Origin of the sequence: Aquabacterium sp. A3 (assembly GCF_038069945.1) — a bacterium.
Taxonomy (GTDB): Bacteria; Pseudomonadota; Gammaproteobacteria; order Burkholderiales; family Burkholderiaceae_C; genus Aquabacterium.
This window is the reverse complement of the sequence record NZ_JBBPEV010000002.1, coordinates 55,934-283,628: the sequence shown is the minus strand read 5'-3', so window position 1 is coordinate 283,628 and position 227,695 is coordinate 55,934. Positions and strand designations below refer to the sequence as shown.

General features: G+C 66.3%; 202 protein-coding genes and 1 other RNA gene (2 of these 203 cut by a window edge). 85 read left to right on the top strand and 118 right to left on the bottom strand.

The genetic code is table 11. From position 1 onward, the window contains the following. On the top strand, positions 1-1,261 hold the 3' portion of the coding sequence (locus WNB94_RS10475; protein ID WP_341390334.1) for a DUF1800 domain-containing protein. The gene continues 557 nt to the left of window position 1, outside the view; 1,261 of the gene's 1,818 nt are visible here — the last part of the coding sequence; its start codon lies beyond the left edge, outside the window; it ends in the stop codon at positions 1,259-1,261. Between the two features lie 8 nt (positions 1,262-1,269). Then, positions 1,270-2,880: a DUF1501 domain-containing protein gene (locus WNB94_RS10470; protein ID WP_341390333.1), complete on the top strand. Its 1,611-nt coding sequence runs from the start codon at positions 1,270-1,272 to the stop codon at positions 2,878-2,880. Here the strand turns inward: WNB94_RS10470 and uvrA are convergent, their stop codons facing one another. Then, positions 2,881-5,769: an excinuclease ABC subunit UvrA gene (gene uvrA, locus WNB94_RS10465; RefSeq protein ID WP_341390332.1), complete on the bottom strand. Its 2,889-nt coding sequence runs from the start codon at positions 5,767-5,769 to the stop codon at positions 2,881-2,883. A gap of 87 nt (positions 5,770-5,856) precedes the next feature. After that, complete coding sequence (locus tag WNB94_RS10460; RefSeq protein ID WP_341390331.1) at positions 5,857-6,846, bottom strand: alpha/beta hydrolase; 990 nt, start codon at positions 6,844-6,846, stop codon at positions 5,857-5,859. A gap of 155 nt (positions 6,847-7,001) precedes the next feature. On the opposite strand from WNB94_RS10460, the gene WNB94_RS10455 reads away from it, so the two are divergent. After that, the gene (locus WNB94_RS10455; protein ID WP_341390330.1) at positions 7,002-7,607 is read left to right on the top strand and encodes a TetR/AcrR family transcriptional regulator; all 606 of its coding nucleotides are present in this window, start codon (positions 7,002-7,004) and stop codon (positions 7,605-7,607) included. Between the two features lie 20 nt (positions 7,608-7,627). On the opposite strand, the gene WNB94_RS10450 is transcribed toward WNB94_RS10455, so the two are convergent. Genes WNB94_RS10450 through WNB94_RS10440 form a run of 3 tightly spaced genes read right to left on the bottom strand, consistent with a single transcriptional unit; the run spans position 7,628 to position 10,889 of the window. After that, positions 7,628-8,521, bottom strand: coding sequence for a fumarylacetoacetate hydrolase family protein (locus WNB94_RS10450; protein ID WP_341390329.1), 894 nt, complete (start codon positions 8,519-8,521; stop codon positions 7,628-7,630). A gap of 10 nt (positions 8,522-8,531) precedes the next feature. Further along, on the bottom strand, positions 8,532-9,707 hold the full coding sequence (locus WNB94_RS10445) for an ABC transporter permease (protein WP_341390328.1): 1,176 nt from the start codon (positions 9,705-9,707) through the stop codon (positions 8,532-8,534). A 21-nt stretch (positions 9,708-9,728) separates the two neighbouring features. Continuing rightward, positions 9,729-10,889 carry an ABC transporter permease gene (locus WNB94_RS10440; RefSeq protein WP_341390327.1) on the bottom strand — a complete coding sequence of 387 codons (1,161 nt, stop codon included), beginning with the start codon at positions 10,887-10,889 and terminating at the stop codon, positions 9,729-9,731. A gap of 90 nt (positions 10,890-10,979) precedes the next feature. Here WNB94_RS10440 and WNB94_RS10435 point away from each other — a divergent pair, with 90 nt between their 5' ends. Further along, positions 10,980-12,362: a PEP-CTERM sorting domain-containing protein gene (locus WNB94_RS10435; RefSeq protein WP_341390326.1), complete on the top strand. Its 1,383-nt coding sequence runs from the start codon at positions 10,980-10,982 to the stop codon at positions 12,360-12,362. A gap of 60 nt (positions 12,363-12,422) precedes the next feature. Here WNB94_RS10435 and WNB94_RS10430 read toward each other — a convergent pair whose 3' ends face one another. The 6 genes from WNB94_RS10430 to WNB94_RS10405 all read right to left on the bottom strand — a co-directional run bounded on the left by WNB94_RS10430 (position 12,423) and on the right by WNB94_RS10405 (position 19,033). Continuing rightward, positions 12,423-13,127, bottom strand: coding sequence for an ABC transporter ATP-binding protein (locus WNB94_RS10430; RefSeq protein ID WP_341390325.1), 705 nt, complete (start codon positions 13,125-13,127; stop codon positions 12,423-12,425). Between the two features lie 19 nt (positions 13,128-13,146). Then, positions 13,147-14,394, bottom strand: coding sequence for an efflux RND transporter periplasmic adaptor subunit (locus WNB94_RS10425; RefSeq protein ID WP_341390324.1), 1,248 nt, complete (start codon positions 14,392-14,394; stop codon positions 13,147-13,149). A gap of 51 nt (positions 14,395-14,445) precedes the next feature. Further along, on the bottom strand, positions 14,446-15,285 hold the full coding sequence (pyrF, locus tag WNB94_RS10420) for an orotidine-5'-phosphate decarboxylase (protein ID WP_341390323.1): 840 nt from the start codon (positions 15,283-15,285) through the stop codon (positions 14,446-14,448). Then, entirely contained in the window at positions 15,282-16,079 is a 798-nt protein-coding gene (locus tag WNB94_RS10415; RefSeq protein WP_341390322.1) for a PEP-CTERM sorting domain-containing protein, read from the bottom strand. Before WNB94_RS10415 ends, pyrF begins: the two co-directional genes overlap by 4 nt. 228 nt (positions 16,080-16,307) lie before the next feature. Continuing rightward, on the bottom strand, positions 16,308-17,675 hold the full coding sequence (gene purB, locus WNB94_RS10410; RefSeq protein ID WP_341390321.1) for an adenylosuccinate lyase: 1,368 nt from the start codon (positions 17,673-17,675) through the stop codon (positions 16,308-16,310). A gap of 62 nt (positions 17,676-17,737) precedes the next feature. Beyond that, positions 17,738-19,033, bottom strand: a complete 1,296-nt coding sequence (locus WNB94_RS10405; protein WP_341390320.1) for a DUF898 family protein — start codon at positions 19,031-19,033, stop codon at positions 17,738-17,740. A 119-nt stretch (positions 19,034-19,152) separates the two neighbouring features. Between WNB94_RS10405 and WNB94_RS10400 the strand changes: the two genes are divergently transcribed. Further along, a complete protein-coding gene (locus WNB94_RS10400) occupies positions 19,153-19,773 on the top strand; it encodes a glutathione S-transferase (RefSeq protein WP_341390319.1) in 621 nt (206 codons plus the stop codon). A 38-nt stretch (positions 19,774-19,811) separates the two neighbouring features. Here the strand turns inward: WNB94_RS10400 and WNB94_RS10395 are convergent, their stop codons facing one another. Further along, positions 19,812-21,470, bottom strand: coding sequence for an FMN-binding glutamate synthase family protein (locus tag WNB94_RS10395; RefSeq protein ID WP_341390318.1), 1,659 nt, complete (start codon positions 21,468-21,470; stop codon positions 19,812-19,814). Between the two features lie 255 nt (positions 21,471-21,725). On the opposite strand from WNB94_RS10395, the gene metX reads away from it, so the two are divergent. The 4 genes from metX to WNB94_RS10375 all read left to right on the top strand — a co-directional run bounded on the left by metX (position 21,726) and on the right by WNB94_RS10375 (position 25,103). After that, on the top strand, positions 21,726-22,886 hold the full coding sequence (gene metX, locus WNB94_RS10390; RefSeq protein ID WP_341390316.1) for a homoserine O-succinyltransferase MetX: 1,161 nt from the start codon (positions 21,726-21,728) through the stop codon (positions 22,884-22,886). Next, positions 22,883-23,467 carry a methionine biosynthesis protein MetW gene (gene metW / locus WNB94_RS10385; RefSeq protein WP_341390314.1) on the top strand — a complete coding sequence of 195 codons (585 nt, stop codon included), beginning with the start codon at positions 22,883-22,885 and terminating at the stop codon, positions 23,465-23,467. The genes metX and metW overlap by 4 nt, the downstream gene beginning before the upstream one ends. Before the next feature lie 82 nt (positions 23,468-23,549). Then, positions 23,550-24,347: a dienelactone hydrolase family protein gene (locus WNB94_RS10380; protein WP_341390312.1), complete on the top strand. Its 798-nt coding sequence runs from the start codon at positions 23,550-23,552 to the stop codon at positions 24,345-24,347. Between the two features lie 12 nt (positions 24,348-24,359). Then, on the top strand, positions 24,360-25,103 hold the full coding sequence (locus WNB94_RS10375; RefSeq protein ID WP_341390311.1) for a lipase secretion chaperone: 744 nt from the start codon (positions 24,360-24,362) through the stop codon (positions 25,101-25,103). A gap of 58 nt (positions 25,104-25,161) precedes the next feature. Here the strand turns inward: WNB94_RS10375 and WNB94_RS10370 are convergent, their stop codons facing one another. The 5 genes from WNB94_RS10370 to WNB94_RS10350 form a co-directional block, all read right to left on the bottom strand. After that, on the bottom strand, positions 25,162-26,232 hold the full coding sequence (locus WNB94_RS10370) for a porin (protein ID WP_341390310.1): 1,071 nt from the start codon (positions 26,230-26,232) through the stop codon (positions 25,162-25,164). Positions 26,233-26,487: 255 nt separating this feature from the next. After that, entirely contained in the window at positions 26,488-27,528 is a 1,041-nt protein-coding gene (locus WNB94_RS10365) for a porin (RefSeq protein WP_341390309.1), read from the bottom strand. Positions 27,529-27,938: 410 nt separating this feature from the next. Next, positions 27,939-29,819: a DNA helicase RecQ gene (recQ, locus tag WNB94_RS10360; protein ID WP_445819065.1), complete on the bottom strand. Its 1,881-nt coding sequence runs from the start codon at positions 29,817-29,819 to the stop codon at positions 27,939-27,941. Between the two features lie 151 nt (positions 29,820-29,970). Next, positions 29,971-31,542 carry a methyl-accepting chemotaxis protein gene (locus tag WNB94_RS10355; protein ID WP_341390308.1) on the bottom strand — a complete coding sequence of 524 codons (1,572 nt, stop codon included), beginning with the start codon at positions 31,540-31,542 and terminating at the stop codon, positions 29,971-29,973. Positions 31,543-31,641: 99 nt separating this feature from the next. Then, complete coding sequence (locus tag WNB94_RS10350) at positions 31,642-32,148, bottom strand: acyl-CoA thioesterase (protein WP_341390307.1); 507 nt, start codon at positions 32,146-32,148, stop codon at positions 31,642-31,644. Between the two features lie 22 nt (positions 32,149-32,170). Here WNB94_RS10350 and WNB94_RS10345 point away from each other — a divergent pair, with 22 nt between their 5' ends. From WNB94_RS10345 to WNB94_RS10310, 8 genes are all read left to right on the top strand, one after another. Next, positions 32,171-32,959, top strand: a complete 789-nt coding sequence (locus WNB94_RS10345; RefSeq protein ID WP_341390568.1) for an SDR family NAD(P)-dependent oxidoreductase — start codon at positions 32,171-32,173, stop codon at positions 32,957-32,959. A 106-nt stretch (positions 32,960-33,065) separates the two neighbouring features. Continuing rightward, positions 33,066-33,770 carry a TetR/AcrR family transcriptional regulator gene (locus WNB94_RS10340; protein ID WP_341390305.1) on the top strand — a complete coding sequence of 235 codons (705 nt, stop codon included), beginning with the start codon at positions 33,066-33,068 and terminating at the stop codon, positions 33,768-33,770. A 38-nt stretch (positions 33,771-33,808) separates the two neighbouring features. Continuing rightward, positions 33,809-35,416 carry a carboxyl transferase domain-containing protein gene (locus WNB94_RS10335; protein ID WP_341390303.1) on the top strand — a complete coding sequence of 536 codons (1,608 nt, stop codon included), beginning with the start codon at positions 33,809-33,811 and terminating at the stop codon, positions 35,414-35,416. 10 nt (positions 35,417-35,426) lie between these two features. Then, entirely contained in the window at positions 35,427-36,224 is a 798-nt protein-coding gene (locus WNB94_RS10330) for an enoyl-CoA hydratase/isomerase family protein (RefSeq protein ID WP_341390301.1), read from the top strand. 8 nt (positions 36,225-36,232) lie between these two features. After that, positions 36,233-38,188 (top strand): acetyl/propionyl/methylcrotonyl-CoA carboxylase subunit alpha, encoded by a 1,956-nt coding sequence (locus WNB94_RS10325; RefSeq protein WP_341390299.1) that lies wholly within the window; start codon positions 36,233-36,235, stop codon positions 38,186-38,188. A gap of 10 nt (positions 38,189-38,198) precedes the next feature. Beyond that, positions 38,199-39,116, top strand: coding sequence for a hydroxymethylglutaryl-CoA lyase (locus tag WNB94_RS10320; RefSeq protein ID WP_341390297.1), 918 nt, complete (start codon positions 38,199-38,201; stop codon positions 39,114-39,116). A gap of 48 nt (positions 39,117-39,164) precedes the next feature. After that, positions 39,165-40,343 (top strand): isovaleryl-CoA dehydrogenase, encoded by a 1,179-nt coding sequence (locus WNB94_RS10315; RefSeq protein WP_341390296.1) that lies wholly within the window; start codon positions 39,165-39,167, stop codon positions 40,341-40,343. A 131-nt stretch (positions 40,344-40,474) separates the two neighbouring features. Next, positions 40,475-41,356: a metal-dependent hydrolase gene (locus WNB94_RS10310; protein ID WP_341390294.1), complete on the top strand. Its 882-nt coding sequence runs from the start codon at positions 40,475-40,477 to the stop codon at positions 41,354-41,356. On the opposite strand, the gene WNB94_RS10305 is transcribed toward WNB94_RS10310, so the two are convergent. Further along, positions 41,350-42,756 (bottom strand): carotenoid oxygenase family protein, encoded by a 1,407-nt coding sequence (locus WNB94_RS10305; RefSeq protein ID WP_341390292.1) that lies wholly within the window; start codon positions 42,754-42,756, stop codon positions 41,350-41,352. The genes WNB94_RS10310 and WNB94_RS10305 overlap by 7 nt on opposite strands. Before the next feature lie 100 nt (positions 42,757-42,856). On the opposite strand from WNB94_RS10305, the gene WNB94_RS10300 reads away from it, so the two are divergent. Then, positions 42,857-43,516, top strand: coding sequence for a TetR/AcrR family transcriptional regulator (locus tag WNB94_RS10300; RefSeq protein WP_341390291.1), 660 nt, complete (start codon positions 42,857-42,859; stop codon positions 43,514-43,516). On the opposite strand, the gene WNB94_RS10295 is transcribed toward WNB94_RS10300, so the two are convergent. Next, entirely contained in the window at positions 43,432-44,232 is an 801-nt protein-coding gene (locus tag WNB94_RS10295; RefSeq protein ID WP_341390290.1) for a class II glutamine amidotransferase, read from the bottom strand. The genes WNB94_RS10300 and WNB94_RS10295 overlap by 85 nt on opposite strands. Positions 44,233-44,384: 152 nt before the next feature. Here WNB94_RS10295 and ssb point away from each other — a divergent pair, with 152 nt between their 5' ends. Beyond that, the gene (gene ssb / locus WNB94_RS10290) at positions 44,385-44,903 is read left to right on the top strand and encodes a single-stranded DNA-binding protein (RefSeq protein ID WP_341390289.1); all 519 of its coding nucleotides are present in this window, start codon (positions 44,385-44,387) and stop codon (positions 44,901-44,903) included. 95 nt (positions 44,904-44,998) lie between these two features. Here the strand turns inward: ssb and WNB94_RS10285 are convergent, their stop codons facing one another. Continuing rightward, entirely contained in the window at positions 44,999-45,793 is a 795-nt protein-coding gene (locus tag WNB94_RS10285; protein WP_341390288.1) for a TetR/AcrR family transcriptional regulator, read from the bottom strand. A gap of 132 nt (positions 45,794-45,925) precedes the next feature. On the opposite strand from WNB94_RS10285, the gene WNB94_RS10280 reads away from it, so the two are divergent. Further along, positions 45,926-46,933: a phytanoyl-CoA dioxygenase family protein gene (locus WNB94_RS10280; protein WP_341390286.1), complete on the top strand. Its 1,008-nt coding sequence runs from the start codon at positions 45,926-45,928 to the stop codon at positions 46,931-46,933. 33 nt (positions 46,934-46,966) lie between these two features. Here the strand turns inward: WNB94_RS10280 and truD are convergent, their stop codons facing one another. After that, the gene (gene truD, locus WNB94_RS10275) at positions 46,967-47,995 is read right to left on the bottom strand and encodes a tRNA pseudouridine(13) synthase TruD (protein WP_341390284.1); all 1,029 of its coding nucleotides are present in this window, start codon (positions 47,993-47,995) and stop codon (positions 46,967-46,969) included. Positions 47,996-48,210: 215 nt separating this feature from the next. Here truD and WNB94_RS10270 point away from each other — a divergent pair, with 215 nt between their 5' ends. Further along, the gene (locus WNB94_RS10270) at positions 48,211-49,848 is read left to right on the top strand and encodes a methyl-accepting chemotaxis protein (RefSeq protein ID WP_341390283.1); all 1,638 of its coding nucleotides are present in this window, start codon (positions 48,211-48,213) and stop codon (positions 49,846-49,848) included. Here the strand turns inward: WNB94_RS10270 and WNB94_RS10265 are convergent. The 5 genes from WNB94_RS10265 to WNB94_RS10245 all read right to left on the bottom strand — a co-directional run bounded on the left by WNB94_RS10265 (position 49,842) and on the right by WNB94_RS10245 (position 59,109). Then, complete coding sequence (locus WNB94_RS10265; RefSeq protein ID WP_341390281.1) at positions 49,842-50,885, bottom strand: response regulator; 1,044 nt, start codon at positions 50,883-50,885, stop codon at positions 49,842-49,844. The genes WNB94_RS10270 and WNB94_RS10265 overlap by 7 nt on opposite strands. Continuing rightward, positions 50,872-54,279 carry an MHYT domain-containing protein gene (locus WNB94_RS10260; RefSeq protein ID WP_341390280.1) on the bottom strand — a complete coding sequence of 1,136 codons (3,408 nt, stop codon included), beginning with the start codon at positions 54,277-54,279 and terminating at the stop codon, positions 50,872-50,874. Before WNB94_RS10260 ends, WNB94_RS10265 begins: the two co-directional genes overlap by 14 nt. A gap of 86 nt (positions 54,280-54,365) precedes the next feature. Beyond that, positions 54,366-55,871 carry a chemotaxis protein CheW gene (locus WNB94_RS10255; protein WP_341390278.1) on the bottom strand — a complete coding sequence of 502 codons (1,506 nt, stop codon included), beginning with the start codon at positions 55,869-55,871 and terminating at the stop codon, positions 54,366-54,368. Beyond that, positions 55,868-58,291, bottom strand: coding sequence for a PAS domain S-box protein (locus WNB94_RS10250; protein WP_341390277.1), 2,424 nt, complete (start codon positions 58,289-58,291; stop codon positions 55,868-55,870). Before WNB94_RS10250 ends, WNB94_RS10255 begins: the two co-directional genes overlap by 4 nt. A gap of 101 nt (positions 58,292-58,392) precedes the next feature. Continuing rightward, positions 58,393-59,109, bottom strand: coding sequence for a 5'-methylthioadenosine/adenosylhomocysteine nucleosidase (locus WNB94_RS10245; protein WP_341390276.1), 717 nt, complete (start codon positions 59,107-59,109; stop codon positions 58,393-58,395). 58 nt (positions 59,110-59,167) lie between these two features. On the opposite strand from WNB94_RS10245, the gene purT reads away from it, so the two are divergent. After that, complete coding sequence (gene purT / locus WNB94_RS10240; RefSeq protein WP_341390274.1) at positions 59,168-60,424, top strand: formate-dependent phosphoribosylglycinamide formyltransferase; 1,257 nt, start codon at positions 59,168-59,170, stop codon at positions 60,422-60,424. Here purT and WNB94_RS10235 read toward each other — a convergent pair. Beyond that, positions 60,411-61,196, bottom strand: coding sequence for a Crp/Fnr family transcriptional regulator (locus tag WNB94_RS10235; RefSeq protein ID WP_341390273.1), 786 nt, complete (start codon positions 61,194-61,196; stop codon positions 60,411-60,413). The genes purT and WNB94_RS10235 overlap by 14 nt on opposite strands. Before the next feature lie 142 nt (positions 61,197-61,338). Here WNB94_RS10235 and WNB94_RS10230 point away from each other — a divergent pair, with 142 nt between their 5' ends. Next, a complete protein-coding gene (locus tag WNB94_RS10230; RefSeq protein ID WP_341390272.1) occupies positions 61,339-61,659 on the top strand; it encodes a HigA family addiction module antitoxin in 321 nt (106 codons plus the stop codon). Positions 61,660-61,772: 113 nt separating this feature from the next. Here the strand turns inward: WNB94_RS10230 and WNB94_RS10225 are convergent, their stop codons facing one another. From WNB94_RS10225 to WNB94_RS10205, 5 genes are all read right to left on the bottom strand, one after another. Beyond that, positions 61,773-63,272, bottom strand: coding sequence for an AMP nucleosidase (locus WNB94_RS10225; RefSeq protein WP_341390271.1), 1,500 nt, complete (start codon positions 63,270-63,272; stop codon positions 61,773-61,775). A gap of 40 nt (positions 63,273-63,312) precedes the next feature. Then, positions 63,313-63,741: an ExbD/TolR family protein gene (locus WNB94_RS10220; protein WP_341390270.1), complete on the bottom strand. Its 429-nt coding sequence runs from the start codon at positions 63,739-63,741 to the stop codon at positions 63,313-63,315. A gap of 7 nt (positions 63,742-63,748) precedes the next feature. Continuing rightward, complete coding sequence (locus tag WNB94_RS10215; protein WP_341390269.1) at positions 63,749-64,405, bottom strand: MotA/TolQ/ExbB proton channel family protein; 657 nt, start codon at positions 64,403-64,405, stop codon at positions 63,749-63,751. A 23-nt stretch (positions 64,406-64,428) separates the two neighbouring features. Then, positions 64,429-65,256: a 4-hydroxy-tetrahydrodipicolinate reductase gene (gene dapB / locus WNB94_RS10210; RefSeq protein WP_341390268.1), complete on the bottom strand. Its 828-nt coding sequence runs from the start codon at positions 65,254-65,256 to the stop codon at positions 64,429-64,431. A gap of 85 nt (positions 65,257-65,341) precedes the next feature. Beyond that, entirely contained in the window at positions 65,342-65,899 is a 558-nt protein-coding gene (locus WNB94_RS10205; protein ID WP_341390267.1) for an outer membrane protein assembly factor BamE, read from the bottom strand. A gap of 124 nt (positions 65,900-66,023) precedes the next feature. On the opposite strand from WNB94_RS10205, the gene fur reads away from it, so the two are divergent. Beyond that, positions 66,024-66,476 carry a ferric iron uptake transcriptional regulator gene (fur, locus tag WNB94_RS10200; RefSeq protein WP_341390266.1) on the top strand — a complete coding sequence of 151 codons (453 nt, stop codon included), beginning with the start codon at positions 66,024-66,026 and terminating at the stop codon, positions 66,474-66,476. A 15-nt stretch (positions 66,477-66,491) separates the two neighbouring features. Here the strand turns inward: fur and hprK are convergent, their stop codons facing one another. The 4 genes from hprK to WNB94_RS10180 form a co-directional block, all read right to left on the bottom strand. Next, positions 66,492-67,439 carry an HPr(Ser) kinase/phosphatase gene (gene hprK / locus WNB94_RS10195; RefSeq protein WP_341390567.1) on the bottom strand — a complete coding sequence of 316 codons (948 nt, stop codon included), beginning with the start codon at positions 67,437-67,439 and terminating at the stop codon, positions 66,492-66,494. A gap of 24 nt (positions 67,440-67,463) precedes the next feature. Beyond that, positions 67,464-67,934, bottom strand: a complete 471-nt coding sequence (locus WNB94_RS10190; protein ID WP_341390265.1) for a PTS sugar transporter subunit IIA — start codon at positions 67,932-67,934, stop codon at positions 67,464-67,466. Between the two features lie 349 nt (positions 67,935-68,283). Further along, positions 68,284-68,631: a ribosome hibernation-promoting factor, HPF/YfiA family gene (gene hpf, locus WNB94_RS10185; RefSeq protein WP_341390264.1), complete on the bottom strand. Its 348-nt coding sequence runs from the start codon at positions 68,629-68,631 to the stop codon at positions 68,284-68,286. 176 nt (positions 68,632-68,807) lie between these two features. Next, positions 68,808-70,019 (bottom strand): MFS transporter, encoded by a 1,212-nt coding sequence (locus WNB94_RS10180; RefSeq protein ID WP_341390263.1) that lies wholly within the window; start codon positions 70,017-70,019, stop codon positions 68,808-68,810. Between the two features lie 18 nt (positions 70,020-70,037). On the opposite strand from WNB94_RS10180, the gene WNB94_RS10175 reads away from it, so the two are divergent. Continuing rightward, positions 70,038-71,906, top strand: a complete 1,869-nt coding sequence (locus tag WNB94_RS10175) for a PglL family O-oligosaccharyltransferase (protein ID WP_341390262.1) — start codon at positions 70,038-70,040, stop codon at positions 71,904-71,906. Here WNB94_RS10175 and moaC read toward each other — a convergent pair. Beyond that, positions 71,876-72,370, bottom strand: coding sequence for a cyclic pyranopterin monophosphate synthase MoaC (gene moaC, locus WNB94_RS10170; protein ID WP_341390260.1), 495 nt, complete (start codon positions 72,368-72,370; stop codon positions 71,876-71,878). The genes WNB94_RS10175 and moaC overlap by 31 nt on opposite strands. Before the next feature lie 120 nt (positions 72,371-72,490). On the opposite strand from moaC, the gene WNB94_RS10165 reads away from it, so the two are divergent. From WNB94_RS10165 to WNB94_RS10100, 14 genes are all read left to right on the top strand, one after another. Next, a complete protein-coding gene (locus tag WNB94_RS10165; protein ID WP_341390258.1) occupies positions 72,491-74,122 on the top strand; it encodes a M48 family metalloprotease in 1,632 nt (543 codons plus the stop codon). Positions 74,123-74,228: 106 nt separating this feature from the next. Continuing rightward, on the top strand, positions 74,229-74,450 hold the full coding sequence (locus WNB94_RS10160; RefSeq protein WP_341390257.1) for a hypothetical protein: 222 nt from the start codon (positions 74,229-74,231) through the stop codon (positions 74,448-74,450). 121 nt (positions 74,451-74,571) lie between these two features. Further along, a complete protein-coding gene (locus tag WNB94_RS10155; protein ID WP_341390256.1) occupies positions 74,572-75,273 on the top strand; it encodes a PEP-CTERM sorting domain-containing protein in 702 nt (233 codons plus the stop codon). A gap of 35 nt (positions 75,274-75,308) precedes the next feature. Further along, complete coding sequence (locus WNB94_RS10150; protein ID WP_341390255.1) at positions 75,309-77,546, top strand: TonB-dependent receptor; 2,238 nt, start codon at positions 75,309-75,311, stop codon at positions 77,544-77,546. A gap of 59 nt (positions 77,547-77,605) precedes the next feature. After that, positions 77,606-78,712 (top strand): hemin-degrading factor, encoded by a 1,107-nt coding sequence (locus WNB94_RS10145; RefSeq protein ID WP_341390253.1) that lies wholly within the window; start codon positions 77,606-77,608, stop codon positions 78,710-78,712. Continuing rightward, entirely contained in the window at positions 78,709-79,575 is an 867-nt protein-coding gene (locus WNB94_RS10140; protein ID WP_341390252.1) for a heme/hemin ABC transporter substrate-binding protein, read from the top strand. Before WNB94_RS10145 ends, WNB94_RS10140 begins: the two co-directional genes overlap by 4 nt. Beyond that, positions 79,572-80,645 (top strand): FecCD family ABC transporter permease, encoded by a 1,074-nt coding sequence (locus WNB94_RS10135; RefSeq protein ID WP_341390250.1) that lies wholly within the window; start codon positions 79,572-79,574, stop codon positions 80,643-80,645. The genes WNB94_RS10140 and WNB94_RS10135 overlap by 4 nt, the downstream gene beginning before the upstream one ends. A 37-nt stretch (positions 80,646-80,682) precedes the next feature. After that, positions 80,683-81,462, top strand: a complete 780-nt coding sequence (locus WNB94_RS10130; RefSeq protein WP_341390249.1) for a heme ABC transporter ATP-binding protein — start codon at positions 80,683-80,685, stop codon at positions 81,460-81,462. Between the two features lie 71 nt (positions 81,463-81,533). Next, on the top strand, positions 81,534-82,508 hold the full coding sequence (locus WNB94_RS10125; RefSeq protein ID WP_341390247.1) for a TerC family protein: 975 nt from the start codon (positions 81,534-81,536) through the stop codon (positions 82,506-82,508). Between the two features lie 66 nt (positions 82,509-82,574). Beyond that, the gene (locus WNB94_RS10120; RefSeq protein ID WP_341390246.1) at positions 82,575-82,853 is read left to right on the top strand and encodes a FeoA family protein; all 279 of its coding nucleotides are present in this window, start codon (positions 82,575-82,577) and stop codon (positions 82,851-82,853) included. Continuing rightward, the gene (feoB, locus tag WNB94_RS10115) at positions 82,850-84,751 is read left to right on the top strand and encodes a ferrous iron transport protein B (RefSeq protein ID WP_341390244.1); all 1,902 of its coding nucleotides are present in this window, start codon (positions 82,850-82,852) and stop codon (positions 84,749-84,751) included. Before WNB94_RS10120 ends, feoB begins: the two co-directional genes overlap by 4 nt. 367 nt (positions 84,752-85,118) lie before the next feature. Then, a complete protein-coding gene (locus WNB94_RS10110; protein ID WP_341390243.1) occupies positions 85,119-87,404 on the top strand; it encodes a TonB-dependent receptor in 2,286 nt (761 codons plus the stop codon). Positions 87,405-87,436: 32 nt separating this feature from the next. Further along, complete coding sequence (locus WNB94_RS10105) at positions 87,437-88,117, top strand: Fe2+-dependent dioxygenase (protein ID WP_341390242.1); 681 nt, start codon at positions 87,437-87,439, stop codon at positions 88,115-88,117. Further along, on the top strand, positions 88,114-89,229 hold the full coding sequence (locus WNB94_RS10100) for an alpha-hydroxy acid oxidase (protein WP_341390240.1): 1,116 nt from the start codon (positions 88,114-88,116) through the stop codon (positions 89,227-89,229). The genes WNB94_RS10105 and WNB94_RS10100 overlap by 4 nt, the downstream gene beginning before the upstream one ends. A gap of 4 nt (positions 89,230-89,233) precedes the next feature. Here WNB94_RS10100 and WNB94_RS10095 read toward each other — a convergent pair whose 3' ends face one another. Further along, the gene (locus tag WNB94_RS10095) at positions 89,234-90,496 is read right to left on the bottom strand and encodes an NADH:flavin oxidoreductase/NADH oxidase family protein (RefSeq protein WP_341390238.1); all 1,263 of its coding nucleotides are present in this window, start codon (positions 90,494-90,496) and stop codon (positions 89,234-89,236) included. Positions 90,497-90,710: 214 nt separating this feature from the next. On the opposite strand from WNB94_RS10095, the gene WNB94_RS10090 reads away from it, so the two are divergent. Both WNB94_RS10090 and WNB94_RS10085 read left to right on the top strand, forming a co-directional pair. After that, positions 90,711-90,992, top strand: coding sequence for an SWIB/MDM2 domain-containing protein (locus WNB94_RS10090; protein ID WP_341390237.1), 282 nt, complete (start codon positions 90,711-90,713; stop codon positions 90,990-90,992). 209 nt (positions 90,993-91,201) lie between these two features. Beyond that, positions 91,202-92,203 carry a TerC family protein gene (locus WNB94_RS10085; protein WP_341390235.1) on the top strand — a complete coding sequence of 334 codons (1,002 nt, stop codon included), beginning with the start codon at positions 91,202-91,204 and terminating at the stop codon, positions 92,201-92,203. Here the strand turns inward: WNB94_RS10085 and WNB94_RS10080 are convergent. The 3 genes from WNB94_RS10080 to WNB94_RS10070 are packed head-to-tail and all read right to left on the bottom strand — an operon-like array spanning position 92,185 to position 94,483. Beyond that, entirely contained in the window at positions 92,185-93,063 is an 879-nt protein-coding gene (locus WNB94_RS10080; protein WP_341390234.1) for a crotonase/enoyl-CoA hydratase family protein, read from the bottom strand. The genes WNB94_RS10085 and WNB94_RS10080 overlap by 19 nt on opposite strands. A gap of 36 nt (positions 93,064-93,099) precedes the next feature. Continuing rightward, positions 93,100-93,621, bottom strand: coding sequence for an NUDIX domain-containing protein (locus WNB94_RS10075; RefSeq protein WP_445819053.1), 522 nt, complete (start codon positions 93,619-93,621; stop codon positions 93,100-93,102). Further along, on the bottom strand, positions 93,614-94,483 hold the full coding sequence (locus tag WNB94_RS10070; protein WP_341390232.1) for an ATP-binding protein: 870 nt from the start codon (positions 94,481-94,483) through the stop codon (positions 93,614-93,616). Before WNB94_RS10070 ends, WNB94_RS10075 begins: the two co-directional genes overlap by 8 nt. A gap of 150 nt (positions 94,484-94,633) precedes the next feature. Between WNB94_RS10070 and WNB94_RS10065 the strand changes: the two genes are divergently transcribed. Further along, complete coding sequence (locus WNB94_RS10065) at positions 94,634-96,550, top strand: bifunctional metallophosphatase/5'-nucleotidase (RefSeq protein WP_341390231.1); 1,917 nt, start codon at positions 94,634-94,636, stop codon at positions 96,548-96,550. Positions 96,551-96,567: 17 nt separating this feature from the next. Beyond that, positions 96,568-97,395 (top strand): PEP-CTERM sorting domain-containing protein, encoded by an 828-nt coding sequence (locus WNB94_RS10060; protein WP_341390230.1) that lies wholly within the window; start codon positions 96,568-96,570, stop codon positions 97,393-97,395. Here the strand turns inward: WNB94_RS10060 and WNB94_RS10055 are convergent. From WNB94_RS10055 to argB, 5 genes are read right to left on the bottom strand one after another with little or no spacing between them, the layout of a single operon-like run. After that, on the bottom strand, positions 97,339-98,154 hold the full coding sequence (locus WNB94_RS10055) for a metallophosphoesterase (protein ID WP_341390228.1): 816 nt from the start codon (positions 98,152-98,154) through the stop codon (positions 97,339-97,341). The genes WNB94_RS10060 and WNB94_RS10055 overlap by 57 nt on opposite strands. Before the next feature lie 2 nt (positions 98,155-98,156). Further along, positions 98,157-98,768 carry a nucleoid occlusion factor SlmA gene (slmA, locus tag WNB94_RS10050; RefSeq protein ID WP_341390226.1) on the bottom strand — a complete coding sequence of 204 codons (612 nt, stop codon included), beginning with the start codon at positions 98,766-98,768 and terminating at the stop codon, positions 98,157-98,159. 13 nt (positions 98,769-98,781) lie between these two features. Next, complete coding sequence (locus tag WNB94_RS10045) at positions 98,782-99,495, bottom strand: pyrimidine 5'-nucleotidase (protein ID WP_341390225.1); 714 nt, start codon at positions 99,493-99,495, stop codon at positions 98,782-98,784. Between the two features lies 1 nt (position 99,496). Next, complete coding sequence (locus tag WNB94_RS10040) at positions 99,497-99,880, bottom strand: diacylglycerol kinase (protein ID WP_341390223.1); 384 nt, start codon at positions 99,878-99,880, stop codon at positions 99,497-99,499. A 12-nt stretch (positions 99,881-99,892) separates the two neighbouring features. After that, on the bottom strand, positions 99,893-100,801 hold the full coding sequence (gene argB, locus WNB94_RS10035) for an acetylglutamate kinase (RefSeq protein WP_341390222.1): 909 nt from the start codon (positions 100,799-100,801) through the stop codon (positions 99,893-99,895). Positions 100,802-100,872: 71 nt separating this feature from the next. On the opposite strand from argB, the gene WNB94_RS10030 reads away from it, so the two are divergent. After that, positions 100,873-101,166 carry a copper-binding protein gene (locus tag WNB94_RS10030; protein WP_341390221.1) on the top strand — a complete coding sequence of 98 codons (294 nt, stop codon included), beginning with the start codon at positions 100,873-100,875 and terminating at the stop codon, positions 101,164-101,166. 265 nt (positions 101,167-101,431) lie between these two features. Here the strand turns inward: WNB94_RS10030 and WNB94_RS10025 are convergent, their stop codons facing one another. Both WNB94_RS10025 and WNB94_RS10020 read right to left on the bottom strand, forming a co-directional pair. After that, positions 101,432-101,977, bottom strand: a complete 546-nt coding sequence (locus WNB94_RS10025) for a YqaA family protein (protein WP_341390219.1) — start codon at positions 101,975-101,977, stop codon at positions 101,432-101,434. A 36-nt stretch (positions 101,978-102,013) separates the two neighbouring features. Further along, the gene (locus WNB94_RS10020; RefSeq protein ID WP_341390218.1) at positions 102,014-102,745 is read right to left on the bottom strand and encodes an OmpW/AlkL family protein; all 732 of its coding nucleotides are present in this window, start codon (positions 102,743-102,745) and stop codon (positions 102,014-102,016) included. 258 nt (positions 102,746-103,003) lie between these two features. On the opposite strand from WNB94_RS10020, the gene dusB reads away from it, so the two are divergent. The 5 genes from dusB to WNB94_RS09995 all read left to right on the top strand — a co-directional run bounded on the left by dusB (position 103,004) and on the right by WNB94_RS09995 (position 107,344). Then, positions 103,004-104,068, top strand: coding sequence for a tRNA dihydrouridine synthase DusB (gene dusB, locus WNB94_RS10015; RefSeq protein ID WP_341390565.1), 1,065 nt, complete (start codon positions 103,004-103,006; stop codon positions 104,066-104,068). Positions 104,069-104,073: 5 nt separating this feature from the next. Further along, positions 104,074-104,310: a Fis family transcriptional regulator gene (locus WNB94_RS10010; protein ID WP_341390217.1), complete on the top strand. Its 237-nt coding sequence runs from the start codon at positions 104,074-104,076 to the stop codon at positions 104,308-104,310. Between the two features lie 23 nt (positions 104,311-104,333). Continuing rightward, entirely contained in the window at positions 104,334-105,923 is a 1,590-nt protein-coding gene (gene purH, locus WNB94_RS10005; protein ID WP_341390215.1) for a bifunctional phosphoribosylaminoimidazolecarboxamide formyltransferase/IMP cyclohydrolase, read from the top strand. Between the two features lie 115 nt (positions 105,924-106,038). Further along, entirely contained in the window at positions 106,039-106,476 is a 438-nt protein-coding gene (locus tag WNB94_RS10000) for a MarR family winged helix-turn-helix transcriptional regulator (RefSeq protein ID WP_341390214.1), read from the top strand. Between the two features lies 1 nt (position 106,477). Further along, a complete protein-coding gene (locus WNB94_RS09995; protein WP_341390213.1) occupies positions 106,478-107,344 on the top strand; it encodes an alpha/beta hydrolase family protein in 867 nt (288 codons plus the stop codon). Here the strand turns inward: WNB94_RS09995 and WNB94_RS09990 are convergent. Beyond that, positions 107,283-108,635 (bottom strand): ATP-binding protein, encoded by a 1,353-nt coding sequence (locus tag WNB94_RS09990; RefSeq protein ID WP_341390211.1) that lies wholly within the window; start codon positions 108,633-108,635, stop codon positions 107,283-107,285. The two genes, WNB94_RS09995 and WNB94_RS09990, sit on opposite strands and share 62 nt — an antisense overlap. Positions 108,636-108,664: 29 nt before the next feature. Then, positions 108,665-109,381, bottom strand: a complete 717-nt coding sequence (locus tag WNB94_RS09985) for a response regulator transcription factor (protein ID WP_341390210.1) — start codon at positions 109,379-109,381, stop codon at positions 108,665-108,667. Between the two features lie 153 nt (positions 109,382-109,534). Here WNB94_RS09985 and WNB94_RS09980 point away from each other — a divergent pair, with 153 nt between their 5' ends. Continuing rightward, positions 109,535-110,773, top strand: a complete 1,239-nt coding sequence (locus WNB94_RS09980) for a hypothetical protein (RefSeq protein WP_341390209.1) — start codon at positions 109,535-109,537, stop codon at positions 110,771-110,773. Between the two features lie 35 nt (positions 110,774-110,808). After that, entirely contained in the window at positions 110,809-111,363 is a 555-nt protein-coding gene (gene ruvC / locus WNB94_RS09975; RefSeq protein ID WP_341390208.1) for a crossover junction endodeoxyribonuclease RuvC, read from the top strand. A gap of 3 nt (positions 111,364-111,366) precedes the next feature. On the opposite strand, the gene WNB94_RS09970 is transcribed toward ruvC, so the two are convergent. The 3 genes from WNB94_RS09970 to dsbD form a co-directional block, all read right to left on the bottom strand. Further along, positions 111,367-112,443, bottom strand: coding sequence for a carbonic anhydrase (locus tag WNB94_RS09970; protein WP_341390206.1), 1,077 nt, complete (start codon positions 112,441-112,443; stop codon positions 111,367-111,369). Positions 112,444-112,519: 76 nt separating this feature from the next. Beyond that, an RNA gene (rnpB, locus tag WNB94_RS09965) (RNase P RNA component class A) lies at positions 112,520-112,877 on the bottom strand. 17 nt (positions 112,878-112,894) lie between these two features. Beyond that, positions 112,895-114,613, bottom strand: coding sequence for a protein-disulfide reductase DsbD (dsbD, locus tag WNB94_RS09960; RefSeq protein ID WP_341390204.1), 1,719 nt, complete (start codon positions 114,611-114,613; stop codon positions 112,895-112,897). 69 nt (positions 114,614-114,682) lie between these two features. Here dsbD and cysK point away from each other — a divergent pair, with 69 nt between their 5' ends. Then, positions 114,683-115,597, top strand: a complete 915-nt coding sequence (cysK, locus tag WNB94_RS09955; RefSeq protein WP_341390203.1) for a cysteine synthase A — start codon at positions 114,683-114,685, stop codon at positions 115,595-115,597. Between the two features lie 3 nt (positions 115,598-115,600). Here the strand turns inward: cysK and pyrC are convergent, their stop codons facing one another. Continuing rightward, entirely contained in the window at positions 115,601-116,638 is a 1,038-nt protein-coding gene (pyrC, locus tag WNB94_RS09950; protein ID WP_341390202.1) for a dihydroorotase, read from the bottom strand. 196 nt (positions 116,639-116,834) lie between these two features. On the opposite strand from pyrC, the gene WNB94_RS09945 reads away from it, so the two are divergent. From WNB94_RS09945 to WNB94_RS09935, 3 genes are read left to right on the top strand one after another with little or no spacing between them, the layout of a single operon-like run. Further along, complete coding sequence (locus WNB94_RS09945; protein ID WP_341390200.1) at positions 116,835-119,255, top strand: AAA family ATPase; 2,421 nt, start codon at positions 116,835-116,837, stop codon at positions 119,253-119,255. Between the two features lie 15 nt (positions 119,256-119,270). Next, positions 119,271-120,080, top strand: coding sequence for a mechanosensitive ion channel family protein (locus tag WNB94_RS09940; protein WP_341390198.1), 810 nt, complete (start codon positions 119,271-119,273; stop codon positions 120,078-120,080). Positions 120,081-120,099: 19 nt separating this feature from the next. Further along, entirely contained in the window at positions 120,100-120,936 is an 837-nt protein-coding gene (locus tag WNB94_RS09935; protein WP_341390196.1) for a prohibitin family protein, read from the top strand. Between the two features lie 12 nt (positions 120,937-120,948). On the opposite strand, the gene WNB94_RS09930 is transcribed toward WNB94_RS09935, so the two are convergent. After that, positions 120,949-121,554, bottom strand: coding sequence for a hypothetical protein (locus WNB94_RS09930; RefSeq protein WP_341390194.1), 606 nt, complete (start codon positions 121,552-121,554; stop codon positions 120,949-120,951). 54 nt (positions 121,555-121,608) lie between these two features. After that, positions 121,609-123,420, bottom strand: a complete 1,812-nt coding sequence (locus tag WNB94_RS09925) for an ABCB family ABC transporter ATP-binding protein/permease (protein WP_341390193.1) — start codon at positions 123,418-123,420, stop codon at positions 121,609-121,611. A 70-nt stretch (positions 123,421-123,490) separates the two neighbouring features. Here WNB94_RS09925 and WNB94_RS09920 point away from each other — a divergent pair, with 70 nt between their 5' ends. From WNB94_RS09920 to WNB94_RS09890, 7 genes are all read left to right on the top strand, one after another. Beyond that, on the top strand, positions 123,491-123,913 hold the full coding sequence (locus WNB94_RS09920; protein ID WP_341390192.1) for an acyl-CoA thioesterase: 423 nt from the start codon (positions 123,491-123,493) through the stop codon (positions 123,911-123,913). An 8-nt stretch (positions 123,914-123,921) separates the two neighbouring features. Continuing rightward, positions 123,922-124,656, top strand: a complete 735-nt coding sequence (locus WNB94_RS09915) for a 2OG-Fe dioxygenase family protein (protein ID WP_341390190.1) — start codon at positions 123,922-123,924, stop codon at positions 124,654-124,656. A 114-nt stretch (positions 124,657-124,770) separates the two neighbouring features. Then, entirely contained in the window at positions 124,771-125,202 is a 432-nt protein-coding gene (locus WNB94_RS09910; protein ID WP_341390189.1) for a DUF2946 family protein, read from the top strand. Positions 125,203-125,282: 80 nt separating this feature from the next. Beyond that, positions 125,283-126,035, top strand: a complete 753-nt coding sequence (locus WNB94_RS09905; RefSeq protein ID WP_341390188.1) for a PEP-CTERM sorting domain-containing protein — start codon at positions 125,283-125,285, stop codon at positions 126,033-126,035. Positions 126,036-126,065: 30 nt separating this feature from the next. Continuing rightward, entirely contained in the window at positions 126,066-127,436 is a 1,371-nt protein-coding gene (locus WNB94_RS09900) for a PEP-CTERM sorting domain-containing protein (RefSeq protein WP_341390187.1), read from the top strand. 20 nt (positions 127,437-127,456) lie between these two features. Further along, positions 127,457-129,703, top strand: coding sequence for a TonB-dependent receptor plug domain-containing protein (locus WNB94_RS09895; protein WP_341390185.1), 2,247 nt, complete (start codon positions 127,457-127,459; stop codon positions 129,701-129,703). A gap of 22 nt (positions 129,704-129,725) precedes the next feature. Then, positions 129,726-131,171, top strand: a complete 1,446-nt coding sequence (locus tag WNB94_RS09890; RefSeq protein ID WP_341390184.1) for a hypothetical protein — start codon at positions 129,726-129,728, stop codon at positions 131,169-131,171. A 15-nt stretch (positions 131,172-131,186) separates the two neighbouring features. Here the strand turns inward: WNB94_RS09890 and WNB94_RS09885 are convergent, their stop codons facing one another. Then, the gene (locus tag WNB94_RS09885) at positions 131,187-133,235 is read right to left on the bottom strand and encodes a TonB-dependent receptor (protein WP_341390182.1); all 2,049 of its coding nucleotides are present in this window, start codon (positions 133,233-133,235) and stop codon (positions 131,187-131,189) included. Between the two features lie 146 nt (positions 133,236-133,381). On the opposite strand from WNB94_RS09885, the gene nikR reads away from it, so the two are divergent. After that, positions 133,382-133,789, top strand: a complete 408-nt coding sequence (gene nikR / locus WNB94_RS09880) for a nickel-responsive transcriptional regulator NikR (protein ID WP_341390181.1) — start codon at positions 133,382-133,384, stop codon at positions 133,787-133,789. Between the two features lie 12 nt (positions 133,790-133,801). On the opposite strand, the gene WNB94_RS09875 is transcribed toward nikR, so the two are convergent. The 7 genes from WNB94_RS09875 to WNB94_RS09845 all read right to left on the bottom strand — a co-directional run bounded on the left by WNB94_RS09875 (position 133,802) and on the right by WNB94_RS09845 (position 142,772). After that, entirely contained in the window at positions 133,802-134,593 is a 792-nt protein-coding gene (locus tag WNB94_RS09875) for an enoyl-CoA hydratase (protein WP_341390180.1), read from the bottom strand. Between the two features lie 26 nt (positions 134,594-134,619). Next, positions 134,620-135,516, bottom strand: a complete 897-nt coding sequence (locus WNB94_RS09870) for an alpha/beta hydrolase family protein (protein ID WP_341390179.1) — start codon at positions 135,514-135,516, stop codon at positions 134,620-134,622. Then, positions 135,513-136,361, bottom strand: coding sequence for an alpha/beta hydrolase family protein (locus tag WNB94_RS09865; RefSeq protein WP_341390177.1), 849 nt, complete (start codon positions 136,359-136,361; stop codon positions 135,513-135,515). Before WNB94_RS09865 ends, WNB94_RS09870 begins: the two co-directional genes overlap by 4 nt. A gap of 83 nt (positions 136,362-136,444) precedes the next feature. Further along, positions 136,445-137,668 (bottom strand): acetyl-CoA C-acyltransferase, encoded by a 1,224-nt coding sequence (locus WNB94_RS09860; RefSeq protein WP_341390175.1) that lies wholly within the window; start codon positions 137,666-137,668, stop codon positions 136,445-136,447. Positions 137,669-137,686: 18 nt separating this feature from the next. After that, complete coding sequence (locus WNB94_RS09855; protein ID WP_341390174.1) at positions 137,687-140,086, bottom strand: 3-hydroxyacyl-CoA dehydrogenase/enoyl-CoA hydratase family protein; 2,400 nt, start codon at positions 140,084-140,086, stop codon at positions 137,687-137,689. 97 nt (positions 140,087-140,183) lie between these two features. Next, positions 140,184-141,974 (bottom strand): acyl-CoA dehydrogenase C-terminal domain-containing protein, encoded by a 1,791-nt coding sequence (locus WNB94_RS09850; RefSeq protein ID WP_341390172.1) that lies wholly within the window; start codon positions 141,972-141,974, stop codon positions 140,184-140,186. A gap of 48 nt (positions 141,975-142,022) precedes the next feature. Further along, entirely contained in the window at positions 142,023-142,772 is a 750-nt protein-coding gene (locus WNB94_RS09845) for a TetR/AcrR family transcriptional regulator (protein WP_445819064.1), read from the bottom strand. Between the two features lie 258 nt (positions 142,773-143,030). On the opposite strand from WNB94_RS09845, the gene WNB94_RS09840 reads away from it, so the two are divergent. Continuing rightward, positions 143,031-143,603 (top strand): HNH endonuclease, encoded by a 573-nt coding sequence (locus WNB94_RS09840; protein WP_341390171.1) that lies wholly within the window; start codon positions 143,031-143,033, stop codon positions 143,601-143,603. Positions 143,604-143,648: 45 nt separating this feature from the next. On the opposite strand, the gene WNB94_RS09835 is transcribed toward WNB94_RS09840, so the two are convergent. Beyond that, positions 143,649-144,254: a TetR/AcrR family transcriptional regulator gene (locus WNB94_RS09835; RefSeq protein WP_341390169.1), complete on the bottom strand. Its 606-nt coding sequence runs from the start codon at positions 144,252-144,254 to the stop codon at positions 143,649-143,651. 48 nt (positions 144,255-144,302) lie between these two features. Then, the gene (locus WNB94_RS09830; protein ID WP_341390167.1) at positions 144,303-145,889 is read right to left on the bottom strand and encodes an alkaline phosphatase D family protein; all 1,587 of its coding nucleotides are present in this window, start codon (positions 145,887-145,889) and stop codon (positions 144,303-144,305) included. 67 nt (positions 145,890-145,956) lie between these two features. On the opposite strand from WNB94_RS09830, the gene WNB94_RS09825 reads away from it, so the two are divergent. Together WNB94_RS09825 and WNB94_RS09820 are read left to right on the top strand one after the other, a co-directional pair. Continuing rightward, entirely contained in the window at positions 145,957-146,751 is a 795-nt protein-coding gene (locus WNB94_RS09825) for a PhaM family polyhydroxyalkanoate granule multifunctional regulatory protein (protein ID WP_341390166.1), read from the top strand. A 14-nt stretch (positions 146,752-146,765) separates the two neighbouring features. After that, positions 146,766-148,004 (top strand): FIST signal transduction protein, encoded by a 1,239-nt coding sequence (locus tag WNB94_RS09820; RefSeq protein WP_341390165.1) that lies wholly within the window; start codon positions 146,766-146,768, stop codon positions 148,002-148,004. 38 nt (positions 148,005-148,042) lie between these two features. On the opposite strand, the gene WNB94_RS09815 is transcribed toward WNB94_RS09820, so the two are convergent. The 16 genes from WNB94_RS09815 to WNB94_RS09740 all read right to left on the bottom strand — a co-directional run bounded on the left by WNB94_RS09815 (position 148,043) and on the right by WNB94_RS09740 (position 165,481). Beyond that, positions 148,043-148,756, bottom strand: coding sequence for a GntR family transcriptional regulator (locus tag WNB94_RS09815; RefSeq protein WP_341390164.1), 714 nt, complete (start codon positions 148,754-148,756; stop codon positions 148,043-148,045). Positions 148,757-148,762: 6 nt separating this feature from the next. Continuing rightward, entirely contained in the window at positions 148,763-149,173 is a 411-nt protein-coding gene (gene hpxZ, locus WNB94_RS09810) for an oxalurate catabolism protein HpxZ (protein ID WP_341390162.1), read from the bottom strand. Further along, the gene (gene atzF, locus WNB94_RS09805) at positions 149,170-151,083 is read right to left on the bottom strand and encodes an allophanate hydrolase (RefSeq protein WP_341390161.1); all 1,914 of its coding nucleotides are present in this window, start codon (positions 151,081-151,083) and stop codon (positions 149,170-149,172) included. Before atzF ends, hpxZ begins: the two co-directional genes overlap by 4 nt. Then, the gene (locus WNB94_RS09800; protein ID WP_341390160.1) at positions 151,080-151,757 is read right to left on the bottom strand and encodes a cysteine hydrolase family protein; all 678 of its coding nucleotides are present in this window, start codon (positions 151,755-151,757) and stop codon (positions 151,080-151,082) included. Before WNB94_RS09800 ends, atzF begins: the two co-directional genes overlap by 4 nt. Then, a complete protein-coding gene (locus WNB94_RS09795; RefSeq protein WP_341390158.1) occupies positions 151,754-153,349 on the bottom strand; it encodes an ABC transporter ATP-binding protein in 1,596 nt (531 codons plus the stop codon). Before WNB94_RS09795 ends, WNB94_RS09800 begins: the two co-directional genes overlap by 4 nt. A gap of 15 nt (positions 153,350-153,364) precedes the next feature. Continuing rightward, positions 153,365-154,171: an ABC transporter ATP-binding protein gene (locus WNB94_RS09790; RefSeq protein ID WP_341390157.1), complete on the bottom strand. Its 807-nt coding sequence runs from the start codon at positions 154,169-154,171 to the stop codon at positions 153,365-153,367. Positions 154,172-154,514: 343 nt separating this feature from the next. Next, positions 154,515-155,291 carry an ABC transporter permease gene (locus tag WNB94_RS09785; protein WP_341390155.1) on the bottom strand — a complete coding sequence of 259 codons (777 nt, stop codon included), beginning with the start codon at positions 155,289-155,291 and terminating at the stop codon, positions 154,515-154,517. A gap of 8 nt (positions 155,292-155,299) precedes the next feature. Then, a complete protein-coding gene (locus WNB94_RS09780; protein ID WP_341390153.1) occupies positions 155,300-156,289 on the bottom strand; it encodes an ABC transporter substrate-binding protein in 990 nt (329 codons plus the stop codon). A 151-nt stretch (positions 156,290-156,440) separates the two neighbouring features. Further along, on the bottom strand, positions 156,441-157,142 hold the full coding sequence (gene biuH, locus WNB94_RS09775; RefSeq protein ID WP_341390152.1) for a biuret amidohydrolase: 702 nt from the start codon (positions 157,140-157,142) through the stop codon (positions 156,441-156,443). Next, positions 157,139-158,182, bottom strand: a complete 1,044-nt coding sequence (locus WNB94_RS09770; protein WP_341390150.1) for a formamidase — start codon at positions 158,180-158,182, stop codon at positions 157,139-157,141. Before WNB94_RS09770 ends, biuH begins: the two co-directional genes overlap by 4 nt. Before the next feature lie 48 nt (positions 158,183-158,230). Then, the gene (locus WNB94_RS09765; protein ID WP_341390149.1) at positions 158,231-159,163 is read right to left on the bottom strand and encodes an ABC transporter permease; all 933 of its coding nucleotides are present in this window, start codon (positions 159,161-159,163) and stop codon (positions 158,231-158,233) included. Next, positions 159,160-160,260 (bottom strand): ABC transporter permease, encoded by a 1,101-nt coding sequence (locus tag WNB94_RS09760; RefSeq protein ID WP_341390148.1) that lies wholly within the window; start codon positions 160,258-160,260, stop codon positions 159,160-159,162. The genes WNB94_RS09765 and WNB94_RS09760 overlap by 4 nt, the downstream gene beginning before the upstream one ends. 16 nt (positions 160,261-160,276) lie before the next feature. Beyond that, complete coding sequence (locus tag WNB94_RS09755) at positions 160,277-161,395, bottom strand: BMP family ABC transporter substrate-binding protein (protein ID WP_341390147.1); 1,119 nt, start codon at positions 161,393-161,395, stop codon at positions 160,277-160,279. A 130-nt stretch (positions 161,396-161,525) separates the two neighbouring features. After that, positions 161,526-162,182 carry a hypothetical protein gene (locus tag WNB94_RS09750; RefSeq protein WP_341390146.1) on the bottom strand — a complete coding sequence of 219 codons (657 nt, stop codon included), beginning with the start codon at positions 162,180-162,182 and terminating at the stop codon, positions 161,526-161,528. 100 nt (positions 162,183-162,282) lie between these two features. Next, a complete protein-coding gene (locus tag WNB94_RS09745) occupies positions 162,283-164,097 on the bottom strand; it encodes a lipase family protein (RefSeq protein WP_341390144.1) in 1,815 nt (604 codons plus the stop codon). A 115-nt stretch (positions 164,098-164,212) separates the two neighbouring features. Then, entirely contained in the window at positions 164,213-165,481 is a 1,269-nt protein-coding gene (locus tag WNB94_RS09740) for a pectin acetylesterase-family hydrolase (RefSeq protein WP_341390142.1), read from the bottom strand. 352 nt (positions 165,482-165,833) lie between these two features. Between WNB94_RS09740 and WNB94_RS09735 the strand changes: the two genes are divergently transcribed. The 7 genes from WNB94_RS09735 to WNB94_RS09705 all read left to right on the top strand — a co-directional run bounded on the left by WNB94_RS09735 (position 165,834) and on the right by WNB94_RS09705 (position 175,459). After that, complete coding sequence (locus tag WNB94_RS09735) at positions 165,834-167,654, top strand: acyl-CoA dehydrogenase C-terminal domain-containing protein (RefSeq protein WP_341390140.1); 1,821 nt, start codon at positions 165,834-165,836, stop codon at positions 167,652-167,654. 54 nt (positions 167,655-167,708) lie between these two features. Next, complete coding sequence (locus tag WNB94_RS09730) at positions 167,709-168,371, top strand: TetR/AcrR family transcriptional regulator (protein ID WP_341390138.1); 663 nt, start codon at positions 167,709-167,711, stop codon at positions 168,369-168,371. A 124-nt stretch (positions 168,372-168,495) separates the two neighbouring features. Next, the gene (locus WNB94_RS09725; RefSeq protein ID WP_341390137.1) at positions 168,496-168,681 is read left to right on the top strand and encodes a hypothetical protein; all 186 of its coding nucleotides are present in this window, start codon (positions 168,496-168,498) and stop codon (positions 168,679-168,681) included. A gap of 84 nt (positions 168,682-168,765) precedes the next feature. Further along, positions 168,766-170,253: a TolC family protein gene (locus WNB94_RS09720; RefSeq protein WP_341390136.1), complete on the top strand. Its 1,488-nt coding sequence runs from the start codon at positions 168,766-168,768 to the stop codon at positions 170,251-170,253. Continuing rightward, entirely contained in the window at positions 170,250-171,497 is a 1,248-nt protein-coding gene (locus tag WNB94_RS09715; protein ID WP_341390135.1) for an HlyD family secretion protein, read from the top strand. The genes WNB94_RS09720 and WNB94_RS09715 overlap by 4 nt, the downstream gene beginning before the upstream one ends. 19 nt (positions 171,498-171,516) lie before the next feature. Next, the gene (locus WNB94_RS09710; RefSeq protein WP_341390134.1) at positions 171,517-173,664 is read left to right on the top strand and encodes a peptidase domain-containing ABC transporter; all 2,148 of its coding nucleotides are present in this window, start codon (positions 171,517-171,519) and stop codon (positions 173,662-173,664) included. Positions 173,665-173,743: 79 nt separating this feature from the next. Continuing rightward, positions 173,744-175,459 (top strand): AMP-binding protein, encoded by a 1,716-nt coding sequence (locus WNB94_RS09705; protein ID WP_445819063.1) that lies wholly within the window; start codon positions 173,744-173,746, stop codon positions 175,457-175,459. A gap of 6 nt (positions 175,460-175,465) precedes the next feature. On the opposite strand, the gene WNB94_RS09700 is transcribed toward WNB94_RS09705, so the two are convergent. Further along, positions 175,466-177,022, bottom strand: a complete 1,557-nt coding sequence (locus WNB94_RS09700; RefSeq protein WP_341390130.1) for a methyl-accepting chemotaxis protein — start codon at positions 177,020-177,022, stop codon at positions 175,466-175,468. A gap of 200 nt (positions 177,023-177,222) precedes the next feature. On the opposite strand from WNB94_RS09700, the gene WNB94_RS09695 reads away from it, so the two are divergent. Then, complete coding sequence (locus WNB94_RS09695) at positions 177,223-178,776, top strand: methyl-accepting chemotaxis protein (protein ID WP_341390129.1); 1,554 nt, start codon at positions 177,223-177,225, stop codon at positions 178,774-178,776. A 465-nt stretch (positions 178,777-179,241) separates the two neighbouring features. On the opposite strand, the gene WNB94_RS09690 is transcribed toward WNB94_RS09695, so the two are convergent. The 3 genes from WNB94_RS09690 to WNB94_RS09680 form a co-directional block, all read right to left on the bottom strand. After that, positions 179,242-179,457, bottom strand: coding sequence for a hypothetical protein (locus tag WNB94_RS09690; protein ID WP_341390127.1), 216 nt, complete (start codon positions 179,455-179,457; stop codon positions 179,242-179,244). Between the two features lie 258 nt (positions 179,458-179,715). Beyond that, positions 179,716-180,663 (bottom strand): alpha/beta hydrolase, encoded by a 948-nt coding sequence (locus tag WNB94_RS09685; protein WP_341390126.1) that lies wholly within the window; start codon positions 180,661-180,663, stop codon positions 179,716-179,718. 36 nt (positions 180,664-180,699) lie between these two features. Continuing rightward, positions 180,700-181,542 carry an SDR family NAD(P)-dependent oxidoreductase gene (locus WNB94_RS09680; protein ID WP_341390125.1) on the bottom strand — a complete coding sequence of 281 codons (843 nt, stop codon included), beginning with the start codon at positions 181,540-181,542 and terminating at the stop codon, positions 180,700-180,702. Positions 181,543-181,759: 217 nt separating this feature from the next. Here WNB94_RS09680 and WNB94_RS09675 point away from each other — a divergent pair, with 217 nt between their 5' ends. Next, complete coding sequence (locus tag WNB94_RS09675; protein WP_341390124.1) at positions 181,760-182,392, top strand: TetR/AcrR family transcriptional regulator; 633 nt, start codon at positions 181,760-181,762, stop codon at positions 182,390-182,392. Between the two features lie 11 nt (positions 182,393-182,403). Here the strand turns inward: WNB94_RS09675 and arsC are convergent, their stop codons facing one another. The 5 genes from arsC to WNB94_RS09650 are packed head-to-tail and all read right to left on the bottom strand — an operon-like array spanning position 182,404 to position 184,860. Further along, a complete protein-coding gene (gene arsC / locus WNB94_RS09670; protein ID WP_341390123.1) occupies positions 182,404-182,826 on the bottom strand; it encodes an arsenate reductase (glutaredoxin) in 423 nt (140 codons plus the stop codon). Beyond that, entirely contained in the window at positions 182,823-183,530 is a 708-nt protein-coding gene (locus tag WNB94_RS09665) for an aquaporin (protein ID WP_341390122.1), read from the bottom strand. Before WNB94_RS09665 ends, arsC begins: the two co-directional genes overlap by 4 nt. 3 nt (positions 183,531-183,533) lie before the next feature. Continuing rightward, positions 183,534-184,037, bottom strand: coding sequence for an arsenate reductase ArsC (locus WNB94_RS09660; RefSeq protein ID WP_341390121.1), 504 nt, complete (start codon positions 184,035-184,037; stop codon positions 183,534-183,536). 4 nt (positions 184,038-184,041) lie between these two features. Next, on the bottom strand, positions 184,042-184,524 hold the full coding sequence (locus WNB94_RS09655; protein ID WP_341390120.1) for an ArsI/CadI family heavy metal resistance metalloenzyme: 483 nt from the start codon (positions 184,522-184,524) through the stop codon (positions 184,042-184,044). Positions 184,525-184,533: 9 nt separating this feature from the next. Continuing rightward, a complete protein-coding gene (locus WNB94_RS09650; RefSeq protein ID WP_341390119.1) occupies positions 184,534-184,860 on the bottom strand; it encodes an ArsR/SmtB family transcription factor in 327 nt (108 codons plus the stop codon). Between the two features lie 88 nt (positions 184,861-184,948). On the opposite strand from WNB94_RS09650, the gene WNB94_RS09645 reads away from it, so the two are divergent. From WNB94_RS09645 to WNB94_RS09635, 3 genes are read left to right on the top strand one after another with little or no spacing between them, the layout of a single operon-like run. Beyond that, a complete protein-coding gene (locus WNB94_RS09645; protein ID WP_341390117.1) occupies positions 184,949-185,722 on the top strand; it encodes a DUF481 domain-containing protein in 774 nt (257 codons plus the stop codon). 54 nt (positions 185,723-185,776) lie between these two features. Then, a complete protein-coding gene (locus WNB94_RS09640) occupies positions 185,777-186,220 on the top strand; it encodes a DUF3597 domain-containing protein (RefSeq protein ID WP_341390116.1) in 444 nt (147 codons plus the stop codon). Then, positions 186,217-186,693, top strand: a complete 477-nt coding sequence (locus WNB94_RS09635) for a YidB family protein (RefSeq protein WP_341390563.1) — start codon at positions 186,217-186,219, stop codon at positions 186,691-186,693. Before WNB94_RS09640 ends, WNB94_RS09635 begins: the two co-directional genes overlap by 4 nt. 14 nt (positions 186,694-186,707) lie before the next feature. Here WNB94_RS09635 and WNB94_RS09630 read toward each other — a convergent pair whose 3' ends face one another. The 13 genes from WNB94_RS09630 to WNB94_RS09570 all read right to left on the bottom strand — a co-directional run bounded on the left by WNB94_RS09630 (position 186,708) and on the right by WNB94_RS09570 (position 200,051). Next, complete coding sequence (locus WNB94_RS09630; RefSeq protein WP_341390114.1) at positions 186,708-188,210, bottom strand: flavin-containing monooxygenase; 1,503 nt, start codon at positions 188,208-188,210, stop codon at positions 186,708-186,710. Between the two features lie 194 nt (positions 188,211-188,404). Further along, positions 188,405-188,860, bottom strand: a complete 456-nt coding sequence (locus WNB94_RS09625) for a hypothetical protein (RefSeq protein ID WP_341390112.1) — start codon at positions 188,858-188,860, stop codon at positions 188,405-188,407. A 99-nt stretch (positions 188,861-188,959) separates the two neighbouring features. Then, the gene (locus tag WNB94_RS09620; RefSeq protein WP_341390111.1) at positions 188,960-191,755 is read right to left on the bottom strand and encodes a YjbH domain-containing protein; all 2,796 of its coding nucleotides are present in this window, start codon (positions 191,753-191,755) and stop codon (positions 188,960-188,962) included. A 20-nt stretch (positions 191,756-191,775) separates the two neighbouring features. After that, complete coding sequence (locus WNB94_RS09615) at positions 191,776-192,528, bottom strand: hypothetical protein (protein WP_341390109.1); 753 nt, start codon at positions 192,526-192,528, stop codon at positions 191,776-191,778. Positions 192,529-192,545: 17 nt separating this feature from the next. After that, on the bottom strand, positions 192,546-192,836 hold the full coding sequence (locus WNB94_RS09610; RefSeq protein WP_341390107.1) for a hypothetical protein: 291 nt from the start codon (positions 192,834-192,836) through the stop codon (positions 192,546-192,548). Positions 192,837-192,961: 125 nt separating this feature from the next. After that, a complete protein-coding gene (locus WNB94_RS09605) occupies positions 192,962-194,260 on the bottom strand; it encodes an MSMEG_0569 family flavin-dependent oxidoreductase (RefSeq protein ID WP_341390106.1) in 1,299 nt (432 codons plus the stop codon). Between the two features lie 33 nt (positions 194,261-194,293). Beyond that, the gene (locus WNB94_RS09600) at positions 194,294-194,581 is read right to left on the bottom strand and encodes an MSMEG_0570 family nitrogen starvation response protein (RefSeq protein ID WP_341390104.1); all 288 of its coding nucleotides are present in this window, start codon (positions 194,579-194,581) and stop codon (positions 194,294-194,296) included. Then, positions 194,574-195,806: an MSMEG_0565 family glycosyltransferase gene (locus WNB94_RS09595; protein WP_341390103.1), complete on the bottom strand. Its 1,233-nt coding sequence runs from the start codon at positions 195,804-195,806 to the stop codon at positions 194,574-194,576. The genes WNB94_RS09600 and WNB94_RS09595 overlap by 8 nt, the downstream gene beginning before the upstream one ends. Continuing rightward, complete coding sequence (locus WNB94_RS09590) at positions 195,803-196,858, bottom strand: sll0787 family AIR synthase-like protein (RefSeq protein WP_445819062.1); 1,056 nt, start codon at positions 196,856-196,858, stop codon at positions 195,803-195,805. The genes WNB94_RS09595 and WNB94_RS09590 overlap by 4 nt, the downstream gene beginning before the upstream one ends. 20 nt (positions 196,859-196,878) lie before the next feature. Then, positions 196,879-197,442, bottom strand: a complete 564-nt coding sequence (locus WNB94_RS09585) for an MSMEG_0567/Sll0786 family nitrogen starvation N-acetyltransferase (protein ID WP_341390101.1) — start codon at positions 197,440-197,442, stop codon at positions 196,879-196,881. A 25-nt stretch (positions 197,443-197,467) separates the two neighbouring features. Beyond that, positions 197,468-198,553, bottom strand: coding sequence for an MSMEG_0568 family radical SAM protein (locus tag WNB94_RS09580; protein ID WP_341390562.1), 1,086 nt, complete (start codon positions 198,551-198,553; stop codon positions 197,468-197,470). A 41-nt stretch (positions 198,554-198,594) separates the two neighbouring features. Continuing rightward, positions 198,595-199,566: a Nit6803 family nitrilase gene (locus tag WNB94_RS09575; protein ID WP_341390100.1), complete on the bottom strand. Its 972-nt coding sequence runs from the start codon at positions 199,564-199,566 to the stop codon at positions 198,595-198,597. Between the two features lie 2 nt (positions 199,567-199,568). Next, positions 199,569-200,051, bottom strand: a complete 483-nt coding sequence (locus WNB94_RS09570) for an MSMEG_0572/Sll0783 family nitrogen starvation response protein (RefSeq protein WP_286746034.1) — start codon at positions 200,049-200,051, stop codon at positions 199,569-199,571. A gap of 282 nt (positions 200,052-200,333) precedes the next feature. On the opposite strand from WNB94_RS09570, the gene WNB94_RS09565 reads away from it, so the two are divergent. After that, positions 200,334-201,731 (top strand): aminotransferase-like domain-containing protein, encoded by a 1,398-nt coding sequence (locus tag WNB94_RS09565; protein ID WP_341390097.1) that lies wholly within the window; start codon positions 200,334-200,336, stop codon positions 201,729-201,731. Between the two features lie 198 nt (positions 201,732-201,929). Beyond that, positions 201,930-203,108 carry a nidogen-like domain-containing protein gene (locus tag WNB94_RS09560; RefSeq protein WP_341390096.1) on the top strand — a complete coding sequence of 393 codons (1,179 nt, stop codon included), beginning with the start codon at positions 201,930-201,932 and terminating at the stop codon, positions 203,106-203,108. A 155-nt stretch (positions 203,109-203,263) separates the two neighbouring features. On the opposite strand, the gene lipA is transcribed toward WNB94_RS09560, so the two are convergent. After that, the gene (gene lipA, locus WNB94_RS09555; RefSeq protein ID WP_445819052.1) at positions 203,264-204,247 is read right to left on the bottom strand and encodes a lipoyl synthase; all 984 of its coding nucleotides are present in this window, start codon (positions 204,245-204,247) and stop codon (positions 203,264-203,266) included. A 210-nt stretch (positions 204,248-204,457) separates the two neighbouring features. Between lipA and WNB94_RS09550 the strand changes: the two genes are divergently transcribed. Further along, positions 204,458-206,020, top strand: a complete 1,563-nt coding sequence (locus WNB94_RS09550) for a methyl-accepting chemotaxis protein (protein WP_341390093.1) — start codon at positions 204,458-204,460, stop codon at positions 206,018-206,020. 22 nt (positions 206,021-206,042) lie between these two features. On the opposite strand, the gene lipB is transcribed toward WNB94_RS09550, so the two are convergent. The 3 genes from lipB to WNB94_RS09535 form a co-directional block, all read right to left on the bottom strand. After that, positions 206,043-206,720, bottom strand: a complete 678-nt coding sequence (gene lipB, locus WNB94_RS09545) for a lipoyl(octanoyl) transferase LipB (protein ID WP_341390561.1) — start codon at positions 206,718-206,720, stop codon at positions 206,043-206,045. A gap of 74 nt (positions 206,721-206,794) precedes the next feature. Continuing rightward, complete coding sequence (gene dprA / locus WNB94_RS09540) at positions 206,795-207,958, bottom strand: DNA-processing protein DprA (RefSeq protein ID WP_341390560.1); 1,164 nt, start codon at positions 207,956-207,958, stop codon at positions 206,795-206,797. Between the two features lie 59 nt (positions 207,959-208,017). Then, positions 208,018-209,187 (bottom strand): LysM peptidoglycan-binding domain-containing protein, encoded by a 1,170-nt coding sequence (locus WNB94_RS09535; protein ID WP_341390092.1) that lies wholly within the window; start codon positions 209,185-209,187, stop codon positions 208,018-208,020. A 199-nt stretch (positions 209,188-209,386) separates the two neighbouring features. Here WNB94_RS09535 and def point away from each other — a divergent pair, with 199 nt between their 5' ends. The 4 genes from def (at position 209,387) to WNB94_RS09515 (ending at position 215,254) form a co-directional block, all read left to right on the top strand. Continuing rightward, positions 209,387-209,899, top strand: coding sequence for a peptide deformylase (gene def / locus WNB94_RS09530; protein ID WP_341390091.1), 513 nt, complete (start codon positions 209,387-209,389; stop codon positions 209,897-209,899). A 23-nt stretch (positions 209,900-209,922) separates the two neighbouring features. After that, complete coding sequence (gene fmt / locus WNB94_RS09525; RefSeq protein WP_341390090.1) at positions 209,923-210,876, top strand: methionyl-tRNA formyltransferase; 954 nt, start codon at positions 209,923-209,925, stop codon at positions 210,874-210,876. A gap of 87 nt (positions 210,877-210,963) precedes the next feature. Next, on the top strand, positions 210,964-211,812 hold the full coding sequence (gene htpX, locus WNB94_RS09520) for a zinc metalloprotease HtpX (protein ID WP_341390088.1): 849 nt from the start codon (positions 210,964-210,966) through the stop codon (positions 211,810-211,812). 106 nt (positions 211,813-211,918) lie between these two features. Further along, positions 211,919-215,254, top strand: a complete 3,336-nt coding sequence (locus tag WNB94_RS09515; protein WP_341390087.1) for a bifunctional diguanylate cyclase/phosphodiesterase — start codon at positions 211,919-211,921, stop codon at positions 215,252-215,254. Here the strand turns inward: WNB94_RS09515 and WNB94_RS09510 are convergent. The 10 genes from WNB94_RS09510 to mshL all read right to left on the bottom strand — a co-directional run. Next, positions 215,199-215,702: an MSHA biogenesis protein MshP gene (locus WNB94_RS09510; RefSeq protein WP_341390086.1), complete on the bottom strand. Its 504-nt coding sequence runs from the start codon at positions 215,700-215,702 to the stop codon at positions 215,199-215,201. The genes WNB94_RS09515 and WNB94_RS09510 overlap by 56 nt on opposite strands. After that, on the bottom strand, positions 215,699-216,619 hold the full coding sequence (locus WNB94_RS09505; protein WP_341390084.1) for a prepilin-type N-terminal cleavage/methylation domain-containing protein: 921 nt from the start codon (positions 216,617-216,619) through the stop codon (positions 215,699-215,701). Before WNB94_RS09505 ends, WNB94_RS09510 begins: the two co-directional genes overlap by 4 nt. Before the next feature lie 6 nt (positions 216,620-216,625). Beyond that, entirely contained in the window at positions 216,626-217,087 is a 462-nt protein-coding gene (locus WNB94_RS09500; protein WP_341390083.1) for a type IV pilus modification PilV family protein, read from the bottom strand. A gap of 7 nt (positions 217,088-217,094) precedes the next feature. Further along, positions 217,095-217,619 carry a prepilin-type N-terminal cleavage/methylation domain-containing protein gene (locus WNB94_RS09495; RefSeq protein WP_341390081.1) on the bottom strand — a complete coding sequence of 175 codons (525 nt, stop codon included), beginning with the start codon at positions 217,617-217,619 and terminating at the stop codon, positions 217,095-217,097. Continuing rightward, a complete protein-coding gene (locus WNB94_RS09490) occupies positions 217,600-220,722 on the bottom strand; it encodes a DUF6701 domain-containing protein (RefSeq protein ID WP_341390080.1) in 3,123 nt (1,040 codons plus the stop codon). The genes WNB94_RS09495 and WNB94_RS09490 overlap by 20 nt, the downstream gene beginning before the upstream one ends. A 144-nt stretch (positions 220,723-220,866) precedes the next feature. Next, the gene (locus WNB94_RS09485) at positions 220,867-223,905 is read right to left on the bottom strand and encodes a DUF6701 domain-containing protein (RefSeq protein WP_341390078.1); all 3,039 of its coding nucleotides are present in this window, start codon (positions 223,903-223,905) and stop codon (positions 220,867-220,869) included. 161 nt (positions 223,906-224,066) lie between these two features. Next, complete coding sequence (locus WNB94_RS09480) at positions 224,067-224,483, bottom strand: prepilin-type N-terminal cleavage/methylation domain-containing protein (protein WP_341390077.1); 417 nt, start codon at positions 224,481-224,483, stop codon at positions 224,067-224,069. Positions 224,484-224,628: 145 nt separating this feature from the next. After that, a complete protein-coding gene (locus tag WNB94_RS09475) occupies positions 224,629-225,861 on the bottom strand; it encodes a type II secretion system F family protein (protein ID WP_341390075.1) in 1,233 nt (410 codons plus the stop codon). Further along, entirely contained in the window at positions 225,858-227,567 is a 1,710-nt protein-coding gene (locus WNB94_RS09470) for a GspE/PulE family protein (protein ID WP_341390074.1), read from the bottom strand. The genes WNB94_RS09475 and WNB94_RS09470 overlap by 4 nt, the downstream gene beginning before the upstream one ends. Positions 227,568-227,596: 29 nt before the next feature. Next, positions 227,597-227,695: the 3' end of a pilus (MSHA type) biogenesis protein MshL gene (gene mshL, locus WNB94_RS09465; protein WP_341390073.1), read on the bottom strand. Its footprint extends 1,764 nt past the window's final position; 99 of the gene's 1,863 nt are visible here — the last part of the coding sequence; its start codon lies beyond the right edge, outside the window; the stop codon is at positions 227,597-227,599.

Below are 227,695 nucleotides of genomic sequence, written 5' to 3'. Positions count from 1 at the left end.
GGCCCTGCACCCCGCCATGGGCACCTACCTGTCGCACCTGTACAACCGCAAGGAAGACCCCACCAATGGTCGGGTGCCTGACGAGAACTTTGCCCGTGAGGTGATGCAACTGTTCTCGATCGGCCTGCACCTGATCAATGACAGTGGGCAGGCCATCGACCTGGACGGTCGCGTGCTGGCCGATGGCGAACGTCACATCGAAACCTACACGGCGGCCGACGTCTCGGGCCTGGCCAAGGTCTTCACCGGACTGGGTTGGTACCGCAGCAACAGCCAGATGGGCTTGCCATGGTGGCGGTGCTTCTGGCGCGCGGCCGACTGCTCGACGGAAGAACAGTACTGGCGCCCCATGAGCTTCTACGACAACGAGCACTCGGTGTCGGTGAAACGTTTTCTGGGGGTGGAGGTGCCCGCACAGGACACACCAGCGCCTGCCACCAGCCTGCGCATCGCGCTCGACCGTCTGGCCAGCCACCCCAACACCGCCCCATTCATCAGCAAGCAGTTGATCCAGCGGCTCGTGACCAGCAACCCCAGCCCGAATTACGTGCGCGACGTCACCCAGGTGTTTCGCGACACCGATGGCAACCTGGGGGCCGTGGTCAAGGCGATCTTGCTGCACCCCGAGGCACTGCAACCTGACACCAGCGTCGCGGACCTGAGCGCCTACGGCAAGGTGCGCGAGCCCATCCTGCGACTCACGCATGTGTTGCGCGCACTGCCGCACAACAGCGTGAATTTCAACGCCACCACAGGACCGACGCAAATCGGGTACTACCTGGCTGGAACCACCGATGACGCAGCCTCCAGCCTGGGGCAAGCCCCCCTGCAGTCGCCATCGGTGTTCAACTTTTTCCGCCCGGGCTACACGCCCCCCCAATCGGTCACGGCCAGCAAGGGGCTGGTGGCGCCAGAACTGCAGATCACCAGCGAAACCTCGGTGCTGGGCTATGCCAATTTCATGGCCTCGATCCTGAAAGACGGCTGGGGCCAATGGCACAACGCCCCCGTGAGCCGACTCGATGTGCAGTTTGATCACTCGGGCTTTGTGTCGCTGGCCAACCGGCCCGAGGCCCTGCTCAACGAACTGGGGCAGCGCCTGCTGGGCCAGTCTTTGCCAGATGAGCGACAGCAGCAGGCCATCACGGCGCTGGAGTCCATCGGAAACAGCGACTCGCTCACCAATGAGCAACGGCTCGCCAGGGTACGGGCAGCGGCGCTGCTGATCACCCTGTCGCCCGAGTTCATCATTCAGCGTTGAGGCCCCTCATGAGCACCACCTCACGTCGCCAATTCCTGCGCCATCTGGCCGCTGTCTCGTCGATGGGCGCGGCCGCACCGCTGGGCCTGAACTTGAGCCTCATGACGCGGGCGGCAGCCCAGTCATCGGGTGGCAGCGGTTACCAGGCCCTGGTGTGCATCTTCTTGTATGGCGGCAATGACGCCTTCAACACCGTGCTGGCCACCGACCCGGACTCCTGGGCGCATTACCTGAACCACCGCGACCCACGCGTTCACAACCTGAACGATGGCAGTGTGCCCATTGCCCTGCGCGAAGCCGGCGTGCCATCCGACTGGACGGCCGCGTCCAGCTCGCCAGACCGTCATGGTGGCGTGTTGCCCATCAGCCATGCAGGGCGCAGCGTGCATGCAGGGCGCACCTTTGCATTGCATCCCTGTCTGGCAGAAACCCAGGGCCTGTACCAATCTGGCCAAGTGGCCGTGGTGGCCAACGTGGGGCCCTTGCTGGCGCCCACCACCAAAGACGACTGGGCCAATCCGCTGGTGAGCAAGCCCAACAAGCTGTTCTCGCACAATGACCAGCAATCCATGTGGCAGTCGTTTGGGCCCGAAGGCACCTCGGCCGGCTGGGCTGGGCGCATGGGCGACCTGCTGATGGGGGGCAACGGCCAAGGCCAGGGTGACGACGCCTACCTGATCCGCCGATTCTTCACCTGCATGACGCCCTCCAGTGCGGCCGTCTGGCTTTCGGGCAACATGGTGCTGCCCTACCAGAGCAGCACCACCCGGGTGCTGACCTTGGGCAGCAATCAGCGCATTTACGGCAGCACCGCCCTGCAGGCGGCGGCGGCGCAGTTCTTGAGCGAGACGGGGCGCAGCGACATGCTGGCCGTTGACCACCAGCAAGTGGCACAACGCTCGTTGCGGGCCAGCGACTTGCTGGCCAGCAGCCTGCCCACCTTGGGCCAGGCACCGTGGAGCACCCCGGGCATGAGCACCCCGTCTGCCGACCCGAAACTGCAGTACCTGAGCCCGTCATCGCAAACATACCAGGCCAACCAGTTGGCCATCCAGTTGCAGATGGTGGCCAGGCTGATCGCCACCAACCAGACGGCCAACCTGGGCATGCAGCGCCAGTTCTTCATGGTCGGATTGGGCGGCTTTGACACCCACGACAACCAGATCCGCGATCACGCTGAGCGCATGGCGCAACTGGACCACGCCTTGAAGTACTTCCACGACGTGCTGGGCTCCATGCCGGGCGGCGACATGCGCAATGCCGTGACCACCTTCACCGCCTCAGACTTTGGCCGCACCTTCACCAGCAACGGCGATGGCACCGACCACGGCTGGGGATCGCATCACCTGGTCATGGGCGGCGCGGTGCGCGGGGGCGAGGTCTATGGCACCTTCCCTCAATACAGCACGGCCAATGCCCAGCGGGTGTTCGGCAGCCCCGACCAGATCGACAACGGTTCGCTGCTGCCTACCACCTCGGTGGATCAGCTGGCCTACACCCTGGGCCGGTGGATGGGGGTGTCGGCCTACGACCTCACCCAGGGTGGCAACTACGCCATCTTGCCCAACCTCACCCGCTTCAACAGCAGCGCGCACGACCTGGGGTTCATGCGCGCCTGATCAGCCGGCCAGCAAGGCCTTGAGATAGTGCCCGGTGTGGCTGCCCTCAAAAGCAGCCAGCGTCTCGGGCGTGCCCGCCATCAGCACCTGCCCACCACCTGAGCCCCCCTCAGGCCCCATGTCGATCAGCCAGTCGGCCGTTTTGATCACGTCCAGGTTGTGCTCGATGATGACGATGGTGTTGCCCGCGTCGCGCAGTTGGTGCAGCACCTTCAGCAGCAGGGCGATGTCGTGGAAGTGCAGGCCGGTGGTGGGTTCATCGAGGATGTAGAGCGTGCGCCCGGTGTCGCGCTTGGAGAGCTCCAGCGCCAGCTTCACGCGCTGGGCCTCACCGCCTGAGAGCGTGGTGGCGCTTTGCCCCAGGCGGATGTAGCCCAGGCCCACGTCCATCAGCGTTTGCAGCTTGCGCGCGATGCTGGGCACCGCGCTGAAGAAGGCCAAGGCGTCCTCCACCGTCAGGTTCAGCACCTCGTGGATGTTCTTGCCCTTGTAGAGGATGTCCAGCGTCTCGCGGTTGTAGCGCTTGCCCTGGCACACGTCGCACGGCACGTACACATCGGGCAGGAAGTGCATCTCCACCTTGATCATGCCGTCGCCCTGGCAGGCCTCGCACCGCCCACCGGCCACGTTGAAGCTGAAACGCCCAGCGCCATAGCCCCGCTCGCGCGCGGCCGGCACATCGGCGAACAGCTCGCGGATGGGTGTGAACAGGCCTGTGTAGGTGGCCGGGTTGCTGCGTGGCGTGCGCCCGATGGGTGACTGGTCGACGTTGATGACCTTGTCGAACAGCTCCAGGCCCTCGATCTCGTCGTGGGGCTCGGGCTCGGTGTGCGCCTGGTAAAGCTTCTTGGCCACGGCCGCGTACAAGGTGTCGTTGACCAGGGTGGACTTGCCCGAGCCCGACACACCGGTCACGCAGGTCAGTAAGCCCACGGGGAACTCGGCGGTCACGCCCTTAAGGTTGTGGCCAGTGGCGTTGACCACGCGCAGTCGCGGTGTCTCTGCCGTGAAGGCCCGGCGGTGCTCGGGAACCGCGATGCGCAAGACGCGAGACAGGTACTGCCCGGTCAGGCTCTCGGTTTGGGCCGCGACGTGCTCGGGCGTGCCCTGGGCCAGCACACGCCCCCCATGCACGCCCGCCCCCGGGCCCATGTCCACCACGTGGTCGGCGGCGCGGATCATGTCTTCATCGTGCTCGACCACGATCACGCTGTTGCCCAGGTCGCGCAGGTGCTGCAGCGTGCCGATCAGGCGGTCGTTGTCGCGCTGGTGCAGGCCGATGCTGGGCTCATCGAGCACGTACATCACGCCGGTCAGACCCGAGCCGATCTGCGAAGCCAGACGGATGCGCTGCGCCTCGCCGCCCGACAGGGTGTCGGCGCTGCGGTCCAGGCTGAGGTAGTTCAGGCCCACATCGTTCAGAAAGCGCAGCCGCGAGCGGATCTCGTTGACCACCTTGGTCGCGATTTCGGCCTTGGCGCCCTGCAACTGCAGGCCCTCGAAGTAGCGATGGGCCTCGGCCAGCGTGGCGTGGCCAATCTCGTAGATGGCGCGGGTGTCGCCCGTGATGGCGTCATGCAGCTTGACGTGACGGGCCTCACGGCGCAGACGGGTGCCATGGCAATCGGGGCAGGCCTTGGGCTGCTGGTAGCGGCCCAGCTCTTCACGCACGGCGGCCGAATCGGTCTCTTTGAAGCGCCGCTCGAAATTGGGAATGATGCCCTCGAAGGGATGCTGTCGTTTGACCTTGCGCTTCTTGCCCGAGGGCCCATCGGCCTCGTAAACAAACTCGATCTCTTCGGTGCCGGAGCCGTACAGGATGACCTGCTGAAGGTCCGACGGCAGCTCTTCGAAGGGCTGCTCGATGTCCACCCCGTAGTGCTTGCCCAGGCATTCGATCAGGCTGTAGGTGTAGGGGTTGCGGCGGTCCCACCCTTTGACGGCGCCACTGCCCAGGCTCAGCGACGGAAACGCCACCACCCGTTGGGGATCAAACGCGATCACGTGGCCCAGGCCGTCGCAGGTCGGGCAGGCGCCCACGGGCGAGTTGAACGAAAACAGCCGTGGCTCCAGCTCGGACAGCGAATAGCTGCACACCGGGCAGGCGAACTTGGCCGAGAACAGGTGCTCGGCGCCCGAGTCCATCTCGACGGCCAGCGCGCGGCCATCGGCCAGGCGCAGGGCGGTCTCGAAGCTCTCGGCCAGGCGTTGGGCCATGTCGGGGCGCACCTTGACGCGGTCCACCACCACGTCGATGTCGTGCTTCTCGTTCTTCACCAAGGGTTTCAAGTCGGCCACCTCGACCACCTGGCCATTGATGCGAAAGCGCACATAGCCCTGGGCCTGCATGTCGGCAAACAGCTCGGCGAACTCACCTTTGCGGTCGCGCACCACCGGCGCCAGGATCATCAGCTTGGTGTCCTCTGGCAGGGCCAGGGTGGCGTCCACCATCTGGCTGACGCTTTGCGCTTGCAGGGGCAAGGCGTGGTCCGGGCAGAACGGTGTGCCCGCACGGGCATACAGCAGGCGCAGGTAATCGTGGATCTCGGTCACCGTGCCCACGGTCGAGCGCGGGTTGTGGCTGGTGGCCTTTTGCTCGATGCTGATGGCGGGCGACAGGCCCTCGATCACATCGACCTCGGGCTTGTCCATCAACTGCAGAAACTGACGCGCGTAGGCGCTCAGGCTTTCCACATAGCGGCGCTGACCTTCGGCGTACAGGGTGTCGAACGCCAGGCTGGATTTGCCCGAGCCCGACAAGCCGGTGATGACCACCAGCTCGTTGCGGGGCAAATCGAGGTCGATGTTCTTGAGGTTGTGGGTGCGCGCCCCGCGGATGCGGATCTGGGGGCGCTCAAGAGCGGCATTCAAGGAATCAGGGCGGGACATCGGCAGCGATCAAAGGTCAACCGGACATGATACGTCCGACTGCAGGGATCGCGCCAGGGCCGACCTGCCCTCGTCGCGCCAGCCCACTCAGGGCATCAGATTTTTCTTGAAAAACACCGTTTGGCGTGCCACCACGTCTTCGAACACCGGACCACTGTAGGGCGAGAAGTGATCGGCCCCCTTGAGCTCCACGTACTCGCCGTTCTTCACGGTCTGCGCCACCTCACGCACCTTGCCGACGGGGATGAGGCCATCGTTCTCGGCCGCCACGATCAATGTGGGTGCCACGATGTCTTTGGCGCGATTGCCAGGAAACCAGAACGGCAGGCTCATGAACACCCGCGCGGCCACGCGATTGGTGGCCGGATCTTGCTGATCGGCCATCGGCACCAGCTTCTTGTAGCCTTCCTCGCATTCCGCGCAGATCAGGGCCGCAAACTCGCCATCCTTGGCGATCACCGGCACATACACCGGCTCTTCGTCGTCACTGCGCATCAGGTCACGCAGGGCATACCAGGTGGCCATGGGCTGGTACTTGATGGGGTACTTCAATCCGCTGGACAGGCCGCTGACAAACGGCACTTGCGAGCTCACCGCCTTGACCACCTGCGGGCGCTCAGCGCCGGCCACCAGCACCTGTCCGCCACTGTACGAGGTGCCCCAGATGCCCAGGCGTTGGCCGTCCACCTCGGGACGCTGGCTGATGGCATCGATGGCAGACAGCCAGTCTTTCACATGCTCTTTGCCATCCACCACGCGACGGGGTTGACCACCGCTTTGGCCAAAGCCACGGTAGTCAAAACGCACCACAGCGAAGCCGGCCTGCACGAATCGCTCGGCAAACGCCGGCAAGCCCCAGTGCTTCAGCCCCCCAAAACCGTGGGCCATGACGATGACCGGCGGCTTTTGCCCAGCAGGCGTCTGGGTGGGCAACCACATCTCGGCGCTGCAGGTGGTTTGCTGGCAAGCGAAACTGGCATCCACCACCTGGTAGGCGGGGGACTGCGCCCAGGCGCCCACCGACAGCGACAAGGCTGCGGCGGTGATGCTTGCTCGAAGGGCGTCGATGCGGTTCATGTGATTTTCTCCTCGTGGACAACGGTTGCGCACAGGCGTTGGCCCGGGCATGTTCGTGGAAATTAGGTACCATCTCGTACCACGCCGCGCACCATAAAACCGCCAAGTGGTACTGTCAAGTACCATTCACGCACTCCAGGGGTGAAGCCCTGCCCATGAACGACACCGCCGCCTCAGCCGATCACCGCAGCCGCCTGCTGGACGCCCTCACCCTGGTGCTGACCGACCGCGCCTATTCAGAGGTCACCATCGCCGACATCGTGGCGCGTGCACGGGTATCGCGGCGCACCTTCTACGAGCAGTTCGAAAACAAGGATGCGTGCCTGCTGGCCTTGTGCGAGCGCCTGAGCGAACAAATCCTGGGCCTCATCGCGGCGGGCTACGACCCCATGGCCGACTGGGTAGAGCAACTCAATCGCGTGACCGACACTTACCTGCAGGCCTTGCAAATGCAGCCGACGCTGGTGCGCACCTTGTACATCGAGTTGATGCAGTTGGGCGCCGCTGGCCTGGCGGTGCGCCGGCGGATCAGCCAGCGCTTTGCCATGTTCCTGATCATGCAGGTGGAGCTGGCGCGCCTGCGCGAGCCTGGCAAGCGCTCACTGAGCCCGGCCCTGGCCACGGCCATCGTGGGTGGGGTCAATGAGCTGATCCTTCAAGCCATCGAAGAAGACCGGGCAAGCCGGCTGAGTGACATGGCCCCGACCGTCAGCGAGTTCGTGCAGGCGGTGCTGAAATCGCTGGAGCCCAGCACCACCTGAGACCCGAGGCCTTTGAATCCTCAGGCCTCGTCCACGCACAGGGCCTCGATGGCCCCCAGGCGCTCAATCTCGATACGCACGGTGTCACCCGCGCGCAGGTATTTGGGCGGATCAAACGCCGCCCCCACGCCGCTGCAGGTGCCCGTGAAGATCAAGTCGCCCGGCTCCAGCGTCATCACCTGCGTGAGCTGCGCGATCTGCGCCCACACCTTGTGCATCATCAGGCGGGTGTTGCTGTGCTGGCGCAGCTCGCCATTCACCCAGGCGCGCATGTCCAGGGTGTGCGGGTCGCCCACCTGATCGGCCGTGGTGATCCACGGACCAAACGGCGCATGGGTGTCAAAGCTCTTGCCCAGGGTCCATTGCGAGGTGCGCTTCTGGATGTCGCGCACCGACACGTCGTTGCCCACGGCGTAACCAAACACCACCTCGTGAGCCTGCTCGGCCGGCACATGACGACAGCGCTGGCCGATCACCGCCACCATCTCGGCCTCGTAATCACTCATCTGCGAGATGCGCGGCAGCACGATGGGCGCAAACGGCGCATGGATGGCGTTGGCCAGCTTCGGAAACCAGATCTGGTGCTCGGGCACGCTGCGGCTTTCGCCCACGATGCGCTCTTGCACATGCTCCAGGTAGTTCAGGCCGATGGCCAGGGTCTTGCCCGGACGGGGAATGGGCGCGAGCAGCTCGACCGCCGCCAGCGGCAGCATGGCGGGGGCATCCGCCGAACCCACCGCAGCGGCAATGGCCTCAACACGAGGCTGGAGCACGGCCCATTGCGCGATCAGGTCGATCATGGGTTGGTGGGCCGACAGGGCATCGCCCAGCGCCGCACTCAGGTTGATCACATGATCGCCTTGCACCAGGCCCACCGCAGTGCGATCGTGGTGTCGATAAGTACACAGTTGCATATTGGCCTTTCTACGCTTCGCGCAGGCAATCCACGATCTTGAGGCGCGCTGCGCGCCACGCCGGAATGAAGCCGCCCAGCACGCCCATGATCAGGGCGAACAGCAACGATTGCAGGGCGATGGCGGGCGTGAGCTGGAACCGAAACGCCAGCTCTGAAAACGTCTGGAAGTTCACGGTGGAGATGTTGACCGTCTGCATCAGGGCCGCCCCGCCCAGGCCCACCACGCCCCCCACCAGGGACAGCAGCAGTGATTCACCCAGGAAGGCCGACAGCACGGCCGAGCGCCTGAACCCCAAGGCACGCAAGGTGCCGATCTCGCCAATGCGCGAAGCCACCGCCGCGAACATCGTGATCATGGCGCCCACCACCGCCCCGATGGAGAAGATGATGGACAGCGCCAGCCCCAGGATGCGGATGAAGGTGGCCAGGGCCTCGGACTGCTCTGCGTAGAACTGCACCTCGGGCTTGGCCTCCAGCGTCAGGCGCGGATCGCCCTCCAGGCGCGCCTTCACCTCGTCGTAGCGCTCGGCATCGGTCAGCCTGAACACCACGCTCGAATAGGCCTGACGCCGGAAGGCCTGCATCATCTGCTCGCTGTCGCCCCAGATCTCGGAATCAAAACCGCTGCGGCCTGCGTCGAACACGCCCACCACCGTCCAGTCGCGCCCGGCAAAGCGCAACGTCTCGCCCAGGCCCGCACCAGCAAAGCCCCGCGCCACCGCACGGCCCGTGATGATCTCGCTGGTGCCCGGGCGGAACATGCGCCCCTGCACCAGCTGCACCTGCGGCCGCATGGCCAGGCCCAGCTCGGAGGTGCCGCGCACGGTCACGTTGCTGGGCTGCCCGCTGTCGCGCTTGGGCAGGGTGTTGAGCACCACCGGCTCGCGGCTGATGAGCGCACTGCCCTGCCCGTCGGTGGCGATCTGCGGCAGGCTGGCGATCACGGCGGCCTGATCGCGCGCAATGCCCGAATTGATCTCGGCCCCCGCACCCTTGCGCAGCACGATCACGTTGTCAGGCTGGCCGGTGGCCACCAGCGTGGCACGAATGCCTTCGCTCATCATCAGCACGGTGGCAAACACATACACCACGAGCGCCATGCCACCAGCCGTCAGCAGCGTGGTCACGCGCCGCACCCAGAGGTTGCGGGCGATGTAGCTGAGGGGGACGGTGCGCAGGCTCATCGTTGTCTCACCAGTGTGCACTCACGCCACATGCCGCAGCCCCTGCACGATGTCGATGCGCGACATCTTCCAGGCCGGCCAGGCGGCGGCCACCACCCCCACCGTCAAGCAGGCCAGCACCTGCAGGGCCACGGTCAGCGTGGACACCTTGAAGATGGGAAACAGCGTGCCCACGGCCGACACGAAAGCCTGCGCCAAGGGGAAGGTGATGGCGATGCCGATGGCGCCGCCAATCAGCGCGATCATCAGGCTCTCGCCAAACAGCAGCTGCACCACAAAGCGCGGCGGAAAGCCCAGGGCCTTGAGCGTGGCGTACTCGGCCAGGCGCTCGCGGGCGGTCATCGTCATGGTGTTGGCCATCACGGCCATGATGATGAGGATGATGATCAGGCTGACGGCCTGCACCGCGATCAGGATGGCCTCGCTCATGGCCACAAAGCCCAGCTGAAAGGCTTTCTCGGTTTCGGTGCGGGTTTCGGCCAGCGAATTGGCAAACAGGCGATCGATGGCCTGCGACACCTGGGGCGCCTCGTCGGGGTTGCGAATGCCCACCACGAACACGCCCACATAGTCTGCCTGGCCACCCGCATTGCGCGCGCGGATGCTTTCGGCCAGGCGCTTCCAGTGGATGAACATCTGCTGCTCATCGGTGCGGGCGTCCTTGCCTTCGTAAATGCCCCGGATGGTGAAGCTCCAGGTGCCCGGGTAGATGGTGCCGCGCAAGGCCACCGTGTCGCCCACCTTCCAGCCAAACTGGCGCGCCAGCTTGCGCCCCACCACGGCGCCTTGCAGATCCCTGAAGAAGGCCTGCTTCTCGTCATCGTCCAGCACGAACTCGGGGTACAGGGCCAGGTAGCTGGGCGGATCGACCGCGAACTGCGCAAAGAAGTTGCGCTCGGTGATGTAGATGCCGCCAAACCAGTTGGCCCACGAGATGCCGCTGACCCCGTCCACGCCTTTGACGCGCTCGGCGTAATGCAGCGGCAGCGGGAAGGTCAGCGAGATGGCGTTGCGCGTGATCAGCCGCGTGCTGGAGGTGGCATCCACACCCGCGTACCAGGCGTCCACGATGGTGCGCAGCAGCCCAAACGCCGAGATGGCCACCACCAGGCCCACCATGGTCAACAGGGTGCGCAGTCGGTGGCGGAAGGCGTTTTTGAGCAGCAGGCGGAGAGTGAACATTTGATTACAACAACCCCCTCCTCCGGGTGGTGTTATTTCACACACCATGAGCCTACCATTCGAGTGCTTCAAAAACCTCGGAGAAACCCCATGTCCACTCGCTGGTCGGCTCGTCATCGTGTGCTTCGCTGGACCCTGGCCCTGATGGCCCCCCTGGCCCTGACGCCCGTGGCACAGGCCATCACCTTTGAACGACTCAACGCCGCTGGCGAAGGCAGTGGCAGCTTCTACACGCCCGAGCTCAGCGACTGGATCATGGCGCCCGCCTCCGACGACTCATCGGTGCTGCCCACCAGCGCCGGCTGGCTGCTCAGCATGGGTCAATCGTCGTTTGGCGCCAACGAAGGCGGCAGCCAACTGTCCGACATCTACGGCGCAGGCGTGATCCTGCCCGAATCCACCCATGGCTGGCGCGTGAACTTCTCTGCCAACCTGCGCACCTGGGATTCGTACAACGACGGCTCGGTGGTCAGCCCCAACCCCAACGGCTCGCTGGGCGACTGGGATCTGTTCGCCGTGAACATGAACCAGAGCAACTTCTATTGGGATCTGGTGTCCACCAATTTCAGCGGCGGTGATGGTGGCGGCGAGATCCCCGTGGAAGAAGTGCCTGCGCTGGCTGCGCTGGACACCGCTGGCGGCCTGATCGACCCCCTGGTGCCAGTGCGCCCAGCGGGCTCGGTGGTCACCTACAGCAACAACGGCGACAGCCAGTACCTGCCCGGCAGCACCTGGGCCTGGGGCGGGCGGGATTACGCCGAAGGCTATTTCGAGTCGGTGCAAACCAATGGCTCCATCCAGAACACGGGCACCGGGCCGACCTTCGTGAGCTTCGTGCTGGACACCCGCACGCCCAGCTTCAACGACGACAACTACCCCTCGTGGGGCCAGTTCGGCACGCCGGGCGTGTTCGCCAACGTGCCTGACGGCGTGGCCGATGGCGGTGGCGACGGCTCGCCCGGCTTGTCGCCCGACAACCCGCTGCTGCCCATCTCGGCCACCGAGGACGGCTCGTTCGTGTTCAACGACATCGAAATTGGCGACGACGGGGTGGGCATCGATGAGTTCCTGTTCATCGACCCCGAAGTGGCCGTGGGCTACCAGTTCGAGATCGTGGCTGGCAGCGCTGCGTTTGCCGAAGTGCTGCTGCCCACCCTGGGCGACGCCGACGGCTACACCATCGAAGTGCTGGTTGATGGCGTGTGGACCAAGCTGGCCGACGTGGCCGATGGTGGCAGCTTTGCCTTTGACGGCAGCGACACCTTCCTCTTCCGCGTGATGGGCATCGACCCCGAGCTGGGGTTGAATCCTGAAAACTTCGCGGCCTTCGTGACGGGCATCAAGGTGACCCAGGGCGGCCCGATCGACCTGACCATGACACCCATCACCACGGCCGTGCCTGAACCCGGCACCTACGCCTTGATGCTGGCCGGCTTGGCCGCCGTGATGGTGGCACGCCGTCGCAAGGTCTGATGCTGAGGGCCTGAATACCAACCCCGCTTCGGCGGGGTTTTTTGTGCTCAAGGGCGATGCTCAGGCCGGATCCTCGCCATCCGGCACCAACACCCCTTTTTCAAGGTGCACCAGCCGCCCGGCCCGGCTGGCGGCCTTGGGGTCATGGGTGACCATCACGATGGTCTTGCCCAGCTCACGCTGCAGGGTCTGCATCAGGTTGAGCACCTCTTCGCCGGTGGCGCGGTCCAGGTCGCCCGTGGGCTCGTCGGCCACGATCAACTGAGGATCGGTCACCAGGGCGCGGGCAATGGCCACGCGCTGCTGCTGGCCGCCTGACAGCTCGTTGGGGTGGTGGTCAGCCCGGTCGCTGAGTTGCACCATGGCCAGGGCGGCGTTGACGTGTTCGTGGCGCTGGCGGCGGCTCAGGCCCGTCAGCAGCAGGGGCAGCTCGACGTTCTCAAAGGCCGTCAGCACCGGCATCAGGTTGTAGAACTGAAAGATGAAGCCCACGTGCGCGGCCCGCCAGTCGGCCAGCTGGGCATCGCTCAGGGTGGCGATGTCCACGCCACCAATCTCGATGCGGCCCGAGGTGGGCTGATCGATGCCGGCGATCAGGTTGAGCAGTGTGCTCTTGCCCGAGCCGCTGGGGCCCATCAGGGCGATGAACTCGCCAGGCTGCACGTCCAGGTCGATGTTGACCAGCACGGGCAGGGTCTGGCCACCGCGCTGGTAGGCCTTGCTCAGGCCACGGATGCGGATCAGGGGCTCGGTGGTGTCGGGCATGGCCGTGTCTCAGGATCGATCAGGGCTGCGCCAGCCGCACGCGCCCGCCTGCCTGCAGCCGTGCGTCGGGCTGTGCGACCAGCTTGTCGCCGGCCTTCAGGGCACCGGCTTCAGCGGGCGTGACCTCACGCACCTCGCCCAAGGTGCGTCCGGCCGTCACCGGCACGGGCTGAACCGTCAGCAAGCCCTCGTCGGCGGCGTCCGCCACCACCCGCCACACGACGGTCTGACCGCCGTGCGGTGCCAGCGCGCCCGGTGGCACCGCCAGCAGGGGCTGCAGATCGGCCTGGGTGATGGGTTGCGACAAAAACGCCACCTTGGCACTCATCTCGGGCAACACGCGCGGGTCGAGCTGCTGGAAGCGCACCTTGGTGGTCACGGTGGCCTTGGCACGGTCTACCGTGGGCACGATGCGGCCCACCTCGCCAATGAAGCGCACGCCGGGCAAGGCGTCCAGCGCGATCTCGACCGGCTGGCCGATCTGCGCCTTCGACAGGCTGCCCTCTGACACATCGGCCTCCACCTCCAGCGTCGTCATGTCGGCCATGGTGACCACGGCGCCTTGGGTGCCCGCCGCACTGGACAGCGGGGTGATGATGTCACCCACATTGGCGTTCTTGACCAGTACCACGCCGTCAAAAGGCGCACGGATCTCGGTGAAGCTGCGGGCCACCTGCTGCACCTTGACCTGGGCCTGCGCGGCAGCCAATGAGGCGCGCGCAGCCGCCACAGCGGCCTGGGCGCCCTGGGCGCGCGTTTGCACCACATCGACCGCCTGCGGCGAAATGAAACCCTGGGCCTGAAGCCCCCGGCTGCGGCCCAGCTCGGCACGCGCGTTGGCCAACTCCACCTCGGCCTGGCGCACCCCGGCTTCGGCCTGGCGCACGGCGGCTTCGGCCGCCACGATGGCCGCCAGCACATCGCTGTCGTCGATGCGGGCAATCAACTCGCCCTCGCGCACCACCGAGCCCTCGCGCACGTTCAGCGCCACCAGGCGTCCGGTGGCCTTGGACGCCACGGCGGCGCGGCGCTGGGCCACCACATAGCCTGAAGCCGTGAGCACCACGTGCTGTTGCGAGGCGGTGGCCGTGACCACGGCCGTGGTTTGCACGGGCACCGGGCGGGGCATGAGCCACCACGCAGCCGCACCCGCCAGCAACACCCCACCGGCGATGATCCACCCCCAGGGGCGTCGCGCACGCGCGGTCGGGGCCGAGCGGTCAATGCGCAGGGCGTTCAGAGACGAGGGGCTGGAGGAATCGGTCATGGCTCACCAGGCAAAACATCGGCCAGGTGATTGTGGGCCATGTTGGAAGGCTCAGCGCGCAGCGTTCAAGGCGTCGCGGGTCTGCATCGCCGCACGGCGGGCCGCACTGGCAAAGTCGTCACCGCCGCTGGCGTACAGCACGGCGCGCGAGCTGTTGACGATGATGGTGCCGGTGATGGCGCCTTGGGCGTCGGTCCTCAGCCCGGCTTTCACGGTGGCAGCAGCGTCACCGCCCTGGGCACCCACCCCGGGAATCAGCAAGGGCAAGGTGGGCGCCAGTTCGCGCACGCGGGCAATTTCTTCAGGGAAGGTGGCCCCCACCACCAGGCCCATCTGGCCGTTGGTGTTCCACGGGCCCTGGGCCTGCTTGGCGATGTGCTCATAGACACGCGGCTGGCCCTCGACGTCGGCCAGGCGCAGGTTCTGCAGGTCGGAGCCCCCCGGATTGGACGTGCGACACAGCAGGATCACGCCCTTGCCTGGGTACTTCAGGAAGGGCTCCATCGTGTCAAAGCCCATGAAGGGCGACAGCGTGACGGCGTCGGCTTGGTAGCGGCCAAAAGCCTCGTGCGCGTATTGCTCGGCGGTCGAGCCAATGTCGCCTCGCTTGGCATCAAGGATGACCGGCACACCAGGCGCCACGCGGCGCATGTGCGCCATCAGGCGCTCAAGCTGGTCTTCAGCACGGTGGGCAGCGAAATAGGCGATCTGCGGCTTGAAGGCGCACACCAAATCCTTGGTGGCGTCGACGATGGCGGCGCAGAAATCGTAGATGCGATCAGGTTGGCCTTTCCAGGCCCCCGGCAATCTGGCGGGCTCTGGATCCAGGCCCACACACAACAAAGACTCGTGTTGCCGCTGAGCGGCCGCCAGTTGTTCGCAGAAAATCATGCCGCCATTTTACGGCGGCGAGCGCTCACGGCCACGATGCCGACGCCGGCCAACACCAGAGCGATGGCGCTGGGCTCAGGGACGGCACTGATGAACTCGATGCCGCGGATGTCGACGAACGTGCTCATCTGGGTGCTCAAGGTGCGTTGGCCCGTGACGGGATCGATGGTGTAGATGTGATAGCCCGCGCCATACAACACACCATCAGCGTCGAAGGCCAGGGTCTGGATGTCCACACCGCCCGGGGCTGCACCCACGTCGGTGGCGGCGCCGGTGGCCTTGTTGACCCGCAACAGTCCCCGCTGGGCGTCCCAGGCGAACATGTTGCCGCCGGCATCGGTGGTCAAGCCTTGTACACCGGTGAAACCAGTGCTGCCCACCAGGGTGGCGGCGCCCGTGCTGGTGTTGATGGTGTAGAGGTCGTCCGCACCGATCTTGAACATGCCGCCCTGATTGTGAACGGCGTACAGCAGGCCGCCGGTGTAGGCCAGCCCACGGATGCTGACATCGCCCTGGATGCCGGAGATGGCCGGCCCCAGTGTGACGGCGCCTGTGGTGGCGTCGATTTGCGCCAGGCGGTTGGTGTCCATCGTGACCGACCACAACTGGCCGGGCTGGGCGCCTTGCGACAAGGAATTCAGGAACGTGCCGGTGCTGAGGTAGCCGACCGTGCCGGCATCGGTGTCCACCGACAGGATGTTGCCGGGAAAAGAAACCGCCAAGACGCTGGCGTGGGCGAGCACGGGCACCGACAAACTGACGGCCACGGCCATGCGAGCAAACGACTTGATCACGACGACTCCTTGAAGGGCTTCACCCAGGAAGGGCAAACCTGATTACAACTGGAAACCAGTTTAGGCGCGATACAACCCCTCGACCATCCCCGGTGTGGGGGAGGTCAGGCCTGCCGGCCAGACCATGTGACAAATCACACGGCGGCCGATGGCGGTGGGGGTTCGCGCCCATACAGCATCCGGTGCACGGGCGAGGCGGGCTCGGGCCCCCAGAGGTGTCTTGACGCCTCAGATGCGCTGCGCCAGCTCCACCGCCTTGCCGATGTAGTTGCCCGGCGTCATGGCGCGCAGGCGGGCCTTGTCGTCCTCAGGCAACTCCAGGGTTTCAATGAAGGCCTGGATGGATTCTTTGGTGATGGCCTTGCCACGCGTCAGCTCTTTCAGGCGCTCGTAGGGGTTGGGCAGGGCGTGGCGGCGCATCACGGTCTGGATGGGCTCGGCCAGCACTTCCCACGAGCTGTCCAGGTCGGCGGCCAGGGCCTCGGGGTTGACTTCCAGCTTGCCCAGGCCGCGGGCCAGGCTGTCGTAGGCCAGCAAGGCGTAGCCCAGGGCCACGCCCATGTTGCGCAGCACGGTGCTGTCCGTCAGGTCGCGCTGCCAGCGGCTGATGGGCAGCTTCTGGCTCAGGTGCGTCAGCACGGCGTTGGCCAGGCCCAGGTTGCCTTCGGCGTTTTCGAAGTCGATCGGGTTGACCTTGTGCGGCATCGTGGACGAGCCGATCTCGCCCGCCTTGGTGCGCTGCTTGAAGTAGCCCAGGCTGATGTAGCCCCACACGTCGCGCGACCAGTCGATCAGGATGGTGTTGGTGCGCGTGACGGCATCGAACAGCTCGGCCATGTAGTCGTGCGGCTCGATCTGGATGGTGTAGGGGTTGAAGCTCAGGCCCAACTGGTTTTCGATGACGCTCTTGCTGAACGACTCCCAGTCGGTGTCGGGGTAGGCCGACAGGTGGGCGTTGTAGTTGCCGACCGCGCCGTTCATCTTGGCCAGCAGCTTGACCTCGGCGATGCGCTCGCGGGCCGTGGCCAGGCGGGCCACCACGTTGGCCACCTCTTTGCCCACGGTGGTGGGCGAGGCGGTCTGGCCGTGCGTGCGGCTCAGCATCGGGATCTCGGCCATGGCATGCGCCATGCCGCTCAGGGTGCCGATCAGGCCGTCGATGGCCGGCAGGATGACGCCATCGCGCGCGGCCTTGAGCATCAGGCCATGGCTGGTGTTGTTAATGTCTTCGGAGGTGCAGGCGAAGTGCACGAACTCGCCGGCTTTCTCCAGCTCGGGGTGGCCGGTGAAGCGCTGCTTGATCCAGTACTCAACCGCCTTCACGTCGTGGTTGGTGGTCTTTTCGATGTCCTTGATGGCCTGGGCATCCACATCGGAGAAGCGCGACACCAGGCCACGCAGGTAGCTGCGGGCGGCTTCAGACAGCGGGGAGAGCTCGGGCAGCCCGGCGTCCGACAGGGCAATGAACCACTCGATTTCGACCTGCACCCGGCGGTGCATCAAACCAAACTCGGACAGCAGCGGACGCAAGGCGGCAACCTTGCCGGCATAACGGCCATCCAGGGGCGACAAGGCGGTGAGGGTGGACAGGTTCATGACAGGGACTCTCAGGGTAATCCGCCATTTTACCGGGCTCAGCCGCCCCGTGAGGTTCGCCCTCAGTGCATGGCCTGCCTGGGCAGCGCCGGATCCCGCCAAGCGGCCCGCAAATCGGCGGGGTCCACCCGGGCCACCACGGTCACGGCCTCCAGGCGCATGCGCCGTGCCGCCACGGCCACCCAGGGCCAGGCCAGCCCCAGGGTGCCCAGCAGCCACAGGCTGTGGCGCGCGCGCAGGGCCACGTAGGCCATCACATTCAGGCGGCTGCGAAAACGCAGGTAGCGGCAGCCGGTGTTTTGCCAAACCAGGTTCTGGGCATGGCCCTGGGCGTAGGGCCACACCAGGGCCCCCCAGGCGCACGAAAGGGCCATGGCCAAGGCCCACTGCACGCCCTCGGGCATGCCTCGCTGAACCAGCAAGGCCCAGGCGCCTTGCGCCAGTGCATGGATTGATGCGCCCACCAGGGCCAGGGCCAGGCCCCACAGGCCCACACGGGCCACGAGCAAGTACACATCGGCCACCGAGCCGCGCCAGGTGAGCTTCAGGGGGCCAATGCCCAGGTGCCATTGCCGGCAGGCCCACCAGCGCCACAAGGCCAGGGGTGCCAGCGCGACCGCCATCACGCCGGCCAGCGCCAGGGCGGGCGTGGCCCACGCATGCTGCGCTGCCGGGCCGTGCAACCACCACGCCAGCCAGGTGAGGCCCAGGCCCAGCACCACCCACGGCGACATCTGGCGATACACCCGCCACCACGGTGCATGGAAGACCAACGGCCGGCGCCCCCACCGCAGCGCGCCGACCGTCTGGGCGTGCACCACCCCCAACCAGAGTGGCCACACCAACCACACCAGGGACAAGGCCAGCGCACCCGCCAGCGGGGCCCCGCCCTCGGCAGCCAGCACACCCAAAGCCGCCGACAACCACAGACCATAACGAACGACCTCGGTGGCGACAGGCTGCTCGTGGTCAAACCGGCGGCCCGCCACGAAGGTGTGCTGCAAGAAAAAGCGGCGGTTGTGCCGATGGGCCCAAGGCGCGTACAAGCCCAAGGTCAACACGGTGCGCCCCGCCTGCCGCCACCAATGGGGTGCGTAATCAGCCGCCTCGGCCCGGAAGGTGACCGGCCACTCGGTGACCTCGGCCCGTTTCAGGTGCTCGCGGGGGGCGCGTGGCCATTCGGGCGCGCACGGCTGCGTGTCCAGCTCGCCTGCGGCGGAGTCACGGGCCGACCCCACCGGTTCGGGCCAGGCTATGGAGCTGCTGGCGTCACCCATGGCCTGCATGGGCCGCCCTGGCGCCTCAGGCTCCAGCAACCTGATCACCCGCACTGCAGAACGGCCACCGGTCTTGTTCATCTGAGACCAACTGTACTCTTGAGGCCCGTGAACTGACACCGGCATCCCCTGAAAGGTGGGGGCCTCACCGACGTCATCCGGGTGGCTAGAATCCCGTCATTCACACATCACGACACAGAATGAAACTGATCGGATCATTGACCAGCCCCTTCGTGCGCAAGGTGCGTATTGTGCTGGCCGAGAAAAAGCTCGACTACAAATTCGAGGTCGACGACGTGTGGGCCACAGATTCCCGCATTGCGCAATCCAACCCGCTGGGCAAGGTGCCTTGCCTGGTGATGGAGGCGGGCGAGGCCATCTTCGATTCGCGGGTGATCGTGGAGTATGTGGACACCCTGTCACCGGTGGGCAAGCTGATCCCCCTGAGCGGGCGAGAACGCGTGGAAGTGCGCACCTGGGAGGCGCTGGCCGATGGCCTGCTGGACGCCGCTGTGCTGGCGCGCATGGAGGCCACCTGGAGCGGCCGCACCGAAGCCCAACGATCGCAGGCCTGGATAGACCGCCAGATTGACAAGGTGCACCACAGCCTGAAGGCCATGAGCCTGGGCTTGGGTGATCGGCCCTGGTGCGCCGGCAACCACTACAGCCTGGCCGACATCGCCGTGGGCTGCGCGCTGGGCTACCTGGACTTCAGGTTCGCCCACATCGACTGGCGAGACCCCTACCCCAACCTGGCCAAGCTGGCCGACAAGCTGGCGCAACGGCCCAGCTTCACGGACACCGCGCCGCCCTCGGCCTGAACGGGGCCGCCTCCAGGCTGCTCCCCGGCCGCACAGCCTCAGGGGTGCAGCAAAAACGAGTCTGCCCGCGCACGGCGCCAGTACTGCTCGAAGCCAGGCTGACGCCAGGGCAACTCGCCCCGCTCGGCGGCCAGCAATTCGCCAGGCTGCAGGTAGACCAGCAAGTTGGACAGCCGGCGCACCTCGAAGTCAGACACGCGACGCAGGATGTGATCGGCCGTGATCTGGTTGGGGTGCGTCAAGCCAGCGGCCTGCACCAATTCCTGCAGGGCGTGCAGGGTGTTGCGATGGAAGCGGTACACCCGCTCGGCCTTGTCGGGCACCACCAGCGCGCGTTGGCGCATCGGGTCTTGCGTGGTGACGCCGGTCGGGCAATGCCCGGTGTGGCACGCTTGGGCCTGAATGCAGCCCAGCGCGAACATGAAGCCGCGCGCCGCATTGCACCAGTCGGCGCCCAGCGCCATCATGCGCGCGATGTCAAACGCGCTGACCACCTTGCCCGCGCAACCGATCCTCACACGGTGGCGCTCACCGAGGCCCACCAGGGTGTTGTGCACCAGCAAGAGCCCCTCTTGCAGCGGCGCACCCACGTGGTCGGCAAACTCCATGGGCGCCGCCCCGGTGCCGCCCTCGGTACCGTCCACCACGATGAAATCGGGCCAGATGCCGGTTTCGCGCATGGCCTTGGCCATGGCGAACCATTCCCAAACGTGGCCGATGCACAGCTTGAAGCCGACGGGCTTGCCGCCCGACAATTGACGCAGTTGCTCAATGAACGCCACCATCTCCAGCGGGGTCTCGAAGGCGCTGTGCCGGGCGGGTGACACGCAATCCTGACCCACCGGCACCTCCCGGGCCTCGGCAATCTCGGGGGTGACCTTGGGGCCCGGCAACATGCCCCCATGACCAGGCTTGGCGCCCTGGCTGAGCTTGAGCTCGATCATCTTGACCTGCGGCAAGCCGGCGTTGGCCTTGAACCGCTCGGGATCGAAGCGGCCCTCGGGCGTGCGACAGCCGAAGTAGCCCGAGCCGATCTCCCAGATCAGGTCGCCGCCGGGCTCACGGTGGTAACGGCTGATCGAGCCCTCGCCCGTGTCGTGCGCGAAGTTGCCCTTCTTGGCGCCCCGGTTGAGCGCCAGCACGGCGTTGGCGCTCAAGGCCCCGAAGCTCATCGCCGAGATGTTGAAGAGGCTGGCCTCGTAGGGCTGTGTGCACGAGGTGCCGCCGGCGCCGATCACCACCCGAAAGTCGTGCGTGGGCAACTCGGTGGGGGCCACCGAATGGCTGATCCATTCGTACCCTGGGGCCAGCACTTCCTTGTGGGTGCCGAAGGCCCGCTTGTCGGATTCGCCTTTGGCGCGCTGGTACACCAAGGAGCGCTGCTGCCGCGAAAACGGTGCGGCTTCTGCATCGCTTTCAATGAAGTACTGGCGGATCTCGGGCCGGATGAACTCCAGCAGATAACGCAAGTGGCCAATGACCGGGTAATTGCGCAACACGGCGCGCGAGGTCTGGCGAACGTCCCGCAGGCCCAGCAGCACCAGGCCACCGCACAACACCACCGCCAGCAGGCAGCCCCAGCCACCACGCCCGATCAACAGCAGCCAGGCGCCCACCGCCAGGCCCAGCCAGGCCAGGCTCCACACGGCATAACGGATGGGCACATGCTCGTCGAGACGCAGCAACCAGCGGGGCATGACCTGCTCCTTCCATGGACAGTTTGCCCCGATGCTACCGTCTGGCCTGCCCGGCCGGTCAAGACGGCAGAGCGGGAAAGAACCGCTACATCGTGACATCCGATACGCGCTTGCGGCCAGGCCGTTTGGCGTTACACTTGCCGCAAAGCGCCGATTTGTCCGGCTTGCGGGCGCTCAAGAAATGCTGCTAAAAGGGCGCTGCACGCCGGCCCCTGTCACAGTGGCCGGTGTTTTTTTTGGGTTTTTGCACGCGTCATGTCTTCTCTCGGGGTCGTCACCCCCGCTTCCATGCACTTCGGCACCCCGCTGTCTCTGCAAAGCGGGGCGGTGTTGCGCGACTACACCCTGGTGTACGAAACCTACGGACGGCTCAACGCCGACCGCAGCAACGCCGTGCTGGTGTGCCACGCCCTGAATGCCTCGCATCACGCCGCCGGCCTGCACGCCGGTGAAGATGGCCAGCCCCTGCCCCGCAGCCAGGGCTGGTGGGACAACATGATCGGGCCCGGCAAACCGCTGGACACCGATCGATTCTTCGTCATCTGCATCAACAACCCCGGGTCGTGCTTTGGCTCGACCGGGCCCATGCACACCAATCCCGACACGGGCCGCGTCTATGGCGCCGACTTCCCCGTGGTGACGGTGGAAGACTGGGTGCACGCCCAGGCCCGGGTGCTGGACCGGCTGGGCATCCAGACGCTGGCGGCCGTCATGGGCGGCAGCCTGGGCGGCATGCAGGCCCAGGCCTGGGCGCTGCTCTACCCCGAGCGCGTGCGCCACTGCCTGGTGATCGCCTCGGCACCCAACCTGTCGGCCCAGAACATCGCCTTCAATGAGGTGGCACGCCGCGCCATCGTCACCGACCCCGACTTCCACCACGGCCACTTCTACGAGCACGGCGTGGTGCCCCGGCGCGGCTTGCGCGTGGCGCGCATGATTGGCCACATCACCTACCTGTCCGATGATGTGATGGACGAGAAGTTTGGCCGCGAGCGCGTGGGCGCCGAACACGGCCAGGGCCTGCGCTACAGCACACAAGACATTGAATTTCAGGTGGAAAGCTACCTGCGCTACCAGGGCGACAAGTTCAGCGATTACTTCGACGCTAATACCTATTTATTGATCACCCGCGCGCTGGATTATTTCGACCCCGCGATGGCACACGGCGGCAGCCTGGCCGCGGCCATGGCGCACACCAAAGCGCGTTACCTGGTCATCAGCTTCACCACCGACTGGCGTTTTTCGCCAGCCCGCTCGCGCGAGATCGTGCAGGCCTTGCTGGACAACCAGCGGGACGTGGCCTATGCCGAGATCGATGCGCCACACGGGCACGACGCCTTCTTGCTGGATGACGAACGCTACATGGCGCTGGTTCGGGCTTACTACCGTCGCATCGCCACGGAGGTGAAGGCATGAGCGACCGCAGCGTGCATCAGGTGATTGCCGAGCTGGTGCCGGTGGGCTCACGCGTGCTGGACCTGGGCTGCGGCGATGGACGGCTGCTGGCCTACCTGCGCGACCACCGCCAGTGCACCGGCTACGGCATCGAGATCGACGATGGCAAGGTGCTGGCCTGCGTCGAGCGCGGCGTCAACGTCATCCAGCGCAACCTGGAAGAAGGCTTGAGCCTGTTTGAGGACAACAGCTTCGATGTGGTGCTGCAGCTGGACACGCTGCAACACCTGCACAACACCGAAGCCATGCTGCGCGAGACGGCGCGCGTGGGCCGCATGGGCATTGTCAGCTTCCCCAACTTTGCGCACTGGCCGCACCGCCTGAGCGTGCTGCAAGGCCGCATGCCCGTGAGCAAGGCCCTGCCCTACCAGTGGTTTGACACCCCCAACATCCGGGTGGCCACCTTGGCCGACTTTGGCGTGCTGGCACGTCGCAATGGCTTGCACATCCTGCAGTCCTTCGGCATACACCAGGGGCAGGTGGTGCGGCGATGGCCCAATCTGATGGCCAGCACCGCCGTATTCCAGTTCGAGCACCGCTGAGGATAGTACTTATTCATGTTTAACGACTGTCGATGTACTGTGGCGATCGATTTCGCCCACACATCATCAAAGGACAGACAGCATGAACCAAACCGCACTCTGCGTGGCCATCAGCGCCTTGGCCCTGGCCACCTCAGCCTCAGCGGTGACGCTCGATGAGCTCAAAACCGACGGTCCTTACACCATTGTGTCGGAGAATCTGCCTGGCAGCGGCTATGGCAAGGCCACCATCCACGCCCCCAAGACGGGCGGCTCTTATGCCCTGGTGGCCGTGTGCCCTGGCTTTGTTTCGCCCGAAAGCTCCATCACCCAAATCAGCAAGCGACTGGCCACCCACGGGTTTTCGGTGGTGACCATTGGCACCCGCACCCTGCTGGACTTCCCGTCCAGCCGCGCGTCTCAGATCCTGGCGGCGCTGGACGCTGGCAGCAAGGTCTCCAGCGGCAACGCAGCGGGCAAGGTGGATGCATCGCGCATGGTGGCCTCCGGCTGGTCCATGGGTGGCGGTGGCACGCTGCTGGCGGCGGCCAAAACCCCGAAGCTGAAAGCTGCAGTGGCCTATGCCCCCTGGAACCTGAGCAGCTCGGCGTTCCGTTCCATCACCGTGCCCACCATCATCTTTGGCGCCACGGGTGACACCATTGCCGGGGTCGACACCTTCTCCAAGCCCTTCTACGACGCCATCCCTGACACCACCCACAAGGCCCTGGCCGTGCTGGAGGGAGACAACCACTTCTTCCCCAACACCGCAGCAGACCCGGTGAGCTACACCAACATCGCCTGGAACAAGCGCTTTGCGGATGGCAACACCCAGTACAAGCAGTTCATCCAGAACCTGGACGCCAAGTGGGCGAGCTACGAAACCAATGGATCGTTCTGATCCTGCCAAGCCATGCCGTCGGTCAAATCGATTGCCGTGATCGCAGGGGTGGCCGCCGTGCTGGTGGCCACCTGGGCGTGGCGCACATCAGCCAGCACACCTGAGCAGGTTTCTGAGAGTGCTGACCGTCCGGGCATCATCACGTCCAGCGTGCCGGTGCCGCCACCTGCGGCCTTGCCGTCATCAGCGCCGGCAGCCGCAGGCCTGCCCAATGCCGCCCCGAGCGCTGCTGAGCCATCGGCGCTGGTGGACTCCATCCCGCCACCCGACTGTCGGTCGGACGACCAGGGCCGGTTGGTGCTGGACCAACGCACCCGCGAAGACATCGATTTACTGGTCTCGACCCTGTCTGGCGATCAGGCCCTGGCCAAACTGAACGAAGCCTGCATGGCGCAACCTGCATCGGCTCAACAAGCCATGCGCGGCCTGTACCAGCAGTATGTTCAATATGTCAAAGCCATTGAACAGCAATGGCCCGTGGACGAACAGACCAACATCCCGCTGGACCAACTTGAACACACCCTGCACAAAGGCCTCAAAGAGCTGCGCGTGCAGTACTTTGGCGCCGAACGCGCCTGTGCGCTGTTTTGCGAAGAAGAGCGCTTGACCACGCAGATGCTGACCATGGCGGTGGACTACGCACGACGCCACCCTCAGGCCAGCACCGAGCAGGCCATTCAGGCGGCCCAGGCGGCCGTCATGAAGGACGCGATGGCCAAGGGCCTTCTCTCCGAGCAGACACCATCCAAGCCATAAAAAAGGCGCACCCGAAGGTGCGCCAAAGCTCTGGTTGCGTGGAGAAACCGGGTTCAGATCAGAAGGCGTGACGCACGCCCACCAGGTAGGTGTGGCCCGTCTTGAACTTGGTGCCTTCAGGGTCTTCCTTGTCCATCATGTAGGCCGTGTACAGCGTGGTGCGCTTCGACAGGCTGTGGCTGTAGGCCAGGGTGAAGATGCTGTGGTCGGTGTCGGGGGTGGTGCCACCTTCGACGGCTTCTTCCATGCTTTCGCCATAGGCCACCATGACGGTGCCCGCCTTGGTGACGGGCACCGAAGCGCCCAGGGTGTACAACTTGGTATCGATGCGTGCTGTGCCCGTGAAGCCTGAGTTGGAGAACTCGCCATACTGGGCAAAGAACTTGGCAAAGCCGGCGTTGTAGCTGGTGCCCAGCATGCCGAAGGTTTGTTTTTCACCCGCGTTGAAATTGGGCTTGGGGGCCTCGGCAGAGCGCACGGTCTGCCAGGCACCACCGATGGAGAACGGGCCCGAAGTGTAAGAGGCCGACAAGGCGTAGGTGCCCTTCTCCGCCGAGGTGGCGTCTTCACCGAACTGGTACTGCACCGCGGCCTTGAAGCCGCCCATGGTCGGCAGGCTGTAGGTGACGGCGTTGCTGAAACCGGAGTCGCTCTTGTCATTGCCGAACGCGCCGAAGGTCAGGCGGATGGCGGGTGACAAGCCAAAGCCGCCGCCCAGAGGGTTGTAGCTGAGGGTGTTGCCGAACAGCAGGCTGCCCTGGCGACCCAGGGTCAACTTGCCGTAGCCAGTTTCCAGCCACACGTTGGCGGCGCGGGCCCAGAACACGTCAGCGCTGCTTCGAGCCGAAGCGCCGGTATCAGGTCGCAAGAAGGACTCCAGCATGAAGCCAGCTTTGACGCCACCGCCAAGGTCTTCCATGCCCTTCATGCCAAAAAAGCTGGTGATGGTCGGATTGCTGTCGAGCTTGGTGACGCGTGGATTGTCAGCAGTCGACGCATAGCTGCTCTGGAACGAACCAAAAGCCAGGTCGATCACCCCGTACAGGTTGAGCGACTGGGCCTGAACACCCGGGGCCAGACCCATGAGGGCCAGCAGCGCAGCGGGGGCGAAGATTTTTTGGGGGGACATGTGAACTCCTGGAAGGCGGTTGGACGTTCCCGATGCAGGAACGGTATACAAAAATGCAGAAACCGTGCCGCCCCAGGACGGGGAATTCGCCGCATTCACTGGCCACCAAAAGGCTTTTTCATCGCCATGTCACACACCGCAACGGTGCAAATGTCGATGCACAAGCTGTTCATGCACCAACATTGAATACCCAATGAAAAAGCGCCCCGAAGGGCGCTTCAGACTGCTCAGCAGCGGGACGAAGCCCGCCAGTGATCAGAAGTTGTGGCGGATGCCGACGGCGAAGGTTTGGCCAGACTCCAGGCTGGTGGTCTGGTTGTTCGTGAACACGCCGTACACGTCGGTGCGCTTGGACAGCATGTAGTTGTAACCCAGCGAGAACACCTTGTCGGAGTAGCTCAAACCGTCCGACTTTTCCTTGAACTTGCCGTACGAAGCCATGACCGAAGCCTTGTCGCTCAGGGGCACGGACACACCCAGTTGCCAGATCTTGATGTCGCTGTCGACATCGCCCAGGCCGATCACAGCGTCGGTCTGCACGTCGGTGTACTGAGCGAAAGCCTTGACCACGCCGAAGTCGTAGCTGGAGCCCAGGGCCCAAATCTTCTGGTCAGCCAGGTACGAGGTGTTGGCGTCAGTGATGCCGCCCTTGGTGTAGGTCAGGGCAGCGCTGAAGGGGCCAGCGTTGTACGAACCCGCCACGGCGTAGCTGTTCTCGGCGCCGTCAGTGTTCGACTCCTTGGGAGCGAACTGAACGGTACCCATGAAGCCGCCCATGTTGGGGGTCTCGTAGGTCACCGAGTTGATGAAGCCAGTGTCCACACCCAGGGCCAGCACGTTGCCTGCCACGCCGTAGTAGTGACGCATCGTGGGCGAGAACGCCATCGAGCTGCCAAACGGGTTGTAGGTGTAGCCATAGGTGAACAGGGGGTTGTCGTATTGGCCGATGGCCACCTTACCGAAACCGCCGCTCAGGGCCAGGAACGAACCACGGCCCCAGAAACCGTTGCTCAGGTTGGGCACGTTGGCACCGGTGTCACCTGCCAGGAAGGACTCCAGAGCGAACTCGGCCTTCAGGCCACCGCCCAGGTCTTCGGAACCAGAGATACCGAAGTAGCTGGTCATCATCTTGCCGCTTTCGACAGCGGTGACGCGAGCGTCATCGCCCTTGACGTGCGAGTCTTCGAACGAGCCAACCGACATGTCGATCATGCCGTACAGCTTCACTTGGGCCTGGGCAGCACCGGCCAGAGCCAACAGGGCGGCGGCAGCCACCAGGTTCTTCTTTGCAAACATTGAGTTCTCTCCTAGCAAACGGTTGAACAAACTCTTGGGTATCGAGGCCCGACCTGGGCCCTCACCTCGGGTCTGATTGTGTGACGCTTCGTCCACCGGGAGGCAAATAAGCAAGAAGCAGACCATCAATATGTCGCCTAATCAACCTTTTATGTTTGCCTATCGCAACAATGGTCGCATAAGCCATGAGACTTTCGGACAAAACACAGCAAGTTGGCATGAACAAAAGCAGTTGATGCGCCCCGGCGCGCCGGGATCAGCACTGGGCGCCGGCCAGCAGGCGGCTGGCACCCCCACCGTCGGTGAGGCAAGCCCTTGAACGGCAGAAAGACCGATGTGAATGCACCATGGTCGTGCACTGAGCACCTCTTGGGCGCCTCACTGCCCTCTGATGAGGTGCGCCTGTCCGCTCAAAGCGCGCCCAGCAAGTCCACGATCGCCTGCCCATACGCATCCAGCTTTTTGGCACCCACCCCGCTGATGCCCGACAGGTCGTCCAGGCTGCGGGGGGCCGCGCGGGCCATGTCGGCCAGGGTGGCGTCGTGAAACACCACGTAAGCGGGCAGGTTGTGCTCACGGGCCACATCGGCCCGCCAGCGCTTCAGTGCCTGGAACCTGCCCAGGCAGGCCGTGTCCATGTCGGCCTCGTGCGCCGAGGCCCGCGCCGCGCGCACCGTGCGGCCGGCGGCGCCGCGCCGCGCAGCGGGCTCGATGGCCTCCTTGAGCACGATGGACACCTCGCCGCGCAATACCGCACGGGCCGACTCCGTCAGCCCCAAAGTGCCGTACTCGCCCTCGGCCACCACATGGCCCAGGGCAATCAACTGGCGCAGCACGGCACGCCACTGCGTTTCGCTGAGGTCAGCCCCCACACCAAAGGTGCTCAGGCTGTGGTGACCATACTGGGCCACCTTGTCGGTCTGACGCCCGCGCAGCACATCGATCAGGTGGCCCGCGCCAAAGCGCTGCTGGCCGTGCTGCCAGAAGCGGTAAATGCCGCTGAGCAGCTTGCGGGCCGCCTCCGTGCCGTCCCAGGTGCGGGGTGGGGTCAGGCAATTGTCGCAATTCCCGCAGGGACCGCTGGCCTCTCCGAAGTACGCCAACAAGCGCACGCGACGGCAGTCATGGGCCTCGGCCAGGGCCAGCAGGGCGTCCAGCTTGCCGCGTTGCACGCGCTTGAACTCATCCGCAGCCGGACTTTCGTCGATCATGCGGCGCTGGTTGACCACGTCGGCCAGGCCATAGGTCAGCCAGGCGTCGGCCGGGGCCCCATCACGACCGGCCCGCCCCGTTTCCTGGTAGTAGCCTTCGATGTTCTTGGGCAGGTCCAGGTGGGCCACAAAGCGCACGTCCGGCTTGTCGATGCCCATGCCGAAGGCGATGGTGGCCACCATCACCAGGCCTTCTTCGCGCAGAAATCGATCCTGGTGGCGCTGGCGCATGCCGGCCTCAAGGCCAGCGTGATATGGCAGGGCGGCCACGCCCTGGCCGACCAGCCACTCGGCGGTTTCTTCCACCTTGCGGCGGCTCTGGCAATACACCACGCCGGCCTCGCCCGGGTGCTCGTCGCGGATGAAGCGCAGCAGTTGCTGGCGAGGGTTGTCTTTTTCGACCAGGGTGTAGCGGATGTTGGGCCGGTCGAAGCTGCTGATGAACACGCGCGCGTCGTGCAGGCTCAGCCGCTCGATCATGTCCGCCCGGGTGTGGTCGTCGGCGGTGGCCGTCAGGGCGATGCGGGGCACATCCGCAAAGCGCTCGTGCAGCAGGCTGAGCTGCAGGTACTCTTCGCGGAAATCGTGGCCCCACTGGCTGACGCAGTGGGCCTCGTCAATGGCAAACAGGCTGAGCAGGCCGCGTTCATGCAGGCTGGCCAGCTGGGCCTGGAAGCGCAAGGTGGTGACACGCTCAGGCGCGGCATACAGCAGCACCAGGCGGCCCGACATCATCTCGCGCTCGACCCGCTGGGCGTCGTCACTGCTGAGGCTGCTGTTGAGGAAGGCGGCGTGCACCCCCGCTTCTTCGAGGGCCCCGACCTGGTCATGCATCAGTGCGATCAGCGGCGACACCACGATCGTCACCCCGCGCCCCTGGCGGTGCCGCGCGATGGCCGGCACCTGGTAACACAAGCTCTTGCCGCCGCCCGTGGGCATCAGCACCAAGGCATCCCCCCCGCCAATCACCTGCTCGACGATGGCCTGCTGCTGCCCGCGAAACGCAGGGTAGCCAAACACCTCGTGCAGGATGGCCTCAGGGGCGTCTACGGTGTCGGAGCGGGGGTCAAGACTGGGCAGCACGGGCGAAATCGACGGAGACAAAAGGCAGGCGCCATCGCCACGGACGTGGGGCGCACAGATCGCCTATTGTCGCTGCAAGCCGTGAAGCAGGCGCCGATGCAGGCGCCGGGTCATCAAGGACACGCCCTGGTGGATTGAGCCCGAGGGATCACGCCAGCTGGAAAAACGCCACCGCCGAGCGCAAGCTCTCTGACTGGTGACGCAGCGACGACGCCGCTGCAGCGGCTTCTTCCACCAAAGCGGCGTTCTGCTGCATGGTGTTGTCGATGCTGGAGACCGCCTCGCTGATCTGGCCGATGCCCTGCGCCTGCTCTTGCGCCGCCGCGGCGATCTGATCGACCACGGACTGAACCCGCTGCACGGCCTCCATGGTGTCTCGTATGGTCTGGCCGGCCTCGCCCACCAGGCCACTGCCTTTCTCCACGCAATCCACGCTCGTCTGGATGAGGGCCTTGATCTCGCGGGCCGCGGTGGCGCTGCGTTGCGCCAGGGCGCGCACCTCGGACGCCACGACGGCAAAGCCACGGCCCTGCTCACCAGCACGCGCGGCCTCTACCGCCGCATTCAGCGCCAGGATGTTGGTCTGAAAGGCGATGCCGTCAATCACGGCAATGATGTCAGCCATCTTGCCGGAGCTGGCATGGATCTCACCCATGGTCTGCACCACCTGCCCCACCACCTCGCCCCCGCGAGAGGCCACGCCACTGGCCTGATCGGCCAGATCACGCGCCTGGGCGGCATGGCCGGCGGCTTGCTGCACACCCGCCGTGAGCTGTTCGATGGTGGCGGCCGTTTGTTGCAACGCAGACGCCTGGGTTTCCGTGCGGGACGACAGGTCCTGGTTGCCCGTGGCGATCTCGCCAGAGGCGTGAGCCACCTGCTCGGCTGCGCTGCGCACCTGCCCCACCACCCCCCTGAGGCTGTCGTTCATGTGCACCACGGCATGAACCAGCTGGGCAATTTCGTCACGCCCTGACGGGCTCAGGCGGTGCTGCAACTGCCCTTGGGCCACGCCATGGGCGGCCGCCACCACCGCGCGCAAGGGTCGCGTGATGCTGCTCACAATCATCCAGCTGGCCAGCGCCCCTGTCAGCACGGCCGCGACCAGCAACGCCAACATGCTCATCATCACCTGACGGGCCTGCGCCTCCGCCTCGGCTTGCGCGGCCTGCTGGCGCTCCACGCTCAAGGCCAGCACGACATCAACCAGGGTGTCCAGATGCTTTGTGGGCTCGCGGTCTTTGCCACGGACGGCACCATCCACCTCACGCGCAGAGGCCTCCGGCTGATCCGGGTTGAAGGCTTGCAGGGCCTGGAGGTACTCTTGCTGCAAGCCGGCCAGCGACTGACGGCTCTTGACCACATCGGCGGTGGGCAAGCCGATGCGCTCGTAAAGTTGGGAGAGCGCTGCCAGATGGCGCTGCACCTCGGCGCCTTCCTTGATGAAGGCTTGCCGGTATTTTTGAAACGGCTCAGGCTGATGCCCTCTGAGCAACAGGTTCTTCCATTCTTGAACCTGAATCTTGAAGCTGACCTGGGCGCTGCGTGCCAGGTCGATTGCTTTTTCATGGTCGTGGGCCATGCGATGTGCCTGGGTCAACTCTTGTCCTGCTGCACGCATGCCCCACCATCCCAAGGCGCCCACCAACACCGTGGCCAGCAGCAGCACGGTCGACAACACCACCAGGCGAACGGCGATCGAAAAGCGATTGAGCAACATGCAGGGCTCCGGAAAAGGTCCGACAAGTGGACGTGGCCGGCCCCGGGCAAGGCGTCTGAATCGGCTCACCATGCCATCCCGGCGTAGGGGATGCGAGGGTTATCGGCCGTCGGCACCCATACTTGAGCCCATGGGCGCCGACGACACCACCGCAGCGCCATAGATGCGCTGAAACGGCTCGGGCATGCGCTTCAAGCGTCCCTGCGCGATGTCCACACACACAAAATGAGACGCGGCTCGAAACACCGTCTGCCCATCGGATGGCCGGACAAACTGGTAGCGGCGATGCAGGTTGATGCGATCAATCTGGGTGATCCAGGTGGCCAGACTGAGGTCTTCATCCAGGCGAGTGGCCTGCAGGTAGTTCAGCTCGTGCTGGCGCACCACCATGCCGTGGCCCAGCGCCTCGTATTCGGCGGGCCCCAGACCCAGGTGCATCGAGTGCGACCAGGCCACGTCCTCCAGCCATTGAAGGTAAACCACGTTGTTGGTGTGCCTCATCACATCGATGTGTTGAGGCCCAACGCGCACTTGCAGGATGTGCGGATGGGGCAGGTCCCAGGTGAAGGGATGACGGTCGGTGGGCATGATGGACGATGATGCCATGTCCACCAGCCGAGGAGACACCATGCAATGGACCGACGCCGTGATGATCGTGACCGGGGGCAGCTCTGGCCTGGGCGCCGCCGCCGCCCTCGCAGCCTGGCAGGCTGGCGGGCGCGTGGTGCTGGCAGACCGACAGCCGCCAACCGACACCCATGGGCTGATGCAGTCCGACCCCTCGCAAGCGCGCTGGTGCTGGGTGCCCACCGACGTGACGGACACGGCGCAGGCTCAGGCCTCGGTGCAAGCGGCCATGGACCGCTTTGGCCGTCTGGATGTGCTGCTCAACGCAGCCGGCATTGGCGCTGCTGAAAAACTGCACGGTCGATCTGGCTCGCACGGGCTGGACACCTTTCAGAAGGTCATCCAGGTGAACCTGGTGGGCACCTTCAACATGATGCGCCTGGCGGTGGCCGCGATGCTGGCCTCGCCGGCTCGAACGGGTGACGATGGCGCAGGGTCGCGTGGGGTGATCGTCAACACCGCGTCCATCGCGGCCTTCGACGGGCAGATGGGCCAGGTGGCCTACGCCGCCTCCAAAGGCGGGGTGGTGTCCATGACGCTGCCGGCCGCACGCGATCTGGCCAGAGACCGCATCCGCGTGGTCACGATCGCACCCGGCATCTTTGCCACGCCGATGATGGCGAGTCTGCCTCAAGAAGTACAACAATCGCTGGGTCAGGGTGTGCCCCACCCAGCCCGGCTGGGCGCACCTGCAGAGTACGCCGCCCTGGTTCGCCACATCGTCGACAACGATTACCTCAATGGCGAAGTCATCAGGCTGGATGGGGCCTTGCGCATGGCGCCTCGCTGAACAGAGGCTGCCCATCCGGCAAACCAAGGGTTTTCACCCGGCATCATCATCCCCGGCCGCGTGGCAGCGATGGCATCATGAAGCCTGATATTGAGTCAGGCTCAAAATGTCATCTGTTCTGACACGCACCACGCCCCGCCGCACCAAGTCCCAGCTGCGTCTTCAGGACCTGCTGGCTGCGGCCCGGCGCGTCTTCTCCGAGCAGGGCTACCAGCGCGCCACCATGGCCATGATTGCGCAGGAAACCGGCGTCTCGGAGGCCACCGTGTTCACCTACTTTGCGGGCAAGCGCGAGTTGTGCATCCAGGTGATCAAGGACTGGTATGACGAAATCACCCGAGACCTGGAGGACACCGTGCCCCGGCTGCATGGCACCCACGCTCGGCTGGCACACGTGATTCGATCTCACCTGGTCACGCTGCTGGCCGACGGCTCAGGCATGTGTGCACTGGTGCTCAGCGAAGGCCGCTCGGCGGCCTTGAGCGAACCCGAACTGGCCAAGGTGCTGACCGATTGCAAGCGGCGCTACACCGCGCCGCTGATGCGCTGCCTGGCCGATGCGCAGGCCGCAGGCGACATCCGGCAGGACATGCCGCTGGGCCTGCTGCGCGATTTGATCTACGGCGCCATGGAGCACGTGCTGTGGGACGCCATCGGCAAGGCCCGCCGCCCCCCCATTGACGCCACGGCCGAACAACTCACGACGCTGATCTGGGCCGCACTGATGCCGCCCGAATCGAACGCGGCCCAACTGCAGCGCTTCAGGGACGAGGTCATCGCCGCCCTGAAGCACGTGCAGACCCCGCGCTGACCCCGGTACCGCCCCACCCTTGCAGGAGCCTTCGAGCCATGCCCGTGCTGACCACCCAGCTCAACCCGCGCAGCCAGGCCTACCAGGCCAGTGCCCTGGCCATGCAGGCCCTGGTCGACGACATGGACCACCAGCTGGCCACCGTGGCCCTGGGCGGCGGTGACGCCGCCCGCACCAAACACCTGGCGCGAGGCAAGCTGCTGCCACGCGACCGCGTGACCCAACTGCTCGACGCTGGCTCGCCTTTTCTGGAAGTGGCGCCGCTGGCCGCCTTGAACGTGTACGACAACGCCGCCCCCTGCGCGGGCGTGATCGCCGGCATCGGGCGCGTGGCGGGCGTGGAATGCATGGTGGTGTGCAACGACGCCACGGTGAAGGGCGGCACCTACTACCCGCTGACCGTCAAGAAGCACCTGCGCGCGCAAGAGATCGCGCAGCAAAACCGCCTGCCCTGCATCTACCTGGTCGACTCGGGCGGCGCCAACCTGCCCAATCAAGACGAAGTGTTTCCTGACCGCGACCACTTCGGTCGCATCTTCTACAACCAGGCCCACATGAGCGCGGCCGGCATCCCGCAGATCGCGGTGGTGATGGGCTCGTGCACCGCGGGTGGTGCCTATGTCCCGGCCATGAGCGACGAGACCATCATCGTGGCCCAGCAGGGCACCATCTTCCTGGGCGGCCCACCCCTGGTCAAAGCCGCCACGGGCGAAGAGGTCACGGCCGAGGACCTGGGCGGCGGCGACGTGCACACGCGCCTGTCGGGTGTGGCCGACCACCTGGCGCGCGACGACGAGCACGCGCTGGCGATCGCGCGGCAGTGTGTGGCGCGGCTGAACTGGCGCAAGTCACCAGCGCTGTCGCTGGTCACACCCCGCCCTCCGCTGCTGGATGAAGCCGAGCTGATGGGCGTGATCCCGGCCGACACCCGAAAGCCCTTTGACGTGCGCGAGGTCATCGCCCGCCTGGTCGACGGATCGGAGTTCGACGAGTTCAAGGCCCGCTATGGCGCCACGCTGGTGTGCGGCTTCGCGCACATCGAAGGCATGCCCGTGGGCATCGTGGCCAACAACGGCATTTTGTTTTCAGAGTCGGCCAACAAGGGCGCGCACTTCATCGAGCTGTGCTGCCAGCGCAAGGTGCCCCTGGTCTTCCTGCAAAACATCACCGGCTTCATGGTGGGCCGCAAGGTCGAGAACGAAGGCATCGCGCGGGCCGGCGCCAAGATGGTGACGGCGGTGTCGTGCGCGCAGGTGCCCAAATTCACCGTCATCATCGGCGGCAGCTTCGGCGCCGGCAACTACGGCATGTGCGGTCGCGCCTTCAACCCGCGCTTCGTGTGGATGTGGCCGAACGCGCGCATCAGCGTGATGGGCGGCGAGCAGGCGGCGTCGGTGCTGGCCACGGTCAAGCGCGATGGCATCGAAGCCAAGGGCGGCCAGTGGAGCGCCGACGACGAAGCCGCGTTCAAGGCCCCCATCCGCGATCAGTACGAGGCGCAAGGCCACCCCTACTACGCCACCGCTCGCCTCTGGGACGATGGCCTGATCCGCCCCACCGACACCCGCCGCGTGCTGGCCCTGGCGCTCAGCGCCAGCCTGAACGCCCCCATCCCCGAGACGCGCTTTGGCGTCTTCCGCATGTGAGGAGATGCGCATGACCACCCCACTTCAACACCTGGATGTTCAACGGCAAGGGGCCGTGGCCACCGTGCGGCTCAACCGCCCCGATGTGCGCAACGCCTTTCACGCCGACACCGTGGCCGAGCTCACGCGGGTCTTTGCCTCGTTTCAGGACGACGCCGGCTTGCGCGCCGTGGTGCTGGGCTCCACCGGCACCGCGTTTTGCTCAGGGGCCGATCTGAACTGGATGCGCCAGACCGCCGACTACAGCTGGGTGGACAACCACCGCGATGCCTCGCGGCTGGCCAACATGCTGTGGACGCTGACCTGCTGCCCGGTGCCCGTGATCGCCGAGGTGCAGGGCGATTGCTACGGCGGCGGCGTGGGCCTGGTGTCGTGCTGCGACGTGGTGGTGGCGGCCGAGGCGGCCCAGTTCTGCCTGTCCGAAGCGCGGCTGGGCCTGATCCCCGCCACCATCAGCCCCTATGTGATCCACGCCATCGGCGAGCGGGCGGCGCGACGGTACTTTGTCACCTCCGAGCGTTTTTCGGCCGCGCGTGCGCAAGCCATGGGCCTGGTGCACGAGGTGGTGGCCTCTGACCAGCTGGCGGCGACCACGCAGGGCATCGTCGAGTCCATCTTGCACAACGGGCCCCATGCGGTGCGCGAATGCAAGACCTTGGTGCGCGAGATCGGCAGCCGCCCGATCACACACGAACTGCGCGACATCACCGCCCGCCGCATCGCCGACGTGCGCGCCAGCGACGAGGGCAAGGCGGGCTTGAACGCATTCCTCACACGCAGCACGCCGCCGTGGGTGGCCGGACACTGAGGCGCCGCATGTTCACCAAGATCCTGATCGCCAACCGGGGTGAGATCGCTTGCCGGGTGGCGGCCACGGCCAGGCGCATGGGCGTCCGCACCGTGGCCGTCTATTCCGAGGCCGATGCCCAGGCGCGCCATGTGCAGGCCTGCGACGAGGCCGTCTGCATCGGGCCGGCCAGCCCGCGCGACAGCTACCTGCGCGCCGACCGCATCCTGGAGGTGGCGAAGGCCGCCGGCGCCCAGGCCGTTCACCCCGGCTACGGCTTCCTGTCTGAAAACGAAGGCTTCGCCCAGGCCTGCCTGGACGCGGGCATCGCCTTCATCGGCCCACCGCCGTCGGCCATCGCGGCCATGGGCAGCAAATCGGCCGCCAAGGCCTTGATGGCGCGGGCTGGTGTGCCCTTAGTGCCGGGCTACCACGGTGACCGCCAGGAGCCTGACTTCCTGTTGGCGCAAGCCGAGGCCATCGGCTTTCCGGTGTTGATCAAGGCCAGCGCGGGCGGCGGCGGCAAGGGCATGCGCATCGTGCGCCAGGCCGACGAATTCACAGCCGCGCTGGCGTCTTGTCAGCGCGAGGCGCAGGCCAGCTTCGGCGACCAGCACGTGCTGGTCGAGCGTTACGTCACGCAGCCCAGGCACATCGAAATCCAGGTGTTCGCCGATGCGCACGGCCAGGTGATCCACCTGGGCGAGCGCGACTGCTCGGTGCAACGCCGCCACCAGAAGGTGCTGGAAGAAGCCCCGGCCCCCGGCATGACGCCCGAGCTGCGCGCGCAGATGGGTGCCGCCGCCGTGGCCGCCGCCCAGAGTGTGGGCTACGTGGGCGCGGGCACGGTGGAGTTCATCTGCGAACAGGATGGTCGCTTCTACTTCATGGAGATGAACACGCGCCTGCAGGTGGAGCACCCGGTCACGGAGGCCATCACCGGGCTCGACCTGGTGGAGTGGCAACTGCGCGTGGCCTCGGGCGAGCCACTGCCGCTCACACAAGCGCAGGTGTGCCTGCAGGGCCACGCCATCGAGGCGCGCATCTGTGCCGAGCAGCCCGAGGCCGGCTTCCTGCCCGCCATCGGCGCGCTGCGCACGATGCGCACGCCCGAGGCCAGCGCCTTCCGCATGGCACCCGTGCGCATCGACAGCGGCGTGGCGGCCGGCGACGCCATCTCGCCGCACTATGACTCGATGATCGCCAAGCTCATCGTGCATGGGGCGGACCGCCAGCAGGCGCTGGAGCGTCTGGCCACGGCGCTGCTGGATTTGCAGATCACCGGCCTGCACCACAACGTGGATTTTCTGCAGCGCCTGGTGGGCACGCGGTCATTTCAAACGGCACAGCTCGACACGGCCTTGATCGAGCGTGAGCATGAGGCCTTGTTCGGTGTGCGTGACGAGACGGCGCTGACCAGGTTGGCACTGGCGGCGGCCTGCCAGCGCTGGTGGCATGACCAGCAGCACCCTGCCCCCTCGGGCCCCTGGGCCCAGGGCGATGGCTGGGCGCTGCATGGCGAACAACGCCGTGTGCTGCGATGGCAGCCGAGCGCCACCCCGCACGCGCCACCAATCACCGTCACGCTGGTTCAGGCCCGCGACGGCCGGCTGGCCATGCACATGGGCGACGCCGTGGTGCCACTCACCACCGGGCTGGGTCAGGTGGACCGCGATGGCGACACCTTCGACGCCTTCACCCGCCTGGGTCACCTCAGCCTGCGCTGGCTGAACCCGCTGAACGTGGCGGACGCGGCCTCAGCCCCCACCGGCCAACTCACCGCGCCCATGCCTGGCAAGGTGGCGGCCCTGCTGGTGGCCGTGGGTGACGTGGTGCGCGCCGGACAAGCCGTCGTCGTCACTGAAGCGATGAAGATGGAGCACACCTTGTGCGCGCCACGAGACGGTCGTGTCACGGAACTGTTGTGTCGCGCAGGCGATCAGGTGCCGGAAGGCGCCGAATTGCTGCGCATCGAATCCGATTGAAGGCCCGCCCATGAGTCAACTCCCCACCCACGTCACCCTGGTCGATGTCGGCCCCCGCGATGGCCTGCAAAACGAGGCCCAGCCCGTGCCTGCGGCCACCAAGATCGAGCTCGTGCACCGCCTGCAAGCCGCTGGCCTGCGCGAGATCGAAGTCACCAGTTTTGTCAGCCCCAAGTGGGTGCCGCAGATGGGCGACAACGCCGAGGTCATGGCCGGCATCACGCGCCAGGGCGGCGTGCGCTACAGCGTGCTCACGCCCAACATGAAGGGCTTTGAGGGCGCGCTGGCCGCCAAGGCCGATGAAGTCGTCATCTTCGCGGCCGCCAGCGAGGCCTTCAGCCAGCGCAACCTCAACTGCTCGATCGCCGAATCCATCGAGCGCTTCCGCCCGGTGGCCGAGGCCGCACATGCGCATGGCATGAAGGTGCGCGCCGCCGTGTCGTGCGCGCTGGGTTGCCCCTACCAGGGTGAGGTGAGCATCCAGGCCGTGGACGAGGTGGTGCAACGCCTGCTGGACATCGGCAGCCACCACATCGGCATCGCCGACACCATCGGCGTGGGCACCGCAGGCCAGGTGCAGCGCGTGATGGAAGTCACCATGAAACGCGTGCCCCTGGCCGAACTCAGTGGCCACTTTCACGACACCTACGGCCAGGCGCTGGCCAACATCTACGCTTGCCTGCAACTGGGCGTGCACACGTTCGATGCCAGCGTGGCCGGCCTGGGCGGCTGCCCCTACGCCAAGGGCGCCACCGGCAACGTGGCCACCGAAGACGTGGTCTATCTGCTGCACGGGATGGGCATTCACACCGGCATCGATCTGGACGCGCTGGTGGACGCCGGTGCCTTCATCTCTGGCGCGCTGGGACGGCCCACGGCCTCGCGCGTGGCGCGCGCCACGCTGGCCAAACGCGCCCGCGCTGCCTGAGCCGCACACCGATCCGATCACCGTTCGCAGAAACCGAGGAGACACACCATGACCCTGCCTGGCCTGAACCACCAGCTCGGCGACGACATCGACGCCCTGCGCGACGCCGTGCGCACCTTCGTGGACAAGGAGCTCGCGCCCCGCGCCGCCGACATCGACCGCGACAACCTCTTCCCGGCCGACATGTGGAAGAAGCTGGGCGACCTGGGCCTGCACGGCCTGACGGTGTCAGAAGAGTACGGCGGCACCAACCTGGGCTACCTGGCCCACATGGTGGCCATGGAAGAGGTCAGCCGCGGCAGCGCCTCGGTGGGGCTGAGCTACGGCGCGCACTCCAACCTGTGCGTCAACCAGATTCACCGCAACGGCAGCGAGGCGCAAAAGCGCAAGTACCTGCCCAAGCTCATCAGCGGCGACTTCGTCGGTGCGCTGGCCATGAGCGAGCCCAACGCAGGATCGGACGTGGTCAGCATGAAGCTGCGCGCCGACAAGAAGGGTGACCGCTACATCCTCAACGGCAGCAAGATGTGGATCACCAACGGTGGTGACGCCGACGTGCTCGTGGTCTACGCCAAAACGGACCCAGACGCGGGCGCCAAGGGCATGACGGCCTTCCTCATCGAAAAAGGGATGAAGGGCTTCAGCCGGGGCCAGCACCTCGACAAGCTGGGCATGCGCGGCTCCAACACCTACCCGCTGTTTTTTGAAGACTGCGAGGTGCCGTTTGACAACGTGCTGGGCGGCGAGGGCAACGGCGCCAAGGTGCTCATGAGCGGGCTCGACTACGAGCGCGCCGTGCTCTCGGGCGGCCCACTGGGCATCATGCAATCCGTCATGGACAACGTGATCCCCTACATCCACGAGCGCAAGCAATTCGGCCAGGCCATCGGCGAGTTCCAGCTGCTGCAGGGCAAGATCGCCGACATGTACACGGTGCAGCAGGCGGCGCGCTCGCTGGCCTACACCGTGGCCAAAAATCTGGATGCGCTGGGCAGCCAGCACGCCCGCCACGTGCGCAAGGACTGCGCCGCCCTGATCTTGTGGACGGCCGAAAAAGCGACCTGGATGGCCGGTGAAGGCATCCAGATCTTCGGCGGCAACGGCTACATCAACGATTACCCCCTGGGACGACTCTGGCGTGACGCCAAGTTGTACGAGATTGGCGCGGGCACGAGCGAAATCCGACGCATGTTGATCGGTCGAGAGCTGTTCAATGCCACTTCATGACGCAGGTGCTGCCCTGGTGTCGTTCAGGCAGCCCTGCTGCACTCCCTCCGCGTCGTAACATCTGATTCAGATCAAGACAAAAGCGGCTTGCTGACCAACATCGGCAAGCGCACCACGAGAAGGAGATGCACATGAGTCAACAAGCACTGCACAACGCCAAGGCCCTGGTCGCCCGGGAAAAGCTGGACTTCGGCCTGGACGGTGAACTGCCCCGCTGGTGGTACGACAACAGCCCGCACAAGTCGCGGCTGATCGATGCGCTGCAAGCCGCCTTTCCGGATGGCGAGCGCTACTTCATTTCGTGCGTGCGCGCCTTCCGCGAGCAAACCACCGACCCCAAGCTGCTGGCCGAGATCAAGACCTTCATCCGCCAGGAAGGCCAGCACGGGATCGTGCACTCCAAGTACAACCAGCGCCTGCGCGAGCAAGGCATGGACGTGGACGCCATCGTTGATTTCATCAACCGCAACAACGCCCTCCACACCAAGCACTTCTCGAAGGAATACAACCTGGCGCTGACCGCCGCCTTCGAGCACTTCACCGCCATGCTGGCCGAGATCTTTTTCGTCAAGAAAGAGACCATGGCCAATGCCGACCCCAAGCTGCGCGCCATGATGGCCTGGCACGCGGTGGAAGAGATGGAGCACAAGGCCGTGGCCTATGACGTGATGCAGCAAGTGGCCAAGGTGGGCTACTTCATGCGGTGCGCGGCGATGGTCCACGTGATCATCTTCCTGAGCGTGCTGACCATGCGCTACACCAACCGCTTCCTCAAGAACGATGGCTTTTCCTTCGGTCAGCGCATGTGGATGATGGCCAAGTCACGTTGGTGGCTGTTCGGCTACAAGGGCGTGCTGTCCAGCCACCTGGGTACCTTGTTCGCCTACTTCAAGCCCGGCTTCCACCCCTGGCAGCAAGAGGCCATCCACAACTACGACGCGTGGGTGAGCACCTACGAGCGCACCGGCAACCCCATGGAAGCCGGCGACGCCCTCTACCAGGCGGCTCACTGAGCGGCGGTCAGCCCCGCATCAGGCACCCAGTTGCCGTGGAACCCCGCCGGGATGCGCGCGGGGATGTGCACCACGGCCTGGGGCGCCCCGCCGAAATCATCGGCATTGAGCACATGGAGCTCGGCACAGCCGCTTTGGCGGTTGTGCACCAGGCCCATCAACCAGCCGTCGTCCTCGGGCCCCTGCGCACGGCGCGGCACGAACACAAATTCGCCAGGCACCGCGTGCGGCCCGAAGTCGTGCCGCGTGGTCTGGCGCGTGTTCAGGTCATGGCGAAACAGCGGCTGGCCGCCCGGCTGATCGGGCTGAAACCCCACGGCGTAGGCGTAGCGGTAGGGCTCGCCCGTCAGGCGCTCGTCCAGGCGCGGAAACTCCTGAGCCACGTCGTGCAGCACCTCGCGCACCACGCGCTGTCCATCGGCGGGCAAGGTCCAGCGCTCAAAGCGCGCGCCTGAGTCCAGCTCGGGCCCGCTGCGCGAGCGGTCGAACATGCGGCGGTGCGCCACCACGTCCATCACCACGCTGCCATCGGGCAGCTCGAAGGCGTTGCACGGGTGAAAGACATAACAAGGGTCGACGTCGAACCAGCGCATGTCGGCGGCCTGCCCGTCCTTGGGCAAGAGGCCCACACGCGCGCGGTGCTTGTCGTTCCAGGCGTACGGGAACGCCGATCGCGTCAACAGGCGCTTGAATGAAAAGGTGACCGGCAGGTCCAGCACCACCACAAAACGGCGCGTGATGGCGCAGTCGTGGATCATGGGCCCGTGCTGCACCGGGATGTCCACCACGCGGCTCACATCGCCCTGGGGCGACACCCGCACGTACTGCACCTTGTGGCGCACGAAGGCGTCGTAGCAGATGGCGTGCAAGTCGCCGGTGTGCGGATCGCGGTGCGGGTGGGCGCTGAAGGGCTGCTTGCGCGGGCTGTTGAAGGTGCCGTGGCGCACGCTGTCGAGCCGGTCATCGAGCTGCACCGGCAGCATGCCGGCCTCCACCGAGGCCCACAGCCGCCCCGCGTGGCCATACACATTGGTGTTGACCACATCCCCGGGCCCATGACGGGGCCCCGGCAAGATGGGCCGCCCCAAAGCCTTGTGGGCCGAGTTGCTGCCCACGTAGCGGCTGCGGTACCAGGCCGCCTGGCCGCCTTGCAGGCGCACGCCATGCACCATGCCATCGCCGATGAACCAGTGGTAGCGCTGGGGGTTGGGCTTGAGGGGATTGGGCCCGATGCGGGCATACAGCCCGTTCAAGGCCTCGGGCAGTTGCCCCTCCACCCGCAGCGCGGTGGTTTCGGCTTCCCCCGACACGGGGGCAAACACGTCGTCCAGAAAGCTGGGCATGGCCGGCTGGGCGGCAGGCGTCTTGCGGGCGGCGGCCCAAGGCAGGGTCAATGACATGGCGGGCTCCTGTGAGGGGTGGGTGGATTGGCCATCACGGCGACATGTGTACACCGTGAACATGCGCATGACACCATGAAATGTGGACAATGTCAACATCATGGAAAACCTCAAGAGTGAACGCACCTACCACCACGGCGACCTGCGCAATGCCCTGATCGACGCCGGGATGAACGCCCTGGCCACCCAGGACGCCGCCGAGCTCAGCCTGCGGGCCCTGGCGCGCGAGCTGGGGGTGTCGGCCAACGCGGCCTACCGTCACTTTGCCGACAAGGATGCCTTGCTGAGCGCCCTGGCGGCCGAAGGCTTCAGGCGCTTTGCCGCCGAGCAGGCCGACAGCCGCTGCACCACGGGGCCCGGGCCAGACCAGGCCGGCCTGAAGGGCGGACCGCAGGACGAGGCCTTGTCATCCGGCCTGCGCTACGTGCAGTTTGCGCAGCGGCACCCGGGCTTGTTCAGGCTGATGTTCGGCCGGTTTTTGCTGGCCAGCCAGGATGCGGAGCTGCAAGGCGCCGCCATGGCGGCCTTCATGCAATTGCTGGAGCAAAGCCGCCCGCCCGGGGCCCCGCCCGGCCCGCCCGACGAAGCCACGCTGCTGCGCGCCCTGGCCCGCTGGAGCCTGGTGCACGGCCTGAGCCACCTGCTGCTGGAGGGGCAACTGGGGCTGTTTGGCGCTCAGCCCGATGGGCTGGTGCGCGCGGTGCTGGAGGCCTCCGGCCTGGGCGATGCCGGCCGCCCCGAGACGAAGGTCAGCAACTGACCGGGCTGCATGGCCACCCAGGGCTCGTTGACCGTCAACGGCTGGGTGGCGATCACGGCCACGCAGTCATCGGGCTGGGTGAGCTCGGCAAAATTCACCGACAGGTCCTGGTCTTGCAGGCGGGCCTCGCCAAAGGGGTGCTGGCGCACCAGGTAGTGCAGGTGGGTGCTGCAATGCGCCCACAGGGCATCGCCCTGGCTGAGCATGAAGTTGAAGGTGCCATGCGCCGCCACCCGGGGCACCAGCTCTTGCAGGGTCAACGTGAGCTCGTCCAGCGCCGGCATGCTGGCGTGTGATTTGGCCAGCTCCTGCATCAGCCAGCAAAAGGCGCGCTCGCTGTCGGTGTCGCCCACGGGCCTGAAGCTGGCGTGCAGGCGGGGCGCGTAATCCACCAGGTTGCCGTTGTGGGCAAACACCCAGTAGCGGCCCCACAGTTCGCGCACAAAGGGGTGGCAGTTCTGCAAGGCGATGGCGCCCTGCGTGGCCTTGCGGATGTGGGCGATCACGTGCCGGCTTTTGATGGGATAGCGCTTGACCAGCTCGGCCACGGGCGAGGCGCTGGCCGGCAGGTGGTCGACGAACAGGCGCACGCCGGGGCCTTCAAAAAAGGCGATGCCGAAACCATCGGCGTGCTCGTGCGCGCGGGTGGCAAAGCCCGAGAAGCTGAACACGATGTCGGTGGGTGTGTGGCCACTCATGCCCAGCAGCTGACACATGAAAAATGCTCCTGAAACCCGCATCTTAGGGGAAGCGAGTTCCCCCCAAAGAACGCACCTGCCAGGGGGAGTGTTTTGGCCACCGCTCACGCCATAATGAGCGCCTTAACCAACGATCCGTTCGTTCAACCAACCTCTCTAGGAATCAGGCCATGGCCTCCATCAACAAAGTCATCCTCATCGGCAACCTGGGCCGCGACCCCGAAGTTCGCTACACGCCCAGCGGCGCGGCGGTCTGCAACGTCTCGGTGGCCACCACCCGCAACTGGAAGGACAAGGCCAGCGGCGACAAGGTTGAGGAAACCGAATGGCACCGCGTGGTGTTTTACGACCGCCTGGCCGAGATCGCCGGCGAATACCTGCGCAAGGGCCGCCCGGTGTACGTGGAAGGCCGACTGAAGACCCGCAAGTGGCAAGACAAGGACGGCAAGGACAACTACACCACCGAGATCGTGGCCGAGCAAATGCAACTGCTGGGTGGCCGTGATGGCGGTGGTGGTGGCGGCGGGTACGGCGGTGGCGCCCCCGCAGGGGACGATTTTGGTGACGCGCCAGCCGCCGCGCCGCGCGCAGCCGCGCCCCGCCCGGCCCCAGCGCCGCGACCCGCTCCGGCGCCTGCGCCGAAGTCGTCCACCGGCTTTGACGACATGGATGACGACATCCCGTTCTGAGCACGGCTGACACTGGCCTGCCTTCATCCGAAAGCCCTGGGCGCAAGTGCCCGGGGCTTTTTGCTTCATGGCCTGCACCGCTCAAAAATGGCGTATCAGGTCACATCCTGACCAAGGGGACTGATGGGCAAGTCGACCGAAGGAAGCGGGCGACTCGCTATCGCCCAAGCCTCTGCCCAAGGCAGCCCCAGCGTCACCAGCACGGTGGCAGAAACCTTTTCTGGCAGATCTGGCGGCGAGCCAAAAGGGTCATCGGCATGATTGGAGACGGTGACCTCTGCCATGAGGCCACCCAGAATGGTGCTTCCCACAGCCACGACCAAGCTGGGCAGGTCATGGCAGACAAAGCGCTTGCCCTCGATGCCGCTCATCACGTCCCTGAGCAGATAGCGTCCCAGACCGGCATGCAAGCTGTCGCGGTTGAAGTGGGTGGCCAGCACAAAGTGGCCCCACACCGGATCGGCTCGTCCGTACCGAATGGTGTAGCGCGCCGATGCGGCGATCTTCTCAGCAGGGTCCGCGACCTGTTCGCCCAGTTTGTCGAGCGCCGCAGCGTAGTGCTCGATCAACTCATCCTTCAAGGCCAGGAAGATCGCCTCTTTGGATGGGAAGTGGTTGTAAAACGAGCCAAAACCGACATCCGCTGCATTGGTGATGTCTTGAATGGCCACCCCATCGACGCCCTTTGCCGACATCAGGCGCAAAGCGGCACGCATGAGCTTGAGTCGAGTTTCCTGGCGCCTCTTGTCCTGTCGCGTTGTGGCCGCACCAGCCGAGCCACGACCAACGCCGCCAGTCTGCTTCGCCTGTCCAGATTCAGAAGCCTTCTTCGTCCGCTTGACGGGAATTTTGGGAGCGCTCGGAGACGTCGATTTCTTGGCGGGAAGCATGACCGAATGAAGTGATGGCAGCTGTCAGCCCCAAGACTAACAGCACCTTGCACCCCAAGTAGAAACCCTGAAGTCACAATTTACTGATAACTCTATCATTTACGATAGTTCAATCACTTTATCGAGGTTTCCATGGGTTTTCCTGCCTTTCCCGTCCGTCAACTCACGGCCGAAGAACTCAAGCGCTATGACGACGATGGCGTCATCATGCTCAAGGGTGCGCTGGACAAAAACTGGGTGGAGATGGTGGAGCGCGGTATCGAAGAAGCCCGTAACGCCCAATCTGTGACGGGCAAGTTCATGTCGCGCAAGACCGAGGGCTACAAGATGGACATCTTCTTGTGGAAACGCATCGATGTGCTGCGCGACCTGATCTATTACGGCCCCTTTGCACGCTGGGCCAAGGACTTGATGAGGTCCGAAGAGGTTCGTTTTTTTTATGACCAGATGTTCATCAAGGAACCTGGCACCGATGCGCCCACCCCGTGGCATCAGGACCTGACCTTCTGGCCGATTCGCGGCGAACAGATCACGTCCTTCTGGATCCCCTTGAATCCGGTGACGACCGAAAACAGCGGACTGTTGTACGTGAAGGGCTCACACAAGTGGCCGCAGCGCTTCAAGGCCTTGTCGCCTGACTACGTGGCGGCACTGATCGATGAAAACGCAGACGACATTCCCGACATCAATGCCAATCCGGACCAGTACGACCTTCTGCACTGGGACATGGAACCTGGCGACATCCTCATGTTCCATCCCCTCACGCTGCACGGCTCGTTCGGCAACAAGTCCCGCACGACGCCGCGGCGTGCGCTGGCGCTGCGCTGGACGGGTGATGACGTGACCTACGAACCGGGCGCCAAGCGCATGCCGATTCACTTCCGGCATGACTCTCAGCCTGGGGGGCCATTGAGGGGGGCTGCATTCCCGATCATCCTGCCGCACCATGACCCAGCAGAGCGCGCAGCGCGCGTGCAGGTCGAACACGAGCAAGCACACAAGATGATTGGCTCGGCGATTCACAACGCCGTCTCTGCCGTCAAACTGGAGTTGAGCGGCAACAAGTCGACCATTGCGCCGCGCCAGACCTGGGACGATGCTTCGAAGATTGCGCCGGCCGCAAATCGCCCAACGAAGTGACGGCCCTGCAGCCACCAACCCAGCACTGCGGCATCACTGCTCGGCGGCCACCGTCTCGCTGTCGGTCTGCCGTTCCGGCTCGGTGGTGCGCACGATCTCGCTCAACACCGAGGTGGCGTAGTTGCCGGCAGGCAATGAAAACGTGAGCGCCAGTTCGTCGGCTTGTCGCCACGTCCATGACATGTCCAGCGGGTGGGCCACCAGGGCGCGGCGCTCCTGGTCCAGGCCCGCGTGCTCCATGCCGTCGCACAAGGTGGCGTGGCGTTGGGCCACGGCGTTTTCCAGGGCCTGTGCCTGCTCGGTGGTGCTCACGCGGCCGCGTCCCCACAGGGGGCCGGTGGGCCGGCCCGCGTCGTCCAGCACGTCGCCGGGCAGGGTCTGGCCCCACAGCCCCTGCTGTATGCGCCAGGCCAGCACTTCGTTGAACACGAACGAGCGCACCGCCGACAGGTAAATGCCCTTTTTCTTGGGGTTGCGCACGCGGATGTCGCGCGCCAGCATGGCCCGGCCTTGCGCCACGTTGCCCCCGTCGTGGCCAAAGCGCTGGGCGCCAAAGTAATTGGGCACGCCATGGGCGGCCACGGCCTTCAGGTTGGCCTCGATGGCGTCGCGGTCGCCGCGCACCTCGCGCAACACGATGCTGAACCGGTTGCCCTGCAGGTCACCGGGACGCAGCTTCTTGAGGTGGCGGCGCTGGCTCAGCACCTTGAACTCGGGATGCACCAGGGTGCTCAGGTCGGGCGTGCGGGCCTGCGCTTTTCCATGGGGCAGGTAGATGCTGAACCACTGGCGGGTGACGGCATGGCGGTCCTTCAGGCCGGCGTAGCCCACGTCACGCTCCGTCACGCCGGCGGCCTGGGCCAGTTGGTGGGCCACGAAGGTGGTGTTGGCGCCGTTCTTTTCAACGTCCAGCCACAGGTGTTCGCCTTCACCGCAGGGCAACTGCAGCGGGAGCTCGGTCACGACGAAGTCTTCGTTGCAGCGTTTCAGGATGGCGCTGGCGCCCGTGAGCGGGTAAGCGTGGGGCCAGCTCGGCAAGGTGGTGTCACAAGGGTCGGTCATGAAGAGGTCTGGCGGCGGCCGTGGCAAATCCAGGTGGGATTCTGCCTGCACCGCCCTCTATTGATATTGATCAAGAAGTTGTCGACGCGGCCGATAAAGCAAAGGCAAAGGGAGGTCAAGAACATGTCAAGGCAGTCGATATTCAGGCATCAGGGCGGTGCCCTGGCCCAGGCAGGGGGGCTCACGTTCCTGCTGATGACAGCGTGGATGCGTGCATGAGACTCAACCAACCCATCGTTGACCAGGCGTACCCCTTTCCCAAGGGCGAAACGCTGGTGTCCACCACCGACCTCAAGGGTCGCATTCTGTACTGCAACCCGGCCTTCATCCGGGTGAGCGGCTACAGCAGCGAAGAGTTGCTCGGGCAGCCGCACAACATGATCCGCCACCCCGACATGCCCGAAGAAGCCTTCCGGGACATGTGGGACACGATCGCTCGGGGCAAGCCCTGGTCGGCTGCCGTGAAGAACCGCCGCAAGGACGGCACCTACTACTGGGTGCAGGCCAATGTGACGCCGCTGATGCAGGGCGATCAGCCCACGGGCTACATGTCGGTGCGCACCGAGCCCACGCGCGAGCAGGTGGCCGAGGCCGAGGCCCTGTACCAGCGCATGCGCGAAGAGAAATCCAGTGGGCGTCTGGTGCACGTGCTGCGTGAGGGCCGCGTGCTGCGCAACACCTGGCTGGGCCGCTTGCACTTGGCCTTGCAGCCCGGCCTGTCTGGCAAGTTGACCTGGGTGACGGCCGCCGTGGCTGGCACAGCCTATGGCTGCGGACTGTGGCAGGGGCAGCACCCCGACAGCAGCGCGCCGCTGTACCTGGGCCTGCCCCTGATGGCTGTGGCCGTGTGGGGCACCCGAGCCCTGGTCAACCGCGTGGCGCTGGGCCCGATCCAGGCCCTGATCGACACGGCCAACCGCATGGCGGCAGGTGACCTGACGCAAGAAATCCAGACCGACCGGTACGATGTGGTGGGCCAGCTCACGCGCAGCCTCAACCAGCTCAGTGTGAACCTGCGCTCCATCGTGCGCGATGCGCGCAATGGTGTGGACGACCTGATGCACGCCACTCAGGAGATTTCGCTGGGCAATCAGGACCTGTCGGGCCGCACCGAATCGCAGGCCAGCAACCTGCAACAAACTGCGGCCTCGATGGAGCAGATCACCGGCACGGTCAAGCACAGCGCCGACCACGCAGGGCAGGCCTCGCAACTGGCCCAAGAGACACTGGCGATCACCCGGCGCAGCACCGCGGCCGTGCAGAACGTGACCAGCACCATGGGTGCGATCGAAGAGTCGTCGCGCCGCATTGGCGACATCATCCAGGTGATCGACAGCATCGCCTTCCAGACCAACATCCTGGCGCTGAACGCGGCGGTGGAGGCCGCCCGTGCGGGCGAGCAAGGCCGAGGCTTTGCGGTGGTGGCGTCCGAGGTGCGAGCGCTGGCCCAGCGCACGGCCACGGCCGCCCGCGAGGTCAAGCAACTGATCACCGACTCGTCAGAGAAGGTGCACCAGGGCAGCGAACTCACGGGGGTGGCTGCGGGCACCATGAGCGAGGCACTGCAGGCGGTGGAGCGTGTGGGGGCCCTGATCGAGACCATCAGCCATGGCGCCACCGAGCAGCTCTCGGGCATCTCGCAAGTGAACTCGGCGGTGTCTCAGCTGGATGGCATCACGCAGCAAAACGCGGCGGCGGTGGAGCAGATAGCCGCCGCCTCCATGAACCTGGCCAGTCATGCCCAACAGGTGGCCAACACGGTGCAGGTGTTCATGCTGGATGCGCAAGACAAGGCGCGCAGCGTGGATGCGGTGGCCCTGCGCAAGCAGATGAAGCAGGACACGGCTCACTGAGCCCAGTCAGCCCGAGAAGACGCGGCGGCCATGCCCGCACCGTCTTCTTTCCAGCGCTCCTTGATGGCCAGGATGGCCGATTGCTGAGCAAACAGCTGTTCAACAATCACCGGGTCAAAGTGCTTGCTGGCCCCCTCGGCGATGGTCTTGAAGGCTTCGTCCACTGGCCACGCTTTTTTGTAGGGGCGCTCGGTGGTCAGCGCATCGAAGACGTCGGCCACGGCCACGATGCGCGCTTCAATGGGAATGGCCTCTCCGGCCAGGCCATGCGGATAGCCGGTGCCATCGAACTTCTCATGGTGAGCCAGCGCGATGTTGCGCGCCATTCGCAGCAGGGATGAGGGGTGCTCGCCAATGATTTCAGCGCCAATGATGGGATGGCGTCTCATCACCTCCCATTCTTCGGGACTGAGCGGCCCAGGCTTGAGCAAAATTCCATCAGGAATGCCGATCTTGCCAATGTCATGCATGGGTGCTGCAGCCAACAACTCTTCAGCGGCAGGCTCGCTCCATCCGGTGGCGCGAGCCAGAACCTGCGCGTAGTGGCTCATGCGGATGACGTGCAAACCAGTTTCATTGTCCTTGTACTCGGCGGCCAGGCCCAGGCGCTGAATGATCTGCAGGCGGGTGTCGCGCAGTTCGTCTGCGCGCACAAGCGACAGGTGTGTTCGCACACGCGCCCTCACGATCGGGGCGCTGACTGGCTTGGTGATGTAATCAACCGCCCCCAATTCAAAGCCAGCCGTCTCGTCTTCGGTGCTGCTGAGCGCAGTCACGAAGATCACAGGCATGTCGGCGGTGCGGGCGTCGGCCTTGAGTTCTCGGCACACGTCCAGCCCGGTCATGTCGGGCATCATCACGTCCAGCAGCGCCAGTTGAGGGCGTTCGGTGCGTGCCAGCTCCAAGGCCTTGCGGCCGTCCTTGGCAAACAACAGGCGATAGTCATCCTGCAAAATCTGGCGCAACACCTGAAGGTTGGTGGCTTCGTCGTCCACGACCAACACGCAGGGCTTGCGTTCCTTGTCAACGGTCCACATGGGTGTCCTCCTCGCGGTGGTCTTGTGTGGGCACCTCGCTCATCAGGGCGCTCAACGCCGAGGCCGCCTGGTCAAAATCAAAGTCATCCACGGCCTGCAGAACTGCCAGGCGCTGCGGCTCATCCACCCAATGGGCCACGCCTCCCAACAGGGATTGCAGCTCCTGCTCCAGTGGCTCACCTCGCCGCAAGGCCGTCATCACCTGCCCGGCCAGCTCATGGGCCTGTGGGGCAGAGAGCCGGGGCGCGGCCGATGCCAAGACCTGCGTCTGCGCCGTGACGGCGCTGCTCAAGCCCTGCTGAAGATTGCCCAGCGTCAGCGTCAGGGCATCACGCATCTCAACCCACAGCATGGGCACCACCGCCAGCTCATGGGCACGCGCGGCATGCTCGAGAGGTTCACACGCCGCCGCCAGCAAACTCAGCCCCAGGTTACTGGCTGCGCCCTTGAGTCGATGAGCCTCTGCGGCCACACGAAGGGCTTCAGAGGGCGGGGTGTGGTGGTCCGTGGCGTCCAGCCAGGCTTGTTGATCGCGCACGAATCGTTGCAGGGCCTGCCTGTAGGCCTCCGTCTGCCCCCACCGGCGCAAGGCGCGTTGCTGATCGACGATCTCAGGGTTCAGGGGCAACCACGAGCTCGAATCCGGTGCCGTCTCAGTCATCGCCTGCCCCATGCCTGCCGGCGGGCCAAGGCCCGTCACTCGCGCCACCTCGGCCAGCAGCTGGGGAAGCTCAACAGGTTTGACGGCAAATCCGTCCATGCCGGCGTCCACGGCCGCGGCCCGATCTTCAGGCAACACGCTGGCTGACAGCGCCAGGATGGGCGTGCGCACACGGGCTTGAGACTGCTCGATCTCTCGGATCGCACAGGTGGCCTGCAGGCCATCCATCACGGGCATTTGCACGTCCATCAACACCACGTCAAACTCAGATTGGCGGAAATGATCGATTGCCTGGCGGCCGTCGTCGGCCACCACCACCGTGTGCCCCAACTGGCCAAGCGCAACCAACAACAGTTCGGTGTTCTGCGGCACGTCGTCCACCGCCAGAACACGCAAGGGCGGCAGACTCACGATGTCGGTGCCGCCGGCGGCCGTTGCCAAAGCCTCCTGTCCTGCACCCAAGGGCACGCAAACATGAAAGGTGCTGCCCTGCCCCAGCGTACTCTCCACCCAGATGCGACCGTTCATCAGCTCGACGAGCTGTTTGCTGATCGTGGTACCCAGGCCGGTGCCTCCGAAACGGCGGCTCATGGAGGCATCGGCCTGCGTGAACGGCTCGAAGATGCTCTGCAGCCGATCGGCGGGAATGCCGATGCCTGTGTCGCGCACCGCGAAATGCAGCATGTCAGCGTCGCGTTGAACCGTCATGGTCACACTGCCCAGTTCGGTGAACTTCACGGCATTGCCCAGCAGGTTGATCAACACCTGGCGCAGCCGGTGCGGGTCGCCGCGCACAAAGGGCTCAACCGATGCGTGCACATCATGGTGGAGGGTCAAGCCCTTGCGCGCTGCCTGAATGGCCTGCTCGGCACACAGTTGCGCCACAAAATCGCGCAGGTTGAAGTCCAGGCACTCCAGCTCCAATGCGCCACGCTCCAGCTTGGAGCTGTCCAGGATGTCATTGAGCAGGTGCAGCAGCGATCGGGCCGACCGGCGCACCGTGTCCAGGTGCTTGCGCTGAGCGTCCGGGATATCGTGGCTGCCCAGTACCACCTCGGTGAAGCCAATGATGGCGTTCATCGGGGTGCGGATTTCGTGACTCATGTTGGCCAGGAATGAGCTGCGGGCCGCTGCGGCTGCTTCGGCTCGTTCCTTCGCGTCACGAAGGTCTTCTTCCATCTGGCGGCGCTCGGTGATGTCCAGCAGCACCCCGTCGATGTACAGCGCCCGGCCCTCGTCATCGCGCACCAGGCTTCCGTTTCCCCACATCCATCGCCAGCCGCCTTCGCGATGGCGCAACCGAAACTCCAGCACGAAGGACTCGCCGCGCTGCACCGACGCCATGACCAGGTCGCTGACCTGGCTCACCTCATCAGCAGGCACCAGATCGGCGAAGCGCACGCGAGGGGAGCCCCCCAGGAAGTCAGCCACCTGAAATCCAGTGATGCGCTCCACCGCGTCGCTGATGAACACCATGGGCCAGCCCTTGTCAAGGCGACAGCGGTACGCAATGCCCGGGATGTTGGCGATCAGGGTGCGAAACTGCGCCTCGCTGGCACGAAGTGCCGACTCCATCTTCACGCGCTCGCTGACGTCGGAAACGTAGGCCACGAAGACGTCATGCTGATCGGCCACGGCCCGACCCAGCACCAGGCGCAGCGGCACGCGGTGCCCTTGGCGATGCTGCCCCTCCGCCATGAACTCCAGCCCCACCATTTGCTTGAGACGGTCAATGAACGCGGGCACGTCCTGCAACACTTGCGTGCGCAGCGGTTCGCACAACAAGGTGGTGACGTTGTGCCCGACCAACTCATGCCGAGACCAGCCATAGATGCGTTCGCCCCCCGGATTGACGCGGATGATCTGGCCTTGATGATCAAAAACAAGGATGCCGTCCAGCGCGGTGTCCAGGATGGCACTGAGTTTGTTTTCCTTGCTTTGCAGACGCTCGATCAGCTGTCGGTACTGGGCCAGGCCACTGGCAGCAGCCACCAGCACCGTGGCCACCACGGTCACCAGCGAGATGGACAGGGCCAAGGGCACCGGGTCCTGGAGATCGAGCACGCTGGGGTCCAGCGACTCGCCCATGAACCGGGCAGCGGCCATGCCGGTGTAGTGCATGCCCGAGATGGCCATGCCCATCACGGTACCCGCCAGGACATTGAGCACCACCGCCGACTGGGTGCTCATGAGGCGCCCCATGCCGAACCGGATCCACAAGGCCAGCACGACGAGCACCACCGCCACCACGATGGACAGCGCGAACATCCAGGGGTCATACCGCAGTTGGGCCGGCATGTCCATCGCAGCCATGCCCGCATAGTGCATGGCACCGATGCCCGCCCCGACCAGCACGCCGCTGACCAGCAGTTGACGCCACGACACGCGATCTTGCGCCAGCAACTGTAGCGCCACCCATGAAGCCCCGATGCTGGGCAACAGCGAAGCGGTCGTGATGGCCACGTCGTACTTGACCGTGGTGCACAGGGCAAACGACAGCATGCCGATGAAGTGCATCGCCCACACGCCGCACCCCAGGGCCAGGCTGCCAGCCAGCAGGGTGACACGCCGCAAGTGGGCGTTGTGCATGTCACGCGCCTGGGTGGCAGCGTTCAGGGCCATGGTCGATGAGAAGACCGCAATGGCCACCGACAGCGCCACCAGCCAAGGGTTGTAGCTGCCGTAGATCAGAAGCCCTGGGTCGACGTCCAGGGCAAATAGGAGCTGGATCATGCCGATGACGCCCGGAGTTTGCTACGCCGAGTCTGAGCTCCCGCCGAGCCCGGCATCCGTGAAGTAGTGCCGATTTAGGGGCCCAATCATGCGGCCACGGCTTCTCGCTGGCCCTGCTCGATGAGGCTGCGTGCGGCCTGTTGCAGGTCCAGCAAGGGCAGCATGCGTTGCTGGCCGGGCACTCCCACCTGCACCAACCGGCGTCCCGACAGGGCCTGCGCCAGAGGGTCGCCGCCAGGCTGCCCCATGGCGGGCAACTCGGGGGACCAGTCTGACGGCTCGATGGAGCGCAGGGCGGGCACAGCAAAGCCCACATGCTGCCCTTCATGCACCACCACCAGCACACTGACCGCGGGGCTGACTTCCGGCGATGCCAGCCCCGTAAGGCGACTCAGGCACATCACCGGGATGGACCGGCCACGGTTGACCAGGATGCCCAGCAAGGCACCTTGCTGCGCAAACACGCACAACCCGGGGTCGTAGGGCAGGATTTCGCTGACCTGTTCCAGCGGGGTGGCGGCATCGCCGCCCAGGGCATAGGTAAGCATCGACTGCGCCAACGATGCAGACTTGAATCCGTGCGCGTGGTCAGATGAGGTCTGACCATCGCTCATGGAGGCCAGGCTGATCAGCGCAGGGTGTTGTCGCAGGCCCTGTGCCGACAACCACAAGAACTGAGACACCTGCATGCCCAGGCGTTTCACGACGTCTTCACTGAGTGCCGACGTGGGCACAGCACCTTCGAACAAATCACGCGCAGGCAAGGCATAAGCGGGCACGTGCAGGGCCGATTCGGCTGGCGCCCGTACCACGTCCAGCACTTCCCCCATCAACAGAGCCACCTCGCCCTCGTCGAGTGTGAGCACGAACGCCTGCATGCCAGCAGAGACGTCCATGGCCCCCAGGCCGCACAGCGACTGCAGGTCCACGGCCGGAATGTCTCGCCCAGCATGAGACACCACGCCCAGGCAGTGCCCCTGGGCCAGGGCGGAAGGGCGCAGCGCCGGCGCCGGTATCGTGCCGGCCACCGCCATGGCGTCAATCGCCATGGGTACCCGACCACAGCGCAGGAGCATCAGTGGGTGCGAGTCATCGCTGCGCTCCAGCAGCCCTTCACCCACCTGCTGACGTTGCGGCTCTGGATCGACCACCGACACCACCCCTGGCAAGGAGAACACCGAAGCCACGGACAAGAGGCAGACCTCTCGGTCCTGATCGCTTCGGTACACATTGGCGGCCAGAATGGACGCCACAGGATCTTGACCCCGCATGGGGTGCAGCGTTGACGGTTCGCACGAGAACACGCCCGTGACCGCATCCGCCGCCAGCGCCATGATCTGACCTTCGTGAACCATGACGATCAGACAGCCCCAACGTTGGATCTGTGGTCCACGAGACAGCACAGTCGAGAGGTTCACCACGGGTACAAGGGTGCCACGCAATGACAAGGCCCCCATGACCGCCGCCGAAGGACTGGGAATCTCTACCAGCTCGCACCAGGGATGGACCTCGCGCAATGACGTCAGTGGCAAAGCCATCGACATACCGGCCAGCTCGAAGCCGCCGTAGTGTCGCAGCGGTTCGTGGCTCACGGGACAACCCTGCCGTCAAGCACCAGCGCTTCGATGAGCGAGGAGACCGAATGAGCCACCTCACGCTGCTGCTCTGCCTCTTTGGCAATCTGCTGCACGCTGTGACCAGCCCGACCCACGCTGGACATCACCCCCTCGAACTTCTGGGCGGCGTCTTTGCTGACCTCGGCACCGGCATTGACCTGAATCACCGACTCATCAATGAGTTTGGCGATCTCGCGGGCCGCTTGCGAACTCCGCTCGGCCAGCTTGCGAACCTCGCCCGCCACCACCGAGAAGCCGACGCCGTGCTGGCCGGCCCGCGCCGCCTCGATGGCCGCATTGAAGGCCAGCAGATTGGTCTGGTTGGCAATCTCGCTGATCACCCGAACGATCTCCGACATGCGCAACGAGCTGGCCTGGATGGCATCGATCATGGTGATCGATCGCTGCACAGCCTCGAAGCCTGATCGGGCGGCCAACGTGGCCTGCTCGGAGGTCTCAGCCGCCACACCGCTGTTGGCCGCGATGTTGGTGATGCTGTCGATCAGGCTTTGCACGCTGTGGGCCATGTCCCGTGACTTCGTCGAGATGTGCTGCTCCAGCTGCACTTCCTTGGTCACGTCATGCGCGAACTTGACGATCTTGACCACCTGCCCGTTGGCATCCAGTATGGGGTTGTAAGTAGCCTGGATCCACACGTCACGACTGTATTTACCCACCCGATGAAAGCGCCCGCTGATGAACTGGCCCTCATTGAGGCGCAACCAGAAATCTCGATACTCTTCGCTCTGGGTGTGCTCGGGCGTGCAGAACATGCTGTGGTGGTGTCCTACGATCTCGCGGGCCGTGTAGCCAATGGTCATCAGGAAGTTGCGATTGGCCGACAGCACGTTGCCGTCCAGATCGAACTCGATCACCGCTTGCGCCTTGTCGATGGCGGACAACTTGGCCTCATGTTCGACGTTGCGCATCTTCTGCTGCGAGATGTCCACAGCGTATTTCACCACCTTGGTGGGCTTGCCGTCCCGACCAAAGATCGGGTTGTACGTGGCCTGGATCCAGACCTCTTTGCCATCACGACCCATGCGCCGGAATTCGCCTGACACGAACTCGCCGCGGGCAAGGCGATCCCAGAACGCCTGATAGGCGGCCGAAGCCACCTCTGCGGGCGTGACAAACATCCGATGAGGGCGCCCCTTCACCTCATCCAGGGCATAGCCCAGCAAGCGCAAGAAGTTGTCGTTGGCGCTCAGAACCTTGCCCTGCAGGTCAAATTCCACGACGGCCTGAGCCCGATCAATGGCCGCCACCTTGCCCTCCAGGTCCAGCCGGCTGGCATTGAGGGCGGTCACGTCCTGCGAAATCACCAGCACCTTCGCCAGCTGACCATCCGGGCCCATGACGGGGCTCATGGTGGAGGCCCACCACACCTCTCGGCCGTCAATGGCACGGCGCCGAACCTCGGTCTGCAACCCTTGTCCAGCACGCAGACGCCGCCAGCCTTCCTGGTAAGCAGGATGGTTGATGTCGTCTTCGAACATGAAATCACTTTCGAGCTTGCCCACCATATCGGCCTGGCGATAACCCATGGCCTGACACCCCACGTCATTGGCCGCAAGGATCAGCCCTTTGGCGTCAAGCTCCAACAAGGCATGGCCGGCACCAATGGCGTCCACACGGGCTTGATTCTCCAGCGAGGCCATGCGAGACGCCGTGATCTCGTGGCAGTACATGACCACCTTGTGCGGACGTCCCTCGGCGTCCAGCACCGGGCTGTAGGTGGCGTGCAGCCAGACGTGTCGACCACCATGGGCCAGACACAAGTAGTCGTCTTCCAGCGATTCTCCCTGCCCCAGCTTCAGCCAGAAGCTGCGATAGGCGCCGCTGCGGGCCTCATCAGGCTCAATGAACATGCGGTGGTGTTGTCCCACCACGTTGTCTTCGCGGTATCCCATCGTGGACAGAAACATCGCGTTGGCCATCAGCACGGTGCCGTCGAGCGAAAACTCGACCACGCCTTGCGAGCGCGAGATGGCGGCCAGCCGTGAGGCATCCTCGAACGAACGGGCTTTGGTGTCGGTGATGTCGCACGAGAACTCCATCACCTTGCGCAGTTGGCCAGACGCATCCATCAAGGGCACCCACCCCAGGCGCAACCACATCAAACGTCCATCGGCATGACGCCGACGCCATTCACCCATGTGGCACTGCCCTGCCAGCACCGTGGCCCACACCGTGTGAAATGCTGCCTGCTCTTCCGGCTCAATCCATTGGTCGACGCCGCGCGCAACCAGAGCCTCTGGACGATGGCCCAGGCTGCGACAACACACCTCGTTGACCTGGGTGATCTGCCCATCGGCGTCGTATTCGGTCACCATCTGTGACGTCATCACCGCTTGGGCGACATCCTGCTGAACCAGATCGGACGATGTTGTCATGAGCTCTTCTCCGCCGCTACACGCATCGGTATCGGCGCGGCGCCTGAAGCCTGTAGTGCATGGCACCGGCTGCGGCGGCAGAAGTGCACAAAATGATCAAGTTACCGCTTGGAACGCGCCGACAGCAGGGCCATCACGATGGCCATTGACCGGGGACTGGCCACCTCGGCGATGAAGCGCCCGAAATCCTGCGGCGCAGCCTCATCGGCGCGGTCAGAGATGGTGCGGACGATGACGCAAGGCCTGTCGAATGCGTGACACACCTGGGCCACGGCGGCGCCTTCCATCTCGACGGCCAGGGCGCCAGGCAGGCGTTGCACCAGCTCGGCCACCTGGCCGGCCGACGCCACGAACTGGTCCCCACTGAGCACCAGCCCACGGTGCACAGGTTGGGGCTGCGCCTGCGCCACGACACCCACAACCTCGTCGATGAGCGCAGCGGGCGCCTGCAGGTGACTGAGGCCCAAGCCGGGCAATTCGTGGCGCGCAAACAGGGGCGAGGCGTCCATGTCGTGCTGCACCAGGGCGTCGGCCACCACCACATCCCCCACCTGCACCTGGGGCGCCAGGCCCCCGGCCACGCCCGTGAACCACAGCTCATTGACCTCGAAGGCCTGCAGCAGCAAGGTGGTGGTGATGGCCGCCGCCACCTTGCCGATGCCCGACAGCACCACCACCACCTCCACCCCTTGCAGTTGCCCACACCAGAACGTGCGACCGCCCAGCGTCACCGGGGTGTCGTCCACCATGCGGTCCAGCAAGGCCTGCAGCTCTTCGGGCATGGCGGCCATGATGCCGATGCGATTACTTTGATTCATGCGTGCATCATCCTTGAAAATGCACCGTCTCACTTCTTGCCGATCAGCCCCCCACACCATGAGCACCACCGCACACACCCAGCCCCTGGGCACCCCTTTGTCTCCTTCGGCCGCCCGCGTCATGCTGCTGGGCGCTGGCGAGTTGGGCAAGGAGGTGCTGATCGCCCTGCAACGCCTGGGCGTGGAAACCATCGCGGTGGACCGCTACGAGCACGCCCCCGGCCAACAGGTGGCGCACCACAGCCGCACCATCGCCATGAGCGACGCGCAGCAACTGCGCGCGCTGATCGAGGCCGAGCGCCCTCACCTGGTGGTGCCCGAGATCGAGGCCATCGCCACCCCGGTGCTGGAGGCCCTGGAGGCCGAGGGTGTGGTGCGCGTCATCCCCACCGCCCGCGCCGCGCGCCTGACCATGGACCGCGAGGGCATCCGCCGCCTGGCCGCCGAAACCCTGGGCCTGCCCACCAGCCCTTACCGCTTCTGCGACTCGCTGACCGAACTGCAAGCCGCCATCGAGGGCACCGATGGCCAGCCTGGCATCGGCTACCCCTGCATCGTCAAACCGGTGATGAGCTCGTCCGGCAAGGGGCAGAGCAAGATCGACGGCCCGGCCGACGTGGCCAAGGCCTGGGCCTACGCCATGGAGGGCGGACGCGTCAGCCACGGCCGCGTCATCGTCGAAGGCTTCATCGATTTCGATTACGAGATCACCCAGCTCACGGTGCGTGCCGCCGGCAGCGGGGCCCAGCAAGGCGAAGTGGTCACCCACTTCTGCGAGCCCATCGGTCACATCCAGGTCAGCGGCGATTACGTGGAGAGCTGGCAGCCCCACCCCATGCACCCCGAGGCCCTGCGCAAGGCACGCGAGATCTCCAAGGCCGTGACCGACAACCTGGGCGGCCAGGGTCTGTTTGGTGTGGAGCTGTTCGTCAAGGGCGAGCAGGTGTGGTTCAGCGAGGTGAGCCCCCGGCCCCACGACACCGGCCTGGTCACCTTGTGCACCCAGGTGCAAAGCGAGTTTGAGTTGCACGCGCGGGCCATCCTGGGCCTGCCAGTGGACACCCGCCTGCGCAGCCCGGGCGCCTCGGCGGTGATTTACGGCGGCGTGGACGCCCAGGACGTGGTGTTTGAAGGCGTGGCCGAGGCCCTGGCCGAACCCGGCACCGACATCCGCCTATTTGGCAAACCCGAGAGCTTTGTGAAGCGCCGCATGGGCGTGGCCCTGGCCTTTGATGCGGACCTGGACACGGCACGCACCAAGGCCAAGGCGGCGGCGGCCAAGGTGGGGGTCAAGGTGGGGGTCAAGGCCCGCTGACCGCCTTGAGCACCCAGGGCGGCACCGCCATGCCGGGGTAGACCACCGGATCGAACGTGCCCGCCCGCACCACCAGGTGCTCCAGTTGCAGGATCTCGATCTCGGCGTAGCCCAGGCGCAGCAGGCCATCACGCTCCAGGCGGCGCAAGGCTTTGTTGATGGTTTGCCGAGACACGCCCAGCATGCTGGCCAGGTGCTCCTGGGGCAGGCGCACACGGCGGCGCCAGTGGCCCCAGACGAGCTGCCCGGCGTTGCTGGCCGACAAGACCAGGCGACGGGCGACCTGGTCGTCCACCGACAGTTGATCTCGGTCTTCGGTGGCCGCCTGCAGCCCGCGCAGCCGGGCACAGGCCAGGCGCGACAGTTCACGCCAATGCCGAGGGTGCGCCTGCAGCCAGGCGTCCAGGCGGGCCTTGGGCACCGTGAGGATGCGGCTGTCCTGGTCGGCGATGGCGTCCAGCGAATGGGGTTGCCCGTCCAGCAGCGACAGCTCGCCAAACCATTGATACGGCTCCAGGTAAGCCCACAGGCGCTGCGCGCCGCTCACCGGGTCGTCCGAACTGATCTTCACGGCCCCGGCCAGCACACAGTGCAGGCCATCGGCCTCGCTGCCACGGGCAAACAAGGTGTCGCCGGCCGACAGGTGCTGCAGCCGGGCCTGCCCCAGCAAGGCCAGCTGAAAACCATCTTCACACGTGGCAAACCAGCCCTGGCTGCGCAAGGCGGCCAGCAGGCCCGCAGGGACAGCGCCCGACGCACGAATTTCATCCATGGAACGTTCAACGTTATAGGGATATACCCCTACACCCCCTGAAATGGTTAGATGCAGAGCGTAACATTGTCACCGGATTGACAATCTAAATCCCCCGAAACTCATACGATAGGTTCACTGAAGTCGAACTCTGCGTGAAATCATGAACAAGTCACAAGCTCAGCATCCCGGTGCCATCCTGCGTTCGCAGTTCATGGAAAAACACGGTCTGTCGGCCAGTGGCCTGGCCATTCGCCTGCACGTGCCCGCCCCCCGTGTGAACGACATCGTGCGTGAACGCCGCGGCGTCAGCCCTGACTCCGCGCTGCGCCTGGCACGCTTTTTTGGCACCACGCCCCAGTACTGGATGGACCTGCAGACGGCCTACGACTTGCGCGTGGCCGAAGAGCAGGCCGGCGAGCAAGTGCGCCGTGAAATCACGCCCGTGAAGGTGGGCGCCAACGGCATGGCCCTCGCCGCCTGATTCATTGGCGCCACACACCCCCTGAAGGGGGTGTTTCGTGCGCGACACCAAGCTTGTCACATAAAAACCCCACCCTGTCGGGTTGGGGTTTTTTCATGGCAAAAACAGGCGGGTCACTGGAACGCCACTTCGGCAAAGCTGCGCAGCTTGCGGCTGTGCAGTTGCCCGGCCCGGTTGGCCCGCAGGCGCTCGATGGCCCGCAGGCCGATGCGCAGGTGCTGGTCCACCCGCTCGCGGTAGAACTGGTTGGCCATGCCGGGCAGCTTGAGCTCGCCGTGCAGGGGCTTGTCGCTCACGCACAGCAAGGTGCCATAGGGCACCCTGAAGCGAAAACCGTTGGCGGCGATGGTGGCGCTTTCCATGTCCAGCGCGATGGCGCGACTCTGGCTGAAGCGCCGCTCGGGCTCGCGTTGGGGCAAGAGTTCCCAATTGCGGTTGTCGGTGCTGGCCACGGTGCCGGTGCGCATGATGCGCTTGAGCTCGTAGCCGTGCAATTGCGTCACATCGGCCACCGCCCCTTCCAGCGCCAGCTGGATTTCCGCCAGCGGCGGGATCGGCACCCACAGAGGCAGGTCCTCGTCCAGCACATGGTCTTCGCGCACGTAGCCATGGGCCAGCACGTAGTCACCCAGTTGCTGTGAATTGCGCAGGCCGGCGCAATGGCCCAGCATGATCCAGGCATGCGGGCGCAAGACGGCGATGTGGTCGGTGATGGTCTTGGCGTTGGCCGGGCCCACACCGATGTTGACCATGGTGATGCCACCGTGGTCACGGCGCACCAGGTGGTAGGCCGGCATCTGCGGCAGGCGCGGTGGGGGCACGCCCTCCCGCCAGTCGGGATCGGGCGTGACGCCCGTGCGCCAGGTGATCACATTGCCAGGCTCGACGAAGGCGATGCAGTCGTCGTCATCGCGCGGGTGGGTGGGGTCGGGCGGGGTGGCCATCAGATCACGGCCCAGGCGCACGAACTCGTCGATGTAGAACTGGTAGTTCGTGAACAACACGAAGTTCTGGAAGTGCTCGGGTGAGGTGCCGGTGTAGTGGCGCAGCCGGTGCAGCGAGTAGTCGATGCGGGGCGCCGTGAAGAGCGCCAGTGGCCGGGGCTTGCCACCACGCGCCTCGTGGGTGCCATTGGCGATGCCATCGTCCATGGCGGCCAGGTCGGGCAGGTCGAACACGTCGCGCAGCAAGGTGCGGCGCTCGGGGCTCATGTTGCCCTCCAGGTGCTGGTCTTCGGCCAGACAGAAGTGCACGGGGATGGGCTCGGCGCTCAGTCCCACCTCCAGCAGCACCCCATGGTTGGCCAGCAGCAGTTGAAACTGGTGGCGCAGGTAGGCGGCAAACAGGTCGGGCCGGGTGATGGTGGTTTCGTAAAACCCAGGGCCGGCCACAAAACCGTACGACAGGCGCGAATCGGGGTGCGCCACCGTGTCGATGTGGATGCGAACGAAGGGGTACTTGGCCCGCACGGGCTGCTTGAAGGTCTCGCCGGCCACGAACCGGGTCAGGCAATCACGCAGGTGGGCAATCTGGCTGTCGTAGAGGTGGCGCACGTAGGCCAGGGCGGCCTCGGCATCGTCAAAACGCTGGGTGGTGAACTTGGGCGTGGACATGGCAGGCTGCAGCCCGGTGGCTGCGACGGGAGGCGATGCCTCATTGTGCCCCGCCGGGCGCTGCCGTGATGAAGGCCAGACGGCGAAGCCCCGCCTGTTGCAGAAGCGCCATGGTCTCGGCCACCTTGTCGTAGCGCACCGACTTGTCGACGCTGAGGTGCACCTCGGTGTCCGGGTTGCGTTCGGCCAGGGCCTTGGCCTGCGCGGCCAGCGCCTGCATCGAGGTGGGCTGCTCGTCCAGGTGCACCACCCCGTTGGCGGTGATGGCCACCGCCATCACCTGGGGCACGGTATCGGGCGCGGCGGCCGCGTCGGTTTCGGGCAACTCCAGCTTGAGGCGCGACGTCATCAAGGGTGCGGTCAGCATGAACAAGATGAGCAGCACCAGCATGACGTCGATCAGCGGCGTCATGTTGATCTCGCTCATGGGGGCATGCCCCTGTTCGCGCTCCAGCCGACCAAAGGCCATGGTGCTCTTAACCCTTCGCGCGCAAGGCCAGCGCGGTTTCACGCAGGTCGTGCGCGAAGCCTTCCAAGTCGGCCTCGCTGGCCGTGACCAACTTGCCAAACAGGTTGTAGGCGATGACGGCGGGGATGGCCACGGCCAGACCGGCGGCGGTCATGACCAGGGCCTCGCCGACGGGGCCGGCAATCTGATCGATGCCCACCGAGCCTTCCGCACTGATGCGCAGCATGGCGTGATAGATGCCCCAGACGGTGCCCAGCAGGCCCACAAAGGGCGCCACCGCCCCCACGGTGGCCAACCACACCAGGCCCAGTCGCAAGCGGGCGAGCACCTCGTGCAGCGCGTCGCGCAGGGCGCGGGTGAGCTGGGCCTCCGGCGTGGCCTGGGCGCCCAGGCTGCGTGCGTCCACCGGCGCATGGGCCGCATCGGCCAGGGGCAGCAGCACGCCTTCGCGGTCCAGCGGCTGCAAGGCCTGGCGGGCGGCCGTCACATCGCTGGCGGCCCAATAGTGTGCCGGGGCGCTGCTCAGGTCGTGCCGCACACGGCGCAGCACCCAGCCCTTCCAGAACACCAGCACCCACGAGCCGATGGACATGACCAGCAAAGTGAGGGCCACGGCGCGCGACACCGCATCGCCTTGCTGCCAATACATCAGAAGGTTGCCCATGCTGGCCTCTCAGGCGATCAGGTTCACTTCAGGCCCAGCACGTCGTCCATGCCGAACAGGCCATGGGGCTGGTGCGCCAGGAAGCGCACCGCGCGCAGGCTGCCCTGGGCATAGGTGGCGCGGCTGGACGATTTGTGCGTGATCTCGATGCGCTCGCCGATGCCGGCGAACAGCACCGTGTGGTCGCCCACGACATCGCCACCGCGGATGGTGGCAAAGCCGATGGTGGAGGGGTCGCGCTCGCCGGTGACGCCCTCACGGCCGTACACGGCGCATTCCTTGAGGTCACGGCCCACGGCCTCGGCCACCACCTCGCCCATCTTCAGGGCGGTGCCGCTGGGGGCATCCACCTTGTGGCGGTGGTGGGCCTCGATGATCTCGATGTCGTAGCCCTCTTTGAGCGCCTTGGCCGCCTGGGCCAGCAGCTTGAAGACCACATTGACGCCCACGGCCATGTTGGGGGCCATGACGATGGCGATGTCGCGCGAAGCGGCGTCGATCTCGGCCTTTTGTTCGTCGGTGAAGCCGGTGGTGCCGATGATCATCTTCACGCCCAATTCGCGGCACACGCGCAGGTGCTCCAGGGTGCCTTCGGGGCGGGTGAAGTCAATCAGGTATTGGGCGTTACCCAGGCCCTGGCGCAGGTCGGGCGTGATGGCCACGCCGCTGCTGGCGCCCAGGAAGGCGGCGGCGTCAATGCCCACGGCCGGGCTGGTGGCCACGTCCAGGGCGCCGGCCAGGCTGGCGTCAGGGGCGTTCATCACGGCTTCGACCAGCATGCGGCCCATGCGGCCGGAGGCGCCAGCGATGGCGATGCGGTGGGGGGCTTGCTCTGTGGGGGTGGTGCTCATGGCGATGGGTGCTGAGGCCTGCGGCAAAGGCGCTGGCCGAAAGACGCAGACGGGAAAAGCGCAGGCGGGAAAGGACGGAGACAGCTCAGGGGCGACCGGCTTCCAGGGGCGGGTAGTCGCGGATGGCGCCTTGGGGCTGGGGCTGTGACACCTCGGTCTTGGCGGGCACCGGCAACGCAGCGATCTGCTCCGGGGTCAGGTCTTTAGGGGCTTCCTTGTCTTTGACGGGCCGGTCGATGGAGGACACGAACTCGCGCTCGGAGGGCATCTCGCCCGCGTCAAAGCGTTTGACGACATCGCCGTCGAAGAACACCGACACCACGCGCTTCTGGTCAGGCACGCCCTGGCGACGCAGGGTGAAGACGTAATCCCAGCGGTCGGCATGGAAGGGATCGACCAGCAGGGGCGTGCCCAGCAGCTCGCGCACCTGCATGCGGCCCAGGCCGGGTTGCACCAGGCCCAGCACCTCCTGGGTGACGACGTTGCCTTGCACCACGTCGGCACGGTATGGCGTCAGCAGCCCGAACAAGGTTTCGGGGTTGCGCAAGGAGGTGGGTGACGAACTGCAGCCGGCCACCAGGGCTGACAGCAGAACCACAGACCCCAGCAGGCTGGCGCGTCGACTCGACAAGGTGGGCTTCATGGTGCGGAAAATCCAGAGACAGGAAGGAACAAGGGCTGACCGGTGACCGGGATTTGCCCAAGCCGATATCATCGGGCATTCTAGCGGGGGCTGTGCCGGCCTGCCCGTCTGTCCGGAGACCTCCATGAACCAAGCAGAAGAACTCAAGAGCAGCGGCCTGAAAGCCACCCTGCCCCGCATCAAGATCCTGGAAGTGTTCCAGCAGGCCGAGCAACGGCACATGACGGCCGAAGATGTCTACAAGGTGCTGCTGAAAGACGGCTCGGACATCGGGCTGGCCACGGTCTACCGGGTGCTGATGCAGTTTGAACAGGCCGGCTTGCTGTCGCGCAACCACTTCGAAGCCGGCAAGGCCGTGTTCGAGCTCAACGAAGGCAAGCACCACGATCACCTGGTGTGCGTGAGCTGCGGGCAGGTGGAAGAGTTCTACGACGCCGAGATTGAACGCCGCCAGCAACAAATCGCTGAAGAGCGGGGCTACAAGCTGCACGACCACGCCCTGTCGCTGTACGTGGTGTGCAACAAGCCCGAATGCCAGGCCAAGGTGGGCCACCCACGCCACAGCCACCACGGCTGATGGCCGCCTCAGGGCTCAGTCGCCACCGCGCTCCATGGCGCGCTGGTGGCGCTCGATGAATTCCTTGTAGGTGTCGATGCCGCGCAGCTGCAGCACGGTGTTGCGCACAGCGGCCTCCACCAGCACCGCCAGGTTGCGGCCCGCGTCCACGGCGATCACCACCTTGCGCACCGGCACACCCATGATCTCTTCGAACAGCGGCTCGTAGGGCAGGCGTTCGAACTCGCGCTCCATGGTTTCCTTGCGCACCAGGTGCACCAGCAGCTTCAGGCGCATCTTGCGCCGCACCGCCGTTTCACCAAAGATGGCCTTGATGTCCAGCAAGCCGATGCCGCGCACTTCCAGCAGGTTTTGCAGCAACTCGGGGCAGCGTCCTTCGATGGCGGTGCGCGACACGCGGTACAGGTCCACCGCGTCATCGGCCACCAGGCCGTGACCACGCGAGATCAGCTCCAGGCCCAGTTCGCTCTTGCCCAGGCCGGATTCGCCCGTGAGCAGCACGCCCAGGCCCAGGATGTCCATGAACACGCCGTGGCGCGTGATGCGCTCGGCAAAGTGCTGCGTGAGGTAGCTGCGCAGCACGTCGATGACGTGGCCCGCAGGCTCTTTGGTGACGAACAGCGGGATGCCCGCCCGCCCGCACATGGCCATGAGCTTTTCGCCCGGCGGCATGGCATCGGCGACGACCACCATGGGGGGATCGAGCGTGACGATGCGCTGGATGCGCCGCTCCTGGTCTTCCGGGCTGGAGTTGGAGAAATAAGCCGACTCGTGCCGCCCGACGATCTGCACCCGGTAGGGGTGGATGTAGTTCAGGTAACCCACCAGGTCGGCCGCCGACTGCGCCGACTGCACCGCCGCCTCGTCAAATCGCCGCTCGGGGTTGGCGTGGCCCGCCACCCACTCCCAGCGCAAGGCCGCCCTGTTGTCTTCGAACAGCGCCTCGGCGCTGATGACGGCCAGATCCTTGAGGCTCACGGTGTTTGATCAGGCCACGGAGCGCAGCGGCTGCCAGGTTTCGATGATGTGATGCACAGTGCTCGCCTCGGATTCGTTCTTGAGGCGATCGCGCAGTTCACGGTTGGACAGCAACTCGGCGATCTCCGAGAGGATTTCGAGGTGCCGCTGGGTGGCGGCCTCGGGCACCAGCAGGAAGATCAGCAAATTGACCGGCTCGTCGTCAGGGGCATCGAACGGGATGGGCTGACTGAGGCGAATGACCGCCGCCAAAGGGTTCTTCAAACCCTTGATGCGACCATGGGGAATGGCCACGCCGTGCCCCAGACCGGTGGAGCCCAGACGCTCACGCGCGAACAGGTTGTCCGTGACGGTGGCCCGGGCGATGGCGTGCTGGTTTTCGAACAGCAACCCAGCGTGCTCGAAGACGCGCTTCTTACTGCTGGCGTCCACGTCCACCAGCACCTGGCTGACGGGGAGGATGGCTGAGAGACGGTTCATCTTGTTACAAACGGGGCTGACGGCTGGGCCTTGGTCCCCGCCTCCGGGGTCGGATGAGGGGCGGATTATAGGGACAGCTTGGCATCTCTGCAGACACCTTGCGATCGTCTATTTGGGGGATTCTGCACCTTATGCTGCAGCGCAGCAAGTGTCATATTCCCCATTCCTGGGCTCCGCGCCCCAGGGCAGGGCCCATGAAACCCATGCTAGGCGCGTCAAGATGGGGACATTTCATGAAAAACGGCCCCGAAGGGCCGTTAACTTGGTGCCTGCCTGTGGCGGGCGACCCGGTCGCAGATCGCACCAAGCACGCTGTATCAATCAGGCTTGCGGCATCAGCGTGTGCTTCTCATGCAGCGTCCAGGAAGGCATCCTGGCGCTTGAGGGCTTCGTGGTGATGGTTCTGCACCTTGCTCTTGTGGCGACAGACCTGGCGGTCCAGCTTGTCAACCAACTGATCAATGGCGGCGTACAGATCTTCATGGGCGGTTTCGACGAAGATGTCCTTGCCCTTCACGTGCAGATTGACTTCGGCCTTCTGGCGGCGATCCTTTTCCTTTTGCTTTTCAACGGTGAGCAGGACGGAGATGTCCACGACTTGATCGAAATGTCGGGTGACCCTGTCGAGCTTGGTGAGCACGTACTCGCGCAATGCGGGAGTCACTTCCAGATGGTGGCCACTGATCGTCAAATTCATGCTGCCTCCTTTCGAGAGCAGAAGCGTTGAAGACACCCGGCCGGCGAAGTCGTCAACCGGGAATTCAGTGTGCGCCTGTCGGCCCCGCATGACAAGCCCATGACATCAGTGTTTGTATGGTGTCTGGACTTTTTGTGATGAAAGACCGAAGATGCTTGAGGCAGCGCAACGCGCCCTCAAGTGGCGCGCTGATCGGTGTGCAACTGCAGCCGGCCCACCCACCACACCATCAGTGCGGTGGTGACCAAGGCCAGCCACCCGGCGCGCTCGTAGCCCTGCACCAGTCCATCCGGACCGCGGCTGATCATCACCCCACCCAGCCAGGCCGCCACCCCCATGGCGCCCGATTGCAGCGCATTGTTCACGCTGAGGAACGAGCCGCGCAGGCGTGGATCCGAGGCCGCCGTGAGCAAGGCCATGCCGGGCACCATGCGGCCCGACACGAACACGAAAAATCCCGTGGTGACGATGAGCAGCACCCACACCGGCACCTGCGGCAGGTGGGTGAGTGCCAGCATGGGCAGCACGGCCACCACGCTGACGGTGCGAAACACCTGCACCTTGCCGAAGCGGTCGGCCAGCCAGCCCCACATGCGGGCTGTGAAGAACGTGGCCACACCGCCAATCAGGTACACCATGGGCACCTGGTCGTCGCGCAGGCCGACGTTGGTGGTGGTGTAGATGGTGATGTAGGGGATGATGGAAAAGCTGCCCGTCACCAGCAGCGCCGACAGGCCGAAGGCCCGCCAGTGGTTGCCCACCGACACCACCCGGCGCAACTGAACCAGCGCCGGTTGCGCCGACACGCCCGTGAGGTGGTGCTGCAGCACCGGCACGCTGCGCCAGGCGCCCCACCACACCAGCACCGACACGGCGGCGATGGCGAAAAATGGCGCGTGCCATCCGCCCCAGCTGGCCAGCCACAGCGAGATGGGCACCCCGGCCACCGTGGACAGCGAGAACGCCGACATGACCACGCCCATGGCCTGGCCACGCCGCTCGAAGGGCACGGCATCGCCCACGATGGTCTGCACCAGCGCACCCAGCACACCGCCAAACACGCCAGCGGCCACGCGCGCGGCCAGCAGGCTGCCGAAGTCTGGCGCCAGCCCGCAGGCCAGGGTGGCCAGCGCAAAACCCGCGTACAGCCACAGCAGGGCCCGCTTGCGCTCGAACCGGTCGATGAACATGGACACCAACAGCCCCGAAGCCCCCGCGGCCAGCGAGTACGACGACACCAGCAGGCCGAATTGGGTGTCGCTGATGCCAAAAAGCCGCGTGAGCTGAGGGCCCAGCGGCATCATGATCATGAAGTCGACGATGTGGGTGAAATTGATCGACGCCAGTGTCCACAGCAACAGGCGTTCGCTGACGATCAGGGGCTGCACGGAGGAGACAATAGCAGGATGAGCTTCAACGTGTCGGCATCGTCCACATTGCCCTTGTCTTCGTCCACTGTCCGGCCTGGATGGCCGCCAGGCTGGGGCGCGCGCTCGGCCTGGCTGGCCGCCCTGGCCGTGCTGTTGCCCACCCTGGTGGCCCTGCATGAGCCGCCCTCGGTCACCTACTACAACCAGGCCCTGGCGGTGCTGGGCTGGGGGGTGTGGCTGTGGTGGCTGGGCCGCTGCTGGATGGGGCGAGCCCCCCACACCCCCGGCACCATGCGGCCTTCGATCCCCTTGAGCGCTTTGAGTGCCGTGTGGCTGGCCCTGGCCTTGCAGGCGGCCGCGGCGCTGTGGGCCAGCCTGCACGGCCCGCTGCCCCTGGGGCTGGGCCTGATGGGCGCCGGCCTGCCCATGGTGGCTGGCCTGGCCATGCTGGCGGGCTGCTGGAGCGGCGGCGACGAGCCAGGTGCCCGCGCCTCGCGCTCGGCCTTCTTCACGGCACTGATGCTGGCCGGTGCGGTCGGTCTGCTCATCGCGTTGATCCAGGTGTTCATGCCGGGCTGGACCGACGGGAACGTGCTGGCCCGGCCCACGGTACCGGGACGCGCCGTGGGCAACCTCCGGCAGCCCAACCACTTCAGTTCTCTGCTCGTGATGGCGGCGGCGGCCGCGGTGTGGCTGGGCGCCCAGGGGCTTCGGTCCCCGCGCTGGATGGCCGCCCTGGTGGCTGGCTGCATCGCGGGCGTGGTGCTGACGGCCTCGCGCACCGGCATGGTGGCCATGGCGCTGCTGGCGCTGTGGGGCCTGCTGGACCGCAGCCTGCCGGGCCGCTGGCGCGTGCTGCTGCTGAGCAGCCCCTTGTTGTACGGCATGGCATGGCTGGCCATGGCCGGGCTCAGCCAGTTGCACCTGGGCGTGGCGTTCGCGGCCGAGGCCCGCCTGCACGATGGCAGCGATGTGTCCAGCTCGCGCTTTGCGATCTGGGCCAACACCTTGAGCTTGATCGCGCAACATCCCTGGCAGGGGGTGGGCTTTGGCGGCTTCAACGCCGCGTGGACGTTCACGCCGTTCCCGGATCGGCCGCGCGCCTTTTTTGACCACACCCACAACCTGCCGCTGCATTGGGCCGTTGAACTGGGCCTGCCCCTGGCGGCGTTGCTGACGGCCTTGTGCGCCTGGGCATGGTGGGCACTGGTGCGGCGGTTGTGGCGCGCCCCGGCCGTGCAGGCACCCACGGTGGGGGCCTGCGCCCTGATGGTGACGACCCTGGGGCTGCACAGCCTGCTGGAGTACCCCTTGTGGTACGCCCACCTGCTGTTGCCCACGGCCTTTGCCTGGGGCCTGGGCCTGGGCAGCGCATCAGCGACGGCCAGCCAGGATGGCGACCCAGGTGCCACCCGCCGTCGGGGAGCTTGGGTGCTGATGGTGGGCGGCGTGGCCACGGCCGTGGCCGCCGTCTGGAACATGGTGGACTATCGCCTGGCCGCCGACATCTACGCGCCCTGGACACGCCAGGTGCCGCTGGCACAGCGCATTGCCACCAGCCAGGCGCAGCCCTGGTGGGGCCATCAGGCCGACTACGCCGCCGTGACCAGCAAGCGCCTGCCCACGCCGCAGCCGGCCGACTTCAGCCGCACGCTGATGAACCTGATCGACGCCCGATTGATGATGGCTTATGCGCGCGCGCTGGCCGCCAGCGGCGATGTGGACCGCGCCCGGGCGGTGGCCGATCGCCTGCGCGAGTTCCACAACCCCGCAGCGACCGCGTTCTTTGACGAGTGCAAGGTCGATGAGGCCGCAGCCGCCAGACCCGTGATGCCATTCCAGTGCCAGCCGGCGCAGCGCACCTACCGCTGGGATCAGTTGCTGCCGTCGTCCCGGCGCCAGTGACCGCTGCGCCCGCCGCGCTTTTCCTGCAGGCCCACGTCGGTGATGAGCATGCCGCGGTCCATGGCCTTGCACATGTCATACACCGTCAGCAAGGCCGCCTGCACGGCCACCAGGGCCTCCATCTCCACGCCCGTGGGGCCCACGGTCTGCACCGTGGCGCTGCACCGCAGGCGCACAGCGTCCTGCGCTTCGATGTGGTCGAACTCGATGGCCACCCGCGTCAAGGGAATCGGGTGACACAGCGGGATCCAGTCGGCGGTGCGCTTGGCCCCCTGGATGCCGGCGATGCGGGCCACGCCCAGCACATCGCCCTTGCCCGCCTGCCCCGACTGGATGCGCTGCCACGTGGCCGCCTGCATGCAGATCACGCCAGTGGCTACGGCCACCCGAACGGTCGAGGGCTTGTCGGAGACATCGACCATGTGGGCCTGGCCTTGCGCGTCAAAGTGGGTGAGTTCGGACATTCGGTGTCAGGAAAATGGGTAAAGAAGGGTAAGGTGGGCGAACCCTGGACGACCGCCAGAGATCGACTCGCAGCGGTTGCAAGCATACTGCGCAGTGCCCGAGCGCTCACCCCGTCGCCCATGTTCCTGCCCCTCACCCACCAGCGTCCCACCCACCTGCTTCGTTCAGTCACCTGCATCGGGGTGGCAGCCTGTGTGGCCCTGGGTGGCCTGCAGCCCCGGCCGGCAGCGGCACAGCCTGTGGGCGGCAGCACCAGCAGCATCAACCTGCCCGATCTCGGCGATGCGTCGGCCGCCGCCCTGTCGCCGATCGCCGAACGGCGCCTGGGCGACCGCATCATGCGCAGCATCCGTCAGGATCCGGCCGTGCTGGACGACCCCCTGCTGCTGGAATACATCGGCGGGCTCTGGCAGGGCCTGCTGAGCGCGGCGCGACAACGCGGCGACCTCGGGCCCGAGCTGTGGCAATCCCACGCCTGGGAGGCGTTTCTGGTGCGTGACAGCTCGGTGAACGCATTTGCGCTGCCCGGGGGCTACATCGGCGTGCACCTGGGCCTGGTGGCCATGACGCGCACGCCCGACGAACTGGCCTCGGTGCTGGCCCATGAACTGGCCCACGTCACCCAGCGGCACATCGCGCGGATGATCGGCCAGCAATCACAGATGTCGTGGGTGAGCCTGGCCTCGCTGCTGCTGGGCGTGCTGGCCGCCGGCAGCAACCCGGCGGCGGCCCAGGCCGTGATCGCGGGCGGCCAGGCGGTGGCCATCCAGAACCAGTTGAACTTCTCTCGCGACATGGAGCGCGAAGCCGACCGCGTGGGTTTTGGCGTGCTGGTGGATGGCGGCTACGACCCGGCGGGCATGGCCGGCATGTTCGAGCAGCTGGCCCAGGCCTCGCGCCTCAACGACGACGGCAGCTACCCCTACCTGCGCACCCACCCGCTGACCACCGAGCGCATCGGCGAAGCCCGCTCGCGCGTGGGCACCTCGGGCTGGGGGCTGGTGCGCCCGGCGGTGGACGATGTGCGCGCCACCCGGCACGCGCTGATGGCGGCGCGCGCACGGGTGTTGATGGACGCGCGGCAAGGTGCTTTGCAGGCCATGATGCGGCGACAGCCGGCCGCCGACGCAGACGCCCTGACCCAAACCGCCACGCACTACGGACGGGCCGTGGCCCTGCAGCGCGCCAGCCTGCACGCCGAAGCGGCCGAGGCCTTGAAGGCCGCACGCGACGCCGCACGCCTGCTGCCCGTGCAGGCGGCCCCCGTGGCCGACCGCGTGCTGGCGCTGGCCGAAGCCGAGGGCCTGATCCAGGCCCGGCAGGGCGCACAGGCCCTGGCCTTGCTGATGCGCCAGACCACCGGCCCCCGCCTCACCCTGGACCCGCAAGCCCGGCCCGAACGCCTGTTGCGGGCCGAGGCCGTGCTGGCCGCATCAGGCCATGACACCGCCCAACTGCAAACCAGCGCCGACCAGATCGAAGCGCAACTGAGCGCGCAGGCGCAAGACGCCACCGCCTGGCTGCTGCTGGCCCGCTTGTGGCAAAAACTGGGCCTGCCCGTGCGGGCTGTTCGGGCAGAAGCCGAAGCCGCTGCGGCCTTGGGTGACCTGCCCGGCGCGATCGATCGGGCCGAGGGCGCGCAGCGCCGTTTCCGGCAGCCGGATGCCGCCGACACCATCGAGCTGAGCGCCTTGTTGTCCCGCTCTCGCGCGTGGCAACGACAGCAGCAAGAAGACCTGCGCGACCGCTGAGCCTCCACAAGGCACTTGCCCCCCACGATCGCGTGGGTTTGCGTCACGGGCCTTGTTTTGCGAATAATTCTTATTTAGAATTAATCCATCGCAACCACATGGCGTCATGCCTGCCCCTGTCGTGGACACCCCTGCCCTGGCCCCCGTGAGAGCCCGCCTGCTGACGCTGCTGGACGAACTGATCCGGCACGACGGTTATGGCTCGATGCGGGTGGATGTGCGCCTGCTCAAGCGCGGCCAGAAAGAGGTGATCGTGGACTGCGGCAAGCAGCATCGCTTCGTGGTGGACGTGCCGTCCGCACCAAGCAATCCCGACGCCCGAGGGTGAGGCACCCTGGGCTGGGTGGCCGATCAGTCGGTCGCCCTTGACATCCCTGTTCATCATTTCGCTGTCGTTGCCTTTGTGGGTAAGGAACACGGCCCCTCTTCATCAACCGAGAGAGCCAACCATGTCCTTCATCCAACATTTGTCGACCCCCTCCCTGCGCACCGCCACCGGCGTGGCCGCCGCCCTGGCCTTGAGCGCCCTGAGTACACCTGCCATGGCCACGGCAGGCCAATGGGACAGCGCCGCCGCAGGCCACAACGGCACCGGCACCAGCGCCAGCACCCCCTGGATCAGCGCCCCGGCCGAGGGGAGCAGCTACGCCGAGTGGAACGCCATTTACGGCTATCCGGTCGATGACACGCCCGACATCGCCGGCGCGGGCACCTTGACCGAAACCACCGGCTCGGGCTTCCCGACCAGCGGCGGCAACATCTACGGCTTTTCTGGCGCCACCGCCTTCACGCTGGACGTGGCCGGCGCCACCTCGGGCCTGTTTGACGTGTACCTGCGGGTGTCCACCGTGGGCTCAGCCGCCTCCGACATCGCCACCCTCAACGGTGTCGAAGCCACCCGCACGATCACCTTCAGTGAGGCCATCACGGGCGGCTTTGGTGGTACCGAAGAAGAGAGCCTGTGGCACTGGACGCTGGACGCCACCGGGCCCTGGGTGTTCAGCTTCACGGGCAGCGCCGCTCACATGAGCCTGGACCAGGTGGCGGTCTACGCCACCGCCGTGACGCCCGCCGTGCCCGAGCCCGAAACCTGGGCCTTGATGGCCGCCGGCCTGCTCGCCGTGGGCGCCATGAGCCGCCGCCGCACCTGAGCCCCCACCCCACCGCCAGCCCTTCGAGGTGACGTTTGACCTCTTTGTTGTCTCGCCTGTGGGTGGCCGGCGGCTGGAGCACGGTCGCCGTGGCCAGCGCGCTGGCCACGCCACAGGCCCCTGATCCTGCCCTCCCGCCTGAAACGGCCACCGAACTGCCCGAGGTGAGCGTGCGCGCCACGCCACCCCGTCGGGCAGACACCACCATGTCACCCACCGCCGCGCGCACCACCTTGAACGACGCCACCTTGCGCCGTCGCGAGGCCGATTCCGTCTTCCAACTGATGGACGAGGTGCCGGGCGTGACGGTGCAAGGTGGCCCTCGCAACAGTGGGATGCAATTCAACATCCGGGGCTACAGCGACACCGAAGACGTGCGCGTGGAACTCGATGGCGTGACCAAAGGCTTCGAGAAGTACCGCTTTGGCGGCACCTTCATCGAGCCCGAACTGCTCAAGGCCATCGAGGTGCAGCGTGGCGCCCAGATCGACAGCACCGGCGCGCTGGGCGGCACCGTGCGCGCCACCACGCGCGACGCACGCGACCTGCTGCGCCCGGGCCAGACCTGGGGCGCGCGCGCCAAGCTGGGCTGGGCCAGCAACAACCACGAGCAGCACCAGTTTGTCGCCGCCTATGGTCGCCCCAGCGAACAAACCGACGTGGTGTGGGGCTTCAGCCAGCGCAAAGGTGGCAACCTCAAGCTGTCCAACGGCCTGCGGCTGCCCCTGTCCGAAACCGATGCGGGCAGCCACCTGCTGAAAGCCAGCTGGTGGGCCAGCGACGCCTGGAAGCTCAGCGCCAGTTGGGTGGCTTACCGAGACCAGGGCCTGCAGGCCTACGACACCTACAGCGGCGCCGTGGGCACGGGCGACACCGCCATCGAACAGGTGGGCAGCTTTGGCCAGGTGCAGCGCCGCATTGACGACGACACCCTGTCACTGCAGGCCCGTTGGGTGGACGACGCCCAAGGGCATGAATGGACGACGACCGTGGGCCGCAGCGACACCCGGGTGCGCGACCACTTCGAGCCCGGCTGGTCGATCTTCTCGATGAACACCACGGTGGACGACGACGTGCGCCAGACGCACCACACCCTGGACAGCCGGCTGCAATGGGCCCTGTGGCGGCCAGACGAAGACACCCGACTGACGCTGCGCGCAGGCGTGCAAGCCGGCCACAGCGAGCGAGAGGCCCGCCGCGTTTCAGGCAATGCCATGTTGAACGCCATCCTCTATCCGGGCGGCTACAACCAGGCGCAACCGCCTGGCCGCAAAGAGACGGCCGGTGCGTATGTTCAACTGGCCCAGCGCTGGGGCCGCTGGGAGGCCTCACCCGGCGTGCGCTGGGACCACACCACGGTGTCGGTGCAAGGCGGCAATGCCGAACTGCTGCAGGCAACCGGGCAGCCGACCGAGGTGCGCTATGCGCACACCTCTCCCAGCCTCACCCTGAGCTACGACTTGCAGCCTCGGCGGTGGACCGCCTTTGCCACCGCGGCCCGCAGCCACCGGCCCCCGTTGATCGACGAAGCCTTCATGCGGGCGGGCTACGGCGTGTGCAACAACAGCACCCTGCTGCGTGTGGCCAACGGTCGGCCGCGCGTGCCCGGCTATGCCACCGGCGCCCAGGTGGCGCCCAGCACGGGCATCTGCGCGGCGTACTACGAGCCCGAGGTGTCGCACAGCCTCGAATGGGGCCTGCACACCCGACAACCCGAGGTGCTGGGGCCTGGCAGCTGGCTGCAGGCCAAGGTCACGGCCTTTGTCAATCGCACCGAACACCTGCTGGAATCCTTGATGGCTGAACCGGGCGGCAGCGGCCAACTCATTCAACCCGGGTGGGAGCGCCGCCGCGGGCTGGAGCTGGAGGCCACCCTGGGCTGGCAGCAATGGCAAGCCCGCCTGACGGGCAGCCAGATCCAAGGCACGCAGTTTGACGGGCTGGACCACAGCGACCTGATCGGCGCCCCTGCCGACCGCGTGCACCTGAGCCTGACCCGCCAGACCGCCTGGGGCGAATGGGGCCTGCGCTGGCAGCAGGTGTGGTCGCGCACCTACTACGCCGACACCGCCCGCACCCAGATCGCACACGCCCCGAGCTACCGCCTGCTGGGCGCCTCGCTGAACTGGCGCATCAACCGCCACCTGGACGCTGCCCTGGTGGCCGACAACCTCCACAACAGCGCCTACCTGCTGGACAACGGCTTCAACGGCGGCCCGGGCACGCCAGGGCCTGGCCGCAACGTGAAGCTGACGCTCAGTGCCCGTTATTGACGCCTTGATCCCACGGCCCCCCTCACCCACCACCACCCCTCGCACCATGGAGCACACCGATGAGCACGACCAACACCACGAACACGGCCAGCCACTGGCGCACATCCTTCGCCACGCTGCGCGCCCAGGGCTTGCGGGCACGAGACGCCGCGCGGCAACTGGGGCTCAGCGAAGGGGCCGTGGTGGCTGCCCATGCTGTCAGCCTGATGAGCCCACAGGAGGCCGCCGACGGCCTGCTGACCACCGTCGCGCTCGACGGTGAATGGGTGCGCATCCTGCAGGGCCTGGAAACCGTGGGCCCGGTGATGGCGCTGACGCGCAACGAGCATGTCGTGCACGAAAAGATCGGCGTGTACCGCAACGTCAGTGCGCAAGGCCCCGTCGGCCTGGCCGTGGGCCCCGAGATCGACCTGCGCCTGTTCTTGATGAACTGGCACGCGGGCTTCCACGTGGTGGAGCGCACGCCTCAGGGTGAGCGGCACAGCCTGCAGTTTTTCGACCGTCATGGTCAGGCGGTGCACAAGGTACACGCCCGCCCGGGCACCGACCTGCAAGCGCTCGATGCGCTGGTGCAGCAACACGCCCGGCCCGAGCTGCACCCGGTGTTCACCGTGGGCGAGCACCGCTCGCGCCCCGACCGGCCTGATGCCGAGATCGACGCCCTGGGCCTGGGCGATGCCTGGGCTGGCATGCGCGACACGCACGAGTTCTTCGACCTGCTCAAGCGCTTCAACGTGGGACGGCTGCAGGCCATGCGCCTGATGGAAGGCGTGCACACGCAACGCACGCCGCTGATCGCGGTGGAGTGGATGCTGCACCTGGCCAGCCGCTCGGGGCTGCCCATCATGGTGTTTGCCGGCAACCATGGCTGCCTGCAGATCCACACCGGCGCCGTGCACCGCATCGAGCCCATGGGCCCGTGGATCAATGTGCTGGACGAGGGCTTCAACCTGCACCTGCGCCGCGACGCCATCCACGAGAGCTGGCTGGTGACCAAGCCCACCGACGACGGCCCGGTGACGTCCATTGAACTGTTTGACGAACGTGGCGACGTGATCGCCATGTGCTTTGGCGAGCGCAAGCCCGGCCGACCCGAACTGCCCGCCTGGCGACAACTGGCGCACGAGGTGAGCACGGGTGAACCGCAGCTGGAGGCCGTGGCATGAGCGGCTTGATCACCCGTCGCCAGGGGCTCCAGGCCCTGGCCATCGCCCCGCTGCTCGGCCTGGGCACAGGCCCCCTCCGAGCGGGCCAGACCACCCCGAGGCTGGTGTCGGTGCACAGCAGCCTGACGGAAACCATCTACCGCCTGGGCGCGCAAGACACCCTGGTGGGCACCGACACGACCAGCACCTTCCCCGAGGCTGCGCAGCACACCCGCAAGGTGGGCTACATGCGCACGCTGTCGGCCGAAGGCTTGCTGGCCCTGCAGCCCACCGCCGTGCTGGCCACCGACGACGCCGGCCCGCCGGTGGTGCTGGCCCAACTGCGCCAGACGGGTGTGCCGGTGCACCTGGTGCCCAGCACCTGGCGCTTTGACGACGTGCTGACCAAGGTGCGGCTGGTGGCGCAGCTGACAGGCCGCGTGGCCCAGGGCCGCGCCCTGGCGGCCGAGCTGCAAGCCGAGTGGCAGGCCATTCAGGCCCGCCAACCCAGCGTGCGGCCCCAGGCAGCGCCGCGCGTCATGTTCGTGATGGCGCATGGTGGCGGCGCCATGACCGCCGGTCGCGACACCCCGGCCCACGCCATGCTGCAACTGGCCGGCGCCCGCAACGCCCTGGAGCAGGTGAGCGGCTACCGGGCCTTGAGCGCCGAAAGCGTGGTGCTGGCGCAGCCCGACGTGGTACTGACCACCACCGAGTCGCTGACGTTTCTGGGCGGCGCCGAGCGGCTGTGGCAACAGGCCGGCCTGTTGCACACCCCGGCGGCCCGGCAGCAGCGCCTCGTGGCCGTCGAGGGCATGGCCTTGCTGGGCTTTGGCCCCCGCATGCCCAGCGTGCTGAACCAGCTTCAGCAGCAGTTGGCATGAGCGCGGTGTGGCGCCCCGCGGGCATGCCCACCCACCTGCAGGGCCGCCGATGGCTGTGGTGGCTGGGCCTGCCCCTGGCGCTGTGCTGCGCGGCGCTGGCCGCCACCCAGGGGGCCTACGCCATCACGCTGAATGACCTGCCCCGCCTGTGGGCCTGGTGGTGGCGCCCGGCAGATGCGCCCTTCAACCCCGACCTGACCGCCGCCCAGGTGTTCTGGCACATCCGCGCGCCACGCCTGCTCATGGCCTGCCTGGCCGGTGCCGCCTTGGGCGTGTCCGGCGCCATGATCCAGGGCCTGTTTCGCAACCCCTTGGCCGACCCCGGCCTCATCGGTGTGAGCGCAGGCGGCGCCTTGGGCGCGGCCAGTTGCATCGTGCTGCTGCCCATGCTGAGCTCAGGCATGTCGGGCATGGCGGCCACCATGGTCTTCGCCTTCGCGGGTGGGGTGCTGGTCACGGCACTGGCCTGGCGCTTGTCGCGCCGACAAGGCCAGGTGCACCTGGCCAACCTGCTGCTCGTGGGCCTGGCCATCAACGCGCTGGCCATGGCCGGCCTGGGCCTGCTCACCTACCTGGCCAGCGACACCCAGCAACGCGCCCTGAACTTCTGGCTGTTGGGCAGCCTGGCGCCCAGCCAGTGGACCACGGTGCTGGCCGTGTTGCCACCCGTGCTGCTGGCCCTGATCGGCTCCCACACCCTGCAGCGCCCGCTGGATGCGCTGGCGTTGGGCGAAGCACAGGCCCGCGTGATGGGCGTGAACGTCAAGCGATTGCAGCTCATGTGCGTCGGCCTCACGGCCATGGCCGTGGGCGCTGTCACGGCCGTCATCGGCATGGTGGGCTTCATCGGCCTGCTGGCCCCCCACCTGATTCGTTTGCTGCTGGGGCCACGCCATCACGTGGTCCTGCCCGGCTCCGCCCTGATGGGAGCCTGCCTCGTGTTGCTGGCCGACACCGCCGCCCGCACCGTGGCCCCGCCGGTCGAGTTGCCCCTGGGCGTGCTGACCGGACTCATCGGTGCACCGGTGTTTCTGGTCTTGCTGCGGCAGCGCGGGCCGCGCGCCCAATGATCCACGGATCCCACCGATCCCCCTACCAGGAGACCCCATGGACCTCAGCGCCAATGACCTGTCCGTGCACCACGGCCGCCGCCGCACCCTGGCCATCCAGCATCTGAGCCTGCGCCACGGCCAGGTGCACGCCCTGCTGGGGCCCAACGGTGCGGGCAAGTCCACCCTGATGGGCTGCCTGGCGGGACTGGACCGCCGCACCTGCGCCCAGGTGCACCTGGGCCCGCACCCGCTCAGCCAATGGGACACCATGGACCTGGCCCGCCACCGGGGCCTGCTGTCGCAAGAGCACCAAGTGCCGTTTGACTTCAGCGTGCGCGACATCGTGCAGATGGGCCGCTACCCCCATGCCGACTGCCCGCACCCTCATGAAGCCAGCCTGGTGGACGACTGCCTGCAGCGCACCGGCGCCCACCACCTGCTCGACAGGCTGTACGACCAGCTCTCGGGCGGAGAGAAAGCCCGTGTGCAACTGGCGCGTGTGCTGGCGCAGATCACCGCCCACCCCGGCGACACCACACCACGCTGGCTGCTGCTGGACGAGCCCACCGCCGCGCTCGACCTGGCCCACCAGCACAGCGTCATGCGGCTGCTGCGCGAGTTGGCCGCCCGGGGCCTGGGCGTGGTCGTGGTGCTGCACGACATCAACCTGGCCAACACCTACGCGGATCAGGTGGTGGTGCTGCACGAAGGCCGCGTGGCCGCGTGCGGTCGCTGTGAAGACGTGCTGGAGCCCACGCTGATCCGGCGCATCTGGGGGGTGGCCTGCCATCGGCTGCAAGCAGCGCCCCACAGAGGATGGCTGGCGTTTTCCTGAGCCCAAGCATCCATGGCGGCGGCCGGATGACGCCACCTCACTACAATGCAGGGCCACTTTCTGGAGCCCCCATGTTCGGATCTGCGCCCGCCTGGCTTTGGGCGGCCTTCATTGCCATCGTCGTCCTGGCGCTGTTCGTTGATTTCGCCGTGCTCAAGAAGCAAGGCTCGCACGCCGTCAGCGTGCCCGAGGCCATCCGCTGGTCCATCGTGTGGGTGGCGCTCAGCCTGGCCTTCAATGTGTTCTTGTGGTGGGCCTACGTGCAAGAGTCGGGCAGCGCGGTGGCCCACACCAAGGCGCTGGAGTTCCTCACCGGCTACCTGGTCGAAAAATCATTGGCGGTGGACAACATCTTTGTCTTCCTGATGATCTTCACCTACTTCTCGGTCCCCGCCGCCTTCCAGAAGCGGGTGCTGATGATCGGCATCATCCTGGCCATGGTGCTGCGCGCCATCATGATCCTGATCGGGGGTTGGCTGATCGCCGAGTTCCACTGGATCCTGTACGTGTTCGGCGCCTTCCTGGTGATCACCGGCATCAAGATGTGGACGGCCAATGACGAAGAAGGCGATCTTGAATCCAACCCCGCCCTGAAGATGCTGCGGCGGTTCATGACCGTCTCGCCCCATTACGACGGCGAAAAGTTCTTCACCCTGCACAACGGCGCCAAAGTGGCCACGCCGCTGCTGCTGGTGTGCACCCTGGTGGGCATCACCGACGTGATCTTCGCGGTGGATTCCATCCCCGCCATCTTCGCCATCACGTCTGACCCGTTCATCGTGCTGACGTCCAACATCTTCGCCATCCTGGGGCTGCGGGCGATGTTTTTCCTGCTGGCCGCCATGGCCGCCAAGTTCCACCTGCTGAACTACGGCCTGGCCGTGGTGCTGGTGTTCATCGGCACCAAGATGCTGGTGGTGTACTGGGGCATCAAGATCCCGGCCCTGGTGTCGCTGGCCGTGGTGGTGGGCGTATTGGCCGTCACCATGGTGTGGAGCGTCAAGACGGCGCCCAAGATCGGCGGCAGCAAGACGGTGCAAGACTGAGCCAGCGCAAGCGCGCGGCAAAAACCTGGGTGGCGCGAGAATGATTCTCGTTAAAATTGGCGCACCATGCCCCTCACCGCCCCTGCCGTTGCCACGCTGAGCCATCTCGCCGACCATTGCCCGGCCACCGTGGCGGCCGTCACCCCCCCGGCACACAGCCCCGAGTGGGCTCGCTGGCTGGAAGAAATCGGCTTCATCCCCGGCGAGCGCGTGCAAATCATGAACCGCGCCAGGCCGGGCGGAGACCCGCTGGTGGTGCGCGTGGGCGACTCCACCTTTGCCCTGCGCCAAGCCGAGGCCGCCTGCATCCTGGTCACCCCTGTGTCGCCACCGGTGCGCGCATGAAAGAAGCCGTTGTTCATGTGCACCGTGGCGGCCCACTGGTGGCCCTGGTGGGCAACCCCAACTGCGGCAAAACCGCCCTGTTCAACCGCCTGACGGGCAGCCACCAGAAGGTGGCCAACTACGCCGGCGTGACGGTGGAGCGCAAAGAGGGCCGCCTGATCACCCCGGCTGGCAAAACCTTGCGCCTGCTGGACCTGCCCGGCGCCTACAGCCTGCACCCACGTTCGCTGGACGAGTCGGTGACCGTGGACGTGCTGCGCGGCCGCGCCCAGGGCGAAAAACGCCCCGACCTGGTGGTGTGCGTGGTGGACGCCACCCACCTGCGCCGCAACCTGCGGCTGGTGCTGGCCGTCAAGCGCCTGGGCCTGCCCTGCATGGTGGCCCTGAACATGGTGGACCTGGCGCAGCGCCGAGGCCTGGCAATTGATCCGGCGGCCCTGAGCCGCGAGCTGGGCGTGCCCGTGGTGAGCACCGTGGCCGTCAAGGCCCAGGGGGCAGACGCCCTGAAACAATGGCTGGACGACGCCTCGGTGTGGGGCCGGACCGCAGAGCCTGGTGCGGCCCAGGCCCCGATCGCACACCCCGAAGCCGACACCCGGGGCGATCACGAAGCCGTGCGCGGCATTTTGCAGCGCCTGGGGCTGGACACCAGCGTGCCGCACCTCATGAGTGACCGCATCGATCGGGCCGTGTTGCACCCGGTGGCGGGCCCCATGCTGCTGGCGATGGTGCTGTTCTTCGTGTTCCAGGCCGTGTTTGCTTGGGCCGAGGCCCCCATGGGCTGGATTGAAGCGGCCACGGGCTGGCTGGCCAGCACGGTGAGCGCCTGGCTACCTACCCAAGGCTGGCTGCACAGCCTGGTGGTTGACGGCCTGGTCGCAGGGGTGGGCGGGGTGCTGGTCTTCCTGCCTCAAATCGTCATCCTGTTCTTCTTCATCCTGGTGCTGGAAGAATCGGGCTACCTGCCCCGCGCCGCCTTCCTGCTGGACCGCCTCATGGGCAGCGTGGGCCTGTCAGGCCGATCGTTCATCCCGCTGCTGTCGAGCTTCGCCTGCGCCATCCCCGGCATCATGGCCGCGCGCACCATCGCCAACCCACGCGATCGGCTGGTCACCATCATGATCGCGCCGCTCATGACCTGCTCGGCCCGACTGCCGGTGTACGCCCTGCTGATCGCCGCCTTCGTGCCCGCGCGCGAGGTGGCCGGAGGGCTGTCACTGCAAGGCCTCGTGCTGTTTGGCCTGTACCTGGCGGGCATCCTGGGCGCCATGGCCGTGGCCTGGGTGCTCAAGCAGTTCACCACCCAAGGCCAGGTGCGCAGCCTGATGATGGAGCTGCCCAACTACCACTGGCCCAGCCCGCGCAACATCGCCCTGGGCCTGTGGCAACGCGTGCAGATCTTTTTGCGGCGCGTGGGCGGCATCATCCTCACGCTGACCGTGCTGCTGTGGTTCCTCTCCAGCTTCCCGGCGCCGCCCGTGGGCGCCACGGGGCCGGCCATCGAACACAGCCTGGCGGGCATGCTGGGGCGCGCACTGGCCGTGGTGTTCGAGCCCATCGGCTTCAACTGGCAGATCAGCATCGCGCTGGTGCCCGGCCTGGCCGCGCGGGAAGTGGCCGTCAGTGCCCTGGGCACGGTGTACGCGCTCTCCAACGTGACCGACGACGCCACCGACGCCCTCATCCCCATCTTGCAGCATGGCTGGAGCCTGGCCACGGCCCTGTCGCTGATGGTCTGGTATGTGTTCGCGCCCATGTGCCTGAGCACCCTGGCCACCATCAAGCGCGAGGCGGGTGGCTGGTCGATGGCCCTGATCGCAGGCGGCTACCTGTTCGTGCTGGCCTATGCCGCCTCGTTTGCAACCTATCAGCTGGCGAGGGCACTGGGCTGGGGCTGACACGGCAGGATCAACCCTGCTGCTGACAGGCCCATCGAAATGATTTGCTATTGCGAATCATTCTCGTTACTATAGCTACGCGTTTGTCGCACCAGACCCCGTCAAGACGATGTCGCCGGACACCATGCCGTCGATGTCAACGTGGGGACGCCATTGGCCCGATCGTGGGGATAGGGCCAGCGGTTGACGGGGTTGCGACAAACGCTTTTTTTTGCCCACCCCATGCCTGGGTGGTGCGTCATGGCGACACAATGCTTAACAATCGCAATACGAATCGTTATCATTGGCCACACCACGAATCAATCGCCATCCCCGAACCTGACGCGTCCGTGCCTGCCACGCGCGCCCACACCCAGCCTCAGACACCATGTCATCACACCACACCCTGGCCCAAGCCATCCGCCCGACATCCCACGACACCGCCGCCACCGACCTGCCCTGTGCGTCCAGCCTGGGCTCGCTGGGCGCCCTGGCCGCTGGCCTGGGCCTGAGCCTGCTGAGCGGCAGCGCCCTGGCCCAAACCGCCCCCGAGGCCCCTGCGGCGGCCCCGCCCGTGGCCACCGTGAGCCAGGCCACAGAGGCTGTCGAAAGCACCTTGCCCACCGTGTCGGTCAAGGGCAAGGCCGAGCGCCCCGAAGCCAAAATCAGCTACCAGGCCGTCACCACCCGCATCGGCAAGGGCAACCAAGCCCTGCGCGACATCCCCCAGTCCATCACCGTGATCACTGAAAAGCTGATGGACGACCGCAACCTCGACGACTTCAAGGAACTGTTGCGCACCACCGCCGGCGTGACCTTCCAGGCCGGCGAAACCGGTGAAGAGGACGTGCGCCTGCGCGGCTTCTCGCTCAGCCAGGCCGGAGACATCTACATCGATGGCCTGCGCGACCCCTCGCTGTACGAGCGCGACACCTTCAACCAGGAGCGCGTGGAAGTGCTCAAGGGCTCGGCATCCATGCTGTTCGGCCGGGGCTCCACCGGTGGCATCGTCAACCAGGTCAGCAAGACGCCGTTTTTGATGACGCAACACGAGGCCAACATCTCGGTGGGCACCGGCGACAACGTGCGCGCCACGGGCGATTTCAACTTCAAGACCAGCGACAGCTCGGCCCTGCGCCTGAACGTGATGGCTCAAGAAGCCGACAACGACGGCATCGAAATCTCCAAGCGCGGCATCGCCCCCACCTTCCGGTGGAACATCGGTGAGACCAACGAGTTCATGGTGAGCGCCTACCACCTGGAGTACGACAACAACCCCATCTACAACCACCCGTGGTTCATCCAGGATGGCACCATCGTGCCCAAACTGGCCAACGATGCCTTCTATGGCCTGGCCAGCGACTACAACAAGGGCTCGGCCACCTACGCCACGATCAGCCACACGCACCGCGTGCGAGGCGGGGGTGAGCTCAAAACCACCGTGCGCCAGGGGCGCTTCGAGCGTGAGTTGTGGGCCACCGTGAACCGCTTTGCCAGCGGCACCACCATCGACAACCTGAACAACGACACCGTGATCACGCGATCGGGCAAAGGCCGCATCGCCGAAACGGACGTGCTCATCGCACAAAGCGACTTCAGCAAGACCTTCAACGCCCTGGGCCTGCGCCACAACATCATCCTGGGCGTGGACTACGTCAAGGAAGACGCCAAGCGCAACAACAACATCGCCGGTCCATCGCGGCCTGCCACCACCGTGGGCACGCCCAACGATGGCGCCAGCATCGTCGACACCCGCACCGACATCCAGTACAACACCTTCGATGCGTCTTCCTTCGCCGTGTACGGCCAGAACCTGATGGAGATCACGCCCGAGATCAAACTGCTGGCGGGCCTGCGACGCGATCGCTTCCACGGCGAGTACGTCACGTCCACCGGCAACCGCACCAGCCGCATCCAGTGGCTGACCAGCCACCGCCTGGGCGCCATCTACCAGCCCACCGATTGGGCATCGTTCCACGTCGCCGGCGGCAGCTCGTTCAACACCTCGGGCGACACCTACGCCAACACGCCCAACCCCAACTCGGCCAATGCCTTGAAGGATGCCGCCACCCCGGCCGAAAAGAGCCGCAACTTCGAAGTGGGCACCAAGCTCGACTTGCTCAACAACAAGCTGTCGGTGAGTGCGTCGGCCTTCCGCACCGAGAAGTACAACGAACGCAACACCGATCCAGACTCTGCTGCCGACCAGCAGCTGCTGTCGGGCAAGCGCCACGCCATGGGCCTGGACGTGGACATTGCGGGTCGATTGGCGACAGGTTGGGAGGCCTACGTGTCGTACACCTGGATCCCGAAGGCCAGGATTGACGAGAGCAATGTGAGCACCGGCAACGCCCAACGCAAGGGCGACCGCCCTGGTCTGACCCCCAAGCGCAGCGCCAGCTTCTGGACCACCTACCAGCTCACGCCCAAGTGGCGCATCGGCGGCGGCGTGAACTACCGCAGCGAGCAAAACCCCGAGGGCAACCGCACGGTCGAGGCCTCCGCCTTCACCACCTTCGACCTGATGGCCGAGTACGCCTACAGCGAAAGCGTGTCGATCAAGCTCAATGGCACCAACGTGACCAACCGCTTGTATGCTGACTCGCTGTACCGCGGCTTCTACGCCCCGGGCGCTCCCCGCACCATCACCGCCACTATGAAGGTGCTGTTCTGACCTGACGCAGGCTTCGGCCTGCCCTGCCTGCCATGCTGCTGACCATCCCCGACGTTCTGAACCTTGAAGAGGTTCGCGCGCTGCGCGAGCTGCTGGACCAGGGCGTCTGGCGCGATGGGCGGGCCACGGCGGGCGGGCAGGCCATCCACGCCAAACAAAACGAACAACTGCGCACCGACTCCGACGCCGTCCAGGCTGCCCAGGAGCGCGTGCTGCAGGCGCTCAACCGCAGCGCGCTGTTTTTCTCGGCGGCGCTGCCCCACAAGGTCTTTCCGCCGCAGTTCAACCGCTACCGCGGCGAGACCAACACCTATGGCGACCACGTCGATGGCGCCGTGATGCACAACACACGCGCGGGCGACAAAGTGCGCTCCGACGTGAGCTGCACCCTCTTCCTCACCGACCCGGCCGATTACGACGGCGGTGAACTCGTCATCCAGGACACCTACGGCACGCGCGGCGTGAAGCTGCCCGCCGGCCACCTGGTGGTCTACCCCAGCACCAGCGTGCACCGGGTCGAGCCCGTCACGCGGGGCGCGCGGGTGTGCAGCTTTTTCTGGGTGCAAAGCATGGTGCGCAGCGATGAACAACGCCGCCTGCTTTTTGACATGGACATGAACCTGCTGCGCCTGCGCCAGCAAGGCGAAAGCCCCATCACCGTGGGCCTGACGGGCACGTACCACAACCTCCTGCGCATGTGGGCCGAGGTGTGAGCACGCCCGCCCTGCCCCCGGGTGTGGTGAGCCTGGCCGATTACGAAGGGCTGGCTCAGCAGCACCTCAGCGACGCCACCTGGGCCTGGCTGGCCGGCGGTGCCGCCGATGAACACACGGTGCGCGCCAACACCCAGGCCTGGGCCCAATGGCGGCTGTGGCCCCGCGTGATGCAGCCCCTGGCTGGCGGCCACACCAGGCGCACATTGCTGGGCCGCACCCTGGCCCACCCCCTGATGCTGGCCCCGGTGGCCCTGCACCGCGCGGTGCACGCCGATGGCGAGCTGGGCGTGGCCTGCGCTGCCAGCGCCCAGCAGGCCGGCCTGGTGCTCAGCACCCAGGCCAGCACCCCGCTGGAAAGCGTGGCCCAGGCCATCCGCAACGACGCCGATCGCGGCCCCTTGTGGATGCAGATGTACCTGCAGCACGACCGCGGCTTCAACACCGAGTTCGTGCGGCGCATCGAAGCCGCCGGCTACGAAGCCCTGGTGCTGACGGTGGACGCCCCCTGCAGCGGCGTGCGCGATCGCGAACGCCGCGCAGGGCCTGCGGCGCCACCCGGCGTGAGCGCCGTGAACCTGCAGGGCTTGCGCATGCCGGAGGCGCAAGCCCTGCCTCCCGGGGGCAGCGCGCTGTTCGACGGCCTGCTGCGCCACGCCCCCACCTGGGACGACATCGCCTGGCTGCAAGGCCTCACCCACCTGCCCATCCTGCTCAAGGGCGTGCTGCACCCCGCCGACGCCCAACAAGCCCAATCCATGGGGCTGGCCGGCGTGATCGTGTCCAACCACGGCGGGCGCACGCTGGACACGGCCGTCTCCACGGCCTGGGCGCTGCCTCAGGTGGTCGACGCGGTGGGGCCCGACTGGCCCGTGCTGGTCGATGGCGGCATCCGCCGTGGCACCGATGTGTTCAAGGCCCTGGCCCTGGGCGCGCACGCCGTGCTGATCGGGCGGCCCTACCTGCACGGCCTGGCCGTGGCCGGGGCTTTGGGTGTGGCCCATGTCATCCGCTTGCTGCGTGATGAACTGGAGATCGCCATGGCCCTCAATGGTTGCCGCACCTTGAGCGACATCCGCCGGGCCCACCTGGTGCCCGGCCCCCGCGCCTGAGCCCTCAGGTGGCGCGCAGCTTGGTGGGCTTCTTCTTGCGCCCCAGCCCCATCTGCTTGCCCATGAACTTCAAGAACACCCACAGTGCCGACTCGTTCGGCTTGGGCGCCTCGCCCTTGCCGATGCGCTTGAGCTGACCGGTGTACCAGGTCACCTCCATCAAGCCCATCTTGTCGATGAAGCCGATGCCCGTCTTGATGGGGCGCACCACCTGCGTGGGCTGCTGGCCCGCCAGCAGGCGCTTGGGCAAGTCGGGCTCCAACGCCAGCGCGCGCGCGATGCCCACAAAATCCACGGCGCCACTGGTGATGGCCTCGGCCATGCCCTCCAGCGAGCGAAAGCCACCCGTCACCACCAAGGGCACCTTCACGGCCTGGCGGGCCTTCTCGGCAAACGCCAGGAAATACGCCTCGCGTTGACGCGTGCTGTCTTTCACCGGCTCGGCCTTGTTCTTCACGCCGGTCATGGCCGGCGCCTCGTAGGTGCCGCCCGATATCTCGATCAAGTCGATGCCGGCCTCGGCCAGCGCACGGATGGTGTCCAGCGACTCCTCTTCCGTGAAGCCGCCACGTTGAAAGTCGGCCGAATTGAGCTTGATGCCAATCGGGAAGCTCGGCCCCACGGCCTCGCGCATGGCGTTGAACACCGACAGCACGAAGTGCCGACGCTTCTCGGGCGTGCCGCCCCAGTCATCGGTGCGGCGGTTGTGGTGCGGCGACAAGAACTGGCTGACCAGGTAGCCATGCGCACCATGGATCTGCACCCCACTGAAGCCGGCCTGCTTGACGATGCCCGCGGCACGGCCAAAGCGCGCCACGATCTCGCGCACCTCGGCGTCGGTCAACTCGCGCGGGGTGGGAAAGAAGGCTTGCATCTCGGGCCGAAACGGCACGGCCGAGGGCGACACGTTTTCTTTGTTCAAGCCCTTGGGCGCCTGCTTGCCCGGGTGATTGAGCTGCACCCAGCATTGGGCGCCATCGCGCGTGGCCGCTTGCGCCCAGGCCTGCAACTCCGCCATGTACGAGTCGTTTTCGATCACCACATTGCCCGGCTCACCCAGGGCACGCTTGTCGATCATCACGTTGCCCGTCACACACAAGCCAATGCCTCCATCAGCCCAGGCGCCGTACAAGCGGGCCAGCTCGGGCGTCGCAGCCCCCGCGCGCGTGCCCAGGGCCTCGCTCATGGCGGACTTGAACAGGCGGTTCTTCACCACCACGCCATTGGGCAAGGTGAAGGACTGCGCCAGCACGGCTTGAGGTGTCATCAGGGTGTCTCCGTTGTGTTGCTGGGGCGATCATGGCCGATTCACCCCGAAAAGATCAAAAAAAATCGCCGCAAATCTCGATCAGGGCGGCCACCAGCCAGATTTAACCGCATTAGGCGCTACCATGCACAACGCACGCCCCAGAGGAACGCTGGTGAACCAGCCAGTGCCCGGGCCCGCATCAGATCCGATTTCATCGATGGAGTGAATTCACATGGCAACTGCGAAGAAGGCGGCTCCCGCCAAGCGCACCCCGAACGCGGCTTTCCTGAAGCCCCTGACCCCGAGCGCCGATCTGGCCGCCATCATCGGCTCGACCCCGATGCCGCGCACCGAGGTGACCAAGAAGGTGTGGGAATACATCAAGAAGCACAACCTGCAAGACGCCGCCAACAAGCGCAACATCAACGCTGACGACAAGCTGAAGGTCATCTTCAAGAAGCCGCAAGTCACGATGTTCGAGCTGACCAAGCTGGTGAGCGAACACCTCAAGTGATGCTGCGCCTGCGGGCCTGGTGACGGACGCGTTGCCCAGAGCCCTCACCGCACCCAAGCCTGGCCGCGTGCCAGGCTTTTTTTCGGCCATGCGCGGTGGCCAGCCCATTCATCATCAGGTTTTTTCGAAGTCAACGCCTTGGACATGCGAATTTTCCAATGGGTCACAAATGTCTAGAGTGCAGGCCCATGGCATCTTCACATTGACCCATGGACACTCTGCTGATCATTCTGAACACGCCCTTCCTGGGCAAGGAAGCCTGGCTCTGGCTGAGCTTCATGGGCATCGTGGCGGCCCTGCTGGCCTTTGACCTGGGCGTGCTGCACAAAGACGATCACGTCATCGAGGTCAAGGAAAGCCTGCTGCTGTCGGGCTTCTACATCACGATGGCCCTGCTCTTCGGGGCCTGGGTGTGGTGGTACCTGGGCGCCGACAGCGGGATGAAGTACCTCACGGGCTTCATGATCGAAAAATCGCTGTCGATGGACAACGTGTTCGTCATCGCGCTGATCTTCAGCTACTTCGCCATCCCGCGCGAGTACCAGCACCGCGTGCTGTTCTGGGGCATCCTGGGCGTGATCGTGCTGCGCGCCCTCATGATCGGGCTGGGCGCCACGCTGGTCAGCCAGTTCAGCTGGGTGCTGTACCTGTTCGGCGCCTTTCTGGTGTTCACGGGCATCAAGATGTGGCTGATTGCAGACCACATGCCCGACATCCACAGCAACCCCATCCTGACGTTCCTGCGCAAGCGCATGAAGGTGACGGACGAGCTGCATGGACACCACTTCTTCGTGCACCAACCCGACCCGCAAACGGGCCGGCTGGTGCGCTGGGCCACGCCCCTGTTCCTGGCACTGTGCCTGATCGAATTCGTGGACCTGGTGTTTGCCGTGGACTCGGTGCCGGCGATCTTCGCCATCACCACCGACCCCTTCATCGTCTATACCAGCAACATCTTCGCCATCCTGGGCCTGCGTGCGCTGTACTTCGCGCTGTCGGCCATGATCCACCGCTTCGCTTACCTGAAGTACGCGCTGGCCCTGGTGCTCGTGTTCATCGGCACCAAGATCTTCCTGGTGGGGATCATCGGCAAGATCCCGCCCGCGTTCTCACTGAGTGTGACCTTCGGCCTGATCCTGGGGGGCGTGCTGTTCTCGCTGTACAAGACCCGGCACGACCCACCCGAGGTGGCTCACTCCCACCAGGGGTAAAACGGCGGCATCTCCGAGGCCTTGCCCTTGAACTGGGCAGGGCGCTTGTCCAGGAAGGCCTGCACGCCTTCCTTGCCGTCTCCGATGCTGGTGTAGAACATGGCCAGCGAATCCACCTGGTGGGCGGCCAGCGGGTGCGGTTGGGCCGCGTTGCGGTACATCATCTGGCGCGTCAACGCGATGCCCACGGCCGAACGCTCGGTGGCGATGCGCCGTGCGATCTTCAAGGCCTCGTCCAGCAACTGCTCGGGCGGCACCACACATTTGACCAGGCCACCCCGCTGGGCTTCATGGCCGTCGAAGATGTCGGCCATGTAGGTCCACTCCAGCGCTTGCGAGATGCCCACGATGCGCGGCAGGAACCAGCTCGAACACGCCTCGGGCACGATGCCGATGCGGCCGAACACAAAGCCGATGCGCGCCTTCTCGGACGCGAGGCGGATGTCCATGGGCAGGGTCATGGTGGCCCCGATGCCCACGGCCGCGCCGTTGATGGCACCGATCACGGGCTTCTTGCAATTGAAGATGCTCAGCACCACGCGCCCGCCCGTGTCACGCACACCGGCGTGGATGGCCGGGTCGTCCAGGCGCTCTTGCATGTCCTGCATGGTGGGCTGCTGGCTTTCATCCAGCCCGAACACATTGCCGCCAACGCTCAGGTCCATGCCGGCACAAAAGGCCTTGCCGGCGCCGGTCACCACGATGGCGCGCACCGCATCGTCGTCGCTGGCGCGGGTGAAGGCGTCCACCAGTTCGTTGGCCATCTCCACCGTGAAGGCATTGAGTTGCTCAGGGCGGTTCAGCGTCAGCAGCATGACGCCATCGGCGTCCACCTGGGTGCTCAGGGTCTGGTAGGTCATGGTGTCGTCCTCGGTCGTGTGAGTCTGGGGTCGTGATCAGGCCGTCGCGGGCTCGGGCGGCGTGGGCCGGTGGGTGGGCCCGGTGTGGCCACGCTCTTGCGCCAGCCACTGCAGCACGGGGATGGTACCGGGCAGCACCGGCACCATGTCCACGGGCAAGCCCTGCCAGGCCATGTGCTGGCCCTCTTTCATCTCGAAGTCGCCCACCCAGTCGTACACCTTGCAAAAGTGCAGGCGCACGCGGGCATGGGGGTAGTCCATCAACTCCACCTGCCAGGGATGGGCCTCGCCGATGGTGATGCCGATTTCTTCGTGCAGTTCGCGCCTCAGCGCCTGCTCCACCGTCTCGCCAGCCTCCAGCTTGCCGCCCGGAAATTCCCAGTAGCCCGCGTAGACCTTGCCCTGAGGCCGCGAGGTCATCAAAAACCGCGCCTCATGCCCGTCGGCATCGCGCTCGATCAGCACGCCCACGGCCACATCCACCGGAGGCCGGTCGGTGGCGTCCATGACGTGATAGGACTTGCGCTCAGAAGAATGATCAGAAGGACGATCAGACATGTTCGCCCCCCGCCCAGTGGCGCGCAAACTGGTAGGCCACGCGGCCCGAGCGCGAGCCCCGCTCAATGGCCCACACCAGCGCCTCGGGGCGTGCCGCCTCGATGGCTGCGGCGTCCAGGCCCAGGTGCGTCAGCCACTGCGCCACCACGGCCAGGTATTCATCCTGGCTGAAGGGGTAGAAGCTGATCCACAGGCCAAAGCGCTCGGACAGCGAAATCTTTTCTTCCACCACCTCGCCGGGGTGCAGCTCGCCGTCATCACCGCGTGTGTAGCTCTTGTTGTCGGCGTGGTACTCGGGCAGCAGGTGGCGGCGGTTGGAGGTGGCCACCAAGAGCACGTTATCACCCGCCGCCGAGATGGTGCCGTCCAGCATCGATTTCAGCGCCTTGTAGCCGGGCTCGCCTTCGTCGAAGCTCAGGTCATCACAGAACACGATGAAGCGCTCGGAGCGATCGCTCACCAGCTCCACGAGGTCGGGCAGGTCCACCAGATCGGCCTTGTCCACCTCGATGAGGCGCAGGCCCTCCGCCGCGTGAGCGTGCAGGCCCGCCTTCACCAGCGACGACTTGCCCGTGCCCCGTGCGCCCGACAGCAGCACGTTGTTGGCCGTGCGGCCCGCCACGAACTGCGCCAGGTTGCGGGCAAAGCGGCCCTTCTGGGTGTCGATCTCCTGCAGATCGTCGTAACGGATCAGGCCCACATGGCGCACCGGCTCCAGCCGACCCGCCCCCCAGACCCCGGCCTGGCGCTTGCGATAGCGAAAGGCCACCGAAGCGCCCCAGTCAGGGGCCTGCAAGGGCTGGGGTAACACGGCTTCAAGCCGCGAAAGCACCTGCTCGGCGCGGGCCAGCAGGGCGGTCATGGAAGGGTCTGCAGCACTCATGCGGGCAAGTGTAGGCCAGGGCCGCGCCATGCCGAACAGACCACGGGGCCGCGCCGGCCTTCACAGCGGCGTCAAACCGGGTGGCCAAGATGGCTTTCATCCTGACCCTGTCACTTCTGGAGTTTGCTCATGTTCACCCTGCGATGCGTGGCTGCGGCCTTGCTGATGTCTTATGGTGGCCTGGCCGCCGCACAAACCTGTGTGGTGGGCTCGTCCGCGGGCGCCATCACCTTCGACACCTACACCACCCCGGTGGCCAACCGCGTGATCAGCAGCGACTGCAAAACGCTGGATGACGCCTTCAACGATGAAGCGCCCTGGGGCAGCCAGGCTGCGTTCCTGAGCCATGTCTCGCAAGTGTCGTTCGAGCTGCTCAAGACCCGCAAGCTGACGTCCATCGAGCGCGTGCGCCTGATGAGTGCGGCCAAGGCCTCGGGCGTGGGCCGCACGCTGACGGTCAAGCTGATCTCCTTCAATGACTTCCACGGCAACATCAAGGCCGGCGAGGGCTCCAGCAGCAACCCGGGCGTGGCGCGCTTTTCTACCCGCATCAAAGCCCTGAAGGCGGCCAACCCGCTGCACGCCGTGGTGTCGGCCGGCGACATGATCGGTGCCAGCCCCCTGACGTCGGCCCTGTTCAAGGACGAGCCCACCATCGAGGCCATGAACCGCATCGGCATCGACTTCAATGCCGTGGGCAACCACGAGTTCGACGAGGGCAAGACCGAACTGCTGCGCATGCAACATGGCGGCAACCACCCCACCGATGCCTTCTCGGGTCAGGGCCTGGCGCAAGACAAGCGGGACGACGGCCAGTTCGCCGGCGCCGAGTTTGACTTCCTGGCCGCCAACGTGACCGACGCCCACACGGGTGAGACCCTGCTGCCGGCCTATGGCGTCAAGGACTTCCTGGGCAACAAGCTGGCCTTCATCGGCATGACGCTGGAAGGCACGCCCACCATCGTGTCGCCCTCGGGCGTGGCTGGTTTGCAGTTCGGCGACGAGGCCGACACCGTCAATGCCCTGGTGCCGCAGCTGCAGGCCCAAGGCATCCAGGGCATCGTCGTGCTGATCCATGAAGGTGGCGTGGCCGTCAGCGGCACCGCCGGTTGCCCCAGCATCTCCGGCCCCATCGTCGACATCGTCAGCCGCTTGCACCCGGCCGTGGACCTGGTGATCTCGGGCCACACCCACCAGGCCTACAACTGCATGCTGCCCAAATCGGACGGCTCGATGGTGCGCGTGACCTCGTCTGGCCAGTACGCCCGCAACCTGGGTGACATCGACGTGGTGATCGACACCAGCAGCAAGGACGTGCTGAGCACCAACGCCACCATCCTGACCACCGGCACGGGCGCCAACACCGAAGAAGACCCGGCCCTGGTCGACCTGGTGGCCCACTACGACAGCCTGGCGGCCGTGCCCAAGGCGCGCGTGATCGGCAACATCACGGCCGCCATCAGCCGCAGCGCCAACAGCGCCGGCGAGTCGGCCCTGGGTGATGTGATCGCCGACGCGCAACTGGATGCCACCAATGACATCGGCATGGGCGAGGCCGTGGTGGCTTTCATGAACCCCGGTGGCATCCGCGCCGACCTGCCCTTCAATGCACCCCACGGTGAAGTCACCTACGGCGATGCCTTCACGGTGCAACCCTTCGGCAACTCGCTGGTGACAATGACGCTGCGCGGCGACCAGATCAAGACCTTGCTGGAGCAGCAGTTTGCCAACTGCCTGGGCCAGGGTGGCTTTGACCGCATCCTGCAGGTCTCCAGCGGCTTCAGCTACCAGTGGAGCGCAAGCGCTGCCTGCGGCAACAAGGTCAGCCACATGGCCCTGAATGGCGCTGCCATCGACCTTTCCGCCAGCTACCGCGTCACGGTCAACAGCTTCCTGGCCGATGGCGGCGACGCCTTCACTGTGCTCAAGGACGGCACCCAGCGCCTGGGTGGCGCCGTGGACGTGGACGCCTTCGAGGCCTACCTGCAGGCCAACCCCTCTGGCGTGGCCCCCGGCGCGCAAGACCGCATCACCCGCCTGCCCTGAGCGCCCAGGAGATCTTCATGATGACTCAACCTCAATCCCTGGCCTTGGCCGTCCTGGTGTCGCTGGGCGCCTTGGGCAGCGCCCAGGCCGCCCGCCTGGACCTGGTGAGCGCCGGCACCGCCGTGGACGTGATCGAGCAGTCGGCCACGGTCGATGGCGAAACCGTGAGCCGCTCGGTCAGCGATGCGCTGGCGGACGACAGCACCCCGGGCACCGTGCTGCTGAGCGACTTCCAGACCCACGGCCCGCAAGGGCACGCCGGACTGAGCGTGGAAGGCGGCCACACGCACCTGGTGTCGCTGGACGCCACCAGCCCACGCACCGCCTTGACGCTGGACGCCAGCCACGTGTGGTCGGCCACTGGCCAAGGCCTGCTGGACGCTTACAGCCTGGTGCAGAGCCTGTCGGTCGACGGGCTGACCCTGCGCGTGTCGGGCGATGCGGGCGAAACCTTTGGACAGTTGGTGCACGTGCAGTTCGATGGCACCGCCGACGCCCTGATCAACGGGCTGACCGGCGCACACGATCTGGGCTTGACGCTGGACGTGCTGCGCGGCGGTGACACGCTGGCGAGTTTCAACGGGTTTTGGACGGCCGATGCCACTGAGGCCTTCAGCCTGGGCTTTGAGGCCATGGTGGGCGATGAGCTCACCCTGGTCTTGAGCGCCTACCAGGGCTTCACCACCGAACCAGGACGCGCCCTGAGCGGGATGACCGAACTGGGTGGCCAACTGTTGCTGCAAGGTGAGTTTTCGGTGGCCGCTGTGCCCGAGCCGGGCACCTGGGGCCTAGCCCTCGCCGGACTGCTGGTGGCCAGCGCCGCCGCACGCCGTCGCGCTCGCTGAGTTCAGCGCCGAGAGGGCCTGCACCTCGTGCACCGCGCCCTCGGGCGTGACCACCCACACACCATCGCGGGCCTGCGGCCGCACGGGCCACATGCCCGTGAAGTCGCCAAAGGCCGGCAGGGTCACGCCCACCGGGCAGCCGGTGCGTTCATCGTGCCAGGCCTGCGCCCAAAAGCACGGCAGGCGCAGCCGGTCTCTGGCCAGCCCCTGTGCCTGCCAGCACGGGTGCAGGTGCCCGCCCAGGGCGGCCACCGCTCCGGCAACAGGCCGCGCCTGGTGGCTGAGCGCCAGGCCACGCTCCATCACCACGGCATCCTCGGGCAGCACCTGCCAGGCCGCGCCCAGCCGCTGCGCCACGGGCGCCCAATCGGGGGCGGCGTGGCGGTCGTGGTTGCCCCCGATCACCAACGCGGTGCCCCCCGTTTGCTCGTGCCATGCCCCCAGCATCAGGGCCAGGGCCTGCACTGCCTCGGCCACCCGAGGTCCGTGCACCAGATCACCCAGCACCACGAGCCGACGCGCGCCACTGTCGTCCAGGGCCTGGCGCAATCGCTGCAGCGTGGCCTCGGTGGTGCCCGCCACCACGGCCGCCGGCAGGGCCTGGCCCAGGGCCTGGTAACGCTGGGCCTTGCCCAGGTGCACGTCGGCCACCAGCAAGGCGTCGGGCTGACCCGCATCGTTGAGCAACAGGGCGGTGCGGTCACCACGCCACTGCAGCGCCACCGCGCCAAACGAGCAAGACCGGTGTGAGGCCGGCATCTTCAGGCCAGCAGGCTGTGCAGCGCCGCGTCCAGGTGCTCGGTGGGCTGGCGCACAAAGCCACTGCGCGCATGGCGGTGAAGGCGGCCCATGACAAAGCTCATCAGCAGGGAGGCACGCGCCTGCGCCGCCACCGTGGGACTGGGGTGTCCCTGGGCCTCGGCCAGGGCGCGCGCGGGTTGACGCAAGAGGGACTCCAGGCGGTCGATCGCCTGGTTCACCCGCTGCTGCAGGCGGACGTGCTCGTGCACCAGCGCATCACCGGCCAGCACACGCCCCATCCCCGGATTGCGCTCGGCAAACTGCAGCACCAAGGTCACCACGCGGGCCAGTTGGGCACCCGCATCGGCCTCACGCTCCAGGGCCTGGTTGGCCAGCGTGAACAGGCTGCTTTCGATGAAGTCGATCAAGCCCTCGAACATCTGGGCCTTGCTGGCAAAGTGCCGATACAGGGCCGCCTCGCTGAGTTGCAATCGGGCTGCGAGCGCGGCCGTGGTGATGCGCTCGGCCCCAGGGGCCTGCAGCATCTCTGCCAGGGCCTGCAGGATCAGCACGCGGCGTTCGCCCGGCTTGGGTCGTTTGCGGGGCGCAGCGTTGGTGTCGGGGTCGCTCATGGCGGGCTCCTGCTCAGATCCGGGTGATGGCCTGCACGGGACGCCAGGCCTTGAGCCGGCGCAGCGTGTTCACCCGCACATCCACCGCGGCTGGACGACCGTGCAGGCGTTGCGCAAAAGGATGGGCACACGGGCCCTGGCGAAGGTAGTGCTGCATCCACACCGTGTGCAGGCCCAGCTGGTGCGCACTTTTCAGGTTGGCCACGGTGTCTTCCACCAGCACGCAGCGATGCGCAGGCAGCCGATGACGTGACAGCACCACGCGCAACATGCGCAGGTCGGGCTTGGGTCGCAACTCGCCAAACACGCGCATGCCTTCGATGGCGATGATGCCCTCGAAGCACGAGGCCAGGTCCAGCGCCGTCAGCACCCGCTTGGCGTAATCGGCCGGTGCGTTGGTGAGCAAGAACTTGCGCCCCGGCAGGCGCCTCAGGGCGGCACGATCCGCAGGGGGCATGCGCAGATCGGCCTCCAGGCCAGGCAAGGTGTGGGTCTGCGCCAGAAAGTGCGCAGCACGGATGCCGTGGTGGCGCTCCAGGCCCATCAGGGTGGCGCCGTAACGACGCCAGTAGTGCACGCGCAGGCCGTCGGCCTGGGCGCGCGGCACACCCAGGTGCGTTTCGATGTAGTCCGTCATCGCCCCGTTGAGCCGGCCGAACACCGCATGCCCGGCGTCATGCAGGGTGTTGTCCAGGTCGAACAGCCAGATGGCCCTCCCGGCATGCACCTCAGTGCCCCCAGCGGTGCACGATGGCCGCCACCCACACCCCCAGACACAACAACAGGCTGAGGTGCACCGCGGCGCTGCCGTAATCCTTGGCCATCTTGGACAAGTGATGGTGCTCCATCGACACGCGGTCCACCACGGCCTCAATGCCCGAGTTCAACAGTTCGGTGATCAACACCAGCACCACCGTGATGCACAGCACCGACACCTCCAGCCACGTGGTGCCAATCCAGAACGCGGCCGGCAGCATCAGCAGTGCCAGCGTCATCTCCTGACGCAAGGCACTCTCGTGCTTCAAACCGGCATACAGGCCCTGGTAGGAATACTTGGTGGCAAACAGGATGCGCTTGAACCCGGAGTGCGCCTTGTGGGGATTGGTTTGCATGACATCCTGGGCTCAGTGGCTGCGGATCATCGTGCCGTAGGCCTGGTCGGTCAGGATCTCCAGCAGCATGGCGTGGGGCACGCGGCCATCCACGATGTGCACGGCGTTCACGCCACTCTTGGCCGCATCGATGGCGCCTTCGATCTTCGGGATCATGCCCCCGCTGATGGTGCCGTCGTCGATCAGCTCGTCGATCTGGCGGGCCGTCAGGTCGGTCAGCAAGACGCCCTGCTTGTCCAGCACGCCCTTGATGTTGGTCAGCAGCATCAGCTTTTCTGCCTTGAGCACCTGCGCCAGCTTGGAGGCCACCAGGTCGGCGTTGATGTTATAGCTCTCGTTGTGCTCACCAAAGCCGATGGGGCTGATCACGGGGATGAACTGGTCGTCCTGCAGGGCCTTGACCACGCTGGGGTCGATGGAGTCGATCTGGCCCACGTGGCCGATGTCGTGCTCTTTGCTGGGGTCGTCCTTGTCGGCCAGGCGCAGTTTGCGCGCACGGATCAGGCCGCCATCGCGGCCCGTCAGGCCCACGGCCTTGCCGCCAGCGGCATTGATCAAGCCGACGATGTCTTGCTGCACCTCACCGGCCAGCACCCACTCCACCACCTCCATGGTTTCGGCGTCGGTCACGCGCATGCCCTGGATGAACTCCCCCTTCTTGCCGATCTTGGTCAACGCCGAGTCGATCTGGGGTCCGCCGCCATGCACCACCACCGGGTTCAAGCCCACCAATTTGAGCAGCACCACGTCTTCGGCAAAATCGGCCTGCAGTTCGGGGTCGGTCATGGCATTGCCACCGTACTTGATCACGATGGTCTTGCCGTGGAACTTGCGGATGTAGGGCAAGGCCTGGGCCAGGATCTCGGCCTTGACACGGGGATCGATGCCGGCCAGGGCCTCGGGGGTCGGGGGGGTGGACATGGTGCTTGTAAACCCGGGGGTTGTTGGATGCGTTATTTTAGGGACTGACCGCAGTTCACACAGGAGACCCGATGAAGATCAGCACCCTCACCCGTTCACTGAGCGCCCTGACGCTGGGCCTGAGCCTGGGCCTGGCCGCCCACGCGCAGAGTGTGGATGGCGAAGTTCGCAAGGTCGACGCCGAGTCCGGCAAGATCACCGTGCGCCATGGCGAAATCAAGAACCTGGACATGCCCCCGATGCAGATGAGCTTTCGGGTGAGCGACCCGGCCTGGCTGCAAAGTGTGCAAGTGGGCGACAAAATCCGGTTCACGGCCGACAAGGTGAACGGACAGTACACCATCACCACGCTGGAAAAGAAGTGATCCGGCACGGTGGTCTGGCCCCCAGCCACTGAAAACCGCCGCTGAAAATGCGTCGGGCCTGGCACACACCAGGCCCGACGTCGAGAAAATGTCCCCCCTGGACGTCTCTCGCGATGACAGCATTGCTTGCCACAGGCCTGCGCGCCTGTACCGACGCGTGTGAACCATGTGTTACACACAGTTTAGGGGCCGCAGCCGCTGTTGAACATGACACGTTCACAGCCAATGGTTACAAAATGCATCCCATGAACATGGGATGGGGTCATCACGTGATCCAGATCAAGAAACCGGTGGCCATCGCATACCGCAAGAACTTGCCCACGGCCATGTAGGCCACACACGGCCAGAACGGCAGGCGCAACCAGCCGGCCACCGCACACAAGGGATCGCCGACCAGCGGCAGCCACGACAACAGGCACGCCTTGGGCCCGAAACGCTCCAGCCAGGCCAGCGCCTGCCGAGACCAACGGTCGGGCTGTTGTGCCGGGGCTGGAGCGGGCGCCGGCATGTCCGCAGGCACTTTCATGCCGTCTGCACGGGCCCGCCGCCACCGCGTGCGCAGGGCATCGGCCCCGGCCCCCATCCACCAGCTCAAGGCGCCACCCAGGGTGTTGCCAGCGGTGGCCACCAGCACGGCTGGCCAGAACATGTGCGGTTGCCAGTGCACCAGGGCATACACCGCGGGCTCAGAGCCCATGGGCAACAAGGTGGCCGACACAAAGGCCACTGCGAAGATGGCACTCAGCCCCACCTTTGGCAACGCCAGCGCCTGCAGCAGCGCGTGCACCCACGACAACAGCCATGCTTCCATGGCTGCATTGTGAGGCCGCACAGCCCGATCGCTGCGTCAGAAGCTGTAGCCCACCGTGGCCATCCACACGGTCGGGGTGAACTCGAAGGTGGCCTGGTGCTCGCCGCCGCCACCGCGCACCCGCAGCTTGGTCTCCACCACGGCCGAGGCCACCTGCGCATTGAGCGACCACTGTTTGGTGATTCGGTAGCTCATGCCCAATTGCAGCGCGGGGCCCCAGGAATCGGTCAATGAGAGGTCCATGGGCACACCCTGATAGAAGGTCCGCCCCGTGTTGGTCAGCGTGGCCTTGAGGCGGGTGTAGTTGATGCCCAGCCCCAGGTACGGGCGCCAGACGTCGCCTGCGCTGCCAAACCGGTAGTTCAGGAACAAGGTGGGGGCCACCTGCTTGACGGTCGCGATGGTGCCATCGGCAAACTGCCCGTAATAAAACGCCGCCAGGGGGCCATAAGTCCCGCCCAGCAAGGCCTCAGAAGCCCGCAGCTTGACGTCATGCTTGGGCGGCAAGCCCAAAGCCAGCTCCAGGCTGAGCTGATCGTTCAGGTGCCGCTCGATGGAGAACACCAGCGTGGACTTGGGGCTGACGTCCAGCGTCACGCCAGGCACCACAGGGCGAGGTCCGGGCAAGGTGCCCGAAAACTCACTGCTGGTGGCGCGGGGATCGATGTGGGCGCCGCCCAGCTTGACGGTGTAGCTCTGGGCCGCCACAGAGGCGCAAGACAGCCCGACTGCGATGGAGAGGAAAGCAGGAACAGCACGGTATTTCATACAGCAAAACACTCATAACGTCAGTTGATGTAATGTTGCATCATAAATGCAATGGTTACATCGGCTATGCAGCGTTTCAACATCCCGATGCGCGGCATGACCTTCGTCACGGTTCACAAACCGCTTTGCGGGGGGGTTGGAGCGGGCTATACTCTGCCTCCTTTTTAAGCAGCCCTGGGCGGCGCCTCGCCCAGGGCTGAGTCGTCTTTTGTGCCTCCCGCCGTGTCCACGTCACCCCTGCCCAAGCTGCTGACCCCACTGCATGTGGGTGGCGTCGAGCTGCCCAACCGGCTGTTCGTGGCGCCCATGGCGGGCGTCACGGACAGGCCGTTTCGCATGCTGTGCAAGCAGTTGGGCGCGGGCTACGCCGTCAGCGAGATGGTGACCTCGCGCAAAGACCTGTGGCACAGCCTGAAAACCTCGCGCCGCGCCAACCACGAAGGCGAAACCGCCCCCATCTCGGTGCAGATCGCAGGCACCGACGCGACCATGATGGCCGAGGCCGCCGCCTACAACATCGACCGCGGCGCCCAGATCATCGACATCAACATGGGATGCCCGGCCAAGAAGGTGTGCAACAAATGGGCTGGCTCGGCCCTGATGCAAAACGAAGCGCTGGCGCTGGAGATCATCGAGGCCGTGGTGGCCGCCTGTGCGCCGCACGGGGTGCCCGTGACGCTGAAGATGCGCACCGGCTGGAGCCAACATCACAAGAACGCCGAACGCATTGCACGGGCCGCTGAATCGGCCGGCATCGCCATGCTGACCGTGCACGGTCGCACGCGCGAGCAAGGCTACAAGGGCTGCGCCGAGTACGACACCATCGCTGCGGTGAAAGCGGCCGTGCAGGTGCCCGTGGTGGCCAATGGCGACATCGACAGCCCTGAAAAGGCGCAGGCGGTGCTGCGACACACCGGCGCCGACGCCGTGATGATTGGCCGCGCCGCTCAGGGGCAGCCCTGGATTTTTGGCGACATCGCCCACCACGCCCTGCATGGCGAGCGCCGCGCCCGCCCGCTGACGCGCCAGGTGAGCCACTGGCTGCTGGCCCACCTGGACGACCACCACAGCCTGTACGGTGAGTTCGCCGGCGTGCGCACGGCGCGCAAGCACATCGGCTGGGCCGTGCGCGGCCTGCCCGGCGGCGAGGCATTTCGCCAGCACATGAACACCCTGGACCGCATCGACGAACAACGGCGGGCTGTGAGTGACTTTTTTGAACAACTCAGCCAGACGCACGACCGCCTGCCCGATGCAGGCCCGCAGGCGCTGGGTGACCCAGACCCGGCCGATCAGGAGACCGCCTCCTGCATGGCCCACTGACCCCCATGAGCAAAAAAACCATCCAGGACTCCGTCAAGGACAACCTTGAAAACTACTTTCAGGACCTGCGCGGCGCAGAGCCCCACGCCGTCTATGACATGGTGGTCAACGCCGTTGAGCGCCCCATGCTGGAAGTGGTGATGCAACGCGCCGAAGGCAACCAGTCCAAGGCCGCCGAGTGGCTGGGCATCAACCGCAACACGCTGCGCCGCAAGCTGCTTGAGCACAAGCTCATCAAGTGAATAAACCGAACCAAAGGAACCCCATGGCCCTGACCGCCCTGCTGTCCGTGTCCGACAAGACCGGCATCGTTGAATTCGCACAAGCCCTGCATGCCCAGGGCGTGCGCCTGCTGTCCACCGGCGGCACCGCCAAACTGCTGGCCGACAAGGGCCTGCCGGTCACCGAGGTGGCCGAGATCACCGGCTTCCCCGAAATGCTGGACGGCCGCGTGAAAACCCTGCACCCGCGCGTGCACGGCGGCATCCTGGCCCGTCGCGACCTGCCCGAGCACATGGCCGCCCTGAAGGAACACGGCATCGACACCATCGACCTGCTGGTGGTCAACCTCTACCCCTTCGCGCAAGCCACCGCCAAGGCCGACTGCACCCTGGCCAACGCCATCGAGAACATCGACATCGGCGGGCCGACCATGCTGCGCTCGGCCGCCAAAAACTGGCAGGACGTGGCCGTGATCATCGACCCGGTCGACTACGAACAGGTGCTGACCGAGATGAAGGCCGGCCAGATCACGCGCACGACCAAGTTCATGCTGGCCAAGAAGGTGTTTGCCCACACCGCCGCCTACGACGGCATGATCACCAACTACCTGACCAGCCTGGAAGCTGGTGCGGAGCTGGCCACCGAAACCGTGCCCGCCAAGGCCGAGTACCCGGCTGTGTACAACCTGCAGCTGCACAAGGTGCAAGGCATGCGTTACGGCGAGAACCCGCACCAGAGCGCCGCCTTCTACCGCGAAGCCGCGCCCGTGGTCAGCACCCTGGCCAACTGGACGCAGATTCAAGGCAAGGAACTGAGCTTCAACAACATCGCCGACGCCGACGCCGCCTGGGAATGCGTCAAGGCCTTCGAAGCCCCGGCCTGCGTGATCATCAAGCACGCCAACCCTTGCGGCGTGGCCGTGGGCGCAGGTCCGCTGGAGGCCTACACCAAGGCCCTCAAGACCGACCCCACCAGCGCCTTCGGCGGCATCATGGCCTTCAACCGCGTGGTGGACGCTGACGTGATCGAGGCCATCAACGCCAACAAGCAGTTCGTGGAAGTGGTGATCGCACCGAAGTTCACCGACGCGGCTCGTGCCGCCTATGCATCCAAGCAGAACGTGCGCCTTCTGGAAGTGCCGCTGGATGACGCCACGCGCCAACTGGGCAACGCGCTGGACTTCAAGCGCGTGGGCGGCGGCATGTTGCTGCAATCGGCCGACAACATCGACATCGTCGGTGACGTGAAGGTGGTGAGCAAGGTGCAGCCGACGCCTGAGCAGATGAAGGACATGCTGTTTGCCTGGACCGTGGCCCGCTTCGTCAAGAGCAACGCCATCGTCTTCTGCAAGGATGGCATGACCATGGGCGTGGGCGCCGGCCAGATGAGCCGCCTGGACTCGGCCCGCATCGCCTCGATCAAGGCCGGTCACGCGGGCCTGACGCTGCAAGGCACGGCCGTGGCGTCGGACGCCTTCTTCCCGTTCCGTGACGGCCTGGATGTGGTCGTGGACGCCGGCGCCACCTGCGTCATCCACCCGGGTGGCTCCATGCGGGACGACGAAGTTATCGCTGCCGCCGACGAGCGCGGCATCGCCATGGTGTTCACGGGCACGCGCCACTTCCGTCATTGATCGCAGATCGGTGCGCCGCTGACAGAAGGCTCCTGCGGGAGCCTTTTTCACGCCCATTTACTTCACACGCGAAATAAAATGCGCTAAGCTATTTCGCGTGCGAAGCAAACCGAGATTGATCTTCCTGCTCAACAGCGCCCAGCGCCACCTGCAGCAATGGATCGCCCAGCAAACCGAAGCGGCCGGCCGGCAGGGGCAGGTCATGCCCACCCCTGCGCAGAGCGGGGTGATCTTTGCCCTGGGCCAGTCGGATGGCGCCACCATGGGCGAGCTGGCACAAACGCTGGACCTGGCGCCCTCGGCGGTGTCGGGACTCGTCCAGCGCATGGAAGCCTTGGACTGGGTGGCTCGGCACCCCTGCCCGCACGACGGCCGCACCCAGCGCGTGTGGTTGCGCCCTGCGGGGCAGCACCTCCTGCCGATGCTCAAACAGGCCACCACCCGCATCAACGCCCGCCTGACGGAGGGCTTCACCGATGAGGAATTGACGGTCGTTGCACGCTGGCTCAGCCACGTGCAAGGCATCGACGCCTCTTCCCACGAAAGCGCCTGACATGACCGAATCCGTCACCATCACCTGCCAGGATGGCACCCCACTGTCCGGCCACTTTCTACCCGCGCATGCGGGCCTCCAGGCCGCCACCGAGCAAGCGGTGCTCTTGTGCCCTGCCACGGGCGTGAAGCAACAGTTCTACATGCGCTTTGCCGCCTGGCTGGCCGAACAGGGGCATGACGTGCTGGTGTTCGACTACCGAGGCGTGGGCCTGTCCTTGAAGGGCCGGCTGCAAGACTGCCGCGCCACGCTGCCCGAATGGGGCCAGCAAGATCAGGTGGCGGCGCTGAACTGGCTGCTGCAACGCACGGGTCAGGCCCAGGTGGCCCTGATCGGCCACAGCGCGGGCGGGCAGATGATGGGCCTGCTGCCCAACCACCACCGCATCAGCCGCGTGGTGGGCGTGGCCACCTCTTCGGGCTGGTTTCGGGGCATGCGCCTGGGTTTTCGCGTGAAGGCCCATTTCGGGCTGCGCGTGGCGATTCCCCTGGGGGTTCGACTCAAAGGCTACGCGCCCACCGCCCTGCTGGGCCTGGGCGAGAACCTGCCCGCCACCGTGGGCACGCAGTGGGGTCAATGGTGCGCTGCGGGCGGCTACGCCACCAACGCCGTCAAAGGGCAAGCCCACCATGACTTCCACGCCCAGGTGCACATGCCCATCACGGTGTTCCACGCCACCGACGACGACATCGCCACCCCCACCACCGTGGCCGACCTGTTGCGCACCTTTCCTGCCGCCATCAAACAGGTGCACCACATCGCACCGCGTGACCATGGCCTCAAGCGCATCGGCCACATCGACTGGTTCAGGAGCTCTCACCAGGCCTTGTGGCCGCTGTTGGCGCAGGCGTTGAAGGCGCCCCACTGAGGGGCTCAGGGTGCTTGTGGTGCAGCAGAACCCGCACCACCCAGCGCCCCGGCTGTCCGTCAAACGACAAGGCGCCGCCCACGCGATCGAGCACCTGCTGCACAACGGTCAGCCCCAAACCGCTGCCGGCGGTGCTTCGGCTGCCATCGCCCCGCGCAAATGCCTGCAAGACGGCCTCGCGCTGATGGGCGGCAATGCCCTCGCCCGCATCCGTCACCTCGATCCAGAGGCCCTGTGCCTCATGGTCCCGCACGGTCAGCGTCACCGGAGGCCGGCCATGCTTGAATGCGTTGTCGACCAGGTTGTACAGCAGGCGGCGCACCAGGTAAGCGTTGCTGCCCGCCTGAAGCGCCTGCCTGGGCGCCTCCACCGTCAACACGCGGTCATCGCTTTGAACATCGGCAGCCACCTGCCGGGCCTGCTCAGCCACGTCCACCGTCTCATCCACGGGCAGATGGCCCGCCCGCACCACGTCCATGAAGCTCTCGATCAGTGCATCGGCCACCTGGGTGTTGCGGATGATGGATTGACGCAGGGTGACCGCGCCCTCGTCAGGCGGCAGCAACTCGGCGGCCAGCCGGATGCGACTCAGGGGCGATCGCAGGTCATGGGAGATGCCCACCAACATCAGGCTTCTGTCTTTGCGCTGCTGCTCGACCCGGGCCAGCAGTTCATCGTAGGCCTGCGCAATGTCGGCCACCTCGGGCGCGCGCGGCGCCCGCTGCTCATGCTCGGCCTCGGGGCGGCCTTCCTGGATGCGCTGGCGCAGGCGGGCCAGCGGCTGCGACAGATGCCGTGACGTGGCCCACGACAAGGCCAGCACCAGCACCGCCGACACGCCCAGGGTGATCCCGATGAAGTACAGGTTGCTCAGCTCGAACAAGGGCCCCCGCACCGCCCACCACTGCGGGGCGGGCTGGCCTGGCGCCTGGATTTCCAGCCAGACGATGGGCTCGCCATCGGTGGCTTCAGGTGTTTCAGGCACCTCAAAGGCCACACGCCGGACAGCGAGGCCCTGACGGGCCAGCGCGTCTTTCAGCGCACGGACCTGGGGCCACAAGGCACTGGCCTGCATGGCGGCGGGCGGCGGCTGCGAACGCACGGCATGAACGCCTGGCGGCAGGGCCTGCCCCGGGTGGGCGACGGCGGTCTGCAGCGCACCGGCCCACTGCCCGGCCAGGATCTTGGCCACGGTCTTGTTTCTCTCGACGTAATAAAACGAGACGGCCACCACCGACACCACGGTGGCCAGCAAGGCCTGAAGCCACAGCATGCGCGCAAAGAGGCTCATGCCGCGACCGCCACGGCCACCGGCGGGCCTCACCCCCCGCCTCCGGCCACAAAGACATAGCCCTCGCCCCGCAGGGTCTTGATCCAGTCCCGCCCTGGCGCGGCGGCGCGCAGTTTGCGACGCAAGCGCGCCACCTGCACATCCACCGTGCGCTCCTGCGGCCGGTAGCTGCCCAACTGAACCGCCTCGCACAGTTGCTCGCGCGTCAGGGCCTGCCCGGCCGAACGGGCCAGGGCCAGCAGCAATTTGAACTCGACGCTGGTCAAGGTGACGGGCTGCTCGGCGTGCTGATCCGAGCCCACCCGCACCTCGCGCTTGAGCAGGTGAATGCTCAGGCCGTTGAAGTGCAACACCGGCGTCTCCAGCCGACTGGGCGCCTGGCGGCGCAACAGGGCCCGAATCCGGGCCACCAACTCTCGCGGCTCAAACGGCTTGGCCAGGTGGTCGTCAGCCCCCACCTCCAGCCCCAGGACGCGGTCCAGCGGCTCGCCACGGGCCGTGAGCATGATCAGACCCAGGGAAGGAAACCTGGCGCGCCAATCCATGCAGGCCTCAAAGCCATTGCCGTCCGGCAGCATCACGTCCAGCAGCACCACATCGGGCTGGAGCTTGACGATCATCTGCGCGCCCTCGCCAAGGGTCAGGGCACCACGCACCAGCCAGCCTTCTTTTTTCAAAAGCTGGCACAGCAAAGCCGACAACTCGGTGTCGTCGTCCACGATGAGTATGAGCGGTGAGGCATGCATGGCCGGCGCCATTCTACTGGTTACCCCCAGAAAACCACGCCTCAATATGCAATTGCGACAGGATCGTCATATTACGTATTGCTTTGTAGTCCATGAAATAAACGAGGAAGGCTTTAATTAAAACCCCATATCAATCGGCTGAAGGAGAAATTCATGAAGTACGTCAAGAGATGGCTGGCCGCCGCCCTGGTGGCCGCGCTGCCCGCTGCAGCCATGAGCGCCTCACCCGGGTTCCTGATCTACCGCGTCTACCTGCCCAGCACGTCGCCCCAAGAGGTCAAACTGCCCACCCTCACGCTGCGTTACAACGACGGCCGCCCATCCAAAACGCTGGCGCCGTGCGCCAACCCAGTCAAAGGCCTGCTGCAGGACATGGTGACGAAGACGGCCTCCCGCTGCGCCTGGCCCGTGATCGTGGCCGGCCAAAATGGCCTCAATGTGGCCTACCCCGACACCGGGGCCACCTATTGGGTGGCACCATTCATCATCGATCCGGCCATGACCATCCAGGTGGACGGCGAGTTTCCGGACGCCCGCTACATGTCGTTCAATACCTATGACGGCACCGGCGCGTCGTTCGAAGCCAACGGCGTGAAATCCGCACTGGCCGATTACCTCATCAAACCCCATCCGGGCAGCAAGAACCCCTGGAAAACTCAGGCCCCGGCCGGAGGAACCTTCACGGTCGTCGTCACGCCCAATGCCGTGCCAGGCATGCCCAATGCATTGCCCATGCCCCCTGAGAAATCACCCCAGCTCAGCAAGTTCATCGGCATGGGACAGGTGTGCTCCAACGCCCCGTGCCCCGACACGTATGCGTTCGAGCCCTATGGCGGATCCGGCGGCGGCATGTTCCCCAACGTCGACAACGACTACGTGTCGACGCGCCAGGAGGTCACCTGGAAGGACGTGATCGTGGTTCGGGGGAAACTGCCCCGAACCCCCACAGGCGCCTCGGCCACCCACCCCGTGGTGTGGCCCAACCCGAACATGGATGTTCGCTACTGGTCCATCTGCAACAACTGGTCAATGGCCCCGTTCGTGGTGGAGGACTGCCTGTTTGACCACCAGATGGTCACCGACGACGAGGGCTACTACACCTTCGTGACCAGCAGCCAATGGAGCCGACCCAAGAATGCCAACGCAGACCACGGGGTGTCATGGCTGGCGATGTCAACCCTGTTGCCGGCCATCAAGAAACAGATCATCGTGCGCAACATGCTGCCCCATGACTTTGCCGAGGCCATCCAGAACGTGCCGGATCACGGCGGACAGGCGGGCGCCCGGGAGGTGATGAAAGCGTACTACCCGGAGGTGTGGAAGTGCTCCAAGAAGGACTTCGAAGCCGGCGGATGGCGGGCCTGTGCACAGGCCTCGGCACTGAAGCGCTGAGCGATCGTGGTGCATCCGGGGCTATGCTTGCACGCATGCGCATCCTTGGCATCGACCCCGGTCTGCAGACCACCGGCTTCGGCCTCATCGAATCCGATGGGCCGCGGCTGCACTACATCGCCAGCGGCACCATCAAGACCAAAGAGGCCGCCCAGGGCGACCTGCCCACGCGGCTCAAGCTCATCTTCGAGGGCGTGCGCGAGGTCGTGGCGCGTTACGAGCCCCACGAGGCCTCGGTCGAGATCGTCTTCGTCAACGTCAACCCGCAGTCCACCCTGCTGCTGGGGCAAGCCCGAGGGGCGGCGATCGCCGGTCTGATGTGCCTGCCCACGGCGCCCAGCGTCAGCGAGTACACCGCGCTGCAGATGAAAAAGGCGGTGGTGGGCCATGGTCATGCGGCCAAGGCCCAGATCCGGCACATGGTCATGCGCTTGCTGAACTTGCCGCGCGAGCCCAACAACGACGCCTCAGACGCCCTGGGGCTGGCGATCTGCCACGCCCATGCGGGCCACGCGATGGCACAAATGGCCAAGGCCACGGCCCTGAGCCGTCGCACCCACGCGCAGATCAAGGGCGGGCGGGTGTACTGAGCCTCATTGCCCGTCCTTGATCAAACGGGCATGGTCAGACTGGATCGGCCGCGCGTTCATGGGGTACAGCCGCGAAAAGATGGCGATCTGCTGGTGCGACAACTGCACCGGCTGTTTCATCACCATCCACAACACGCCCTCGGAGCATGGCGGCGTGGTCAAAGAGCCCATGTAGGTCACGTAGCGGCGGTCTTCTGGCAACAACTGCAGCAGGTCCAGCGGCTGCAGACCGGCTTGCTCGGTGTTTTTCTCCAGCGGCAGATCGTTCCAGATCTGCTGCACCACCGGGTGGCCAGAGCCCGCCTCCAGCAGCACGGCGATCACGGCCAGTTTGCCCTCGTGGTCCTTGTGCACCAGGTGGGCCACCATGTCGAACTGGCGGCCGTTCAGGCGCTCTTCGCTGGGGCGGTGGAAGTGAAACTGCACCAGGTCGTAGGTGCGTGCATTGACACGGATGCGGTTGCCCGAGGCCATGTTCACCTGCACGGTGTGGCCGTTGTCGATCACCTTGAAGGTGGACGGGCGGTACTCGAACTGGATGGGGTCGAGCTGCACCGGGATGCCGTCCCGGATGTCGATGGGGCTTTGGCGCTGGCCCAGACCACACTGCTTGAATTCAGGATTGAGGGTGTGCCAGTGGGCCGGCCCGTTCTCGCCCTGGTAGGCCCAGTGGGCATGGCCCTGGGCCGCGTGCTCGTCCGCCCCGTGGGCCGCGCGCTTGCCCGCATTGCGCGACGGCGCGCTGCGCGCCTTGACCTGCAAGACCGGCGGCACGTCGCGCTGAGCGCGCACCTGCGAAATCTTGTTCTCGATCATGTCTCGCAACTCGGACATGCTCACGGCGGGCTTGCCGCCCTCGGCCGCAGGCACGGGCGCGGCGGTGTCTGCGGCCGTGGCCGGCGACACCACCACCTTGGTGTGCGATGGCACGGGCTCGTGTGAGGCCGCCGACGTTGCGCCATGGGCAGCATGGGTGGGCTCAGACGCCAGGGCCGGCACGGCCACCAGGGCGCAGCACAACACCAGGGGCGCGCCCAGCAGGCGGGCGCCAGCATACTTCGGGAGGCAACAATCAGGCATCTCGGGTCTCCGCATCAGACCGTGATTTCGGCCACGATGCGAAAAACTTGAGCGGCTTGAGCGGCACCCATCAAAAGTGTGAAGTCAGCCGATAGGCCGGATTCTGTGCAGCCCCTCGCCTTGCGGCGCGAGACCGTGACCGCCATTCCTCTGGGCCGCCTGTCGCCAGAGCGGCTCGGTGCCACCTACCCGCACACAGTCCCCGGGCCAGGGGTAGAACGACACGGCATGACCATGCCGTTCAGCGTGTGCCTATTTGGTGTTGCTGCGCGTAGAGATTGCCCGTTTCACCCGAACTTAACCGGCTCGTCTCTGTTGCTCTGATCCTCACCTCGCGGTGGAGAGGTGTTACCTCCTACGCTGCCCTGTGCAGTCCGGACCTTCCTCCAGTGCGCCCTTTCGGGCCTTGCACCAGCGGCGGTCTGGCTGACTTCACGCCCGCATTATCGCTTCACAAACCTGCCTGGTCCAACACGGCCAGGAAATCGCTGGCGTTGGCAAAGCCGATCACGCGCAACGCGCCCTGCTCTTGCCCCTGGGCATTGAAGAAGATCACGCCCGGCGGGCCGAAGAGGTCAAAGCGCTTGAGCAAGGCACGGTCGTCACGGCTGTTGCGGGTGACGTCGGCCTGCAACAGCACCGCGCCGCGCAGACGGGCCTGCACCTGCGGGTCGGCGAAGGTGCGCACCTCCATCTCGATGCAGGCGGTGCACCAGTCGGCATAGAAGTCGAGCATGACCGGGCGCCCTTGCGCGGCGGCCTGGCTCAGCGCGGCGTCCAGCTCGGCCTCGGTGCGCACCACCTGGAAGGGCAGCACACTGCGGTGGGCGGGGGCCGAGGCCTCCATGCCCAGCCATTGCGTTTGCACATAAGGCCAGGCCGGTCGGCTGAACCACACGGCCACGCCCAGCATCAACACGCCAAACAGCACCTTGACGGCCGTCATCCAGGCACCGGCCCGCGGCAGCAAGGCGCCAGCCGACAAGCCCACCAGCAGCAAGGGCACGCTCATGCCCCAGGCCAGCGCATACAAGGCGCCACCACCCAGGACCACATCCCGCGACTGGCTGATGTACAGCAGCGCGCCGGCCAGCGGTGCCGACACGCAGGGGCTCACCACCAGGGCAGACACCGCGCCCATCACGAACACGCTGACAAAGCGCCCCCCCGGCAGGCGGTTGGCGCCTTCGCCCAACCAGGTCTGCAGCGCCACCGGCAGGCGCAGTTCGTACAGACCGAACATCGACAGCGCCAGCAGCACCATCAGGCCCGTCATGGTCAGCACGATCCAGGGGTGTTGCAGGTAGGCGGCCAGCCCCTGCCCCACCAGCCCGGCCGCCACGCCCAGGGCCGTGTAGACCAGGGCCATGCCTTGCGAGTAGCTCAGCGCCAGCAAAAAGCCTCGCCCGCGCCCCACGGGCGCCTGCTGCCCCAGGATGATGGACGACAGGATGGGCACCATGGGCAGCACGCATGGTGTGAGCGACAAGAGCACACCGGCCACCAGGAACGCCGAGATCACCACCCACCACTGCCCGGAGGCCAGCGCCCGCGTGACCGCATCACCCGAGGCCTGCCCGGGCACAGCGGCCAGCCCCGGCGAGGGGTCGTTGCCATCCAGGTTCAGCGACGGATCACCATCGGCCACCGGCTGGATGGACAGCAGCGCGCCCTGGCCATCCATGCGGAGCTGGAAGGCCCGCGTCTGCGGCGGGTAGCACAGGCCGGCATCGGCACAGCCCTGGTAGGTGATCAGCAGCCGCGCCTCGGCAGGCAGGCCGGGCGGCAGCGTCAGCCCCCCCATCACGTCACGGTGGTACACCTCCATCACCTTGTTGAAGGTGGGGTCGTGCTTGGCCTCGCCGGGGGGCAGGTCCCAGTTCAGGGGCTGCTCGCCCTGTCCGGGCCACTGCAGGCGGCCGGCGGTTTGCTCGCGGTACAGGTAGACGCCAGGCGCCAGGCGGAAATCCACCGCCAGGGCCCGGGGGCCGGTGGCCCGCACCTGCACCTGAAACGCCTGTTCGGCCGGCAAGAACTCGGGTTGCGGCAACTTGAACAACTGCGCCTGCGCCAGACCACTGGACAGCGTCAGCAGGCACGCCAGCCACCAAAGCATCAGCGAGGGCCTGCGCCAGGCCACCATGTTCATGCAAGGACCAAATATGCTCATGCGCACATTGTCGCGCCAGGCCGCGTATCCTGACGGCCTGGCACCGAAAACCCTGCAACGGAGACCCTGATGAAAGCCCACAGCATCCTCGACACCATTGGCCGGACGCCGCATGTGCGCCTCAACCGCCTGTTCGGTCAGGCCGAGGTCTGGATCAAGTCCGAGCGCAGCAACCCGGGCGGATCGATCAAGGACCGCATCGCCCTGGCCATGATCGAAGACGCCGAAGCCCGTGGGGTGCTTCAACCCGGCGGCACCATCATCGAGCCCACCTCGGGCAACACGGGCGTGGGCCTGGCCATGGTGGCGGCCGTCAAGGGCTACAAGCTGGTGCTGGTGATGCCCGACAGCATGTCCATCGAGCGCCGCCGCCTGATGCTGGCCTACGGCGCCAGCTTCGACCTCACCCCCCGCGAAAAGGGCATGAAGGGCGCCATCGCCCGCGCGCAGGAGCTGGTGGAACAAACCCCCGGCGCGTGGATGCCGCAGCAGTTCGAGAACGCCGCCAACATCGCCGTGCACGAGCGCACCACGGCGCAAGAAATCCTGGCCGATTTCCCTGACGGCCTGGACGCCATCATCACCGGCGTGGGCACGGGCGGCCACCTCACCGGCGTGGCCAAGGTGCTCAAGGCCCAGTGGCCCCAGCTGAAGGTGTTCGCAGTGGAGCCCAAGGCCTCGCCCGTGATCTCGGGCGGCAGCCCGGCCCCCCACCCCATCCAGGGCATTGGCGCCGGCTTCGTGCCCGCCAACCTGCACACCGCCTTGCTGGATGGCGTCATCCAGGTGGATGCCGAAGACGCCCGCGAGTACGGCCGCCGCGCCGCCCGTGAAGAGGGCATGCTGGTGGGCATCTCCTCAGGCGCCACGCTGGCCGCCATCGCGCAAAAGCTGCCCGAACTGCCGGCCGGCAGCCGCGTGCTGGGCTTCAACTACGACACGGGCGAACGCTACCTGTCGGTGGAAGGCTACCTGCCGGCCTGAGCCTCAGCGCAGCTTCCAGCGCAGCGTTTCGCCGCCGCGCAGGGGCTTGATCACGGTCTCGCCAAAGGGCAGCTCTTCCGGCACCACCCAGTCTTCACGCACCAGGGTGACGGTGTCGGTGTTGCGCGGCAGGCCGTAGTAGTCGGGGCCATGGAAGCTGGCAAAGCCTTCCAGCTTGTCCAGTGCGCCCACGGCTTCGAAGGCCTCGGCGTACAGCTCCATGGCGCTGGGGGCGCTGTAGCAGCCCGCACAACCTGACGAGTGCTCTTTCAGGTGCGAGGCGTGCGGGGCGCTGTCGGTGCCCAGGAAGAACTTCGGCGAACCACTGGTGGCCGCCTGCACCAGTGCCAGGCGGTGCTCTTCGCGCTTGAGGATGGGCAGGCAGTAGTAATGTGGGCGAATGCCACCCATGAAAATGGCATTGCGGTTGTACAGCAGGTGCTGCGGCGTGATGGTGGCGCCGACGAAGTGGTCGGCATCAAGCACGTACTGGGCCGCTTCCTTGGTGGTGATGTGCTCAAACGCCACCTTCAGCTCCGGAATATCGCGGCGCAGCGGGATGAGCTTGTCGTCGATGAAGGCCTTCTCGCGGTCGAACACGTCGATCTCGTTGTCCGTGACCTCGCCGTGCACGCAAAAAACCATGCCTTCGCGCTGCATGGCCTCCAGCACGGCGTAGGTTTTGCGCAAATCGGTCACGCCCGCGTCGCTGTTGGTGGTGGCGCCCGCCGGGTAGAGCTTGAACGCCACCACACCCGCGTCTTTGGCGCGTTTGACCTCATCAGCCGGGGTGTTGTCGGTCAGGTAGAGCACCATCAGGGGCTCAAACTTCAGGCCCTCAGGCACCGCGGCACGGATGCGGTCGCGGTAGGCCACGGCCATGGCGGCGGTGGTGACGGGCGGGCGCAGGTTGGGCATGACGATGGCCCGTGCAAACTGCTGCGCCGTGGCGGACACCACCGAGGCCATGGCCGCGCCATCGCGCAGGTGCAGGTGCCAGTCATCGGGGCGCACAAGGGTGATCTGGGTGGGGGTGGTCATGTCTACAGCCATCGGTGAAGTGAACGGCCAGCACCGTGGTACGGGCCCATAATCCAGCCGCAGATTGTCTCACTGCCCGCCGAACGTGCTCATTCACCAGGCCATTGCCACCTCTCGTGTCCCAGGCGCGCCCACCATGTCCTGGTCGGGTCGGCGATCGTGGCAACCATGGCGCTTATGGCTGGTGACCTGTTTGATGCTGCTGACGGTCACGACCGCCTGGGCCCAGGCCTCCGCCGAGGCCAGCGCACGCCGCGACGACGCATCCGGCAAGGCCCCCACCCTCGCAGAACAACAGGCATCGCAACAGTCACGGCTTCGACGGTTGGTTGAGCGCCATTCGATCACCCCTCCAGCGCAGGCACTGACCGCCACCGAGGCCGATGCAAGGTACCGGGCGCTCGATCAAGACCTGGCCCAACTGCGTGCAGACGCCGAACAGGCGCTGGACGGGCTGCACACCTCGGCCAGCGCCGACAACCACGATTCCGAGCAGCGTTATGCGATGGCCGACGAGCTCATGCGTGCGCTCAGTGCGCTGCAGGCCCAGCGCGTGGCCCTGCTGCCGCACCTGTCGGTGGCCGAACGCGCCCGGTGGACGGGCTTGAGCTGGGGTGCATGGTCTCGCATCGTCAATGAACTGAAACACGTTCAGCTGATGGCGCGCTGGTATCCGGTGCAGCGCCTGCACGCGTTCGACAGCCTGGTGATCCAGCTGCACGATGGGCTCACGGCAGGGCGCTACGGCCTGGGCGTGTTCGCGGTGCTGGGCCTTGTTGTGGGGCTGCAGGTGTTGCGCGCCCGCAGCCGTTCGGTGCTGGACCGCTGGCGGCGACGCCTCGTGAGTCAGATTCACTTCGCTGCACTGGCCCGCTGGGCAGACGGGGCCATGCGCATGGTGATCACCATCGCCCCCGAGCTGATCCTGCTGGCCACCATTTACTTGCTGTTTGACCAGTTGCTGGCCAACATCCAGGGGCTGCCCGAACTCGGTGTGCTGCGCTCGCTGGCCTACGCCTATGCCTGGTACGCACTGGCCCTGGCGTTCTCGCACCGGGTGCTGCTGACGGCGGTGTCTCGGCATCGGGTGGTCGGCCACGAACTCAACGCCAAGATTCGCAGCTCCTTGCGCCTGGTGGGGGCCGTGGTGCTGGCCATGAGTTGGTACCTGTTGCTGGCCCAGGCGGCCCTGGGCCGGGGGGCGCTGTACGGCATTGCCGCGAATCTGGCCACGGTGGCCGTGGTGCTGGTGGCATGGCGACTCATCCAGCGCTGGCGGGGCGAGGTCACGCAAGCCTATCTGGCCTTTTTTCCGACCGGTCGCCTGGCCGGGGCTGTGCGCGCCACCCAGGACCAGGGCATCGGCATCGGCGTGGCCGCCGCCGCCTTCCTGTACGTGGCGGCGCGAGGGTTGTGGATCTGGGTGCGCGACGTCACCCTGAGCTTCGAGCAGACGCGCCGGGCCCTGGCCTACATCCTGCGGCAGCAACTGCAGTATCAAAGTCGAAAACAGGTCAGTGAAGCCGGTGATGTCGAACTGCCTGATGCGCTCGTGCAGGCCTTCTCGGAAGAAGCCGCCCCACCGGCCCTGCGCATCGACCACCACCCCGGCCTGGACGAGGTGCTGGCGCGTGCCGCCACGCTGCGTGCAGGCGAACACGGCGGCATCGTGGCCCTCACGGGTGAGCGCGGCAGCGGCAAGACCTCGTGGTTGATGTCGCTGACCGATCAACTGCCCGCCGGACTGCCGGCCGTGCGCCACGAAGTTCAAGACCGCATCACCGAGCCGCAACAGCTGTACGCCCTGTTGCGCGAGGTGCTGGGCCTGAGTGCCGATGCACACAGCCACGAGCGCCTGGTCAGCGAATTGCTGCAGGCCCCAGGGCAGGTGGTGATGATCGACCTGTGCCAAAACCTCATGCTGCGCGCCGTCGGTGGCCTGCAGGCCTATGAAGCGCTGCTTCGCCTGGCCGAGGCCACCACGGGCCGCGTGTTGTGGGTGCTGGCGTTCGCGCGCTGGCCGTTCGAATACCTGCGCCGGGTGCATCCTCACCGCGATGTGTTTGACCAGGTCATCGCGCTGAGAGGCTGGCCCGAACAGGCCGTGGCAGAGATGCTGGACAAACGCCTGCAAGCGGCCGGCTACACGGCCAACTTCGACCAGTTGATCACTCAGCTGTCGCCGGTTTATTCAGCCACGCATGCCTCACCTGATCAGGCCGACCGCAACTCGGACCGCTTCTACCGACTGATCTGGGACTATGCCGACGGCAACCCCCGGGTGGCCCTGCACTTTTTCCGTCTGGCCCTCGTGCCGTCGCCGCGTGGCGACCGGCAGGTGGATGCACGTCTGTTTCCGATGCCCGACGCCAACCGGCTGGAGCGCTTCAAGGCGCACGCCCAGTTCATCCTGGCCGCACTGGTGCAACACGAAAACCTGAGCGCCGCCGAAGCCACGCGCAGCATTCGTTTTGCACCCCATGAGTGCGAGCGCGTGCTCAACATGCTGGCCCAAGACGGCGTGCTGACGCAGGAGGCCGGGCGCTATCGGGTCTCGACACACTGGAACCGCGCCGTACTGCACTTCCTGCAGCGCAAGAAGCTGCTGGTGATCTGAACCGGAACACGACCCATGCAAGACGCTGGACAAATCCTTCAGTTCCTGCGGCCAGGAGGCATCCCGACGGCCCTGCTGATCTTTCTGATGGCCTGGCTGCTGGTGCGGGTGCTGCAAAGCGTCAGCGAACAACTGGGCAACCGGCTGGTGGATCGACGCCTGACCATCAACCAGGTGGTGACCATCCTGCGGTTCGTGATCTACATCGGGGCCTTCGCTGCAGCGGTGCCCGTGATCTTCGCGCTCACAGACGAGATGCTGATCGCCCTGGGCGGCACCATCGCGGTCACGGTCGGCTTTGCATTGAAAGACCTGGCGGCGTCCATCATCGCGGGCATCACCCTGCTGGTGGACAAGCCCTTCCAGGTGGGCGATCGGGTGACTTTCGATGGCCACTACGGCGAGATCGTGTCCATCGGCCTGCGCTCGGTTCGCCTGGTCACCCTGGACGACAACCTGGTGACCATCCCGAACAACAAGTTCCTCAGTGACAGCGTGTCATGCGGCAACGCCGGCGAGCTCAACATGCTGATCCAGATGGACTTCTACATCGGCATCGACCAGGACCTGCCCCAGGCCAAACAGATCGCGCAAGAAGCCCTGACCAGCTCACCTTACGCCTACCTTGACAAGCCCTGGGCCGTGCTGGTCAACGAGGTGGTGCACGAGCAGTACTTTGCGCTGAGGCTGCGTTGCAAGGTGTACGTGATGGACGTGCGCTATGAAAAGACGCTGGAGAGCGACGTGACCGAACGCCTGGTGGCAGGCTTTGCCCAGGCCGGCATCCAGCGCCCCGCCATGCTGTACCGCAAAACCCCCGAATGAACTCAAACCAGGAGACCCCATGAAAAGCCTGAACAGCGAGCCCTCCACGGGCGCACGCATTTTCAAAGTGGTGGCCATCGTCGCTGCCGTGGTGGTGGCCTTGTCCGCCATGAACCCGGTGTCGGTCATCTCCGCTGGCGAGCGCGGTGTCAAGACCACCTTCGGCAAGCCTGACGACGAGGTCTATGGCCCAGGCATCCATTTCAAGATCCCGTTGGCGCAGCGCATGCACGTGATGGACGTGCGCATCCAGAAGGGTGAGGGTGAAGGCAACGCCGCCTCGCGCGACCTGCAGTCGGTGCACACCCGCATCGCCATCAACTACCACCTCGACCCCAGCCGGGTGGTGGACGTGTTTCGCAATATCGGGCCGACCACCGACATCGCGGCCGAGCGCATCATCCTGCCCGCCGTGCAGGAGGCCGTGAAGGCCATCACCGCGCGCTTCACCGCCGAAGAGCTGATCACCCGCCGCACCGAAGTGCGCAACGAGATCGGTGAGCTGCTGAAAGAAAAAATGCGCCGCCACGGCCTGGTGCTCGACGAGTTCGCCATCGTGGACTTTGCCTTCTCGCGGGCGTTCTCTGAGGCCATCGAGGCCAAGGTGCGCGCCGAACAGGAAAAGCTCAAGGCCGAACGCGACCTGCTGCGCATCGAGGTGGAGGCCAAACAGAAGGTGACCAGCGCCCGCGCCGAGGCCGAGGCCCTGGCCTTGCAGCGCCAACAGATCACGGCCGACCTGCTGGCCCTGCGCCGCGTCGAAAACGAGCGCGAGGCCATCCGCAAATGGGATGGCAAGCTGCCCAACGTGACCAGCGGCGCCGTGCCCTTCGTCAACGTCGACGGCACGCGCTGAAGCCGGCAGGGATCAGGGCATGACTTGGGCCCTGCACTCGGCCGGGATGGTGCTCAAGGCCGTTTGAGGCTCGGGCGGCACAGGCTCGCCGTCCGCCTCGGCACGCACCTTGGCCATGAAATGCTCGTGTTGCTGGACGCTGGCCTCCAGCCAGGCCTGGTCGGGCGTGAGGTCCGCACGTTCGCCCACGCAGGCACAGTAGGCCTCCCGCACGGCGGGCTTGATGTCGTGAGGCAGTTCTGCGCTGCACTGTTGCCTCATCATCTGCCGCAAGTGCCGGGCGGTGCATGTGGCTTGAATGCGGGCGGCCAGTTGACCGGCCTCGGCCACCGACAGCACACGCCCCTTGTCCCCCTCGGGCCGCCCCTGTGCCGCCTCGTTGATCACCTCCGGCATGCACTCGCAGGCCATGTCCACCACAGGCTTCAAGGCCGCAGCCTCGGCGTCGGATTGGGCCTTGCTGACCACCTGCGTCATCTTGGCGCACTGCCGCTCGGCGTGATGGCGCAGCCCCTTCAGCACCAGGCTTTCAGTGATCTGGTTGGACTGCGCTGGCGCCAATGAGGCCACAGAAAGCAAGAAAGCGGCGATGAGCGCGCGACGAATTCGATGAAACATACAGGGGTGCGTTGTAGGGTGGGTTGTGGGGCTTCACGCCACACCACAGCCGACTCACTCGCTTTGCTGCAGCCGCCACATCTGGGCATAACGCCCATTGGCGGCCAGCAATTGCGGGTGCGTGCCGCGCTCGATGATACGCCCCTGATCCATCACCAGGATCTCGTGCGCGTTGACGATGGTGGACAAGCGGTGCGCGATCACCAGCACCGTCTTGCCCTGCGACACCGAGGCCAGTTCGGCCTGGATGGCGCGTTCGTTGGCCGAATCGAGCGCCGAGGTGGCCTCGTCAAAAATCAGCACGGGCGGGTTCTTCAGCAGGGTGCGGGCAATGGCCACACGCTGCTTCTCGCCGCCTGACAGCTTCAGGCCCCGCTCGCCCACCACCGTGTCATAGCCCTTGGGCGTGTGGCTGATGAAGTCGTGGATGCGCGCAGCTTTCGCGGCGGCGATCACCTCGTCGTGCGTGGCCTCAGGCCGACCATAGGCGATGTTGTAGGCCACCGTGTCGTTGAAGAGCACGGTGTCTTGCGGCACGATGCCGATGTGGCGGCGCAGGCTGTCTTGTGTCAGCGCGCGCACGTCGTGCCCGTGGATGCTGATGCGGCCTGCCTGCACGTCATAGAAGCGGTACAACAGCCGCGCCAGGGTGGATTTGCCCGAGCCCGACGGCCCCACCACCGCCACGGTGTGCCCGGCCGGGATCTCGAAGCTCACGTCGTGCAGGATGGGCCGATCGGGCTCGTAGGCAAACTTCACGTGGTCAAAGCGCACGGCCGGTGGAGACTTCACCATCAAGGGTCGCGCATCGGGCGCATCGGGCACCTCGCGGTCGCGCTCCATCAGCGTGAACATCTTGTCCAGGTCGGTGACGGCCTGCTTGATTTCGCGGTAGATCACCCCCAGAAAATTCAAAGGGATGTAGAGCTGGATCATGAAGGCATTGACCATGACCAGGTCGCCCACCGTCAACTCACCGGACACCACGCCTTGTGTGGCCCGCCACAACATGGCGATCAGGCCCAGGGCGATGATGGTCTGCTGCCCTGCGTTGAGCAGGGACAGGCTTTGCTGGCTCTTCACCCCGGCGCGGCGCAGGCGCTCCAGCGCCTCGTCATAGCGGCGGGTTTCGAAGTCTTCGTTGTTGAAGTACTTGACGGTTTCGTAGTTGAGCAACGAGTCGATGGCCCGTGTGTGGGCCTTGGAGTCCAGCTCATTCATCTCGCGCCGAAAGCGCGTGCGCCACTGCGTGACGGTGACCGTGAAGGCCACATAAAACACCAGCGCCGTGAGCGTGATGACCGCGTACATGGCGTCGAACTTCACGGCCAGCAAGGTGAGCACCAGCCCCACCTCGATCAGCGTGGGGATGATGCTGTAGAGCGAATACGAAATCAGCGAATGCACGGCCCGCGTGCCGCGCTCGATGTCGCGCGTCATGCCACCGGTCTGGCGCTCGAGGTGAAAGCGCAGGCTCAGCGCATGCAGGTGCGAAAACACCTTCAGCGAGATGCTGCGCGCTGCGCCCTCGGTGGCCTTGGCAAACACCAGTTCGCGCAGCTCGGTGAACAAGGAGGTGGACAGGCGCAACAGCCCATAGCCCACCAGCAGGCCCACGGGCACGGCCAGCATGGCCTGGGCCATGGTGGGTTGCGGCGCCAGTTGATCCACCAGTTGCTTGAGCAGCACCGGCACGCCCACATTGGCCACCTTGGCGCCCACCATGAACGCCAGGGCCAGCATCACCCGCCATTTGTAGGCCCACAGGTAGGGCCACAGCCGTGCCAGGGTGTCGCGGTCAGATCGTGAGGATGTGCCTGCCGGCGTGGGGGTCTCGGCGGCGGGGGCGTGCGCAAAGCGTCGCATTGGTGGAAGAATGTCGGTCAGAAGAAATCGTCCGGTGCATTGTCGTCCGGATCACAGAAAGCCGCTGAGCATGACCGTCCACCCCAAGCCCAACACCCTGATGAGCCCGCCCGACCTGCATCCCGAGATGGAGCTGGTCATGCGGGTGATGCCCATGCCGGCCGACGCCAACGGCAATGGCGACATCTTCGGGGGCTGGATCATGGCCCAGGTCGACCTGGCCGCCTGCGTGTTGCCGGCACGCATCTCCAAAGGCCGTGTGGCCACGATCGCCGTCAACGAGTTCATCTTTCGCAATGCGGTGTCGGTGGGCGATCTGCTGTCCTTCTATGCCCGCGTCGAGAAGATCGGTAAAACCTCGATCACCGTGCACGTGGAGGTGTGGGCCGAGCGCCAGCCCGCCAACCCCATCCTGGTCAAGGTGACTGAAGCCAAGGTGACCTACGTCGCGATCGACCGTGAAGGCCGTCCCCGCCCCGCCTTGCCGGCATGATGGCGGCCATGCGCGCGCTCACCCCCCACACCATCGACCAGGTTCCATCGGCGCTGCGCGAGCAGGGCTGGGCCGTGGTCGCGCCCGACGCCCTGCTGAACTGGCTGCACCAACCGGCGTCGGCCGCCGACGAGGTGCACGCCCACTGGCATGACCTGCCGCCCGACCAGCACCTGCGCGACGGCGGCCACTACCGCTATCGCCGGCACGGCTGCTTTGTGCACGACACCCGCACCAACGTGCTGACGCAGACCCCGCACCGCGCCCACTGGCAGCCCGTGACCTACAACGCCCTGCACGGCGGCTTCGAGCGCTGGTTCGAGCCCATCGCCCCGGCGGTGGTGAGCCACCCCTTGTGGCAGGCCCTGTTGCGCCAATTGGGGGGGCTGCTGGCCACGGTCAAACCGGTGCCCGCCTGGTACATCGAGGCCCATCCTTTCCGGGTGGACACCACCGGCGGCATCGGGCGGCCCACACCTGAGGGCGCCCACCGCGATGGCGTGGACTTTGTGGCCGTGCTCATGCTGGAGCGCCAGGGCATCAAGGGCGGCGAGACCCGTGTGTTTGAAGCCGATGGCCCCTACGGCGTGCGCTTCACGCTGGACCAGCCCTGGAGTCTGCTGTTGCTGGACGACCAGCGGGTGATCCACGAGTCCACCCCCATCCAGCCGCAGGGCGACCACGGCTGGCGCGACACCCTGGTGCTCACCTACCGCCAGGGTGGCTTTCAGCAATCGGCTTGAGTTGCATCAATGAAAACCCCGGGGTGCACACCGCATCTCGGGCTTGGCGTGCACCACAGGCGGCTTCTATACTGGCGGCCGGTGTGAGGTTTTGCACACCGCCTCTTCATGTCCATGCCCCACCTTGCCATTTTTCGCCAACGCCAGGCCACCCGACGGGTGAGCCTGCTGGTGCTGCTGGCCTTGTGGTGCAACCTGCTCTTGCCCACGCTGCTGGAGCAGCTGCAAGACCGCGCTGAAGACAACCCCTTCCTGGCCGTGTGCTCCTCCACCGGGGTGCGCATGCTGGCCTTGCCGACGGCCGACCTCTGGGATGCGTCGGCGGCCGACACCCACGACCAGGGCCCGGCCACCCAGATGGCCGGCAGCATGCATTGCGTGCTGTGCCACCTGGGCACCGCCTGGCTGCCCAGCACAGACCACACCTCGTCTGTGCCTGCGGCCCCCACCGGGGCCTTGCACCGGTTCAGCCTGGTGCTGAACCCTGGGCCCACGCACTTGCCGTGGTCCACCCTGCCCGCCCGGGCACCCCCCGCTGTCGTCTGAGTCGAGTTTTCTTTTTGTTGCTCGGGCACGCCTGTTTCAGGCGTGCCTGAAGCGCGTGCGACTTTCTTTCTCAGACAAGCATGAACCACTTTCACATCCTGGGCCTGAGCGCCCTGGCCGCCAGCCTGTGCGCGCCCCTCGCCGCCCACGCCCACGTCTCCTACACCAACCGCGACCTGGGCACCTTCACCGGCACCACCATCGCCACCAACACCATCAGCAACCAGACCATTTCCGGCAACTTTGGCTGGGCCGACGCGGCCGATGCCGACTGGGGCGACAGCCACAAGGTACGCTGGTTCCGCTTCACGCTGGAACAAACCGCCGACGTCACCCTGACGGCCAGCGCCAACGCCACGGCCACCGCCGCCTCGATCGGCGGCCTGATCCCGGGCTTCTCGCTGTACGGCGGTCTGGCACCCTCGGCGGCTTACGACAACGCCGCCGTCACACAGGCCTACCGCGCCACCTTGCCCTTCGCGACAGAGGGCGCCCTCAACACCCTGGGTGACTTCCAGATCGGCAACGACAGTGGCGTCATCAATACCTTGAGCTTCATCGGCCACTCGCTGGACGGTGTGGGCTATCTGGGGGATGGCACCGTGGACGGTCACACCAGCCGCACCTTCTCGCTGGCGGCAGGCACCTACTCGCTGGTGGTGGGCGGTGGCGACCATCTGGCACAACTGCCTGGCAACCCCAACCTGGCGAGCCCCTACGGCATGAGCGTGTCCATCGCCGTGACCCCGGTGCCCGAGCCCTCGGCCATCGCCATGGTGCTGGCAGGTCTGGCGTGTGCCGGCGTCGCCGTGCGCCGCCGCACCGCGCGCTGAGACACCCCGTTCACCTCGGAGCACCTCATCATGAAACTCACATACCTTTTCGCAGCACTGGGTGGCGCTGCGCTGCTGGGTCACGCCCAAGCCCACGAAGTCACCTACAACGTCAGCCTGAGCTTCAACCAGGTCGTCTATGAGGCCTCTCATCCTGACTGGGACACCCTCTTCACCGGCACCTTCAGCTTCAACGAGCACACTGGCGAAGTGAGCAAGCTGCAAGGCTCGCTCACCCAGGCCATGACGGGCAACACCGTGTCGCGCCAGTTGAGCCATCAGCTGTCGTCGGTGTATGACGCCAGCCTGGGTGGCTACGTCGTCAGCACCTTTTTTCAAGACAGCACCGATGTGTTCAGTGGCGGCGGCTTTGCCACGGGTGGCATGAACACCTTTGGCAACCAGAACGCCTACGTCAGCATCTTCGTCAACGCCAGCGACCCCACCACCGCACTCACCAGTGCCCAGATCGACAAGCTGGCCTACGGCGACTGCACCGACGGCAGCCTGATGGGCATGGGCATGTCCAAGACCATCTGCATGACGGGCTGGGTGAACCACGCCAAGGCCAACCTGGCCGGCGGCACCATGCAGGGCACCTACCCCATAATGCAAACCATCTCGGCCGTGCCTGAGCCGGGCGCCATCGCGCTGACCTTGTCGGGGCTGGTCCTGGTGGGTTTTGCCGCACGACGGCGACGGACGGTGGCAGCCCTGGCCCTGGCCAGCGCCAGCCTGGGCGCCCAGGCCGCCACCTACAACGTCACCACCATCTGGGAAGAGCCCGACACGGCTCCCCGCAACACCATCTTCGAGGGCAGCTTCGATTACGACGCCGCCACCAAGACGGTGAGCAACCTGCAAGGCCGCCTGAGCGAGTCCATGACCGGCAGCCCCAGTTCTTCGTCAGCCGACTACGACATGACCTGGCTGGACCTGGACCACCAGTTGGTGAGCTGGTACGACACCGCGCTGGGCGGCACCTTTGCGGCCACCTTCAAGAACAACAGCACCAGCACGTTCTTTGGTGGTGGGTGGACGCCCGAAGCAGGCATCGCCGTGGGGGGCATCTACGCCGGCTTCCCGGTGGCCGGCAACAACCCCGGCAATGCCTACGCATTGATCTTCGTGCCCGATGCCCCGTTGACCAGCCTGACGCAGGCCCAGATCGACCAGCTGGCCTACGCCGACTGCGCCCCTGGCGGCATGATGGGCGCCGCCTGCATGACCGGCACCAGCGCGGCGGGCTACGGCTCGGTGGGCACCATGAGCGGCTTCCCGCTGTCGCAGAGCATCACGGCGGTGACGCCGGCCGTGCCTGAGCCTGGTTCGGTGGTCCTGCTGCTCACGGGTCTGGCCGTGGTGGCTGGCGTGGCCCGCCGTCGTCAACACACCGCCTGATGAGCAGGACAGCGCGCACCATGACCAGGTCAACTGCACCACGCCGTCCAGCACCCACCACCGTGCACCGGGCGGTGTGTGTGACCTTGCTGTGCTGGGGCTCGCTGGCCCAGGGCCAGACGAGCACGCCCGTCACCACCTTGCCCGAGGTGGTGGTGCAGGGTGACGCGCTGAACGCCGCAGACGACCAGGCCATCACCCAGCGGCCTGGGCGTCAGCGCATCGACCGCCGCATCGGCAACACCGACGCGGCGACGTTGCTGGAGGGCATTCCAGGTGCCAGCGCCTACGGGGCGGGCGGGCTGTCCAGCCTGCCTGTGCTCAACGGCCTGGCCGATGAACGACTGCGGGTGCAGGTGGACGGCATGGACCTGCTGGCCGCCTGCCCCAACCACATGAACTCGCCGCTGAGCTACATGCCCGGCAGCGAGGTGCACGAGATCACCGTGCACAAGGGCGTCACGCCCGTCAGCGTCGGCGGCGACAGCCTGGGCGGCACCATCCAGGTCAAGCGCGCGCCACCGGACTTTGCCACGGCTGAAGAAGGCCTGAAGCACCAGGGCAGCGTGGGCGGCTTTGCCCGCGACAACGGCCACGCGCGTGGCGCCCACTGGCGTGCGTCGGTGGCCACCGAGCGCTTCTGGATGCAACTGGCGGGCGATACCGCCCGGGCCGACAACTTCACCGCAGCTGACGGTTTCAAGCCCGCGCAGGCCGGCACCGAAGGTGGCCGCCTCATCCCGGCTGACGAGGTGGCGTCCAGCGCCTACCGCGTCAGCAACCACGATCTGGGCATGGCCTGGCAGCACCAGCAACACCTGCTGCGACTGAACGTGGGGCAACAGAACATCGGCTTTGAAGGCTTCCCCAACCAGCGCATGGACATGACGGACAACGTCAACACCACGGTGAACCTGCGCTACCAGGGCGAGTTTGACTGGGGCGATGTGCAAGCCCGCGCGCACACCCAGCGCACGCGGCACGCCATGGACATGGGGCCTGACCGCTACAGCTACGGCACGGGCATGCCCATGCTGACGCGGGCCGATCACCGGGGCGCCGAGCTCCAGGCCACCTGGCGCGTGAATGACGACCACACCCTGCGGGCCGGCAGTGAGTTTCTGAACCAGAACCTGTACGACTGGTGGCCCGCCGTGGGCGGCACCATGGGCCCCAACGACTTCTGGAACATCGACAACGGGCGCCGCCAGCGCGTCGGTGCTTTTTTGGAGTGGGACCACCGCCTCACCGCCGCGTGGACCACCCAACTGGGTGTGCGCCACGACCGCGTGCTCAACCAGGCCGGGGCCGTGCAAGGCTATGACAATGGCCTGGGCATGTGGGGTGACGACGCCGCCGCGTTCAACGCCCGCGAGCGGCGCCGGATTGATCACCACTGGGACTGGACGGCCCTGACCACCTGGGCTGCCAGCGACCAGCAGCAATGGCGCTGGGGGCTGGCGCGCAAGACACGCTCGCCCAGCCTGTACCAGCTCTACCCCTGGTCCACCAACGCCATGGCGGCGCTGATGAACAACTTCGTGGGCGATGGCAATGGCTACATCGGCAACCCGACGCTGCGCCCCGAGGTGGCCCACACCGCCAGCGTGACCGGGCGGTGGCAAGGGCTGGAGGCGCGCGACTGGCAGGTGGAAGCCACGGCCTTCATCACCGATGTGAAGGACTTCATCGATGCCGAGCGCTGCCAGGTCAGCGCCCAATGCAGTGCCGACAACCTGACGCGGCGCGATGGCTTTGTGCTGCTGCAGTACGCCAATGCCGACGCCCGCCTGCAGGGCGTGAACCTGGGGGGCCAACTGCGCCTGCCCACCAGCGCAGGCAGCGGCGTCTGGCGCCTCAAGGGGCAACTGGACGTGCTGCGTGGCCGCAACCGCAGCACGGGCGACCGGCTGTACAACATCATGCCCACCCAGCTCGGTCTGGGCCTGAGCTGGGAGCGTGCGGGCTGGACACACGCCCTGCAATGGCAGGCCGTGAAGGCCAAGCAGCGGGTCTCGGCCGTGCGCAACGAAATCCCCACCGCCGGCTACGCCCTGCTCCACCTGGCCAGCAGCCTCAAGCTCAAGCTCAAGCACGGGCAGATCGACCTGCGTGTCGACAACCTCTTTGACCGCGTCTACACACCGCCGCTGGGCGGCGCCTACGTGGGCCAAGGCCCCTCCATGACCACCAACGGCATCCCCTGGGGCACCACGGTGCCGGGCATGGGCCGCGCCATCACGCTGGCGTTTTCAGTGACGTACTGAGATGAAAAGCTTCCATCTTTCAATGGGCACCCTCGTGGTGGCGTGCGGCCTGCTGAGCGCCTGCGGTGGTGGGGGCGGCAGCGACGCCGTCCAGGCCAATCCGCAAAGCCTGAGCCTGGCCGCGCCCATGAGCAGCATTGGTTTGGGCAGCACGATGGTGGCCGCCTCGGCCAGCTCGGGCCTGGCGCCCAGCTACACCAGCACCACCCCCACCGTGTGCACCGTGAACGCCAGCACGGGCGAGGTCACCGGGCTGACCGTGGGCACCTGCACCCTGCGCATCACGCAGCGAGGCGACACCCGCTACGCCCCCGCCGAGCCCCTGCTGCTGAGCCTGACGGTGAGCACCAACCCGGCCCAGACCATCGGCTTTGGCGCGGCCCCCAGCCTGAGTGTGGGCGGCCTGGCCACGGTCGAGGCCACGGCCAGCTCGGGGCTGGCGGTGAGCTATGCCAGCCTGAGCCCCACGGTGTGCAGCGTGAACGCCAGCAGCGGCCGGGTGGAGGGCCTGAGCGCAGGCACCTGCACCATCAGCGCCAACCAGATGGGCAATGCGTTTTACCTGACGGCAGCACAGGTGACGCAAGACCTGCCTGTGATGGCACCCATCACGCCCACCGTGCCTGGGGCCCCCACCGGTGTGCGGGTGCAACTGGGCGACGACGGTCTGAGCGTGACCGTGAACGCCCAGGGCGTGGACAGCGGTGGGCGGGCCCTGAGCAACTTCACGGTGCGCTCGGTGCCCGAAGGGGCCATCACCAGCGGCAGCGCCACCGGCAGCAGCCTGCCCTTGACGGTGAACTGCCCGGGCGGATGCGCGGGCCACGCCTTCACGCTCAGTGCCAGCAACAACCTGGGCGAAGGCGCCGCCAGCACGGCCACCGACATCATCACCCACTACACGGTGGTGACCACCTTCTACGAGCCTGATACGCAACCACGCGACAGCATCTTCATCGGGCGCTTCACGGCCAATGCCACGCAGGGCACGGTCACGGGCCTGCGCGGCGAACTGTCTGAATCGATGACGGGCAGCCCGTCGTCCACCGAGCCCTCGTATGGCATGACCTGGCTGAGCCTGACCCACCAACTGGATGCGCGCGCAGCGCCAGGGGGTGATGGCCTGCTGGTGACCACCTTCCAGAACCCGAGCACCTTGACCTTCACCACCCTGTTCGGTGGCGATGGCTGGTCGCCCGAAGCCGGGGTGGCGGCTGGTGGTGTGTACGCCGGCTTTCCCAATGCCGCCAGCAACCCGGGCAATGCCTATGTGCGCATCTTCGTGAACCCGGCCAACCCCACCGCCACGCTCACCCCGGCCCAGATCGACACCCTGGCCTATGCCGACTGCGCGCCCGGCGGCATGATGGGCGCCGTGTGCATGACGGGCACCAGCGTGGCCGGGTATGGCGCGGTCGGCACCATGAGCGGCTACCCGGTGTCACAGCTGGTCAGCCGGCTGCCGTGATCTCCAGGGGCGTGGTCAGAACTGATGTCGCCAGGTCAGTCGCACGCTGCGCGGCTCGGCCGGGTGGATCAAGCGCCCTTCGACCGGTGCCGATTCGCCCGCCATCTGCGATGAAGCCCAGTACTCGATGTCGTTGACCTCACGGTCAAACAGGTTGAACACATCCACCGTGAAGCGGTTGCGACGGTCCAGGGCGTAGCCCACCCGAAGGTTGGTCAACACCGAGGACGATGAGCGCACGCTGTTGTCTTCGATCAGCGGACGCGCGCCCAGGATGCGCCATTGCAGGCTGCCCGACCAGGGGCCCAGGTGCTTGACCGCGATGGCCAGTGAGGCCGCGCGCTCGACCGCGCCCGGGATGCGGTTGCCATCGGGCGAGGCATCGCTGAAGCGCGCATGCGTCCAGGCCAGGTCGGCATCCACCACCAGCCAGTCGGTGGGCGTCCAGCGGTTGCTCCACTCCACGCCCTGGCGGCGGCTGGGTCGGCTGGGCTCGGTGGTGCCCGCGTCGCCCACGTACAGCAGCTCCGAATCCATGTTCAGGCGCCACAAGGCCACCGAGGTCTGCAGCCCCGGCCACCACTCGCTGCGCACCCCCAGCTCCCGACTGAAACCGGGCACCAGGCCGGGCACGGCCTCCACCGGATTGCCGTCGGGGTCAAAGCGGGCCGTCACGCCGCGCGCATCATTGCTGTGAAAGCCCCGGCCCAGGTTGACGAACCATTCGGTGCGCTGCCAGGGCCCGAACACCATCGACAGCTTGGGCGACCACAGGGCATCGGTGGCCATGCCGGTGTTGCGGTCGTCGGTGCGGCTGAGCACGCTGAAGCGCTGCTGATCGCCACGCAGGCCCCACACCGTGCGCCACCAGGGCGTCCACTGCACCGCCTGCTCGGCATACAGCGACCAGGCCGTGATGCGCACCTGGTCGTCGCGCGTGGTACTCAGCCGGGTGCGCTGCACGGTGTCGTACAGCCCCACATCGGCCTCGTCCTGGCGCACGCTCAGGCCCAGGGTGCTGCGCCAGGGCTGGGCCTCGCTGCCATGCCGCCATTGTCGCGCCAGCCCGCCGCCCAGGATCAGGCGATCGTCGCTCTGCTCGAACTGGTCCCCATTGACCGGGTCGCTCTCGAAGTAGCTGAAGTTGGACCACAGGTTCAGGCGGTAGCGCACGGCGTAGGCCTGCGCCGTCCAGCCGCCCGCATCGTCCAGATCGGCCCACTGGGCCGACAGGCTGTGGCGGCTGGAGACCCCGCCGTCCGAATCGTCCAGCGAATCAAAGCGGCCCAGCGAACCCTGCTGCACGGCCCGCAGGGGGATCTGGTCGGTGGCCGTCCAGCGGGCATCGTAGGCCATGGCGTCCAGACGCCAGCCCTTGCGCGCGCTGCCATCACTCAGGCTGAGCACGGCGTTGGCGCGGCGCAGGTTCTGCGGCACCGTCCAGGGACCATCGGCCGTGTGCCATTCCAGCGCGCCCAGCACCACCGGGGCAGCAGCATCGCCCGCGCGCACGGGGGCGGAGCCGGCCAGCACCACACGCTGGTAATTCCCTTCGCCCAGGGTCAACTGCGCCAGGGGCGCCGCCAGGCGACGCACGTAGTGCATGCGCACCGAGCCGGCGGCCGAGAAGTCGCCATCGTCGGCCCGGTAGGCCCCCTTGCGGTAGTCGATGTGCTCGATCAACTCGGGCACCAGCAGGTTCAGGTCGGCATAGCCCTGGCCGTGGCCGTGCGAGCTGAGGTTGATGGGCATGCCCTGCAGGAAGAGGCCCAGGTCGGTGCCGTGGTCCAGGTTGAAGCCGCGCAGAAAGTACTGGTTGCCCTTGCCATCGCCCGAGTGCTGGGTGACGATGAGGCCGGGCACGTACTCCAGCACCTCGCCCGGTCGTTGGGGCGGGCGGGTCTCCAGCAGGCTGCGTTGAATGCGGCCCTCCGAGGCCGCCTCCGAGGTGCCAACGGCGTTGTCGTAATGCGCGGTGACACCCACCTCAGGCAGGGCCACCTCATGGGCCAGGGCAGACCCCGAACAGGCCATCCCAAGGGCCCAGCCAGCAAACAACCTCATGCGCATGAGCGGCTTCCGATGAACAAGCAGAAGCCCGCAGTATGACGTTTATAGATATCGTATGAAATACGTCGTCTGGCGTATGCCGCTGCGCCACCTGAAGCACGGCCCCGCGCTCAGGCACACTGGAGCCTCCGGAGCCTCACATGCAACGCCTGACCATCTCGATCGACGACGACCTGGCCGACCAGTTTGAACAATGGTCTGACGCCCGTGGCTATGCCAACCGTTCCGAAGCCTTTCGCGACCTGTTGCGCAAAGAGCTGGGGCAGTCCCACGTGCAAGCGCATCCAGACACCGCCTGCGTGGGCACCCTGAGCTTTGTCTACGACCACCATGAACGCACCGTGGCCTTGCGCCTGATGGACATGCAGCACGACCACCATGAGCTCACGGTGTCATCGATGCATGCTCACCTGGATCATGACCTGTGCATGGAAACCGTCATCCTGCGTGGCCCCGCCTTGGTGGTGCAGACCTTTGCCCAGAAAGTGCTGGCCGAGCGCGGCGTGCACCAGGGACACCTGCACCTGGTGCCGCTCACGCGGGCCTGACAGGCGCAGGCCTCAGCAGTTCGAGAAATCGGGCTTGCGCTTTTGCATGACGGCGTTGATGGCCTCTTTGGCCGCCGGGCCACGCAACAGCGTGCCGAATTGCTGCAACTCGGCGCTCATCACGGGGTTGAGCTGGGCCGGCAGCGACATCTTCATGAGCTGCTTGGTGGCCTTCAGCGAGGCCAGGGGCTTGGCCGCCAGCTTGGCCGCCTGGGCCTGCGCGTAGCCGTTCACCTCTTGCGGGGGCAGCACGCGGTTCACCAGGCCCATCTCCAGGGCCTCTTCGGCATAGAAGGCTTCGCCCAGCATCAGCTTCTCGGCGGCGCGGGGGTAGCCCACCAGCTGGGTCAGCAGCAGGCTGGCGCCAGCCTCGGGGCACAGGCCCAGGTTCACGAACGGCATGCTGAACGCCGCGTTGTCACCGGCGTACACCAGATCGCAATGCAGCAACAGGGTGGTGCCGATGCCCACAGCCGGGCCGGCCACGGCCGCCACCAGGGGCTTGGGCCAGGCCTTGATGGCGTTGAGAAAGCGCACCACGGGCGCGGGCTCGGCGTCGGGGCTCATGTCGGGCGGGTTGTCGAGGAAGTCGGCCAGGTCGTTGCCCGCCGTGAAGCACGACAGGTCGCCCTGGATGACGGCCACACGCACGCTGTCGTCGTTGGCGGTGGCGTCCAGGGCCGCTGCCAGGGCAGCGTACATGGCCGTGGTGATGGCGTTCTTCTTGTCCAGGCGGTTGAAGGTCAGGGTCAACACACCGCCTTCGCGGTGGCTGAGGATGTCGGTGACGGTTTCGGTGCTCAAGAGGCTCTCCTCGGGATGAAAACGGATCAAAGAATGGGGGCCTGCCCCCGCAGCCACTGCGCCACACGGGGCCACAGCGCGGCCGAAGCAGCAGGCTGAAACACACCAAAGTGACCGATGCGCCGAAGGCCAAACGCCGCCGCCTGCAAGGGCTCAAACTGCACAGGGGCCTGGGCATACAGCGCGTAGAGCTTGTGCACGCCCGCAGGCGACACCAGCTCATCGTCTTCGGCCAGCACCACCCGCATGGGCACGCGCACCTGCGCATAACGGGCCCGCAGCGCAGGCCCCTCTGAGCCCAGGTAATCAGGGTGCAAACACCAGCGCCGCCATTGCCACATGACCCCGGCAGGCAGATCGCCCACCACGCCCAGGCGGCGCCCCGGAAAATAACCGGCCAGCGCGATGCTCACCGGGGCCAGCAGCCACCACAGCCAAGGGGCCTTGCGGCGCACGCCCGGCGCATTCAAGCGCCAATGGCCATTGCCACTGGCCACCGTCACCACGCGCGCAAAACGCTCGGGCTGCGGCAACCACCCAAACAGTTGCCCGCCCAGGCTGTGGCCCAGGTAAACGTGCTCGGCCTGAGGCCAGCGCGCCAGCAGCGTGTCGACGGCGGCCGGCAGGTCGTGCTCAGCCCAGTCGCTGATCGTGGCGTCAAAGCCGCGCAAACGGGGTGGTGCCGACGCGCCCGTGCCCCGCCAGTCAAAGGTCAACACCGCCATGCCCTGCTGCGCCAGCCAGGTGGCAAACGCCTCGTAAAAGCGCTGAGGCACCCCCATGGCCGACACCAGCAGCACGGCCTGCGCGGGGTCGGTGGTGTGACTGGTGGCAGGCTCGTACGCCCGCGCCTGCAACACCACGCCATCGGCGGTGCGCAGGGTGATGGGGTGCACCTGGGCAGACATGGTGGCCGTGGTCACGCCAGGCCCAGCCAGGGCAGGCTGGCGCGCCAGCCCTGCGGGCCCGTGCGCGGGTGGAAGAAATGAAAGTGCCCCACGGCACGCGCCCCAACGTCCTTCGGGCTCAGTATCAGGTACTGCACCGGTGCCTGCGTGTAAGGGGCGTGCACTGCACGGATGCCCTCGGGGCTGGCCATGTTGTCATCGGTGAACAGCACCGCCGTGATGGGCACCGTGACAGCGGCGTAAGCCTGACGCACGGCCTCGCCCTCGCTCATCACGAAGTCCGGAGAGGCACACCAGCGCTTCCACTGGGCCACGATGCCGCGAGGCAGGTCGCCCACCGCGCGCAGGCGCTGCCCGGCGAAGTAGCCGTGGCGGGCCACACTCAAGGGCACCAGCACGTGCCAGAACACCCCCATCACATGCCGCAAGGGCCTCGCCACATAGGTCTTGTAGCCGCTGCCACTGCCCAGGGTGACCACCCGGTCGATCTGCGGATGCTGGGGCATCGCCCCCCACAAGATGCCGCCCATGCTGTGGCCAAACCAGCTGATGGGCAGCTCGGGATGGCGTTGAGCCACCAGCGCCATGATGGTGGGCGCATCGTGCAGCGCCCAGTCGATCAACTTGGCCCGGTAGTGGCGCAGGTTGGGCGGGGCCGATTCGGCCATGCCGCGCCAGTCAAAGGTGTAGACCACGCAGCCCTGCTGCACCAGCCAGGCGGCATAACGCTCATAGAACACCTGCGGCACGCCCAGCGCCGCCGCGATGACCACGGCTCGGCGCGCCACCACGCCATGTGGGCGATAGGCCTTCACCACCAGGGTGTGGCCGTCATCGGTCTGAACTTGAAACGTCTCCATGGCACTCGGATTCGAAGAAAAAGCCCGCACCAGGCGGGCAGCCTGGGCGGGCTTTTTCAGGTCTTGATCACGCGATCAGCAGATCAAAGGCTGTCCACGCGCTCGAAGATGCCAGCAGCACCTTGACCCGTGCCGATGCACATGGTCACCATGCCGTACTTGCCGCCGGTGCGACGCAGGCCGTGCACCACGGTGGCCGCACGAATGGCGCCGGTGGCACCCAGGGGGTGGCCCAGGGCGATCGCACCACCCATGGGGTTCACCTTGGCGCGGTCCAGCACATGGCCCTTGCTGTCGAGGTCCTTCAGCACGGCCAGCGACTGCGCGGCGAAGGCTTCGTTCAGCTCGATCCAGTCCAGATCAGAGGCCTTCAGGCCAGCGTACTTCAGGGCCAGGGGGATGGCCTCGATCGGGCCGATGCCCATGATCTCGGGCGGCACGCCCTTGACGGCGAAGGCCACGAACTTGGCCAGCGGCTTCAGGCCGTACTTCTCGCAGGCTTCCTTCGACGCCAGGATCAGGCAGCCAGCGCCGTCCGAGGTTTGCGACGAGTTGCCGGCCGTGACCGAACCCTTGGCCGCGAACACGGTGCGCAGCTTGGCCAGACCTTCGGGCGAGGTGTCGGGGCGGGCGCCCTCGTCGCGGGTGATGGTCTTCTTGGTGATCGTCACCTCACCCGTTTCCAGGTTGGGCGTGCGCACTTCGATTTCGATCGGCGTGGTCTCGGCGTCAAAGAAGCCAGCTTCCTGGGCGGCGATGGCGCGGCGGTGCGATTCGGTGGCGAAGGCGTCCTGCTCTTCGCGGGTCACCTGCCACTTCTCGGCCACCTTCTCGGCGGTCATGCCCATGCCGTAGGCGATGCCCACGTTCTCATCGACATTGACCACGTCCGGGTGGAAGGAGGGCTTGTTGCCGCCCATGGGCACCATGGACATCGACTCGACGCCACCGGCGATCATGACCTCGGCCTCACCCACGCGGATGCGGTCGGCGGCCATGGACACGGCGGTGATGCCGGAGGCGCAGAAGCGGTTGATCGTCACACCCGCGACGGTCTTGGGCAGACCGGCCAGCAGGTTGGCGATCTTGGCCACGTTCATGCCTTGCTCGCCTTCGGGCATGGCACAACCGATGATCGCGTCTTCAATGGCAGCCGGGTCCAGACCAGGCGCCTGCTTCAGGGCGTTCTGGATGGTGGCGACCAGCAGGGTCTCGGGGCGGGTGTTCTTGAACACGCCACGGCCCGACTTGCCGATCGGGGTGCGGGTGGCGGCGACGACGTAAACGTCACGAAGTTGCTTGGACATGTGTGTGTCTCCGATCGATCAGTTGCGGACAGGCTTGCCGGTCGACAGCATGCCCATGATGCGCTCTTGCGTCTTGGGGTTGTCCAGCAGCGAGCAGAAGTGCTTGCGCTCCAGGGCGTGCAGGTATTCCTCGCTCACCAGGGTGCCGTAGTCGACGTCGCCGCCGGTCAGCACATCGGCGATGCACGAGCTGATGTGGTAGTCGTGCTGGCTGATGAAGCCGCCATCACGCATGTTGATCAGCGAGGACTGCAGCGTGGCCTTGACGCTGCGACCCGCCACGGGGAACAGCTTCTTGGCCGGGGCGCGGTAGCCGGATTCGTACAGGGCCTTGACCTGGGCGATGGCCACGTGCAGGACTTCGTCCTTGTGCGGCACGATCACGTCGCCGTCGATCAGGTAGCCGTACTTGCGGGTCTCGATGGCCGAGGTACCCACCTTGGCCATGGCCGCAGCCTGGAAGCCTTCCTTGACGAAACCGATCAGGTCGCCACCGACCTGACCCGACACACCCTTGGAGGGCTCGAGCAGCTCGGCTGCGCGGCGGGCCAGGTAGGCCAGGCCACCACCGCCAGGGATCAGGCCCACGCCCACTTCCACCAGACCGACATAGCTTTCCATGGCAGCCACGCGGCGTGCGCAGTGCACGGCCAGCTCACAGCCGCCACCCAGGGCCAGGCCGTGCATGCCGGCCACGGTGGGCACGTTGCTGTAGCGCAGGCTCAGCATGAAGTCCTGCAGCTGCTTCTCGAACGGAGCGATGGCCTTGCCACCGCCGGCCATGAAGGCGGGCATCATGGACTGCAGGTCGGCACCGGCCGAGAACGGGCCGTCTTGCGACCAGATCACCAGACCCTTGTAGCCTTCTTCGGCCAGTTGCAGGCCCTTGCTCAGGCCGGCGGTGACTTCGGCCGAGATGGTGTGCATCTTCGACTTGATCGAGGCGATGACCACTTCGTCGTCCAGCGTCCACAGGCGGATGGCGGCGTCTTCGAACAGGGTCTTGCCCGCGGTGGCGGCGGTGGGCGCATTGGAGCCCAGCACGTTTTCGCGGAAGTACTGACGCTGGTAGACGGGCAGGTCGCGCACGGGCACGTACTTGCCAGACTTCGGCGCCCACGAGCCTTCGGCCGTGTGCACGCCATCGCGGCCGTCAAACACCCAGGCGGGCAGCGGGGCCTTCGACAGCGCCTTGCCGGCGTCGATGTCGGCCTTCACCCACTCGGCCACCTGCTTCCAGCCGGCTTCTTGCCACAGCTCGAAGGGGCCTTGCTTGGAGCCGAAGCCCCAGCGCAGCGCGAAGTCGATGTCACGGGCGGATTCGGCGATCGATTCCAGGGTAACGGCGGCGTAGTGGAAGGCGTTGCGCAGGATGGCCCACACGAACTGGGCTTGCGGGTTGCTCGACTCGCGCAGGGCCTTCAGGCGCTCTGCGGGCTTGAGGCGCAGCATGTCGGCCACTTCCTTGTCGGCCTTGCCACCAGCAGCCACGTACTCGCCGGTTTCGGCGTTGAACTGCAGGATGGTCTTGCCTTCCTTCTTGAAGTAACCGGCCTTGGTCTTGGCACCCAGGTTGCCCATCTCCAGCAGCTTGGTCAGCGAGGCGGGGGTGGCAAAGGCGTCGGCAAACACGTCGTCCTTGGCGCCGTTTTGCAGGGTCTTCATCACGTGGGCCATGGTGTCCAGGCCCACCACGTCGGCGGTGCGGAAGGTGGCCGACGAGGCGCGGCCCAGCTTCTTGCCGGTCAGGTCGTCCACCACGTCGTAGCCCAGGCCCGAGCGCTCGACCTCACGGAAGGTCAGCAGCATGCCGGCCACGCCCACGCGGTTGGCGATGAAGTTGGGGGTGTCGTAGGCGCGCAGCACGTTCTTGCCCACGGCGCTGGTGCTGAAGGCTTCCAGCTGGTCCACCACCACGGGGTCGGTGTACTCGGTGGGGATCAGCTCCAGCAGCGTCATGTAGCGCGGCGGGTTGAAGAAGTGGATGCCCAGGAAGCGCGAGCGCAGCTGCTCGGGCAGCACGTTGGCCATGGCCGTGATGGACAGGCCGGAGGTGTTGGTGGCCAGGATGGCCTTGTCGTTCACGAAGGGAGCGATCTTCTTGTACAGATCTTCCTTCCAGTCCAGACGTTCTGCGATCGCTTCAATGATCAGGTCGCAGCCGCGCAGCTCTTCGAGGTGCTCTTCGTAGTTGGCCTGCTGGATCAGCACGGCGTCCTCGACGATGCCCAGCGGTGCGGGCTTCATCTTCTTGAGGTTCTCGACGGCCTTGGTGACGATGCCGTTCTTGGGGCCTTCCTTGGCGGGCAGGTCGAACAGCACGACCGGCACCTTGCAGTTGACCATGTGGGCCGCGATCTGGGCGCCCATCACGCCGGCGCCGAGCACGGCGACCTTGCGGACATTGAATCGACTCATGTTCTCTCCTAGCAGAACTCTGGTTGGGATGGAGATGGCAAAAAAGTAGAAACGGGAGGCAGCCCCTGAGAACTGCCTCCCTTGACCTGTCTTTGTATCAGAACAGGGCTTCTTCCATTTCCATCAGAGGCTTCAGACCAGCCTTGGCGGTGATCATGGCGGTTTCAACTTCAGGCACCAGCTTCGCGAAGTAGAAGCGGGCGGTGGCCAGCTTGGCCTTGTAGAAGGTGTCGCCGGAGTCCAGCTTGGCCAGAGCGATCTTGGCCGATTGGGCGAAGAAGTAGGCGTAGACCAGGTGGCCCACCACACGCAGGTAATCCACGGCGGCCGCACCGACTTCGTCGGGGTTCTGCATGCCCTTCATGCCGATTTCCATGGTGAAGGCTTGCACCTTCTGACCCAGGTCGGCCAGGGGCTTGGTGAACTCCTGCATGGCTTCGTTGTCGGCGTTTTCCTTGACGAAGCGGCCGATCTTCTTGCCGAAGGCGGTCAGCTTGGCGCCACCGTCACCCAGCACCTTGCGGCCCAGCAGGTCCAGCGATTGCACGGTGTTCGTGCCTTCGTAGATCATGTTGATGCGAGCGTCGCGCACGAACTGCTCCATGCCCCACTCGTGGATGAAGCCGTGGCCGCCATAGACCTGCTGGCAGTGGCGGGTGGCTTCCCAGGCGTTGTCGGTGATGAAGGCCTTGACGATCGGGGTCAGCAGTGCCACGGTGTCAGAGGCTTCCTTGCGGACGGCCTCGTCGGGGTGGTTGTGCTCCTTGTCCAGCTCGATGGCGGTGTAGTACACCAGGGCGCGGGCGCCTTCGGCGTAAGCACGGGCGATCAGCAGCATCTTGCGCACATCGGGGTGCACGATGATGGGGTCGGCGGCCAGGTCAGGACGCTTCGGGCCCGACAGCGAGCGCATTTGCACGCGGTCCTTGGCGTAGTTCACGGCGTTTTCGTAAGCCACCTGGGTCAGGCCCAGCGACTGGTTGCCCACGCCCAGGCGGGCGCCGTTCATCATCACGAACATGGCAGGCAGACCGCGGTGAGGCTGGCCCACCAGGGTGCCCACGGCGTCTTCCAGCACCATCTGGCAGGTGGCGTTGCCGTGGATGCCCATCTTGTGCTCCAGGCCACCACAGTAGATGCCATTGCGCTCGCCCAGCGAACCGTCGGCGTTCACCTTGAACTTGGGCACCACGAACAGCGAGATGCCCTTGGAGCCAGCAGGCGCGTCCGGCAGACGGGCCAGCACCAGGTGGACGATGTTGGCGGCCATGTCGTGCTCACCGGCCGAGATGAAGATCTTGGCGCCGGTCAGCTTGTAGGTGCCGTCGCCCTGGGGCTCGGCCTTGGTGCGCAGCAGGCCCAGGTCGGTGCCGCAGTGCGGTTCGGTCAGGCACATGGTGCCGGTCCACTCGCCGCTGGTCAGCTTGGGCAGGTACATGGCCTTTTGCTCGGGCGAGCCGTGCTCTTCCAGGCAGGCGTGGGCACCGTGGCTCAGGCCGGGGTACATGGTCCAGGCCTGGTTGGCCGAGTTCATCATCTCGTACACGGCCTGGTTGACCAACTGAGGCATGCCCTGGCCGCCCCACTCCGGATCGGCCGACAGGGCCGACCAGCCGTTTTCGGTGTACTGCTTGTAGGCGTCCTTGAAACCATCGGGGGTCTTGACCTCGTGGGTTTCCTTGTTCAGCACGCAGCCTTGCACGTCACCCACCAGGTTCAGCGGGGCCAGCACCTTGGATGCGAACTTGCCGCCCTCTTCCAGCACGGCATTGACGGTGTCGGCGTCCAGATCCGCGTACTTGGGGATCTGCTTGAGTTCATCGACAGCGCCCAGCAGTTCGTGCATCACGAATTGCATGTCGCGCAACGGGGGGGTGTAAGAAGGCATCGTGAGCTCCTCGGTCAGAAAGGCACGTTAGTGGAAGGAAACACCTGATCAGGCCAGGCCTTGGGGGGTCGTAACAGGCGCGCCGGGGCCAGAGGCCCGCGTCACGTCGGCCGCGCCGGGGGGCACGGCCTCTCCAGGTGATGGCTTCTCGCCGTGCGTCGCATAAAACGCGATCACGCGCTCGAAGGCCACCCGGGCCCGATCCACCGCCCCTGCCGAACGCAAAAAGCGCGCATCGTGGTGCAGGGACAGGATCAGACCATGGATCTCGAACAACATCTGCATCGGGTCGGTCTCGGGGCGCAGGTGCCCCAGGTCGACCGCCATGCGGATGGCACGGTCAAGGGCCCCGTGCCACAACAACACCATGCCGGCCAGCGCGTCGCGCACCGGGCCCGGACGGTCATCGAACTCCACCGCGCCACTGATGTAGATGCAGCCGGAGTCGATTTCAGTGGCCACCTTGGCCACCCAGCCATCGAACAGCGCGCGCAAGCGCGGCAGGCCGCGAGGCTGCTGGATGGCGGGCCGGAAAACCTCTTCTTCGAACCGCTCGTGGTACTCGCGGATCACGGAGATCTGCAACTCTTCCCGCGATCCGAAATGCGCAAACACCCCCGACTTGCTCATGCCGGTGACCTCGGCCAGGGCGCCGATGGACAAGCCCTCGATGCCCATCTGCGAGGCCAGGTTCAAGGCCGCCTCCAGGATGGTGGCCCGGGTTTGCTGGCCTTTGTGCGCACCGCTGCGGCCACGCTCGCGCACCACCTCGGCGGCGGGTTTGGCGTCATGGGGCAGGAGGGCAGACACGGTATGGGCTTCCGAATAAAACGAACGGTCGTGCTATTTTGCAGAAAATGAAGGCGTCTGTGTGAATCCCCAGAAGTTTTTTTTGAGACATCTGCCCGTCACGCCGCCGGGGGGTTCGGCGCCCCCGGCCATGTTCTGTGGCAAGAACACCGCGTTCAAGTGGGGTCGGCCAGGGGATGATGCTTGAGACTGTCACACAAGGTGATCTATCCTGTATGCATTCCGTTACCCGAATGAGGAGGGTGCATGGACGTGCTGCAGCTCGACGTGTCAGGCCGTCCGCAGGCTTGGCTGTCGGCCAAGGAAGCGGCGGTCCTGTATGCCACCGACAGCGTCGCCTGGACGCTGGGGGATGCCTGCATGGTGCTGCGTGGCGGCATCCAGCGGCGCACGGGCCTGCCCTCGCGGCTGGAGCTGCACCCCATCATCGCGGTCAATGGCGCCATCCCCAGCCGCGCCTGGCGTCAATCGCCCAGCCTGTCCAACAGCAAGCTGTTCACCCGTGATCGCCAGGTGTGCGCGTACTGCGGTGGCCGCTTCCCGCTGGACGACCTCACCCGCGAGCACATCGTGCCCACGTCCCGAGGCGGGGTCGACTCATGGACCAACTGCATCACGGCCTGCCGCAACTGCAATGGCCGCAAAGGCAATCGCACCCTGGACGAGCTGGGCTGGCAGCTGTACTACCTGCCCTACGTGCCCAGCCTGCATGAAGACATGATCTTGCGGGGGCGCCGCATCCTGGCCGATCAGATGGATTTTTTGCTGGCCAGCGTGCCGGCCCACAGCCGGCTTCACGGTCGCCAGGACAAGGGCTGAACAAAGGCCGAAGCCCCCGCGCCACCGGCCCGGGACCAATGCAGGTCAGCGTTGCACCAAGCCGTCAAAGGTGGTGGCCAGCACCCAGTCGATGATCTGGGCATCGGGGTGGCCGCCGGCTTTGAGCACGCCCAGCACGGGGTCACAGGCCCGGGCAAACAGGGTGTAGAGCACCACCTCGGCCGGCACGGCGGTGCTGAGCCCACCTGCCGACTGCGCCTCGGTGATCCAGGTGCCCAGGCGTTCGCTGACAGCGATCAACTGGCCCATGTAGTCCATGTCGGCCACCAGGGCCGCACGCAGGCTGGAGTTCTGCGCGGGCAAGGAGGGCATCTCGCCGGCCAGTTGCACCTCCATGGTCCAGCGGGCCACGGCCTTCAGGCGCGCCAGGGCGTCCAGCCCCGGTTGGGCGGCGATGTCTTCCAGCTGCGCCAGCGCGCGCGCCAGCAGGCGCTTCATGGCCGCGGCCGCCAGCGACTCTTTGGAGTCGAAGTGCTTGTACAGGCTGGCCTTGGCGATGCCCACCTCGTGGGCCACCTCGTCCACCGTCATCAGGTCAAAACCTTTTTCGGCCAGCAGGCGATTGACCGCGTCGACGATCGCGTCTTCGCGGGCTTTGAGAACCTGTTGTTTGAACGGTAGGCGGGCCATGGCCTCATTGTACTGACTGGTATGGCGCACGCACACGCCAGTCACGCGTCAGACCTTGACCGGACCGGGGCGCCCCCGCGCGATCTCGTAGCGGGCCTGCACGTGAAAACGCGCATCGGCCTGCACCGGGTGGGCCGTGGCCCGGAACTCGCAGCGCAGGCGCTCGGGCGTGAGGTCCAGCAGCGCGTAGCCCCGCTGGTCGCTGCGGCAGTGCAGGATGTCGGGCTGCCGGCGCCTGATGGCGCTGGTCAACCACTCACTGAGCCCCCGGCTGGTGACCGACGAGGCCACCAGCTCACTGGCCACGATGGGCGAGGTGGCGTCCAGCGGGTTCAGTCGGAGGTTGGCGGCCACATGGCGGTGCACGTCACCGCCCAGAAACACCACATCGCGTACGCGCGGCTGGGCGATGGCCTCCATCAGCCGGCGGCGGGCGGCCGGAAAGGCGTCCCAGCCGTCGGCGTACTGCAACAGCTCGTGGGTGCCCGGCACCGGCAGCGGCGCGGGCGATATCTGCGTGGTTTGCAGCACCAGCTTCCAGTCGGCCAGGCTGCCCGCCAGGCCTTCGGCCAGCCAGTACTCCTGCGGCATGCCCAGCATGGTGCGCGATGCGTCATCGGTTTCGTCGCAGCGCCACAGCACCTTGCGGGTCAGCGGCGCGATCCGGTCCAGACACGGCGGCGCATCACGAAACTGTCGGGTGTCCAGCGTCCAGAGATCGGCCAGGCGGCCCCAGGCATAGCGGTCATGCATGGGCATGCCCGTGGCCGACGGTGCACGACGTGGCGACACGGGCAGGTGTTCGAAATACGCCCGGTACGCGGCGGTGCGCACCGCCAGAAAGGCTTGCGCGTCCTCCACCTCGGGGGCGCGCTGCGCCGAGTGGTCCGACATCACCTCGTGGTCGTCCCAGACCAGGAGCCACGGATGGGCTGCATGGCAGGCCCGCAAGTCGGCGTCCAGCTTGTAGCTGGCGTGGTGGATGCGGTAGTCGGCCAGGGTGCGGGCGGCCGGCATGTCGTGCAGGTGATCGCGCACGCGCTGGTAGCCCGGCTTGTGGTTGGTGTAGATGTAATCACCGGCGAAGAGCACGAGGTCAACATCGGCGCGGGCGATCTCTCGGTGGGCGGTGAAGTGCCCTTGCTCGTAGTGCTGGCACGAGGCCAGGGCCAGCCTCAGGCGCGAGGGCTGTGCGTCACCGGGCGGCGCAGTGCGGGTGCGGCCCACGGTGCTGCGCTGTCCGCCGGTCTCGAACCGGTAGTGGTATTCGCGCTCGGGGGCCAGGCCCTGCACCAGCACGTGCACGCTGTGGGCCGCCTCGGGCGAGGCCATGACCTCACCTTGCTGCACGATGCGCTGAAAGCGGTCGTCGTGCGCCACGGCCCAGCGCACCAGCACGGCACGGGCGGGCATGCCGCCATCGGGCTGCAGGGGTTGAGGGGCCAGGCGGGTCCAGAGCACCACGCTGTCGGCGCGCGGCTCGCCGCTGGCCACCCCCAGAGAAAAGACCTCGGCCGGGGCTGGCCAGGGCTGGGCGTCCAGGGTCTGGGCCAGCGCCCGCGCTGACAACCACTGCTGCCAGGCGCCCAGGGCCGCGACCCGGCTGAGTTGTCGAAAAAAGGCACGTCGTTGCATGAAGGCGCCGATTATGCGTTGCCTGCACACCTTGGCGCACAATGGACACACCGCACAGGAGTTCGCCATGAGCAGCCGTTCTTCGCAAGCCGACCCGCAACAAGCCGCCGCACAAGCCTCCGAGGCCTTCGCCAACATGGGGGCCGCCGGCATGGACCTCTTCCAGGAGTGGCTGAAAGCCGCGGGCAACGCCATGCCGAGCATGGGCGGCCAGGCCGCGGCGGCGGCTGGTCAGGCGGCGTCCGGCAAGCCGCTGGGCAACCTGGGCACCATGGGGGGCTGGAGCCTGCCCACCATGGACCCGCAGGAGCTGGACAAGCGCATCCAGGATCTGCGCACGGTGCAGTTCTGGCTGGAGCAGAACGCACGCATGATCGCCATGACGATCCAGGGGCTGGAGGTGCAAAAGATGACCTTGAGCACCCTGCAGGGCATGAACGTGTCGATGGATGCCTTGCGCGACGCCTTGAAGGCGCGCAACACGGCGGCGGCAGCGCCTGCCCAGCCAACGCCGGAGGCTCCCGCCGAGCAGGCCGAGGACGCTGGCCCCGGTGAGGCTGACCAGAGCGCCCAGGCGGCACAGGCTGCACAGAGCGACCTCATCAACCCCATGCGCTGGTGGGACACGCTGACCCAGCAATTCACCCACCTGGCCGCTCAGGCCGCCCAGGCACCCCAGGTGATGCCGATGAGCCCGCCCAAGGGCGTCCGCCGCGCGGGCTCATCCAGTAGCGCACGCAAGACCTCGTCTGCCGGGGCCACCCGTGCGGCGCCCAAAACCACCGCCAAGCCCCGCGCCAAAGGGGCCTCGTCACCGCGCACCACCCGGGGGGGCAAGGCCTCGGGCGGCGCCTCGGACTGACCGCACGCATGGTCATGGGCGCCCCCTCTCACGCCATCGGCCTGCGGTTTCTGCAGGCCCACGGCACCCATCCGCACCCCGAGCTGGCGCTGGAGCTGGTCTGGGCGCAGCTGGCCTCGCAGGGGGCCGAGCACATGGGGGCCACGCTGGGCTGGTGTTATGTGACCGATGAGCTGGCCGATGGCCTGGAGCACATCGTGCACGGGCTGCGCACCCGCCTGCCCCAGGTGGCCTGGGTGGGTGCGGTGGGTGCCGGCGTGCTGGCCACGGGGGTGGAGTACCTCGAAGAGCCCGCGCTGGCCGTGATGCTGTGCAACCTGCCTGCCGGCGACTTTCGGGTGTTCCATGGCCGCCAACCCCTGCCCCGGCTGAGCGGCTTCATGCCCCAGGCGGTTCAGGTGCACGCCGACGGGCAAACCCCCGACCTGCAAGACTTGCTGCACGAGCTGGCGCAACGCACCGCCACCGGGCAGTTGTTCGGCGGCCTGAGTGTGGGCGATCCCGCGCGCTGGCACGTCGCCACCGACGGTGGGCCACCACCGCCGTCGCCAGCCCCCGAGGGCGCCGACCACAGCGGGCTGTGGCACGGCGGCGTGTCGGGCGTGGCCTTCGATGCCCGGGTGCGGCTGGTGTCCAGGGTGACCCAGGGCTGCACCCCGGTGGGGCCACCCCGCACGATCACCGGCTGTGACCGCCACGTGGTCTACGAGCTGGACGGCCGCCCGGCCCTGCGCTGCCTGCTCAACGACCTGGGGCTGCCGGGCCCCGAACAAGCCGATTGGCACCTCGAAGCCCTGCCCAAGGTGCGGGCCACGCTGGCGGGCTTGAGCGACGCCGACACCGAACTGATGAGCCACGGACGGCACTTTGGCGACGACACCCGCATGCGCCACCTCATCGGCCTGGATCCGCAACGCCATGGCATCGCCCTGGCCGACCAGGTGGAGACGGGCATGCGCCTGGCCTTCGGACAACGGCATGTGGCCGCCGCCCGTCAGGACCTGGTGCGCATCTGTGCCGAGATCAGGGAAGAGTTTGATCCGCAAGAGCACCCCGGCAGTGCGCCGGTGGGGGCGGTCTACATCAGCTGCGCAGGCCGAGGTGGCCGCTACTTTGGCGCGCCCCATGCCGAGATGGAAATCCTCAGCCACGCGCTGGGCGACATCCCCCTGGTGGGCTTTTTTGCCGGCGGCGAAATCGCCCGGCATCACCTGTATGGCTACACGGGCGTGCTGACGGTGTTCGGGGCTTGAGCCCCGCCCGCCAGCGGCTCCCAGCGGCTCCCAGCGGCTCAGGCCTGGCTGCTCGCGATGCGCTGACGGGCCTGGTACAGCGTGTCGATGGTGATGTGGCGCACCTCGAGCTTGCTTTGTTCGATGTGGGCGCGCAGCAGGCGCTGGGCCTCGTCAGTGCGTCGGCGTGTGATCGCGCGCAGGATGCGGGCGTGTTCGTCGTAGGTGGCCTCCACGCGGGCCACCTTGGTGAAGTCCAGGCGCCGGATGATGCGGATGCGCTCTGTGATGTCCTCATGCACGCGCACCATCTCCTGGTTGCCTGTGGCACGCACCAGCGCGGTATGGAAGGCCTCGTCCAGCCGGTCGACGGCCACGAACGCGGTCTGGCGCTCATGGGCAGGCACCAGCCAGGTGTCGGCCAGGTCTTGCAGGCCGGGACGTTGCTCCATCTCGCACAGCCGGGCCACCGCGTGCGCCTCCAGCAGCACGCGCAGGTCGTAGAGCTGATCGAAGGTGTCGAAATCCAGCGGCGCCACCTGCCAGCCGCTCTTGGGAAAGACCAGCAAGAAGCCCTCGCGCTGCAGGCGCTGCAGGGCCTGGCGCAAGGGCGTGCGGCTGACCTGCACCCGGTTGGCCAGATCGCTTTCAGAGAAGCGCTCGCCTGGCAGCAGCTGAAAGTCAAAGATCAGCTGCTTGATCTGGGCGTAAACGCGCTCGGCCAGGGTGGCGGCTGGCAAGGCGGTGGCGGGGGCAGGCGAGACCAGTTTCATGGTGACTCAGGGCGAGCAAGAAGAAGGCCAGGGCAGCATGCTGACATGGGCAGACACGATTTTCCATCCTGTCGGCAAGCGAACCCAGGTTTGGGTCTGGAAACCACGCAAGGCCGTGTCGCTGCGGGTGAATTCACACATCGCCACGGCCATATCGGCGCCGAAGGTGGTGATGCGCACCTCATGCAGTTCACGCGTGAAGTCCGGTGGCGGCACGCTGGCCCGGTAGGCCACCAACTCATCATGCCCCCATTGCCGATCGGCGATGCCGTAACGCGTGACCTGCGGACTGCACCAGAAAAAGTCATTGAGCGCCTGCACGTCGTTGGCCATGAGGGCGGCTTCATAGTCGTCGAACAGGGCGCGCAGTTCGGCCACCACCTCGGGGCGCTGGATCTGGTCGGGGGTGATGCTCATGCGGCGCTTCCTTGCAGGCGGTGGCGCATGTAGGCACGCCATCCACCGAAATGACTGATGTCTTCGGCCCCGGCCAGGCCAGCGGGCTCACAGATGAAGCCCTTGACCCAGCGGCCGTCGGCCAGCTCGACCGAGCCCAGGCCCAGGGGCGGCGGGATCAGGGCCAGGAACGAGCCCACCTGGGAGGCGGGCACGGCATAGACCTCCAGCGCAATGGCGTGGCCCAGGGCGGGGTCGTCATCGGGCGACAGGCGCGCCAGGCCCGGCTTGGGCGGCACGGTGCCCGGCAAGGCGAACAGGCGGTAGTGGGGCGCCGTGGCCGTGGCCATCAGCAGGCGGGCGCGGCGCTCCACCAGTTGCCCATGCAAGGGCATGCCCTCCAGGTGGGCCCCCACCACGGCCAGGGCCAGGGTGGGCTCGGCGTTGAGCGTCAGGTCGGCAGGCCAGGCCAGTTCGTCGGGCGTTGCCGCCCCCAGACGACCGCCCAAGGCGCTCAGGTGGCCCGCCGCTTGTTGCCAGGCCACACCCAGGTTCAGCAAGGCCACATCGTGGCCCGCCGGCGCGATGAAGGTGACACCAAACGGCAGGGATGCACTGCCCTCGCTGCGGGTGAAACCCGCCGGCATGGCCAGCGCGCTCAGACCCAACAGGTTGACGAAGTTGGTGTACGTGCCCAGCAGGGCGTTGCGCTGCACCGGCTCGGCCAGCACGCTGTCCACCGTGGGGTGAGTGGGTGCAGTGGGCACCATCAGCACATCGATGTCGTGCCACACGGCGGCCAGTTGGCTGGCCAGGGCGCGCAGCCGGTACTGGGCCTGGAAGGTGTCGACGGCGCTGTAGCGTGAAGCCTGCTCGATGATGCCGCGCACCACCGGGTGCAACGCCTCGGGTTGACGGCGAATGAACGCATCGATGGCGGCGTGGCGCTCGGCCACCCAGGGGCCCTCGTACAACAGGCGGGCCACCTCGAAGAAGGGCGCCAGGTCGATGGGCACGATGGTGGCCGGCCAGGGCTGGCCCTGTGCATCGCGCAGGGTGTCGAGCGACTGACAGGCTGCAGCGAAAGCCGCCGGGTAGCCCAGCCCGGTGCCTTGATCGTCCCACACGGGCTGTGCAGGCACGCCCACGCGCAGGCGCGCCGGCAGCTGGGCAGGGCCCGGGCTGTGGGGGTTGAACGCGGGCTCGTCGGCGCGCAGGCCGTCGATCACGGCCAGCACCCGCGCGGCGTCGCCCGCCGTCAGGGCAAACACGCTGACGCAATCCAGGCTGCGGCAGGCGGGCAGCACCCCGTGGGTGGACACCCGGCTGGGCGTGGGCTTGAGGCCGACCAGGTTGTTGAAGCCCGCCGGCACCCGGCCTGATCCGGCCGTGTCGGTGCCCAGCGCAAAAGGCACCTCGCCGCGCGCCACGACCACGGCGGAACCCGAGCTGGAGCCGCCACTGACGTGCTCATCGCTGAACACGCTGCGCGGTGCACCATGAGGCGAACGCACGCCCACCAGGCCCGTGGCGAATTGATCGAGGTTGGTCTTGCCCACCAGGATGGCGCCCGCACGCTGCAGGCGCTGCACCACCTCGGCCGTGTCGGTGGCGGTGTAGGCAAAGTCGGGACAGGCGGCGGTGGTGACCCAGCCCGCCACATCGATGTTGTCCTTCACCGCAAACGGGATGCCGTACAGCGGCAGGGTCTCGGGCGACTGCCCTTCCAGGGTCTGTAGCTGCGCCTGCAGTTGGGCCTCGGTGGCACGGGCCAGCCACGCCGCATCATCGGCGGGCAAGGCCTGCCATTCACGCTGCAGCCTGGCCAGCACCTGGGCGGGTGTGAGGCCGGCGCGGTAGGCGGCACGCAGGCCTTCAATGGTGCGCGGCAGCGCAGGTGCATCCGAAACTGTCAAAGAGGTGTCCGTCATGGTGTGGGGGCAGGCAGAGCCTGCAGCAACAAGGCACTGGGCGCCGTCCAGCCCACGATGGCGCCCTGGGCGCGGATCATGGCCAGCGTGGCCGCCTTGAACTCGGGAAAGTAACTGTCGGTGCCATCTTCCACCAAAAGGCACTCGTAGCCACGGTCGTTGGCCTCGCGCATCGAGGTCTGCACACACACTTCGGTGGTCACCCCCATCACGATCAAGTGGGTGATGCCCAGTTCTTGCAAGGTCTCGTGCAGACCGGTGGCATAGAAGGCGCCTTTGCCAGGCTTGTCGATGACGATCTCGCCCTCGACGGGCGCCAGGGCGGGCACGATGGCGTGACCGGGCTCACCCCGGATGAGCACACGCCCCATGGGGCCCACATCGCCGATGCGCAGGCTGGGCTGGCCACGCTCGCGCTTGGCGGGCGGGCAGTCCGACAGGTCGGGCAGGTGGGCCTCGCGCGTGTGCACCACCAGGCCGCCCAGGGCGCGCCACGCCAGCAGCACGCGCTGCACCGTGGGGATGATGGCCTGCAGCAGCGACACATCGTTGCCCAGCGACGCCCCGAAGCCGCCAGGCTCCACAAAGTCACGCTGCATGTCGATGATGAGCAGCGCGGTGTGCGCCGGATCGAAGCGGTAATCAAACGGCTGTGCCGCCACGGTGCAGGTCATGCGGCCTCCCGCTGGGGTTCGTCGTGGTGGTGTCCGCCCATGAAGGTGCCCAGCACGTGTCGGTCGGCCTCGTCGGCCATGCACTCGTGCACGATGCGGCCCTCGCTCATCACCACGATGCGGTCGGCCAGCTTGAGCAACTCGTCGAGGTCTTCACTGAGCAACAGCACCGCGCCGCCCGCATTGCGCACGGCCATGATGCGGCTGTGGATCTCGGCCACAGCGGCAAAGTCCAGGCCAAAGACGGGGTTGGACACCAGCAGCACGTCCACCTGGCCATCGAGCTCGCGGGCCAGCACCGCCCGCTGCACATTGCCGCCCGACAGGGATCGGATGGGCGCATTCTCGCCCTGGGTCTTGACCTTGTAGGCCGCGATCAGCTCGCGGGCCTGCGCCCGCAGCACCCCACCACGCAGCCAGCCGGCACGCGCCGCCGGAGGCTGGTCAAAGCGGCGCAGCCCGATGTTCATGGCCACGCTCAGGTCGCCCACGCAGGCGTTGCGCAAGGGCTCCTCGGGCAGGCTGCGCACGTTCAGGCGCTGGTTCTGCGCGCGGCGGGCCTGGTAGCGCTCGTCGGCGATCCAGACCTCGCCGGCGGCACGATCGCGTTGGCCGACCAAGGCCTCCATCAGCTCGCGCTGACCATTGCCAGACACGCCGGCCACGCCCACGATCTCGCCGCCACGCACTTGAACCGACAGCCCCTGCACGGCCATCTCGCCCCGGTCGCCGGCCACCTCCAGCTGCTCAATGCGCAAACGCACCGGCGCGCTGGGAAAAGGCTCTCGCGGCATGCGGCCGGCCGGGCTGGCCACCTGTTGTTGCGCCCCCTGCCCCATCATCTCGGCGCCCAGCATGGTGGGGTTGGTGTCGGCCACGCGGTGGCTGCCCATCAAGGCGCCCCGGCGCAGCACGCTCACGTCGTCGGCCACCTCCATCACCTCGCGGAACTTGTGCGAAATCATGATGACGCTGACATCGCCCGCGTGAGCACGGTCGCGCAAGGCCCCCAGCACCTCGTCGGCCTCTTGCGGCGTCAGCACCGAGGTGGGCTCGTCCAGGATCAGCAGGCGGGGCTTGAGGTAGAGCTGCTTGAGGATCTCGAGCTTCTGCTTCTCGCCGGCCGACAGGTCCACGGGACGGGCATCGAGGTCCAGCCTGAAGGGGGTGGTGGCCAGGAAGGCCTCCAGCTCGGCGCGCACCTGCTTCCAGGGGATGACGGCCGGCAAGGTGCCCTTGGCCAGCAGCAGGTTCTCGGCCACCGTCATGCCCGGCACCACGGTGAAGTGCTGGTAGACCATGCCGATGCCCAGTTGCCGCGCCACCACCGGGGAGGTGATGGCCTGCTCGCGCCCGTCGATCAGCACCGCACCATCGTCCGGCAGGTGGTAGCCCACGATGGCCTTGACCAGGGTGCTCTTGCCCGCGCCGTTTTCGCCCAGCAGGGCGTGCACGGTGCCTGGCCGCACGTCGATGGACACGCCATCCAGCGCCGTGAAGCTGCCAAAGCGCTTGGTCAGGTTGTAGGTGGACAGGGCCAGGGCCCCGGTTTTGCGGGGGGGCTGCAGGGCGGGGTCGAGCGGTGCGGTCATGGTCCAGGGCTCCGGTCAGGCTTTCATCTCGCGGCGGAAGACCTCCAGCGTGCGGCTCTTGACCCGCACGAACTCCGGATCGGCCATCGTCTCGGGGATGCGCGGGCGCGGCAGGTTGAAGGGCACGATCTCGGCGATGCGTGTGGGCCGGCGCGTGAGCAAGAGGATCTCGTCGGCCAGGAACACGGCGTCTTCCAGGTCATGCGAGACGATGACCATGGTGGTGCCCGTGGCCACATGCGCCTCTTGCAGCTTCTCGCGGATGAACAGCGTCATCTCGAAATCGAGCGCCGAGAAGGGCTCATCCAGGAACATGATCTCGGGACGCGGGGCCAGCGAGCGCATGATGCACACGGTTTGCTGCTGGCCGCCCGAGAGTTCATACGGGTAGCGACTGAGGTCGAAGCGGATCTCGAAGAGCTGGATGAGCTCGTCCACCCGGGCCTGCACCTCGGCTTCTTTCATGCCCTGGCGGCGCAGGGGATAGGCGATGTTGTCGCGCGCGGTGATCCACGGAAACAGGGCGTCGCGGTAGTTCTGAAACACGTAACCGATCTTCGTGTCCTTGAGCGTTTTGCCGTCAAAGAGGATCTCGCCTTGGTCCAGCGGGATGAGGCCGGCGATCATGTTCATCAGGGTGGACTTGCCACAGCCATTGGGGCCGAAGATGGAGACGATCTTGCCGCGCGGCAGATCGAGGTTGAAGTCGGTGTACAGCGGTGCGCCGGCGAAGGATTTGTGCAGGCCGCGCACGGTGACGTGGGGGCGCTTGTGGGCGCTGGCGGCGGTGTGGTCTGTGGTGGGGGTGAGGACGGCGTTCATGGCTTTGTCTTTCAGGTGTTCGACGCTTTGGGCGCCTTGGGCCGGCTCAGGCGGGTGGGGTACACGACTGCGCTCATGTCCCCCGTCACGCGCGGTGCGCGTGCCTCCTCCTTTACTTCGCTCCGCCGTGCACCCCACCCACCTGATCCTCCTAGGGTGGCGTGCACCGGTTCCCCACTCACCCCCCCACCCAGCTTCCAGAGCGGTGCAGGCTTGGCAGCGCGGGTGCCCAACGCAGCGAAGTAAAGGAGGAGGTCGGGCGCAGCCCGGCCGGGGGACATGAGCGAAGTTGGGCACCCGCGCTGCCAAGCGCGAGACACACTTCTGAAAGCAATATCCACACTCATGCTTTGCCACTCCAGTGCACGATGCGCTTCTCGATCAGCAAGAACATCAGGTTCAGCAGGTAACCCAGGGCGCCCGTGATCAGGATCGAGGTGTACATGTCCTTGACGTTGAACACCTGCTGCGCATCGATGATGCGGTGGCCCAGGCCGTTCTCGGAGCCGATGAACATCTCGGCCACGATCACGATCACCAGCGCCATGGACACCCCGGTGCGCAAGCCCACGAAGGTTTGTGCCAGGCTCTCCATCAGCATCACGTCCTTGAACACATGCCACTTGCTCACCCCCATGATCTGGGCGGCCATCACGCGGGTCTTCTTGGCGTTCATCACCCCATAGGCGCTGTTGAACAACACCAGCAACACCGCCGCAAACGCCGCAATCGCAATCTTGTTGCTGTCCGAGATGCCAAAGATCAGCATGAACAAGGGAATCAGCGCCGACGACGGCGTGGAGCGGAAGAAGTCCACCAGGAACTCGACGCTGCGGTAGGCGTTGACCGACGAGCCCAGCATCACGCCCACCGGCACCCCGATGGCCACTGCGATGCCGAAGGACACCAGCGTGCGGTACACCGTGGCCAGGAAGTCTTCGGCGATGTCGCCGCTGACCATCACGCTCCACAGGTGGGCCAGCGTTTCGGCTGGCGGGGGCAACAACACCGGGCGGATGAGCTTGGTGGTGATCACCAGCTCCCAGATGCCGAACAACAAGAGGGGCCCCACCAAGGGCAGCAGGCGGGGGTCGAACAGGCGGTCCAGGAGCTTGTTCATGGCGTTCCTCAGGCCGTGTAGAGCAGCGGCTTGACGGGCACCGTGCGCGAGAAGATCTTGCGCTCGGTGAACACATCAAAGAACTTCTGGAAGTAGCCGATGTCGGCCTCGGTGAACTCGTTGTACAGCGTGAAGCCCGCCAGCGGCACCTCTTTCACCAGGCTGGGATCGATGGACGTGAACCCGTCCAGATGCTGGCGCACCTGCGTGGGGTTCTTGCGCACGAAGTCCACCGAGCGCGCATAAGCCGCGATGTACTTTTTGGCCAACTCGGGCTGCTCTTTCAGGAAGGTGCTCGTGACGCTGGCCGAGCCGCCGAACCAGGGCGCATCGGCGTTGCCCAGGATGTACTTGCTGATGACGCCGTTTTCCAGCACCCGCGTCAGGCCACGCAGCCGGCCGGCCGTGCCGGTGGGCTCAAGCGTGTACACCGCGTCCAGTTGCCCGGCCGCCAGCGAAGGCACATGCTGGCCGATGGGCAACTCGATGACGCGGGCATCGGTCACGCCGTTCTTCTCCAGGATCATCTTGGCCAATGTCAGGTTCTGGATGCCGGGGCCGGAGGCCACCGTCTTGCCCTTGAGCTCGGCAATCGACTTGATCGGGCTGCCAATGGGCACCACGAACTGGTCGAGCACCAGCTTGTGGTTGGAGGGGTTGGAGCAGATGATCTTGAACAGGCCCGGCGAAGTGATCTCGGCCAGGGCCAACACGGCCGACGCGGTGCCGTTGGCCGACCCGTGGATGCGGCCCGAGATCATGGCCTCGGCCACCTGCTGTGCGCTCTGGAACTTCACGCCTTCCACGTTCAGGCCGGCCTCTTTGAAGAAGCCACGCTCCAGGCCTGCGTACAAGGGCAGGCCCGAGGCGATGGGCCAGTAGCCAATGAGGATCTTGTCACTCTGCGCACGCACCGTGGGCAAGGCCCCCAAGGCGGCAGCAGCGGCGGTGGCCTGCAACAGTTGTCGGCGGTGGCGGCGGAAGGACGACTCGGACATGGATGAAACCTTTACAGAAGAGGGCTGATGACGGACGCGGGGATCGGCATGTCGGCACACACTTGTTTGAATACCTTCTTGTATACAAGCAATCTGCATACCCGCCCCTCACGCGCTCAGGATCACTCCTGTGCCCTGCCCTGGTGCCTGTTCAGAAGGCCTGCAAGGCCTTGATCACCGCCTTGGAATCCGACACCGCACCAAACACGCCCCCTTGCATCTTGATCATCTGGAAGGCCGCCGCGTGGTTGCCCGGATCGGTGGCGCCCGTGCAGTCCGTCAGCATCACGCACTCAAAGCCGCGGTCGTTGGCATCGCGCATGGTGGTGTGCACACACACGTCGGTGGTGATGCCCGTCAGGATGATGTTCTGAACGCCCAGCGTGTGCAGGATCAGTTCCAGGTCGGTCGCGTAAAAGCTGCCCTTGCCGGGTTTGTCGATGATGGGCTCGCCGTCGATCGGGTACAGCTCGGGGATGATGTCCCAGCCCGGCTCGCCGCGCACCAGGATGCGACCGCACGGCCCCACATCGCCGATGCCCACGCCATTCGTGCCGATCTGGCGCGAGCGCCAGCGCTTGTTGGCCGGCAGGTCGCTCAGGTCGGGTCGATGGCCCTCGCGCGTGTGGATCACGTGCATGCCCACGCGCCGCGCCTCGGCCAGCAAGGCCTTGATGGGCTCAATGGGTGCGCGGGTGGCCGAGATGTCGTAGCCCATCTTGTCCACATAGCCCCCCACGCCGCAGAAATCGGTCTGCATGTCGATGATGATCAGCGCCGTGTTGGCGGGGCGCAGATCGCCGTTGTAGGGCCAGGCATAGGGCTGCGCATCGACGTAGGTGGTGGTGCTCATGCCGCATCCTTCAAGGTGGTCGTGGAAACAGACAGCAGGTTGGGCTCTTCGCCCTTGAACGCGCGCGTGGGCGGCGCAAAGCCGCACGAGCTGCCATCGGTGTGCACCACCTCGCCCTCCCAGGGCAGGCGGGCCGTGCCGGCCACCATGTCGCGCATGAAGGTGTAGGGGCAGTCTTGCGCCCCACCCTTCACAGCCACGTAGGCCCGATGGAAGAACTGGTAGATGTTGTTCTCCACGCCCCAGTGCACCCGCGCCTCGCGCACCAGATCAGCCCGCACTTCGGCACAGACGATCTCGTCGGCGCGACCGCCGCCTTGCGCCATCACGGTGCCATCGAAGTTGCACACCATGGCTTCGCCCATGGAATCGAAGGTGCCGTCGCTGCCGCACAGGCACACACTGGCCGTCACCATCAGGTTCTGGAACGCGTTGGCCTGGTTGGTGATCTGCCAGGCATGCCGGATGGGGGCGGTGTAGCCCGCCGTGCGGATCATCAACTCAGCCCCCTGGTAGGCGCATTCGCGCGCCATCTCGGGGAACATGCCGTCGTGGCAGATGATGAGCGCGAGCTTCACGCCCTTGGGGCCCGTGATGACGGGGATGCCCATGTTGCCGGGCTCCCAGGGCTCCACCGGCACCCAGGGGTGGTACTTGCGGTAGTACAGCTGCAGCGCACCCTGGTCGTCGATGATGAGGCCCGTGTTGTAAGGCATGCCACCGGGGTTTTTCTCCATGATCGAGAAGCAGCCCCAGATCTTGTGCTGCACACAGGCCGCCTTGAAGGCCGCCACCTCGGGGCCGTCCAGCGTCACCATCAACTCGTCGGCCGTGCTCATGCTCAGGCCATGCAGCGAATACTCCGGGAACACCAGCAGGTCCATGCCCGGGTAACTGCGGCGGGCCTTACCCACCATGTCCACGATGCGCTGGGTTTGCGCCGCCAGCTGCGCCGGGGTCTCCACCACGGGCAACTGCAGTTGCACCATGCCCAGCACCATGCCCGATGGGGTCTTGTTCAAACCACCCAAGCCACTCATGTCAGAACTCCTGTCGATCGCCTCACCTCATCACGCCTCATCAACCGATCAGCGCGTGACACCCAATTCCAACGGCGCGCCTTGCAGTGAGCGCTTGGGGCTGCAGGTCCAGATCAGGATGAGCAGCGTCAGCGCATAGGGCATGGCGTTGAAGAGGTGGTAGCCCCAGCCGATGCCCACCGATTGCAAGGCTGGCCCCAGGGCCCCGGCCCCACCAAACAACAGCGCGGCCCACAGGCAGGCCACCGGGCGCCAGCGCGCAAAGATCACCAAGGCCACGGCGATCAGCCCCTGCCCGCTGGACAGGCCTTCGTTCCAGCTGCCCGGGTAGTACAGCGACAGCGAGGCGCCCCCCAAACCAGCGATGAAGCCGCCCACGGTGGTGGCCAGCACCCGCACGGTGTTGACCGAGTAGCCCAAGGCCCTTGCTGCATCGCTGCTGTCGCCGGCCATGCGCACGATCAGGCCCCAGCGGGTGTTGGCGAACGCCCAGGCCATGAACAAGGCCAGCAGCACCCCGATCGGAAACAGCGCATTGATGCGCAAAGCCGCCTGCACCTGGGCCGAATCACTCCAGGCTCCCAAGGCCAGCGAGGGAATCTGCGGCGCCTGTGGCTGGATCAAAGGCTTGCCCAGGTAGAAGGCCAGGCCGGCGCCCAGCAGCATCAGCGCGATGCCCGTGGCGATGTCGTTCACCCGCGGCAAAGAGCACAACAGACCATGCAGCATGGCCAACAAGGCGCCCGCGCAGGCGCCCAGCAACAGCCCGATCCAGGGCGAGCCCGTCAGGTAGGCTGCGCCGAAGGCCGACATGGCCGACAGCACCAGCACGCCTTCCAGCCCCAGGTTGATGCGGCCCGACTTCTCGGTAAGGCACTCACCCAGGCTCACGAACAAGAAGGGCGTGCCCACGCGGATGGCGCCGCCCAGCACGGCCAGGGCCACATCCCCGAAGCTGGAAAAAAATCCGGGATCGCTCATGCCACGCCCTCCGTCTTTGCCACCACCGGGGCCGCAGGCGGCCGCGACGCCGCGCCCCGCACCAGCCACCATTCGCCCAGCTTGCCGCGCATCGCGTCGCTGGCCAGGATGAGCACGAACGCAAAACCCTGCAGCACCAGCACCGACGCATCGGGCAGGTCCAGCCGGCGCTGCAGCAGGCTGCCCGCCGCACCAAAGCCCCCGAAGAGGATGGCCACCGGCACCACCGCCAAGGGGTTGTGCCGCGCCACGAACGACACCAGGATGCCCGTGTAGCCCAGGCCCACGATCAACGAGGCATTGGCCGAGGTGTGCACGGCCGCCACCTCGATGGCGCCAGCCAATCCGGCCGCCGCACCACCCAGCGCACACGCGGTGATGACCAGGCGGTGGCTGGGCAAGCCCACCAGACGGGCGGCACGGGCATTGCCGCCCACCACGCGGGTGGCAAATCCATGGGTGCTGCCGTACAGCCAGATGCCGGCCAGCACGCACAGCACCGCGCCCCACACCAGGCCCCAATGCACGTCGTACTCGCCGATCAGGCCCAACTGAATGTCAACCGGCAAGGGCAAGGTCGAGGGCTTGTTGAGGCTCTCGGGGTCGCGCATGGGCCCTTCCACGAAGTGCTTGAACAGGCCGATGGCCAGGTAGCTCATCAACAGCGATGCGATGGTTTCATTCACGCCCCGGTACTGGCGCAAAGCCCCCGCCAGCGCAATCCACACGCCGCCGGCCAGCGCCCCGGCCGCCAGCACCAGGGCCGTGCCCAGCCAGCCATCCGGCGGGGCAAACAGATAAGGCAAGGCCGCGCACGCCAGACCACCCAGCACCAGGGCGCCCTCGCCGCCAATCACCATCAGGCCGGCGCGGTAAGGAATGGCCACACACAAGGCCGTGAGCATCAGTGGCGCGGCCCGCTGCAGGGTGTTCTGCCACGAAAAGGCGTCCCCGAAGGCCCCCTTGAACAACAGGATCCAGGCCTGCACCGGATCGGTGCCGCCCAGCCACACAAAGCCACCGAAGAGCAGCACCGCACCGGCCAGGGCCAGCACGGGCAGCACCACGGCGTCGAAGACCGAGGTCAAGGGGTTCATGGGGTCGCCCCTGTGCTCAGATCTTGCCGATGACGCCTTCGACCAGGTAGTTCATCCCTTCCAGGGCGATGTCGGTCTGCTTCATGACCGTGCCCTTCGGGATCACCACCTTGCCCGTGTTGTCCTTCAACTCGCCCTTGAAGATCTCGAACTGGTCTTTGAGCATCAGCGCCTTGATGGCGTCGGCGTTCTTGCGCGCACCCTCAGGCACCATGGCGCCATAGGGCGAGGTTTTCACATAGCCTTCTTTCAGACCACCGCGCAAGAAGTTGGGGTGCGGCTTGCCGGTGCGTGCGGCCTCCACGATCTGCTTGTACGGCGTCACCCAGTTCCACTCGGCCCCGGTGAGGTAGGCATTGGGCGCCAGCTTGGCCTGCGAGGCGTGGTAGCCGCACACGAACTTGCCGCGACGGGCGGCGGTCTCGACGACCACCTTCGGGCCATCGACGTGCATCGTGAACACGTCCACGCCCTGGTCGGCCAGGCTGTTGGTGGCCTCAGCCTCTTTGACCGGCATGGACCAGTCGCCCGTGAAAATCACCGAACAGGTGATCTTGGGGTTGACCGACTGGGCGCCCAGCGTGAAGGCGTTGATGTTGCGCAGCACCTGCGGGATGGGCTTGGCCGCGATGAAGCCGATCTTGCCGGACTTGCTCATGTGGCCGGCGATCACGCCATTGAGGTACTGGCACTCGTCGATGTAGCCAAAGAAGCTGCCCACGCTCTTGGGGTGCTTGGCGGCGTCCCACAGACCACCGCAGTGCGAGAAGCGCACGTCGGGGTTCTTCTTGGCCACCTCCAGGATGTGCGGGTTGAAGTAACCGAACGACGTGGGAAACAGCAAGGTGGCGCCGTCTTGCGAGATCATGCCCTGCATGGTCTTTTGCACGGCCTGGGTCTCGGGCACGTTTTCTTCGCCCACCATCTCGATGCCGGGCATGGCCTTGATGGCCATGGCCGCTTCATAGTGCGACTGGTTGTAGCCGAAGTCGTCCTTCGGCCCCACATAGATCATGCCGATCGTCAGCGTCTTTTGTGCCCAGGCGGGCAAGCCCAGGCCGCCCAGCGCCAGACCGGCGCCGGCGCCCCCGACGTTCTTCATCCAAGACCGACGATTCCATTGATCCATTGACATGCGCATCTCCTTGCACCAGCATGTGACACCATCGTCTCGACCAAGGCACCAGGCACCCACCTAGTGCACCGAGAGATGTACAGACTGGTATACAAGCAATGCGCGTGCCCGCTCCGAGCGGGCATCCCGGTCACTGACCAGGGTTCAGGCGGGCGGCCTCCTGGCGCACCATCTCGGCCCTCAACTGCTCGTCGGGCTGCACGATGGCCAACCATTGGGCTTGCAGCCCCAGGGCTTCTGTGCGGCCGATGTTGCCTTGCTGCACGTGCGTGGGCAACTCGCTCAACAAGGCATTGGCCAACAACTGGCGCTGCGCAGCCGCATCCTGAGGCAGCGCGTCCAGCACGTCCCTCAAGCGCATGAAACGCAAAAAGTTAACCAGGCGCGTCAGTTCGGCATCGGGATCGGCGTGTTGTTGTGCGGCCGATTTCAAGGCCATCCACTCGATGAGCGAGACGTAAGACGGACGCTCGGTGACCACGCCCTGAATGGGCGGTGCAGGCACCATGCCACCGGCGCCACCCACCACCGCCTGCTCGGCCTGCTGGGCCTGCTGGCGCCATGCCTGGGCATCCACCGGCGGGCCGTCGGCCCCCAGGGCCTCAGAAGGCGCCACAGAGACCACCGCTGGCGCCGTGACCGCGCTGTCGCGGACGGCAGGCGCCTCCTCGGTCATGAGATCGTCAGGTTGCCACGACCAGGCCCACCAGCCGGCACCCACCAGCGCCAGCAACACGGCAAGGATCACACCCCGGAGCACCCAGGGGCTTTGTTTGCGCTCAATCATTACCACCACGGTTTGCCATCCTCCAGTTCAGCAAAAACACAGGTATCACACGGAAAAAAGCCGGCGCAAGCGCCGGCTTTCATCATGCCTCAGACCAGGATCAGTTGGCCGTCGGAGCCGGCGGGGCCACCTGGAAGCTGTAGCCTTGGCCCGAACCCGACATCAGGGTGGACAACACGGCCGAGAAGAAGCAGCCGCTCAGCGTCGGGAAGGTGGTGGTGCCCGAGAACTTCAGACCGCCACTGCCCAGTGCCGAGACAGGGCCCTTGAAGTTCAGCGGGAACTCCACAGGGGCCGTGGTCTTGCACTCGCCCAGGTTGATGCCCAGCAGCGAGGTCACGCTGATGAAGGCCTTGGCCGTGCCGTTGATGCTCAGCTGACCTTCGGTGTCCAGCTCGGCAGTGCCGGTGGTGTCACCTGCGGGGGTGATGCGCAGACCCACCTTGGCCGGGATGCCGAACAGGGTGATGGTGGTCTCGAAGTCAGGCACCGCCAGTTGGCCCTTCAGGGTCTTGTCCGTGATGTCGGCATCGGCCGTGAAGCTCGAAGCTGCAGGCAAGGTGACGGTCTGGGCCAGGGTCTTGAGGTTGACGCTGGCGGTCAGCGGCCACTTGTCCAGGGTCACGACAAAGTTGCCGCCACCCGGGTTGGCGGTCGGGGCAGGCACCGTGGTGTTCGAGCAGGTGTTGGGCACCGTGCGGCCAGCGATGCGGTCGGCAATGAACGACAGCGCGGCAGGCGCGGCCTGGAACTGCGTGGAGATGTGCTCGCTGGGGTACAGGTCGAACTTGACCTTGGTGCCCTGGCTGCAATACATCTGCTTCAAGGCAAAGGCCTGTGCCAGCGGGATGAACTGGTCAGCCTGACCATGGTACTGATACAGAGGAGCGTTGATCTTGCTCTTGCCCAGGTCTTGCTCGGTCAGCACGGCCGCGATGTTGGGCACGGCCAGCAGGTCGGTCAGCGTGATGCCACCCACCGTGTAGTCGCTGATGCGCTTGTTCTGGTACTCGGGCAGGGCTTCGAACACGCACTTGGTGCTCAGCTTGGCCAGTTCGGCCTTGCCGGCGGCGCTGGCGATCAGGTCGATGGGCAGCTTGTTGGGGTACTGGTTGCCCAGACCCACCACGCCCGAGGCCAGGAAGGCGGCGCCCAGGTTGCCGTCCAGGTTCAGCGCAGAGCTGATGAAGTCACCAGGGATGCCACCAGCGGCCACGCCCACCAGCTTCATCGTCGGTGCGTAGGTGGGTTGCAGCTGACCCGCCCAGGCTGCCGATTGGCCACCTTGCGAGAAGCCCCAGATGGCGACCTTGGTGTTGGCCTTCAGGCCAACGTTGGGAACGGCGACAGCAGCCTTGAAGATGTCCAGCACGGCGTTGCCTTGCGACATGCCGGCCAGGTAGGTGGACTTGTCACCGGCCACGTAGCCTTGGTAGTCGGTCACCAGCACGGCATAGCCTTCGGCCAGCGCGGCGGCGATGTTGGCGTTTTCGTAGTCAGTGCCCTTGGCCATCTGGCGCGAAGGCGCGCACTCGGTGGCCAGACCATGGGTGCCCACCGCGTACAGCACGACGGGGCGCGAACCCTTCCACCAAGGCCACGAGGTGTTGGGCACCAGCACGGTGCCGGAGACCACATTGCTCTGGCCGACCGAGTCGGTCGACTTGTACAACACGTTCCACGCCTTGGGCGCGGGCACGTTGTCGCCCAGGTTCACCGTGGTCTCGCGGTAGCTGACCAGGGTGCCTGCCGAACCGGCCGGCACCGACGAGGGCAGCGTGAAGAAGGTGTCATCGGCGGGGCCGACGGTGGCGGCCACGGCCGAGGTGGCCATGGTGGTGGCGGCGGCTGCGGCCACGGCCGTCAGGGCCAGGGAGGCCAGCGAGCGGCTCATGAAGGAAGAACGTTGCGACATGTGGGTCTCCTGCGGTTGCATGAAGGTTGTGCGGTAGTACGTGGTGGATTGTTGGCAGCACCGAACGGAAAACGTTATGGGGATTACGTTCTAGACCGATTGGGTTAGACCCCTCTCACGCCCCAGAGAACAGCGCGGTAATCGCGTCCCACAGCGCCCCACCCCCCGTGGATTGGGGGGCGGGTTCGGCCTCATAGGCCTTGATGAGCGCCCCACGGCGACTGATGAGGTTGTCCAGAAACACCTCGACCGAGCGGAAACGTTGGGGCGAGCGGATCTCGGTGCCATCAAAGCCCAGGATGGTCAGGCAATGCGAGCCGATGAAATTGCGCTCATGAGGAACGTAGTAGCCGATGTTGGCGTAGGGCTTCATGGCGTCCGTCCAGGCCTTGACCTCGGGCTTCCATTTGGCCAGCAGCAGGGCCGTGCGCTCGGCGGCTGGGGCGGCAGCGATCTCGGGGTAGAAATCGCGGTACGAGAAATCCGAATAGATGGTGTCTTGCTGGAACACGGCGTAACCGAAGCGGTCTTGTGGATAGACCTCGGCCATGGCGGTGGTGAGCGAGCCCAGGTTATTGGGGTCGCCAACGCCCGGATAGCGGGCCATCAGCTTGTTCACGAGTCCCTCAGGACCGTCCAGCCCCCAGGCTGAGCGGATCTTTTCGTGCAAACGCAGGGACGGCGCCTGCTCGGCGGTGGCGCCGCGCGGGGCCTGCATCAAAGGCCCTGAATCGGCCAGCAAGGTGGCTGCGCGCGGCTTGACGATGTCGCGCAACACGCCGTAGTTGCTGGTCGATCCCGCGCCGCCTGCAGAAAAGCCGGTCACCAGCAGGTGCTCTGGGCGCTTCATGTTTTGCGCCATCCACTGGGCCAGGGCCTCGGCATTGCGGGCCCCTCGGTGGTAGTAGGTGAGTGCAGGCTGGGCAGGGTCCGGATCGGGGTACACCGCCACCTTGTTGCCGGTGTGCACGTCACCCGTGCAGTAAGGCACGTAGATGATGTTCCAGCTTTGCGTCTGGATCTGATTGAACGGGTGCAGTCGCGCCGTGAATGGCGTGATCAACCCGAAGGCGGCCATCGATGCCGATGTCATGTAGTTGGCCGGCACCCCGTTGGGGTTGGATGCCCCCAGGAGCCCGCCCTCGCCCAGGCAATTGCCCTTGGCCCAGCACGCGCCGCCGCCCTCGAACATCACCACGGTTTTGGTGGTGAATGGCGTGCGGTTCACAAAAAATCGGTACGGCGTGCCGTTGCCGCACGAGGCTCCGGTGGCCGCAGGGGCCTCCACCGCCTCCCATTTGTAATAGCTTTGCGCCACGGCGGCACCACTGGCCAGCATCGCCAGTCCTGTCAGGACCAGACTGCGAATCGACAAGGACTTCATGGGGATGTCTCACTCAGGTGTTGATGTCCCCGAAATTGTCAACAACCCACGGATGCCCGTCATTGCCTGACTTCCATTAAATACCGAGGATTACCCTTCGCTCATTCGAGGGATCGGGCCCCGCCCAGGCCAGCCTGCCCAATCGGGCGCCACCCCCCAGGGTGAGGGGCGGAAACGAGACAAACCCGCAAATCCCGGAGCCCAACCCGGGAATGGCGTGCACAAGCGCCCGCCCATGGGGTATAAACGCGTCCTGATTCGAACGACCGTTTGAAATGAACGATCGTTCGAAATTGATCCATCATCCATCCCGTCGGCCTCTGGCCGAGGCAACCACACACCGAGGTGACCCATGCCGCAGTACAAGGCCCCGTTGCGCGACATGCGCTTTTTGCTCAACGAAGTGTTCGATTACCCCGCGCACTACGCGTCGCTGCCCAATGGTGAAGACGCCACCCCCGACATGGTGGACGCCATCCTGGAAGGCTGCGCCACGTTCTGCGAAGAAGTGCTGAGCCCCCTGTACCTGACTGGCGACCAGGAAGGCTGCACCATCAACGACGGTGAAGTGACCACGCCCAAGGGCTACAAGGAAGCCTATGCCGAGTACGCCGCCGGCGGCTGGCAAGGCCTGGCCCACCCCAAGGTGTACGGCGGGCAGGAGCTGCCCATGTCGCTGAACCTGCTGAAGTCGGAAATGATGGGCACGGCCAACTGGCCCTTCACCATGTACCCCGGCCTGAGCCTGGGCTGCATGAACACCATCTACCTGCACGGCAACGACAAGCAGAAAGAAACCTACCTGCCGCCGCTGATCGAAGGCCGCTGGGCCGGCACCATGTGCCTGACCGAGCCCCAGTGCGGCACCGACCTGGGTCAGGTCAAGACCAAGGCCGAGCCTCAAGCCGATGGCAGCTACAAGCTGACCGGCACCAAGATCTTCATCTCCTCGGGTGAACACGACCTGACCGAGAACATCATCCACATCGTGCTGGCCCGCCTGCCCGATGCGCCCAAGGGCACCCGTGGCATCTCCTTGTTCATCGTGCCCAAGTTCATCGTGAACGCCGATGGCTCGCTGGGCGAGCGCAACACGGTCAAGGCCGGTGCGCTGGAGCACAAGATGGGCATCCGCGCCTCGGCCACCTGCGTGATGAACTTCGATGACGCCACCGGCTACATGATCTCCCAGCCCAACAAGGGCCTGGAAGCCATGTTCACCTTCATGAACAGCGCCCGCATCGGCACCGCGCTGCAAGGCCTGGCCCACGCCGAGCTGTCGTACCAGGGCTCGCTGCCCTACGCCAAAGAGCGTCGCTCGATGCGCGCCCTGAGCGGCAAGAAAGATGCCGAGCACACCGCCGACGCGCTGATCTGGCACGCCGACGTGCGCCGCATGCTGCTGACGCAAAAGGCCGTGGCCGAAGGCGCCCGCGCCATGATCTACAGCTCGGCCAAGCTGGCCGACCTGATGGTGGCCGGTGCCGCCAAGGGCGACATGAAGGAATACGAGCGCTACGACGACAAGCTCGGCTTCTACACCCCCATCCTCAAGGGCTTCATCACCGAGCTGGGCCTGGAGTGCGCCAACATCGGCATGCAGGTCTTCGGTGGCCACGGCTACATCAAAGAGCACGGCATGGAGCTGATCGCCCGTGACGCCCGCATCGCCACGCTGTACGAAGGCACCACCGGCATCCAGGCGCTTGACCTGCTGGGCCGCAAGGTGCTGCTGCAAAGCCGTGGCAAGGTGGTCAGCGAGTTCACCGGCATCATGACCGCCCAGGCCAAGCCCCACCTGCTGGACGGCGGGCCCATCGGTTCGATGGCCCGCGCCTGCTTCAAGCGTGCCCTGCAATGGAAGGGCTTGACGCTGCGCATCATGCTGCGTGCTGCCAAAGACCGCGACATCGTCAGCTCGGCCTGCGCCGACTACCTGATGTACGCCGGCTACGTGATGATGGGTCACTTCTGGCTGCAACAGGCCCTGGTCGCTCAAGAGAAGCTGAAGACCGGTGGCAAGGAATCGCCCGAGTTCTACAAGGCCAAGATCCAGACGGCCGAGTTCTACTTCGAGCGCCTGCTGCCCCGCGCCGATGCCCACAAGAAGTCCATGCTGGCGCCCACCTCCAGCGTCATGCAAATGGACAACGAACATTTCATGTTCAGCTGATGTCAATGGCCACGGGTTCGCCCGTGGCTTGTTGACAGCCCAACCTTCACCACCATGAACATCACCGCAGACCTGACGTCGGGCCAACGCCGCTACGGCGGCGCCTCGGCCGACGAGCGGCGCGATGAACGCCGCGATCGCCTGATCGCCGCAGGCATGCAGGTGTTCGGTGAGGTGGGCTATCAACAAGCCACCAAACGCCTGATCTGCGCCCAGGCACGCCTGGCCGATCGCTATTTTCATGAGCACTTTGACAGCGTGCATGCCTGTTACCGGGCGGTGCATGACGTGGCCTGCTGCGAGGCGGCCGCCATCGTGCAAGAGGCCATCCTCAATCAGCCCAGCGACCTGATGCTGCGCGCCAAGGCCGGCTTGCGGGCGTTTTTCGAACACATCCGCGACGACACGCGCCGCGCCAACATCCTGATCAAGGATTTCTCACGCGCCGGCTTGACCGCCGAACACCGCGTGTCACAGCAATACGGTCACATCGTGGACCTGCTGCGCCTGCGCTTTCGCCAGCGCTGCGGCGACCAGGCCGACCGCATTGACATCGACCTGGTCATCACCGGCAGCATCGGCATGGTGGGGCATGTGGCGATGCTGTGGATGGAGCGCGACTTCCAGACCCCCATCGACCAAGTGGTCGACCACACGCTGTATTCATGGCGTGGGCTGAACCAGTGGCTGACCGAGTTGGCGCCGCCATCTGTCTAACAAGACATTCAGATGAACCATCCGATTCATCTTGAGGGCAATCACGCCTTACGTTAAACGTTTTACTGACTGATGATGCTTTGGCTAGCACACACTTTCATCAACCTAAGCTGAGACAAGCATCATGCAAACTCTGAATCAACAAGAAATCAAGGAAGTCAGCGGCGCCGCTCTGGACCCTGAACTGGGTCTGTTCAAGCGCACCGGCATTCCCCTGATCGATGCCATCCACAAGAACGAGTGGAACACCTACGGCCGCCCGCTGTACAACACCTTTGCGGTGCTGCTGGGTTTCCCCAAGGCGCCCTGATCGGCCTGCTTGACATGCCCTGAATGGGCGCATGTCTTGATGCCCGCAACACCCCGTGTTGCGGGCATTTCGCTTGTATTGACCATGACTTTGTGTTGTTTGCGTGTGGGGTGCCTGCGTGTGGGGGCCTTGCGCGCGGTGGCCCTGGCGCTGCTGTCCACCTGCGGGGGGCTGGCCCACAGCCAACCAGCACCGGCTGGTTGGCGCATGAGCCTGCACCTGGCCTCGCCGCCGCAGGTGAGCGCCGCGCTGCCCGCCGCCACCGACTGGCCCACGCTGCTGACCGCCGCCCGGCAGGCGGCCAGCAACCGGCGCGAACAAGCGGCTGTGGAGGCCGCGCAAGCCAGCCATGACCAGGCCCGGATCAGCGCCTGGCGCCCGCGGGTGGACGCCACCGCCACCAACACCCAGCGCTGGCAGCGCTACAACGAACAACCCATCCGGTCACCCAACGCCAGTGCCGGCCTGACGCTGACGCAACCCCTGTGGCGCGCCGCCGAACGCACGGTGGCCGACAGCCTGCAATCGCAAGCCGAACAGACCGCCTGGCAAGCGCGCGAACAAGCGCAGCAAGTGGCGCTGGAGGTGAGCCTGGCCTGGCTGGACGCGGTTGAAGCCGCCGAAACGCTCAAGCTCAACCAGGCCCGCATCGACGCCCTGCGCCTGCAAGCGCAACTCAATGAGCGACGCGTGCAGGCTGGCGTGGGCACCGTGGTGGATCAACTGGAAACCCGCGGCCTGCTGGAGCAGGCCCAAGGCGAACGCGCCGTGTGGCAACACCGCCTGAACACCGCACGCCTGCAGGTGGAGCGGCTGGTGGGGCAGGCCGTGCCCGGGCCCCTGCAGGTGCCGGACGGGCTGCACCCGATGGCGGCAGGCGATGCCGACCCCATCGTGGTGCCCCCCCTGGCCGAAGGCCTGCACCTGGCGCCCGGCGCCAACGCCGCGCAACAGGCCCGCGAACGTCAGCTGCAGGGGGCCCGCCTGCAACTCAGCGCCCGGCAAGCCGAGCGCTGGCAACCCACCATCGACCTGGTGGCCGAGCTGTCGCGCACCCGCCAGAGCCAGCAGTTCGACGGCCTGAGCGAACGGCAAGACATCCGCAACCGCGCCGTGGGCGTGCAGCTGAACTGGCCGTTGTTCACCAGCGGCTACCAGCAGGCCCGCACGCGCGAGGCCCTGGCCTTGCTGCAACAGGCCGAGGCCGCGCGCGACGAAGAACGCGCCGCCCTGGACACCCGCTTGCGCGAGGCCTACGACACCCTGCAGCACAGCCAGCGTCTGCTGGCGGTGCAACACCAGCTGGTGCGCACCGCCCAGACCACGCACGCAGCGGTGCACAAGGCCTACCTGGCCGGCCTGCGCACCCACCAGGACCTGCTCACCGCGCGCCAGCGCATCGACGACAGCCAACAGGCCCTGGTGGGCACGCGCATCCAGTCCCTCAAAGCCCAGGTGCGCATCCTGAGCCTGCTGGAGCAGCTCCACGCCGAGCGCATCGCCCCCCTGGCCCAGGTGTTTGCGCGCGAGGCCCTGGCCCCAACCCACCCACTGCCCGACGACGCCCCATGAGCACGCCCCAGTCATCCCTGTTCAGGCAAGAAGCGCTGGCCGCTCAATCGGACAGCAGCGCCGGCGCCCCCATCCACATCCGGCCCGTGGGTGCCGGCTGGCTCACGCTGTTTTTTGCGGTGCTGTGCGCCGCCGTGCTCCTGCTGCTGGTGCTGGGCTCTTACACGCGCAAAGAGCGTGTGCAAGGCGTGGTGCAGGCCCGGGGTGGCGTGGCTGCCCTGGTCGTGCCCGACGCGGCGGTGGTGCGCCAGGTGCGCGTTGCCGAGGGGCAGCGCGTCAAGGCGGGCGATGTGATTGCCGAGCTGGGCCAGGAGCGCTTCAGCGACGAGGGCAACACCGGCAGCCTGGTGGACGCCAACCTGGCCAGCCAGCGCGACAGCCTGCAGGCGCAACAATCCCACCGTGCCGAAGCGCAGCGGGCCGAACGCGCCGCCCAGGCCCAGCGCGCCGCCCAGGCGCGCCGCGACCTGGCCGCGCTGGACGAAGAAGCCCGCCTGCTGGCACGCCAGATCGAATCGTCCCAGCGGGTGCTGCAGCAGCTCACCCCCTTGCTGGACGAGCGCATCGTGTCGGGCCTGCAGGTGGAGCAGCAGCGTCAGACCGTGCTGGAGCAGGAAGCCCGCCGGCAGGCCCTCAAGCGCCAGCGCAGCGCGGCCGAAGCGGCGCTGGCCCAGGCCCGCGACGACGAACAACGCCTGCAGGCCCAGCACGAGGCCGAAGGCGCCGGGCTGAAGCGCGAACTGCTGAGCCTGCAGCAAGCCCAGGTGCAGCAACGTGGCCAGCACGTGATGGTGTTGCGGGCCCCCAAGGACGGCATCGTCTCGGGCCTGATGGCCTTGCCGGGTCAGGCCTTGCCCGCTGGCCACACCCTGGCCTCGGTGGTGCCCGAGCCCTCGGCCATGGACGCGGTGCTGTATGTGCCCAGCACCGCCATCGGCTTCATCCGCGAGGGCCAGGCCGTGCGCGTGAGCTACGACGCCTTTCCTTACCAGCGCTTCGGCCAGTACGCCGGCACGGTGCACAGCGTCTCGCGCAACGAGGTGCGCCCGGCCCAGCCCGATGCGCAAGACCGGCGCGCGTATTTCCTGGTGCGCGTGACGCTGGAGCGGCCGTCGGTCGAGGCCTATGGCACCGAGATCGCACTCAAGCCCGGCCAGACCTTGAGTGCCGACATCGCCATCGACCGCCGCCGCCTGATCCGGTGGATGCTGGACCCGCTGTACGCCTTCACGGGCCGACTCTGACGCCTGACGCGCCCTTGCCATGCCCACCAACCTGCTGACCCTGTGGCCACGCCACCGTGCGCCCCTCATCCTGCAATCCGAAGCCACCGAGTGCGGTCTGGCCTGCCTGGCCATGGTGGCCTCGGCCCATGGACACGACACCGACCTGCTGACCCTGCGCCGGCGTTTCGAGGTGTCGTCGCGCGGCGCCACGCTGGCCCGCCTCATGGAGATGGCCCACGAGATGGGCCTGTCCACCCGCGCCCTGCGCCTGGAGCTGGACGAGATGCCCCAGCTGCAGGTGCCCTGCATCCTGCACTGGGACATGAACCACTTCGTGGTGCTGGTGAAGGCCGATGCGCGCCAGATCACCATCCACGACCCGGCCGTGGGCGAGCGCACACTCAGCATGAAGGAAGCCAGCCCGCACTTCACCGGCGTGGCGCTGGAGCTGGCGCCCAGCACGGGCTTTCAGCGCAAGCAAGACAGAACCCCGTTCGATCTGCGCGTGCTGTTCGCGGGCCAGACCGGACTGGGTCGCGCCTTCGCGCAGATGGCCGTGCTGTCGGTCGTGCTGGAGGTGTTCGGCATCCTCATGCCCATGCTCAGCCAGTGGATCATCGACGACGTGATCGTCACGCGCGATGCGCCCCTGCTGGTGGTGCTCACCGTGGCCATCGCCCTGCTGGCCCTGATGTCGCTGGGCACGCGCTTGCTGCGTGGATGGATCGTGCTGGGGGCCGGCCTGCGCTGGCGCCTGTCGTCCAGCACCAATGTGTTTCGCTACCTGCTCAAGCTGCCGCTGTCGTACTTTGACAAGCGCCACACGGGCGATGTGCTGTCGCGCTTCGGCTCGGTCAACACCATCCAGGACACGGTCACCACCCACCTGGTCGAAGCCGTGCTGGATGGCGTGGTCAGCCTCGTCACGCTGGGCCTGATGTTCATGTACAGCCCGCAACTGGCCCTGATCGTGCTGATCGTGGCCCTCATCTACGCCGCCGTGCGCTTTGCCGTGTTCAAGCCCTACCGGCAAGCCGCTGAAGAGCTCATCGTGCGCGAGGCCCATGCCCAGAGCTTCCTGCTGGAAACCCTGCGGGGCATGGCGGCCATCAAGTTCTTTGCGCAACCCGGCTGGCGCGTGGGGGGCTGGATGAACCAGCAGGCCCAGATGGTCAATGCCCGCGTGCGGCAAGAGCGCGTGTCCATGCTGCATCAGGGCATCAATGGCGTGGTGGGCGCTGTCGAGCAGGGGCTGGTGCTCTTCCTGGCCGCGCAGATGATCATCCAGGAGCAGTTCACCATCGGCATGCTGGTGGCCTTCCTGGCCTACAAGGGGCAGTTTCTGCAGCGCATCACCGACCTGCTGGAGCGCCTGATCAACCTGCGCCTGCTCAAACTGCAGGGCGAGCGTCTGGCCGACATCGTGCTGAGCGAACCCGAGGCCGCCGCGCCCGGCCCTGCGCCCGACTGGCCAGCCCACGAACCCATGACCTTGGAGTTGCGCGACGTCACCTTCCGATATGGCGAGGGCGAAGCGCCCGTGCTGGACCGGGTGAACCTGCGCCTGCAGACCGGCGAGGCGGTGGCCATCGTGGGCCCCTCGGGCTGCGGCAAATCCACGCTGATGAAGCTGCTGTGCGGGCAACTGCAGCCTCAATCGGGCGAGGTGCTGCTCAACGGGGTGCCCATGGAGCGACTGGGCGCCGAGGCCTTCCGCTCGGCCCTGGGGGTGGTGCTGCAAGACGACCAGCTGTTCACCTGCTCGCTGTACGACAACATCGCCATGAACGACGTGCGGGCCACCCCTGAGCGCGTGGAGGCCGCCGCCCGCCTGGCCTGCATCCACGACGACATCGCCCGCATGCCCATGGGCTACCAAACCCTGGTGGGCAGCATGGGCAGCTCGCTGTCGGGCGGGCAAAAGCAGCGCGTGCTGCTGGCCCGGGCCCTGTACAAACAGCCCCGCTTCCTGCTGCTGGACGAATACACCAGCCACCTCGACACCGAGACCGAGCAGCGCGTGCAGGCGGCGATCCAGGGCCTGGGTTGTGGCCGCTTCATCATCACCCACCGGCTGCACAGCCTGACCGAGGGCGACCAGGTGTATGCCCTGTGGCAGGGCGCGCTCCTCTCGCGCGAGGAGGTGCAGGCGCAGGCGGAGGCGCCACCCGGCTCGCGGGGTTAACAGCGTCCCCCGGCTTCGGGCACAATGACACCCGTTGTTGTCAGATTAACCGTTACCCGGACTGGATGTGCTCATGGCCCTGGACAAGCCCTGGTTGAATCAATACGGTGCCGGCGTGCCCGCCACCATCAACCCCGACACCTACCCTTCGCTGATGGAGCTGCTGGAAGACGCCTTCCGCACCCACGCCAGCCAGGACATGATGGCCTACATGGGCTCGCGCTGGACCTTTGCCAACATCGAGGCCCAGTCCAAGCACTTGGCCGCCTGGCTGCAGGCCCAGCGCCTGTCCAAGGGCGCCCGCGTGGCGGTGATGATGCCCAACGTGCCGCACTACGCGGTGGCCATTGCCGGCATCTTGCGCGCCGGCCACGTGGTGGTGAACGTGAACCCCATGTACACCCCGCGCGAGCTGGAGCACCAGCTCAACGACTCGGGCGCCGAGGCCATCATCGTGCTGGAGTACTTTGGCCCCACCGTGCAGGAAGTGATCGACCGCACCCCCGTCAAGCACATCGTGCTGGCCTCGCTGGGTGATGTGTTCGGCCCGCTCAAGGGCCCGTGGATGACCTACAAGTCGCGCAAGGTGGACCGCCATGTGATCGACTTCCAGCTGCCCGACGACGGCCGCCGCGTGCTCACACCCATGAAGCGCGCCCTGACCGAAGGCAAGCGCCTGAGCTACACCCGCCCCACCCTGAAGGGCAGCGACGTGGCCTTCTTGCAGTACACCGGCGGCACCACCGGCGTGTCCAAGGGCGCCACGCTCACCCACCGCAACCTGGTGGCCAACATCCTGCAATGCGAGGCCTGGTTCAAGCCCGAGCTGGACAAGGTCGAAGGCCAGTTGATCAACGTGGTGGCCTTGCCGCTGTACCACGTGTTCGCGCTGACGGTGTGCTACTTCCTGAGCGCGCGCATGGGCACCATGAACGTGATGATCGACAACGCCCGCAACATCGGCAAGCTGATCGAAACGCTCAAGAAGTTCAAGATCACGCAGTTCCCTGCCGTCAACACCCTGTACAACGCGCTGGTGGAAGAGCCTGATTTTGAGCAGCTCGACTTCTCACGCCTGAAGGTGTGCAACGGCGGCGGCATGGCCGTGCAGCAAGCCACCGCCGAAGCCTGGCAGCGCATCACGGGTGTGCCCATCGTCGAGGGCTACGGCCTGTCAGAGACCTCGCCCGTGGTCACGGTGAACCGCCTGGACAACCGCGAGTACAACGGCGCCATCGGCTACCCCCTGCCCTCCACCGAAGTGGCGCTGCTCGATGAGCAAGGCCAGCCCGTGCCCCAGGGTGAGGCCGGCGAGATCGCCGTGCGTGGCCCGCAGGTGATGGCCGGCTACTGGCAACGTCCTGAAGAAACCGCCAAGGTGATGACGCCCGACGGCTTCTTCCGCACCGGCGACATCGGCGTGATGGCCGCCGACGGCCTGATCAAGATCGTGGACCGCAAGAAGGACATGATCCTGGTGTCGGGCTTCAACGTCTACCCCAACGAAATCGAGCAGGTGGTCAACCTGCACCCCGGCGTGACCGAGTGCTGCGCCATCGGCGTGCCCGACGAGCGCTCGGGCGAAGCCGTCAAGCTGTTCGTGGTGCGCAAGGACTACAGCCTCAGCGAAGAAGACATCGCCAACTACTGCAAAGAGCAGCTCACCGGCTACAAGCGGCCCAAGTACGTGGAGTTTCGCGAAGACCTGCCCATGAGCAACGTGGGCAAGATCTTGCGCAAAGACCTGCGCGACGAAGAACTGGCCGCCATGGCGCGCAAGAAGAAAGCCGCCTGAGCCCGCTCAGTGGGCGGCCAGCTTGAAGGCGGCCACGGCCTCCACCAGTTGGGCGGCCTGCTGCTTCAGGCTCTCGGCCGCTGCGGCGCCCTGCTCCACCAGCGCGGCGTTTTGCTGCGTGGCCTGGTCCAGGTGAGTCACGGCCTGGCCCACCTGGCCCACGCCGTGGCTTTGCTCCTGGCTGGCCGCGCTGATGCCGGCCACCATGGTGCTGACCTGGCGGATGCCCGCCACCACCTGCTCCATGGTCTGCCCCGCCTGCTCCACCAGGTTGCTGCCCAGTGCCACCTTGTCGGTGCTGGTGCCGATCAGGGCCTTGATCTGCCGGGCGGCGTCGGCGCTGCGCTGCGCCAGCAAACGAACCTCACCGGCCACCACGGCGAAGCCGCGCCCTTGCTCGCCCGCGCGTGCGGCCTCCACCGCTGCATTCAGCGCCAGGATGTTGGTCTGAAAGGCAATGCCGTCGATGGTGCCGATGATGTCGCCGATGCGCCGGCTGCTGTCGTGGATCTCGCGCATGGTGTCCACCACCTGGCGCACCACCTCACCGCCACGCACGGCCACTTCCGAGGCGCCCACGCCCAACTGGTTGGCTTGCAAGGCACTGTCGGCGTTGTTGCGCACAGTGCCGCTGAGCTGCTCCATCGTGGCGGCGGTCTCTTGCAATGACGAGGCTTGTTGCTCGGTGCGCTGGCTCAGGTCCGTGTTGCCTTGGGCGATTTCGCTGCTGGCGGTCAGCACGCTCTCGGCGTTTTCTCTGACGCGCGACACCACCTGCACCAGGCGCACGCGCATGTCCTCAAGCGCGCGCAGCAGGTCTCCCGTCTCATCCTGACGCTGGCTGTGCAGCGGTGTGGTCAGGTCGCCGGCGGCCACACGTTGCGCCGCCTGGGCCGCATCACGCAAAGGCTGGCCGATGCGCCGCGTGATGAACCACGACACCCCGGCGCCCAGGGCCACAGCGCACGCGGTCAGCGCCCACAGCACCATGCTGCCTGCCCGGTTGGTGGCCTCCAGGCTCGCCGCCCGGGCGTCCAGGTCTTGGCGCTGAAGCTTGACCAGGTCGGTCATGCCACCCAGATAGGCGGCCGCCACGGGCTGAAAGTCCTGCTCCAGCAGTTTCAGTGCCTCGTCGTCGCGCCCCTCTCGCTTGAGCTGCATGATGGCGTCGCGGGCGCGAATGAAGTTCTTGCGGTGCTCGCCAATGGCGGCAAACAAGGCTTTTTCGGCAGGGCTGCTCAGCAAGGCTTCGATGGATTTTTGCAGCTCGGTCGAGCGGGCACTGCTGCTCTTGGCGTCATCGGCAAAAAAGCTGGCCAAAGAAGGGTCTGCGCTGCGCGCCACAGCCACCGTGCGTCGGGTGCCCGCGTTGACGATGGCAAACCAGTCGCTCACCAGGCGCTCTTTGTTCAAAGGCGCCGCCAGCATCGCCCGGGTTTCGGTCTCGCTGGCATGCATGCGGCCCAGCCCGACCCCGGCGATGGCCACCAACAACACCAGCACCACGGCGAAGCCCAGGGCCAGTTGGCGCCCGATCGAAAGTCGAGAAAGTCGAACAGGCATGGCGCCTCCTGAATGGTCGGTGTATGGCCCCCACGGCCTTCTACCCCGGCTATTTCGAACCAGCGAACGCAGAACTTGAGCCCAACCATTGCACAACATGGGCCTGGAAGCCATTGCACATCGGCCTCAAGTTCATCGCAAATCAGCCGATACGAAAAAAGTGTCGAACATTCGATTGCGACACAGATTGGACAAACATCATGTTCACCACCCTACAGTCCAAACTGGCCGGGGCCTTTGGCGTGTTAGCGGCGCTTCTTCTGGTCCTGGCAGGTTTCTCCTACCGTTCGATCTCAGCCATGCACCTGCAGTTCGATGAGGCGGTCAATGGCAACGCCGTGCATGTACTGCAGTCCAACCTGGTGCTGGACGGCGTGAACGGTCGGGCCAATGAAGCACGCAACCTCATCCTGGCCTCCACGTCAGCCCAGCGAGAACGCGCCCAAGCTGCACTGCAGCAGCACTCTGCCAAGCTGGATGCCGCCCTGGCTGCTTTGCAAGACACCGCCAAGATCAAGCCGTCGCCAGAAGAACAGGCCCTGATCCAGAAGATTGCCGACGTGGAGCGGCGCTACCACCCGGTGGCCGCAGCGATCGTCGCCAAAGCCATGGCTGGCGACAACGACGGCGCCACACAACAGCTCAACGCCGAGTGCATTCCACTGCTCGACGAACTTCAGGGCGCGGTTCAGGCCCATTTGGAGCACCTGCAACATCACCGCCAACTGGCCGCACAAGATGAAGCCACCGTGTACACCGCCACCGTGTGGATGTTGCTGGTGGGCGCCAGCCTGGCCTTGGCCGTGGCCTTGGGCATGACGGTGATGATTCCCCGCGGCATCAAGGCGCAACTGGGCGCCGAGCCCGCTGTCCTGAACCAGGTGGTGTTGCGCATGGCCGCGGGCGACCTGGCCCCGGTGCCTGGCGCTGCCGCCGCGCCGCCCCACAGCGTGCTGGCCGCCATGGCGCAGATGCAAAGCGACTTGTCGCAGATCGTCTCGCAGGTGCGGCACACCAGCGACTCGATCGCCACCGGCAGCAGCCAGATCGCCAGCGGCAACGCCGACCTGTCGCAACGCACGGAAGAGCAAGCCAGCAACCTGCAGCAAACGTCGGCGTCGATGAGCGAGATCCGCTCTACCGTGGACCGCAACGCCGACACCGCCCGCCAGGCCGCCCAGATGGCCCAGAGCGCCAGCCAGGCAGCCCAGCAAGGCGGCGAGGTGATGCAGCAGGTGGTGGGCACCATGCAAGACATTGCCACCAGCGCCCAAAAGGTGAATGACATCATCGGCACCATCGACAGCATCGCGTTTCAGACCAACATCCTGGCGCTGAACGCGGCGGTGGAAGCCGCCCGCGCGGGCGAGCAGGGCCGCGGCTTTGCCGTGGTGGCCGGCGAGGTGCGCACCCTGGCGCAGCGCAGCGCCGAAGCCGCCCGCGAGATCAAGCGCCTGATCGGCGCCAGCGCCGAGAAGGTGGACACCGGGCAGGCCCTGGTCAGCAACGCCGGCACCACCATCACCGACATCGTGCAGCAGGTGCAGCGCATGAGCGCTGTGATCAACGAGATCACCACCTCGGCCCATGAACAAACCACCACCATCGGCCAGATGTCAGACGCCGTGGGCCAGCTGGACCAGGTGACCCAGCAAAACGCCGCCCTGGTGGAAGAAAGCGCCGCCGCCGCCGAAAGCCTGAAGCACCAGGCGGCGCAGTTGTCGCAACTGGTGGGGAAGTTCAGGGTGGCGTGAAGCGCTGACTCGGATCGGCCGCACCCGCCAGGGGTCTGTGCCCCCAGCGGCTTCACGGGGGTGGTCCTGCCTGGACAGGCAGGACGCCCCTGCGATGCTCGCCACGGGCCGGTGCCGTGGAACTCGCTGCGCGGCGTGCGCCATGCGCCCGCCACTGCGCTCACACAGCCACGGCAAGCCAGATGATGAAAGCGCGACTTCGCCCGCGAAGCCGCGCCCGGCCCATGCCTGCGCTTCTCGGCCCCCCCGAGGCGCCACTGGGGGCACAGACCCCTGGCGGGTGCTCGTGTGGGGCGTTAGGCGGGTGCTGCCTGGCGGGAACGCAGGCCCCGCATACGATGCCCGGTTGTGAGGCCAGGGCACCCGACCGGTGACGGCATTTGCCCGGCACGCCTCAGGCAGCGGTTTGGAGTGTAGGCAAGGCTGGGGGCAAGATGGGTTGTCAGCACAACCCGGTGAAAGCGCTCAGCCACGACGCTCTTGAAGTGCGGCCAAAGCCTGGCCGGCTTCTCGGGTGCGACCCGCAAGCACGTCTTCCAAGCCGCGCCGGGCATCGTCGATCAACAGCCGATGAATGCGCTCGCGCTCAGGTCGGTGGCAGCAGCCCCTCTGGTCGCCTGGCTCAGACAGCCTGGGGCGCGCCGGGGTAGACGGCAGCTCATCATGGTCAGAGGTGGGCATGCGTGGCTCCATGTGGCTGACAGAATTCTGCGCAGTTTGCCGCATTGGCCTTTCGTCCTGCACAGAGTCAAACAGCGGCACGCCACATGGCCACCCCAAGCCATCAGCCCAGGGTGGGCCCCGTGGCGCCTGAGTGGGTGCCGAGGCGCGCAAGCCCCGGGCAGGGGCGTTCTGCCGCAGGCAGAACCACCCACTTGAAGCCACGCGGCCCGCCCTGGGCTGGTGGCTTGCGCGCTCAACCCGGCATGAAGCCGAGGCTCACACCCCCCACTGCTGCTTCATGAACGCCGCCTGGCGCTCCAGCGCCTTGGTGGCGCTCGGCATGATGCCGGCGTGAATCTGGAACACGTGCCAGCGGCCCTTGTAGACCTCCAGCTCCACGTGGCGATCAAAGCGCTTGGCCGCGTGCAGCAGCCAGACCGAATCGTCGTGCAGCACCTCGATCTCGCCCACCTGCACCAGCGTGGGCGGCAGGGTGCTCAGGTCTTGCCGCTTGGGGAAGGCCAGCGGGTGGTCGTGGCGCGGGCGGTACCAGGCAAAGCCCTGCATGCCCCACTCGATGTTGATCATCGGGTCGAGCTTCTTGTACTTCTTCACGCTGTCGCTGTTGAGCTTGGCGTCAAACGCGGGCGACATCATCACCAGGCACTTGGGCGTGGGCAGGCCTTCCAGCTCCAGCGCCTTGAACAGCAGCAGCGTCAGCGTGCCACCGGCCGAATCCCCGCCCACGGCGATGTGCTCGGGCTGGTAGCCCCGCTTGAGCAGCTCTTTGTAGCCGGCCAGCGAGTCTTCGATCTGCGCCGGAAACGGGTGCTCGGGCACGCGGCGGTAATGAACGGCCAGCACCTCGCAGTTGGCCATGCGGCTCAGGCGCGTGGTGATGCTGCGGTGGCTGCGCGGGCTGCCGGCACAAAACGCACCGCCGTGCAGGTACAGCATGGCGTGCTTGGGCTGCGGCGTGGCCTTGGGCGTGATGCGCTCGGCCGCCAGCTTGCCAATCATCACCTTCTCCACCTTCACACCACCACCCGGCGGCATCGACACCGACAGCGTGTGCAGCACGGCGCGCTGCAAGCCCACGGGCATGGGTGGCTTGATCACCGGCTTGAACAAAAAGCGCAGGCTGCTGCGCATCAGGGCCGAGGTGATGCTTTCGCGGGCGCCGGGCACCGGCTCGTAAATGCGCTGAATGGGGGCGGCGGACATGGGCAGAAGTCTTTCAGGTACGGCAGTGGAAACGAATCAACCCAGCATGGTCTTCTTGGCAAAGAAGGTGGTCATGGGCTGGTACCACGAGCCAAAGAAGCGCACCACCTTGTCCAGGAACTTGGCATCAGGCCCCACCAGCACGCGGCGCTGGTTGCCCTCCACCGCACGCAAGATCTGGCGAGCAGCGCTCTCGGCCGTGGTGGTGTTGAGCAGCTTGTCGAACTTGGCCTTGGCCGTCTCGGGATTGGCGCCCGTCTTGGCGCTGATGCTGTTGTCCATCTTGGCGTCGCGGGCGATGTTGGTGCGGATGCCACCCGGGTGCACGCAGGTGGCGCTCACGCCGCACTTCTCCAGGTCCAGCTCCTGGCGCAGGGCCTCGGTGAAGCCGCGCACCGCGAACTTGCTGCTGTTGTAGGTGCCTTGCGTGGGCAGCGACAGCAGGCCGAACAGGCTGGAGGTGTTGACGATGTGGCCATCGCCCGAGGCCTTCAAGTGCGGCAAGAAGGCCTGGGTGCCCCACACCACGCCCCAGAAGTTGATGCCCATGATCCACTGGAAGTCTTCGGGCTTGACCGTTTCCAGGAAGGCGCCCAGCGCCACACCGGCGTTGTTGAACACCAGGTTGACCTCGCCATGCTCGCTGGCCACGCGGTCTGCCCAGGCGAAGACCTCGTCACGGTCAGCCACGTTCACCCTGGCGGTCGTGACCTTCACGCCCAGCTTGCTGGCCATCTCGGCCGTCTCGATCAAGCCCTTTTCATTGACATCGCTCAGTGCCAGATGGCAGCCACGGCGGGCCAGCTCCAGCGCCAGCGTGCGGCCCATGCCCGATGCGGCGCCCGTGATGGCGGCCACCTTGTTCTTGAAGTCTTTCATGGCGATCCGTGAAGGGGGGGAAGAATGCGTACACCCAGGGCCTGCACAGGCCATCGTGCGATGCCACAATCGGCAAGTGCAGGCGCTGATTGCGTGCAGGTGTGAATTTGACAATCGTCAATTTCAAATATCGTATTTGACAATGTCTGTTTCCAAAAATAGGGTTAACCCTGAATCCCCCGCGTCCCCGGGGCCGTCCGGCCGACGCTACGGCGGGGTGGACTCGCAAGAGCGCCAGCGGCAACGCAAGGCCCGCCTGATCGAGGCCGGCCTGGCCGTGTTCGGCGAGCAGGGCTACCACGCGTCCACCGTGCGTGATGTGTGCGGCAAGGCACAACTCACCTCGCGCTACTTCTACGAGTCGTTTGACAGCATGGAGGCCTTGTTCAAGGCCGTGTACGTCACCATCAACCGCGAACTGATGCAGCACACGGTGATGGCCCTGGCCCGCTGCGAGCCCGAGCCCGAAAAGCTGGCCGAAGCCGCGCTGCGCACCTTCTTCGAGTTCATCCGCGACGATCCACGACGCGCCCGCGTGGGCCTGATCGACGCCTTGAACGTGGGGCAGAGCATGAGCGACCTGACGGGCAAGGCCACGCAGGATTTTGCGCACCTGATCGCCAGCTTCATCCGACAGATGTTTCCCCGGCTCGAAGAGCTGGGCCTGAGCCACCAGATGATCGCCGACGGCCTGGTGGGCTCGAACACGCGCATTGCCACGCAATGGGTGGCCGAGCGCTGCAAGACCCCGCTGGAAGACGTGCTGCGCAACGCACAGGCCATCTTCGAGGCCTGCATCGCGTATGCGCGGGCGCAAGAGGCCACGCTCAAGCCGCCCGCAGCGGCCTGAGGGGCCGAGGGTCACACGCGGCGCCCTTCGGCGTCGATCACCACCTCACCATCTTCTTTGGTGAAGGGCCCCTGCTGGGGCTGGTGCAAGATGTCGAGCACCTTCTCGGACGGGCGGCACAGCGCCGTGCCCTTGGGCGTGACCACGATGGGCCGGTTGATCAGGATGGGGTGGGCCACCATGAAGTCCAGCAGTTGGTCGTCCGTCCAGTGGGGCGCCGACAGGCCCAGTTCATCGTAGACATCGCCCTTGGCGCGCAGCACCTCGCGCACGCTCAGGCCGCAGTCGCGGATGAGTTGCGCCAAGTGCTCGCGGCTGGGTGGCGTCTCCAGGTAGTGGATGACCTGCGGCTCGATGCCCGCATTGCGGATCAGCGCCAGGGTGTTGCGCGAGGTGCCGCACTGGGGGTTGTGGAAGATGATGGTGTCGCTCATGCGGCTCGGGGGTGGTTGGCAGGAGGAATGTCGGGGGCGGACTGGGTCACTGGGCGGTCGCCACCCAGCGCGCGGTGCAGCAACCAGCCTACCAGGGCACCTGCCACCTGGGCCAGCATGAAGGCGGGCACGCTGGCCGGCTGGATGCCGGCAAAGCTGTCACTGAACATGCGTCCGAACGCCGCCGCCGGGTTGGCAAACGAGGTGGACGCGGTGAAGAAGTAGGCCGCCCCAATGTAGGCCGCCACCATGGCCGCCACACGGGCCGCCGGCGCGCGCAGGATGACCAGCAGCAAGCCTGCCGTGGCCACACCCTCGGCCAGCCACAGGGCCGGGCCGCTGCGCACCTTGGTGGCCCACTGCCACACCGGCACGTCAAACATGGCGTGCGTCAGCCAGGCCCCACAGGCCGCCCCGGCCAGTTGCACCACCACGTACAGGCCCAGCAGTGACCATGGCATGTAGCCACGCAGCGTCATCACCAGGCTGACGGCCGGGTTGAAGTGAGCGCCGCCCACGGGCCCGAACACCTCGATGAGGATGTACAGCCCGCCCACGGTGGCCAGGGTGTTGCACAGCAGGGCCAGGGCCACATTGCCCTGGGCCAGGCCTTCAGCCATGATGCCCGAGCCGATCACCACGGCCAGCAGCAAGGCCGTGCCCAGAAACTCACTCAACAGCTTTTGAAGCAAGGTGGGGGTCATGACTCAGCTCCGGGCGATGCGCTCAAGCGCCGCCTGCAGTTCATCGCGCGGCAGGGTGGACAGCGGCAGGGCCAGCAACTGCAGCATCTTGTAGCCGATGGCCTGGCGCGTGAGCTCGAAGGCCCGGCGCTTGCCCTCGTCACCGCCCTCGGCGTTGGATGGATCGGGGTAGCCCCAGTGCACCTTCACCGGCTGGCCGTGACCGCCAAAGAACACCGGGCAGGCCTCGGACGCTGCGCTGTCGCACACCGTGATCACGATGGACAGCGGCGGTGCCTCGGGCGTGGTGAACTCGTCCCAGCTTTTGCTGCGGTAGGCGGCCGTGTCGATGCCGGCGTGGTTCAGCGCCTCCAGCGCAAAGGGGTTGAGCCGTCCGCTGGGCGCGCTGCCCGCGCTGTGGGCCTTCACATCCAGGCCCTGCTGCGCGGCCAGGTGGTTGAGCATGCCTTCCGACAACACGCTGCGCGCAGAGTTGTGGGTGCACAAAATCAGAACATGGGTGGTCATGGGGTCAGCAGCAAGATGAACCAGAGGATTTGACGGGGATGCCCACCGGCTTGCCGCGCGGGGGGCAGCACGACGCGCTGGCAGCCTCAACGCTGGCGGCAGCAGGCTCGCCCGCGCTGAAGGTGGGCACGCTGCCCAGGGTGGTGAAGTGCTCCCAGGCGATGCCCTGGGGGTCAACCAGCCAGTGCTTGTCGCTGCGGGCGTAGCAGCAGGTGGTCTCGCCTTCGTCGAGCAGGCTCAGGTCGGCGGCTTCGGCGCGCTGCTTGAGCGCGGCCAGCTCGCTGGCGTCGTCCGTCTGGATGCCGAGGTGGTCGATGCCGGGCTCGGCCCCACGCTGCGAGATCGCAAAGTTGACGGCCGGATCGTCCAGCATCCACTTGGCGTAATCGGCCTCTTGCCGGCTGGGTTGCTGGCCGAACAGCTTGCTGTAAAAGCCGATGCTTTGGGCCAGATCGGCCACGTGCAGGTGAACGTGAAAGCGCTTCATGGAGGACTCCTAGCAGCAAACAGTGGGGTTGGTGGCCACCGCATCACAGGGGGTGCCCTGGCAGCAGTGCGCCGTGAGGTAGGCCATGACGCCATTCATGCGGGCAAAATCGGCGCGGTAGATGAGGCGCCGCCCATCGCGCTCTTGCGTGACCAGGCCGGCGTGCAGCAGCTCTTTGAGGTGAAACGACAGGCTGGAGGCGGGCACGGCCAGGTCATCGGCCAGGGCCGTGGGGATGGCCCCTTGGGGGCCCGCGCCCACCAGCGCGCGGAACACGCGAAGGCGCACCGGCTGGGCCAGGGCAGACAGGGCTTGAACAACGTCTTTTTCTTCCATTATTCTATTTTCATGGAAATATCGAAGAAGTCAAGTATTCGATCACGGGCACAATTTGCATTTGCACAAATACATGAAAGGCTTGCCCATGCGTCTGCGTCACCTCACCGCTACCCTGCCCGCCCTGGCCCTGGTGGCCACCCCGGCCCTGGCCGACGCCCCCAAAAAAGACGGCCAATGGCGTGGCCTGGCGGGCGCATCGTTGTCGATCTCGGGGGGCAACACCGAGTCGGCCGCGCTGCTGGCCAATGTGAACGTGGCGCGGCAGGTGGACGGCAGCAAGACCACGCTGCAGGGCTACATCAACCAGGCCCGCAGCAAGGTGGACGGCGAGAAAAATACCACGGCCAACAAGTGGGGTGTGTCGGGCCAACAAGACGTGGACCTGACCCCGCAGTGGTACGGCTTTGGCAAGCTGGGCGTGGACGCCGACCGGGTGATCGAGCTCAAGCACCGCAGCACCGTGGCCGGCGGTCTGGGCTATCACCTGATCCAGACCGAGGCCCACACGCTGGACGTGTTCGGCGGTGTGAGCCACACCCGCTCGGTGTACCGCGAGGCGCAGACGATTGGCGACACCACCGGCACGCGCTTTTCGAACACCGGTTTGCTGATCGGTGAAGAATCCAGCCACCAGCTCAACGACACCGTCAGCCTCAAGCAGCGGCTGGAATACACGCAGGCACTCACGGGCGACAAGCTCAACCTGATGCGCTTCAATGGCTCACTGAACGTGGCCATGACCAAGGCCACCTCGCTGTCGGTGGGCCTGATCAGCACCTACAACAGCAAGGTACCGCCCGGCGTGAAGAAGGTGGACACCTCCTTGTTCACGGGCCTGAACGTCAAGCTGGGGCAGTGAGCCCCACACCAACCACTCGCTCACCAACCGCTCATTCACCACACGGAGGCTTCCATGAGCTTTTTCAGCAAGATCTTGAACAAACTGGGCTTTGGCAAAGACGAGGAAGCCGCGCCTGCGGCAGCCCCGACGGTGACCGCCGCAACAACCACCCCGGTCACACCCGCCGCCCCGGTCACCCCGGCGGCCGCCCTGGCGCCTGCCACCCCTGAGCCCGCCGCACCCCAGGCGGTGGCCGTGGTGGACGTGGTGGCCCAACTGGAGGCCAAGGCGCAAGCCAACCCCCAGAAGCTGAACTGGCGCACCTCGATCGTCGACCTGCTCAAGCTGCTGGAGCTGGACAGCTCGCTGGGCGCGCGCAAAGAGCTGGCCACCGAGCTGGGGTGCCCGGCCGACAAGATGGGCGACTCGGCCCAGATGAACATGTGGCTGCACAAGACCGTGCTGCAGAAACTGGCCGACAATGGGGGCAACATCCCCGCTGATCTGCTGGACTGATCAGCACCGCCACACCCCAACCAACGGAGGCCCTCATGGGTTTGCTCGATCAACTGGCCGGCCAGGTGCTGGGCTCACTGACCACCGGCCAGGACGGCGGCGCCTCGCAGGCCTCGCCCCTGATCACGCTGGCCACGCAACTGCTGCAGAACCCTGAACTGGGCGGCCTCAGCGGCCTGGTGAAGGCCTTTGAAGACAAAGGGCTGGGTTCGTTGGTGGCCTCGTGGATCGGCAAGGGCGAGAACCTGCCCATCTCGGCCGACCAGATCATGGCGGTGCTGGGCCCGGCGCTGCTGCAAAAACTGGCCGACACCAACGGCAGCACGCCAGAACAAGAGGCGGCGGTGGTGAGCGAGGCCCTGCCCCAGTTGGTGGACAAGCTCACGCCCGATGGTCAGTTGCCCGCGCAGCTGGACCTGGGCGGCCTGGGCTCCATCCTGGGTGGACTGGCCCAGGGCTTTCTCAAGCCCTGAGCACCAACCTGGCCTCAGGCGGCCAGGCGCTTGTGCCCATCGGCGGTCAGACCCGCCACATGGGGCTTGCGGAACGACATCACGCCATCTTCCAGCTTGCCTTCGCGCAGCTGTTTTTTGTCCATGGCGTAGTTCTGAAACAGCTTCCAGGGCGCGCGGTCCGCGCCCTTGGGCAGGTAAGCCTCGGCGCGGGCCACGTAGCCTGAGGTCATGTCCAGCAGCGGCGCGGGCTGCACATCGGGGGTGCGCACCGGCACGGCAATGCGCGTGCCGGTTTTGTCCATGTGCTTGATCAGGCGGCACACGTACTCGGCGATCAGATCGGCCTTCAGCGTCCACGAGGCGTTGGTGTAGCCCAGCGTGTTCGAGAAGTTGGGGATGTCGCTGAACATCAGGCCCTTGTACGAGATGTGCTGGTTCATCTGGATGGCCTTGCCGTCCACCGAGATCGCCATGCCGCCAAACAGCCGCAGGTTCAGGCCCGTGGCCGTGACGATGACGTCGGCCTCCAGCACCTGGCCCGACTTGAGCTTGATGCCGTTGCTCACGAACGCATCGATCTGGTCGGTCACCACACCGGCCTTGCCCTTGCGGATGGCCCTGAACAGATCGCCATTGGGCACGGCACACAGGCGCTGGTCCCAGGGGTTGTACGGCGGCGTGAAGTGCTTCATGTCGAAGTTGGGCCCCACCTGGGCCTTGACCTGCTTGAGCAGCAGCCAGCGCATGAAGTTGGGGAAGGCGCGCGAGAGCTTGAAGATGCCCTGCGTGATGAAGTTGTTGCGCGCCCGGCTGATGTTGTAGACCGTCATGGGCGAGAGGAACTTCAACAGGAAGCGCACCATGGGGTCGAACTGCGGCACCGAGACCACGTAGCTGGGCGTGCGCTGCAGCATCGTCACCATCTTGGCCTTGTCCGTCATCGAGGGGATGAGCGTGATGGCGGTGGCGCCAGAGCCGATCACCACCACGCGCTTGCCGCTGTAGTCGAAGTTCTGCGGCCAGAACTGCGGGTGGATGACCTGGCCCTTGAAGTCTTCGCGGCCCTTGAACTCGGGCGTGAAGCCTTCTTCGTAGTTGTAATAGCCCGAGCACATCATCAGCCAGCCACAGGTCATCTGCACCGTCTCGCCGGCGCCTTGATCACCCCCTTTTTGCACCGTCACGGTCCACGTGGCGGTGTCGCTGTGCCAGTCGGCCGCCACCACCTTGTGGCCATAGCGAACGTGGCTGTCCAGTCCGTTCTCGCGCGAGGTTTCGGCGATGTAGTTGCGGATGCGGTGGCCGTCGGCAATCACCTGCTTTTCGGTCCAGGGCTTGAAGTTGTAGCCCAGGGTGTACATGTCCGAATCGGACCGGATGCCTGGGTAGCGGAACAGGTCCCAGGTGCCGCCCATGGTGTCACGGCCTTCCAGGATGGCAAACGATTTGTCGGGGCAATGTGTTTTGAGGTGGCGCGCAGCACCGATGCCGGACAGGCCGGCGCCCACGATCAGCACGTCAAAATGGTTGGCCATGAGGTCTCCACGGGGGACAAACAAAGGTAAAACAGCGCCGTCACCTTGCGACAGATTAAGTGACGACCGATGTTTTCACTTTATATTTGAAATGCGGCATTGTCAAATGCGCAGCATCCGCGTTAACCCTCAATTACTGGCCGTGGCCCCTTGGATGAGGTGGACGTGGGCGTGCATACCGCACACCCCGCCGTTCAGTGCAAGGCGTCCACGTCGGTGCGCGGCCGGATCTCGAAATCCAGACCATACACCAGGGCTTCCAGCATCTCGCGGTCTTCGGCGGGCAGGGGCCAGGCGCCCAGCAGGCGGCGCAGCAGCCGCGCCTCGCCAGGGTCGACAAAACCATCGGCGCTCACCACGGCGGCACACATCTGCGCCACGCGCCGCTGCAGGTCGGGGTCGTCCACCGTGTTGAGCCAGTACTGCACGGGCAGCAGGTCGGCCAGGGTGGTGCGTGGCCGCTTGCGCGCGTGCAGGAAGGCGTCGTGCAACTCGGCCAGCAGCCCTTGCCAGCACTCGCGGCTCAAGCCCAGCTGATGGCAGACCTGCACGCGGTGCAAGGCAAACAGCTCGGCGTCGTTGATCTCGTCATTGGCAAACAGGGCCAGGCCCACGATGCGGCCGGCGGTCAGCGGACTGTTGGGGGGCATGCGCAACTCCTGGGGCACTTGAACATGCACCCAATCTAGACGCGCCACCCGGCCGCGTCCATTCGGATCTTGCGTGGCGATGCTTCGAAAAAACCGAGGTCATGGCGCCCCATCGGCGGGCTTTGCCCACCAGCGGGCATCGCGCGCGCGGGTGAGCTCGTACAGGCCGTACTGGCGGCTCAGTCGGGCGCCGCCGTCGCGGATCAGGGGGGCGTACACCAGGGCTGCCGTGGACGAGCTGGAGCGGGGCAGCATCACGTCAAAGGGGATGGTGACGTAGATGCCCTTGTCGAACGAGCCTTCGCCAAACTGCTCGGCCGACACATTCGTCTTGGTGGCGTAGGCGCCCAGGCTCACGCCGTTGTCGAACACGCGGGACATGTCCAGCGTGGCCCCCACATCGCCCGCCAGATAACGCCCGGCGCTGAGCTTGATCAGCAGGTCTTGCCAGCCGGTGTCCCAATAGGCCGTGAGGTGGCCGGTGTTGACGCGGTAGTCGCGCAAGGACAAGCCTTGCGTGAAGGCGCGCTGCTGCACGGCGTTGACGTCCACCCCCAGCGCGAGGCGGCTGTCCACCGGGCGGTAGAGCAGCTCGCCGCCCACACCGGCGTACATGGTCTCCAGCAGGCCGGCGTAGCCCATGGCGAACAGGTCGTCGCCCAGGGCCTGGGCGTGCGTGATCTGCAGCTGGGGCACCGTGAAGCGGCGGGTGGTGAGGTACTCGCGGATGAGGGTGCGCACCCGGGGCAATTGGCTGGAGCCGTTGAACTTGAAGTTGTCGTAGTTGTCGAGCACGCGCACGCGGGCGGTGCCGCTCACCCAGGTGCTCTGGGCCAGGCGCCATTCGGCCGACCAGTCCACCCCGAGCTGGTACAGCCAGAAGCCGTCGGGGCCACCCAGGTTCTGACGGTAGTGCAGGCCCACGCCCTGCTTCCAGGCGCTGGACTCAGGGGCTTGCCAGGTGGTGGTGGCGGTGGCTGTGGCGGGGTCGGCCTGAGCGACAGACGCTGCCGGGGCGGCAGCCACAGGGCGGCGCTGCACGGCCAGCGGTGGCGCGTCATCAGCGGGCAGCGGCTGCCACTCGGTGCGGGCCTGCACCCAGGGCTGGCGCGCCTGGGTGGCCGACACCACGGGCAGGCCCTGGCGGTGCACGTCCACCACCACCTCGCGCACGGCGGCGGGTTGGCTGGCGTGCACCACCGCCGTGACGCGGTCCATCCAGCCCGATGCGGCGTGCCCCACCGGATCATGCAAGCGCAGCGACAAGCGCTCGCCACGGCGCTGCACCAGGCTGACGCGCCCGCCGGTTTGCACCTCAATGGCCTTGGCCATCTCGGCCAGCGGCACGGCCTGCGCAGGGGCGCGGTCTACCACCGCCGGCATGGGCGGGTCCAGCCGCTTGGGTGTGTTCAGCTCGGGCAGGGCCGCATGGGCCGACACGCTCAGGGTCACGCGCTGTCCCCGCTCCAGGCCCAGCGACAGGTCCAGCCAGGGCCACACGCGGTGCACCAGCGCCACGTTGACGCGGGCCGACTGCTCCACAGACCGCCCCCCTGTGAGCTCGCTGGCGTAATCGATGGGGTCGAGCTCGGCCTTGAGCCACCAGTTGTCCATCGGCATCGCCCACTGGATACCCAGGAAGGGCGACACCGGCCCGGTGAAGAAGGTGCGCCAGTCCAGCGTGCCGCCCAGGCCCACATCGGGCCGCTGACGGCGCTTGAAGCGCTCAGAGACCACCCCCAGGGGGTTGCGCCACTCGCCTCGGCTGCCCAGGTAGCCGAAGGCCAGGCCCGCCGTCAGGTCCACATCGCCCCAGGCCTTGGTGGCCACGATGTACTCGCTGGCAAACAGACCCGTGCCCAGGACGTCGCGCCAGCCCACGGCCACCTCGGGCGCCCAGGCCACGCCCTGCCCTTCGGACCACAGGCGCAGCTTCACGTCGGCGGTTTTGTCTTTGTAGGACTGGTCGCCGGCCACCTCTTGCGGGCCGTAGCGCCGCCCGCTGATGCTGAGGTAGCCAAAATCGACCGACAGCCAGCTGAACGGCTGCAGCCGGGCCTTGAGCTCGGTGTAGGGCAGCGCGCTGGTGACGGTGAGGGCCGCAGTGCCCACGGGCTCCATGCGGGCCGACGGCATCTGCAGCAGGCCGATGCCACCCCAGTCGTTGCTGAGCGGGGGCATGGCGCGCGGCGGCGGTGCGGCAACGACATCGGCACTCAGCGCACGGGGCAGCGCCCAAGGCTCATCGGTGGCCGACGGCGGCTGGGTGGCCAGGAAGGCCACCAGGCGGGCCGACACCTCAGGCGGCGGGGCATCGCCCGCAGCCGGGGCCCACACCCAGGCCCCCGGCGAGACGGTGCGCGCCAGATCGGCACGCTGGTCGGCCGCCAGGCCCATGACCTGCACCTGCCCATCGGCCTGGGCCACCCAGGCCCGCGCGGCGCCCTGCACACCACAGGCCTGCACATAAGCCGGCAGGCGGGCCTGGGCATCGTGCGGCACGCGACACACATGGCCAGAAGGCAAGAGCACCGAGACGACGTCGGTGGCGGGCCAGGCCTGCAGGCGATCACCGGGCTGCAGCCAGGGGTCCAGCTCGGGGCGGGCCTCCAGCAGGCGGGCGTCCAGGCTGGGCAAGGGCACGCGCCCGGTCACGGGCATGCGCCTGACCATGCTGGCCAGGGGTGACCATGAGGGGCCCAGCGCCTGCACCAGGGCGGCCTGCTCGGCGACTTGCGCCTCCTGGCGCGCCCGAGACCACCAGTGCAGCGCGCCAGGGCGAAGCACCACCCCATGGGTGGCCAGCCAGGTGCTCAGGCGCTGGCGCTCGGTGATGGGATGGGTGGACGAGGCCTGGGCTGCGGTCGCTGCCAACAGGCCGGTGGCCAGCGCCATGCCCCACGCCAGGGACCGGCTCAGGGCGGAGTGGGCACGGCGCCCTGGGCGGACCAGCGCTGCCACGTGAGGCAAAAATCGGGTTGCAGGCATTGCTCGCCGTAGATGGGTTCAGGCTGGCCAGGCGCCCACGCATAACGCGCAGGCGGCAGGCGACCGGCCTCGTCTTGTTCTTGAGCCCACCGCAAGGCTTGAGGCAACCAGCCATGGACCTGGCTGTTGGCCGGGGCCTCGATGGGGCGCACGACCAGGCGGTCACGCACCCCCCAACGATAACCCGGCATCTGGTCGATTTCTCGCACCCAGGCTTGGGGCGACGCGTTGGGGGCATCGTCGGGCGCGGTGATCGGTGCGCCGGCCAGCCCGCGCACGTGCAACCAGGCCACCGGGGTGCCTGCCAGGCCAGCCAAACGCCCGTGCTGCAGACGCAACACCTCGCGATCGGCCGAATACCACACGGTGACAGGGCCACCGTTGTTGGCCGTGTCGGCCGTGTCGGCCGTGTCGGTATACCCCCGCGCCAAGTACAGCACCTGACCAGACACCACCAGACGAAGGTAATCAAAATCGGGGTTCAGGCGCGGCGCCTGGCCAGACCCTGCCCCCTGCGCATCCGCCCAGGGCCACAAGGCCTGGGCCGATTGCTGCACGGCCGGGTCGAGGGCCACGCACCCCGACATCAGGCCACCCGCCCCCCAGGCGAGCAGCACGCGCCGACCCCAAACCGACAGGGCCCCGAAGGGCCCTGGTGACAACTGGCCACGCCAGCGCATGCGCAACAACCAGGAACTCAGTCGCCGGTGCTGACAGAACCGCCCGTGGCGGTGGGGCCGTTGTTGCTGTTATTGGATGCCACTGCCACGGCAACACCAACCGCAGCCGCCGCCGCAACCCCCACGGCCAGGGTGCCAGCGGTGATGCCACCGACGGCAGAGGCGCCTGCTGCGCCAGCGCCAGCGGCCGCACCTGCGCCAGAGGCACCAGCGCCAGAGGTGCTGCCTGCACCCGCCCCGCTGGCGGCCTGCGCGAACGCCGACACAGCAAACATGGACACCACAACAGAGACAAGCAGACGTTTCATGAGGCGACTCCCTTAGGTCAAGGAATGGACAAGCCTTCATCATGCATGCTGCAGGTGCACATTGCAATTGCCACATGCCGGAAACAAGCCGGTTTTTGAGGCACAAATGCAGCGTTCGGCGGCATTCAGCCCACCGTCAGTGGCGCCCGAACGACAGGGGCCGACCAGGCCGGCCCGCTCAACCCGCCCGGTGCTGCCCTGGCCTCGATCTGCTCGGCCAGGTACAGCGCGTCGCGCGCCACGCCCGAGAAGCGCCCCGAGCCCCAAGTGTGCAACCACGGCAGGCCCAGAAAGTACAGCCCCGGCTGCGGCGTGACGCCCCGCTGGTGCACCGGCTGCCCCCGCCCGTTGAACACCGGGGCGTCCACCCAACCAAAGTCGGGCTTGAACCCGATGCACCAGATCACCGCCGTGATGCCGGCGGCCGCCAGATCCAACTGCGTGTGCGCCGTGCCACCTTCGGGGTGCCACACCGGCGTGTACACCGACGCAGGCGGCGCATTCAGGCCCCGATCTGCAATGTGTTTGTCGATGGCGGCGTTGATGCCGTTGTAGGTCTTGTCGGCCTGGTCCAGCGCGTCTTGAAGTGTGTTTTGGAAGCTCATCACGCCATCGTTCAAGCCGTCAAGCAAGCCGTACAGCTTCATGCCCTGCAGGGCAAAGGCGCGCAGGTCGATGTCGCGCCCACCGTCACGGCCGGTGACGTAATGGTTGGTGTTGTCGCGCACGCCTTCGCGCAGCGGGTGCTGGTCCACCGGCATGTCGTAGTAGCCCATGTCGGCCAGCCAGTCGACCACGTCGCGGCCTCGGTAAAAGCGTGCGCAACGCGGCGCATCGCCCACGGCCAGGTGAACCTGCTTGCCGGCCAGGTGCAGGTCTTCGGCGATCTGCGCGCCCGACTGGCCCGAGCCCACCACCAGCACGCCGCCTTCAGGCAGGGCCTGCGGGTTGCGGTACTGCTCGGAGTGCAGCTGCACGATGTGCGCGGGCAGGCGCTCCGCCAGACGGGGCACCACGGGCTCGTGATAACCGCCCGAGCACACCACCACCTGGCGCGCGCTGAACGCGCCGGCCGAGGTCTGGATGGCATACAGACCATCGGCCTGCCGCTTGACATGGCGCACCGTGACCCCCGTCATCAGCGGTGGTCTGACCTTGGCCAGGAAGGCGTCCAGGTACTCGATGATCTCGGCCTTTTTCATGAAGCCGTGGGGCTCGGGGCCGGCGTAGTCGTGGCCAGGCAGCTTGCATTGCCAGTTCGGCGTGACCAGGCAGAAGGCATCCCAGCGCTGATGGCGCCAGGCGTGCATGGGGGTGTGCTTTTCCAGCAGCAGGTGGTCGATGCCGCGCTGCTGCAGGTAATGACTCAGCGACAAGCCGGCCTGGCCGGCGCCCACGATGATGACGTCATGGTGTTGGGGCATGGTGTGATCTTTGAAGTTCAGCGTTGATCGGGCTCAGAGGTCAAAGCGCAGCACTTCGACCTGGGCATCGGGTTGGGCCTTGAAGGCCTCGGCCTGCGTGGCGATGGCCGCCCACTGGTCCATGGCGCGGGAGCAGGCGAATCCGTACTTGGCCGCCACGCGCTCGCTGGCGATCGACAGGGCCTGGTGGGTGCGGTGCAGGAAGTCAGGCAATGGGTAGCGCTGGCCAGGCACCAAAAAATCCTGGACCACGAGTGAGGGGGAGTAGCAGTGCGCTTCGCAGCCATCGGGCCAGCGGACGGTGAAATGCATTTCAGGCATGGCAGGGGTGCTCGGTTGAAACAAAACGATGTGAACGGCTGGCCTGGCCGGCGTAGATCGCCAGGTGCTGCTGCGCACAGGCGCGCCAGTCAAAGCGGGACGCCACCTGGCGGGCCTGTAGGGCGTGTGCTGCGCGCTCGTCGGGCTGTTGGCGCAGCCGCCAGGTTGCACGCAGCGCCAAAGCGATGTCGTGCACGCTCAACGGGTCGGCCCAGAAGACCTCGTGCGGCTGCAGGTGCTCGGTGAAGGGCGCGATGCGCGAGACGATGGCCGGTGTGCCGCAGGCCATGGCCTCGATGGCCACCAGCCCGAAGCCTTCTTTGACCGAGGGCATGGCCAAGGCGATGGCCTGGCGATACAGCGCAGGCAACACCCCCTCGGGCACAGGGCCGGTGAGCAACACGCTGTCTTGATGAGGCTGACCGAGCGCCATGCCCTGGGTGCGGCGCACAGCATCGAACTCGGCTTGTGCCTGGGCGTGTTCGAGCACGCTCGCGCCGCCGACGACGACCAGGCGCGCCTCAGGCACCTCCTGGCGCACCATGGCGAAGGCGTGCAGCAGGCGTGCGGTGTTCTTGCGGGCCTCGACGCCGCCCACGGCCAGCCAGTAGGGCGTGCCCGGCCTCAGGCCCCACGCGCGCAACACCAGCGCATCGGCGGCTTGCTGGGCTTCACTGGCATCGGCCTGATGGCGCTGCAGGTTCACGCCATTGCCAACGCGGTGTGCGGGGCGGCCCCAGTCGCGGGCGAGCACGCCTTGCCAGAGGCCGCTCACGCACATCAGGTGCTGAGCGGAGTGAACACCCCGTGCCTGCCACGCGGTGAGCTGGGGCTCATCGAAGGTGTCCAGGTGGTGCACCGTGCGCACAAAGCCACCGATGCGCCCCTCGGCCTGCAGGTCGGCCAGGGCGTTGGCGGTGATGCTGTCTTGCGAATGCACCACGTCGAACGCAGCCAGGTCCAGGCTGCGCAAATGGGCGGCCACGGCCAGCATGCGAGCCCCCACCATGGGCACCAGCGCGGAGGGCAGCTCGCCCAGGGGCGCCACCGACAGGCGGGCCAAGGTGGGCCGAAACAGCCCCTGATCGGGCCGACCGGCGGCGATCACCGTCACCTCGTGCCCCAACTGCACCAGCGCATCGGCCAGCTCCAGGGTGTGCACCACGCCGCCGCGTGGGTTGAGCGAGTGCATCAGCAAGGCGATGCGCAAAGGCGTTTTCATCATGCGTGCGGCTCCTTCGGGTGGGCCGACGGCGCGCCGGCGATGAAGGGCTCGCGTTGCCAGTCCCACAACAGGGCCAGGTCTTTCGAGGCATCACCCTGCAGGCCGCCTCGCTGCAACCACACCCCGCTGCCCGCCTCCACGGTGCCGATGGGCGAGCAGGCCAGGCCCCGACTGATGAAGCGCGCCTGCACGGCCGCCACGTGGCCGGGCGCCACACTCAAGAGGTAGCCATAGCTGGGAAAGGCCTGCAACCAGCGCAGGAAGGCCTCTGGCTCGTCATCATGGGCATGCCCGGGGGGATGGGGCAAGGCACTCACGTCGATGCGCAAGCCCACGCGCGAGCACTCGGCCAACATCAGCGCCGTCCCCAGCACGCCGGCCATGCTGATGTCTTTGGCGGCGCCGCACAGGCCGGCCTCTGCCACTTCAGGCAGCAAGGCCAGGTCGTCACGCAGGCGATCCGCAGGGGCGCGGGTCGATGCGTTCCAGAAGGGGTAGGCGGCCTCCCACTGGCCGCGCAGGTCCACCGCCATCAGCAGGGTGTGGCCGGGTTGGGCGGCAAAGCTGCTGAGCAGGGCTTGCGCACGGCCCAGCACCGCCACCGCCAACTGAGGGCGGGCTGCGCGCTGATTGCTGTGCCCCCCCACGATGGGCACGCCATAGGCGGCCGAAGCCGCCGCCATGCCTTGCAGGATGGGCTCGGCCTGATCGGCACCGGCGCTCCAAATGGCGTCCACCACCGCGATAGGTCGGCCGCCCATGGCGGCGATGTCGCTGAGGTTGACCATGACCGCGCTGTAGCCAGCGAACCAGGGCATGGCCTCCACAAAGTCCTCGACCAGGCCTTCGATGGCGAAGAGCAGGTGGCCATGGTGGTCAGGAATGACGGCGCAATCGTCGCCCAGCATCACGCCTTGGTGCTCGGCCAGTGTCAGGTCGGTGTGGCCACCGGGCAGGCAACGCGCCAGGGTATCGGCCACCCCCGCGATGTCTCGCTTGTGGGCAAAGCCTCGGCTGCTGCGCAGCGCGCGCACCACCTCACCGGTGGACAGCACGGGGGTGGCGATGGTGCTCATGGCGCCACCACCCGCGTGAGAAAGCCCCAATCGGGCGCATGGCATGGCGGGTACTGCATGAGCTCGGCCCGCATGAGCGCATGGGGCCGCCCGTGCAGACTGAGCTCGGACAGGCGGTGCCAGTGCAGGCGCTCGAACAAAGGCACATTGGCCTGCTGCACATGGGCCCAGAAGGTGTGGGCGCCCTGCGCGTGTGCCGAGCACACGGCCAGCCGGATCAAGGTGGCCCCGATGCGGCCCACATGCCGGAACGACGGGTGCACCGCCAGGCGCGAGCCCCACCACACGCCGGGTTCGGGCTGGTGGATGCGCACCGTGCCCACCACCTGGTCGCATTCGCCGGCCAGGCTGGTGCAGGCCACGAGCACCTGGGTCTTGAGCTGGGGGGCCTCGTCCACCTCGTCGCGGTCATCGCCCACGAAGATGCCCTGCTCGACACAGAACACGGCGCGCCGCAGGGCGTGGGCATCGCGGTGCTCCCAACGCTCACTGGCGCGCTTGATGCGAAACGCCACCGGGTGGAAGGTCTGGGGCAGGTCACACAACACATCGAGGCTCATGGCATCGGCTCCTGATCACCTGGCTTCAGGCCAGGGCGGCGGTTTCGTACACCGACAGCGACGAGCACGCGCCGCATTTGCCACAGCCGGCCTTGATGTCACTGGCGCGCAAGCCGGCCTGCACCACCATGCGGCCCAAGGGCTCGAGCACCGCACGCATGAAGGCGGGGTCGGGCGCGGGGTGGCCTTCCAGTGGTGTGCCACTGATGGGCACAAAAGGCACGACGAAGGGATACACCCCCACATCGAGCAAGCGCTGGCTCATGGCCAGGATGTCGTTGGCGCTGTCACCCAGGCCGGCCAGGATGTAGGTGCTGACCTGGCCGCGCCCGAACACGCGCACAGCCGCCTCGAAGGCGCTGAAGTAACGCGACAGCGGCACGCTGGCCTTGCCCGGCATGATGCGTGCGCGCACCTCGGGCGTGACGGCCTCCAGGTGCATGCCCAGCGTGTCCACGCCCGCGTCCTTCATGCGCTGAAACCAGGCGTCGTCATCGGGCGGCTCGCATTGCGCCTGGATGGGCAGGTGCGGCACGACCGCCTTGATGGCACGTGCACTGTCCACCAGCACGGCGGCGCCTCGGTCGGGCGTGGGCGGGGTGCCGGTGGTCAGCACCATGTGCTGGACGCCATCCAGCGCCACCGCTGCGCGGGCCACCTCGGCCAACTGCTCGGGCGTCTTGTGGGCGATGGTGCGCCCCGCCGCCAGCGACTGGCCGATGGAGCAGAACTGGCAGGTTTTCTTGCGGCTCTCGTATCGGATGCAGGTTTGCAGCACGGTGGTGGCCAACACATCGCGGCCATGCAGTGTGGCGATGTGCGAGTAAGGCACACCGTCGGCCGTGTGCCTGGCGTAAAAGCGCGGCGTCGCCGGAAAGCTGATCTGCGCGATCGGGATGCGGCTGTGCTTGAGCGTGCTGTGGCCATGCTCATCCGGCGCATCGGCCACGAACGGCGAATCGAATGCGGGCGCGGTGTGCACCGGCACCATCACCGTGTGGCCATCGATGGTGACGGCCTTGTGGTCGGACGGGCCGGCCCCACCCCGCCGGCTGGGCAGCCCGGCGGAGGGATCCTGCAGGCGCAACCCCTGCGATTGCAACTCGGTGATCAGCGCCCGGGCTTGCGGGCTCAGGGTGTCGGTGCGGGGGGTCAGGACGGCAGACATGCAGGATCCTCCTCGTTGGGGCGACGCAGGGCATGGACAGGCGCCGTGGCGCGGTCGTCCAGGTTCAGACTCAACAACTCGGGACGGGCGTAGTGCCCCACCGAATCCATCATGCGTTTGCGCTTGGTGACCAGGCTCATGTCCAGGTCGGCGATCAGCAGGCCTTCGCCTTCTTTCAAGGGTGGCGCCAGGTGCACGCCTTCAGGCGAGACGATGGCCGTGCAGCAACCACCGCGCAGCGCACGCTGCAAGGCCGGGTCGGGCGTGATGGAGGTGATCTGCTCGTCGGTCAGCCACCCCGTGGCGTTGATGACGAAGCAGCCCGCCTCCAGCGCGTGGTGGCGGATGGTGACCTCCATCTGGTCGGCAAAGATGGGCCCCACCAGCGAGCCGGGAAACTGCGCGCAGTGGATCTCTTCATGCTGGGCCATCAGGGCATAGCGGGCCAGCGGGTTGTAGTGCTCCCAACAGGCCAGTGCGCCGACCCGGCCCACGCCGGTGGGCACCACCTTCAGCCCGCTGCCATCGCCCTGCCCCCACACCATGCGCTCATGGAAGGTGGGCGTGATCTTGCGACGCTTGAGACGCAGCGCGCCCGTCTCGTCAAAGATGAGCTGGCTGTTGTAGATGGTGCCGTGGTCTCGCTCATTGACACCCAGCACGATCACCATGCCATGCCGTGCGGCGCGCTGCGCCACCGCGTCGGTGACCGGGCCGGGCACCGCCACCGCGTGCTCGTACAGCGCCATGTGCTCGGCCCCGGAGGCCATGGGCGGCCGGATGAACGAGAAGTACGGGTAGTACGGCACCAAGGTCTCGGGAAACACGATGATCTGCACGCCCTGACGGGCCGCCTGATCGATGGTGTCCAGCACCTTGTGCAAGGTGCCCTCGGCCTCGTTGAGCACCGGCGAGATCTGCGCGGCCGCCGCCTTGATGATGCGTGCTGGGCTCATGGTCACAAGGTCCAGGTGTCGAGGATGAAGGCCTTCTCTTTGCGGTGCAGCAAGATGATGTCCAGCACGTCGAGCGGGTTGATGGGCTTAATGCCTTCGATCAGCGAACCCTCACCGTGGCCATACAGGGCCTGCAGCGCGAAGCGGCAGGCGTAGACCTTGCCGCCTTCGGCGATGAACTTGGCGATCTGGTCGTTGAAGTTCAGGTGGCCCGGAAAGGCGGCATCACCCAGCTTGGGAAAGCCCCGCTTCACGCCCAGCGTGACGCCCGGGCCGTACAACAGCACCGAGGTGTCGAAGCCCTTGCGTTGCAGGCGCGTGGCCTGCAGCAGGTTGACGAAGCCGATCGAGCCCTCGAAGGCCACGGTGTGGAAGGTGACCAGGGCCTTGTCGCCCGGCTCGGCCTTCACGTCTTCAAAGACTTTTTCTTCATAGTCGACCAGGAAGTCGCCGATGGCGTTGGGGGCTTTGGTCACTGCAGGCATGGTGGGTTCTCCAATCAGGGTTGAGGGACTCTGGCGGAGGTGCAGCCGTTGTGCCAACCGGCACACTCGCCATGCGATCAAGAGGCGATCAAGCCACCCCTGCCTGGGCACCCGCGCCACCGCCCCATCCGGGCGCTGAATTGATCGGCCGATATGCGATCAAGCCGCACACCCCCGCGATGAACCACAACGACGCACAGGCACTCGAACGGCGCAGGCCCGCACAAGTTGTGTGCACACCATGAGGCGATCAACTGGCACGACTGATGCAATCAATGCGGCATGCCCAACACCTTCACCCGCCACTGGGCGCAACGCTTGCGCGACAGCCACAAGCCCGCCTACCTGCTCATCCCTGAACTGCTGGCCGAAGACCTGGCCAGCGGCCGACTGACACCCGGCGATCGGCTGCCGCCGCTGCGCGAGCTGGCCCAGGCCCTGGGCCTGAACTACACCACCGTGGCCCGTGGCCTGGCCGAGGCGCAAAAGCGCGGCCAGATCGACGCCCGCCCCGGACGGGGCAGCTTTGTGCGCAGCGCGGTGCCCGCCCTGCCCTTGCGTGGCGGCACGGCCGCCGAAATGACCATGAACCTGCCCCCCGAGCCCGACGACCCGGCCTTGCTGCAGCGCATGGCCGAGGGCTGCGCCCAGATGTACACCGACCCTCGCCGGCTGCTGGCGCACCTGCGCTACCAGGATTTTGGCGGCAGCCCGGCCGACCGCGACGCCGGCGCCCGCTGGCTGAGCGGCATCATGGGCCCCACGCACGCCGAGCGCCTGCTGGTGGGCCCGGGCATCCATGGCCTGCTGTGCGGCCTGCTGAGCCTGCTGGCCCGCCCCGGCGACACCGTTTGCGTCGAATCGCTCAGCTACCCCGGCATCAAGGCGCTGGCCACGCAGTTGGGCATCAAGCTGCATGCGCTGCCGGTGGACGAAGAAGGCCCCTGTCCGCAGCACTTTGAAGACGCCTGCAAGCACGTGCACCCCAAGGCGCTGTACTGCAACCCCACGATGCTCAACCCCACGTCAGTGACCATGAGCGCCGGCCGGCGCGAGGCACTGGCCGACATCGCCCTGCGATATGCCATCCCCATCATCGAAGACGATGCCTACGGCGCACTGCCCACCAAGCCCCCACGCACCCTGGCCGAACTGGCGCCTGAGCTGACCTACCACGTGACGGGCTTTGCCAAATGCCTGGGTGCGGGCTTGCGGGTGGCCTATGTGCACGCCCCCACCGCCCAGGCCACGCAGCGCCTGGCCGGGGCCATGCGCGCACTGACCGTGATGGCCGCGCCGCCCACCGTCTCGCTGGCCACCCAATGGATCAACGACGGCACGGCCACCGCGATGGTGCAGGCCATCCGCAAAGAAACCAACGCACGCCACGCCTTGCTGCTCAAGCATTTGAGCGACTGGAATGTGTGGAGCCAGGCCGACTGCTTTCACGCCTGGCTGACGCTGCCCGACACCTTGAGCCCCAACGAGGCGGCGTCGTTCTGGCGCTCACGCGGGGTGGCGGCGGTGGCCAGCACCGCCTTCGCCACCAACACCGCGCCCCCCCGGGCCGTGCGCCTGTGCCTGGGCGGACCCAGCACCCAGGCCCAGTGCGAGCAAAGTCTGCGCGTGGTGGCCGACGTGCTGCGGCACCCGCAGCAGGTGCATGCGTCGGTGATGTGAAGTCTGCTCAGTCAAACTGCGCCCCCCAAGTTCTTGGGGGCTCACATCGTCGGCAAGCACGCTTACAGTGGGCCAAGGGGTACACCCATATCAACAAACTCAGGAACTGACATGCTGGACAAAGTACACGTTGCAGTCGCCTCGCTCGTGCTGGCGATCACCGTCATCCCCAGTGCTCACGCCATCGAGTTGCTCAGGGTGGACGACCCGCTGGTTGGGGGCGACCTCGGCTACGGCGTCTCGCCACTGTTCGCCACCGATGACGGGTCCAGCGGCGCCTTGAATCTGCCATTCGAGATCAGATGGTTTGACCGCAGTTACAGCACGTTTTTCCTCAACAACAACGGAAACATCACCTTCGAGTCTCCTCTGGGCGATTTCACCCCGGAGCCCTTCCCTGTCGCCAACCAGCCGATGCTGGCGCCCTACTGGGCAGACGTTGACACCGGCTCCGGGCCACTCCCGGGGGGCGGCAACCAGGTCTGGGTGATGTCGCCCAACGAAAACACACTGGTCGTCACCTGGGACAGGGTGGGTTACTTCTCCGAAAACACCAGCAAGGTCAACACCTTCCAGCTGGCTCTGTACAAGACCGACAGCAATGGGAGTTTTGACGCAGAGTTCCGCTACCAGCAATTGCAATGGACCACCGGCGACGCCAGCGGTGGTTTCGCCGGACTGGGCGGCGTTCGTGCGCAAGCAGGATGGGATGCGGGTGACGGCCGGAATTGGCAGGTTCTGGACGGCTCGCTGACCGATGATGTGCTGAACCTGGTCAACACCACGAATGTCTTGGGTGGAGAAAAGGGCCTGTTCAGGTTTTCGTTCAATGCAGGCCAGCTGCCTGGCAGCACGGCCAGCAACCCCATCCTGCCTGTGTTTGACCCGGACGAAGTTGAAGCTGGCTGGGACTTCACCTTCAATGTCACCGCTGTGGATCAGATGATATTCATTGACCCCGACGTGGCAACCGGCTACACCTACACGATCGAGACCCCAGACCAATTCTTCACCAGCGTCCTGTTGCCTGAGGGGCTTGGTGATGGCCTGTACACGATCGAGGTCTGGGACGGCACGCAGTACGTTACCGAAGTGCTGAATGCCGAGGGGGGAACGGTCTACTCATTCGGCTCGGCAGTGACTCTGTTTCGTGTGACAGGCATCGAGCCTGAGGCCAACCTGGATCCGACAGACCCCTATGCGTTCGTCACGGGTTTGACGTTTTCCAGCACGGGCACCACGAGCATGAGCCAGATCCCCATCATCACCAGCATCACTGCACCAGTGCCCGAACCCGAGACATTGGCGCTGGTCGTTGCGGGCTTGTTTGTGGTGTGGCGATGCCAGGGCCGCCACAGCCACTGCCTTGTGCCCTGAGCTGACCGAGTCAGGCTTTGTCGAGCGAGCGGGCATGGGCCAGTCTGGATTCGCGCAACGATCTGCAATCGCCAGCGCGAAGGCGGTCTTGGCCGCGATGATGCGGCCGGTGCCCTCACGCTGAGGGGCCTGCCGCTTCAATCGACCCAACAGGCTCAGTGGCCCGGATCGACAGACACCCCAGCCTGCATCGCCTGCTGATCGGCGTGATAACTGCTGCGCACCATCGCCCCCACCGCCGCGTGGGTGAAGCCCATCTCCATGGCGGCCTGCTCGTAGGCCTTGAAGGTGTCGGGGTGCACGTAGCGGCGCACCGGCAGGTGGTGTCCTGATGGGGCCAGGTACTGCCCGATGGTGATCATGTCGATGTCGTGCGCACGCATGTCGCGCATCACCTGGTACACCTCCTCGTCCGTCTCGCCCAGGCCGACCATGATGCCGCTCTTGGTGGGCACGTCCGGGTGCAGGGCCTTGAACTTCTTGAGCAGGTTCAGGCTGAACTGGTAGTCGCTGCCCGGACGCGCTTCCTTGTACAGGCGTGGCGCGGTCTCCAGGTTGTGGTTCATCACGTCGGGCGGTGCGGCCTTGAGGATATCCAGGGCGCGGTCGTCGCGGCCCCGGAAGTCAGGCACCAGGATCTCGATGCGCGTGGCCGGCGATTGCTCACGCACCTGTCGGATGCAGTCGACGAAGTGCGCCGCACCGCCATCGCGCAGGTCGTCGCGATCCACCGAGGTGATCACCACGTACTTGAGCTTGAGCGCCGCGATGGTCTTGGCCAGATTGGCCGGCTCGTTGACATCGAGCGGGTCAGGGCGGCCGTGGCCCACGTCGCAAAACGGGCAGCGGCGCGTGCACTTGTCGCCCATGATCATGAACGTGGCCGTGCCATGGCCAAAGCATTCACCGATGTTGGGGCACGAGGCCTCTTCGCACACGGTGTGCAGCTTGTGCTCGCGCAGGATGTTCTTGATCTCGTAGAAGCGCGTGCTGGGCGAGCCGGCCTTGACGCGGATCCAGTCGGGCTTTTTGAGCGCCTCACCCGCCGGCACGATCTTGATGGGGATGCGCGCGGTTTTGGCCTGGGCTTTTTGCTTGGCCGAGGGGTCGTAGGTGGGGGGGGCAGACGAATCGCTCATGACGTGACTGTAGCCCAAGCGCCTCATGGGCTGGATGTGGCAAGCCGCAAAGTGCTGCACCAAAGTGGCGCAAATCTGCGCCTCCGGGGTTCAAGCCATGCGCTTCAATGGCCGATATACCCACCCAGGTAACAGGGGTCTTGGCCGATGTGCCCGGCAGCCATGCCGGATCAGCCCCCTGAAAGCACACCTCACGCATCGGAGTTCTTGATGTTCAAACCCCTGTCTCTGACGGCCCGGCTGAGCGCCGCCACCGGCATTTTCTGGCTGGGCTTCGTGATCCTGGCCGCCCTGTCACTGCAGGGCCTGCACAGCATGAGCCGCGACCTGCAACTGGTGCACGACACACACATGCAGGCCAGCCAGGCTGCAGCCCGGCTGCGACAACTGATCCAGGACAACCGCACCGAAGTGCTGCTGACCTACCAGCATGCCCCAGACAGCCCCGTGGCCGATGTGCATGACCACCCGGCCGATCTGCACCACGGCCGTTTGCTGGAGCGGCGCAAAAAGATCAATGCCGAGTGGGAGACCCTTCAAGCCCTGTCCAGCCTGCCCCAGGACCACGCGGTGGCGGCCCAGGTGGGCCAGGCCATGGAGGCGTGGATGGCCAAGAGCGATGCCACGACCGAAGCGCTGCGACAAGGGCGCTATGAAAAGCAGCAACTGGCCGCCTTCTTGTTGATTGGGCGAGAGCAGGGAAAAGCCTTGTTTGACGCGCTGCACGCACTGGATCAGCACCATCTGGACTCGGCCGCCAGACTGTACGAATCCGCTCAAGCCACCTACCGCTGGATGTGGGGGGCCGTCATCAGCCTGCTGGTGCTGGCCCTGCTGCCTGCCACCTGGCTGGCCTGGCGCGGTCTGCGGCGGCTGGTGGGTGGGCTGCGCTACGCCCGCAGCGTGTCCAGCGCCATTGCCGATGGCCGCCTGGACCCGGTGCCCCACGACCCGCGCGGTGACGAGGTGGCCGCCCTGCTGGCCGACATGGCGCGCATGCGCAATCACCTGGCCGAACTGATTGGCGAAGTGCGGCAGGTGAGCGAGGGTGTAGAAGTGGCCAGCAGCGAGGTGGCCGCCGGCAACCAGGACCTGTCGGTTCGCACCGAGCGCACGGCCAGCAGCCTGCAGCAAACCGCCAGCACCGCCGTGGAGATCAATGACACCGTGCGCCAGAACGCCGACAACGCCCGCCAGGCCAATCAACTGGCCGACGCAGCCAGCCGCATCGTCTCTGATGCCGGCGGGGTCGTGAGCGAGGTGGTCTGCACCATGCGCGACATCCATGACAGCTCGCGCAAGATCGCCGACATCATCGGCGTGATCGACGGCATCGCCTTCCAGACCAACATCCTGGCCTTGAACGCGGCCGTGGAGGCGGCCCGGGCCGGTGAGCAGGGCCGGGGCTTTGCGGTGGTGGCCAACGAGGTGCGTTCGCTGGCCAGCCGCAGCGCCAACGCTGCCCGAGAGATCAAGGCCCTGATCAGCAGCAGCGTGGACAAGGTGGAGACCGGCTCGGCCCTGGTGGACAAGGCCGGCCAAAGCATGCAGGAGGTGGTGCAGGCCATCCAGCGCGTGACCGACACGGTGGCAGAGATCCGCCACGCCAGCGAAGAGCAAAGCACGGGCGTGTCACTGCTGCAAACCTCGCTGACCGAGATGGATCAGTCCACCCAGCAAAATGCCGCCCTGGTGGAGCAAAGCGCCGCCGCCGCCCAGAGTCTGCGCCAGCAGGCCCAGCAACTGGTGGCCTCGGTGTCGCGATTCCGTTGAGCTCTGCCAAGCTCCTCTGAGCTCAGCCCAGGCGCTGCACCAGGTGCGTGGCCAGCACGGCCGCCACCTCGGCCGGCGCCACCTGCACGCCCAGCGCGGCCAGGTCCACCGTGGCCAGACCGTTGTACCCGCAGGGGTTGATGCGGGTGTAGGGGCTCAGGTCCATGGCCACGTTCAGCGACAGGCCGTGGTAGGTGCAGTGCCGCGTCACCTTGATGCCCAAAGCGGCCACCTTGCCCAGCCCCTTGAAAGGGTCGGCCGGGTTGGCGGGTTCGGTCAGGGCTGCGTGGGCAAAGGGGTCGTGCAGGCGCACGTAGATGCCCGGCGCACCGGCCACGCGGTGGCCCGTCACGCCGCAGTGCATCAGGGTGCGGATGATGGCCTCTTCGATGCGGTAGACATACTCTTTGACGAAGTAGCCGCGCCGGCGCAGGTCCAGCAGCGGGTAGGCCACCACCTGCCCTGGCCCGTGGTACGTGACCTGCCCGCCCCGGTTGGTCTGCACCACGGGGATGTGCCCCGGCCCGGGTGGGTTGAGCAGCACGTGCTCGGCCTTGCCCGCCAGCCCTTGGGTGAACACGGGCGGGTGTTCGCACAGCCAGAGCTCGTCGGGGGTGTCGGGGGTGCGGGCCTCGGTGTAGGCCTGCATGGCCTGGAAGGTGGGTTCGTAGTCGACCCGGCCCAGGTCGACGACCTTCATGGCGGCGTGGGGAATGTCAACAAGGGACACGGCAGGCGGCGCAGGGTTGGTGGACACCCCTGGATTGTCGCCCCTCAGGCGGCCGCCCTGCGCTGGTACAGCGCACCCGGCAGCCGGGCCACCTCGCCCAACAGCTCCAGCTCCAGCAGGCGGGCGCCCAGCTCGGCAGGGCCCAGGCCGGTGCGGGCCGCCAGGGCCTCCAGGCTGACGGGGTCGAAACCCAGGGCGTCCAGCAGGGCGTCACCCGGGGGCTCGGCCGGTCCGTCGCCCAAAGGCGCCTGCCCCGAGGCCCCGGGCGACATGCCCACCGACACCGCCGCGCTCAAGCCCAACTCGTCGAGCACATCGTGCGCGGTTTCAACCAGGCGGGCACCTTGTTTGATCAGGGCGTGACAGCCCCGGGCCTGAGGGGCATGGATGGAGCCAGGAATCGCCATGACCTCGCGCCCCAGATCGGCGGCCAGCCGCGCCGTGATGAGCGAGCCCGACTGCACGGCGGCTTCGACCACCAGGGTGCCGCGCGACAGGGCCGCCACCAGGCGGTTGCGCTTGGGAAAATGGCCCCGCAAGGGCGGTGTGCCCAGCGGAAACTCCGACAGCATCAAGCCCCGGGCGGCGATGCGCTGGGCCAGGCGGGCATGGGCTTTGGGGTACACCTCGTCCAGCCCCGTGCCCACGATGGCGATGGTGCCGCCAGGGCGCCCCTGAGGGGCCAGCAGCAACTGGCCGTCCAGGGCGCCCTCGTGGGCGGCGGCGTCGATGCCCCGGGCCAGGCCCGAGACGATGGTGAGGCCTTCGGCACTCAGCGCGCGGGCAAAGGCCTGGGCGTGGTCGATGCCCTGCGCGGTGGCGTGGCGGCTGCCCACCACGGCCAGCGAGGGGGCCTCCAGCAGGGCCAGGTCGCCTTCGGCAAACACCAGCAGGGGCGGGTCAGACAGGTCCAGCCACTGGCGCGGGTACCGGGCATCGCCCAGGCTCAGCAGGTGGCGATGGGGGCCCTCGGCCAGCCAGCCGGCGGTGCGGGCCCATTGGTCTTCGAACCGCGCGCGAGCCTCGTCGCCGGGCGCGGCCAGGGCCTGGGCCTCGCGGGCGGGCACGAGCTGGCACAAGGTGGCGGCCGAGGCCGCACCAACGGCCTGGGGCGAGCCCAGCGCCGCCAGCAAGCGTCGCACCGACACCGGGCCCACGCCCGGGGTCAACAACAGGCGCAGCCAGGCGCGCGCCTCCTCTGAATTCATGTTCATGTTGGTGTGGCGCCCAGGTCCTGGGGCACCGGCAGGATCAGCCACTCAGGGCATCAGGGTTGCGTGAAGCGGTCGCCCGGGTTCACCGGCTGCTGCACATTGAGGATCAGGGCATAGGACATGCGGTCGAACACGCGGAACACGAACAGCAGGCCGTGGCGCTCGTCAGGCAGCTTGAGCGTGGCGTTGTCGCCCGTGGTGCCGTCTTTGACCGTGGCGCCATCACGCCACAGGGCCAGCACGTGGCCGCGCTCCAGCCCATCCTGGGCGCCCCGGTTGAGGGCCACGATGTGGTTTTGTCCGGCCGTCAGGCCATCGCCGTAAATGGACACCACCTGGCCGGTCACGTCGTTGGCGGGCGCACGGGGCACGACATTGTCGAAATCACGCGGGGCCAGCGGGGCCAGGCGATCACCGTTGGCGGCCTCCTGGCGCAAGGCCGTGACACTGAAGGTGGAGGGGATGATCAGCGGCGCGCCATCGGCGCCCGTGCCCTCGGCGCCCTCGCGCACCAGGCTCATCGAACCCACGTACTGCGCCTCGTAGCCCAGCACCTCGCGGGTGCTGGGGTCGCGCAGGGGCTTGGGCTCGCGGAACAGGCGCCAGTCGCGGCGGCCATTCAGCTCGCCGCGCACGTAGGCGGTTTCGCCACGCGACAGCATGACCCGGCCCTCTTGGGTGGCCACGATGCGGGGCGCACGCAGCAGCTCGTCGCTGCTCTCGAAGATGACGGCCTCGTTGAAGAAGGGCTCCAGCAGGTGCACCGGCACCGAGGCGATGGCGTCGTCGATGCTGCCCTCGCGAATGCGCGGGCTGAGCTTGACCGTGCCACCACCGCCCACGGGCTGTCCCAGGCGCAAACGGGCCCGCCCGTTGCTCTTGTCCAGGTACAGCACCTGGCCGGGGAAGATGAGGTGCGGGTTGCGGATTTGCTGCAGGTTCATGCCCCACAGCTCGGGCCAGCGCCAGGGCGAGGTCAGGAACAGCTTGGAGATGTCCCACAGGGTGTCACCGCGCTTGACGGTGTACGAATCGGGGGCGTTGGGTGACAGCTCGGACAGCGCCACACCGGCCTGGGCCACCTGCTGGGCCGTGGATTTTTGCTGGGCCGTGACCGGAAAATTGGGCGCGGCCTGAGCCTGGGACGCACCGCTGAAACCCACACCCAGCGCCACGAGCACCGACAGGCTCAGGGCACGACAGGACGGTTGACGCTGGCTCATGAAAACGGTCTCCGGATGGTGGCCAAATGCGCCGGCCCACCAAGGCGGCGCCAAATTCGGCAAAATAGGAACAATCGTCGGCTGATTCTGCCCGCAAATTCGCAGGCGCCGCAACGAATATTGCCCGGTGTTACGCGCCTTGCTCATCGGCTCATCCCCGGGGTCGTTGTGCCCCCACAACCTTCTGCGTCTGTCTGTCATGGCCCTGCTGCCCATCCTGCATTACCCCGATCCCCGCCTGCACACGGTGGCCAAGCCTGTGGCCCAGGTGGACGAGCGCATCCGCCAGTTGGTCGACGACATGCTGGAGACCATGTACGACGCCAAGGGTGTGGGCCTGGCCGCCACCCAGATCAACGTGCACGAGCGCGTGGTGGTGATCGACACCAGCGAAGAGCGCAACGAGCCGCGCGTGCTGATCAACCCCGAGATCGTCTGGGCCAGCGACGAAATGATCGTCTGGGAAGAAGGCTGCCTGTCGGTGCCCACCATTTACGACAAGGTGGACCGCCACGCCCGCATCCGCGTGCGGGCCCTGAACCGTGATGGCCAAAGCTATGAATTCGAGGCCGACGAGCTGCTGGCCGTGTGCGTGCAGCACGAGCTGGACCACCTGATGGGCAAGGTGTTTGTGGAATACCTCTCGCCGCTGAAGCGCAACCGCATCAAGACCAAGCTGGTCAAGCGCGCCCGAGACGCGCAATCGGCCTGATGCACGCCGAGATGCATCGGCCCATGAAAGTGGTGTTTGCCGGCACGCCGGAGTTCGCGGCTGAAGCCCTGCGCGCGCTGCTGGCCGCCGGCTTCGACGTGCCCCTGGTGCTGACCCAGCCCGACCGACCTGCTGGGCGTGGCATGAAGCTGCAAGCCTCGCCGGTGAAACAGTTGGCACAACAGCACGGCATCGCCGTGGCCCAGCCCCACAGCCTGCGCCTGGACGGCAAATACCCTGACGAGGCCGCCGCCGCCCGCGACGCCTTGCTGGCCGCCGCCCCCGACGTGATGGTGGTGGCCGCCTACGGGCTGATCCTGCCCCAGTGGGTGCTCGATCTGCCGCGCCTGGGCTGCCTGAACATCCATGCCTCGCTGCTGCCCCGCTGGCGGGGTGCCGCGCCCATCCACCGTGCCATCGAGGCGGGTGACGCCGAAACGGGCATCACCATCATGCAGATGGACGCAGGGCTGGACACGGGCGACATGCTGCTGGTGGAGCGCACCCCCATCGGCGAGGACGACACCACCGCCGTGCTGCACGACCGCCTGGCCACCCTGGGCGGACGCCTGATCGTCGAGGCCCTGGAGATGGCCGCCTGTGGCGGCCTGAGCCGCACCCCCCAGCCCGCCGAGGGCGTGACCTACGCCAACAAGATCGAGAAGGCCGAGGCCGCCATCGACTGGCGATTGCCGGCCCGGGTGCTGGCCGCGCGCGTGCGGGCGTTCGACCCGTTTCCGGGCACGACCTTTTGCATGCCGGGCGAGAAGGCGACAGAAACCATCAAACTGTGGGCCGCTGGTGTGGTGCCCGCCTCAGGCCAACCTGGTGAAGTGCTGCAAGCCCAGGGCGACACCCTGATCGTGGCCTGTGGCGAACAGGCGCTGGCCCTGCGCACCCTGCAGCGCCCGGGAGGCAAACGCATCAGCGCCCGTGAATTTCTGCAAAGTTGCACCCTGCCGTCATCAGTGTCTTGAACTGGCAGGCTGCCACCCTCATCTCACCCATGCCACCATCTGGTGGCGCACTGTTTTGGCTGACACGGGACCGGAGGCCCGCACACGATGTTCAACATGATGAAAACCGCCATTTTGATGGCGGCCATCACCGCCCTGTTCATGGCCATCGGCGGCATGATGGGAGGCCAGACCGGCATGCTGCTGGCGCTGGTGGTGGCCATCGGCATGAACTTCTTCAGCTACTGGTTCTCGGACAAGATGGTGCTGAAGATGTACAACGCCCGCGAGGTGGATGCCACCACCGCGCCGCGTTTTTACGCCATGGTCAAAGAGCTGGCCGACCGGGCCCAGCTGCCCATGCCCAAGGTCTACCTGATCGACGAGGCCGCGCCCAACGCGTTTGCCACTGGCCGTAACCCGGACAACGCGGCCGTGGCGGCCACCACCGGCATCATGCGCCTGCTCAGCGAGCGTGAACTGCGCGGCGTGATGGCGCACGAGCTGGCCCACGTCAAGCACCGCGACATCCTGATCAGCACCATCAGCGCCACCATGGCCGGTGCCATCTCGATGCTGGCCAACTTCGCCATGTTCTTTGGTGGACGGGATTCGGAAGGGCGTCCGGCCAACCCCATCGTGGGCATCGCCGTGGCCATCCTGGCCCCGCTGGCTGCCAGCGTCATCCAGATGGCGATCAGCCGCGCGCGTGAGTTTGAAGCCGACCGGGGTGGCGCCGAAATCAGCGGTGATCCGCAGGCCCTGGCCAGCGCGTTGCAGAAGATCGACCATTACGCCAAGGGCATTCCGATGGCGGCGGCCGAGGCCCACCCGGAAACCGCCCAGATGATGATCATGAACCCGCTGTCGGGCGGCGGACTGCGGGGGCTGTTCTCGACCCACCCGGCCACCGAAGACCGCATCGCCCGCCTGATGGCCATGGCGCGCGGTTCGTGAGTTGCGTCACGCCGGGCAGACGTTTACTGTCAAAAAAAACCCGGCATCCCACCTGAATGAAGGGGCCTGGCATCAAGCCAGGCCCTTTTTACGTCGATAGCTGCCCATGACGCTGCCCCTTCGGCAGACGCAAGGAATGCTCACGCCCATGAAGGTGGATGACATCAACACGACCGAACAGGAGTCCCGCTGGCTGCAGCGGGCCGCTTGGCTGACCCTGATCGCGGGCTGCTGCCTGAGCCTGGGCGGGTGGTGGCACACCAGCCAGACGCTGGCCGAAGAGGCCCAGGAGCGGCTGACGCTGAAAGCGGCGCAACTGGCCGTCACCCTGCAGCAGTTCGTGGACGCCCACCTGCACGCCCTGGACACCTTCCAGGCGATGTTCCGCTCACCCCACGCGGTGGACCGGCGGCACTTCAACCTGCAGTTTCAGTCGCTGCATCCCGAGCAGCGCTTCCCGGCCCTGCTGGCGGTGCAATACGCCGAACTGGTGCCACGCGGCGCCATCGATGCGCTGCAGCAGCGCGTGCGACAAGACCGCTCGCTGATGCCCGAGGGCTACCCCGGGTTCGCCGTGCACCCCACGCCACAGGCCGACATGGCGATGCCGGTGCTGTTCAACGAACCGATGATGCGCAACCGGCAGGCCTTCGGCTACGACATCCTGTCCAAGCCACACCTCAAAGAGGTGGTGGAGCGCGCCCGCGACCAGGGCGGCGCGCAGGCCTCGGCCCCATTTGATCTGGTGCAAGGCGGCCAAGGGATCGTGGTGCGCCTGCCGGTGTACACCGACCCGGCCTTGCCCGACACGGTGGAGGCACGGCGGGCGACGTTCAAGGGGGTGGTCAGCGGGGTGTTTCGCACCGCCGATTTTTTCAAGGCCGTGACCGGCCCGCAGGACTGGAGCCAATGGCACTGGCAGGTGGCCGATGTGTCTTCAGGCCGCAGCGCGCTGTTCGATTCGGCCGACGCCCAGGGCGGCGCATGGCGCCGCTCAGAGACCACCACCGACGCCCATGCCACGATCGTGCGCCACTTGGCGTTGGCGGGCCGGCGCTGGGAGCTGTCCCTGGCGCAAGACATGCCTGCACCAGCGTGGCAACCCTATCCCTTGAGCGTGCTGCTGGGCGGGCTGGCGGGGTCACTGGGCTTGTCGTGGGCGCTGCGGGGCGCGGCGCGACGCCACGCGCAGGCCGCCCGCATGGCCCGCCGCCTGAGCCAGGACGCCCGCCGCAGCGAACAGCGGCTGCGATCGGTGCTGGACCACACGGTGGATGGCATCCTGACCTTGAACGACCACGGCCAGATCCAGAGCGTCAACCACGCGGTGTGCCGCATGTTCGACCGCACCGAACACGACCTGCTGGGGCGCCACCTGGCCTGCCTGTTGCCGGCATCGGCCTTGTCTGACGACACGCCCGACCTGCCCAGCTACCTCAACCACCTGCGCGTGGGCATGGATGGTGTGGGGCGCCGGGCCGAAGGCGTTCGGGCCAGCGGGCAAGCCTTCCCGGTGGACCTGGCGATCAGCCAGATGCCCCAGGATGGGGGCACACAAACCATCGTGATCATGCGGGACCTGAGCGCGCAAGAGGCGGCCGAGCGGGCCATCGCCGAGGCACAGCGCCAGCTCAACGAGGTCGACGAAATGCGCCGGGTGATCGTGCACAACGCGCCCTACGCCATCTTCGTGCTCAACACCTCGGGCATCATCCAGGCCGTGAACCCGGCGGGCGAGAGGCTGGTCGGCCATTCGGCGCAAGACCTGGTGGGCCGCTGCACCACACAGCGTTTTTTCGATCCCGATCAGGTCAGCGAACGGGCCCGCCTGCTGTCGCTGCGACTGAACCAGCCCCTCAGCCAGTTGGACGTGCTCACGCACCTGGCGAAAGAGTCCCCCGGTCTGCCCAGCGAATGGCACATGCTGCACGCCGATGGCAGCCACCTGGTGGTCGAGATCCTGGTGACCGAGCTGCGCAACGAGTTTGGCAAGCTCACGGGCTACCTGGCCATGGCCCACGACGTGACGATGCGCCGGGATGCCGAGCATCAGCTCCAGCACATGGCCCAGCACGACGCCCTGACCGGCTTGCCCAACCGCAACATGCTGCACGAGCAGTTGAAGGGCTGCCTGAGCCTGGCCGAGCGCGACCACCGGCCCGTGGCCTTGATGCTGCTGGACCTGGACCGCTTCAAGAAGATCAACGATAGCCTGGGACATCACATCGGCGACAACGTGCTCATCGAGGTGGCTCGGCGCCTCAAGAGCGGCATGCGCACCTCGGACATCGTGGCCCGGCTGGGTGGCGACGAGTTCGGCATCCTGCTGCCGCAGATCGCCTCCACCGAGGACGGCGAATTCGTGGCGCGCAAGGTGATCGACCTGTTCAAGGAGCCGTTGCGCATCGGGCCGCACGAGCTGCGGGTGACGCCCAGCATCGGCCTGGCCCTCTACCCCCAGCACGGTGCCGATGCCATCACGCTGATGCGGCACGCCGACCTGGCCATGTACCAGGCCAAGAACGACGGGCGCAACCGCTTCGAGCTGTACCGCGAATCGATGCAACAGGCGTCACCCGATGCCCTGGTGCTGGAAAACGACCTGTACAAGGCCCTGGAACGCGACGAGCTGCGCCTGCACTACCAACCCCAGTTTGACTGCCGCACGGGCCTGATCACGGGCGCCGAAGCGCTGCTGCGCTGGGAGCACAAGGGCCGCCTGGTGCCCCCCTCCGACTTCATTCCGCTGGCCGAAGAGTCCGGCCTCATCGTCAGCATGGGCGAGTGGGTGCTGCGTGAAGCGTGCCGACGCGCGCAGCAATGGCGGCAGCAGACGGGCTGGCCCTTGCGCATGAGCGTGAACCTGTCGGCCGTGCAACTGGACCGCCCCGATGTGGCCCAGGTGGTGGACCGCGCGCTGCGCGACACGGGCCTGCCGGCCACCGCGCTGGAGCTGGAGATCACCGAGAGCGTGGTGGTGCGCGAATCGCTGCGCGCCGCCGACGTGCTCAACCGCTTCAGGGCCCTGGGCGTGAGCATCGCCATCGACGACTTCGGCGTGGGCTACTCCAGCTTCGCCTACCTGCGCGAGTTGCCGGTGAACCGCTTCAAGCTGGACCGCAGCTTCCTGAGCCAGGTGCCGTCGTCTTCAGGTGACAGCCGCCTGGTGGCCGCCCTGATCGCCATGGGGCACCGGCTGGATGTGGGCATCGTGGCCGAGGGCGTGGAGACCGAGGCCCAGGCCGAGTTCCTGCGCGCGCACGGCTGCGACGAGGCCCAGGGCTACCACCTGGGCCGCCCCATCAAGGGCGAAGCGTTTGAAGCCCTGCTGGTCGAACACGCCGCGCAACATGCCGCTCAACACGCCGCGCCCGAGGCGGGTGGTGTCAGCGGTCTGACACCTTCGACACCCGAACACGCTCCACATAGTTCGGACGCGTGACGCTGGCGTTGTCGGGGCAACTGGCGGCCGCGCCATTGCAGGCGGTGGCCGTGATGGTGTAGAGCCGCACGGTTTGCGGGTTGCCAGACCCATCGGCCAACTCGCCTTCGTTGTAGCTGTCAGAGGAACAGGTCACCGTGACCCGCACGCCCATGGTGCTGCGCAAGTCCAGGGTTTGTGTGGCCCCGGCACAGGTGGTCCAGCTGCCGCGCAGAGCCTGGTACATGCCCCACTGCGTGCCGGCGTAAGCGGCCTGAAAGGCACGCGCACTGTCGATGTCTTGCGCCAGGGTGGTTTGCTGCGTCCAGGTCAGGCGCACGATGGCCGCGGCCAGGGTGGACAACATCACCAGCACCAGCAGGGCGGCGATCACCCCCAGGCCGCGCATGCGTCGAATCCGCACGCCAGAAGCAACACAAGGACGAGGTGAGCGAAGCATGGTGGTCATGGCACGTTCATCACATGGGCACCCATGGTCAGGCTGCTGGTTTCGTTGTTGCGGGCCAGCTCCAGGTGCAGCCACAAGAAGCCACTTTGCTGCGTGGCCCCCTGGTTGGGGTCGTACACGAAGGTGCAACTGCGCACGCGGGTGGCCAGCACATCGGCGCCCGCGATCGAGGGGCAGGCCGTGGGATAGGCGGTGTTGAACGAGCGCTTGAGCCGGTACAAGGTGCCCTTGCCATTGCCGCTGCCGTCCAACGTGCCATCGGCGCCACTGCACACATAAAACACCGACTGCTGTGCGTTGGCCACCACCTGAAAGCGCCCGCCGTCGTAGCCGGCAGACAGGTTGGTGCTGCCATTGGCAGCCGACACCGTGAGCCGCAGCTTGCCCTGGGTGGACGTGGGGTTGTCCACCGCCGTGATGGCCCAGCGGTTGAAGCCTTCATACACATCGTTGCCGTTCTGGTTGTTGATCACCACCCAGTCGCCCACGGCGGGCGCGGTGCTCAACTCCGTGAGGGTGTCGAAGGTGCTGAGCGCCTTCCCGGGGTCCACCCAGGCCGCGCAGGTGCCCGAGGGGGTGGTGCACGCCGCCGGGCTGTCGTTGACCACGTCCGGTCCCATGCGGTAGCGCCCGCCCGAGGCGGACGGCACCAGCTCGAAACACTGGGCTGAAGGGATGCGCAGCGAGTTGGGCACCGACATGCGCACATCGCGCACGATGCGGCGCAAGGCCGTGTCGGCCTGGTCGCTCAGCTCGCCACGCAGCCGGGTGTCGCTGTAGGCATCGATGGCCGGGCGCACGAACACCGCGATGGTGGCGGCGATGATGGCCGTGATCACGATGACCACGATCAGCTCCACCAGGGTGAAACCGTGATGGCGGTGATGGAGGCGCTGATGGAGGTGCAGTGCGGGCATCGTGCATCACCCCGCGTAGTTGGTGCGCCAGCCGACCAGGGTCAGGCTCTCGCTGCCCCGGCTGACCACGATGGTGACCTGCAGGGCCTCTGTGATGCCCTCCAGCGTGCCGCTGGCCACCGTCACGGCCACGGAATAGCCGTTGAGGGACGCCACCGGCACCCCATCGAGGTTGCAGATCTGGCCGGTGGTGGCGTAGCCGTTGTAGTCCAGCACATCGTTGAAGACCGCCCGCGCGCAGCCGCTGGCGGCGTCGTTGGCCGCTGCAGCATAGGGCTTGAGTGCGATTTCTTCCATCATCTCTTCGGCCACCGACAGCAACTGCTTGCGCACCACCGGATCGCTGCTGTTGCGCACCCCGGTGTTGAACACGCTGAGCACCCCGGCCAGCCCCACGCCAATGATCACGATGGCCATGACCATCTCGACGATGGTGAAGCCACGCGCAGCGGTGCGGGCTTGATGCATGACGGATTCATTCGACATGGCCGGTTTCTCCCCTGACCACGATGGCGCTGGCGCCAGACAGGCTGATGGTGCGGTTGCTGGCCGTGGCGCCCGCGCCGTCCGTCGTCACCCGGCCATCGGGCTGGAAGTACAACACGCCCGCGGGTGACACGCTGGTCAGCATGGCGGGGTTGTCCGAGGTGACGAAGGCAGCGGCGCCCGTGGGCCCGGTCAGCGAGGCATTGCAACTGCTGGCCGGGTTGGCCTGGGCGATGCTGAGGGTGACCGTGGTGTCGGCCACACTCATGCACACCAGGCGGCGATGGCTGACGGCGGTTTTCTGCGCGTAACGCACAGCACTGAGCACCCCATCGCGCCAGGCGTCATCCCGCAGGGACACGGCGCCTTGCAGCTTGGGCATGACCGACACGGCCAGGATGCCCACCAGGATCATGATGACGATGAGCTCGGTCAGGGTGAAGCCGCGCTGCGCGGTGCACGTCCGTGCCCGCGCCGGCGAACCAGGCAGCGCCTCAGTAAAGCTCGCGCACATGCACAGCCTTTTCGGTTTCGGGCTTGAAGATGCCGAAGGTGGCGCGCGCCGAGGGATCGCGATCGTGCGTGGTGGCACAACTGCCGTTGACACTGCGCAGCCAGGGCTTGTTCAACCCCGTGCTGGCCGGGTGGGCGCTCAGGCACGAGGCATCGGTGCTGGTGGTACCCAGGTTGATGGCCAGCTCCACCGTGCCGGTGGCGCCGCCCGTGGGCGCGCTCATGGTGAGGGCGCCCAGCCCGTTGGACAAGGTCACCGCGCCCGAGGGGCTGCTGCTCCAGGCCGTGGTCACCGCGCCCTGGCTGTTCAGGTAACGTGCGCGCACCACCGAGCCGGTGCTGATCTCGGTGCAGCTGTCGGCGCTGTTGATGATCCAGGCCTGGCCCGTCCAGTGCTGTGCCTGCAGGGGCACCGCCAGCGCGGCCTTCTCGCTGCCAAACTTGTTGAACATCCTCAGGCGACCGCTGCGCAGGCTCACGGCCCCCTCATCGTGCCCGGCCGAGCTCACGCCATCGCTGTCCACCGCGCGCAGATTGACGGCGTCGGGCGCCGTGAGCTTGTTCGTGAAGGTGAAGCTTTGTGTGCTCAGGCTGGCCACGCCCCCGGCGAACGACGACGCCCCCAGCGACGTGGTGCCCAAGCTGCCCAGGCCCGCGTTGGTGGCTGCCGACAGCGTCACCGCCTTGGCAAAATTGGGGCTCGTGTTGGCCGTGCCGTCGTAGTTCAGCGTGGGGTTGCCCGCCACGTTGTGCGCCGTCACCGTCATGTCAAAGGGCTCGCCGCTGTAGGTGAAATCGGGGGTGCCCGCCTCGCAGGCCTGAGTGACCGCCACGGTGAAGTGATCCGGCACGAAAGGCCCCACGGCGCCTGCGGGTCCACTGCCCGTGCTGCCGCTGACCGACAGACCGCTGCCCAGGTAGTTGCTGCTGGTGGCGCTCAGGTCGGCGTTGCCCACCTCGCTCCACACCAGGTTGCTGGCGCTGGCCACCCCATTGCTGAAGGCCCCCAGGCTGCCCGTGAAGCTGCCCGCCACGCTATTGACCCCGGTGGGCTGGCGCTTGGTGAAGCTCAGCGTGGCGCTGGCTGGGCTGGTTTCGCGCCCGAAGTTGCTGGTTTTGACCCCGCTGCTGTTGACGGCGGTGACCGTGCCCCCAAAAGCCGCACCTGCCTTGATGGGGCCGGCCGTCACGCCGCTGAAGCTGAAGCCCGCTGGCGCCGCGATGAAGGTGTCGCTGCCGGTCATGGTCAACCCGGCATCGTCGCCCGAGCCCGTGTAGGTGGCGGTCAGCCCCACCTGACCGGCATCGGCATACGTCACCGTCGTGCTGGCCACCCCGCTGGCATTGAAGGCCAGACTCACGGCGCGTCCAGCGCCATCGCACACAGCGCTGGCATTGTTGCCCGCATTGAGCGCCGCCCCAGCCACCCGTACCGGCACAAAACCTGATGTGGGATTACTGTAGGTGCACCGGAAGGTGACGTTCTTGCTCACGCTGGCAAACGCAGGTGTGCAGGCCAGGCTGTTGTCCGACGAGCGAACCGCACTGACCGTCACCGTCTGGCTGGTCTCGGCATGGTGATCCGGCACGTCAAAGAGCAAACCCGACGCCACCATGGTGATGGCACATGATCCGCCACTGGCCGCCGCCACGCCCATGCCGCAAAACACCTGGGGGGTGTTGCTGGGCGTGATCGACAGCCCCGTGAGGCTGGCCGTGGCCGTGCCCGTGGTGGTGGCGTGAGCCGTGATGGTGGTGGTGGCGCTGCCGTTGGGAATCGTGAAGCCACTGCCGCTGGGGTAATTGACCGTCACCCCAGCGACCGACAAGGTGCCCGACAATCCACCTGTGTAGGTGCTGCTGCAATCAGCGTTCGAGCAGGCCTTGACCGTGTAAGTGATGGGCTGGCACGTCAATGCCGTGTTGCTGGGGGCGGTCAACTCCAGGTGGTGAACTGCGGGCGTGATCGTGATGTTGCAACTGCCCCCACTGCTGGCGGCTGCCCCCAGGCCACAATAGACCGCAGGGCTGCCCGCAGGCACAGGAGTCGTTGCCGTGAGTGTCACCGTCGCGACGCCCCCATCGGCCTTGCTCAAGGTGACGGTCTCGGTGGTACTTGAGCTGCCTGAGCCGATCGCGAAGGCCGCGCCCGTGTTGTACGTGGTCGCCACGCCTGCACCGGTGATGGACAAGGTGCCCGACACACCAGCCGTGTACAAGGAACTGCACGCCTCATTGGCACACGCCCTGATCGTGTAAGTCAGCGACGTGCCCGTGGTGGCTGAAGCGCTGGTCGTGGTGACTTCCAGGTGGTGCAAGCTGGCCGTGTTGGCGCAGTTGGCACTGACCTCGGTCGGCGTCTGCGCATGGTTGTAGATGCGGATCAGATCGAAGCGGCCGTTGGCCGAGGCCAGAGAATCGTGATAGCCCCCGTTGATGGCCGTGCTGCGGTTGTCGCCGAAGTACAAGGTGCCCGTGTCGGCATGGATAGACCCCGAAGCGGTGGTGCTTTCATCCCATTCGGTGCTGCAGTCGGCGTTCTTCACGTACGCGCGCAACGTGGAGCCGCTCCAGGTCACGGTCACATGAGACCACTGGGTGTCGTCGATGCCGTTGGCGTCGTACACGTTCCTCTGGCTGGTGCCCACCGTGATGACTGCCGTGGTGCCGTCCGTTCCGCCGTCGCCTTCCCGTACAAAATAAAACCTGGCTGAACTGGAAGTGGAAGCGTCATACAGCACCTTCCAGCCATCGCCCGACGCAGTGGACCGGTACCAGAAACTGATGGTGCCCGCATTGCCGATGTCGTTGATGTCGATGCCGGTGTCCAGTGCCGCGATGGCGCTGGTGGTGTTCTCAGGGATCAGCAGGCCACGGCCAGCCCTGCCCGAGGCAGAAGACGATGCTGCACCAACGATCCTTGCGTGACGCCCATTGCCTGAAGTGTCTTTCACCTCACCAGCGGTGCCGTTGTAACTGGTCTCTTCGAGGTGGTATTCGGCGTACAGCGCTGCCTGCACCGGCCACCCTACAGCCCCCAGCAGGACCAACACGCACGCCGACAGCAGTTGCTTCATGTCAAGGATCTTGATCACCGCCATCATGTCTGAGACTCCTGGGCACGCGCAGCCCGCGCACCACTGAATGACACAGATGTTAGGCCCCGGGGCGTTCAACCAGTTGCATGAAAAGCGCTGCGTTACCCGCGTTGTCGCGCAGTTTTTCACGCGCTAGGGCCAAGTCGCGGCTCAGTAGACCTCTTGCGTGTAAACCGCACGCTGGGTTTCAGGCCGGTAGATGCCAAAGGTGGCACGCGCTGACGGGTCGCGGTCATGCGTGGTGGCGCAAGCGCCATTGATGCTGCGCAGCCAGGGCTTGCCCAGGCCCGTGCTGGCCGGGTGGGCGCTCAGGCACGAGGCATCGGTGGTGGTGCTGCCCAGGTTGATGGCCAGCTCGACCGTGCCGGTGGCGCCGCCCGTGGGGGCGCTCATCAACAAGGCCCCCACCCCGTTGGACAAGGTCACCGCACCTGCGGGGCTGCTGCTCCAGGCGGTGGTCACCGCGCCCCGGTGGTCCAGGGTGCGTGCGCGCACCACCGAGGCTGCGCTGACCGTCGTGCAGTCGTCTTCGCTGTTGATGAGCCAGGCCTTGCCCGACCAGTACTGCGCCTGCAAGGGCACCGCCAGCGCGGTCTTCTCGCTGCCAAAGGCGTTGAACACCCTGAGGCGCCCGCTGCGCAGGCTCACGGCCCCTTCATCGTGCCCGGCCGAGCTCACGCCATCGCTGTCCACCGCGCGCAGATGGACGGTGGCGGGCGCCGTGAGCTTGTCCGTGAAGGTGAAGCTTTGCGTGCTCAAACTGGCCACGCCCGCGGCGAAAGCCGACGCCGGCAAGGCCGTGGTGCCCAGCGTGCCCAGGCCCGCGTTGGTGGCCGCAGACAGCGTCACCGACTTGGCAAAATTGGGGCTGGTGTTGGCCGTGCCGTCGTGGTTGTAGGTGATGCCGCCCAAGGCGTTATACGCCGTGACCGTCATGCCGAACGGCTCGCCGCTGTAGGTGAAGCTGGGCGTGCCCGCCGCGCAGGCCTGGGTCACCCCCACCCTGAAGTGGTCGGGCACGAAGGGCCCCACCGCGCCTGCGGGCCCGCTGCCCGTGCTGCCACTGACCGACAGACCGCTGCCCAGGTAGTTGCTGCTGGTGGCACTCAGGTCGGCATTGCCCACCTCGCTCCAGACCAGGTTGCTGGCGCTGGCCTCACCGTTGTTGAACGCCCCCAGGCTGCCCGTGAAGCTGCCCGCCTGGCTGTTCACCCCGGTGGGCTGGCGCTTGGTGAAGCTCAGCGTGGCGCTGGCTGGGCTGGTTTCGCGCCCGAAGTTGCGGGTCTTGGCCCCGCTGCTGTTGACCGCGGTGACCGTGGCCTCAAAGGCCACGCCCGCCTTGATGGGGCCAGCGGTCACGGCACTGAAACTGAAACCCGCCGGCACCGCGATGAAGGCATCGCTGCCCGTCATGCTCAGGCCCGCGTCGGCCCCGCTGCCGGTGTACGACGCCGTCAGGCTCATCAGGCCCGCATCGGCGTACTGCACGGTGGTGGAGGCCACGCCCGACGCATCAAAGGCCAGGCTGATGTCTTGCCCGACCCCGTCACAGGCGGCTGCCGCATGGTTGGCCGCGTTCAAGGCGCTGCCCCCCACCCTGACCGCCACGTAACCCGTGGACGGATTGGTGTAGCCGCACTTGAAATTGATGCTCTTGCTGGTGCTGGCAAACGCCGGTGTGCAGGCCAGACTGTTGTCTGACTTGCGCACGGCGCTGACGCTGACGGTCTGGGCCGCGTCGGCCGCATGGTCTGGCACCTCGAAGAACAAGCCCGCATCGGCCATGGCCTGGCTGCAAGCGCCCCCGGCGCTGGGCGTGGCGCCCATGCCGCAGTACACCTGGGGGGTGCCCGATGGGGTGGTGGACAGGCTGCCCAGGCCCACGGTGTACGTGGCGGGCTGGGTCAGCTGCGCTTGCACCACGGTGCTGCTGCTGCCTGCCGTGATGCTGAAGCCCGCACCCGCCGGGTAATTGACCGTGCCCCCGCTGATCGACAACTGCCCCGTGAGCCCGCCCGTGTACAGGCTGCTGCAATCAGCGTTGGCGCAGGCGGTGATGGTGTAGCTGTTGGGCGTGCAGGTCAGGCCGGTGGCGGTGCTGGCCACCCGCACGTGGTGCAGGGCCTGGCCCACGTTCAGAGTGCAGGCGTTGCCCGCCGCCGGGGTGGTGCCCATGCCGCAAAACACCTTGGGGGTGTTGGAAGGCGTGGGCGCATACGCCGACAAACCCAGCGTGGCCGTGCCGGTGGACGAAAAGCGCGCATTGACCGTGGCGCTGTTGACCGGCCCGGCCAGGATGTTGACGCCGGCCGAGGGCGACCAGGTGCCCCCCACGCCCGACATGGCCAGCGTGCCCGTGACGCCGTTGATGTAGGGCAGCGAACAATCGGCGTTGCCACAGGCCGTGACCGTGACCGGTACATCGGTGTTGACCGCCACGTTCTGTGACGCGGTGCTGATGCGCAGGTGGTGCGGTGCCACCGCCGCGTCCACATAGGTGATGTAGTCGAAATGAAAGTCTTGCGACGTATTGCTGGACAAGAAACCGCAGTTGGCACAGTTGTAGGTGATCAGCTCGAGCGATTTGATCTTGACCCCGCTGTCGGGCTGGTACTGCACATAAACCGAGTGGTACTCGACGATGTCCCCCAGGATCCAGCCCAGCAGCAGGTTGAGGATGGTGGTGAGCCAGTTGCTGGGCACGTAGGCACCCACGCATTGCGCATCAGAGGTGCTGGTGCAGTTCTTCAGTGTGATCACACTGTTGTCGGCCAGCGTGAGCTTGATGAACTGTGTGTTCTGTGCGTTGAACTGCACCCCCCACAAAAAGCCCACATAGGGCGTGGGCTGGGTGAAGTTGATCTTGACCGAGGTGGGGTTGGGCGTGGTGCCAGAGCGAAGGCGCCCCACGTTGCCAGAAAAGCCATACAGCGAGGTGGATGCCGTGTAAGACACGCTGCCGCTGGTGTTCAGACAAATGAACAGCCCGGTGCAGGCCCCGGCCACCGAGCTGTAGGTGAGCTTGCCCGCGCTTTGCTCGCTGGCCAGGGTGGTGGCGTTGAAGTCGATCGTGCGTTCGTTGGCCGCCGGGTTGGGTGGCAGGCTGCCCCAGCTGGTGTAGACCGAGAGACCTGCGTGCGCCGCCATGGCGCTCAGCGAGAGCACCATCCACAGCATCCAGCGTGTCACGGTAAGGCAGGGACCGATCATGGAACAAAAGGGGGGTGATCTCACGCCCTTGGAGTCTGTCCCGATTGTGCAAAGCAGCGCACACGCGAATCCATGAAAAAAGGCACGCAGAGCGTGCCTTTCTGAGGTTGGATATGTCGTTGGATGGCCAACGATCAGGATCACTGTCCGGCGCCGATGCCCTGAAAATTGGAGGTGGTGGTGCCCATGGTCAAGACGCAGGTGCCAGTCGCGCCATTGCTGCCCAAGGCGACAGAACCGATGGTGTAAGAGTTGTTGCCCAGGTCGAAAGCGCCTGCGCCCGTGACGCTGGCACCTTGCAGCAGGCCTGCGGCGTCCTGGCAGTCATCCACCGCCGCACACTTGTCGGCCTCGAGCGCGTGGTCTGAGGCAGAGCATCCCGCGTAGTTCAATGACATGGCGCTCGACAGGCTACCCGCCACGCCATCCACGGCGGCCTCGGTGGCGTCGGTGCGCAGATCCAGGAACTTGGGCAAAGCCGTAGCGGCCAGGATGCCCAGGATGACGATGACCACGATCAACTCGATCATGGTGAAGCCGGCTTGAGTTCGTTTCATGGTGAGTACCTCTTTCAGATGCAGTGTTCAGATGCGGTGTCAGGGGCCGGGGGCGGTCGTGCATCCCGGCTTGAGTCAATGCACGATGTGGTGTTTATCGGCGGCGTTTTTCATGGCTTGAGAGCTTTTTCACTCCAGCCTCCTTTCACTTGTGCAAGGTCGCGCCACCGAGGTTCCACATCGGCAAGAACACGCCCAGGGCCAGCAGCAGCACGAGGCCGCCCATGAAGAAGATGAGGATGGGCTCGATCTGCTGAGACAGCGTCTTGAGCGCGTACTGAACATCGTTGGCATACATCTCTCCCACGTCGTCCAACAGTTCGTCCAACATGCCGGTTTCTTCACCGACGGCGATCATCTGCAGCACCAGGGGCGTGAACACCCCCGAGCCTGCGGCGGCACTGGCCAGGGCCTCGCCCCGCATCACCCGCTCGCGCATGGTTTCGATGCACTTGGTGAGGTGGGCGTTGTCGGTGGTGAGGGCCACGCTAGACAGTGCTTTCTCCAGCGGCACGCCACTGCGCAGCGACAGCGAGAACGCCCGCGTGAAGCGCGCGATCGCGGCCTTGTGCACGATGGGACCGGCCAGCGGCATGCGCAGCACCAGGTGATCCCAAATGGGGCGGCCCGCTGGCGATTTGCGCCAACGCGTCCAGAACATGAACCCCACCACGAGAGCACCCAGCATGGTCCAGCCGTGCTTCAAGGTGAAGTTGGAGGTGCTCACCAAGATGAGGGTGGGCAGGGGCAGGTCGCTGCCCAGGCTCTTGAACACACCGGCAAACGAAGGAATCACCATGACGTTGATGACCCCGATGGCCACGGCCATGGCGATGATCACGAAGGTGGGGTAGCGCAGCGCGGACTTGACCTGCTGGCTCATGAACATCTCGAACTCGAGGTGCTCGGTCATGCGCATGAAGACCTCTTCCAGCCGCCCCGAGGCCTCGCCCACGCGCACCATGGCCACGAAGAAGGTGTCGAACACCTTGGGGTGGCGAGACATCGCCGTGGACATCTCCAGGCCCGACTCCAGGTCGGCGCGCAGGTCGCCGATCACCTTCTTCAAGGTGGGGTTGGTGGCCGTCTCCTGCAGGCCCGCCAGGGCGCGCAAGATGGGCACCCCCGCCTTGAACAGGGTGTGGATCTGCTTGGCCAGCAGCATCACGTCGATCTGGGTGACCTGGGGCGCGAGGAAGCCTGGCATGGCCACGGCCTGGCTGGCCGCCGCGCTCGCGCCCGACTTTTCTTCGCGGATGGTCAGGGGCACCCAGCCCTTGGCGCGCAGGTCGCCGGCCACGGCGGCCGCCGACATGGCCTCCAGAGAGCCCTGGACCTGACCGTTCGGTCCGCGTGCGGTGTAGCTGAAACGGCTCATTCGTCCACCTGGGCGCTGACGCGCATGGCCTCTTCAATCGTGGTGCGCCCCTCCAGCACCAGGCGGGCGGCGTCGCGCCGCAAGGTGGCGCCGGCCATTTGCTGACGCCCCACACGGGCAAACACACCGGGCTCGGGGTCAGACAAAGCCTCGATCAGGGGCAGGTTCATCTCGACGAACTCATACACGCCGGTGCGGCCCCGGTAGCCCACGCTGTTGCAGTCCGGACAGCCTTTGGCGCGCCGCAGGCGGCTGTAGTCCACCTCGGTGCCCATGACCTGCCGGAACCACACCTCTTCTTGCGGGGTGGGCTGATGCGGTTGCGCACACGCCGGGCACAAGGTGCGCACCAGGCGCTGGGCCACCACCAGTTGCAAGGACATGGCCACCATCCAGCGCGGCACCCCCATGTCGATCAGCCGGGCCGGGGTGGACAGGGCATCGTTGGTGTGCAGGGTGGACAGCACCAGGTGGCCCGTCATGGCCGCGCGCATGCCGATCTCGGCCGTTGTCTTGTCGCGCATTTCGCCCACCAGGATCACGTCCGGGTCTTGCCGCAGGGTGGAGCGCAGCACGCGCTCGAAGGTCATGTCGATCTTCTCGTGCACCTGCACCTGGTTGAGGCCTGGCAGCCGGTATTCCACCGGGTCTTCCACGGTGATGATCTTGCGCTCGGTGCTGTTGAGCGTGTTGAGCGCCCCGTACAGCGTGGTGGTTTTGCCGCTGCCGGTGGGGCCCGTGACCAGGATCAGGCCGCTGGGCTTGTCGATGGCGCGGTTGAGCGCCTCGCGCATGGGCACGGGCATGGCCAGCTTGTTGAGGTCCAGCATGCCGGCGCTCTGGCTGAGCAGGCGCATCACCACCGACTCGCCATTCTGGGCCGGCAGCGTCGAGATCCGCACATCCACCGTGCCGTCTTTGAGGCGCACGGCAAAGCGGCCATCCTGCGGCAGGCGTTTTTCAGAAATGTCCAGGCCCGACATCAGCTTGAGCCGCAAGGCCACGGCCCCGGAAATCTTGGCGTCGGCCTCGGTCTGCACATGCAACACGCCGTCGATCCGGAACCGGATGCGCAGGCTCTTTTCTTGCGGCTCGATGTGGATGTCGGAGGCGCGCAGCTTCAGCGCCTGCTCGAACACCGAATACAGCAGGCGCACCACCGGCGCGTCTTCATTGCTGGTGGCGTCGATGCCCAGCAGGTCGCCCAGGTCGGACTCGATGCTGGCCAGCTCGGAGGTCAGCTCGCGGGCCAGGCCTTCAATCTCTTGCTTGCTGCTGTAGACGCGGTCCAGCGCCGTCTGCAGGTGGGTTTCGGTGATGACGGCCAGCTCGATGCTGCGCTTGACCAGCCGGGCCACCTCGTCGAAGGCATAGATGTCGGTGGGGTCGGCAAAGCCCACCAGCAGGCCCGAGGGGCTTTCGTCCAGCACCAGGGCGCGGATGCGGCGCGCATGGGGCTCGGGCAAGAGCTGCGCCAGTTCGGGGCGCAGCGGAAAGTGGGCCAGGTCGATGTAAGGCGCCCGCAGTTGCCGGGCCACGGCCTTGGCGATCTGCGCTTCGGTGATCCACCCATGGTCGATGAGCACCTGGCCGAGCTTGCGGCCGCTGCTGCGCTGTTCGCCCAGGGCCTGCTCGAGCTGCTCGGCCGAGACCAGCTCGTCCTGCACCAGCAGGTCGCCCAGGCGGATACGTTGGGGGCGGGTCATGTGAGCACCTTCACGGTTGTGGGCAAGCCTCAGCGCCCCAGGCGGGCGTCGGCCACCGGCGACACCACGTTCTGGCGCGCGATCTCGGCGGTTTCGCCATCGGGGCCAGGCCAGGTGGCGGCCTCGTC

What these genes read in the sequence shown, in the direction of transcription:
- WNB94_RS09940 (WP_341390198.1), top strand. Translation starts at nt 119,271, where the DNA reads ATGCAAGACGCTGGACAAATCCTTCAGTTCCTGCGGCCAGGAGGCATC.
- WNB94_RS09850 (WP_341390172.1), bottom strand. Translation starts at nt 141,974, where the DNA reads ATGCCTTCTTACACCCCCCCGTTGCGCGACATGCAATTCGTGATGCAC.
- WNB94_RS10025 (WP_341390219.1), bottom strand. Translation starts at nt 101,977, where the DNA reads ATGGAAGCATGGCTGTTGTCGTGGGTGCACGCGCTGCTGCAGGCGCTG.
- truD (WP_341390284.1), bottom strand. Translation starts at nt 47,995, where the DNA reads ATGACCGACCCTTGTGACACCACCTTGCCGAGCTGGCCCCACGCTTAC.
- feoB (WP_341390244.1), top strand. Translation starts at nt 82,850, where the DNA reads ATGAAAGAAGCCGTTGTTCATGTGCACCGTGGCGGCCCACTGGTGGCC.
- htpX (WP_341390088.1), top strand. Translation starts at nt 210,964, where the DNA reads ATGTTCAACATGATGAAAACCGCCATTTTGATGGCGGCCATCACCGCC.
- pyrF (WP_341390323.1), bottom strand. Translation starts at nt 15,285, where the DNA reads ATGATTTTCTGCGAACAACTGGCGGCCGCTCAGCGGCAACACGAGTCT.
- ruvC (WP_341390208.1), top strand. Translation starts at nt 110,809, where the DNA reads ATGCGCATCCTTGGCATCGACCCCGGTCTGCAGACCACCGGCTTCGGC.
- WNB94_RS09990 (WP_341390211.1), bottom strand. Translation starts at nt 108,635, where the DNA reads ATGAGCCTCTTTGCGCGCATGCTGTGGCTTCAGGCCTTGCTGGCCACC.
- WNB94_RS10105 (WP_341390242.1), top strand. Translation starts at nt 87,437, where the DNA reads ATGCTGCTGACCATCCCCGACGTTCTGAACCTTGAAGAGGTTCGCGCG.
- WNB94_RS09925 (WP_341390193.1), bottom strand. Translation starts at nt 123,420, where the DNA reads ATGCGACGCTTTGCGCACGCCCCCGCCGCCGAGACCCCCACGCCGGCA.
- WNB94_RS09865 (WP_341390177.1), bottom strand. Translation starts at nt 136,361, where the DNA reads ATGGAGACGTTTCAAGTTCAGACCGATGACGGCCACACCCTGGTGGTG.
- WNB94_RS09595 (WP_341390103.1), bottom strand. Translation starts at nt 195,806, where the DNA reads ATGATGAAAACGCCTTTGCGCATCGCCTTGCTGATGCACTCGCTCAAC.
- WNB94_RS09855 (WP_341390174.1), bottom strand. Translation starts at nt 140,086, where the DNA reads ATGAGTCGATTCAATGTCCGCAAGGTCGCCGTGCTCGGCGCCGGCGTG.
- WNB94_RS09930 (WP_341390194.1), bottom strand. Translation starts at nt 121,554, where the DNA reads ATGTTTCATCGAATTCGTCGCGCGCTCATCGCCGCTTTCTTGCTTTCT.
- WNB94_RS09680 (WP_341390125.1), bottom strand. Translation starts at nt 181,542, where the DNA reads ATGAAAGACTTCAAGAACAAGGTGGCCGCCATCACGGGCGCCGCATCG.
- WNB94_RS10090 (WP_341390237.1), top strand. Translation starts at nt 90,711, where the DNA reads ATGGCAACTGCGAAGAAGGCGGCTCCCGCCAAGCGCACCCCGAACGCG.
- WNB94_RS10455 (WP_341390330.1), top strand. Translation starts at nt 7,002, where the DNA reads ATGAACGACACCGCCGCCTCAGCCGATCACCGCAGCCGCCTGCTGGAC.
- WNB94_RS10350 (WP_341390307.1), bottom strand. Translation starts at nt 32,148, where the DNA reads ATGGCATCATCGTCCATCATGCCCACCGACCGTCATCCCTTCACCTGG.
- WNB94_RS09815 (WP_341390164.1), bottom strand. Translation starts at nt 148,756, where the DNA reads ATGAAACTGGTCTCGCCTGCCCCCGCCACCGCCTTGCCAGCCGCCACC.
- WNB94_RS10175 (WP_341390262.1), top strand. Translation starts at nt 70,038, where the DNA reads ATGAGCTTCAACGTGTCGGCATCGTCCACATTGCCCTTGTCTTCGTCC.
- WNB94_RS10265 (WP_341390281.1), bottom strand. Translation starts at nt 50,885, where the DNA reads ATGTGGACCGTTGACAAGGAACGCAAGCCCTGCGTGTTGGTCGTGGAC.
- WNB94_RS09750 (WP_341390146.1), bottom strand. Translation starts at nt 162,182, where the DNA reads ATGATTGAGCGCAAACAAAGCCCCTGGGTGCTCCGGGGTGTGATCCTT.
- WNB94_RS10205 (WP_341390267.1), bottom strand. Translation starts at nt 65,899, where the DNA reads ATGAAGCCCACCTTGTCGAGTCGACGCGCCAGCCTGCTGGGGTCTGTG.
- WNB94_RS09890 (WP_341390184.1), top strand. Translation starts at nt 129,726, where the DNA reads ATGGGCACCCTCGTGGTGGCGTGCGGCCTGCTGAGCGCCTGCGGTGGT.
- WNB94_RS09835 (WP_341390169.1), bottom strand. Translation starts at nt 144,254, where the DNA reads ATGGCCCGCCTACCGTTCAAACAACAGGTTCTCAAAGCCCGCGAAGAC.
- WNB94_RS10295 (WP_341390290.1), bottom strand. Translation starts at nt 44,232, where the DNA reads ATGTGTCAGCTGCTGGGCATGAGTGGCCACACACCCACCGACATCGTG.
- WNB94_RS09755 (WP_341390147.1), bottom strand. Translation starts at nt 161,395, where the DNA reads ATGTCAATGGATCAATGGAATCGTCGGTCTTGGATGAAGAACGTCGGG.
- WNB94_RS10125 (WP_341390247.1), top strand. Translation starts at nt 81,534, where the DNA reads ATGTTCGGATCTGCGCCCGCCTGGCTTTGGGCGGCCTTCATTGCCATC.
- WNB94_RS10335 (WP_341390303.1), top strand. Translation starts at nt 33,809, where the DNA reads ATGCCCGTGCTGACCACCCAGCTCAACCCGCGCAGCCAGGCCTACCAG.
- WNB94_RS10135 (WP_341390250.1), top strand. Translation starts at nt 79,572, where the DNA reads ATGAGCGCGGTGTGGCGCCCCGCGGGCATGCCCACCCACCTGCAGGGC.
- WNB94_RS10120 (WP_341390246.1), top strand. Translation starts at nt 82,575, where the DNA reads ATGCCCCTCACCGCCCCTGCCGTTGCCACGCTGAGCCATCTCGCCGAC.
- WNB94_RS10230 (WP_341390272.1), top strand. Translation starts at nt 61,339, where the DNA reads ATGAACAAGTCACAAGCTCAGCATCCCGGTGCCATCCTGCGTTCGCAG.
- WNB94_RS09650 (WP_341390119.1), bottom strand. Translation starts at nt 184,860, where the DNA reads ATGGAAGAAAAAGACGTTGTTCAAGCCCTGTCTGCCCTGGCCCAGCCG.
- WNB94_RS09490 (WP_341390080.1), bottom strand. Translation starts at nt 220,722, where the DNA reads ATGATGGCGGTGATCAAGATCCTTGACATGAAGCAACTGCTGTCGGCG.
- WNB94_RS09785 (WP_341390155.1), bottom strand. Translation starts at nt 155,291, where the DNA reads ATGAACAAGCTCCTGGACCGCCTGTTCGACCCCCGCCTGCTGCCCTTG.
- WNB94_RS10470 (WP_341390333.1), top strand. Translation starts at nt 1,270, where the DNA reads ATGAGCACCACCTCACGTCGCCAATTCCTGCGCCATCTGGCCGCTGTC.
- WNB94_RS09685 (WP_341390126.1), bottom strand. Translation starts at nt 180,663, where the DNA reads ATGTCCGCCGCCCCCATTCAGCGCATTTACGAGCCGGTGCCCGGCGCC.
- moaC (WP_341390260.1), bottom strand. Translation starts at nt 72,370, where the DNA reads ATGTCCGAACTCACCCACTTTGACGCGCAAGGCCAGGCCCACATGGTC.
- WNB94_RS10030 (WP_341390221.1), top strand. Translation starts at nt 100,873, where the DNA reads ATGAAGATCAGCACCCTCACCCGTTCACTGAGCGCCCTGACGCTGGGC.
- hpxZ (WP_341390162.1), bottom strand. Translation starts at nt 149,173, where the DNA reads ATGAGCATCACCCCCGACCAGATCCAGCGCCCCGAGGTGGTGGCCGAA.
- slmA (WP_341390226.1), bottom strand. Translation starts at nt 98,768, where the DNA reads ATGAGCGACCCCGACACCAACGCTGCGCCCCGCAAACGACCCAAGCCG.
- cysK (WP_341390203.1), top strand. Translation starts at nt 114,683, where the DNA reads ATGAAAGCCCACAGCATCCTCGACACCATTGGCCGGACGCCGCATGTG.
- WNB94_RS10430 (WP_341390325.1), bottom strand. Translation starts at nt 13,127, where the DNA reads ATGCCCGACACCACCGAGCCCCTGATCCGCATCCGTGGCCTGAGCAAG.
- WNB94_RS09980 (WP_341390209.1), top strand. Translation starts at nt 109,535, where the DNA reads ATGAAGTACGTCAAGAGATGGCTGGCCGCCGCCCTGGTGGCCGCGCTG.
- ssb (WP_341390289.1), top strand. Translation starts at nt 44,385, where the DNA reads ATGGCCTCCATCAACAAAGTCATCCTCATCGGCAACCTGGGCCGCGAC.
- WNB94_RS10250 (WP_341390277.1), bottom strand. Translation starts at nt 58,291, where the DNA reads ATGACAACATCGTCCGATCTGGTTCAGCAGGATGTCGCCCAAGCGGTG.
- WNB94_RS09470 (WP_341390074.1), bottom strand. Translation starts at nt 227,567, where the DNA reads ATGACCCGCCCCCAACGTATCCGCCTGGGCGACCTGCTGGTGCAGGAC.
- WNB94_RS10345 (WP_341390568.1), top strand. Translation starts at nt 32,171, where the DNA reads ATGCAATGGACCGACGCCGTGATGATCGTGACCGGGGGCAGCTCTGGC.
- WNB94_RS10325 (WP_341390299.1), top strand. Translation starts at nt 36,233, where the DNA reads ATGTTCACCAAGATCCTGATCGCCAACCGGGGTGAGATCGCTTGCCGG.
- WNB94_RS09795 (WP_341390158.1), bottom strand. Translation starts at nt 153,349, where the DNA reads ATGACCGCACCGCTCGACCCCGCCCTGCAGCCCCCCCGCAAAACCGGG.
- WNB94_RS09770 (WP_341390150.1), bottom strand. Translation starts at nt 158,182, where the DNA reads ATGAGTGGCTTGGGTGGTTTGAACAAGACCCCATCGGGCATGGTGCTG.
- biuH (WP_341390152.1), bottom strand. Translation starts at nt 157,142, where the DNA reads ATGAGCACCACCACCTACGTCGATGCGCAGCCCTATGCCTGGCCCTAC.
- WNB94_RS10165 (WP_341390258.1), top strand. Translation starts at nt 72,491, where the DNA reads ATGTTCCTGCCCCTCACCCACCAGCGTCCCACCCACCTGCTTCGTTCA.
- WNB94_RS09535 (WP_341390092.1), bottom strand. Translation starts at nt 209,187, where the DNA reads ATGAGCCAGCGTCAACCGTCCTGTCGTGCCCTGAGCCTGTCGGTGCTC.
- WNB94_RS10060 (WP_341390230.1), top strand. Translation starts at nt 96,568, where the DNA reads ATGATGACTCAACCTCAATCCCTGGCCTTGGCCGTCCTGGTGTCGCTG.
- WNB94_RS09640 (WP_341390116.1), top strand. Translation starts at nt 185,777, where the DNA reads ATGAGCTTTTTCAGCAAGATCTTGAACAAACTGGGCTTTGGCAAAGAC.
- WNB94_RS09660 (WP_341390121.1), bottom strand. Translation starts at nt 184,037, where the DNA reads ATGACCACCCATGTTCTGATTTTGTGCACCCACAACTCTGCGCGCAGC.
- WNB94_RS10405 (WP_341390320.1), bottom strand. Translation starts at nt 19,033, where the DNA reads ATGAACAAGACCGGTGGCCGTTCTGCAGTGCGGGTGATCAGGTTGCTG.
- WNB94_RS10155 (WP_341390256.1), top strand. Translation starts at nt 74,572, where the DNA reads ATGTCCTTCATCCAACATTTGTCGACCCCCTCCCTGCGCACCGCCACC.
- metX (WP_341390316.1), top strand. Translation starts at nt 21,726, where the DNA reads ATGTCTTCTCTCGGGGTCGTCACCCCCGCTTCCATGCACTTCGGCACC.
- WNB94_RS09565 (WP_341390097.1), top strand. Translation starts at nt 200,334, where the DNA reads ATGCCCAACACCTTCACCCGCCACTGGGCGCAACGCTTGCGCGACAGC.
- WNB94_RS09730 (WP_341390138.1), top strand. Translation starts at nt 167,709, where the DNA reads ATGAACATCACCGCAGACCTGACGTCGGGCCAACGCCGCTACGGCGGC.
- WNB94_RS10215 (WP_341390269.1), bottom strand. Translation starts at nt 64,405, where the DNA reads ATGGGCAACCTTCTGATGTATTGGCAGCAAGGCGATGCGGTGTCGCGC.
- WNB94_RS10375 (WP_341390311.1), top strand. Translation starts at nt 24,360, where the DNA reads ATGCCGTCGGTCAAATCGATTGCCGTGATCGCAGGGGTGGCCGCCGTG.
- WNB94_RS10315 (WP_341390296.1), top strand. Translation starts at nt 39,165, where the DNA reads ATGACCCTGCCTGGCCTGAACCACCAGCTCGGCGACGACATCGACGCC.
- purB (WP_341390321.1), bottom strand. Translation starts at nt 17,675, where the DNA reads ATGAACCTGTCCACCCTCACCGCCTTGTCGCCCCTGGATGGCCGTTAT.
- WNB94_RS10450 (WP_341390329.1), bottom strand. Translation starts at nt 8,521, where the DNA reads ATGCAACTGTGTACTTATCGACACCACGATCGCACTGCGGTGGGCCTG.
- WNB94_RS09475 (WP_341390075.1), bottom strand. Translation starts at nt 225,861, where the DNA reads ATGAGCCGTTTCAGCTACACCGCACGCGGACCGAACGGTCAGGTCCAG.
- WNB94_RS09585 (WP_341390101.1), bottom strand. Translation starts at nt 197,442, where the DNA reads ATGAGCCTCGATGTGTTGTGTGACCTGCCCCAGACCTTCCACCCGGTG.
- dapB (WP_341390268.1), bottom strand. Translation starts at nt 65,256, where the DNA reads ATGAGCACCACCCCCACAGAGCAAGCCCCCCACCGCATCGCCATCGCT.
- WNB94_RS09480 (WP_341390077.1), bottom strand. Translation starts at nt 224,483, where the DNA reads ATGAAACGAACTCAAGCCGGCTTCACCATGATCGAGTTGATCGTGGTC.
- purT (WP_341390274.1), top strand. Translation starts at nt 59,168, where the DNA reads ATGAGCACCACCGCACACACCCAGCCCCTGGGCACCCCTTTGTCTCCT.
- uvrA (WP_341390332.1), bottom strand. Translation starts at nt 5,769, where the DNA reads ATGTCCCGCCCTGATTCCTTGAATGCCGCTCTTGAGCGCCCCCAGATC.
- fur (WP_341390266.1), top strand. Translation starts at nt 66,024, where the DNA reads ATGAACCAAGCAGAAGAACTCAAGAGCAGCGGCCTGAAAGCCACCCTG.
- WNB94_RS10310 (WP_341390294.1), top strand. Translation starts at nt 40,475, where the DNA reads ATGAGTCAACAAGCACTGCACAACGCCAAGGCCCTGGTCGCCCGGGAA.
- WNB94_RS10435 (WP_341390326.1), top strand. Translation starts at nt 10,980, where the DNA reads ATGTCCACTCGCTGGTCGGCTCGTCATCGTGTGCTTCGCTGGACCCTG.
- WNB94_RS09995 (WP_341390213.1), top strand. Translation starts at nt 106,478, where the DNA reads ATGACCGAATCCGTCACCATCACCTGCCAGGATGGCACCCCACTGTCC.
- WNB94_RS10300 (WP_341390291.1), top strand. Translation starts at nt 42,857, where the DNA reads ATGGAAAACCTCAAGAGTGAACGCACCTACCACCACGGCGACCTGCGC.
- WNB94_RS09780 (WP_341390153.1), bottom strand. Translation starts at nt 156,289, where the DNA reads ATGTCCGAGTCGTCCTTCCGCCGCCACCGCCGACAACTGTTGCAGGCC.
- WNB94_RS09885 (WP_341390182.1), bottom strand. Translation starts at nt 133,235, where the DNA reads ATGAGGTTGTTTGCTGGCTGGGCCCTTGGGATGGCCTGTTCGGGGTCT.
- WNB94_RS09825 (WP_341390166.1), top strand. Translation starts at nt 145,957, where the DNA reads ATGAGCAGCCGTTCTTCGCAAGCCGACCCGCAACAAGCCGCCGCACAA.
- WNB94_RS09710 (WP_341390134.1), top strand. Translation starts at nt 171,517, where the DNA reads ATGCCCACCAACCTGCTGACCCTGTGGCCACGCCACCGTGCGCCCCTC.
- WNB94_RS09615 (WP_341390109.1), bottom strand. Translation starts at nt 192,528, where the DNA reads ATGCGCTGGCGTGGCCAGTTGTCACCAGGGCCCTTCGGGGCCCTGTCG.
- WNB94_RS09505 (WP_341390084.1), bottom strand. Translation starts at nt 216,619, where the DNA reads ATGCCCGCACTGCACCTCCATCAGCGCCTCCATCACCGCCATCACGGT.
- WNB94_RS09985 (WP_341390210.1), bottom strand. Translation starts at nt 109,381, where the DNA reads ATGCATGCCTCACCGCTCATACTCATCGTGGACGACGACACCGAGTTG.
- WNB94_RS10145 (WP_341390253.1), top strand. Translation starts at nt 77,606, where the DNA reads ATGAGCACGACCAACACCACGAACACGGCCAGCCACTGGCGCACATCC.
- WNB94_RS10445 (WP_341390328.1), bottom strand. Translation starts at nt 9,707, where the DNA reads ATGAGCCTGCGCACCGTCCCCCTCAGCTACATCGCCCGCAACCTCTGG.
- WNB94_RS09800 (WP_341390160.1), bottom strand. Translation starts at nt 151,757, where the DNA reads ATGACCTGCACCGTGGCGGCACAGCCGTTTGATTACCGCTTCGATCCG.
- WNB94_RS10085 (WP_341390235.1), top strand. Translation starts at nt 91,202, where the DNA reads ATGGACACTCTGCTGATCATTCTGAACACGCCCTTCCTGGGCAAGGAA.
- WNB94_RS09840 (WP_341390171.1), top strand. Translation starts at nt 143,031, where the DNA reads ATGGACGTGCTGCAGCTCGACGTGTCAGGCCGTCCGCAGGCTTGGCTG.
- WNB94_RS09610 (WP_341390107.1), bottom strand. Translation starts at nt 192,836, where the DNA reads ATGAAACGTCTGCTTGTCTCTGTTGTGGTGTCCATGTTTGCTGTGTCG.
- WNB94_RS10040 (WP_341390223.1), bottom strand. Translation starts at nt 99,880, where the DNA reads ATGCAAACCAATCCCCACAAGGCGCACTCCGGGTTCAAGCGCATCCTG.
- purH (WP_341390215.1), top strand. Translation starts at nt 104,334, where the DNA reads ATGGCCCTGACCGCCCTGCTGTCCGTGTCCGACAAGACCGGCATCGTT.
- WNB94_RS09625 (WP_341390112.1), bottom strand. Translation starts at nt 188,860, where the DNA reads ATGCCCCCCAACAGTCCGCTGACCGCCGGCCGCATCGTGGGCCTGGCC.
- WNB94_RS09570 (WP_286746034.1), bottom strand. Translation starts at nt 200,051, where the DNA reads ATGCCTGCAGTGACCAAAGCCCCCAACGCCATCGGCGACTTCCTGGTC.
- pyrC (WP_341390202.1), bottom strand. Translation starts at nt 116,638, where the DNA reads ATGACCACCCCCACCCAGATCACCCTTGTGCGCCCCGATGACTGGCAC.
- WNB94_RS09735 (WP_341390140.1), top strand. Translation starts at nt 165,834, where the DNA reads ATGCCGCAGTACAAGGCCCCGTTGCGCGACATGCGCTTTTTGCTCAAC.
- WNB94_RS10270 (WP_341390283.1), top strand. Translation starts at nt 48,211, where the DNA reads ATGAGACTCAACCAACCCATCGTTGACCAGGCGTACCCCTTTCCCAAG.
- WNB94_RS09500 (WP_341390083.1), bottom strand. Translation starts at nt 217,087, where the DNA reads ATGCATCAAGCCCGCACCGCTGCGCGTGGCTTCACCATCGTCGAGATG.
- WNB94_RS10400 (WP_341390319.1), top strand. Translation starts at nt 19,153, where the DNA reads ATGAAACTGATCGGATCATTGACCAGCCCCTTCGTGCGCAAGGTGCGT.
- WNB94_RS09905 (WP_341390188.1), top strand. Translation starts at nt 125,283, where the DNA reads ATGAACCACTTTCACATCCTGGGCCTGAGCGCCCTGGCCGCCAGCCTG.
- WNB94_RS09620 (WP_341390111.1), bottom strand. Translation starts at nt 191,755, where the DNA reads ATGGCGCTGGCCACCGGCCTGTTGGCAGCGACCGCAGCCCAGGCCTCG.
- WNB94_RS09605 (WP_341390106.1), bottom strand. Translation starts at nt 194,260, where the DNA reads ATGCCCCAACACCATGACGTCATCATCGTGGGCGCCGGCCAGGCCGGC.
- WNB94_RS09665 (WP_341390122.1), bottom strand. Translation starts at nt 183,530, where the DNA reads ATGACCCCCACCTTGCTTCAAAAGCTGTTGAGTGAGTTTCTGGGCACG.
- WNB94_RS09860 (WP_341390175.1), bottom strand. Translation starts at nt 137,668, where the DNA reads ATGTCCAAGCAACTTCGTGACGTTTACGTCGTCGCCGCCACCCGCACC.
- WNB94_RS09495 (WP_341390081.1), bottom strand. Translation starts at nt 217,619, where the DNA reads ATGTGCGCGAGCTTTACTGAGGCGCTGCCTGGTTCGCCGGCGCGGGCA.
- WNB94_RS09745 (WP_341390144.1), bottom strand. Translation starts at nt 164,097, where the DNA reads ATGTCGCAACGTTCTTCCTTCATGAGCCGCTCGCTGGCCTCCCTGGCC.
- WNB94_RS09920 (WP_341390192.1), top strand. Translation starts at nt 123,491, where the DNA reads ATGACCGTCCACCCCAAGCCCAACACCCTGATGAGCCCGCCCGACCTG.
- WNB94_RS09700 (WP_341390130.1), bottom strand. Translation starts at nt 177,022, where the DNA reads ATGCCTGTTCGACTTTCTCGACTTTCGATCGGGCGCCAACTGGCCCTG.
- WNB94_RS09790 (WP_341390157.1), bottom strand. Translation starts at nt 154,171, where the DNA reads ATGAACGCCGTCCTCACCCCCACCACAGACCACACCGCCGCCAGCGCC.
- WNB94_RS10305 (WP_341390292.1), bottom strand. Translation starts at nt 42,756, where the DNA reads ATGTCATTGACCCTGCCTTGGGCCGCCGCCCGCAAGACGCCTGCCGCC.
- WNB94_RS10380 (WP_341390312.1), top strand. Translation starts at nt 23,550, where the DNA reads ATGAACCAAACCGCACTCTGCGTGGCCATCAGCGCCTTGGCCCTGGCC.
- WNB94_RS10075 (WP_445819053.1), bottom strand. Translation starts at nt 93,621, where the DNA reads ATGTCTGATCGTCCTTCTGATCATTCTTCTGAGCGCAAGTCCTATCAC.
- hpf (WP_341390264.1), bottom strand. Translation starts at nt 68,631, where the DNA reads ATGAATTTGACGATCAGTGGCCACCATCTGGAAGTGACTCCCGCATTG.
- WNB94_RS10225 (WP_341390271.1), bottom strand. Translation starts at nt 63,272, where the DNA reads ATGTCCACGCCCAAGTTCACCACCCAGCGTTTTGACGATGCCGAGGCC.
- WNB94_RS10220 (WP_341390270.1), bottom strand. Translation starts at nt 63,741, where the DNA reads ATGGCCTTTGGTCGGCTGGAGCGCGAACAGGGGCATGCCCCCATGAGC.
- WNB94_RS10285 (WP_341390288.1), bottom strand. Translation starts at nt 45,793, where the DNA reads ATGCTTCCCGCCAAGAAATCGACGTCTCCGAGCGCTCCCAAAATTCCC.
- metW (WP_341390314.1), top strand. Translation starts at nt 22,883, where the DNA reads ATGAGCGACCGCAGCGTGCATCAGGTGATTGCCGAGCTGGTGCCGGTG.
- WNB94_RS09720 (WP_341390136.1), top strand. Translation starts at nt 168,766, where the DNA reads ATGACTTTGTGTTGTTTGCGTGTGGGGTGCCTGCGTGTGGGGGCCTTG.
- WNB94_RS09970 (WP_341390206.1), bottom strand. Translation starts at nt 112,443, where the DNA reads ATGCCTGATTGTTGCCTCCCGAAGTATGCTGGCGCCCGCCTGCTGGGC.
- WNB94_RS10110 (WP_341390243.1), top strand. Translation starts at nt 85,119, where the DNA reads ATGTCATCACACCACACCCTGGCCCAAGCCATCCGCCCGACATCCCAC.
- WNB94_RS09510 (WP_341390086.1), bottom strand. Translation starts at nt 215,702, where the DNA reads ATGACCACCATGCTTCGCTCACCTCGTCCTTGTGTTGCTTCTGGCGTG.
- WNB94_RS10365 (WP_341390309.1), bottom strand. Translation starts at nt 27,528, where the DNA reads ATGTTTGCAAAGAAGAACCTGGTGGCTGCCGCCGCCCTGTTGGCTCTG.
- lipB (WP_341390561.1), bottom strand. Translation starts at nt 206,720, where the DNA reads ATGAAGGTCGTCGACCTGGGCCGGGTCGACTACGAACCCACCTTCCAG.
- WNB94_RS10355 (WP_341390308.1), bottom strand. Translation starts at nt 31,542, where the DNA reads ATGTTGCTCAATCGCTTTTCGATCGCCGTTCGCCTGGTGGTGTTGTCG.
- WNB94_RS10095 (WP_341390238.1), bottom strand. Translation starts at nt 90,496, where the DNA reads ATGACACCTCAAGCCGTGCTGGCGCAGTCCTTCACCTTGCCCAATGGC.
- WNB94_RS09820 (WP_341390165.1), top strand. Translation starts at nt 146,766, where the DNA reads ATGGGCGCCCCCTCTCACGCCATCGGCCTGCGGTTTCTGCAGGCCCAC.
- WNB94_RS09760 (WP_341390148.1), bottom strand. Translation starts at nt 160,260, where the DNA reads ATGAACCCCTTGACCTCGGTCTTCGACGCCGTGGTGCTGCCCGTGCTG.
- WNB94_RS09550 (WP_341390093.1), top strand. Translation starts at nt 204,458, where the DNA reads ATGTTCAAACCCCTGTCTCTGACGGCCCGGCTGAGCGCCGCCACCGGC.
- WNB94_RS09690 (WP_341390127.1), bottom strand. Translation starts at nt 179,457, where the DNA reads ATGCCCACCTCTGACCATGATGAGCTGCCGTCTACCCCGGCGCGCCCC.
- WNB94_RS10130 (WP_341390249.1), top strand. Translation starts at nt 80,683, where the DNA reads ATGGACCTCAGCGCCAATGACCTGTCCGTGCACCACGGCCGCCGCCGC.
- WNB94_RS09645 (WP_341390117.1), top strand. Translation starts at nt 184,949, where the DNA reads ATGCGTCTGCGTCACCTCACCGCTACCCTGCCCGCCCTGGCCCTGGTG.
- WNB94_RS10235 (WP_341390273.1), bottom strand. Translation starts at nt 61,196, where the DNA reads ATGGATGAAATTCGTGCGTCGGGCGCTGTCCCTGCGGGCCTGCTGGCC.
- WNB94_RS10080 (WP_341390234.1), bottom strand. Translation starts at nt 93,063, where the DNA reads ATGACCTACCAGACCCTGAGCACCCAGGTGGACGCCGATGGCGTCATG.
- WNB94_RS09695 (WP_341390129.1), top strand. Translation starts at nt 177,223, where the DNA reads ATGTTCACCACCCTACAGTCCAAACTGGCCGGGGCCTTTGGCGTGTTA.
- WNB94_RS10330 (WP_341390301.1), top strand. Translation starts at nt 35,427, where the DNA reads ATGACCACCCCACTTCAACACCTGGATGTTCAACGGCAAGGGGCCGTG.
- WNB94_RS10280 (WP_341390286.1), top strand. Translation starts at nt 45,926, where the DNA reads ATGGGTTTTCCTGCCTTTCCCGTCCGTCAACTCACGGCCGAAGAACTC.
- WNB94_RS10055 (WP_341390228.1), bottom strand. Translation starts at nt 98,154, where the DNA reads ATGCCGGCCTCACACCGGTCTTGCTCGTTTGGCGCGGTGGCGCTGCAG.
- WNB94_RS10460 (WP_341390331.1), bottom strand. Translation starts at nt 6,846, where the DNA reads ATGAACCGCATCGACGCCCTTCGAGCAAGCATCACCGCCGCAGCCTTG.
- WNB94_RS09655 (WP_341390120.1), bottom strand. Translation starts at nt 184,524, where the DNA reads ATGAAGCGCTTTCACGTTCACCTGCACGTGGCCGATCTGGCCCAAAGC.
- WNB94_RS10020 (WP_341390218.1), bottom strand. Translation starts at nt 102,745, where the DNA reads ATGAAATACCGTGCTGTTCCTGCTTTCCTCTCCATCGCAGTCGGGCTG.
- WNB94_RS10440 (WP_341390327.1), bottom strand. Translation starts at nt 10,889, where the DNA reads ATGTTCACTCTCCGCCTGCTGCTCAAAAACGCCTTCCGCCACCGACTG.
- WNB94_RS10320 (WP_341390297.1), top strand. Translation starts at nt 38,199, where the DNA reads ATGAGTCAACTCCCCACCCACGTCACCCTGGTCGATGTCGGCCCCCGC.
- WNB94_RS09910 (WP_341390189.1), top strand. Translation starts at nt 124,771, where the DNA reads ATGCCCCACCTTGCCATTTTTCGCCAACGCCAGGCCACCCGACGGGTG.
- WNB94_RS09725 (WP_341390137.1), top strand. Translation starts at nt 168,496, where the DNA reads ATGCAAACTCTGAATCAACAAGAAATCAAGGAAGTCAGCGGCGCCGCT.
- arsC (WP_341390123.1), bottom strand. Translation starts at nt 182,826, where the DNA reads ATGAGCGACACCATCATCTTCCACAACCCCCAGTGCGGCACCTCGCGC.
- dprA (WP_341390560.1), bottom strand. Translation starts at nt 207,958, where the DNA reads ATGAATTCAGAGGAGGCGCGCGCCTGGCTGCGCCTGTTGTTGACCCCG.
- fmt (WP_341390090.1), top strand. Translation starts at nt 209,923, where the DNA reads ATGAAAGTGGTGTTTGCCGGCACGCCGGAGTTCGCGGCTGAAGCCCTG.
- WNB94_RS10370 (WP_341390310.1), bottom strand. Translation starts at nt 26,232, where the DNA reads ATGTCCCCCCAAAAAATCTTCGCCCCCGCTGCGCTGCTGGCCCTCATG.
- WNB94_RS09765 (WP_341390149.1), bottom strand. Translation starts at nt 159,163, where the DNA reads ATGAGCGATCCCGGATTTTTTTCCAGCTTCGGGGATGTGGCCCTGGCC.
- WNB94_RS10010 (WP_341390217.1), top strand. Translation starts at nt 104,074, where the DNA reads ATGAGCAAAAAAACCATCCAGGACTCCGTCAAGGACAACCTTGAAAAC.
- atzF (WP_341390161.1), bottom strand. Translation starts at nt 151,083, where the DNA reads ATGACGGACACCTCTTTGACAGTTTCGGATGCACCTGCGCTGCCGCGC.
- WNB94_RS09515 (WP_341390087.1), top strand. Translation starts at nt 211,919, where the DNA reads ATGACGCTGCCCCTTCGGCAGACGCAAGGAATGCTCACGCCCATGAAG.
- WNB94_RS09895 (WP_341390185.1), top strand. Translation starts at nt 127,457, where the DNA reads ATGACCAGGTCAACTGCACCACGCCGTCCAGCACCCACCACCGTGCAC.
- WNB94_RS10065 (WP_341390231.1), top strand. Translation starts at nt 94,634, where the DNA reads ATGTTCACCCTGCGATGCGTGGCTGCGGCCTTGCTGATGTCTTATGGT.
- WNB94_RS10260 (WP_341390280.1), bottom strand. Translation starts at nt 54,279, where the DNA reads ATGATCCAGCTCCTATTTGCCCTGGACGTCGACCCAGGGCTTCTGATC.
- def (WP_341390091.1), top strand. Translation starts at nt 209,387, where the DNA reads ATGGCCCTGCTGCCCATCCTGCATTACCCCGATCCCCGCCTGCACACG.
- lipA (WP_445819052.1), bottom strand. Translation starts at nt 204,247, where the DNA reads ATGAGCGATTCGTCTGCCCCCCCCACCTACGACCCCTCGGCCAAGCAA.
- WNB94_RS10140 (WP_341390252.1), top strand. Translation starts at nt 78,709, where the DNA reads ATGAGCGGCTTGATCACCCGTCGCCAGGGGCTCCAGGCCCTGGCCATC.
- WNB94_RS09945 (WP_341390200.1), top strand. Translation starts at nt 116,835, where the DNA reads ATGCTGCTGACGGTCACGACCGCCTGGGCCCAGGCCTCCGCCGAGGCC.
- WNB94_RS10340 (WP_341390305.1), top strand. Translation starts at nt 33,066, where the DNA reads ATGTCATCTGTTCTGACACGCACCACGCCCCGCCGCACCAAGTCCCAG.
- WNB94_RS09900 (WP_341390187.1), top strand. Translation starts at nt 126,066, where the DNA reads ATGAAACTCACATACCTTTTCGCAGCACTGGGTGGCGCTGCGCTGCTG.
- dsbD (WP_341390204.1), bottom strand. Translation starts at nt 114,613, where the DNA reads ATGAGCATATTTGGTCCTTGCATGAACATGGTGGCCTGGCGCAGGCCC.
- WNB94_RS10245 (WP_341390276.1), bottom strand. Translation starts at nt 59,109, where the DNA reads ATGAATCAAAGTAATCGCATCGGCATCATGGCCGCCATGCCCGAAGAG.
- WNB94_RS09600 (WP_341390104.1), bottom strand. Translation starts at nt 194,581, where the DNA reads ATGCCTGAAATGCATTTCACCGTCCGCTGGCCCGATGGCTGCGAAGCG.
- WNB94_RS10425 (WP_341390324.1), bottom strand. Translation starts at nt 14,394, where the DNA reads ATGACCGATTCCTCCAGCCCCTCGTCTCTGAACGCCCTGCGCATTGAC.
- WNB94_RS09740 (WP_341390142.1), bottom strand. Translation starts at nt 165,481, where the DNA reads ATGAAGTCCTTGTCGATTCGCAGTCTGGTCCTGACAGGACTGGCGATG.
- WNB94_RS09830 (WP_341390167.1), bottom strand. Translation starts at nt 145,889, where the DNA reads ATGCAACGACGTGCCTTTTTTCGACAACTCAGCCGGGTCGCGGCCCTG.
- nikR (WP_341390181.1), top strand. Translation starts at nt 133,382, where the DNA reads ATGCAACGCCTGACCATCTCGATCGACGACGACCTGGCCGACCAGTTT.
- WNB94_RS10070 (WP_341390232.1), bottom strand. Translation starts at nt 94,483, where the DNA reads ATGACCGCCCTGCTGGCCCGCGCCGAGCAGGTGCTTTCGCGGCTTGAA.
- WNB94_RS09715 (WP_341390135.1), top strand. Translation starts at nt 170,250, where the DNA reads ATGAGCACGCCCCAGTCATCCCTGTTCAGGCAAGAAGCGCTGGCCGCT.
- WNB94_RS09935 (WP_341390196.1), top strand. Translation starts at nt 120,100, where the DNA reads ATGAAAAGCCTGAACAGCGAGCCCTCCACGGGCGCACGCATTTTCAAA.
- WNB94_RS10395 (WP_341390318.1), bottom strand. Translation starts at nt 21,470, where the DNA reads ATGCCCCGCTGGTTGCTGCGTCTCGACGAGCATGTGCCCATCCGTTAT.
- WNB94_RS09575 (WP_341390100.1), bottom strand. Translation starts at nt 199,566, where the DNA reads ATGAGCCCAGCACGCATCATCAAGGCGGCGGCCGCGCAGATCTCGCCG.
- argB (WP_341390222.1), bottom strand. Translation starts at nt 100,801, where the DNA reads ATGTCCACCCCCCCGACCCCCGAGGCCCTGGCCGGCATCGATCCCCGT.
- WNB94_RS10190 (WP_341390265.1), bottom strand. Translation starts at nt 67,934, where the DNA reads ATGAACCGTCTCTCAGCCATCCTCCCCGTCAGCCAGGTGCTGGTGGAC.
- WNB94_RS09915 (WP_341390190.1), top strand. Translation starts at nt 123,922, where the DNA reads ATGCGCGCGCTCACCCCCCACACCATCGACCAGGTTCCATCGGCGCTG.
- WNB94_RS09630 (WP_341390114.1), bottom strand. Translation starts at nt 188,210, where the DNA reads ATGGCCAACCATTTTGACGTGCTGATCGTGGGCGCCGGCCTGTCCGGC.
- WNB94_RS10160 (WP_341390257.1), top strand. Translation starts at nt 74,229, where the DNA reads ATGCCTGCCCCTGTCGTGGACACCCCTGCCCTGGCCCCCGTGAGAGCC.